Raw genomic sequence first — 228,304 nt, 5'->3', positions numbered from 1 at the left:
CCGGAACTGACCTTGAGGGGGGCAAAAAGATCATCATGGACGGGCTGGGCGGCATTCCGCTGGGGCGTCCGGCAAAGCCGGAAGAGGTCGCAAACCTGATTGCCTTCCTCGCTTCGGACCGGGCTGCATCAATCACTGGTACCGAATATACGATCGATGGAGGGACAGTGCCAACAGCCTAGGCGCCGACAGAGGGGCATCGATCGCTGAACTGCGGATCCGAGATGGCAAGCGGGAATCCGTGTTCGGATCCTATGTCCGTCCGCTCATGTCGCGGCCGAACCTGACGGTGCTGACCGATGCCCTGGTCACGCGTCTCATCTTCGATGGCAAGCGGGTGATTGGTGTCGAGGTTCTTGTCGATGGTCAGCGACGTCAGTTCACGGCGCGTTGCGAGACGGTGCTGTCGCTTGGCGCGATCAACACGCCGAAAGTCTTGATGCAGTCGGGTATAGGCCCGGAAGATGAGTTACAAGCTCATGGCATTCCTGTCGTTCAGCACTTACCTGGTGTTGGTCGCAATCATCAGGATCACCTCGCATTCGGCTGCACCTGGGCATATCGAAAGCCTGAAACCATCGGTGGTAGCGGCTGCGAAGCAAAACTATATTGGAAAAGCGACTCGCGTCTTGCCCAGCCGGACATTCTTCAGTGCCAGTTGGAGTTCGCCGTGCCTTCGCCGATCGAGACGGGTCTCCAAACGCCCGAACATGGCTGGACAATGTTTAGCGGTCTCGCCCAACCGCAAAGCCGTGGTCGACTACGGCTCTCCGGCCCGGATACAAATGACCCCATCCTAATCGAACCCAACTCTTTGAGTGAACCAGAAGACATGGCTGCTGCCCTGGTCGCGGTGGAGCTATGCCGGGAACTGGGAAACAGCGAAGCGTTTACGCCGCTGGTGACGGGAGAGACAGCGCCAGGCGCGCGCGATCGATCGGGAATGATTGACTTCATCCGCAGATCGGCCGTCACCTACTGGCATCAATCCTGCACAGCCAAGATGGGACGCGACAGCATGTCGGTGGTCGATAACGAGCTCAAAGTGTACGGTATTGATGGCCTTCGCATCGCAGACTCCTCGATCATGCCTCGCATCACCACCGGCAACACGATGGCGCCTTGTGTTGTCATCGGAGAGCGGGCGGCCGATCTGATCCGGGAAATGCATGGCCTTACGAGCGGAGGGTTCAATCAGCCCATATGATGAAGAGATTTATGTGCACTCGGCGGCCAGCATACGGGGCGGGCCGCCGAGCTTTTTGTAGCAACGGTTTGTATTGCGACCTCACGGCACCTGAGCCCCACTCACCGCCACATAAACCGAATAAACCGACCGCGTCGCCGCAATAAACAAACGGTTGCGTTGAGGCCCGCCGAAGGTGAGGTTGGCGACGGTCTGCGGTACCCGGATCTTGCCGATCAGTGTACCCGCCGGGTCGAAGCAGTGCACGCCATCGGCCGCACTCGACCAAAGGTTCCCGTTCACGTCCGTGCGGATGCCGTCAGGAATGCCGTTGTCGATCAGGCAGAAGACGCGGCCGTTTGCCAGCCTGATGCCGTCGATCACGTCGAAAGCGCGGATGTGGCGCGGCAGGCTTTCGTCATGGCTGGCGGCCGAATCCGCCACATAGAGGATTGTCTCGTCGGGCGAGAAGGCGAGGCCGTTCGGCTGAATGAAATCCGTGACGACTGCGGAAAGCGCCCCGGTCGTCGGATCGAGCCGGTAGACGTTGCGGGTAGCTTGCTCCGGCTCGGCGCGATAACCTTCATAGTCCGACATGATACCGTAGGTTGGGTCGGTGAACCAGATCGAGCCGTCTGATTTCACCACCACATCGTTCGGCGAATTGAGCCGGGCGCCCTCGAAACGGTCGGCAAGGACGGTGATCGAGCCGTCGATCTCGGTGCGGGTGACACGGCGCGCGCCATGTTCGCAGGAGATCAACCGTCCCAGCCTGTCGCGCGTATGGCCGTTGGTGAAGTTGGAGGGTTGGCGATAGACGGAGACGCCGCTCTCGGGCGTCCAACGCAGCATGCGCTGGTTGGGAATGTCGCTCCACAGCAGCTGGTTCGCATCGTTGAACCAGACGGGACCCTCCGCCCAGCGGCAGCCGGAATAGAGTTCGTCCAGACCGGCACTGGTCACGATCATCTGCCGGAAGCGCGGGTCGTGGATTTCGTAAATGCTGGCCTCGGCCATGGCGGTTTTCCCGTTTATCGCATGCCGGCCCGGCGACCGCCGGCGAGCATGATAACGCTGATGATGATAAGGCCGGTCATGATCAGGCGGATGCCCGCGCCGAACCCATAAGTATTGAGCATGGAGACGACCAGGAACATGAAGAGCGATGCGCCCCAGATGCCCGGTACGTTGGAATCGCCGCCGGCAACCGCCGTGCCGCCGATCACGACGACGGCGATCGACATCAGCAGATATTCCGTGCCCATGTTGAGCGCCGCGCCGCCGGAGAAACAGGCGAGCAGATAGCCTGCGACCGATGCGAGAACCGCACAGAAAAGGTAGGTGACGAGACGCGTGCCATCGACCGGTATGCCGGCCATGCGCGCTGCCGGCATGCTCTGCCCGATCGCCGAGATCCAGCGTCCGTAGATCGTCTTCTCGAGCAGGAACCAGGCCAGCAGCGAGATCAGGAATGCGACGATCGCCACATTCGGCACGCCGAGCGTGTTCGACGTGGTGAACTCCGCCAGCACGCTCGGCGGCTTGATGCGCAATCCGCGGTTCGTCCAGATCGCTGCGGACTGGACGATGAAGCTCATGGAAAGCGTGGCGATGATCGGCGGAATGCGCAGCGCCTTGATGAGCGCATAATTGCCGAGGCCGACGACAAGGCCGATGACGATGGCGACGAGAAGCCCGGGCAGGATCATGCCGTTTTCGACATTCATCAGCTTCAGCGCAACCGTGCCGGCAAGCGTCATGGTGGCGGGAACCGAGAGATCGATGTTGCCGGGGCCGAGCGTGATGACGAACATCTGGCCGATGCCGACGATGACCGAGAAAGCCGCGAAGGTGAGTGCTGCCTGCGACAGGCCAAGCGTGCTGGCGCCGAACGTCACCATGATCGTCAGGAACCAGACGACAAAGGCGGCAAGCCAGGACCAGATCCAGGGTTTGCGGAACAGGCGCAGGAGCGGGGTCATCGGCGTTTCTCCCGCTTCTCCAGGCGGTTCAGCATCAGCCGAAGTGCCAGCACGATGATCAGGATCGCGCCCTGAGCCCCGATCTGCCAGTCCGGCGAAATGCGCAGGAAGGACAGGAACGAGCCGGCAAGAGTCAGTGTCAGCGCGCCGATGACGGCGCCGATCGGGGAAACGCGGCCGCCGATGAACTCGCCGCCGCCGAGGATCACGCCGGCGATCGACAGCAGCGTGTAGCGCAACGCGATATTGGCATCAGCCGAGGTCGTCAGGCCGACGAGGGCGATGCCGGCGAGCACCGCAAAGAGGCCGGCAAGACCATAGGCGGCAGCGCGCGCCCCGACAATCGACCAGCCGGCGCGCTCGACCGAACGCTGGTTACCGCCAATGCCGCGCATCAGCACGCCGAGCGACGACCGCATGACGAGAAGGTGGGCGACCAAGGCGATGACGATGCTGGCGACGATCGCCATCGGCGCCAGCGGCGGCTTGACGGTCATCAGCCAGCGCACCCAGTCCGGCGCCTGTCCGCCCGGTGCCGGCAGCAGCAGGACGGCAAGGCCACCCCAGACGAAGCTCATGCCAAGGGTCACGACAATGGACGGCAGGTTGCGTAGATAGATGACGACGCCGAGGCCCGCATAGGTTGCGATCGCGCCGGCCAGGATCAGCACGCCGATCACCGGGGCATCCCGCAGAAAGGTCGCGGTGACGCAGGCGACGAAGCTGACGAAGGCGCCCATCGAGAGATCGAGATCGTTGACCGCCATCACGATCATCTGGGCGATCGTCGCAAGCGCGATCGGCACAGCCAGGTTGAACAGCAGGTTGAGCCCGACATAGCTCATGGCGCGCGGCTGCAGCCAGAAGACGGCGGCGAGCAGCAGCGTCAGCGATAGGGCGGGAATGGCTAGACGCAGGGCGTCGGACGACAGCCGGAACGTCATGCGGCGACCCCTTCGAAGGAGGCGGCGATGATGTTCTTCTCGTTGACCGCGTCGCCGGCGAGTTCGGCCGTGATGCGGCCTTCGCGGAAGACGTAGACGCGGTCGCAGAGGCGAACCTCGTCCATCTCGGTCGAGTACCAGATGAAGGTGCGGCCGCGCGCCGCTTCCTCGCGGATGATCGCGTAGACCTCCTGCTTGGTGCCGACGTCGACACCGCGCATCGGATCGTCCATCAGGACGACAGGTGCGCGCGTTGCAAGCGCGCGGGCAAAGAGCACCTTCTGCTGGTTGCCGCCCGAAAGCGACAGGATGCGGTTGTCCATATGGGGCGTGCGGATCTCGATCCGCCGCTTCCAGTCGGCGCCCTTCGCCTCTTCTTCGCCCGCGAGGATGAGGCCGCGCCGGGAGAGGTCACCGAGCGAGGCGATGGAGAAGTTGCGCAGGATGCTCCAGAGTTCGAAGACGCCGTTTAGGCGGCGGTCGCCGGCAACGAAGGTGACGAGCGGATCGCGCTGGGGCAGCCAGTTGCTCGACTGGGCGGCATGCAGGGCAAGCAGGAGCTCGGTCTGCCCATGGCCGGCCAGACCCGCCAGTCCGATGATCTCGCCCTTGCGGGCCGCAAAGGGAAGACCCTTCGCCTGATGGGACAGAACGAGCGGAGCGATGGATTGTTCGCGGGCCGAGCGCTTGGTTTCCTCCTTCGCAACAGTGCCCATTGCTTCGACGAGGCCGTGATGGTCGAAGCCCTGCGCCGGGCGCTCGGCGACGACGCGGCCGTCCTTCATGACGACGATGCGGTCGGAGGTTTCGAGGATCTCGTGCAGGATATGAGAGATGAAGATGACGGACCCGCCCGTGGCGATGAAGCGGCGGACATGGTCGAGCATCTGCCGGGCAAGGCTTGCATCGAGCGACGAGGTCGGTTCGTCGAGGATCACCAGACGCGGCGCAATGCCGGCGTCGGAAAAGGCCATTGATATCTCGACCATCTGCCGCTCGGCGATCGAAAGATCCCCCACGGCCCGGCTGCTGTCGATGCCATGGCCGGGAAAGACGGCGTCGAGGCTCGTTTCGATGATTTGTGCGGCGCGCCTTCGCCAGCCGAAGCCTCCGAGATGGCGATGCATGATGCGCGTGTTCTCGACGATCGAAAGGTTGGGGCAGAGCGAAAGCTCCTGGAAGACGCAGCGCACACCGCGGGCACGCGCAGCGTTGATGCCATAACGCTCCAGCCGTTCGCCGTCGCTTGCCACACCTCCTTCGTGCGGTGTGAGACCGCCGTTGATGACGCTGACGATGGTGGACTTGCCGGCGCCATTGTGTCCGACAAGCCCGACGCATTCGCCCGGCATGACGCGAAGGGTCACGCCATCGAGTGCCCTGACTGCGCCGAAACTCACCTTGGCGCCATCGACGGCGATCACCGCCTTCAAAACGTCATCCATGCTGCCCGCCATGCCTGCTTGAAAAAAAATGCCGCGCGACCTTCTGCGGATGCGCGGCAGTCGCCGGGAGAATTACTTTGCGGACTCGATGACCTTGATTGCGTCTGCCTGCGTGTATTCCACGTTGGCGACGCCGCCGGCCTGGGTATTGGCGAGGTTGGTTTCGAGATTGTCCTGGTCGATGCGCAGGAAGGGCACGACGAGGTCCTTCTTGACTTCCTTACCGTCGAGGATCTGCTGGGCCACCCAGAAAGCGAGTGTGGAGACGCCTGGCGCGATGGATACGGACATGGTCTCGTAGCTCTTCGCGTCCTTCTGCTCCTTCCACCACTTCAGTTCGTCCTCGCGGTTGCCCATGATAATGATCGGCATCTTCCGGTCGGTTGCGGCAATCGCCTGTGCGGCGCCATAGCCGTCACCGCCCTGCGTTACGACGCCGGCGATGTCGGGCAGGCTCGGCAGGATGCCGGCAACAGCCTTCTGCGCCACGTCTTGTGCCCAGTCGCCGTGAACGGAGCCAACAATCTTGAACTGCGGGAACTGCTTGACACCGTCGTGGATGCCCGCCGAGATTTCGTCGTCGACGAAGACACCGGCAAGGCCGCGGATCTCGAGCAGGTTGCCGCCGTCCGGAAGTTTCTTCGATAAGTACTCGACCTCACTGCGGCCCATTTCCTTGAAGTTGACGGCGATACGCCAGGCGCAGGGTTCGGTGACGATACCATCGAAGGACACGACGGTGATCCCGGCGTCGCAGGCTTCCTTGACCGCACCGTTCAGCGCCGTCGGCGAGGCGGCGTTCAGCACGATGGCGTCATAACCCTGCAGGATCATGTTCTGGATCTGCGCGGCCTGTTCCGTCGCCTGGTTCTCGGCGGTGGTGAAAGGGTCGGCTGCGGCAACGGTGCCGGCCTTCACGGCTTCGCCCGTCACCTTGCCCCAACTCGTCAGCATGGCCTGGCGCCACGAATTGCCGGCATAGTTGTTGGAAAGGGCGATTTTCTTGGCCGATGTCTCGGCAAAGGCGGAAACGGGCATCGCGGCGCAAGCAATAGCGGCCGATGCCAGAAGCATCTTACGGATTGTCATGTCTTCCTCCCTGATGATCGCGCTGGTCGGCGGATCGCTTCACTCCTGCCGGCCCAATTGGGTCCGAGTGAAAATTGTTCTTGCACTGAGCTTCCTCCTCTCAGTAAGGGCAGGATGCGGGAGATCGACCGGCCTGTACAGGGGCAAGGCGGCAATCCGTTTGCGGGATTTGCGCAACAAGCTGCGGGTTTACGCAAGACGGCGGCGCTTCCGCGGGCGCTTACTGCGAAGGGTCGCGGCGGGTTGAGGAGCCTGCTGCCGCCTCGGGGAGGAACTGACGATGCTGCATCTCGTACCCGCAGCCATGTTCGACCATTATCTCGGCATTTCCCGGCTGCTCGCGGGCCAGCTCGACTTCCGCTCGGCTATCCGTTCCGTCGCGGCCGAGGTCGCCCATATCATCCCGCACGACCACCTCGATGTCTGCGTGCTGCTTGAGGGCGGTAACTACCACACGGCCTACGAGACGGGCATCGAGACCGCCTGGGGCGGGCTTGCCGGTGCGCCTGTTGTCAACAGCCCCATCCGCGCGCTGCTCTGGGGCGAGGTGGATTTTCTGCTGGCGGACGACGCCATGACCGACCCTCGTTTCCACTTCGAGGGCGCGTTCAAGCGGCCGATCGTCGAACAGTCGCTGAGAAGCCGCTTGCATGTGCCGATGAAGGTGCAGGGCACGATCATCGCGGCGCTTTCCTGCTCGTCGCACCGGGCGGGCGTCTATACGATGGAGGATATCGAACGCGCCCGCATCATCGCCGACCTGCTGACGCCCTATTTCTTCGCGCTGCAGGCGGCCGAGCAGGCGCAACGCTCGGCCATTGTCGAGGCAGAGGCCCGCGCCCGCGAGGAGGGCTTGCGGCAAGGTGCACTGAAATTGACCGAAGCCCTGGAGCAGGAACGCCAGCGCATCGGCATGGACCTGCACGACCAGACGCTCGCCGACCTGACGCGGCTCGCCCGCCGGATCGATCGACTGTCGCGCCACGGCGAGGTGGCGCCCGAGACGCTGGAGCCGATCTCCCGTTCCCTGCAGCATTGCATGCAGGATCTGCGGCAGATCATCGAGCAGGCAAAACCCTCCGTGCTCCAGCTCTTCGGCCTCGCCCAAGCGATCGAACATCATCTGGACCGATCGACCCGCGACAGCGGATCGGGGATCGAATGGGGCCTTGTCGACGAGACGCACGGCGCACTGGAGCGACTGGAACCGACCGTCAGCGTCGCGCTGTTTCGGATTGCCCAGGAAGCGATCAACAATGCGGTGCGCCATGCCGCGCCCCTGGCCGTTATGGTGCGGCTTGAGGCCGACGAGGAGCGGCTGTCGATCGAAATCTCCGACGACGGGACCGGGCTCACCAAGGCGCGGGGACGGATCGGCGGCGGCATCGACAATATGAAGACCCGTGCGCGGCTGATTTCGGCGCGGTTCACGACCGGCCCCGGCCACAACAATCGCGGCACTGTGGTGCGCGTCGTGCTACCGCTCGTACCGAACCACCCGGCAATCGGGCCAAACTGAGGAGAAGGGCGCAATGAAGGTTCTGATCGTCGAGGACGACCCGCTGCACCGGTCCTATCTGCACGAGGCGGTCAACGCGGCTCTGCCGGAATGCGATACGGTGATCGAGGCGGAGAATGGAACCGTCGGCGAGAAGCTCGCCCGCGACCACAAGTCGGCGCATATCGTCATGGACCTGCAGATGGCAAACCGCAACGGCATCGAGGCGGCGCGCACCATCTGGAAGGAGCGGCCGGAGACCCGCATCCTGTTCTGGTCGAATTACTCGGACGAGGCCTACGTACGGGGCGTCTCGCGCATCGTGCCGGATGGCGCCGCCTATGGCTATGTGCTGAAATCCGCCTCCGACGAGCGGCTGAAGCTTGCGCTGCGCTCGATCTTCATCGAGAGCCAGTGCGTCATCGACCGCGAGGTGCGGGGCCTGCAGCAAAAGAGCCTCGGCCAGACGAACGGCTTTACCGATTCCGAATACGAGATCCTTGTCGATATCGCGCTCGGCCTCACCGACCGGGCCATCGCCAAACGTCGGGGCCTTTCCCTGCGCAGCGTGCAGAACCGCCTGCAGCAGCTCTACGACAAGCTCGACGTCTACCAGAGCGCCGGCGACGACCACGAGGACGGCCGCTTCAATTTGCGCGCCCGCGCCGTCACCGTCGCTTTCCTGCGCAAACTCCTGAACTACAGCGCTCTGGAGCGGGCTGAGGCAGAACTGCAGGAATGGCTTGAGGGAAAGTAGTTCCGGACTTGCGCGGAATGAACGGGGATCAGAGACCTGGTGCGGCCCAGCCGTTCACGGCGCATGAGCCAGCGCGATCGCATCGGCGGCTTCCTCGCAGCGATCGCTGAGCGTGCTGGTCGCCACGCGAATATGACTGCTTGGCAGGACGGAGAATTTGCTGCCCGGGTTGACGGCGATATTGCGTGCGGCAAGCGTCACCATCGCGAATGGTTCGGAGACGACGGGCACCCAGAGGCACAGGCCCTGGCTTGGTGGTATCGGTATTCCCCGTTCGCTGAGCGCATCGGCAAGAGCGTCGCGCCTCTGCCGATAGATCTCGCGCGCCTCGGCGATAAGCTGCAAGGTTGCCGGATCGCGCAATAGCCAGGCGGCGGCACCTTGCACGATACGGCTGGTCCAGCCGGCGCTGAAGGAACGGTAAGACTGGATCTGGTCGACGATCGGCGCGGAACTCGACAGAACTGCGAGACGCAGATCCGGGCCGAGGCTTTTCGAGAGTGAGAGGATATGGATCGTCCGCTCCGCAAATCGGTCGCCGAGCGACTGCGGAGGTGCCGCCGACACGTCGCCGACGCCGTCATCCTCGATGATAAGCGTATCGCTGTCTTCCAGCACATCGCCGAGCTGATCGAGGCGGGATGAACTGACCGTAACGCCGGTCACCGAATGCAACCGCGGCTGGAACAGGAAAGCCGCCGGACGTTGCTGCAATGCTTCGCGCAGCGAATCCGGCAGCGGGCCTTCGCCGTCGCAGGCGACAGGGATGATTTTTACGCCGAGATCTTCCAGAATATCGAGCAGCCGCATCCCGGTCGGATGTTCGATCGCGACCGACGAACCCGAGGAAACCAGTGCATGCAATATCGTATAGACGGCGTTGTAACCGCCATTGGTCGCCAGAAAGGCTTCCGCCTCATAGGGCCATCGCTCTGAAACGGCGTCCTTCAACTCAGGGACGATCCGGCTGCGCTCATAGCTGTTGAGGTCATCGACGGACGCGCCATAGGCCATCGCTTCGGCGAGCCGCGGAAGAAGTGCTGCATCCGGCCCGGCTAAGGTGAGGTCGAGCACACCTGCCGCATAATTTCCCGAGCTGGCGAGGCGTTCCGGCTTGGCGACAAAGCGGTCACCGCTGACCCAGGTGCCGTTGCGCCCCCGGCCGCTGATGATCTTCTGCCGCCGCAATTCGCTCCAGGCTTCGGAGATCGTCGCCGGGCTGACATGCAATTCGTAAGCGATATCGCGGATCGCCGGCAGGCGCGTCCCAATGGGCAGGACACCGGCACGGATCAGCGCGCTCGTTTCGAGAGCGATCCCCCTGATACTGCGGTCGGCTATTTTTTCGGCAAACCAGGAGGCTTCGACCGTATCGCCCATTTTTCTCTCACTTTAAATGTTCAATAACGTAATAACATTTGTACTATGCATTTTGAACATTTAATTTGCCGCTCGTCGAGCAATTTTGTGAGTTTTTGCATGCCTGTGACGCTTCGCATCGCCCTCCGGGACTGGGATTACATGACACCGCTCGTCCTCGGAGATGTCAGTTCTTCCCGCCTCGATATCAAAGTGGATCGCGTCGGCACGCTGGTCTCCAGCCTCGCCGATGATGCGGCGCATGACGCCGCGGAAATGTCCTTCAGCCGCTATTCGCAGATGCGTCATGATGGCGATGATCGGGTTCTGGGCATGCCGAACTTCATCATGCGCGGCTTCCGCCATCGCTGCATCATCACCACCAAGGATAGTCCGATCTGCAAGCTCTCCGATCTGGCCGGCAAGAACATCGGCGTGACCGGCTGGCGCGATTCCGGAAACACCTGGACCCGTGCTGCGTTGCGCCGGGAAGGCGTCGGCGTCGAGGATGCCATGTGGTATGCCGGGCGCCTGACGGAAGCTCATCCGATCGCCGACCGGCTCGATGGTTTTGGACGGCCCGGCCGTATCGAGGCTGCTCCCGGCGAGCGTCCGATGGTCGATCTGCTGCTGGATGGCGGGCTCGATGCCGTGTTCACGCCTTTCATGCCGAAGGGTTTCTTCGATCAGGAATCGCCGCTCCGCCAGGTGCTGGATGATTTCCGCGCCGCTGAGGTCACCTACTTCCACGAGGTTGGCTATATCCCGGGCATGCATCTGATCGGCTTCAAGGCTGATATCGTCAGGGAGAATCCCTGGATCATGGATGAACTCAGCGAGCTGATCGACGAGTCCCAGCGTCTGTGGCTGGAAAAGCGTGAGAAATACGCCGACACCACGCCCTGGATGATCGACGAACTGCGCCGCTGCGCGGCCGACCTGCCGCCGAACTGGAACATCAGCGGGCTTGCCGAGAACGAGGCAATGATCGCCGATTTTGCCGAAGAACTTTACGAACAGAAAGTCATGCCGCGCCTTTTGACGCCCGCCGAGTTGTTTCCGTGGCACGCCAAGGCGCGATGAACAAGGCCTGGGGAAACTCTTCGCAGGCCTCATCGTTGAATCACGATTTTCGCAAACCAAAAAAAGGGGAATGACATGCACTCGAAACTGATCGCTTCCGCCGCCCTGCTGGGTCTGATGATGACGACTTCGGTCTTCGCTGAGGAAACGGCCATACCAAAACAGACCGTCAACGACGCGCTTCGCGCCCGCCTGCCGGAGAAGATCCGCACGGACGGCAAGATGATCTCCGTCAACAACGGTTCCTTTCCGCCCTATGAAATCGTCACCGGCACGAAATTGACCGGCGCCAGCGCCGACCTGACCGATGCGATCGGCCAGATGCTCGGCGTCGAGATCGAGCACGAAACCGTCAGTGGACTGACCGCATTGCTCGCCGGCATCAATTCCGGCCGATACCAGTTCGCCTTCGGCCCGATCGGTGACTTCAAAACCCGTGAAGAGGCCAATGATTTCGTCGACTGGGTTCAGGAATACGTGGTCTTCTCCGTCCAGAAGGGCAATCCGAAGGCCATCGGTTCGCTCGACAGCGCCTGCGGCAATCGCATTGCTGTCATGGCCGGCGGCTCCGCCGAAAAGGTGATCCAGGCCCAGGTCGAAAAGTGCAAGACGGACGGCAAGCCTGCGGTCGAAGTGCAGTCCTATACCGACCAGCCGAGCTCTATCCTGGCGGTCCGCTCCAAACGCGCCGACGCCTTCTTCTCCTCGCAGGCACCCTTGACCTATTTCGTGTCTCAGGCAAACGGCCAGTTGGAATTGAGCGGCGTCGGCCAGAAGAATGGCTTCGACGACCTCTATCAGGGCGCCGTGGTGCCGAAGGGCTCGCCGCTCGGCCCCGTTCTGCTCGACTCGATCAAGGCGTTGATGGATAACGGCGCCTATGCCGCCATCATGAAAAAGTGGGGTCTTGAGAACAACATGATCAAGCAGCCCGGTCTCAATCTTGGTGGAGCCCTGCCGAAATGAGCAATGACCGCACGACTGCCGCATCGCCGTCTGGCGGTGCGGACTTCCGGGATGTTGCCCATGCCCACAAGCCCTTTCCAACGGGCCGGCTCCTCTTGTGGGTGGCAGTGCTCCTGATTGCCGCAAACTTCCTGTGGATCGTCGCCCACAACGAGAATTTCGGCTGGCCTGTCGTCGCGGCTTATTTCTTCGATCCGACTGTTATCAACGGCCTTTACGTCAGCCTGGGCCTGACGGTGGTCGCGATGGCCATCGGCATCGTGCTCGGCCTCGGACTGGCGATCGCCCGGCTGTCGAATGACCGGCTCGCTCGGTCGCTGGCATCGCTGTTCATCTGGTTCTTTCGCGGCACGCCGCTCCTGGTGCAACTGATCTTCTGGTACAACCTCTCGACCCTCTTTCCCGAACTTTCGATCACCATTCCGTTCGGCCCGACGCTCGCCAGCTGGGAGACCAATTCGGTGATTACGCCGATGACGGCGGCGATCGTCGGCCTGGCCTTGAACGAAGCGGCCTACATGGCGGAGATCATTCGTGGCGGCCTGCTCTCGGTCGATCGTGGCCAGTTCGAGACGGCGGAAGCCTTCGGCATGACCAAGGCGAGGGCGCTGTGGCGGATTATCATTCCTCAGGCGATGCGCTCGATCGTGCCGCCGACGGGCAACCAGCTGATCAGCATGATCAAGGCAACCTCGCTCGTCAGCGTCATCGCCATGGCCGATCTGCTCTATTCCGTCCAGTCGATCTATAATCGCACCTTCGAGATCGTCCCGATGCTGCTGGTCGCGGTCCTCTGGTACTTGCTTATCACCTCCATCCTCAATCTCGGCCAGAGCTATATCGAGGCCTATTACGGCCGCAGCGAACGGCGCAACAACACCGCTGCCGCCAAATCCGAGACCCTTACCGAGGAGGCAAGCCATTGACCGGTGCCGAAATTGCAAAGCCCCTCGTCAGAGCCCGCAACGTCCACAAGTCCTTCGACCAGCTCGAAGTGCTGAAGGGGATCGACCTCGACGTCATGCCGGGTGAAGTCGTCGTCGTGCTCGGCCCGTCCGGGTCGGGAAAATCGACCTTCCTGCGCTGCATCAACCATCTCGAAGCGATCAATAAGGGGTTTATCGAAGTCGATGGCGAGCAGATCGGCTACCGTCTCCGCAAGGACCGGCTGGAAAAGCTGTCGAGCAACGGGATCGCCAGCCAGCGGCGCAAGATTGGCATGGTGTTCCAGCAATTCAATCTCTATCCGCATATGACGGTGCTGCAGAACATCGTCGAGGCCCCGATCGGCGTGCACGGAGAAAGTCGTAAGGCCGCGACCGAGAACGCCATGCGGCTTTTGGAGCGGGTCGGCCTATCGGAAAAGGCGGGTAGCTATCCCCGCCAGCTCTCCGGCGGCCAGCAGCAGCGCGTCGCCATCGCCCGCGCCCTGGCGATCAAGCCGAAGCTGATGCTGTTCGATGAGCCTACTTCGGCGCTCGACCCAGAACTCGTCGGCGAAGTGCTGGCCACCATGCGCGATCTCGCCAAACAGGGCCTGACGATGATCGTCGTGACCCACGAGATCGGTTTCGCCCGTGAGGCGGCCGATCGGGTGGTGTTCATGGACGGCGGCAATGTCGTCGAAATGGGCAAGCCCGAGGATGTCATCGGCAATCCACAACATCCCCGGACCCAGGCTTTTCTCGCCCGTTTTCTCTGACCGGTGTCAGCTCGCTGCTTCGACCCTCGGGCCGGAGCAATCGTCCTTTTCGACCAATACTGGATGTTTTCATGCCCACGCTCGACAATGCCTATGCCCGCCTTTCCGATTTCGAAGCCATGGAGGCGGAGCTGAAGGCGACCCGCCAGCACCTGCATGCCCATCCGGAACTCTCCTTCGAGGAAGCGGAAACAGCGCGTTTTGTCGCGGAAAAGCTGGATGGCTGGGGTTATGACGTGACCCGCAATGTCGGCGGTCACGGCGTTGTCGCCCGCCTCAGCGCCGGCAAGGGCAGCAAGGGCATCGCCATCCGCGCCGATATGGATGCGCTGCCGATCGTCGAGGCAACCGGACTTGCCTATGCCAGCGGCACCCCCGGCAAGATGCACGCCTGCGGCCATGACGGCCACACGACCGTGCTGCTCGGCGCCGCCGAATATCTGGCCCGTACCCGCCGCTTCAGCGGCACGGTGACGTTGATCTTCCAGCCTGCTGAAGAGGCGAGCAAGAATAGCGGCGCTCAGGCAATGATCGCCGACGGCCTGTTCGAACGGTTCCCGTTCGACGCCATCTTCGGCCTCCACAACCATCCCGGCGCTCCGGAAGGCACCATCCTGCTGCGATCCGGCCCAATGATGGCGGCGTCGGACACCGTCGAGATTACCATCAAGGGCAAAGGCGGCCATGCCTCGCGGCCGCACCTGACCATCGATCCCGTGGTCGTGGCGTGCAACCTCGTCGTCTCGCTGCAGACGATCATCTCGCGCAACCTCGACCCGACCCAGACGGCGGTCATCACTGTCGGCACGATCCATGCCGGCGATGCCGTCAATGTCATTCCTGAGTATGCCAAGCTCGCATTGAGCGTGCGCTCCTTCGAGCCTGGCATTCGCGACCTCCTGCAGGAACGCATCACCAAGCTCGCCCGTTCGGTATCGGACGGTCATGGTGCTTCGATCGAGATCAACTACGATCGCGGCAATCCTGTCGTCGTCAATTCGCCCGATGAGACAGATTTTGCCCGGATCGTCGCGGCGGAACTGGTCGGCGAAGACAAGGTCGCGACCTGCCCGCTCATTCCCGGCAGCGAGGATTTCTCGCACTTTCTCGAGCACAAGCCGGGCAGCTTCCTGCGTCTCGGCAACGGCATGAATTCCGCCATCCTGCATAGTCCCAAATATGATTTCGCCGATGCCAGCCTCACGGTTGGCGCAGCCATGTGGGCAAGGCTCGCGGAACGCTACCTCCAGGATGACGCCTGAAGTCCCGGTCGCCAGCTTGACCGCGTCGCATTTGGAGCTTGCGCTTTCTGTAGCGCAAAAGGATTTTGTAGCGAGAACATCAGTTCAACATCTCTCGCCGCAATCCAGGATGCGCAGCATGATTGCCAACTACAACGACGCCGGACTCGACCTGTCTTACGATCTCGAATTTTACGCATTGATGGCGGAAAGCTTCGAACGAAGCGTGGGACGCCGCCTGACGCCGGAAGGCCAGGGTGCCGAATGGCTGTATGACCACTCGCCGGCGGTGGTCCTTGCTCACAATACCGACGCCGATCCGCGCTTTATCTACGCAAACCGCGCCGCCCAGGCCTGTTTTGAATATTCATGGGACGAGTTCATCACGTTGCCATCGCGCCTTTCGGCGGAGGCACCCGATCGCGCGGAACGTGACAGGCTGTTGAATACCGTGGCGGCCAACGGCTTTATCGCCGACTACCGCGGACTTCGCATTGCCAAGTCAGGGCGGCGTTTCTATATCGAGAACGCCATCGTCTGGGATCTCGTCGACCGCATCGGATGCCGTCGCGGTTAAGCTGCGACATTCGATTCCTGGAAAGACGTGCAGGCGGATTGAGCGTCGGCTACGGAGACGCCGACCACGCGCGGATATGTTTCCGCCACTTTGCAAACCATGTCGTTTGCCATTTGGTTGCCAAAAAACCATGATTGCGTCACATAGATCGCACATCGACACTCGGCATCAAGAATTGGATCAACGCTGAATGCGCATAGCCTACGTTTTCCTTGGTGCATTTCTTGCAATTGCACAGTCCGCATATGCTGAAGTCGCATCACCGCCTGTTTTGGCGCCGCTAAAGCGACAAGCGCAGGCCGCTGAGTTGAGCGCACAATTTCTTTCGCGGTATAGCTACAAGCCCGTTCCACTCGACGACGCCTTGTCGGCCAGGATCATGGATCAGTTCATCAAGTCACTTGATCCGGACCGCATGCTCTTCCTGCAAGCGGACATCGACAAGTTCATGTCCGATCGCAGCGAGATCGACGATGCGATAGAACGGAAGGACTTGAAGATCCCGTTTGCGATTTTCAACGCCTATGAACAGCGCGTTGTCGACCGCATGAACTATGCGCGCAGCCTGCTGAAGCAGGACTTCGATTTCAGTACGCAGGAAAATTATTCGGTGCTGCGCGATAAAGCGCCGTGGTCGCAGTCGAAAGCCGAGAGCAATGAGCTTTGGCGCAAGCGCGTCAAGAGCGACTGGTTGCGGTTGAAACTCGGCGGCAAAAACGACGCGGCCATCCGCGAAACGCTCGACAAACGTTATGAGAACATACTCGAGCGCGCTTACAAGTTTAAAAGCGACGACGTTTTCCAGTCGTTCATGGATGCCTATTCAACGTCGATCGATCCGCACACGGACTATTTCGGCGCGGCCGCTTCAGCCGACTTCAATGTCTCGATGAAGCTTTCGCTGTTTGGTATCGGTGCCGTGCTGCAGGAACGCGACGACTACACGACGATCCGTGAGCTCGTGCCTGGCGGGCCGGCGCAGCTTTCCGGCAAGCTCGCGGTCGGAGACCGCATTACGGGCGTTGGTCAAGGCAAGGATGGGGCGATCAAAGAAGTGGTGGGCACGCGCCTTGATGAAGTCGTGCAGATGATACGCGGAAAAAAAGACTCCGTCGTGCGGCTGGATATCCTGCCGGCAGATGCCGGAGCAGATGGCACGCATCGCGTCATCAGCCTGGTGCGCGATAAAATCAGTCTCGACAAGCAGGCTGCCAGGAAGACTGTGCTGTCCGTGAAGGCGGGCGACGCCACGCGTAAAATCGGGATCATCACGCTGCCGGTATTCTATGAGGATTTTGAAGCCAAGCGCAAAGGTGACCAGGATTACAAAAGCGCAAGCCGCGATGTCGCCAAGCTTCTCGACGAACTGAAGGAAGAAAAGGTCGACAGCGTTCTGATTGACCTGCGCAACAATGGCGGCGGTTCATTGGACGAGGCGATTGATTTGACCGGTCTCTTCATCGGCAATGGACCGGTCGTTCAGCAACGCGGCAGCGACGGCAAGATCGAGGTCAAAAGCGCTGAGCTTGCAGCGCCTGTCTGGGCAGGCCCGATGGGTGTCCTGATCAATCGCGGCTCGGCGTCGGCTTCAGAGATTTTTGCCGCGGCCATCCAGGATTATGGTCGAGGCGTGATCGTCGGCGAACCCAGTTTCGGGAAGGGCACCGTTCAGACCGTCGTCGACCTTGACCAGATCGTCCGCAACAGCAAGCCTGAGTTCGGGGAGCTGAAAGTGACGATTGCCCAGTTTTTCCGGGTCAACGGCGGTACGACGCAGCTGCGCGGCGTGACGCCTGATATCAGCTTACCGGGACTTACCGATCCCACGAGCTTCGGCGAGACCAGTTATGACAATGCGCTGCCGTGGGCGCAGGTCAAGCCCGCGAATTACACGCCTTCCGACACTGTCTCGACGTTGCTGCCGACATTGCAAAGCCGCCATGATGCGCGGGCTGGAAGCGATCCGGATTTCCAACGCTTGTTAAAAGACCTTGCCGACCTCAAGGCACAGCGCGAGAAAGGGGTTATCTCCCTCAATGAAGCGGAACGTCGCAAAGAAGCGACGGCTCGAGAGAAACGGTTCAAGGATCGAGCGCAAGTGAGCGATGGCGAGGATCCGGGTGGAGATGATGGTCTGGAGGCAGGCGAGCGCAGCCTGAGCGCTGATATTGCCATCGAGAATGCTCGCAAGAACGCAAAGGACGTCCTGCTCGATGAAGCCGCCGCCATTCTTGCCGACGAGGCGGATTTGCAGCAAGGCGGGCTAAAGGCAGCCACAAAACAAACGGGAAACACGAACGGAAAATAATCGTCGCTGACCGGCGCAACGGTTGCGCAGCTTTGCGATCACCTTGGCATTATGGGCCTGGCTTCAGTTCCCTTCAAGGCGAGGGGACCCATGCAGTGTCCAATTCAGGCGCTGTGTCGGCGATTTCCGGATCGGCGTGATGACAGGCGGTCAGAAGACCTGGGGCCGCCGTTCGCCTGGTCAGGGCAGGCTCCTGTTCTGCACAGATCGACGTCGCTTTCCAGCAACGCGTTCGAAAACGGCATCCGCTGGGCGGATTTGCGGGGCTCGGCAGATCTCCCTGCAGAACGATACGCTTGCGCTGCGCACGACGCCTCGGATCCGGTGTCGGGACCGCCGACATCAGTGCCTGCGTGTAGGGATGGGCCGCCGCGCTGAAGATCGATTGCTTCGGCCCCGTTTCAATGATCTTGCCGAGATACATGACCATCACACGGTCCGAGACATGCCGCACGACGGCGAGATCATGCGCGACAAACAGCATCGCCAGATTGCGCTCGCGCCTCAATCCGGCCAGCAGGTTGATCACTTGCGCCTGCACCGAGACGTCGAGGGCCGAGACAGGCTCGTCGCAGACAAGAAGTGTCGGATTGAGCGCGAGAGCGCGGGCAATGCCAAGGCGCTGCCGCTGGCCGCCTGAGAATTCCGCGGGATAACGCTCCGCATGCTCGGCGCGCAGCCCGACGGATTCGAGCAGCTTGACCGTCTCTTCACGCCAGTTGCTCTTGGGCACGACCCCGGGGTGCAACGCCCAGGGTTCGGAAATCAGCCGGTCGACCCGCATGCGGGGATTGAGCGACTGGTAGGGGTCCTGGAAAACGACCTGCATCTTGCGGCGCAATTCATGCAGCCGCCGGCCACCGGCTGTCGTAATGTCCACACCGTCAAGCAAAGCGCTGCCGCTTGTTGCCGGTCCAAGCTTCAAGAGCGTCCGAACCAGCGAGGTTTTGCCGCAACCGCTTTCGCCGACGAGGCCGAGCGTCTCTCCACTGGCAATCTCGAAGCTGACATCGTCGACGGCACGCACCGGTGCAGAGGAGCTACCGAAGTGCCGGGAGAGGTTTTGGACCTTGAGCAGAGGTTCGATCATACTGGTGATACCGGGAAGTGGCAGGCGGCCTGGCGGCCCGGCCCTACGGTTTCAAGAGAGGGGACGACCTCGGCACAGAGCCCTTCGGCGCGTGGACAGCGCGTTCTGAATGCGCAGCCGGAAGGCAGGGCGACAGGATTGGGCGCGGAGCCGGGGATCGGCACCAATTCGTCTTCATCCGTGTCCATGCGCGGCTGCGAGGCAAGCAATCCGACGCTGTAGGGATGGCGGGCATCTTCGAACAGTTCGAAGACGCTTGCGGTTTCGACGACGCGGCCGGCATACATGACGGCAACGCGATCGGCGAGTTCGGCGACGACGCCGAGATCATGGGTAATGAAGATCATGCCGGCATCGCTGCGTTTGCTGATAGTCTCCAGAAGATCAACCACCTGCGCCTGGATCGTCACGTCGAGCGCCGTCGTCGGCTCGTCTGCGATGATGACATCCGGTTCCAGTGCCACGGCCATGGCGATCATGATGCGTTGGCGCATGCCGCCCGAAAACTCATGCGGATATTGTCTGGCGCGGCTTTCAGGGTCGGGAATGCCGATGGCCGTCAAAAGGTCGATCACGGCTTTTTCGACACCACCTTCCGGAGTACGGCCGTGGATGTGGAACATTTCGGCGATCTGCCAACCCACGGAATAGACCGGGTTGAGCGCTGCGAGCGCATCCTGAAAGATCAGGGCGATCCGATCGCCGCAGAGATCGCGCCGCTCGTTTCGCGAGAGCTGCAACAGCTCGACACCGTCGAAACGGATCGATCCTTGATTGATTTCGCCCGGCGGGTTGGGAACGAGATCCATGATGGCCGATGCGGTCACCGACTTGCCGGAGCCGCTTTCGCCGAGCAGCGCCAGAACCTCTCCACGCTCGAGCGAGAAGGAGACGCCGTTGAGCGCCAGGATGCGGCCGGCTGCCGTATCGAAACTGACCTGCAAGTCCTTGACTTCGAGAAGAGCCATCAGCGCCTCCGGCTGACAAGTCGCCAGTGCTGCGACGGGTCATTGACGATCCGGAACCAGTTGGCGAGGAGATTGAAGGACATGGTCGTGAGCATCACAGCCAGACCGGGAAAAAAGCCCAGCCACCAGGCGGATGACAGATATCCCTGGCCCTGCGCCACCATCAGGCCCCAGCTCACCGCAGGTGGCTGGATGCCGAGGCCGAGATAGCTCAGCCCGGATTCGAACAGCATGACCATGGCGAGATTGACCGAGGCGAGCGTCAGCATTGTCGGAGCGACGCTTGGGAGAATGTGATTGCGCAATATCCAGACAGCCCCGCCGCCGAAGGCGCGCGCCGCATCAACGAAAAGCCTCTCCCGCACCTCCAGAGTTTCAGCTCTTGCGACGCGGATATAGGCCGGCATGCGGGTAACGGCGAGCACGATGATGAGGTTACCGACGCTCGGGCCGAACAGGTAGAGCCCGAAGAGCGCCACCAGCAGCGTCGGGAAACCCAGAATGATGTCGCAGATCCGCATGACAAGGTTGCCGATGATGCCACCGAAGTAACCGGCGATCACGCCGAGCAGCGTTCCGCCGATCAGGCTCGTCAGAACGGTCACCAGCGCTATGCCGATCGTCGTCGATGCCGCCTGGATGAGGCGAACGAGGAGCGGACGCCCGAGAGCGTCGGCGCCCAGCCACAACGTCCAGGACTGGCCGAAGTCGAAGGGCGGCAGGTTGCGCGCCTTTAGCGAAATGCGGTTTTCGCCCAGCAGCGATGATGCATCCGCAAGAATGGCAAGGACGACGATCAGCAGCCAAATTGTCGCTGCGACCGCCATAGGGTCACCCGCGAGCGCACGCATGAACCACAAGATGCGGCGGCTTCGGCGCTCGCGGGCAGGGAGGACGTCGGCGGAGGTGCTGGTCATTCGACCCTCACACGCGGATCGATCGATGCATAGAGCATATCGACCAGGATATTGATGACGAAGATAACGACGGCGACCGCGAAGATCGATGCCTGGACGATCGCGAAATCGCGCTTCAGGATGCCGTCGATCAGCAGCTTGCCGATGCCGGGAAACCCGAAAACAACCTCGACGACGCCACCGCCGCCGGCGAACTGGGCGGCGAGGTCACCGGTCACGGTCACCGCGGGCAGGAGGGCATTGCGCAGCGCATGCACGAAGGTAACCCGGCCGCCGCGCGCGCCCTTGGCCCGCGCAGTCCGGACAAATGTCGCGTTCAGTGCTTCGATCATCGAGCCGCGGACGATCTGCACCAGCGTCCCGAACGGTCTGGCAAAAAGACAGGCAACCGGCAGGATCCAATAGATCGGACCGCCGAAACCCGATGTCGGCAGAATGCGCAAGGTGACGGCAAATAGCAGAACGCCCATCAGCCCGAGCCAGAAATCCGGCACGCTGGCCGCTGCCTGCGACAGCACGTTGATGGCCCGGTCGATCCAACCGCCGGCATTGACAGCGGCAATCGATCCGATGATGACGGCGGCGATGAAGGCCAGGGTCAAGGCAATGGCACCGAGCGCCAGCGTGTTCGGCAGCGCCTCCAGGACAACGTCCATGGCCGGGCGGTTGTGCCAAAGCGACGTGCCGAAATCGAGGCTCAGCATATCCCCGGCCCAATCGAGGAATTGCCACGGGAGGGAACGATCGAGGCCGAGACGGACGCGCATGGCTTCGCGGGCGGCATCCGAGGCATCGACGGGCAGGTAGAGATTGACGGGATCGCCCGTCAACCGCACGAGGAAGAAGGCGGATGTCATCAATGCTGCAAGGGCGAGTGCCGCAAAGGCCGCACGTTTCAGGAAGTAGGTGAAGGACATCCGCTCTCCTCAAGGGACGTTCGGCAACCAGTCTGCGCCGTCAGCGGTAGCTGATCGATTTAAGCTTGATCTCGTTGCCGGCCTGCACATCGGGCGTGTAGGTGACGTTCTCGGCGACGCGGGCAATCGTGACCATGTGGAACAGCGGCACGATATTGACCGCATCGACGGCGATGTAGCTGAAGGCCTCCTCGAACAGTTTCTTGCGTTCGTCGCCGGTTGCCTTCGACGCGTCGGTAATCAATGTGTCGAGTTTAGCATCGGCGATGGTCGACTGGTTGCCGTCGGTGGTAAAACGGTTCGGCAGCGTGAATACGGCGTCGCCTTCGGTGTTGTCGATCTGCGTCTGCAGGATCGACGGCTGACGTTCCTTGTCCCAGGGCTTAAGAAGCTTCTTCAGCCACGGGCTTGTTTCAAGCATTTCGAGCCGGGCATTGAAACCTGCATCCGCGAGCATCGCCTGAATGGCTTCCAGGCTTTCGGACGAATTGGGATAGATGCCGATGCGGCCGTAGATGACGATTTCCTTGTCAACCGGCACGCCATCGGCTTTCGCCGCGGCGAGCAGGGACTTCGCTTTTTCGGGATCATACGTCCAGACGGGGATGTCGGGATTGAAGCCGAAGACGGACGGCGGCACCGCCTGCATCGCCTTTTGGGCATCCTGGTGGAAGATGGTGCCGACAAGTCCGTCCCGGTCGATCGCAAGATTAAGGGCTTCACGCACGCGTTTGTCGTTGAGTGGCGCAATTTCTGCGTCGATCCTCAGCAGCGAGGTTTCGGCGTTCGGGAAGGCATGATCCTGTTCCGTCGTGCCGTCCTGGGGTGCTATTTCATAGGCGATCTGCGCTTCACCGGTGGCGACCATTGCCGCGCGAACAGCGGATTCGGCGCGCCAGATGATGGTTGCGTTCTTGATCGCCGGCTTGTCGCCCCAATAGCCGTCATAGGCCACGAGGTCGACCGATTGCCCGGGCGTCCACGCTGCAAGCTTGTAAGGTCCGGTTCCGGCCGGGGAGCGCGACTTGCCGTCGTTCGGGGTCGCCGGCGAACCGATGTCCACGGCGGACATCTTGTTCGGCAGGATCGGCTCGACGATATCCGTTTTGATGAGGAGGGTGGTGGGGTTCACCGCTTCTGCATTGAACTTGACGCCCTTCAGCGTCGCAAGTCCGACTTCGCAGGCCAGTGCCGGATCCTGCGCCCGCTTGAGAGCGGCAACGACTGCACTGGCATCAAACGCCTTGCCGTCGTGGAAGGTGACGTCGTCGCGGAGCTTGAATTCCCAGGTCAGCTCGTCCACTTGCCGCCAGCTGGCGGCAAGGCTCGGGACGACCGATCCGTCGGCCGGGCTCAGATTGACCAGCGCTTCGGTGATGTTGTTGTGCAGAATGCGAGAATTGCCCGAAAGGTCGGTGTCACAGGGATCGAGCGACTTCGGTTCGTCGATCACCACGACCGTCAGCTTATCCGAGGCAGCGTCGGCGCGAATTGCGCTGCCCGGACCCAGCAGAAATGCCAGTCCGATGCTCAGCGCACCAATTGCCTTCATCTTCTTCATGAAATCCCTCCTCCAGACCAAACGAGCGGCATCCTGTCCATCGCAGTGCCGTCTTGTGAAAACCACCCGGTTGAGCACCGCCGCAGCGGTTATCCAAATGGCTTTACTTCCTCCGCCAAGCGCGTAGTGTCAAATGTGACACTTACGCCGCCAAGCATGCTCGCTCGGTCCGGCGAAGTCAATATTATAATTCTCATATGGAATTCTAAGTTCATGATTGAACCAAAGCATGGCTCACCCATCGTCGAAAAGACCGCCCACCTGCTCGAGGCAGTCGCCGATGCGAGGACGGGAATTTCCCTGGCCTCGCTGGTTGATCAGCTTGGAGTTCCGCGTTCGACCGTCTACCGGATCCTCAATTCATTGGCCGCGCATGGGCTTGTGGCGCGGGTGAATGGTGGAGCGTCCTACGAGCTGGGGCCAAAATTCGTCGAGCTTGCGCGCCGCATCTCGCCTGGCGCCGACAGGGCAACGGTGATCGAGGCGGCAAGGCCGATCCTGACGGCTGCGGCTGACCGCATTTTCGAATCCTTCAGGCTGGCCGCCCCCGAAGGCAACGAGATGATGACGATATTTGCAGCCTCCAGTCCCGGCGATTATTCGCTCTTCATCAAGGTCGGCAGTCGCTCGCCTAAACATGTCGGCGCCGCCGGCAAGCTCGCGCTTGCCTATTCAGACTACGGTGACATCGAGGCCTATTGCAGCGTCGGACTGGAGGGAAAGACGCCATATACGATTACCGATCCGGAGGCGCTAAAGGAAGCACTCGTTGAAATTCGGCGCAATGGATGCGCTGAGGACAACCAGGAATCCAACCTTGGCCTCCGGGCCTTTGCCGCGCCTGTCTTCGATTCCGAGGGTCGACTTGTGGCAACGATCAGCGTCCCGTTTATCGGTGAAGCCACCCCGGACAGGGCGCGCGCAATCAAGCGCGAGGTTGTGGAGGGTGCCGCCATCTTGACAAAGGCGATTAATGGCAAACAGCCTTTATCCAAATAAGAAACATAAAATTCTCTATTGAACTCTCTATTCCTTGTGCTAGAGCTTCCACCGGACAATGGAGGATCTCATGACGGTTTTGGACCCATCAGTTTACGCAAAGCTTTTGCGGACGAATTCTGCAAGTCTCAGCACCCTGTTGCTGAAGCGTGGTTTGAAGAACACCGCGGTTCGCGGCGTGCGGCCGCTGGCGAGCGCCGGCAGGCCGATGATCGGCCCAGCCGTCACCGTACGCTACATCCCCGCGCGCGAAGATATCGACGGTTCGACTTACAGTTCGGATCCATCCAATCAACAGCGCAAGGCCATCGATACGATCCCCGACGGCCATGTTCTCGTCTTGGATTGCCGCTCCTTGGCGGAAGTCGCCGGCATTGGCGCCATGCTCGCCCGTCGTCTCGTCTATCGTGGCGCCGTCGGTCTTGTGCTCGACGGCGGCGTCCGCGATACGGCCGATATCGCGCAGTTGGGCCTCCCGACCTACTGCATGGGACCGGCAGCGCCGGCGAACCTGGTTGCCCACCACGCCTCGGACATGAACCAGCCAATCGCCTGCGGCGGCGTTGCCGTTTACCCCGATGACATCATCTTCGGCGACAGCGAAGCGGTGATCGTTATTCCGCGGGAATATGTCGACGACATTGCCGAAGAAGCCGTCGCGATGGAGGAGCAGGAAGAGTTTCTCAAGCTGGAAATCGAATCAGGCAAATCGACCTTGGGCGTATACCCGCCCAACAAGGAGACCCTGGAGCGTTATCAGGCCTGGCGCCAAGCGCGTCATATGACCGCATGACACCATTGCTTCAAAGCATTGTCTAAGGCTGCGTCTGCTCGCAGACTAACCCCTGCGTTGCTTCTTGTGAAACGCTCGACGTTGCTGCCGACATTGCAAAGCCGCCACGTGAATATTAGGGGACGAGCGCCATCCACTGGGGTTGATGCTTGACGCTCCACTCACGCGACTTCACACTTGCAGCGTCGAAGGTGAGTCGGACAGACTGTACCGTTTTTCGCATCCGTTGCTCATCTCAGGGGGAGTCGTCAGCAGAGCTGATTGGTCAACGCGCCGACCGACACCGGTTGGTCGCAAATAGGATCAAGAGTGATTGAGCTCGAACTCACAGCCGCTCCTGTTTGCTTGTGAGGTCGCGCCGTGGATAAAGTGCCATCAGCAGTCGATCCTCCTCGAGACAGCCCGCCTTGGCACCGGAATTTCCCAATGCCGAGGAACCGCTGGTCCCTGCTTTGGCCAGGGCTTTTGATATTAATTTTGCTTCTTGCAGGCACCGTCGTTTTTTACCGTGAAATCCATCACCTCGAAGATCCGGTCGGCCCCTTCGAAAATCGAACTGTCAATAAGGCTGCCCGATCATCTCGCATCGCCGCCCGCCCTGATCCAGCGGCTCCTTCTCCCCTCCCGTCGACGCCGATACCGCTGCAGCTGATCGAGGTCCCGAAGCTGGAGTTGGCAAGTCAGTTTCTGCGGATGTGGCGCGTCTCGGGGTCGAACTTTTGCGCTGCTCTTCGAGAAGCCGGCGTCGATATGAGCGAATGGAAAGCCGCATCGATGCGCAATCGCAGCTTTGAGTGTTATTTTCAGCGGATCTACGAACGCGACGAGGTGCGTCCACTCAGCTCGACCTTCGTTAAGGTTCGTGGAGATGAAATGGGCGATATTCTTGAGATCCGCGCCAAGATCATCGGGCCGACGACCGACGCCCAGGGACGTCTCTCCCCGGCCACCCTTCGCATTTTCGAGATCATCGTGAAGCAGGCGTGCTGGCGTGATTTCGAGGATACTCTTGCCTCGATCCGAAACCTTCAAAACGTTGAATCCGAACGATTCGGCTCCTATCTCAGCTTCACGCGCGAGGCCGGCGGCGCAAATATCTTCAATTTTGTTCTTGGTCTTAAGGCAACTTCAAATTCGCAGGTGAAGACCAAGTCGTATTTTTCGACTGAGCGCTGGCTCCAAATGCCCGCAGTGCTCCGGCGAGCTTCCTCCTCAGGGAGCGCTCGGGAACGTCCATATCAGCCAGCGCTCGATGACGGCTCAAGCACCCGTCACGGTCCGAGATCAAGCTGGAACTGCGGCTGAAGCCGCCGAACGCATGGACAGCCCCGGAAAAGAACATATCTTCGAAGGACCTTCCTTTCTGGAAGTCTCAAACCAAACAGCACGGGCACACATCCATGACCAAAGGCTCCGATCTTCTAGTGGCAGCGCTTGAAAACGAAGGTGTCGACCGCATTTTCGGCATTCCCGGCGAAGAGAACCTCGACGTCGTCGAATCCATCCGCAAGTCGTCGATTGAGCTCGTGCTCACCCGGCATGAACAGGCGGCGGCATTCATGGCCGCGACCTATGGCCGCCTGACTGGAAAGCCCGGCGTCTGCCTGACGACGCTCGGGCCGGGTGCCCTCAACCTCTCGACGGGTGCCGCATATGCCTTGCTCGGTGCGATGCCGATGGTGATGATCACCGGTCAGAAGGGGATCCTCTCGTCCCGCCAGGCACGTTTCCAGGTGGTCGACGTCGTCGCGTCGATGAAGCCGCTGACCAAGCTCGCAAGGCAGATCGTGTCGCCGCAGATGATCCCGACGACGGTCAGGGAGGCGTTCCGCATAGCCCAGGAGGAAAGGCCGGGTCCGGTCCATCTCGAGCTTCCGGAAGATATCGCGGCCGAGGAATGCCAGGAGGTGGCGCTGATTGCGCCGCATCAGCTCGAATTGCCGACGGCAAGCGACGCGGCTCTCGACCGCGCCGCTGCACTCATTGCCGCAGCCAAACGTCCGCTTCTGATGTTCGGGGCCGCCGCCTCTCGTCCACGCTCGACATCGGATATTGCGCAGTTTGTGATCCGTACGCGCATTCCGTTCTTTACCACCCAGATGGGGAAGGGAACGGTTCCCGGCGGAACCGAGCTTTATATGGGCACCGCCGCGCTGTCGGAGCGGGATTATGTCCATGAGGCCATCGAACAGGCCGACCTGATCATCACGATCGGCCATGATACCATCGAGAAGCCGCCGTTCATCATGGGCAAGAGCGGCCCGAAGGTCGTCCATATCGGATATCAGCCGGCGACCGTCGAGCAGGTCTATTTCCCGCAATCCGAAGTCATCGGCGACATCGGCCCCTCTCTGAAGGCGCTGGCCGATCGCCTCGAGGGCAAGCTACCAAACGCGCAAGCGCTTCTTCATCTGCGCGAGCGCATTCTCGAGCGTATCGCCGCGCGGGCGACGGAGGATCGCTTCACGCCACAGCGGCTGGTTCACGATATAAGAGAGGTGATGCCGCATGACGGCATCCTGGCGCTCGACAACGGCATGTACAAGATTTGGTTCGCGCGAAACTACCGGACGCGGATGGCGAACACGCTGCTGCTCGACAACGCTCTTGCGACGATGGGAGCCGGGCTGCCGTCTGCGATGGTTGCCTCGATGCTCTACCCGGAGCGCCGCGTCATGGCGATCTGCGGTGACGGCGGCTTCATGATGAATTCCCAGGAACTCGAAACCGCCGTCCGGCTGAAACTCAATCTCGTTGTCCTCGTGATCGAGGACAATGCCTATGGCATGATCCGCTGGAAGCAGGCGGTGGACGAGTTCCCGGATTTCGGGATGACTTTCGGCAATCCCGACTTCGTGAAATATGCCGAATCCTACGGCGCCAAGGGAACCAGGGTCGACGATATCGGCCAGTTCAAACAGGTTCTCGAAGAGGCGTTCGCCGGAGGCGGCGTCCATCTGGTGAACGTTCCTGTCGACTATTCGGAGAACGAACGCGTGCTGGTGAAGGAGCTTCGTGAACGGCTCCCCCAGATATTGGAGGCCTGAGATGCCGCTTGCCATGAAGGTCTACCAGGCGTTCGACCGCGAACCGATTGCAGAGCTGCCGGCCGATGACGCGGCCGCACTCGAACGCAAGCTTCAGATCGCCGCCAACGCCTTCGCCGATCGCGACGGCTGGCTGCCCGCGCATCAGCGGATGGCGGTCCTCAGAAAGGCGTCGGCGCTTTTGCAGGAGAACCGCGATCGTTTTGCGATGATGATCGCCCGTGAAGGCGGCAAGCCGCTGACGGATGCGATCATCGAGGTGACGCGCGGGATCGACGGCCTCCTCAATGCGGCGGACGAGCTGCGCAATTTCGGCGGCAAGGAAATCCCCATGGGGCTGACTGCGGCCAGCGCCAACAGATGGGCTTTCACCACCAAGGAGCCGATCGGCGTCGTGGCGGCGATCTCGGCCTTCAACCATCCGCTCAATCTCATCATCCACCAGATCGCGCCGGCGATCGCGGTCGGCTGCCCGGTTATCGTGAAGCCGGCGGCAACGACGCCGATTTCCTGCATCGAGATCGTCAAGCTGTTCTGGGAGGCAGGTCTCGATGAGCGCTGGTGCCAGACCCTCATCACCGAGGACAACGCGCTTGCCGAAGCCTTTGCAACCGATCGCCGCGTCGCGTTTTTGAGCTTCATCGGTTCCGCCAAGGTCGGCTGGTACCTCAAGGGCAAGCTGCCGCCGGGGACCCGATGCGCGCTTGAGCACGGTGGAGCGGCACCCGTCATCGTCGACCGCAGCGCCAATGTCGATGCGATCGTCGGCACCATTGTCAAAGGTGGCTATTATCACGCCGGGCAAGTCTGCGTGTCGGCCCAGCGTCTCTTCGTGCATGAAGATATTCTGGCTTCCTTCACCGAGGCTCTCGCTGCCAGGGTGGCAGCTCTGCATGTCGGCGATCCCACGCTTACGCAAACCGAGGTAGGGCCGCTCATCCTGCCACGCGAGGCAGACCGCGTCGCCGCCTGGATCAAGGAGGCGACGGACGCCGGAACCAGGCAGATCGGCGGCGGTCGGATGTCCGAGACGACACTTCTGCCTTCGGTTTTGCTGGACCCGCCTACTGAAGCGAAAGTATCCATGCTCGAGGTCTTTGGACCGCTGACCTGCGTCTACGGCTACCGCGACCTCGACGAAGCGATCGGCATTGCCAACTCGCTGCCCTATGCCTTCCAGGCGAGCGTCTTTTCCGCCGACATAGCGATTGCTCTCAGGGCGGCAAAACATTTGGATGCATCGGCCGTTCTCGTCAACGACCACACCGCGTTCCGCACCGATTGGATGCCTTTCGCCGGACGCAGACAGTCAGGATACGGCGTCGGCGGCATTCCCTGGACGATGGAAGAAATGGCCGACGACAAGATGGTGGTATTCAACCAGGTGACTTAGGGGCGGCGATCATGGGATCAACCGTTCGATTTCCATCGGCAGGTAAAACCCTTGGATAATAGACGATGCCTTCGCCGCGTGGCGGGTCACCGCGTCTGCCTAATTCTTGTAGGGCTACGGGATGGGTGTCGTGCACCGCCCAAAATTAGACAAACATTGGATAACTGCTTGCTCGGCCAGGATGGACTTGCCTCGCCCATAGCCGGGAGGCATGGTCTGCCTCGGAACAACGGAATCATGAAACTGTGGACGAGAGGTCCTTGGCCATGCTCGAAAGCTCGCGGCGCATCGCAAACATGGCTGATTAATGTTTTCCTTCCTGCACAGTTCGGACCTTCATATTGGCAAGCGATTTGGCAATCTTCCGGAGGATTTGAGAGGGCGCCTGCGCGAGGCGCGGCATGGTGTCATCGCCAGGCTTGCCAGCGCGGCACGAGAGCATGGGACGGATGTCATCCTGCTCGCCGGCGACACCTTCGATACCGAGACGCCGACGCCGGCCGTGCTTCGGCAAGCGCTTGGTGAGATGGCCCGGAATGCTTCGCTGCGCTGGGTGCTGCTTCCGGGCAATCACGATTCGCTGCTGGCGGACCAACTCTGGAGTGCGGCGCGCGGCGTGGTGCCCGACAATGTCATCCTGGCGACGGAGGCGGCGCCCCTTCCGCTTGAACCTGGTGTCATCCTGCTGCCGGCGCCTTGCACGACCAGGAGGCCGGGCCGCGACCTGACCGAATGGATGACGGGTGCTGCCACACCTGATGGCTCTATCCGCATCGGCCTCGCCCATGGCCCAATCCAGGAATTCTCGGAGGATGCCACGGCCACCAACGTGATTGCGCCGAACCGCGCGGCGCTGGCCGGCCTCGATTATATGGCTCTCGGCGATTGGCACGGATCGGTAGCGGTGGACGCCAGAACATATTACAGCGGCGCTCCCGAGCCCGACCGTTTCAAGCATGACCGGCCGGGGCAGGCGATGGTCGTTTCCATTGCCGGGCAGGGAGCGATGCCGACGACGACAGCGGTGACGACCGCCAGCTTTTCCTGGCAGACGTTACAGCTTCCGCTGCTGGCATCGGAAGACGGTGTTGAAGCGCTGAAGGCCGCGCTGCCGGAACCGTTCGCGCGGCGACAAACCCTGTTGCGCGTCGCGCTGTCCGGCCGTGCCCGGTTGAACGGGCGGACGGCAATGATCAGCCTGTTGGAGCAGGTCGCGCCGGAATTTGCGCATCTGGAGATCGATACCGACCTTCTGGGGACCGACTGTGAGAGCGATGATCTCGAGACCATCGACCGAGCCGGCGCGTTGCGCGATGCTGCGGAATTGCTGCTTTCCGAAAGCCTCGACCAATCCCGCTCCGGCGATGACAGGGGCGTGGCGCGCGAGGCATTGATCCGCCTGTTTTCCTATTGCGAGGCGATTGATCGATGAAACTTAACGCTCTTCGCCTTCACAATGTCAAACGCTTCGCCGGCCGCGGCATATCCGTCGAAGGAATCGCCGACGGCGTCAATGTGCTGAGCGCCGCCAACGAACATGGCAAATCGACCTGTTTTGAGGCGCTGCATGCTCTGTTCTTCCAGCCGCACAGCGGTAATCCAAAGAGCGTGCAGATGCTGCGCCCCTATAGCGGCGGCAATCCGATCGTCGAGGCCGACATCACGATCGAAGCCGGCCGCTACCGCCTGACCAAGCAGTTCCATAGCGGACGGCGCGCCAGCGTCACCGATCTCGGCAGCGGCCGGATCGTCGCCCAGGCAGACGAGGCCGAGGCTTTCATCGGCGATCTCATTTCCGGCGGAACTGCCGGCCCGGCAGGCCTGCTCTGGGTGCGCCAGGGCATCACCGGCATCGAAAATCGTAGCAAGAGCGAGGAAGAGAACGACAAGCGGGTGCGAGAAAGCCTGCTGACTTCGGTGCAGGGAGAGGTGGAGGCGCTGACGGGCGGACGGCGCATGTCGGCGGTGCTCGAAGCCTGCGAGGATGAACTCAATCGCCTGGTCACCGCGACGCTCCGGCCAAAGACCGGAGGCCGCTTTGCCGCCGCGCTCGAGGAGCGTGACCGGCTGCAGGCGGAGGAGGCGCGGCTGGCCAAGGAGGTGGAGATGCTGCACGGCGCGCTCGATCGCCGCCGCTCAGTGCAGGCGAGACTCAGCGAACTGGAAAACTCTGATGAGGAGGCCGGCCGGAAGACCGCGATTGCCAATGCCGAGTCGGCGCTCGGAGCTGCTAAACTGCATGACAGGGAACTCAAAGCGCTCGATGCCGAGGCTGCCTTGGCCGCCAGCCGCCGCGACGACGCGCAGCAGGCATTCGACCGCTTCCACGCAGCATTGAACCGCAGCGGCGAACTCGCGCGGCGTTTCGCCTTGGCGGAAAAGGACCTTTCAAATGCAGCCGAGCGACGCACGGCATCGCTTGTTGAAAGCGAGGCTGCAACGGCGGAGGTTCAGGCGGCCGAAGAGGAGGAGCGGGTAAACCGCGAACTTCTCGCGCGGATCGAGGCAGCGCTACGTTCACGCCACGCCGCAGAGCGCTTGGCCGAGGTCCGCCTGCGTCTCGAACAGGCGGAAGCCGCGCGCCAGCAGATCGAGGATGGGGATGCGGCGCATGCATTGCTCGCCATTCCAGCCGATGCCATCGAACGGCTTGAAGCGCTGGACATCAAGATCGTCGGCTTGCGCGCAGCCGCCGAAGTCGGCCTTCCCACGCTCCGGATCGATTACCTGAAGGACGTCTCCGGATTGGTGAGCATGGACCGCCAGCCTTTGATTGGGGGCGAGGATAAGAGCTTTGCCGGGATGGCGAGGCTCGACATAGCAGGCGTCGGCACCCTGACCATCCATTCCAACCGGCAGGCCGATCACAATGGGGCGCTGGAGACCGCGGAAGCCATGCGCCAAACATTGCTTGCCAAGCTCGGTATCGACAGTCTGCGGGCGGCGCGGCAGCGCGAAATTGCCGCGCGGAACAAGCAGGAGGAACTGGTGCGGGCGCGCCAGCGGCTCGCCGATCTCGCCCCGAATGGCATTGACGCACTTCACCTCGACGCCGCACGCTTTGCCGAACTCAGCCAGGGTGCGGTCGAACTCGACGCCAACCCGGAAGAGGTGCGTGCCGGTCTCGCGGATGCGACACGGCGCATCGAACTGGCGCGCAACCGGGCGCGGGAGGCGTCAATGATGCGCACGGAAGCCGGCGAGGCCATATTGCGCGCGCAGACCGAGCACGCCAGGCTTGGCCAGGAACTCGAGGCCATCGAAGCGGTCATCGGCCCCGAGTCCGGCCGAACTGAATTGCAGCAGGACCTCGCCATAAAACTTTCCAGCGCCAGAGAGCAGGTCGATGCTGTCGAACTTCGGGCCGCGCCTTTGCGCAGGACAGGGCGGGACCTCGCAGGCGCAGAGGCCGCCCTTGCCAGGGCGCGCTCGGTCGCCGACGCCGCAGGCCGCGAAATTGCCAGGCTCCGCGAAGAGCTTGCTGATCTCGGCGGTCAGATCCGCACCCGTTCGGACAGTGCGCTGGAAGAAAACTGGTCGGAAACGCGCGATTTTCTGGCAGCGGCGCGCGAACAGGTGAAGCGTTTCGAGACGGAGGTCGGCGTGCTCGATCGCTTGCGCAAGGCGCTGACGGCGACGCGCGCGGCGGCGCGTGACCTCTATCTCAAGCCGGTCATGAGCGAACTAGCCCCGCTGCTCGGCCTGCTGTTCGACGACATCTCGATCACCTTCGACGGCGACACCTTGCTGCCGCAGATCGTGCGCCGCAACGGTCTGGACGAAGATGTCGACCGGCTGAGCGGCGGCATGCGGGAGCAGCTCTCGGTGCTGACCCGCCTCGCATTCGCCCGGCTGCTTGCCCGCGATGGCCGGCCGGCGCCTGTCATCCTCGACGATGCGCTTGTTTATTCCGACGACGACCGAATCGAGCGGATGTTCGATGCGCTGCACCGCCAATCGCGCGACCAGCAGATCCTCGTCTTCTCCTGCCGCCAGCGCGCCTTCGCCAAGCTGGGCGGCAATGTGCTCACCATGCAGCCGTGGCAGCCGGATTAGGGAGAGGTCCTGAGCCGCTGAAACTTCAATCGCAGTTGGATGAAGGTTCGGGTGCAAGCTTTCGAGGTCGTCGCTCGCCTTGGGCGCAAATGACGTTGTAGTTCATGCCCTGCGCTATTTCTTGGCGTGAGCGGCCATACGGGCATCGAGCCGCCGGCCGACGTCCTCGGCAGAAAGGCCGCGCTCGGGGTGGGCTTTCGTCTCGTCATAGGTAGGCACGACCTCGTCTCGCAGCCATTTCTCAACGGCGGCGTCGCGGGCGGCCAAGGTGCGCAGGCCGTCGCGGATGACTTCGCTCTCGGTCGCATATTCGCCGGAGCTGACTTTGGCCTTCACCATCTGCGCCATTTCCAATGGAAGGGTGATGGTGAGGGGTTGGGTTGTACGCATAGTGTGTCCTCGGTTATCTCCTTATAACAAAGTGTATGATTAAATCATACACTTTTACATTTAGGCGACCTGGAGGGGTTAAGCCAATCGTAGAAACGGCTTAGTTGGGCGCGGCTCTACACTCAGGCGAGGACGACGCCTCGCTCAAGCCATAGATAGGCGGCAGCCGTCCAGGAAAAGCCGAGGCCACCGCAGCCCTGGCCGGTGACCGGGTCGAAATATTCGGCGAAACCTTCCGTTTCGATCGCTGCGATGGTGGATTGCCGCAGCTCTTCGGCGACATCCGCGTAGCGATTGCGCTTAAGGCCGTCGATCAGCAGCCAATTGATGATCGCCCAGGCGGGGCCGCGCCAGTAGCGCTTCGGCTCCCAACTGGCGATGCCGGGTTTGGTCGTGGGGAAGGCAACCTTGAGATCCTTGGACCAGGCCTTCATTTCGGAGACCAGGGCGTCCGCAACCTGCTTGTCGAGGTCCAGCGAGAGGAGGGGGATGAAGCCGGCTTGCGTGGCGGCTTCGACATCTTCGCCGGAGATCAGGTCGCGCGAGACGAAGCGGACAAGCTCCGGCCGCCACTGGGCCATTATCGCCTTGCGGCTGCGGTCGTTGAAGGCAGCGATCTCGATCGCGTCATCGGTCCGCCCAAACAGGCGGGCAAGGTGTTCCAGATCTTCGCCCGCCTTGAGCAGGATTGCGGTCGTCTGGATCTCGGCGACCTTGAACGCCGCCTTTTCCCATTGCCGCGCCGGATCCCAGCCGCAGGCGGCATAGGTATCGACGAGATGGATGAAGCGGCGGTAATCCTCGTCGCGCGGGCGCATATCGGCATCGACATGACCGGTATCCTTGCGCACCACAGGCGTATCGGTATTGGTCGGCACTCGGGCGAGCGCGATGTCCCAGGCGGGAGAATTGTCGCTGCCGCTTTCCCAGGGATGCAGGAGTGCTATGAGCCCCGTGCCTTCAGGGTCGCGCGCCGAATACCACCAGCGATGCCATTTCAGCGCCGCCACGTAGAGGCGCAGGGTGCGCGCTTCGCCATCCTTGCCGGCGGCTTCATGCAGCTTGCGCAGCGCAATCGCAAAGACCGGCGGCTGGGTTATGCCGGAGGTCGGGATAGCGTGTCTCGTGCGCCAGACGTTCGGTCCCGGGAAGTAAGTATCGCTTGGCGCATGGAAGACGATATGCGGGATCATTCCATCAGCCCACTGGCCCTCGACCAGCCGCTCCAGCTCGCGATAGGCGCGGTCGGTATCGTAGAGCGCAAAGCCCATGGCAACGAAGGCCGAATCCCAGTTCCACTGGAACGGGTAGAGCCGGTCGGTCGGCACGGTATAGCCGCCGCGATCGTTGGCGGCGAGGATGCGCTTCGCCTGGTCGGTATGCATGTTCATGTCGGATGCTCCGGTATTCTTAGGCCAAGAGGGCCGGAAAGGACTTGCCGCTTTCGGGTGAAAGCCAGGTGATGCGCTTCTGGTCGAGCTTCAGACCGATCGTGTCGCCGCTCTTTACGGTCTCCGAGGCCGGCAGGATGACGCGCACCGGCTGGTCGTGGATCGAGCCGGTCAGAAGCAGGTGCGAGCCCATCGGTTCGGCAACGCGCACCCGCATTTCGAGACCCTGCGGCAGCGGCGCGAGTTCGACGGCTTCGCCGCGCAGGCCAAGGATCACTTCATTGCCGGACCCCCGCGGCGCGACAAGCTGTACGGCGCCTGCCGCCACCTGGCTGTTTGTCACCGGCACCTTGATGAAATTCATCGGCGGGTTGCCGATGAAGCCGCCGACGAAACGTGTCGCCGGGTGGTTGTAGATCTCGACCGGATGGCCGACCTGTTCGACCACGCCGCCATGCATGACGGCAATGCGGTCGGAAAGGCCCATGGCTTCGGTCTGGTCGTGGGTGACGTAGATCGTCGTGGTGCCGGCCGATTGCAGCACCGTCTTGAGTTCGGTGCGCATTTCGAGGCGGAGCAGCGCGTCGAGGTTCGAAAGCGGCTCGTCCATCAGCAGAACCTTCGGTTCGACGGCAAGGGCGCGAGCGACCGCGACGCGCTGGCGCTGGCCGCCGGAAAGCTTGTTCGGGTAGCGGTCGAGATATTGCTCGATATGCAGGAGGCCGGCGGCCTTCTCGACCTGCGCCTTCACCCTGGCGTCGTCGGCCTTCTGCATCCGCAGTCCGAAGGCGACGTTCTCATAGACCGTCATGTGCGGAAAGACGGCGTAGTTCTGGAAGACCATCGCAAGGCCGCGATCCTTGGGAGGCAAGCCGATCACCGACTTGTCGCCGATGCGGATATCTCCCGATGTTGCGGTCTCGAGGCCGGCGATGATGCGCAGCAGCGTGGTCTTGCCGCAGCCGGACGGACCGAGCAGCGAGACGAATTCGCCGTCGTTGATCGTCAGCGAGACCTCTTTCAGCGCCTGGAAGGCTCCGAAGCTCTTGCGGATGCGGTCGATGACAATGTTGGCCATATCTCTGGTCCCGTTATTTGGAGGAAATGCCCCAGATCGCGAAGAGGTAGCGCCTGACCGCGAAGATGAAGACAACCGATGGAAGGATGAGCATCAGGCCCCCGGCAAAGCGGTAATGCATCGGGCTTTCCGAAAGCACGGTCAGCAGGTAGGCGGTCAGCGTGCGGTTGCGCACCGTCAGTACCGAGGCGGCAAAAACCTCGTTCCACGAGATGACGAAGGCAAAGACGGCGGTCGCGACGATGCCCGGCAGGGCCAAGGGTGCCACCACCTTGAAGAAGGCCTGAATGCGGGTGCAGCCGAACACCCAGGCGGCTTCCTCCAACTCCTTGGGTACCCCGAGGAAAATGCCCTGGGTGACGAGTGCGGCAAAAGGCAGCGCCAGAACCGTATGGATAAGGCCGACGCCGAGGATCGTATCGTAGAGGCCGAGCCGGATGAAGGAGACCGTCAGCGGCAAGGCCAGGATCGCCAGCGGAAAGGCGCGGGTCAGCAGCACCAGAAGGCGGTAGCTGTCCTTGCCGCGGAAATCGTAGCGGGCGAGCGCGTAACCTGCCGGCGCGCCGAGCAGGATCGAAAGCGCCACCGTGATGGCGGCTGCCCCCAGCGAATTGAGGAAGGACTGGACGACGCCTTCGGTCTTCAGAAAGAGAAAAAAGGGCTCGAGCGATATGCCGGCGGGAAGACCGGTCTTCGGCCAGACATAGACGCCCTGGCGACCACCGAGCGCCCCGAGCGCCACCAGATAGATCGGCACCAGCACCCAGGCGCATAGGGCGGCGATGCCGCTCCACAAAAGCCAGCGCCGTGAGGAGACGAAGCTGGCGGCTTTAGGGGTGTCTGTGGTCGTGCTGATGGTATCCGTGGTCATGGCAGGCGCTCCGGATCGACCTTCAGGGCTTTGAGATAGATAAGCGTGGCGGCAAGCGAGATGATCATGATCAGCACCGCGTAGGCAGCAGCGACGCTGTAATTCTGGTTCTGGTTTTGCCAGTTGTAGGCCTCGCCGACGAGGACCGGAAAATTGCGCCCGCCGAGCGCATAGACCACCGCGAAGACCTCGAAGGCGAGCACGGTGCGCAGGATCAGCGCCGATTGCAGCGCGGGGCGGATCAGCGGCAGGGTGATGCGCCAGAAACGCGTCCACGGACCCGCGCCGAAGATTTCGGCGGCTTCCTTGAACTCCTTCGGCACCTGGTTGAGGCCGGCAACGATGATGACCATGACGATTGCCGTGCCGCGCCAGATTTCGGCAACTGCAATGGCGATGAAGAGCGCGACCGGCGTCTGGTAGGAGAGCCAGCTTGCCTGCCGGCTGATGATGCCGAGGCCGAAGAGCAGCGAATTCAGATAGCCGGTATTTTGCAGGATCGACAGCCAGACGAGACCGGCGGCGAGATCGGAAATGCCGAGCGGGATCGTCCAGATCCACAGGATCGTCTCGCGCCCGCGGCCGACCTTGGCGACCATGGTGCCCATGGCCAGCGCAAGGGCGATCTGCACCGGCACGACCGCGATCGTCAGCAGGAAGGTATTTTTCACCGAGCGGGTGAAGTTGATGTCGGTGACCATGCGCTCGGCATTTGCAAGCGACGGCGCGCCATTATCCGACACCGCCAGCCAGATCGTCTGCACCAGCGGCACGACAAACAGCAGTGCCAGGAAGGCGACGGATGGCAGGATCAGCAGATAGGGGATCCAGGGTCGGCTATTGGTCATCGGCTCCCGCCTCGACGAGCAGAGGGGTGAAAGAGCGTCCGGGCATTTCGCCCGGACGCTTGCTAAGTGGGTTTATTGAACCGGGCAGGGGCCGTCGCTCTTGGCGTCAGGCGCCCAGCAGGCAGCCTTGGTGTCGGTCATCAGCTTGGCCATCGTCGCGCCCTGGGCCTTCAGCACGTCTGCAATGGGCTCGTTCTGCAGCACGATGCGCTGGAAACTGTCCATGTAGACCTTGTTGAACTCGCCGCCCTTGTCGCCGAGGCCGACCGGGAGCAGCGAGATGACCGCGTCCTTGGAGGCCTGGGTGGCGGTGACGGCACCGGCGAGCAGGGCGACGCCGGCATCGAGATCCGGCGGCAGCTTGACGTTGAGGGTCGGGAAGAAGCCGACCTTGGAGGCGGTCAGGAGCTGCGTGTCCGGCATGGACAGGTGCTCGATGATTTTTTCTGCGCCGGCCTTGTCAGGCGCGCCCTTCGGAATGGCGAGACCGGCGACGACTGGCATGTAGCCGCGGCCCTTCGGACCGGCGGGAGCGGGGAAGACCACATAATCATCCGGTGCGGCGGAAATGGCATTCTTCAGCCGGGCGATGTGGTCCCAGGCAACCATGACTTCGCCGGCCGCGAGCGGCTCCTGCATGAAGTCGTAGCTGGTCGAGTTCGGTGTCACATAGGCCCACAGCACCTTCAGCTTCTCCCAGCCGGCGGCCGCATCGGCACTCTGGAAAGTACGCACGACGCCGCCTGTGAAGGAGGGATAGAAATAGCCCTGGAAATAACGCGCCATCAGGCCTTTCGGGCCGGCGGGAAAGCCGATCTGCGGCTGGCCGGTTGCGTCCTGCATATTCTTGCCCCACTCGATCAGCTGATCGTAGTTCAGCGCGTTCACGTCGGCGCCGGCAGGCAGGTATTGCAGCGCTTCCTTCTTGGCGGCCATCACATAGGTCGCCTGCATCCACGGGATGTACTGCTGGGTCGACTTGCCGAGCTTGCCGAGATCGAGCAGCGACTGCGGCATGCCGCTCGCTGCCAACTTCTTGGCGAGATCGTCAAGCGGCTCGAGCGTGTCCTTGTCGGCGAGCGGCGAGAGCTCGCCATGCAGTGCACCGACGAGGCTGACGGTGTGCTTGCCGGCCTGACGCTCGGCTTCCATGCGCACCGCAAACTGCGGCGGCTCCTCGACCACGTAGTCAACCGAGCCGACGTCCTTCAGGAGTTCCTCGCGAACGACGGTCGCCTCCTCGATCGGACGAAGCTGGGTGGATACGAAAACGGTCTGGGCCAGCACCGGCGAGGCGAAGGCCAGCACCGTGGAAGCCAGAATTCCAAATGACATGATATGTTTCATCTTCTCCTCCTTCATTGTTCTTTGTTTGAGATGCACGGCTGTCTATGCCGCCTTGGCGGGACGGCGATGGCTGTCGCGATCGACGAATTCGATCGCGTGAAGCTCCTGGAGTTCTTCGGCAGGTTCGCCGGCGATGGCGCGCAGCAGCAGCGAGGCGAAGTTCGCGCCGAGGTTTTCGCCGGTCATGCGCATGGTCGACAGCGGCGGGCTTGTGAAGGCGCCCATTGCCAGGTCGTCATGGCCGACAATGCTGATCTGGTTGCCGCCATCGACCTCGCGTAGCGCCCGGAGCGCTCCGATCGCCATTTCGTCGGTGGCGCAAACGAGTGCGGTCGGACGCGAGGGTTGGCGCAGAAGTTCGAGTGCGGCGAGATAACCGCCCTGTTCCAACGGCGCGCCTTCGGCGCAGAGGTCGGTGGCAAGGCCGCATTCCTCCATCGCCGCCCGCCAGCCACGGCAGCGGTCATGTGCGAAGTAATATTCCTGCGGGCCGGCGATGTGGCCGATACGGCGGTGGCCGGCAGCATGGAAGCGCAGCGTCGCGGCTCGAAAGCCGGCAAAACCGTCGCCGTCGATATAGGGATGGGACAGCAGGCTTTCCGTGCGACCGTTGGTGACGAAGGGAATGCCGCGCGACTGCAGAAATTCGACGCGCTCGTCCTTGCGTTTGGTGCGGACGAGAAGCATGGCGTCGACGCGGCGGCCATCGACGAAGCGGCGGCAGATGTCGAGTTCGCTCTCGCCGCGCGGCACCGGCGCAATCACCAGATTGAGGCCGGCAGCGGCAAGGTGTTCGGCACAGCCGGACAACATATCGAGGAAATGCGGAGGACCGATATGGCCAGGATCGCTCGGCAGCGTGACCGCAACCAGTTCGGCGCGCTGCCTGCGGAGGCGCCTCGCCGAAGCATTCGGCCGGTAGCCGACCTTGTCGGCAGCCTCTCGAACCCGTTCGCGCGTGGCGGCCGACACATCGGCATAACCATCGAGCGCCCGCGATACCGTGGTGATCGACAGTCCCAGCGATTGCGCGAGCTGTTTGAGATTGGCCAAGATCTTCCTCCCGAATTGAGAAAAAGATTCTCCAAAACGTTTTGGGAGTCAAGCCAAAACGTTTTGGCTCCATGAGAGGCGCCGGAATCCATGATTATCTTTGGATTAGCGGAAGGGCGCAAGACTCGGAAAGCGGCCAAGGATTCTCAACGCAGATTGGGAGGGACCACTATCTTGTGTATCTGGATACGCTCCGGAAGTTCGCACAGCAGTTCTGCATCTCGCGCCAGATGATGAACCTGCTCCGGATCACCTTTCGTAAACGCCGTCATCGATTGCATGTCGGCCCAGTAGGAGATCGTCGTGAACCATGTTTCATCCTTTCGATCTTCGCGTAGCAATTGGACGCCGAGCGCCGTCTTAAGCAGTGGCGGAATTCCCTCAGCGCGATTGTAAGCCTCGTATTCATCGGCAAATTCCGGCTTGGTGCGGCCACGCCAGATACGGGCTATGGTTGGAACATTCGTCATGTTTTGCTCCCAGTGACATCTGAACGAAGCAAGCCGACGGCGAGGAACAATCCCGCACGAGCGGCAGGCCATCTGGAAAATGTGTCGCTCCAACCCAATGAAAAGTGCTCCCGACACGGCGGGATAACCCAAGGCTTGCTTTGGGCAGGGAGGTGGCTTCTCTCGCTCAATCGGCAAGCTTGAGTGTTGCCGTAAACTGCGTCCCTTCCAGGCGACTATATCTCGCCTCGCCATGCAGTTGATTGACGAAGGCTTTAATCAGCCGCGTCCCCATCCCGGCGCTGTCCGATCGACCATCGAATCCAATCCCGTCGTCAGCGACGGTAAGTTGGGATTCCTCTCCTTCGGTCACGTGCAGCATGACGCGAATGTTTCCGGATGCTCGGCCGTCGAACGCGTATTTCATGCTGTTGGCAATCAACTCGTTGAGCAAGAGGGCAAACGGCGTTGCCTTGTCGGCTGCAATCACGATGTCGTCGATTTCAAAGTCGACGGAAACGGCGCGGCCATGGACGTCGACGAGCGTCCTAACGAATGATGGAATGAACTCTCGAGCAGATATTCCGCTAAACTGGTCGAAGCCGTACATCTGCTCGTGAACGGCAGACATCGCAGAAATGCGCTCATTTAATTTTTGAACAGCCTCCGGTTCAAAACCCTGCAAGCGCAGCAGGGCCATCACCGTCTGCAGGTTGTTCTTCACTCGATGGTGTATCTCGCGCATGAGCGTTTTATTTGACCGCAACGCATCCGCAAGCTGCTTGGTGTGCAATGTGTCTACCTTGATCAGGTTCTGAATCCACAATGCAGCGGCCAAAGCGCCGACGAGGGCGAAAGCGACCAACAAAGCCGCGATTTTTGCATCCTCCCAAAAGGGCTGCATGATCACATGGATATCTGCCGAAGCAATGGCCACGAAAGGGGTGCGTTCGAGGATTCGGTATCCAACCAGGCGATCGTCATCATCGACTGGCGACACGGAGCGATATGTGCCTGATGTCGCCTTCCTCATATAGTCGGTAAACAGCTTGTGGTTTCGCATATCGACTGGTCCGGCAGGTTCCGGGTATCGGGCGATAAGTTGCCCGTCGCGTCTTATGAGGCTGACAATCGAGTTCTCGCCTATCGCCACCGCGTCCCATATTGGCCTTAGGATGCTCGCGTCGAAGGCAATCACGGCGACGCCGGCGAACTCGCCATTTCGTTCCAGCCTGCGGCTGAAGACGAATATCTGCCGCTGGGAAAGGCGGCTGATGATCAGCGGCGATGTATATTCGTCAGCACCGTTTCTCAGCCGAACGAAGTAGTCGCGATCCGTAACGTTGACCGGCCGGATATCGCGATCATTTGAGTAGAGCGTTTCTCCAACGGCTCCGATGACATAGGCAGTCGCCTGAGGAGGAAGGTCGTAGACGGCAGCGTCGAGATCGCGCACGCGATCCGGCCCGGGCAAAGACATACTCGGCCCCAGAGCATCATCAATCCGGTGCAGGGTCTCCCGGGCAAGGGAATTCAACCAGTTCGCGTTCGCTGCAACGATTTTGGAAGCCGCGCTGACACGCTCATCGCCCCGGCGAACAGCTGTCTCGTAACTGGAAATGAGCCAGAGCGACAAAAGGGTGGTCAGTGACAGAAACATCAGCGCGATGATCGCGAGCGATGCTTTTCCTACGGAGCCAACGTATTTATCGCCACCGATCATCTTTTAGGCCAATTTCCATTTGTGCGGCGACAGCCAGATGGTGACATTGCAACGCATTTAGAACCATATCCGATAAGCTGATTTCTGACTCTCGAAAATTATGCCGTGCTCCCGACTCGGCGCCCTCAAGAGCGCGACTGAGGATTGCATTTCATAACCGTCTTTAGAGAACGATCGTGACATCGGTCAATCTCACTCCGAGAAGGAGGTCAGAATGCTGGAGAGCTTTCGCACGCGAAGCTCGGCACGACAGGTCCCGAACCGATCATTCGGCGTTTATTCGATCAAAATCTAATCAACGGCGTAACCTGATTTGAAAGTCGGTTTGGTAGGCAGGGTCTCCTTCCGGGAAGTAACGTCATGATCCTTGAGTTGCAGAATGCCATTCTGGAAATGATTGCCAAAGGGGAACCGCTGGCAGCAACGATTGAGCAACTTTGCCTTAAGGTCGAGGCCGCCGTTCCTGGGATCATCGCTTCGGTGCTGACGTTCGACGGGAGCCGTCTCCACACACTTGCCGGACCTTCCCTGCCGCCTGACTACTCAGCGGCTGTCGACAATCTTCAAGCCGGTCCTCTTGCGGGCTCCTGTGGCGCTGCTGCCTATTTCGGAGAAGCGGTCGTTGTCACCGATATTGAGACCGATCCTCGTTGGCAGGATTTCAAGTCTCTGGTGCTTCCGCTGGGGTTGCGGGCTTGCTGGTCCAGCCCAATCAAGAGCGGCGGCCGGGTGATCGGCACCTTCGCCTTCTACTATCGAGACCGCCGCGGTCCGAAGGTCGTCGAACGGGACCTCGTCGAGGCTTGTGCCCATCTCTGCACGATCGCCATCGATCGCGAAGAGCGGGTGATGGAACGTCAGCGGCTGACATACAGCGACGCTTTGACGGGCCTGTCGAATCGCGCTCGTTTCAACCAGCTTCTCGCCGAAGAGCTGCCTCGATCCCGGCGCGCCTGGGGCATCTTGCTTGTTGACATCGACAACTTGAAACTCGTGAACGACACGTTCGGGCACGCAGCCGGCGACGCATTGATTCAAGTGGTCGCAGACCGGGTCGCCACGACAGCAGGCACCAAAAACACCTTTAGGCTCGGTGGAGATGAGTTTGCTGTCATTGTGTCGGGCGACAAAAACCTTGATCTGAAGGCGAGCGCGACCGACATCCTCACAGCACTGTCTTCTCCTTCAACCTGCGACGGTCATGTCGTCTTTCCCGCCGCGACGATTGGCGGCGCGTTGGCAGAGACGGAAACAAACCCTGACCAGACCCGCCAGAACGCCGATGTGGCGCTCTATCATGCAAAAGAACACAATCGCGGCCGGTACGTGCAACACTATCCCGGCCTGGGCACCGCCCTGACCAGACGCTTCAGGGCGGTTCGGGACGTGGGCGTCGCCCTGAAAGACGATCGGATCGATGCGCATTACCAGCCGATCTTGCGCCTGGATACGCGCGAAATTGTCGGTTTCGAAGCCTTGTGTCGAATGACCACGCCTTCCGGCGAAATCATAGCCGCAGCGCATTTCCATGAGGCGACGAAAGACGCGCATATTGCTGCTGAGCTGACCGAACGGATGTTGCTGAGGGTTGCGAAAGACATCCGCAGCTGGCTCGCCCGAGGCCTTCCTCTCCAGCATGTAGGCATCAACCTGTCCGCGGCAGATTTTCGTGGCGGTAATCTGCAAGACAGGCTGTGCCGAATTTTCGGGGAAGCGGAGGTTCCCCTCAAGCACATCATCCTCGAAGTGACGGAATCGGTTTATCTCGGACAACGGGACTATGTCGTCGCGGACGAGATAAAGGCTCTTCGGTCCAAGGGCTTGCGGGTTGCCCTCGACGACTTTGGCACGGGTTACGCGTCTTTGACCCACCTGCTGACGGTGCCGGTCGACATCATCAAGATCGACAAGTCCTTCATCGACCGCATGGTGCCGGGCGATGCTGGGACCTTCATCGTTGAGGGCTTGATCGGAATAGCTCACAAGCTGGGAATCCGGGTCGTCGCAGAGGGGATTGAAACAGAACCCCAAGCTGCTCAATTGAGCCAGCTCGGCTGCAAGCTCGGGCAGGGCTATCTATTTTCGAAAGCCGTCGATCGAACGGTTGCCGCGGCCTTTTTAGAGCAGCATGGACAACGGCTCAACCAAGACAAGACCCGTGCCGGAGCCCTATAGCCTGAGCGAGGTTTTCGCGCTCGGGCCGGCCCCGGATACCTGAGACAACGCTTGAATACCAAGATCACTTTGAACGGATCAGAGATGCGAAAACGGATACATGTCAGCCAATTGCGGGTCGGAATGTATGTTGAGGACGTCGAAATTGAGGGAGAAGACAGGACACGCCGGTTCAAGCCGTTCCTGATATCGGCCACTGGTCAGGTCGAGAGTTTGATGGCAAGCCGCCTGATGACTGTTGTTATCGACGTCGGAAAGGGTGCGGATGTCGATCCGGGCGGGGCACAGGACATCGACCGGGCTGCGTTTGACGCCCAGCTTCGTGCCGTGTTTTCGGCGAAGGATATCAAGCAGGCGAGGGAATGCGTCGAGGATACGAGACCGCAGATCCGTCATATGCTTGCCCATGCCAGGATCAAAGCCTCTTTCGCCAGTGATGCGGCAAGCGCAGCTGTGGAGCGGATCATGTCGGCAGCCTTCGACAATGCTGGTGCGCTGATCGCAGTCGCCAAGCTGAAGGAAAAAGATGAGCTGACGTTCCTCCACTCGCTGGCGGTTAGCGCATTGATGATCACCCTGGGGCGCAGCCTCGGTCATGGAGAAGAGGATGTGCGGGTATTGGGATTGGGTGGACTGGTTCACGATCTTGGAAAAATGGCGCTTCCGGACGACATTTTGACGAAACCCGGTAAGCTGACGGCCGAGGAAATGGATCTTGTGCGCGGGCACCCTCAGCGGGGATATGAGTTGGTTTCCCATGTCGCCCATGTCCCGAAGCCGGTGCTCGACATCTGTCGCTACCACCACGAAAAGTTCGATGGCTCCGGCTATCCTGGTCGCCTCGCCGGAAAGAAGATCCCTTACGTCGCCCGGCTTGCGGCGATTTGTGACGTTTACGAAGCGCTGACCACCATCAGGCCGTATAAGCGCGCCTTCTCACAAGCAGAGGCGATCAACATGATGATGAATTCGCCGGGCCATTTCGATAGCCAGCTTCTTTCCGCATTCGTGTCAAAAATGGTGATCAGCGGCACGCTGCAATAGAGCCGTCATTTGCCATACGGCGCGTCGCACCGGCCAAACGTCAATTGCAACTCCGCTAGGGCCGGGGTCACAAGAAAGATCTCCATCTCGTCGGTTTGATTCCCATCAAAGCGAACATTGATGGCCATATCTTATTCGGAGAGCGACGTTCGAAACTACGAGAAGTTCTCCAGGACAGCCAGGAACGTATGCCGATCACCGTGTCCTTCGGTGAGCCGCACTCGGCCCTCGATATCGGCCAGGTGATGGTCCATTAGTTGCTGAGCCTTCGCCAGGTCCTTGGCCTTCAGCGCAGCCACGATCATTCGGTGGTGGTCTGCGCCGCAATCGTCCTTACGCTCTTCTTCGTACAGGGACATGACGAGGGACAGGCGAGCGACGATCTTCGACAGCATTTCCGTCAAGACAGGATTTCCGGCGGTTTCGGCGAGTACGATATGAAATTTGCCAGACAGAACCGTCTTGGATTTCTCATCACCATGATGATGGATGTGCTCTTCTTCGTCGGTCAGTTTTTGCAGGGCATCGAGTTGTTCGGCCGTTGCCCGTGCAATAACGAGCTCCAGCAGAAGTCCTTCAAGTTTTCGGCGGGCTTCGAACAGGTTCTTGGCCTGGGCAATGCTGGGTTCGGCAACAAAAGTGCCGCGGTTTCTCTTTCGCTCCAGGAGGTGATCACTTTCGAGAACACCGAGCGCGCCGCGTACGACCGTGCGGCTAACGCCAAAATGCTCCGCTATCGCCTCCTCCAGGATTTTCGTGCCCGGCTTTAAGGCGCCTTCACCGATAGCTGCCGCCAGCGTGGCGCGAATGCGCTCGGAGACGTCGTCGTTGTTGTCGGCGCTATCGACCGCCCCACTGGACGCGGGTGGCGCCTTGACGCTTTGACGGCGCGTCTTCCTTATTGCCTTCACCACTTCAAGCCTCGGTAATGTTTTGCGTCCAGTTACTCGTGCACCGAATATCCGTTCGTCGTAATTATTTCTATAAGAATGTTTCTGCGCAACCACTGCATTTTGATAGAAATCCCAATTGAAGGCGCCGACAAAAATATCCGCCCGCGCTATCTTCAAAGGCTAGGCTGCCTTTTGTTCTTTTGCCGGCGGGGACAAGGTAATACCCTTTTCGGCGCAAATAGCCTCGATGTGGCGGGCCGACTGCTTGATGAAACCAATCGCCTCGTCGAAACCGTAGGATTGCACCTCATAGGTCGGGTAGCCGTAGCGGCTGCTCTCGTAGGCTTCCCAGTCGAGAACCGCTCCGGAGGCGACCCGCTTTTCATAGGCATCCACCATCGCCATGTAGGCCGCAAGCTCATCCGCCGTCAGGTCCGGGTGGCCAGCTCGCCAGACCGGATCGTCGATCTCGATGCACTGGCGTGGATTAGCCTTGCGAGGCTTGTCGGCGACAGACTGGGCAACCTCCAGCGACAGGTTCAGCGCGGCGTTGGCGTCGCTGAGAATGGGAAGGATCGCGGCGAAATCGACAATGCCGCCGCCAACGGGTCTGGTCTGGAAATCGAGACCACCCGGAGCGCGGCCGACATAGGCATCCTTGATATGGGTCTGTCGGATATGAGGAGCCAGGCGCTTGGCGGCGAAGACCGGATGCTCGCCCCGCTGCAGTCCGTTTGCCGTGTCGAAGACGACGCCGACGCAATCGGCGCCGACCTTCTCGATCAATCGCAGGATCTCGAAGGACGTGATCTCGTCATGGGTTTCGATGTTCATGTGCGCGCCATTAGCACGTGCGACGGGCGCCAGCTTGCGGAGGACCTTTTCAATTCCGAGCAACTGCTCTTCCCAGGTCACGTCGGTGCGGAAGCGGTCATTGGCCAGCCGGCCGCGATATTCGCCCTTGAAATTGCCCGGTGCAACCCAAAGCTCATGGCAGCCGATCGCGGCACTTGCCTCGATCATGCGCGTGAAACCGGCAATGATATCGCCGCCGCCGGCGGCCCGGAGTACCGGTTCCTCGGCGCTGCAATAGGGATTGATCTTGCCGATGCCGCTTTCGAGATAGAGGCCAAGGTCGTCGGCCTTCGCCCTGATGTCGCGCAGCAGGCCGCTGTCGAGGTCGGGGCTCATGTCCAGCGCCGTACTGAAGAAGATGCCTGCGAGCCCAAGTTCCTTGACGTGATCAAGGCTTGCCAGCGGCCCCCGCTTCTTCGCCTCAGGCAGCTTTATGCTGTCGATTCCCAATTTCATGTCATGCTCCTCTGCTGTTTCCTGACGGGGCGCGCTGCACTGGCGACCCCTTCGTTGTTGATCTCAATTCACGACGATCGATCCGCGATCACGCCCCTCCGGGAGCGAGGCTTCTCTGCTGTCCGGCCTGTCGGAACGAGACGCTTTTCGAGATAGTGCTGGCCTATGGATGCCACGCTCGTGATGGCGAGGTACCAGATCGAGGCGACGAACAGCAGTTCGATGACCAGGAAGTTCCGGGCGTAGATCGCCTGGGCCTGCGTCAGCAGATCCTGCATGCCGATGACCGAGACGATGGCACTGGCCTTCAGCATGCCGATGGCCTGGTTCCCGGTCGGCGGCACGATGATACGCGTGGCCTGGGGCATGATGACGGTGAGAAAAGTCTGTGTCTTTTTCAGCCCGAGCGCCGTGGCCGCCTCGCGCTGGCCGCGATCGACCGCGACCAGGCCACCGCGGATGATCTCCGACATGTTCGCGGCTTCGTGCAGTCCGAGTGCGAGGAAGCCGGCCAGGGCCGGTGTCACCAGATCGTTGATCGAAATGGTGAAGCTTCCCATCCCGACCTGCGGGATGAAGAGGGCGATATTGAACCAGAAGAAGATCTGGACAATCAGCGGCACGCCGCGAAACCACCAGACGAAGCCGGCGGCGATCACCTTGAGAACCGGGTTCTGGCTCGTCGCCATCAGCGCCAGCAGGCATCCGAGCACGATGCCGAACACCATGGCGCCAGCCGTCAGTTCAAGCGTCAGCAGCACGCCGCGCAGGATCGAAGGATCCACCAGATAGCGGGGGATCTCGGACCACTGGATGCTCTGGCTCTGCCCGACGACGAGCGCAAAGAAGGCCAGCGCTGAAATCGCGATGGCACCGGTTGCGATCTGCCCCCAACGCATCGGTCTTCCGACCGATGGCGCAAGGGAGAGCGATATGGGTGACGCTTGAAACAGGGCCATCAGCGTCAATCCGCAGGCATGTTGGCAGCGTCGTTGACCTTGACGGTCTTCACGGCCAGCGGTCCGAGGCTCCACTTCTTCATGATGGTCTCGTAGGCGCCGGAATCCACCATCTGCTGCAAGGCGGCAACGACGCTGTCGCGCAGCTGCGGATTGTCCTTGGCCGTCAGCATGCCGAGATAACCGACGGCAAGGCGGATATCCGGCAGCGCCTGCAGGCCCTTGCCGTTTCCGGTCTGGTGCTCGGTCGTGTAGACGCTGGTGGCGTAGCCGTTGACCGTTGCGTCAGCTCTCCCCGTGCGGACGGCCTGCAGCACATCCGGCATTTTCGGGATCGACATGATGTTGACCGGGGTCGCGCATATGGCGGATGCCGCCTCGACCATTTTCGCCTGGAAGGTACCGACGGGAACGGCGACCTTCTTGCCGCACAGATCCTCCATGCCCTTGATGGCGAGAGGATTGTCCTTGATCGTCATGATCGTCGTAGCGTCATACATATAGTCGATGACGTCGACCTGCTTTTCCAGCTCCGGATCGTCGTTGATGCCCGAGATCGAGAGGTCGAAGCGCTTCGCCAATATGGAGGGCACGATTGCGGCACCTGCGCCGACATCGGTCATCTCAACATCGAGGCCCAGGATGACGCCGAGTGCGGCAGCAATATCGGCATCGATGCCGATCAGCTTGCCGTCTTCGCCATGAAAGCTGATCGGCGGCGTCAGGTCGGTCGCGACCTTCAGCACGCCCGATGACTTGATGGAGGGCGGCAGCCCGTCGGCCAGTTTCTGCGTCAGGACGACGCCGGGGAGCTTGGCGACATCGGCATCAGGCGTCATCTTCTCAGCGGCACCTCCGGCGGCATAAGCAGAGGCCGCGATCAAAGAGACCATCGCTCCGGCAACCCCGGCCTTCAAGATTTTATGAATGCGCATCATGTGATCCCCTTTCATTTTTGTACCGGTGAATTCTCGGGATCATCCATGCAATCGCCGTGCCACCTGCAGTGGCGCGTCAATAATTATCTGATATCAATAGGATTTTTGTTGATGACGACATTTTCTGATAGAGTTTCGCAATATATTTCGCATGAAGTTTCGAACATATGATGCACAATTTTTACGCTTGCCGGCCCTGCCGCATCACTTTTGACCGCCGCATTCGCTCACAAGACCCAAAAACACCTCTTCAGATGCCAAACCCCGCGCTTTTCGGCGCTTGATCGCCCGTTCAGGGGCCGTGGCTGTTTCTATCTGATGCCCATTTAATATACGACGCTGGCGAAAATTTATACAAAAAGTAAATGCGAATTTTAAATGGAATAATTATTATTACAAACTTTCGAAAGTTTGTAAGTCACAAATATCTATTTACTTTCATAGACTTGGTATCGCCGTCAGCGGCGAAAGACAAAACTGGCACGCCGCTTGCAATTCGCTTCTCATGAACAAGCTCGACGCAAAATTTCTCGCCGGACCGCATCTCCGTCTTGTCCCGGAGACAGCGCAGCAATCCGTGACCTCGACCCAGAACCAGGGAGGCCCTATGCCAGGCATACCGAATATGGCTGAACGCAAACGGCTCAGCGTTCAGGGCCTCACACACAGCTATGGTGGCCAGAATGCCATCAGCGACGTGGCCTTCGATATCGAGGCCGGCGAGATCGTTGCCCTGCTCGGGCCGAGCGGCTGCGGCAAGTCGACCGTGCTGCGCGCCATTGCCGGGCTGATCCAGCCGAAGGCGGGCAAGATTGTGCTCGGAGAGAGAGATTTGGCCGATGTCTCGGCCCGCTCACGCGGCGTCGGCATGGTCTTTCAGAACTATGCTTTGTTTCCGCATTTGACGGTCGCAGAAAACATCGCCTATCCGCTGGCCTGCCAGAAGCTTCCTCGCGCTCAGCGCAAGGCGCGCGTCGAGGAGATGCTGTCTCTCGTCAGGCTCAAGGATTATGGCAACCGCCTGCCGCGCGAACTCTCCGGCGGCCAGCAGCAGCGCGTCGCCGTTGCGCGTGCCATCGCCGGGCGCCCGTCCCTTCTGCTGCTCGACGAACCCTTCGGCGCGCTCGACCGGGCCTTGCGTTTCGATCTGCAGGTGGAGCTGCTGCACCTGCAGAAGACGCTCGGCATCACGACACTGATCGTCACGCACGACCAGGAGGAAGCCCAGAGCCTCGCAAACCGCCTGGTGCTGATGAACAAGGGCAATGTCGAGCAGATCGACACGCCGATGACCGTCTATGACCGCCCGAAGACGCTCTTCGTCAACACCTTCATCGGCCAGGCAAACCTGCTCAACGGAACGGTGCTGCGGCTCGATGCCGAGAGCACGCTGATCGGCCTTGCGAATGACCGGACCCTGCTCCTGCCGCGCCGGCTGAACTTCACCCTCGGCTCGAAGGTCACGATCACCTTCCGGCCGGAAGAGGTTCGCCTGTCGACGCAGCCGAGCGAGAGCACCCTGCCGGTTCGCATGACGGTTTCCGTGCCCCTCGGCCCTTCCCTCGTCCATGACCTTGCCCTCGAAGACGGTACGGGCCTGCGCGCCTCCGAGGTCAGAGGCCCCACCACATTCATTCCCGAACCGGGAACGCAGCTATTTGCCGAGATCGACACCGCACGGTGTCACGCCTTTCCGGCCGAACCGGAAATCATGAGTGAAGAAACAATTCAACAGAGGTGAACGTGATGAAGGACTTTCAGATTACCCGTCGTGGGTTCGGTTTCCTGGCGGCCGGTGTCGCCGCATCGGCCATGCTTCCGCTTTCCGCCCGCGCTGCCGGCGGAGGAGCCGTTGCCGCCACTTTCCCAGGCAGTTGGGAGGATGCCTACCGCACAGTGCTGACGCCGATGGTCAAGGATGCAGGCTACGACCTGACGATTGCGCCGGCGATGGCGCAGGACCAGCTTGCCAAGATCATGGCGAGCCCCGGCAACCCGCCCTATGACACGCTGCTGATGTCGCCTGGCCAGATGGCCGTCGCCATCGAGAAGGATCTCATCCAGAAGATCGATCCGAGCAAGCTCAAGAACTGGGGCATGCTCGATCCGTCCTTCCAGGGCGAATACGGCCCGACCGTGACCATCGAAGTCAACGGCATCGCCTACAATCCCGATCTCGTTCCGAAGCCGAAGGGCTATCGCGATCTCTTCGAAAACCCGGCCTATAGCGGCAAGGTTTCCTGGACCGGCTTTGCCTCGAACACCGCCGTCATGGCCTATACCGAGATCGCCAAGATCTTCGGCTCCGGCCCGAACGACATGGACGCCGTCTTCAAGCTGTTCAAGGATCATCCGGAGCACCTGAAGGGCGTGGTCGACAGCACCAACCACCAGATGACGCTGTTCCAGCAGGGTGAAATCGCCGTCTTCATGTGCTCGACCGGCAACGTCGCCCGTCTGAAGAGCCTCGGCCTCAACGCCGAATTCGTCCATCCCGAAACCGGCTCGCCGGCGGCCCCCGTCAACATCCACCTGACCAAGGGCTCGGCCAATCTCGACGCGGCCTATGCCTATATGGATGCCGCGATCTCCAAGGCCGCCCAGGACCTGCTCAAGGAGCCGCCGACCGAGATGTTCCCGACCAACAAGGACGTGGCGCTGACGCCGGGCATCGAAGCCTATGTCACCCGCGACCAGATCAAGACCATGGTCTATCCGGACTGGGTCGCGATCAACAAGAACCGCGACGACTGGATTCGCCAGTTCGACGCCCTCGTTGCCGGTTGAGGTGATGTGATGAAGGCGAGCGGCTTCCCATACGTCCTACCGATGCTGTTGCTTTCCGTGGCGTTCTTCGCAACGCCGCTCGCCGTCCTCGTCGGTTTCAGCTTCGCCGGTCCCGGCGGAGCGACTCTCGACCATTATGCCCGCTTCTTCGGCGACGCGTTCAATTTCCGTGTCCTCGTCAATACCGCAAGGCTCGGGCTCGAAACCGTCATCGGCACGACCTTGCTCGGCGTGCCGATCGCACTCCTCTACTGGCACGGCGGCCGAAACCTGCGGCAGGTGCTGATCTTCCTGACGCTTATTCCGATGCTGACCAGCAACGTTGTGCGCACCTTCGCCTGGATCGTCATCCTCGGACGCCAGGGGCCGATCAGCGAAGCGCTCGCTGCGCTCGGCCTGACGGGAATGCCGACCAGCCTGCTGTTTACCGAACTCGGCCTGGTCATGGCCATGTGCCAGATCGACCTCCCGCTGATCATCCTGCCGCTGATCGCCATCCTGTCACGCACGCCCGTCCAGCTGACGGAAGCCGCCCAGGTTTCCGGCGCCGGTCCCTGGCGCATCCTTGTGACCGTGCTTCTGCCGCTGATGCTGCCGGGCCTGCTGGCGGGCTGGATCCTCGTCTTTGCCAGCACCAGCAGCTCCTTCGTTACTCAGGCCGTCATCGGCGGCGCGCGCAACGTCTATGTTCCGCAGTTGATCTACCGCGAAGTCGGTACGCTGTTCGACTGGCCGCTGGCCTCGGCCATCGCCGTCGTCCTGCTGCTGTCCACCGGCTGCCTGCTGGTCGCCCTTACCACGATGTCCCGTCACAGGAGGTTGGTCGGTCATGGCTGATCGTCGCGAAAATCCCATTCCCGTCATGCTCTACAAGGCATTCGTCTACGGATTTGGCGGGCTCTGCGTCATCTATCTCGTCGCACCGATCGTGATCGCGCTGACGATGTCGTTTACCTCGGGGCAGACGTTGAAATATCCGCCGCAGGGCTTTTCGCTCAGGTGGTACGCGGCGCTGCTCGATCCCGTTCGCTCGGCAACCGAACATATCGCCGCCTGGAACTCGCTGAAGATTGCCGGCCTTGCCGTCCTCGGATCGCTGATCTTTGCGGTTCCGGCCACCATCGGCATGACGCGCATGAAGCGCAGCACCGCCGGCACCATCGAGCCGCTGCTGCTCGCCCCGCTCGTCCTGCCGAGCCTGGTCTACGGCCTCGCCGCCTTAATCGTCGCCAATTTCATCGGCTTCAAGCCGTCGCTCTGGCTGACCGTAGCAGGCCATGTCGTGGTCTTCGGGCCGCTGATGTACCGCGCCGCCTCAGTCGTCGCCCAGGGTCTCAATCCCTCGCTTGCCGAGGCATCGACGACGATGGGCGCGAGCTGGTTCAGGACACTGCGGCGCGTCACCCTGCCGCTGCTGATGCCCGGCATTCTGGCCGGGGCATTCCTCGTCTTCATCCAGTCGCTCGACAATGTGTCGGTATCGCTTTTCCTCGCCGATGCCCGAACGACCGTCTTGCCGCTGCGCATGTTCGCTTTGATCGAGGAGTCCCTCGATGTGCGCGTCGCGGCAATCTCCGGAATTCTGATCGCCGTGACGCTGGTCGGACTGCTGGTTGCCCGGCGCGTTCTCGCGCCGCCGCGGCCGGCCTGAACGATCCGCCATTGACCTATGCCTGAACTTGGAAGGAACACACTGATGAACATGCGCGCAACAAACGCAGGCGGCTATCGGATGGGATCGCTGCTGGCCGATTTCCAGCCGGATTTCGATTTCTCCGCGCCGCTGCCGCTTGCTGTCGAAGAGTTCGAGGACCGCCTTCGCCGAATTCGCCGTCAGGCGATCGAAGCCGGTCATGACGCGCTGATCGTCCATGCCGGCAGCGTCGGCTGGTTCCACGCTTCGAACGCCTATCTGCGTTACATCTGCGACTGGATGCGCGAAGGCGTGCTGATCATCCCGACCGACGCCGACAAGGCGATGGTGCTTCTCTCCTTCTTCACGCAGTCCGTCCTGCTCCCGCCGGGCGGCGAGCCCGTTCTTGTCGACGAAATCTGGCAGATCGGTCCGATCGGCCGCGAATATGCCGACCGCCCCGGCGATTCCGTCATCAAGACTGCCGAAAAATGCGCCGAGGTTCTCTCCAGTCTCGGTCTCACCAAGGCCCAGATCGGCAGGATCGGCGACCGCACGTCGCTGACCTTCTGGTCTGCACTCGAGGAATTGATGCCGAAGAGCAAGTTCGTCGCCGACAACGCCATCCTCGACCGCATGCAGAAGGTCCGCTCGACGCGCGAGATCGAGATCTTCCGCGCCGCCGCCCAGCTGATCAGCATCGGCACGCAGGCTGCCTATCATGTGGCAAAATCAGGCGTGACCGACCATGAAATCCTCGCCGCCTTCACCTATGCGCAGATGGCACTCGGCGGCGAAACCGGCGACGGCTACCAGATCGGCATCAACGAATTCGGCACCCATTGCGGCAAGCCCTATGGCCACATCGTCCGCTCAGGCGACCTCATCAACCTCTACATCTCCAACGTCACCTATCGCGGCTATACCGCCCAGACCGCCCGCATGATCGCGATTGGTGACATCACCAGCCGTCAGGAGGAGGTGCTTGCCGCCTGCACCGAGGGCGTCAAGCGGGCCGAAAAGCTCATCAAGCCCGGCGCATTGATGCGCGACGTCAACAATGCTGCCTTCGAACCGATGATCGAGCGCGGCATGCTGACCTCACCCGAGGCGCGCACCATGCCCTATAACTGGTCGCCGATGGAAGACGGCGGGGCCCGCCTGATCCCCAATCAGTATGTGAAGGACATAGACTGGGAGGCGCAGGGCCGCAAACTCATGCACGTCTATCCGGCAACGCACGGACCGCACAATCCGAACCTCGGCCATTCGGTCGGCATGGCAGGCGGCCAGAACAGCTTCAACATCTCCTCACATAACTACGACAGGATGGAGGAGGGCATGGTCTTCGTGCTGCACACGCAGTGGCTGGAACCGCTGTCGGCCGGCTGCAATATCGGCGACATGTATGTCGTGACCAAGGACGGCTTTGAGAACCTCAGCCGCCATACCCCGCTTGAAACCCACCGCGTCGCTGCCGAGGCCTGAGATGACCCATCATAAACAACACACGCATTTCGATTTCGCCAAACTGACCGAGCGCGAGCGTTACAAGATCCTCATCGGCACGGTCATTCCCCGCCCGATCGCGCTGGTGACGACGGTGAGCAAGGATGGCAAGCCGAATGCCGGCCCGTTCAGCTTCTTCAACGTTCTGACCCATGATCCCGCGATTGTCGCCATCGGCGTCGAAAACTATTCCGACATGCGCTTCAAGGATACGGCCCGCAACATCCGCGAAACCGGCGAGTTTACGGTCCATATCTGCGATGACGCCCTTGTCGACCAGATGGAGGTCTGCGCCATCAAGTTCGGGCCCGAGGTCGACGAACTCTCGGAAGCCGGACTGGTAACGGTACCGGGACAGATGGTCAGAAGCCCTCGCATCCTCGCAGCTCCCGCAGCGCTGGAATGCCGCCGCCACACGACCCTGCAGGTCGGCCCCGCCCGCGAAATCATCCTCGGCGAAGTGCTCGGCGTCCATGTCAGAAGCGATGCGGTCAATCCGGCGAACCTGCACATCGACCAGCAGCGAATGGATGCCGTCGGCAGGATGGGCGGCCACACCTATGCCAGGACGCGCGACCAGTTCGACATCAAGACTCTGACGAAGGAGGAGTGGGCTTTGCGCCAACAGCTTTCGAATGCGGCCACCCTCCGATCCTAACGCCGGCATATCCAGCATCAACTCGTTCTTGTCGATCCCGCGAACAATTTGGAGGTCGACAGTTTCATCTCGCATCAAGGCGCCGGAGTGTTCCTGGAGTTCACCGCTTCCCGGAAATGACGGGGGGTCGTACCCGTTCGCTCCTTGAAAATCTCGTAAAAGCGACTGCTGGAACCAAACCCGCAGTCAAAGCCGATCTGGAGGACGGGATCCTCCGTGTCCGTCAGCAGCTGCATCGCCCGGGCAATCCGATGTCGGGTCAGGTATTCGTTGACTGATATTCCCAAAACCTTTCGGAAAGCGCTGTTGGCGGTGCTTGGATGCATTTCCGCAAGCTTCGCGAGATCGGCTACGCTAATCGGATCTGCGTATCGGGTATTGATCAGGTCGATCAGCAGCTCGACGTGGCGCACTGCCGGGCCGGCCAACGATGTCGGAGAGACATGGGTTGGCGAATTGTCGATTTCGGCATTGTCGAGAATCAGACGCCGTATTCGCAGTCGAACCTCCTCGACGATCAATTTCCGTCTTGCCGCACTGCCGAATTGCCATTCCTTTTCCCATCGTGGGAGTGTCAACGCATCCATCGTTTCCTGATTTGCCTGCGCCAGAAATCTCCCCTGCATGATCGACTGCCTGGCCTTTCTGTCCACCGGCAGACCCAGGAAATCGATAAGGGGAAGATAGAGGCATACGAGCGGCGCGTTTTCGGCAACAGCGATCGTCTGATGAGGAATTGCGGCCCAGAATAAAACCAGGCGGCCGGCCTCAACCTGTTCCTGCCTTCCATTAAAAAGGTAGGTCATCCGGCCCGCCATCAGCAGGTTTAATTCAACGTGGTCGTGCCAATGCGGTGCCGCCATCGCATCAGCGATGTGACGCTCGATCAAGAACTGCCCTCGGGATCCAATCCATTCGCCGCGGCTTTGGGTATATTTCATCTGTAGACTCGAATCCCGGAATTAATAGGCCGATTTCAGGAAGAAATTCTGATCTAGAAGGAGCAACAAGCAATCACAACCCATGGGGAGATTGCAATGCCGAAGATTTGCCTGGTAGGCGCTGGTAGCACCGTTTTTGCACAGAACATTCTGGGAGACGTCCTGTCCTCGCAGAGAGGCGGCGACTACGTCATCAGCCTCTTCGATATCGATCCCGAGCGACTGAAGACGTCAGAGATCGTCGCTCGCCGGATCTGCGAGTCGCTTAAGCTTTCAAGTGTCAGGATCGACGCCACGCTCGACCGGCGGGAAGCGCTGCGGGGGTCGGATTTCGTCATCCTCATGATGCAGGTCGGTGGCTACAAGCCGGCTACCGTCACGGACTTCGACATTCCGAAAAAATATGGCTTGCGTCAGACGATCGCCGACACCCTCGGCATCGGCGGCATTTTCCGCGGTTTGCGGACGATACCAGTCCTTGAGGCGATCTGCCGAGACATGCAGGAGGTCTGCCCGCAGGCTCTTCTGATGCAGTACGTCAACCCGATGGCCATCAACTGCTGGGCGATCAAGGAGCTGGCCCCGGAAATCCGCACCGTCGGCTTGTGTCATAGCGTGCAGCACACAGCCGGGCATCTCGCGCAATGCCTCGGCGAGGACATTGCCGACGTGAACTATATTTCGGCCGGGATCAATCACGTCGGCTTCTTCCTGAAATATGAGAAAGTTCACAGCGACGGACGGCGGGAAGATCTTTATCCGAGACTGAACGCGCTCGCCGCCGATGGCCGCGTCCCGTCGGACGATCGGGTGCGGTTCGATGTGCTCAAACGGCTCGGCCACTTCGTCACCGAATCCAGCGAACATTTCTCCGAGTATACCTCCTGGTACATCAAGGAGGGACGAGGGGATCTGATCGATCAGCTCAATATTCCGTTGGACGAATACATCCGGCGCTGCGAGGTGCAGATCAATGAATGGCATGCCCTGCGCAAGGAACTGGAAGGCGACAAGCCGATCGAGGTGTGCCGCAGCAATGAGTATGCCGCCGGCATCATTCATGCCGCGGTAACCGGCAACCCGGCGCTGATATACGGCAATGTCCCAAACAACGGCCTGATCGAGAATCTGCCCGATGAATGCATCGTGGAAGTGCCTTGCCATGTCGACAGAAACGGAATTCAGCCGGTCCGGGTCGGTCGGATCCCCTCTCAGCTTGCCGCCGTCATGAACTTGAGCGTTTCCGTTCAGCAGTTGACGGTCGAGGCGGCTCTTACAAAAAACCGCGAGCGCATCTACCAGGCCGCTCTGCTCGATCCGCATACGTCTGCGGAATTGTCGCCAGACCAAATCTGGAACCTTGTCGACGACCTGATCGTCGCACACGGCGATTTGTTGCCGAGATATCAGTGAGATCCCGCGGATAAGCCAGCCACAAGCGCATGGCAGTTCATTCGTTTAAACGCGTCGTGAATTCACGGCGCGTTTTTTTCATTCCAGCGCCCTCCAATAAATCAAAAAACGTCAGGAAATTGATTGACATTGATCATTTGAAATGAAAGCATGATTGAAATTGGGATCGGCCGTGAGGGAGGTTTTCGTTGAGCCAGGCAGTTGGAGTGAAGGTCGATCGACTGGATGCCATTCGCAGCCACCTCTACGCGAACGGCTTTTCGACCATTCAGGCGCTTGCCGATGCGATCGGAGCATCGCTTGCTACGGTTCGTAGAGACCTGCAGATCCTTGAGCAGGAGGGCGCCATTGATCGCGTGCATGGTGGAGCGCGCATTGCCGAAGGATCGTCGGTTGAGGTTGCATTTCAGGAGCGGGAAAAGCGCCATTTATCGGCGAAGCGGGCGATTGCCACCGCCGCCTACGACTTGCTTCATCCGCGTACGGCGATCTTTCTCGACGCGGGAACCACCGTCCTGCAGCTTGCGCGCCTCGTTCGCATCAACCCCATGCCGCTCAGGATATTCACCAACGGCCTGACGGTAGCGCAGGAATTCCTGAATATTCCGAATTTGGAAGTGGTGCTTCTCGGCGGTCAGTTGCGCAGCGAGAATGCGTCGCTTGTCGGACCTCAGGCGGAGGCAATGCTGGAAACTTTATGGTTCGACCAGCTCTTTCTTGGCGCCAGCGCCATTAGTTCCGACGGCTCGATCTACAGCGTGGACAGTGCGGAAGCGAGCCTCAACCGGCGCATGCTGGCTCGGTCGGCCAATCGTTTCGTCCTGGCCGATTCCTCGAAATTCGGAACCACGGCGACCTACAAGGTCGCGCCGCTGGACACCGCGAAAGTCATTACCGATTCCGGGCTTTCGCGGCATTGGCGTGACGAGCTTGTCAACTTCGGCGTCGACGCAACGATCGCCGATCTGAGGGCGAAAGAGTGAGCAACGAGCTGATCCTCGGCATCGACGGTGGCGGAAGCAAGGTGCTGGTTGCCCTCGCGGACAAGCGTGGCCGGATATTGCGGCGTTCCCGTGGCCATGGCGTCAATCCCATGGACAATCCGAATTGGCTCCAGGAGCTGGAGCAGCATCTCCTTCCCTTTCTCGATGAAGGAAATCTGGCGGCCGTCGCCGCGGCGCTGCCGGCCTACGGCGAGGTTGAGCGCTTGTCGGCTCTACAGCGCGATGCGATCGAGCGCCTGTTCCTAAACGTCCACCGCCGCGTCCTCAACGATGTCGACGCGGCGCACCTTGGTGCTTTTGCCGGCGAGCCGGGTATCCTCCTTCTTTCCGGCACGGGTTCAATGGCATGGGCGCGTAATTCCAAAGGCCAGTCGGCGCGCACCGGCGGCTGGGGAGACCTCATCGGTGACGAGGGCAGCAGCCATTGGATCGGGCAGAGGGCGCTCAATCTCGTCAGCCAAAGCCTGGACGGGCGTGCCCCGACAACGGCTCTCGCAAAGGCCTTGTTTGACCATCTTCGCATCGACTTGAGCAATCCGATGAATGGGCTCGGCGATTGGGCCAGCTCCCTGGCGAACCCACGAGCGGATATTGCAGCAATTTCGGCCCTCGTCGATCAGGTCGCACTTGGCGGCGATAAAGGGGCGGTCGGCTTGATCGAGCAGGCCGCCGATGAACTGGCGAAGCATCATGCGGCAATTGCCGGCCATTGTGATCCGAATGCCGACTGGACCTATGCCGGCGGTACTTTTTCGAGCCGGCTTCTTTTGCAGGCGCTTGAACGGCGAATTGGCAGGCCTCCGGCTTTGCCGAAACTTCCCCCGATTGGCGGCGCGCTCCTGGCTGCCGCCCAACTTCTCGACTGGCCGTTAGACGACGGCTGGTTCGGGCAAATCGTGGCCACGGCCGAAGGCGGTGACTGCGCATCCCAGTAATTGAGCTCAAGAATAATGAAGGATGGGAACATGCATAAATTGATCTTGCCTCTACTTGCATCGGCGGCCTTGGCAATCGCCGCACCCGCTCTGGGCCAGGACGCCAAGCCGCTTGCCGGTCAGTCGATCACGGTGCTCATGCCATCGCCGCAGGGACCGAACATCGCCTCTGACTTCGAGGCCGAAACCGGCATTCACGTCGACCTGCAGACCCTGTCGTGGGACGACATCCGCCCGAAGCTGGTGACAGCCTTGGTTGCCGGTACAGCGCCAGCGGATGTGACCGAATTCGATTGGTCCTGGACCGGTCAGTTCAGCGCGGCCGGTTGGTATATGCCGCTCAACGACGTGATCGACGCCGATACGGTGAAAGATATCGGCGTTGCCAAGATCTTCACGGTTGACGGCAAATTATTGGGAATTCCCTACACCAACGACTTCCGGGTGATGCTCGTCAACAAGAAGCATTTCGCGGATGCAGGCATCACCGAGATGCCGAAAACATTGGACGCCCTGGTCGCTGCAGCTAAGAAGATCAAGGAAAAGGGTATTGTCGAGTATCCGGTCGGCCTGCCGGTTTCAGCGACCGAAGGCGCGTCAACGAGCTGGTACCTGCTGACCAAGGCCTTCGGTGGCGAACTCTTCGACAAGGACTTCAATCCGCTCTTCACCTCGCCGGATTCGGCTGGTTACAAGGCGCTTGCTTTCGAATTGATGCTCCTCAAGGAAGGCCTGGTCGATCCGGCGTCTACCGGCCTGAAGGACAGCCAAATCAATGAGAGCATGTTCGCGCAGGGCATCACCAGCATCATGATCTCCGGCGAGCCTGGTCGTCTTGGCCAGATGAACGATCCCAAGCAGTCGAAAGTCGCCGGCCAGGTAGAGGCGATCCTCGTGCCGACGGCAAGCGGCGAAACGCGCAGTTTCGGCCTTCCGGAAGCGCTGGCTATTCCAAACGTCTCTCCCAACAAGGAGGCGGCGATTGCCTTCGTCAAATGGTTTACCAGCAAGGACTTCCAGAAGAAGAATGCCGTGAACGGCTTCCTGCCGACACGCACGTCGGCGCTTTCCGAACTCAACGAGTCCGGAAAGCTGAACAGCGGCGACGCTCTGGTGGCGCAATCGAAGACGGTTGAGCCGCTGTTCCCGCAAGGCACGCCGCCTTGGTACCCGCAATTTTCCAGCGGCGTGAACACAGCGATCAATAGCGCTGCCAAGGGACAGATGAGCGTCGACCAGGCGATGGAGGCCATCGCTTCCGCCGCCAAGCAGGCAATGGCGCAATGACAGCTTTGGCGTCCGAAGAGGCCACGAGCAAACGTGGGGTCGGCTTCAACGCCGACACCACACTCGGCTTGCTGCTGGTGTCGCCCATCGTTCTCACGATGGCAGCTTTGGTCTTCTACCCGATGGGAAGAACCGTCTGGGACAGCCTGCACAGGGTCAACCCCATGCAGGCCGGCACGCCATTCATCGGCCTGGAAAACTACAGCCGAATGCTGTCGGATGGCCAACTCGCGACGACCTGGAGCAACACGCTCATGTACGTTGTTCTGGCCGTCACCGCCGAAACGGTGTTCGGCGTTCTTGCCGCCGCTCTCATCAATCAGATCAAGGTCGGGCGGCAGTGGGTTCTCGCAGCGGTGATCTTGCCCTGGGCGCTGCCCGGCGTTGTGAATTCGGTCATTTGGCTTTGGATTTATCAACCGGGTGCGGGTCTGTTGAACGGTATTCTTTCGGCGCTCGGGCTCCCCTTCGAAAATCATGTCTGGTTCAACGATCGCACCAGCGCCATCGTCGCCGTAACGGTCGTCCATGTCTGGCGCATGATGCCTTTGACGATCGTCATCGTTCTTGCCGCGATGCAGAGCATACCTGCCCATCTCTACGAGGCTGCGCGGATCGATGGGGCCACGCGCGTTCAGATGTTTGGATGGGTAACCCTTCCGCTGGTTCGCAGTGCGATCGCTGTCGCCATGACGAACGCAACCGTGAACGCTTTCAATCTCTTCGACGAGGCCTGGGTTCTGGCGGGTGCCAGCCTCGAGACCCGGCCGGTGCTCGTCCAGATCTACCTCGAAACCTTCCAGAATCTCCGCTTCTCGTATGGCATGGCGCTATCGGTCGTGATCACTCTCGTATCTCTGCTGATTTCGCTGGTCTACGTCCTTCGTGTCTATCGCAACACACGGTTCGACTGATGAGATCCACTATTGCCTATCGAATGATGATTTGGACCGGTGTCGTCGTCCTGTTGATCTGGTCTCTGGGGCCGATCTACTGGACTATCGCGAGTTCGGTTACGCCCAGCGAAGACTTTTCGACCCGACCGATCAACTTCTTTCCGCAGCACTTTACGCTCGATCACTACTCGCGGCTGCTCGGCATCAATATCGCCCGGATCGGGGGTGTGGAGGTGTTCAAACAGTTCCGTGCCGCATTGCTCAATAGCGTGGTGACATCGATCGCCGCTACGCTGCTTTGCGTCGCGATATCCTCACTTGGGGCTTACGCGTTCACCAGGCTGCAGTTTCCCGGCCGCAAAGCGCTTTTTGTCGCCGTCGTCGCGACCCTGGCCATTCCTGCCTACGCCGTCTTGATCCCGCTCTATCAGATCATGATCAAGCTGCATCTCGTCGATACCTATCTGGGCGTCTCGCTGATCTATGTCTCGGCCTTCCTGCCCCTGTCGTTATGGCTGCTGCGGAGCGTGTTCGAAGCTCTTCCGATCTCACTGGAAGAGGCGGCACAACTCGACGGAGCCGGCCGGCTCTACATCTTCTTCAATATCGTCCTGCCGTTGGCCGGACCGGGTCTGACGGCAGCGGCAATCCTTACGTTTCTGGGTGCCTGGGGACAGTATCTCGTACCGCTCATTTTTTCGCCGCAGGCGACGAAGCCGCTAACGGTTCTGATTCCGGAATTCGTAACGAAGAACTTCATCGACTACGGCCTGATCACAGCGAGCGGCTCGATCGCCATCGTCATCCCCGCCCTCGTCGTCATCTTCCTCAACCGTTACCTCGTCAGCGGCCTGTTGGCTGGTTCAGTCAAATAATCGGAGACTTCATGAACACGACCGAAAAAGTCATTTTCGAGCAATTTCCCTACTGGGAGAAGGCGATCGGCTCGAATTCAGCTATCGAGAGCGCGGAGCTGCTCGTCTTCGTCGGCTGCGGCACGTCTTTCAATCTTGCACTTTCGCTGGCAGCCTATGCCAATATGGCCGGACGAAGGGCAATCGCGGTGCCCGGCGCCGAATGGCAAAACCGGCCGTCGGCTTTCTGGCCGGAGTGGCGCAACACGCACGTCGTCGCGCTTTCCCGCAGCGGCGAGACGACAGAAACGGTCGCCGCGGCAAAGGCAAGCCGCGCCGCCGGCGCCTTCGTGACGGCGATAACCGTCGAACCGAAAAGCTCTCTGGCGAAAAATTGCGATCGGATGATCGCAGCCGAAACCCATCCGGACGAAGGGATCGTCATGACGGTATCGGCGAGCCTCATGGTCCTTCTCGGTTTGCAGATGATCGGGCAGAAGGTTCCTGCCTCCGTCGTGAATTCGGCCCGCAAGCTCGCAAGCGCTCTCGATGCCGCACTTCCTGGAATTATCGCCGACCGGTCGCACTTCGTCTTTCTCGGTGGCGGGCCGCTCTTCGGCGTCGCCCTGGAGGGAGCGCTCAAGCTCATGGAAATGAGCCAGATCATGACCCAGGCCTTCCACCCGCTGGAATACCGGCATGGGCCGATCAGCCTCGTTGACGGGAAGACGGTTGCGGTCATGCTGTACAGCTCCGACCAGAGGGAGGCGGAGACGAAACTGGTGGGAGAACTGAGAGAAAAAGGCGCAGTCGTCATCGGTGTGGGTGGTCCAGGCGATCTGGAACTCGCCGTCGATGTCGATCTGTCGCTTGCGGGTCTCGTTGTCCTTCCGGCGCTGCAGGTCCTCGGCGAACGGGCCGCGCAGGCTCGGCAAATCGACACGGTCTCTCCCCGTCACCTGACGAAGGTCGTGACGCTCGCATGACGTCGATCGAAGAGAACCGGCAGATCGCGTTGCGAAAGCTTTTCGGTGCCCGGAACCTGCCTTTTCCCCATGGCGTCACTTCGGTCTGCTCGGCGCATCCGCTGGTCATTGAGGCAGCCCTTCGGCGGGCCGGCCTGGAGCACCGGGCTGTCCTCATCGAAGCCACCTGCAATCAGGTCAATCAGGAGGGCGGCTATACGGCGATGACGCCTGTGGACTTTCGCCGGTTCATCGAGGACATCGCCGCAGCGACTGATTTTCCGGCCGAACGCATCATCCTGGGAGGCGATCACCTCGGTCCCAACCCATGGAGAAAGTTGGCGGCCGAGGAGGCAATGCTGCGCGCTACCGCTATGGTGACGGCCTATGTCGAGGCAGGGTTTGAAAAGATTCACCTGGACACGTCGATGGGCTGTGCCGGTGAACCAACGGCGCTCGATGACGAATTGACCGCGGCGCGAGCCGCTCGATTGGCAAAGGCCGCTGAGGAGGCCGCTCTTCGTTCAGGCCGCCGTCCGCCGGTCTATATCATCGGAACCGAGGTGCCGCCTCCGGGTGGTGCAACGCACGCACTCGAAGACATCGAAATTACGCGGGCCGATGCGGCGATGAAAACGCTGGCAGTTCATCGGGCGTCGTTTGCCGAAGTAGGTTTGGCGTCGGCAATGGAGCGGGTCATTGGGATCGTGGTTCAGCCGGGCGTGGAATTTGGCAACACGGACGTGGCGCTCTACAAGCCTGAACGGGCCAAGAGCCTCATTGGTTCGCTGGACGACATGCCCGGCTTGGTTTTCGAAGCACATTCCACCGACTACCAACCGGCCGAAGCCTTGTCTGCTCTCGTTGACGGCGGCTTTGCAATCCTCAAGGTCGGGCCGGGGCTGACTTTCGCGCTGCGCGAAGCGCTATACGGTCTCGATGCGATCGCTGATGTGCTTGCCGGGAAGACGCCACGAACCGGACTGGTGACGACCATGGAAAAAATCATGGTCGAGCAGCCGGCAAGCTGGACGGGCCATTATGGCGGCAGTCCCGATGAGGAGCGACTGCAACGGCATTTCAGCTATAGTGATCGAATTCGCTATTACTGGCCGGATCCTCGCGCATCCGCCGCGGTCGGCGAATTGTTCAGCCGGCTCCCCGACGAAATTCCCGAAACTCTGATCAGCCAATATCTCGGTCGACTCTATTCCGACGTGGTGTCAAAGCGGGTCGCTCCGAAGGCCCGCGAACTCTGCCTTGCTGCGGTCGACACGGTATTGGCACCTTATTCAGCCGCCACGGCAAGCCGATGAGCAATCGACAGCCGTGTCAGACAAGCGGCTGCGTCCCGAAGCTACCAACATTCAGCCGGAGAAAGTTATGGCGTCAGTAAGTGTGGCGAATGCCCGCAAGAGCTACGGTCACTTCGAGGTTCTTCATGGGGTGGATATCGATATCCAAGACGGCGAATTCGTGATCCTGGTCGGTCCGTCCGGGTGCGGGAAGTCGACATTGTTGCGGATGATCGCCGGCCTCGAAGAGATTTCAGCTGGCCGGATATCGATCGGCAGCAAGGTCGTGAACAATGTCGCACCAAAAGAACGCGATATCGCGATGGTTTTCCAGTCCTATGCGCTCTACCCCCATCTGACAGTCGAGGCGAACATGGGTTTTTCGCTGAAGCTGGCGAAAGCACCCAAGGAACAGACCAGGCAACGTGTTCGAGCAGCCGCTGAAATTCTTGGGCTCGAACATCTGCTCGACAGATATCCGAGAAATCTGTCGGGTGGCCAACGCCAACGTGTGGCGATGGGCCGTGCCATCGTTAGAAATCCGCAAGTCTTCCTGTTTGACGAACCATTGTCGAACCTGGACGCGAAGCTGCGGGTGCAGATGCGCTCGGAAATCAAGCAACTGCATCAGCGACTGAAGACAACGACCATTTACGTCACTCACGATCAGATCGAGGCCATGACAATGGCCGATCGGATTGTTGTGATGCGGGACGGCTTCGTCGAGCAGATAGGCTCGCCACTGGATCTGTACGACCGGCCGGCAAACCTTTTCGTGGCGGGCTTCATCGGTTCGCCGGCGATGAACCTTATTCGAGGCCAGGTCAGCACGTCAGGGCCGCTGGAGTTGATCACGGACGGCGGAGCTAGGCTGCCGCTGCCCGAAGCAGCGCCATTGGAACGCGGCGCGCAGCTTATCTACGGCATTCGCCCTGAGCACCTTACAATCGGACAGGGTCCTGTTGCCGCTGAGGTCGTCCTCGTCGAACCCACCGGTGCCGAGATCCAGGTAACCACGAAGTTTGGTGCGGATCACCTCGTTGCGACGGTAAGAGAGCGCCTTGATCTCCACGCCGGCAACCAGATCGTCATTACCCCGGACCTTAGCAAACTGCATCTGTTCGACGCGAAAACCGAAAAGCGGTTGAGGTCCGTCTAACCTGATGATTTTTGCGGACTGGCGGAACGTGACATGGAGCTCAAGCTGATGACAGGTCGGAGACGAGTTCGCCAACACTGGCGGACGGGTTCGCTGCAGTCAGCGTCCAAGGCTGTCAGCGGCGGCGATGATCTCTGCCGCGGTCGGGAAGATGGAGAGGCTGTTCGGTCCGTCGAGCGCCTCGATTTGTGTCCAGCCGATGGTGCCGTTCGCATCGACCAGGAAGTGCCCGACGAGCTGAGTAGCATGGTTCGCGAAGATCGCATTATCGGCCTCGTCAAGCTGGAAGCCGTCCTTGGCGTTGAGCGCCGTGTTGGCTTCCATCGGGTGCAGCGGTTCCGGTAGCTCACCCGTGGGGTTGATGCGTGCCGCCTGGAATTGCGCCATCGTTGCGCCATAGGGCCATTCGGGCTGCTCGCAGCTCCCTTCGGGCAGGAACTCGCCATGCGGCACGCCGTAGGCCCGATGCGTGCGGCAGTCCGGATCACATAGAAGTGTTATTGGCGTCGGCCGGTGGCGGAAATACAGGCGGGCACGTTCTACCGGCGTGTTGATAACGGCCACGGTCTCCACCCCGGCGGCGCGCAGGGTCGGCTGTACGCCGGCAAGCTGTTCTAGCTGGCGCCGGCAGAACGGGCAGTGCAACCCGCGAAAGAACCCGATCACGAACGGGCGACCGCTCAAGTCGGCGAAAGAGACGGTTCCGTCGAAGTTGGCCGTGGCGAGTGCGAAGGCGGGGGCAGTTTCTCCTGGTTGCAGCGGGCGTTTCTGGTCTCCCATGGAATAATTCCTTTATCGTATCGTCCAGGTGGACAACCGAAATTTAACTATATCACTTGTCGCAAGAAGGCCCAGCGCTCGAATGTGGGTTCGGAATGCCATTTGGCCCTCCGACCGGCGTCGAGAGCTTGCCGGTATCGATTGCCGCTCCTATCTTATTTAGAACAGACTAATGGAGCAACGAGATGGCGGAGCTTGTGGCCGACACTCTAATCGACACGACGATCGAGATCATTCCACCGGAAGACACAAAGGAACAACCGGATAGTCGTGCTTGCCTTTGCTGCAAGCGCCGGCGTCGGTGGATGGACGAGGACGGCTGCGGCATCTGTGAGGAATGCCTGGCCTCGTGATCGACGCAAGAAGGGCACAACACGATGGTCATCCGTAGCGCCGGACTTCTGCTATACCGACGTGTTTCCAGGGACATCGAAGTGCTTCTCGTCCATCCGGGCGGTCCTTTCTGGGCTAAGAAAGACGAGGCTGCGTGGTCGATCCCGAAGGGGTTGATCGAACCTGGAGAAGATGAGCTCGCGGCGGCAATAAGGGAAACTGCCGAAGAGCTGGGGGTAGCAGTCGATGGCAGGTTCACACCGTTGGGCGAATACCGACAACCTGGCGGAAAGATGGTTGTCGCGTGGTCGATCGAAGCCGATCCGGTACTGGACGTGAACGCGATACAGAGTTCCGAGTTTGAAATGGAATGGCCACCACGGTCAGGCCGGGTAAAGAGCTTTCCGGAGGTCGATCGCGCGGGATGGTTTTCCCCGCCCTACGCAGCCATAAAGCTGTTGAAAGGGCAGCGACCGATGCTTGCCGACCTCCTGACCCATCTGGAATGATCGGCCCGAAATTATTGATTGAGCCGTCCGATCTCGCTTCACTCATGCGTGAGGTGCGCGGCAGCCATGAGTTGCTTCTGAAAACAACCATCCTATCTGACAGTCACCGCCACGTCACTGAAATCGAGAAAACGGAGCTGCGATCCGCCTTGAGCACACGCGAGGAGACAATCATGAACGGCATTTCCAAAACCCTGAACGACATGACGCTCGTCGAACGCTCGAGCCTGCTCGACACCGTCGCCGACGCCTTGGAAGCAACGGCCGAGGAGGCGGAAGGGGAGGGCGACGCCCGCTTCGTCGCCAACTCCATCTGCGTCGCCAATACGATTCGCGGTCTATCCGGCGATCTCACGCCGCGCGATCTGCAGGCCGCCGAGTTACTCCTTGAGCAGGGCATCATGCTCGTCCACCAGTTCTCGAACCGGGCGAAAACGAACGGAGTGATCCACTAGCGGGGGCGAGGGCGGCCCCGTCAGCAGTGCGCTCTGTCAGTGTGGACGGCGGCCGATGGATTGAGATAAAGCCGTTAATCCGCGCCGGAGATAATGGATGCTGCCGGCCCCTGGCAAGAATGAGCGGTCTCAGCCGCGGCAAACCGTTGGGAGACCGGAGATTAGCAGACACGCCAGGAAGGCTTTATTTCCAATGGATTGCCGGTTCAACGCGCAGCTGTATCGAATGGCCCATATAGCAGGGTTCACCCTTGTTCGATCAGGAGAAGCGTGATGCAGCCTGGTCGCACGGGCCTTGCCGTCTGCTTGATGGTGGCCGCCGCTTTTTTAAATAGTTTCGACGCAGTCATTGTGCGTTTGCTGGCCGGCGAGGTGCATCCATTGATGATCGGCTTTTTCCGGTCGTTTTTCGGGCTTCTTGTCGTCACGCCCTGGATCGTGTCGCGGGTCGACCTGAAATCCTCTCCCTATCGTGTTCTGCATGTCGTGCGTGCGGGTCTGAAGCTTGCCTCACTGGTTGCTTTGTTCGTCGCCTTTGCCCACGCGCCACTCGCCGATGCCACGGCGATCAATTTCACCATGCCCATGTTTCTCGTTCTCGGTGCGTGGCTGGTGCTCAAGGAACATGTCGGCATCTCCAGCGTGGCCGGCATTGTCGCAGGTTTTATCGGCGTCATGATCATCATTCGCCCTGGAGCGTCCGGTTTCGACCAATGGCTGCTTTTTGCGCTGGCAGGAGCGGTCTTGACGGCGGCCAGCCAATTGATGCTCCGGCGGATGGCATTGAGGGATAGTGCCGACCGGCTGGTTGCATGGAATCTGATAGCGACGGTACCGCTTGGCCTGATCGTTATGCTGCCGGTCTGGTCGATGCCGACCTGGAGCCAACTCGGACTGCTTGCCCTCCAAGGGGCACTCGGCGCACTCAACATGACGCTGATCACGCGCGCCTTCAGTATGGCGACCGCAAGCGTTCTGGCACCGCTCGACTTTCTCCGACTGCCCGTCGTCGCCCTTATGGCCTTCTCATTTTTCGCGGAAGTTCCAGCCGTACAGACGTGGATCGGCGCGGCTGTGATCTTCGGCGCGGCCATTATTGGAACCCGCGGCATGACATGGCGACGCAAGCCGCCGCGATAAGCCCCGATCATTTTTGGGGTTCACAAAAATTCTAGATGCACTAATATTTCAGTTACAGGGACTGGTCGTCGAGCCGTGCCTGTTGCCGGAGGGGTATCACAGGCAGCACAAACGAAGACGAAAAACCGGACATCACGACCCCATGGGGTTCACTCGGGAGGAGTGGCATGAAGAGTTTCATCGGCAAACGCGCGATCGCCAGTGGCGTATCGCTCGTGGTGCTTATCGTCATCGTGTTCTTCCTGTCCCGGCTGACGGGCGATCCGACCGACCTCTATCTGCCGATCGATGCGACCACCGAAATGCGCCAGCAATTCCGTGAGATGAACGGTTTCAACGATCCGTTGATCATCCAGTTCGGCCGTTATGTCTCGGATCTTGCCCAGGGCAATTTCGGTCAGTCACTGCGGCAGGCCCGTCCGGCCATGGATGTCGTGCTGGAGGCCTTCGTCTGGACCTTCTGGCTGGCTGCCATCACCATGGTGCTGGTCACGATCGCCGCGATCGTCATCGGTTCGCTTGCGGCGTTTCGCGTCGGCGGCGTCTTCGACCGTCTTGCCACTTTCTTCTCGCTGATCGGCGCTGCGGCGCCGGATTTCTGGCTGGCCATCGTGGCAATCGTCATTTTCGCCGTTAAACTGCATGTCCTGCCGACATCGGGAACGGGAACTTTCTGGCACTGGGTCCTGCCGGTCAGCGTGCTGTTCATCCGGCCTTTCGGCCTGATCCTGCAGGTGGTCCGAGGCTCGATGATCAGTGTTCTGTCTTCCGCCTATGTGAAGACGGCCCGCGCCAAGGGGGTCCGCTCGAACTCAATCATCTTCATTCACGGACTGCGCAACGCCATGCTGCCGGTGATCACAGTCATCGGCGACCAGGCGGCCGCCATCTTGAACGGTGCCGTCGTCGTCGAGACGGTGTTTGGCTTTCCTGGAATCGGCAAGCTAATGATCGATTCCATCCTGCTTCGCGATTTCGCCGTCGTGCTGGCCGTCATCATGGTCTCGGCACTGGCGATCTTCATCATGAACCTGTTGATCGACATCGCCTATGCGCTGCTCGATCCGCGCATCCGGTATTGAGCGATGACGATGGCCGACACACAAATCCTCGCCGAGAAAAAACCAAGCGGCCCGATCGGGCGCTGGCTGACGATGCTGTGGGCGGACAAGCTCGCTTTCTTCGCGGCTCTGTTCCTCTTGATCGTTCTGCTCTGTGCGCTGTTTGGCCCGCTCCTGCTGGAAGCCATCGCCACCAAGCAGAACCTGCGGGGCCGGAACGCGCCGCCGTTCGATATCACCCGCGGAATGCTTTATGTCCTCGGCGCCGATGCGCTGGGCAGGCCGCTTCTTGCCCGCGTTATCGTGGCGGCGCAAAACACCATCCTGGTTGCCGCGGCAGCCGTGCTTGCATCATCCGTCGTCGGGACGGCGCTCGGTCTGGTCGCAGGTTACAGCCGCTCTTCTGCTGCTCAATGGATCATGCGCCTCGGCGACGTCATCATGTCCTTTCCGTCGCTGCTTCTGGCGGTGATCGTGCTGTACATGCTCGAGCCCTCGGTCACCAATATCGTCCTCGTCCTGGCGATCACCCGCATTCCCATCTATCTGCGCACCACGCGCGCCGAAGTGCTGGAAGTGCGCGAGCGGATGTTCGTGCAGGCGGCGAAGGTGATGGGAGCATCGTATTGGCGGATTGTCTTCCATCACATCCTGCCGGTGATCTTCCCCACGCTGGTGACCATCGCGACGCTCGATTTCGCCTTCGTCATGCTGGCCGAATCCTCCCTGTCATTCCTTGGAATCGGCATTCAGGCGCCGGAGATCACCTGGGGTCTCATGGTTGCGCAAGGACGACCCTATCTCACCAATGCCTGGTGGCTTTCCTTCTGGCCGGGCCTTGCAATCATTCTGACGACGCTGTCGCTGAACCTTCTGTCGAATTGGCTGCGCATCGCGCTCGATCCGACACAACGCTGGCGCCTTGAAATGAGGGGCAGGAAAAATGGCTGAACATCTTTTGGAAGTGCGTGACCTCTCGGTCGAGTTCCACACCGCCAGCGGGACCGTCAAGGCGGTGCAGGATGTCAGTTGGCATCTCGATCGCGGCGAGACGCTGGCGATCCTCGGGGAAAGCGGTTCGGGCAAATCCGTGTCGGCCTCGGCGATCATGAACCTGATCGACATGCCACCCGGCAAGATCACCAGCGGCACAATCCTCCTCAATGGGCGCGACATGCTGAAAATGACGCCCGAGGAGCGGCGCTCGATCAACGGTGCCAAGATCGCCATGATCTTTCAAGACCCGCTCGCCCACCTCAATCCGGTCTATCCGGTCGGCTGGCAAATTACCGAGATGATGACGACGCATGGCCAGTCGGCGGAGCGCGCCGGCGCGAGGGCGCTCGAATTGATCGGGCGCGTCGGCATAACCGATCCGCAGGCGGCAATGCGAAAGTATCCATTCCAGTTCTCCGGCGGCCAGCGGCAACGCCTGATGATCGCCATGGCGATCGCCTGCAAGCCCGATATCCTGATCGCGGATGAACCCACCACCGCGCTTGATGTGACGGTGCAGGCGCAGGTGCTCGAACTTCTGCAGGAGTTGCAGCAGGAAACCGGCATGGGCCTGTTGCTGATCACCCACGATTTGGGCGTCGTTGCCGAGATCGCCGACCGGGTGGTGGTGATGAATTCCGGCTGCGTGGTCGAAACCGGCAATGCGGCCGAAGTCTATCGCAACCCGCAGAACGCCTATACGAAGAAGCTGATAGCTGCCGCGCCGGGGAAGGGTGCGATGGCGCAAGAGCGTGACCGGCAGGGCGAGCCGTTGTTGCGCGCCATCGGCTTGAAAAAGAGTTTCGGCGCATTCCAGGCGCTGAAGGGCGTGGATTTCGTCATCATGCCCGGCGAGACGGTTGCCGTTGTCGGCGAGAGCGGTTCCGGCAAGTCGACCCTTGCCCGGGCAATCGTTCGCCTCGATGATCCGCAGGAGGGCCAGGTTCTCTATCGCGGCAACGATCTGCTTGCGATGACCCCCAGAGAAATATTCGGGCTGCGTCGCGATTTGCAGATGGTCTTTCAGGATCCGACCCAGTCACTGAACCCGCGGATGAGCGTGTTCCGGTTGATTTCAGAGGCCTGGGTCATTCACCCGGATATCCTGCCGAAAGCGAGATGGAAGGAGAGAGTGGCCGAACTGCTGGTCAAGGTTGGCCTGAAACCGGATATGGCCGACCGGTATCCACATCAGTTTTCCGGCGGCCAGCGCCAGCGCATCGCGATTGCCCGGGCGCTGGCGATGGAGCCGAAACTGATCATCTGCGACGAGGCGGTTTCGGCGCTCGACGTGTCGATCCAGGCGCAGGTAATCGCCTTGCTTGAGGGCCTGCGTCGCGAATTCGGCCTGTCCTACCTCTTCATTGCGCACGACCTGCCGGTGGTTCGCGATTTCGCCGATCGTGTCATCGTCATGAAGGCCGGCGAGATTGTCGAGGAGGGGCCGGTCGAACAGATCTTCACCGCGCCCTCCCACCCCTACACGCAGGCACTTCTTGCCGCGAGCCTCGACCCCGATCCGGAGATCCAGGCCACCCGACGCGCCGCCCGCCAACGACAGGAAGGACTCGTTTCCGCATGAAGCCCGATGTCATCGTCGCCTATCCGCTCCGGCCCCATCAGATGGCGATCCTGGAGGAGACCTACACGCTGCACCGGCTGGATCTTGTCAAAGGCGAAGAGCGCGATGCTCTCTTGCGGGAAGCCGGCCCGATCGCTTCCGCCCTGGTCTGCAACGGCCATGTGACGATCGACGAAGCCTTGCTTTCGAAATTGCCGGCATTAAAGCTCGCCGCCTGTTCCTCGGCTGGCTACGACCAGATGGACGTCGAGGCGATGACACGGCGCGGCATCAAGCTCACCAACACATCCGAGGTGCTGTGCGACGACGTTGCTGACATGGCACTGCTTCTGATGCTGGCGGCACGCCGGCGCCTGCCGGAAGGCGATCGCTATGTGCGCTCCGGCGATTGGGGGCAGAAGGGCATGATGCCGCTGACGACATCGACGTGGGGCAAGAAGGCCGGGATCGTCGGCCTCGGCCGCATCGGGATGGCGATTGCCAAGCGATGCGAAGCTGTCGGGCTGACGGTCGGCTATTATGGAAGGACGAAGAAAGCCGGCAACGATTTTGCCTATTTCGACACGCCGGTCAAACTTGCGGACTGGGCCGATATCCTGATCGTCGCGACGCCTGGCGGGGCCTCGACCGAAGGATTGATTTCGGCGGACGTGCTGAATGCGCTCGGACCGACGGGCAGCTTCATCAACATTGCCCGGGGCACCGTGGTCGACGAGCCGGCCTTGATCAAGGCCTTGCAGGAAAAGCGGATCGCCTCGGCCGGCATCGATGTCTACCTCAACGAACCCAATCCCGATCCGCGCTTTGCAGCGCTCGACAACGTTGTGCTCTATCCCCATCATGCCAGCGGTACCGAGGAAACGCGCGACAGGATGGCGCAATTGACGGTCGACAACCTTGCCGCCTTCTTCGCAGGCAGGCCGCTGCTGACGCCGGTCAATTGATCCGGCAAACCCGCGGCGCGGCAGATCAGACGAAGTAGTCCGGGAACTCCTTCCTGAGGTCTTCCACTTTTGCGACGGTTTGGCTGAGATGTTCACGGATTGCATCGACCGCACCCTGTTCGTTGCGCGCGGCAATCGCATCGATGATGGCGTGGTGCCCATCGAGAATGCTGACGATCTTGCCCTTCTCGGGCAGATGCAGGCGACGAATGCGCTCGAGATGGCCGGACCGCTCGCGTATCAACTGGTGGAGGCTGCTGCGCTTTGCGCCTGCGAACAATGTCTGGTGAAAGAGCTCGTCGAGTTCCTGGAAGATCGCGACCTGATCGACGTCGTCGGCGACTGCCGCCTGCATCTTGATGATCGACCGGGCGCGGGTAACGACGCTCGGATCCGGATCCGGATCGGTTGCGAGGCGGCGGCAAACTTCCGTTTCCAGCGCCACGCGAAGGAAATGTGCCTCGTAAATCTGCAGGACGTCGATCCTGGTCACCACAGTGCGGGACTGCGGATAAATGCGAACCAGACCCTCCTGTTTGAGGAGCTGCAATGCGTCGCGGATGGGCGTCTGGCTGACTTCATAAGTCTCGGTGAGCTCAGTGCGCGACAGTGTGGTGTCCGGCGGCAGCTGAATAGTAATGATACGCTTTCGCAGGTCATCATAGACCCGCTGGACGGTACTGCCGGCAACGACTGGAAAGCCGGGCGCGGTCAGGCCGAATGTAGAGGCGAACTGGGAATTCATCTGAGGCGTCCTATTCGAGTCCATTCATAGCTTTGCATGACCTAATGCACAAGAACGCAAACTTGCCATTGATATATATGTCAAACTAAAATATCAGTTGGTGCAAACGCTGAAGTAAGCAAGCGAAAAGGTGGGAGAAAGCCGTGACCGCGAGGAAAACCTACGAGCAATTGCGGTCCGCCCGATGGATGCTGCCGGATGATCAACGCTCGTTCGGCCACCGGTCGCGGACCATGCAGATGGGTTACGCGCCGGAGGATTGGCAGGGAAAGCCGATCATTGCCGTGATCAACACCTGGTCCGATGCGCAGCCGTGCCACATGCATTTCCGTGAACGCGCCGAATGGGTGAAGCGGGGAATTCTTCAGTCGGGTGGGTTCCCCATGGAACTGCCCGCTCTTTCCCTTTCCGAAAACTTCGTCAAGCCGACCACGATGCTCTATCGCAATATGCTGGCGATGGAGACTGAGGAACTGCTGCGGAGCCATCCTGTCGATGGCGCCGTTCTGATGGGTGGCTGCGACAAGACCACACCAGGCCTTGTCATGGGCGCAGTCAGCATGGGCATTCCCTTCATTTATCTGCCGGCCGGCCCGATGCTTCGCGGCAACTATGCCGGCAAGACGCTGGGTTCTGGTACCGACGGCTTCAAATATTGGGACGAGCGCCGCGCCGGCACGATCACCCAGGAGGAGTGGCAGGGCATCGAAGGCGGGATCGCCCGCAGTTACGGCCATTGCATGACCATGGGCACGGCGTCGACGATGACGGCGATCGCCGAGGCTATGGGGTTGACGCTGCCGGGCGCATCCTCGATCCCGGCTGCCGACGCCAACCACCAGCGCATGTCTGCGGCCTGTGGCCGGCGCATCGTCGATATGGTGTGGGAGGATCTGACACCGGACCAGATCATCACTCCGGCGGCCGTCGACAACGCGGTCACGGTCGCCATGGCGACCGGCTGCTCCACCAATGCCATCATACACCTGATCGCCATGGCGCGACGCGCCGGCGTCCCGCTGGAGCTCGATGATCTCGATCGCATCGGTCGTACGACGCCGGTTCTCGCCAACATCCGGCCTTCCGGTTCGACCTATCTGATGGAGGATTTCTTTTATGCCGGCGGCTTGCGCGCCCTGATGAAGCAGCTCGGCGACAAGCTGGATCCCAGCGCGATTACCGTTATGGGAAAACCCTTGGTGGATGGTCTCGACCAGGTGAAGATCTACAATGACGACGTTATCCGGCCATTGTCGAACCCGGTCTATCACGAAGGTTCGCTGGCCGTGCTCAAGGGAAACCTGTGTCCCGACGGCGCGGTCATCAAACCGGCGGCCTGCGACCCAAAATTCCATCGTCATTGTGGCCCGGCGCTGGTCGCCGACAGCTATGCGGAGATGAAGAAGATCATCGACGATCCCGACTATCCGCTGACGCCGGACACGGTTCTCGTTCTCCGCAATGCCGGCCCACAGGGCGGACCAGGCATGCCGGAATGGGGCATGATCCCGATGCCAAAGGCGCTGTTGAAACTCGGCCTGCGCGACATGGTACGCATCTCGGACGCCCGCATGTCCGGAACCAGTTTCGGCGCCTGCGTGCTGCATGTCGCACCGGAATCTTATGTTGGCGGGCCTCTGGCGCTGCTGAGGACGGGGGACATGGTCGAGCTTGATATTCCGGCACGCAGCCTCAATATGCTGGTTTCCGAAGAAGAGATCACAGCGCGGCGGGCCGCCTGGGTGGCGCCGACGCGGCATTATGAACGCGGTTACGGCTTTATGTTCTCCGGGCATATCGAGCAGGCCGACAAAGGCTGCGACTTTGATTTCCTGACAACCGAATTCGGTGGCAAGACGCCGGAACCGGCCATCAACTGAGGCACCACGATGTTTGATCCCAATCAACGCACGATCCCCGCACAGCCGCCCAAGGCTGGCTTCGCTGCCGGTCCGTCCAAACTGGACGCCATCCGATCGGTCACCCTGTCGCTCGCTTACCTGCCTTTGGCGCGGCCGATCAGCGATGCCAAGGTGTTGACCGGCCGGCAGAAGCCGCTGACCCAGGTGGCCTTTCTATTTTGCGAGATCGTCTCCGAGGCTGGCCATAGTGGGCTTGGTTTCAGTTACTCGAAGCGGGCAGGCGGACCTGCGCTTTATGCACATGCCTGCGAGCTTGCCGACAACCTGATCGGCGAAGACCCCAACGATACCGCGCGCATCTGGGACAAGCTCTGCTGGGCCGGGGCCTCGGTCGGCCGCTCCGGCATTGCAACGCAGGCAATCGCCGCCATCGACATCTGCCTCTGGGACCTCAAGGCGAAACGCGCCGGCCTGCCGCTTGCAAAACTGCTTGGCGCGCATCGCGACAGTGTCGCCTGCTACAACACCTCCGGCGGCTTCCTGTCATCGAGCGTCGAGGAAATCCGCGATGCCATCGACCACTCGATCGCTTCCGGTATAGGCGGCATCAAGATCAAGGTCGGACAGCCGGACCCGATGATCGACCTTCGCCGGCTTGATGCGGTGACCAGCCATATCGATGGCCGTGTCCCGTTGATGGTCGATGCAAACCAGCAATGGGACCGCACGACGGCCTTGCGTTTCGGCCGGCTGGTCGAACCGCTCAACCTCGAATGGATCGAAGAGCCGCTCGATGCCTACGACGCCGAGGGCCATGCGGCACTGGCACGCGAACTCGCCACGCCGATCGCCACCGGCGAAATGCTGGCAAGCGCCGACGAACACATGGCGCTGATCCGGGCCGATGCGGTCGACTTCATTCAGCCGGATGCGCCGCGGGTCGGCGGCATCACGCCCTTTCTGCGCATCTGCACGCACGCCGAGGCGAAACGTATGCGCCTGGCCCCGCATTTCGCCATGGAAATCCATCTGCACCTGGCCGCCGCTTATGCGCATGAGCCGTGGGTAGAGCATTTCGATTGGCTGGCGCCACTGTTTAACGAACAACTCGAGATCAAGGACGGCCGGATGATCGTGCCGGCCCGTCCGGGGCTCGGCTGCAGCCTGACGGGCAAAGCCCGCGACTGGACCGTGGAAACGCGCAGTTTCGGCGCCTGAATGAGAACGAGGAGAAGCAAATGAACCCCGCAACCCGTGATAAACTGATGGGTGTCTCTGTCGCAACGCTCTGTTCGGCACTGTTCAAGCGCGGTCTGAGAAACCAGACGATCCAGGATGTTCGGCCGGTGCAGCCAAAGGGCCGCAATATGGTCGGACCAGCCTTTACGCTGCGTTACATGCCGGCGCGCGAAGACCGTAACGCAATGAATGTCTTTCGCAACCCGAAACATCCGCAACGGCTTGCCATCGAGACTTGCCCGGAAGGCTTTGTTCTGGTGATGGACAGCCGCAAGGATCCGCGCGCAGCCTCTGCCGGCGACATCCTGATTACCCGCCTGATGATGCGCGGCGGCGGCGGCGTCGTCACCGATGGCGGCTTCCGGGACGCCATGACCATCGGCGGTCTTGATATCCCCGCCTATCACAATCGTCCCTCCAGCCCGACGAACCTGACGCTGCACGAGGCAATCGACATCAATGTGCCGATAGGCTGTGGCGATGTGGCGGTCTTCCCCGGCGACATCATGGTTGGCGACGACGACAGCGTGATCGTCATCCCTGCTGAGATCGCCGACGAGATCGCTGATGAAGCGGTCGAGATGACCGCTTACGAAGATTTCGTCACCGAGCGCGTCAAGCAAGGTCATACGATCATCGGCCTCTACCCGGCCACCGACGAAAGCAATCTGACGCTCTTTGCCGAATGGCGGAAGGCGAATGGCCGCTAGAGCATGATGCCGAAAAGTGTGAGCGGTTTTCGGACGACATCATGCTCTACCTATTTAATTTAGAACAGGATTCAGATTTTAGGCCGACTTGGCCTAAAATCATCCTGTTCTAAGGCGACCCAAACTTGGACAACACTTCACGCATCAGGACGGAGCGAGGCTCCGCCGAGGAGAAGAACAATGAGCTGGACCCCTTCAGGCAGGCATTTCATCGCCGGCGAGTGGATTGCCGGAACGACGACATTTCGGTCAGAGCCGGCGCATGGGCAGGCACATGACTTTGCTGTCGGCACAACGGAACTGGTCGACCGCGCCTGCCGCGCCGCCGAAGCTGCTTTTGCAGTGTTTTCGGCAACGACACGCGAGGAGCGCGGCATTTTCCTCGAGGCAATCGCCGAGGAGATCGACAAGCGCGGCGAGGCCGTCACCCTCATCGGAACGCAGGAAACCGGGCTTCCGGAGGGCCGGCTCAACGGCGAACGCGCCCGCACCACCGGCCAACTCAAACTGTTTGCCGACCATATCCGCAAGGGCGCGCATCTCGACGCACGCGTCGACGCAGCCCAACCCGATCGGCAGCCGGCGCCGCGGCCCGAGATCCGTCTGGTGCAACGGCCGATCGGCCCGGTCGCCGTCTTCGGCGCTTCGAATTTTCCGCTGGCATTCTCGACGGCCGGCGGCGATACGGCAGCCGCGCTTGCCGCGGGCTGCCCGGTCGTGGTGAAGGGACATTCGGCCCATCCCGGCACAGGTGAGATCATTGCCGAGGCGATTGCAGCCGCTATCGAGCGCACTGGAATGCCGGCCGGCGTCTTCAGCCTGATCCAGGGCGGCCGTCGTGATGTCGGAACGGCGCTGGTGACGCACCCGGCCATCAAAGCCGTTGGCTTTACCGGTTCACTTGCCGGCGGAAGGGCGCTCTTTGACCTTTGCGCCCAGCGCCCTGAGCCGATCCCCTTTTTCGGGGAACTCGGCAGCGTTAATCCGATGTTCCTGCTGCCGGCCGCTACCGCTGCCCGGGCCGAGGCAATCGGTTCAGGCTGGGCCGGTTCACTGACGCTTGGTGCCGGCCAGTTCTGCACCAAACCCGGCATCGCCGTCGTCGTCGATGGGCCGGAAGCGGACAAGTTCACCAGTGCCGCCAAGGCGGCTCTTGAAAAGGTGGCGCCGCAGACGATGCTGACCAAAGGCATCGCCTCGGCCTATCACGAAGGTGTCGAGCGCATGCGGACAAGCAATGCTGTCGCGCCGGTTCTGGCGGCACAGAGTGCTGGCCGCGAAGCAACGCCGAACCTGTTCGAGACCAACGGCTCGGCCTGGCTTGCCGATCACTCGCTCAGCGAAGAAGTATTCGGTCCTCTCGGCCTCGTCGTGCGCGTCGGCTCGCCTGAAAAGTTGCTCACCCTTGCCGAAAGCTTTCAGGGACAGCTGACCGCGACGATCCATATGGACGACGCCGATCTGGGCCTTGCCCGCGACCTGCTGCCAATCCTCGAACGGAAGGCCGGCAGGGTGCTGGTCAACGGCTTTCCAACCGGCGTCGAGGTTGTCGATTCCATGGTGCATGGCGGACCCTACCCGGCCTCGACCAACTTCGGCGCGACCAGCGTCGGAACCATGTCGATCCGCAGGTTTTTGCGCCCCGTCGCCTATCAGAATTTCCCCGCCGACCTGTTGCCGCAAGACCTGCGCAACTGAAACCGAGGAGTACCAAATTGATCGCCCCGACGGAACTTCGCGAGATCATTCGCAACGGCCTGCTGTCTTTTCCCGTCACTCCTTTCGATGCCGAGGACCGGTTTGCCGCCAAGCCGTTTTCAGCGCATCTGGAATGGCTGTCGTCCTATCCCGTTGCCGGCCTGATCGTTGCCGGCGGCACCGGTGAGCTGTTCTCGCTGACGCCGGGCGAGGTGGTCGAGGTGGTAAAGGCCGCCCGCGCCGTATCCGGTGACGCGCCGGTTATTGCCGGATGCGGCTACGGCACGCGGATTGCCTGTGACATGGCGCGCGAGATCGAGGCGGCCGGTGGCGACGGCATTCTTCTGCTGCCGCATTACCTGACCGAGGCGCCGGCAGATGGCATCGCCGCGCGTGTACGGGCCGTCTGCAAGGCCACCAATATGGGCGTTATCGTTTATAATCGTGGCCAGGCGCGGGTTTCGGCCGAGCAGCTTGCTCAGCTTGCCGACGAATGCCCGAATCTGATCGGCTTCAAGGATGGAACCGGTGACATCGATACAGTGCGCCGTGTCACGATCGCGCTCGGCGACCGCCTTTCCTATATCGGCGGCATGCCGACACACGAACTGTTTGCCCAGGCCTATCGCGGAGCCGGCATGCCGACCTATTCCTCCGCGGTCTTCAATTTCGTGCCTGAAACGGCATTGAAATTCCACAAGGCATTCCTTGCCGGTGACGACGCTGCCTGTGAACAGATGCTGCGCGATTTCTACTATCCCTTTGCCCGTATTCGCGATCGCAAAGCCGGTTATGCGGTATCCGCGGTCAAGGCAGGCGTGCGATTGCGCGGCTTTGAGGCGGGACCGGTGCGGGCGCCGCTGACGGATCTCACCGACGAGGAAGTCGAGATGATGCGCCAACTGATTGCTTCGGCCCAGTAAAAATGAAGGGTTCCAGACACGGTTGAGGGCTCCGTGCTTCGGAGCGCCAGGGTTGAAGGCCGTCGCTAACTAGTATATTAGTGCACTTGTGCTTTGTAGAACTATGAGGAGATAGATGCCGGAGCACCGGAAACGGGACGCAGATTCACTGTGAGGAGCGCCAAAGGCGCATGGGAGGAGAACGAAATGAAACTGCATTTGTTAGCTGCCTGCTTTTCAACAACGGTGCTCGCGCTGAGCGGCGGTACGGCACACGCTCAGGATGCCAAGAGCAACGTCACTGTTGTGCTTGCCGAAACCGTCGATGTCGTCGAACCCTGTATGGCAGCGCGCCAGGACGTCGGCCGGGTCATTTCTGAAAACGTCAACGAGATGCTGGTGGAGTTCGACTACGTCAATGGCGGCCTCAAACCTCGCCTGGCGACGGAATGGTCGAAGATCGATGACGACACCTGGGAGTTCAAGCTGCGCCCGAATGTCAAATGGCACGATGGCAAGCCGTTCACCGCCAAGGATGTCCAATTCACCATCGAGCGCAACAAGAATAAGAAGCTCAGTTGTGAGACCGGCGGCAAATATTTCGGCGGCACGGAGTTCAGCTTCGAAACGCCCGATGCCAACACGATCCGCATTACAACAAAACCGGCGCAGCCGATTCTTCCGCTTCTGATGACGGTGATGGCTGTGGAATCGGCCGAGGCGACACCAGCCGACGAATTCACCCGCAAGCCGATTGGCACTGGCCCTTATACGTTCGACAAATGGGAAATCGGCCAGTCAATCGTGCTGAAACGCAATCCGGAATATTGGGGGGAGAAACCCCAGGTGGAACAGGCGACATATCTGTTCCGCTCAGACAGCGCCGTTGCAGCCGCCATGGTCGATGCTGGCGAAGCCGATATCGTTCCGGCCGTATCCGTACAGGATGCCACCAACAAGGAAACCGATTTCGCCTACCCGAATTCGGAAACGACATCGCTGCGCATCGATACGCGCGCAGCACCCCTTAACGACCGGCGCATCCGCGAAGCGATGAACCTCGCCATCGATCGTCAGGCGATGCTCGGAACGCTGTTCCCCGAACAGGCAAAGATCGCGACACAGCTCGTTGTGCCGACCACGATCGGTTACAATGCCGATATCCCCGCTTGGCCCTATGATCCCGAAAAAGCAAAGGAACTGGTCGCAGCAGCGAAAGCGGACGGCGTCCCGGTCGATCGTGAGATCCGTATCATCGGTCGCAATGGACAATATCCAAACGCAACCGAAGCGATGGAAGCGATGATGGCGATGCTTCAGGAAGTCGGCTTGAACGTAAAGCTCGACATGTATGACGTGTCCGTGTGGAACGGCTACTTCGTTGCACCCTTTGTCGCCGATTCCGGTCCGACGCTGACCCAGTCGCAGCACGACAATGCGACCGGCGACCCGGTCTTCACCGCATTCGTGAAATACGCGACCGACGGTTCCCACTCCATGGTTCGCGATCCGGCCGTTGACGCGCTGATCGCCAAGGCGACGTCTGCCACCGGCGACGAGCGCACAAAACTCTGGAAGGAGCTTTTCGCCAAGGTGAACACCGAAATCATCGCCGACATCCCGATGTTTCACATGGTCGGTTTCACCCGCGTCTCGCCGCGTCTCGACTTCAAGCCGACGATCGCGACGAATTCCGAACTGCAGCTGTCGCAGATCCGCTTCAAGTAAGCCGGTATGCCGCAGTTAACCACGGGCCGCCGCAAACAGCGGCCCGTGCTTTCCATGACGTGAGGGAGAAATGCCGATGCCGCTGATTGACCGCATTGCCCTGACTCAATTCGCAAAGCAGATATTGACCCGCGCCGGCATGGAGGCCGACAAGGCCGAAACGACTGCCGCCGTCCTGGTGGAAGGCGACATGATCGGCCACGAAACCCATGGCGTCAGTCTTTTGAGCTGGTATGTCGAGGCGTTGGAAGACGGCTCGCTGGCAAAGTCCGGCAGCTATGAGATCGTCAATGACCGCGGCGCAGCCTTTGTTTGGGACGGCAAATCCCTGCCGGGCGCATGGCTGCTGACGAAGGCGATCGAGCAGGCCTGCGAACGGGTCGGCGATCATGGCGTCGTCACCGCCGCGATCCGCAACTGCCACCATACCTGCGCGCTTTCAGCCTTCATGCGGCAGGTAACCGAACGGGGCCTCATCGTACAGCTGTCGGTGTCGCATCCCGCGGCGAGCCGCGTTGCGCCCTATGGCGGCACGAAGCCGCTTCTGACGCCCAACCCTATGGCGGCCGGCTTCCCGACATCTGCGGATCCGATCCTGATCGACGTCTCGGCCTCGATCACCACCACGACCATGACGCAAAACCTGGCGAAGGCCGGCAAGAAATTTCCTGAGGCCTGGGCTTTCACTGTCGCAGGCGAGCCGACCGATGATCCGCGCGAGGTGACGGAACGGGGCGGGACGATGATGCCTCTCGGCGGCCAGTTGAAGGGGCACAAGGGTTTTGGGCTCGGACTGATCGTCGAGTTGCTGGGGCAGGGGCTTTCCGGCAAGGGACGGGCGAACACGCCATCCGGTGTCTTTTCGCAAAGCGCCTTCCTTCAGGTCATCGATCCGGCCTTTTTTGCCGGGCTCGATGCCTTTACAGCGCAGTCTGACTTTCTCGCCTCTGCCTGCCGCAGCAATCCTCCGGCGCCCTGGAACAATGGCCCCGTTCGCATGCCGGGCGACAGCGCAGCGCAAAAGCGCCGCTCGGCGTTAGAAGAGGGCGTGCCGGTCGGCGATGCAGCTTGGCAAAAGCTTTGCAAACATGCCGAGATCCTAGGCTTGCCTATTCCCGACGTCACCGCGTGAGGAACACAACTCTGCTTCGAAATTTCTTATCGGTCACCGCAACATCCGGTGTCAGGTGCAATCAGATCGGCCAGACCAATAACAGGATCGGCACGCTGACGAGCACCACAATGAGCGACAGCGGCAGACCCAGTCGGGCGTAGTCACCAAAACGATATCCGCCCGGTCCCATCACCAGCGTGTTGCACTGGTGTCCGATGGGCGTGAGGAAGTCGCTGCCGGCTCCAATTGCCACCGCCATCAGAAAGGCATCGGGCCTGAAGCCCAGCTTCTCGGCAAAGGTCGCGGCGATCGGGGCCATGACCAGAACCGTCGCTGCGTTGTTCAAAAACGGGGTTACGGCCATGGCCGCAACCAGGATCAGAGCCAAAGCACCGAAGGGCGGGAGCATTTCGGCGGTTCGCGAGAGGAGGTCCGCGATGATGTCGGTGGTTCCTGTGGTCCTGAGCGAGTCGCTGATCGGAATGAGAGCGGCCAGCATGATCAGAATGGGCGCATCGAGATGCTGATAAACTTCCCGCAAAGGAACGCATCCGGTGACCACCATCAGAAAAGCGGCGGCGAAAAACGCTGTCGCTACGGGAATGCCCCCGAAGGCTGTTGCTCCCATCGTTGCCATCAGGATAATGACGGGGATCATGCCGTTGCGGGCGTTGCCGAGCTTCATATCTCGTTCGACCAGCGGCAAACATCCCCATTCGCGTAGAAGATCCGGTAGTTTCTGCAAGTCGCCCTGCAAGACCACGACGTCGCCATTGCGGATCTTGATCTCACCCAGGCGCTCGGTGAAGCGCCTGTCGCGGCGGCTGACGGCAAGAAGGTTGAGGCCGGTATTGTGAAAGAGAGAAACGTCTTTTGCGCTGACGCCGATCAATCGGGAATGTTCGCCAACGATAGCTTCGACTGAACTGATGTCTTGGCGCGTCTCAGGCTCGTGTTTACGGTCGGACAGTTGAAGCTTGGCTTCACTGACGATCTTGTCGAGGGCGCTCTGCTCCCCCTCGATAATAAGAAGGTCGCCATCCTTAAGCACCGTGTCGGGAAGGGGCGTTCGTCTTTGGCCGTTGCCACCGATAATCGCAGTCACCATCGCATCGCCGCCCGCCGGCTTCTGCAGCCAGCTGACGGACCGCCCGATCGCCCCTGATGGCGTGGTGACCTTGGCCTCGGTCGTGTAGTTTTTGATCGCCACCGCCTCATCCATCGACGTTTCGACCCGTGATCTTTCAGGCAGCAGCTTGTAGAACAGCGCCAGAAAGACAACGCCGGCGACCGAGAGCGCCAGGCCGACAGGCGTATAGTCAAACATCATGAACGGCTGCCCGGTGATCTCCTCGCGCACCCGGGAAACGATGATGTTCGGCGACGTGCCGATCTGCGTCATAAGCCCTCCGAGCAGAGAGGCGAAAGACATCGGCATCAGGAACATCGACGGTGATACGCGTGATTTCCGGGCCATCTGCACAGCGACCGGGATCATGATCGCCAGCGCACCAATGTTTTTGATGAAAGCCGACAGGGCTGCGACAATGGCAACCAGAATGATCAGCTGCATCCGTGGCCCGCGTCGTTCGGGAGAAAATCTGCGCAAGGCGACATCCATGATCCCCGATCTGGATATCGCCGCACTGACGATGAGCGCGCTGCCAACGATGATGACAATGTCATCGGAAAAGCCGGAAAAAGCATTCTTGGCGGGAACGATGCCGACAATGATTGCAGCGAGAAGAGAGCTCACGGCGACTATATCGTATCGATAACGACCCCACAGGAACGCGCCCATCATCAGCGCGATGATGAGAAGAGATAGCCATTGATCAGCGCGCATGTTTGCATCCCGGTGGTAGCAATTAACGTTTCAAGCAAGAGAACGATGCGGCGAGGCCGAGAAATTTTTTCTCGCCTATCCCAGCCGTTTCATCCGCTGACGGCTGGAGGAGCACCCTGATGGAACTTCCAGCCGCCAGGCGGCATTTCGCTGTCGGGGTTGCTTTCGGGAACGACCATGGCCAGTGACAAACTATCGACCTATCGGTCGAAGCGCGACTTTAAAAAAACGGATGAGCCGAGCGGTGAAAAACGCCTCGCGCGCAGCAATCGCCGTCGCTTCGTCATCCAGAAACATGATGCCACCCGGCTGCACTACGACCTGCGGCTCGAGCTGGATGGCGTCTTCAAATCCTGGGCGGTCACCAAAGGCCCGTCTCTCGACCCGCACGACAAGCGGCTGGCAGTTGAGGTCGAGGATCATCCGCTCGACTATGGCGACTTCGAAGGCACCATTCCGAAGGGCCAGTATGGCGGTGGGACGGTCATGCTCTGGGACCGGGGCTATTGGGAACCGGAAGGAAAGAAGAGCCCCGAGCAGGCCCTCGCCAAGGGTGACTTCAAGTTCACCTTGGAAGGCAAACGCCTGCACGGCAGCTTCGTGCTGGTGCGCATGCGCAATGATCGCAACGGCGGCAACCGGACAAATTGGCTGCTCATCAAACACCATGATGAGTTCTCCGTCGAAAACAAAGGCGAAGCGGTCCTCGAGGAGAACGACACCTCTGTCGCCTCCGGCCGAACCATGGAGATGATTGCCGGCGGCAAGGGACGAAAGCCCAGGCCTTTCATGATCGAGGGTGGCGACGTTCAGGCTGATGCCGTTTGGGACAGCAATCACGGACTGGCTGCCGAAGAGCGAAAAGACGACACCGGAGGCGGTCGGAAATCGAAACCGGCCACAAAGGTCGATCTGCCGGATTTCATTGCGCCGCAGCTCTGCCGGACACTGGAACGCCCTCCGGCAGGCACTGGCTGGCTTCACGAGATCAAATTCGACGGTTACCGGATCCAGATGCGAGTGCTGGATGGCGAGGCGACGCTGAAGACCAGGAAAGGGCTCGACTGGACGGCAAAATATCCGGAGATCGCCGAGGCGGCATCGACACTGCCCGATGCGATCATCGACGGCGAGATCTGCGCCCTCGACGATCATGGCGCTCCTGATTTCGCGGCTCTGCAGGCGGCCCTTTCGGAAGGCAAGACCGGCGAGCTCGTCTATTTCGCCTTCGATCTTCTCTATGAAGGTGGCGAGGATGTGCGATCGCTGCCGCTCGTCGAGCGCAAGGCGCGGCTTCAAAGCCTTCTGTCCGACGCCGGCGATGATCCGCGCGTCCGTTTCGTCGAGCATTTCGACACCGGCGGTGATGCAGTTCTCCAGTCTGCCTGCAAGCTTTCACTGGAAGGCATCGTCTCGAAAGAGGCGGATGCACCCTATCAATCCGGCCGCACCGAAAGCTGGGCGAAGTCGAAATGCCGCTCCGGCCACGAGGTGGTGATCGGCGCCTATGCCCAGACCAACGGGAAATTCCGATCCCTGCTGGTCGGCGTCTACCACGGCGACCACTTCGTCTATGTCGGCCGCGTCGGCACGGGATATGGTGCGAAGAAAGTGGAAACGCTGCTTCCGAAGTTGAAAGCGCTCGAGACGGCGAAATCGCCGTTCACCGGCATCGGCGCGCCGAAGAAGGAGGCCGAGGTCATCTGGCTAAAACCCGAGCTAGTGGCGGAAATCGAATTCGCAGGCTGGACCGCAGACGGCATTGTCCGGCAGGCGGCCTTCAAGGGACTGCGGGAAGACAAGCCGGCCAAAGAGGTCAAGGCCGAACGGCCGGCAAAGCCCGCGCAAACTGACGTGCCACAGCCGACGGTGGAGGCGAAAACCAGACCCGTCCGCAAAAAAGGCGCCAAGGCCGAGGTCATGGGGGTGCTGATCTCCAACCCGGACAAGCCGCTGTGGCCGGATGCCAATGACGGCAAAACCGTTACCAAGGAGGACCTGGCCTGCTACTACGAAGCCGTCGGTTCGTGGCTGATCGAGCACATCAAGGGACGTCCGTGTTCGATCATCCGTACACCCGACGGGATCGGCGGCGAGCAGTTTTTTCAGCGTCATGCGATGCCCGGCACCTCGAATCTTGTCGAATTGGTCAAGGTTTTCGGCGACAAAAAACCATACCTGCAGATCGACCGTATCGAAGGCCTTGCTGCCGTCGCGCAGATCGGCGCCGTCGAGCTGCATCCCTGGAATTGCGAACCGCGTCAGCCTGAGGTGCCCGGCCGGCTCGTCTTCGACCTTGATCCAGGTCCGGATGTGCCCTTCTCCGCGGTCGTTTCGGCGGCCCGCGAAATGCGGGACCGTCTCGACGCGCTGGGAATGATCAGCTTTTGCAAGACCACTGGGGGCAAGGGTCTGCACGTCGTCACTCCGCTTGCGATCAACAAACGCAAGCCGCTTTCGTGGGCCGAAGCGAAGGGATTTGCCCACGACGTCTGCCAGCAGATGGCACGCGACAATCCCGAACTCTATCTGATCAAGATGACGAAGAGCCTGAGGGATGGCCGGATCTTCCTGGACTATCTGCGCAACGATCGGATGGCGACGGCGGTTGCACCTTTGTCGCCGCGCGCCCGGCCGGGTGCCACCGTCTCGATGCCGCTGACCTGGACCCAGGTCAAATCTGATCTTGACCCGAAGCGCTTCACCATTCGCACCGTCCCGACGCTGCTGTCGAAGTCCTCTGCCTGGGAGGATTACGGCGATGGCAAGCGTCCGCTGGAACAGGCGATCAAGCGGCTCGGCAAAGTCTCCAAAGTGGCTTGAGCGCTATCGGACTATGGACCGTCCGGCACTGTGATCAGCCGGCTTTCTCGGCGTGAATTTTCTCGGCGCGCTGATATTGCCATTCACAAAACTGCTCCAAATATCGGTGGGTAAATCGCAGCCATCATGCGTTGACAATCCTCTTTCGCTCAGGTCTACTGGTCCACTTACCGGACCAGTAGACCTGAGCGGGGAGGGGAAAAGCAATGGACGTTCGAGCGATGCTCGAAGACGTTGCGGCGCTCGGTGGAGCGCCGAAGAAGTCGATGAAAGACTTCGTTGTCCAGAAGATTGCGACCTTCATTGCCACCGGCATTCTCAAGGTAGGCGATCCGTTGCCAAGCGAACGTGAACTCGCCTCCGCACTCTCGGTCAGCCGCGAGACCGTCCGTGGGGCGATCCTTATCCTTTCCACCCATGGGATTCTCTCGGTTGTGCACGGAACGCGCACGGTAGTGGCATCGGAGGACGTCGGCGAATTGGCCGTCCAGGCTGCGCGCTATCGCGACATCGCGGCCTACAGTCTCGACAATGTTCATGAGGCCCGGCTTCTTATCGAAGCGCAGGTCGTCAGGGCTGCCGCGCTCAAGATGGAGCCTTCAACTTTTGATTATCTCCGCAAGTCGATCACAGCGCAGGAGGCCGCCTGTGACGATCCTGTGCGTTTTTTGATATGTGACCGGGAATTTCACACCGTTATCTACCGTTCCAGCGGCAACGCGGTGCTGGCTGATATGGCCGCCGACCTCTATTCCTATCTTCTGAGCCACCGAAGGCGCGTCGTATCGCAGCCCGGAACGATCACCACGAGCATCGCCGATCACCGGTTGATCCTCGCTGGTTTGGAGACGCGGGACCCGGATGCCGCATGCACGGCCTTCGCAATCCACGAAACCCGTATTTATACGACGACCAAGTTACTCTTCTCGTAGTTCGCAAGGAGGCGAAACACGATGCATATTCTCATTATCGGGGCGGGAGGAATGATCGGCCGGAAGCTCGCAGCCACGGTGGGGCGCAGCGGGTCACTCGGCGGCGATACAATCACGCGCATGACGCTCGTGGATATCGCGCCTCCGCCGATACCCGCCGGTGTCGTTGCGCCGGTGGAAGCGCTGGCTGCCGATATTTCCGAAAGCGGCGCAGCGGAAGCCCTGGCGGCTCGCCGGGCCGACGTGATCTTCCATCTCGCCGCGATCGTTTCCGGCGAAGCCGAGCGCAATTTCGACCTCGGCTACAAGGTCAATCTCGACGGCACGCGATTGCTGTTGGAAGCGATCCGCCGGGAAGGAAGCCGCCAAGCCTATGTTCCCCGGTTCGTATTCTCCTCGTCGATCGCGGTCTATGGCTCGCCGTTTCCCGATCCCATTCCCGATGATTACGTGCTCGCACCTCTGACCAGCTACGGAGTCCAGAAGGCGATTTCCGAGCTTCTGCTTGCTGACTATTCGCGGCGCGGCTTTATCGACGGCGTCGGAATCCGGTTGCCGACCATCGTGATCCGGCCGGGTGCGCCGAATGCCGCCGCATCGGGCTTCTTTTCCGGAATCCTGCGTGAACCGCTTGCAGGCCAGCGGGCTGTTCTTCCGGTCGAGGAAACGGTCAAGCACTGGCTGGCAAGCCCGCGTTCCGCCATCAAGTTCCTGATCCATGCGGCGACGCTCGACACCGCGGCGCTGGGTGTCCGGCGCACGCTCACCATGCCGGGCGTCGCCGCCACCGTTGCCGACCAGATTGCCGCCTTACGCCGTGCTGCCGGTCCCGAGGCGGCGGAGTTGATCGATCGTCGCCGCGACGAGGTCATTGAAGGGATCGTCGCCGGATGGCCGAAGTCCTTTACGCCCGAACGGGCGACGCAACTGGGTTTCGTCGCCGAAACCACGGTGGACGAGCTGATCGAGGTCTACCTCGCCGAAGACGCTCCGGGTGCGTCCAAATGAGGTTGAGCCGCCCCATAGGAGGAGAGTGCCGCCAGGGCACACCCGCATATGCGGGATTGCCCTGGCAGAAGGACTTGAGAACATAAGGCCGCCGGCAAGAGATACGAAAATACGAATACATAGCATGTAGCGCTCGATTTCTGGGAGGAGTGGGTATGGCAGGCGTTCAATTCGCGGATGTGCGGAAATCATTCGGGACATTTCCGGTCATCAAAGGCGTGGATATCGACATTGCCGACGGGGAGTTCGTGATCCTGGTCGGCCCGTCGGGTTGTGGAAAATCCACTCTTCTGCGGATGCTGGCGGGACTTGAGAATATTTCCGGCGGCGAGATCAAGATCGGCGGGCGCGTGGTCAACACGCTGCCGCCCAAGGACCGTGACATCGCCATGGTGTTCCAGAACTATGCGCTCTATCCGCATATGACGGTACAGGAGAACATGGGTTTCTCGCTGATGCTGAACAAGGCACCGAAGGCGGAAGCCGAGAAGCGGGTGAAATATGCCGCCGGCATCCTCGGTCTCGACAAATTGCTCGACCGTTATCCGCGCCAGCTTTCCGGCGGTCAGCGCCAGCGTGTCGCCATGGGGCGGGCGATCGTCCGCGATCCGGAAGTCTTTCTGTTCGACGAACCGCTATCCAACCTCGATGCGAAGCTGCGCGTCGCCATGCGCGCCGAAATCAAGGAACTGCACCAGCGGCTGAAAACGACGACGGTCTATGTCACCCACGACCAGATCGAGGCCATGACCATGGCCGACAAGATCGTCGTCATGCATGACGGCGTCGTCGAGCAGATCGGCACACCGCTCGAGCTCTACGACAAGCCGGCCAATCTCTTCGTTGGCGGGTTTATCGGCTCGCCGGCGATGAACATGATCAAGGGCAGGCTCGAACCCGAAAACCCGACAAGTTTCAGGGCATCCGACGGCACTGCGCTCCCGGTCGCCAATCCGCCAGCCGACGCCATCGGCCGCGACCTCGTCTACGGGCTGCGCCCGGAATACATTTTACTCGATGCCAACGGGTTGCCCGGCGAAATCGTGGTGATCGAGCCGACCGGCTACGAGACGCATCTTATCCTCAGGCTCGGCGGCAGCGACCTCAGCTGCGTCTTCCGCGAACGCGTCAGCGCGCGGCCGGGCGAAACCCTGCGCGTTTCTATCGACGCCGCGCATGTTCATCTCTTCGACACCGAAACCGGGCGGAGATTGACAGACTGAGGCCGGCCGGCGGCGGCGCGGGGCGGAGGAGCCCTCTCGTCACCCGCAGACAGGCACGCATCCCCTGTCAGGGATGCAAGGACCGTCGTTCACCAAGCGGGAAGTGAACGACGGGGAGTTCGCACCCGCTTTTTAATGAGGAGGAATCTCATGAGGATCAGAAGACGTGACTTTCTTGCCGCCTCGGCTGCCGTCGCCGGCGCCGCCGGCCTCGGCATCCGGCCGACCTTCGCGCAGGCTGAACCGACCTACACGCCGGAAAGCGGCGCCAGCCTGCGGCTGCTGCGCTGGACACCCTTCGTCAAGGGCGACGAGGAGGCCTGGATTGCAAACACCAAGAAGTTCACCGAAGCGACCGGCGTTGAGGTGCGCATCGACAAGGAAAGCTGGGAAGATATACGCCCGAAGGCTGCCGTCGCGGCCAATGTCGGCTCCGGCCCGGACCTCATCATGTGCTGGTTCGACGACGCTCACCAGTATCCCGACAAGCTGGTCGACCTGACCGAACTCGCCAACTATCTCGGCAACAAATATGGCGGCTGGTACGACGGTGTGAAGGGCTATGCCGCGCGCGGCGATACCTTCATCGCCATGCCGCTGGCGGCAATCGGCAATGCGGTGGTCTATCGCGACACTCACGTGAAAGCAGCTGGCTTCAGCGAGTTCCCGAAGGACACGGCAGGCTTCCTCGAGCTTTGCAAGGCGATGAAAGCCAAGGGCACGCCGGCCGGCTTCCCGCACGGCAAGGCCGTCGGCGACGGCAACAACTACGCCCACTGGCTGCTTTGGAGCCATGGCGGCAAGATGGTCGACGAAGGCGGCAAGGTGACGATCAACAGCCCGGAAACGCTGGCGTCGATCAACTATGCCAAGGAACTCTATGCGACCTTCATTCCGGGCACGGAAAGCTGGCAGGACGTCAACAACAACCGCGCCTTCCTCGCCGGCCAGGTGTCGCTGATCGCCAACGGCGTCTCGGTCTATTACACGGCCAAGAACGACCCGAAGCTCGCCGAGATCGCCAAGGACATCCGCACGACGAATTTCCCGATCGGCCCGGTTGGCCAGAGCGTCGAGCTTTTCCAGACGAGCTCGCTGCTTCTCTTCAAGCATACGAAATATCCGGAAGCGGCGAAGGCCTACATCAAGTTCATGATGGAAGCCGACCAGATGAATGCCTGGATCCAGGGCTCAAGCGCCTATTGCTGCCAGCCGCTCAAGGCTTTCGCCAAGAACCCGATCTGGACATCCGATCCGATCCACGCGCCTTATGCACGTGCCTCGGAAAAGCTGCGTCCGAACGGCTATGCCGGCCCACTCGGTTATGCCTCGGCAGCGACCATGGCCGATTACGTTCTGGTCGACATGTATGCCGCCGCCGTCACCGGCCAGATGTCGCCCGAGGATGCGATGAAGGAAGCTGAACGGCGGGCCAACCGCTACTACCGCGTCTGAGCCGCGCTTCAAAGCAAGCGGCATGCCGGCTGCGGCATGCCGCAACGTCCTCTGAGAGTTCAAGTGCAATCTGGGAGATAAGCAATGTCGATGGTGAATCCGGAGGATAGACGCGGGCCGATCTCCTCGCTCCTGCAGAACAACAATGTTCTCGGCTTCCTGTTCATGCTGCCAGCGGCAGTGTTCCTCGTCTGCTTTCTGACCTATCCGCTGGGGCTCGGTGTCTGGCTCGGCTTCACCGATACGAGGATCGGCCGCGACGGCGTCTTCATCGGCCTGGAGAACTACCAGTTCCTGATGGACGACAGCGTCTTCTGGCTGTCGGTCTTCAACACCATTCTCTATACCTCCGTTGCCTCGGTGCTGAAATTCGCGCTCGGCCTCTGGCTGGCGATGCTGCTCAATCAGCACCTACCGTTCAAGTCCTTCTTCCGGGCGATCGTGCTGCTTCCCTGGGTCGTGCCGACGGTGCTTTCGGCGCTGGCCTTCTGGTGGATCTACGATTCCCAGTTTTCGATCATCTCCTGGTCGCTGATGCAGCTGGGGTTGATCAACGGACCGATCAATTTTCTCGGCGACCCCATCAATGCGCGCATATCCGTCATCGTCGCCAATGTCTGGCGCGGCATTCCCTTCGTGGCGATCTCGCTGCTTGCGGGGCTGCAGACGATTCCGGCGTCGCTGCAGGAGGCCGCCTCTCTCGACGGCGCCACGAGCTGGCAACGGTTCCGCTATGTGACGCTGCCGATGTTGACGCCGATCATTGCCGTTGTGATGACCTTCTCGGTTCTCTTCACCTTTACGGATTTCCAGCTCATCTACGTGCTGACCAAGGGGGGACCGGTCAACGCGACGCATCTGATGGCGACGCTATCGTTCCAGCGCGGCATTCCGGGCGGTCAGCTCGGAGAAGGTGCGGCCATCGCAGTCGCCATGGTGCCCTTCCTGCTCGGCGCCATCATGTTTAGCTTCTTCGGCTTGCAACGGCGCAAATGGCAACAGGGCGGCCAGGATTAGGGGAGAGTGACGATGTCGATAAATTCAAACGCCGCCGATCAGGTCGTGACCGACAATGCCGAAGGCATGAGCTATCTGAACCGCCTGCCGCGGCGGATCGTGATGCTCTACCTGCCGATGGCCGTCTTCGTCGTCGTGCTGCTCTTCCCGTTCTACTGGATGGCGATCACCGCGGTGAAGCCGAACGACCAGCTGACCGACTACAGCAACTACAGCCCCTTCTGGGTGGTAGGCGCGACGCTCGATCACGTCAAATACCTGTTCTTTGAGACATCCTATCCGGGCTGGCTGTGGAACACGATGCTGGTCGCGGTCTGCTCCACCTTCCTCTCGCTGGTGGCCTCAGTCTTCGGCGCCTATGCGATCGAGCGCGTCCGCTTTACAGGCTCCCGTTCGGTTGGCCTCGTCATCTTCCTCGCCTATCTCGTGCCGCCGTCGATCCTCTTCATCCCGCTTGCCTTCATCGTCTTCAAGCTCGGGATCTATGACTCGCGGCTGGCGCTGATCTTCACCTATCCGACCTTCCTCATTCCCTTCTGCACCTGGCTGCTGATGGGCTATTTCCGCTCGATCCCATTCGAGCTGGAGGAAAGCGCGCTGGTGGACGGCGCCAACAGATGGCAGATTCTCACCAAGATCATCCTGCCGCTCGCCGTACCCGGACTGATTTCGGCTGGCATCTTCGCCTTCACGCTGTCCTGGAACGAATTCATCTATGCGCTAACCTTCATCCAGTCGTCGGAAAACAAAACCATCCCGGTCGGCGTGCTGACCGAACTGGTGCGCGGCGACGTCTTCGAATGGGGGGCACTGATGGCGGGCGCATTGTTCGGCTCGCTCCCGGTGGTCATCCTCTACTCGTTCTTCGTGGACTACTACGTCTCATCGATGACCGGGGCAGTGAAGGAGTGACATGTACCGCGGACACGCCTTGCTTCCTCCAGCATGCGACTGCTTGTTATCGCAGGAGGCGTGTCCGCCAATGGGATCAGTTGCCTGCCCGTTATGTATCGAAACCTCGTCTTGGCGAGATCGAATAGTTGTAAATCGCCGCGTAGCTCGTCGATACGAGCAGCGGAAGTGCGATGGTCTTGAGTATTTCCGGTGTACCGGTCGCCGCATGGATTGCCACGAGAATGCTGGCGGAGCCGAGACAAGCAATGAGAGGCGGCGCCCAAAATCGCGCAGATCCGACGAAGCGCTTCGAAAGCCAGTCGATCACAGATTTCAGGAACAGCGTCAGGCAGGCGGATATCGTCCCCTGCACAAGGCCGGCATAGAGCGGCAATGGCATGGCGTGCGCGAGATTGGCGAAAACCGCCCAGCTGCCCATTGCCAAAAAGGCGAAGAGAACATGGACAACGCCACTGCGGAGAAGCCGGTGCAGCGCATTCGGCATCACAGCGACCACCCGTGGCGGACAAGATGGCGCAACAGGGTCAGAGCCTGTTCTTCATCGCGGCGCGCAATGTATCGTTGATCCGATCCTGCCAACCGGGGCCATCTTCCTGGAAAAGGGCAAGCACATCACTGTCGATCTTGAGCGAAACGAGCTCCTTGATATTCGGCAGCGCTGGCCGCTCAACAGCTTGTTCGGGCTTCTTCTTCGCGGGTTTGAACAACGCTTCGGCAGCATCCATTGGATTGACAGGTCTGCGGGGCGTGTTTGCCATCGTTGTGACTTTCTATTGCCTGTCGGATCGACATATGAGCGGCATACGGGATCTCGGCTGCTTCGTCGACTATTTAGCTTGTTTTATCAGGACGATTTAGCCGACCTGCTCGACCGCCGGTCTGCTAGAGCCTTTCCGGCAGGTTCTGGATGCCAGACCTGCCGAGAATCTGACCATCAATCAGCCTTTTTGCGATACAGCAACTCATGAGCGCAGGAGATGCCTTCGTCCGCTCGGTGTTTACGTGAGCGTCGATATATTCCAATGGACGGCACATTTTTGGGCTTTTTCTGAAGAGCCTCTGATCGACGTTTTGACCTGCTGCAAGCGCTCAAATCTAGAGCATGAAGCCGAAAAGTGTGAGCGGTTAGGTCATATCGAAGACTGCGGCATTATCCTGGACCTCGCGCAGCCCCTTGTACGAAGCATGGCGGAGATTGCCGTCATCCGTCCAGCCGCGAAACTCGATCTCAGCGATCAGCGTCGGCTGGACGAGGACGAGGCGCTTGCCATTCAGCGGAACGACCGGCCGGTTGGTCTTTAACCGGTCCAGCGTCTTTTTCAGGTATTCAGCATCCCTGGCACCGAAACCAGTTCCGACGGAGCCAACGTAAATCCAGTCGAGCCCTCGTCTGCCGGCCAGCAGTAGCCTGCCGATGCCGCCGCGGGCGGATGCGGACTGCTCATAACCGACGATCATGAAGCTCTCGCTCTGGACGCATTTGATCTTCAGCCAGTCGCCCGTACGGCCACTGCCGTAGGGCCGGTCGCGATGCTTGGCGATGATACCTTCCAGATGATGATGGCAGGCGTGCTCGAGGAGTTCTTCGGCCGGCAGCTCTATCTGCTCGGAGAGGCGGATCGTCTGATCGTCGCCGCCCGGTATCAGGTCTTCGAGCAGGTGTCGGCGTACGTCAAGCTCGGTGCCGGTCAGATCGTGTCCATCGAGATAGAGAAGGTCAAAGGCGACGAGGATCGACTCGGTCGATACTCGCTTGCCTCCCCGCCCGCCGAGCGAACGCTGCAGGGCACCAAAATCCGATCGGCCGTTATCATCGAGTACAACGGCCTCGCCGTCGAGAATGGCGGTCGTTACGCCAAGCTCTTTCGCTGCCGCGGCGATGGTGGGGAAGCGATGGGTCCAGTCATGGCCGCCACGGGTGATGACCCGCACGCCCTTCGGCTCAACGTGGATTGCCAATCGATAGCCATCCAGCTTCACCTCATAGAGCCAATCCGGCCCAATGGGCACAGTCGGCTTCAGCAGCGCGAGGCAGGGCTCGACGCGCGATGGCATTGGATCGAAGGGCAGGCTGGGCTGGTCAGGATCGCGTTTGCGGATCGGACGAGAATGCAGCGTTGAGTGAGACTCGTCGAGCAAGGGCAGTGGGCGGCGCGTGCGCTTCATGATTAAGTCTGACGCCTCCCCGAGCGGTTTTCCACTTCGACCGGCTTGCGCCGAGCACTCATGATTCTGATGACATTGCCCGGTGCCGGCCCTTGCTTTTCCCCAGCCTTGGACTTTGTCCTGCTCGGCTTTTTCATCTGCTTCTTCTTCGCTTCGATGGCAACAACGCGACTCAACCGAATCACACGGCGGATTGTTCCGAGTCGAAACGAATCTCAATTCAACGACTTAACGCGGAGATGCCTCCCGTATTCCGCGTCCCGAATTCGCTGCCGGATCTGGATCGGGTCGAGCAGTCCTCGGGTGCGGCCTCAGTGACATCGAACACACCCCTGCCCGGCATCGTCATTCTTCAGCGGGCGCTGTATTTCGCGTCGAGATCATCCATGGCCTTGACGTTACCGGCAGAGCGGCCGTTCTCGTCGAAGGTCTGGGCAAGAAACGCGTCAGCGATCGACTTTGCAAGCTCCGTTCCGATGACGCGGGCTCCCATGGTGATGATCTGCGCATTGTTGGAAAGCGCGGCACGCTCGGCAGAATAGGTGTCGTGCGTCAGGGCGGCGCGGATGCCCGGAACCTTGTTGGCCGAGATGCAGACGCCGATGCCGGTGCCGCAAACGAGGATCGCCTTGTCGTAGGTGCCGTCGATGACGCCCGAGGCAACGCGGTCCGAGAGGTTGGCGTAGAAAGGATCGGCACCGGCGCTCGTGCGCGAGACTTCGTAGACGTCGAAGCGCTCTTTCAGATGGTCAGCCAGAATCTTGGCGAGGCCTTCGCCGGCGCTGTCTCCTGCAATGGCAAGTTTCATTGTCTTTCTCCTCAGAGTTTGGCGGCGCATTTGGCCAGGATGTCGAGGTAACCTTCGACATTCCAGGCCGAACGGCCGATGAAGAGCCCGTCGATATGCGGGCTCGAAATCAGTTCTTCGCAGTTCTGCGGGTTGACCGACCCACCATAAAGGCAGGGGATCTTCCGGCCCAGCACCGTTTCGGCAACGGCGATGATTTCAGACTGGCGGGCATCGGCATAATCCGCAGTCGCCGGAATGCCTTTCTCGCCGATCGCCCAGACCGGCTCGTAGGCGAGCAGGATTTCGGCGCTTTTCTGGGCGCCCGAAAGTTTCGAAAGCGCGCCGCGCACCTGGATCGCGAGGATTTCGGCAGCCTTTCCGCTTTCGCGGTCGGAAAGCGTCTCGCCAATGCAGATCAGCGGAACGAGACCGTGGCGAACGGCCGCTTCAGTCTTCAGACCCACAGTCTCGTCGGTCTCACCAAAATGTTCGCGCCGTTCCGAATGACCGAGCTCGACGAGATCGAGATTGCAGTCCTTCAGCATTACCGGCGAGACTTCGCCGGTCCAGGCACCCTGGTCGGCCCAATGCATGTTCTGGGCGCCGACCTTCACCGAGGTTTTGGCAAGCATCGCCTTGACCTCGCGCACGGCGGTGAAAGACGGAATGACGAAGCGCTGGATACGCGGGTCGCGTGCGGCGTCGGCAGCTTCGAGACCGCGGGCGAAGTGTTCGGCTTCAGCAAGCGTCTTGTTCATCTTCCAGCTGGTGCCAATCCAGAAGCGCGGCTTTTCGGTCATGTCGGATCCTGCGTTGATGCGATGGTGAGCGTAATGCCCGCCTGCTCGAATTCTTCCAGGACAGCAGCATCTGGTGCGCTGTCGGTGATAATCGCGTCGAAGTCGGCCAGGTCCGCCATGACATGCAGGGCGGTGTGGCCGATGCGCTGATGGTTGACCAGAAGGCAGGTCCTGGTCGACGACGCGATCATCGCCCGTTTGGCGCGCACGACGTTATCGTCCATGTGATAGGCGCGCCCGCCGCTGACGGCGGGCGTTGAAATGAAGGCGATGTCGGCCCTCAGCCGCGACAGTGCCTCCTCGGTGACGACGCCGAGATAGGCGTTGAATTTCGCCGAATAGATACCGCCAAGCGCGATCAGCGCGATGCCGGCTTCGCCTTTCAACCGCTCCATGATCGCCGCGTTGTTGGTGATCAAGGTCAGCGGCCGCTTCTGCAGCAGCATTTCGCCGAGCACGGCCGCCATCGAGCCGTCATTTACCATCACCGTCATCCCCGGTTCGACCAGTTCCAGCGCGGTCTGAGCCATAGCCAGCTTGGCTTCGTTGCCCTGGCGTTCGCGAATGCGGAAGTCGCTTTCGAACTGCGTTCCGGCGTCAATGGTCGCGCCGCCGCGAACCTTGCGCAGGACGCCGGCCTGCTCGAGATCGTCGAGATCGCGATGGATCGTCATCTTTGACACGGTGAAGCGATCGGCAAGGTCGTCGAGATCGACGATCTTGTTTTCGACGAGCAGGTTGACGATCAACTGCTGCCGCTCTTCCCGCCTCATCCCGGTCTCCACCCTCGTTTGATGTTAAGATAACGGAGTATGCGTGATAATCAACATTTATTATGTTATTTTGCGATCAAATATTGTTGCTTTCGATCGTTACTTCAGCAGCGCCTGTGCGGTTCGTTCGTCGGTGATCAGCCCGAAAAGACGGCGGCTATTCAGAATTGCCCGAATGGCCGGCACCTTCGACTGCCCGCCCGCAAGCGCCACAAGCCGCTCTTTCTTCGTCTTGGGGAAAGACGCAGAGAGCGTGCGCGCCGTCAGCGCAGTGTCGAGGATGTGGCCGTCGGCGTCGAAAAAATGTCCGAGGATTTCGCCGACGCCGCCTGCGGCAGCGATGTCGTCGATTTCACCGGGTTCGACCATCCCGGACAAAACAAGCTGCGCCTCGGCATCGACAGTTCCCAGGCCGACGAGCTTCAGATCGGCATTGTTGGCAAGATCGAAGACCTCCTTGACGGCCCGCTGCGCCTTCAGCACTTCGCGGTCCTCGCCGGTATTGGCGAAAAAGGGAACCGGCATGACATAGGCATGGGCGCCGGTCTTTTCGGCGATGCGATGCATCACGTCATAGGGATTGGCGCCGTAGTTTCGTGTGAGCCCGCCAAGCAACGAGACGAAGCGCAGGTTCTTCGCGCTTACCCTCGGCATATATTGGACGGCGGCGGAAAGCGTGCGGCCATGACCAAGGCCGATGACGGTATTGTCGCCGCGCTCGATCTCGCGCTTGAGATAGCCGGCGCCGGCATGGCCGAGTGCGCGCAGCGGCAAGCCTTCCTCGCCGAGATCGGGTGCGACCTCGCAATATTGAAGCCCAAACCGTTCCGAAAGCCGCATCTCCAGTTCGACGCATTCGACGATATCCCCGTCGATGGTAACTTTGACGACGCCATCGGCAACCGCTCTGGCGATCAGGCGATGGGCCTTTACCGACGGAACGCCGAGGCGGCGAGCAACGTCGGACTGCGTCAGGCCACCGGCATAGTGAAGCCAGGCAGCACGCACGGCAAGCGTATCATCGGCGTCCGTCATCACGGCTCCCTTTCGAAGGTCATGCGGCGATTCCGCCGTATCACAGTGCTGCCTTTTAAAGATCTCCGCCTCAGATGTTCAAGTCAGAGACGCCGGTGTCGATATGCGGCGCCCAGAAGGCGACGCTTTCGGCAATCTGCGGAATGACCTGGCGATCGTTCGGTTCGCGTTCCTTGAAGGAGAGTTCCAGGCAGATTTCATTGTCCTTCGCCCCACCTTCGGCCAGCGCCTGGAGCAGAGGTGCCGGCTGAATGTGGCCTTTGGCGTTGAATTCGGCGGTAAAGGGCCGGTGCCCGCCCTTGTCCATCAGGCTCTGTTTGATGTGGATGATCGGCGATACCGGCGGGACGGCGCGTGCCCAGGCATAGGGGTCGTAGTCGTCGGGATCGGCGGAAGTGATGTCGCCATGATCGATATCCGCCATCATCCACATCGGGATAGCCATCCCGGCGCCTGTTAGACGCTCCTGCAGCGACAGGCAAGCGCCGATCGTCTCGCCGAACTCGCGGCCGATGCTCATCGGCTCCCAGAACAAGTAGGAGAGGCCTGCGGCGCGCGCATGATCGGCGACATCGGCCCAACAATCGATGGCGATCTTGATCAGTTCCTCGCGTCTGGCCGGATCGTCGAAGTCCTTATAGGTGAAGATCGCAAATTGCGTGCCGACCGAATGGCCGCCGAGATCGGCGGTGATGTCGGCAAAGGTCTTGAACCAGTCGACGTAGTAGCGGCGCACATCGGCATCCGGATGTCCGAAATGGTTGAGGCGCCCATAGGGGCCCGTCATGCCCGAGGTGACCCGCACGCCGGTGCGATTCAGTGCAGCGCTCATCGTGCGCGTCAGGCGGCTGATCACGGGCGCCTGCCAGCTCGGATTGATGAACTCGTGGGTCAGTTGAAGGTCGCGGATCCGCAGGTCACGCGCAACCGTATCGATCAGATCGTCTGGGTCGGCGAAGCGGTTCACCAGCGGATTGGTATTGAGCGAAAGGGTCAGCGGCATGGCGGCATCCTTCAGGCGGCGGCAAGGCGGGTTGAAGCAAACCACTCGCCAAAGGCCGCGCGCTCCGCTTCGTTCAGATGGAGGTAGTGTTTGGTGCGGCGATAGAGGATGTCGTCCGCCGTTTCGGCCCATTCCGTGGCGACGAGATAGCGGGCCTCGGCCTCATAGAGCTGTCCGCCGAAATGCCGTCCGAGCCCTTCTATGCCCGTCGCACCGGCAACCACATTCCTGGCGCGGGCGCCATAGAGACGGCCGTAGTGATGCACGAGCTTGCGCGGCATCCAGGGATAAATATCGCGCAGGCTGTTGGCGAAGCTCTCGTAATCGGCATTCGGAATCTCGCCGCCCGGCAGCGGCGCTTTCTCAGTCCAGTCGCCTCCCATATTCGGGAAAATATGCTTGAGACGCTGCATGCCGCGTTCGGCAAGCTCGCGGAATGTGGTGATCTTGCCGCCGAAGACGTTGAGCAGCGGAGCGCCGCCTGTCTCGTCGAGATCGAAGACATAGTCGCGGGTAACGGCGGACGGGTTGCCCTTGCCATCGTCAAACAGCGGGCGCACGCCGGAGAAGCTGTGCAGCACGTCGTGGCGACGCAGCTTTTCCTTGAAGTAGCGATTGACCGCCTTGAGCAGATACTCGATCTCCGTCTCGTCGGCGGCGACATCCTCGGCCCGGCCTTCGTAGGCGATGTCGGTCGTCCCGATCAGCGCCTTGTCGCCCTCGTAGGGATTGATGAAAATGACGCGTTTGTCGTGGTTCTGCACCAGATAGGCATTGGCGCCTGCCCAGAACTTCGGCACGATGATGTGGCTGCCCTTGACGAGGCGGACATTGCGGCCGGAGTTCGAACCGGCGACGCGATTGATGATGTCCATCACCCAGGGGCCGGCGCAGTTCACCAGACATTTGGCACGGAAGGTTCGCATCTCGCCCGTGGCGTTGCTTTTCGTGACCACGGTCCAACCGCCATTCTCGCGACGGGCCGACACGGCCGGCGAGCGGGTGAGAACCAGAGCGCCGTTTTCCGCTGCGCTGACCGCGTTCAAGGTCACGAGGCGGGCGTCGTCGACCCAGCAATCGGAATATTCAAAGCCGCGTGTGTATTGATCGAGGATCGGCGTGCCTTCCGGGTCGCGGAGCAGGTTGAGCGTGCGGGTCCCGGGCAGCTTCTTGCGGCCGCCGAGATGATCATAGAGGAAGAGGCCGAGCCGCACGAGCCATGCTGGGCGATCCTCCGGGCTGTGCGGCAGGACGAAGCGCATCGGCCAAATGATATGCGGCGCGGCGTTGAGCAGCACTTCACGCTCGATCAGCGCCTCACGCACCAGGCGGAATTCGTAATATTCGAGGTAACGCAGGCCGCCATGCACCAGCTTGCCCGAGCGCGACGAGGTTCCCTGGGCTAGATCGTCCTTTTCGCACAGCACGACCTTCAGGCCGCGGCCGGCAGCATCGCGTGCTATCCCCGCGCCGTTGATGCCTCCGCCGATGATGAAGAGATCCAGGAGTTCGGGTTCGGTCATGTCATGCTCCTTCGATGCCTGCTGCATCAGAATTGCGCGCCCACCGGCGACGTCGTTGCGGCTGCGGCAAGCTTGTCCCAGGCGGGCGCCATTGCCTGGCGCACATCGGTATAGGCAGAAAAGAGCCGGTCGAAGCGGTGGGCCTCGCTGGCATCCGGTGTCTCCGGATCGCCAAGCAGCGGCGTCACCCAGTCGGCAATGCAATCGTCCATGCTGGAATAGACGCCGACAGCCACCGCGGCCATCATCGCCACGCCGGCCGCCCCCGTCTCCTCGCGGCGCGACTGGCGGATCGGTGCGTTAACGGCGGCCGAGAGTGAACGGCGAAGGGCGACGGAGCGTGTTGCCCCGCCTGTGACCCGCAGTTCTTCGGGCATCGCACCCATCGCCGCGTAGCAGTCGCGAGTGGCAAGACCCAACCCTTCGACCACGCTGCGCAGCAGGTCAGGGAAGCCGTGACGCATCGAAAGCCCAGTGAAGCCCGCGCGCGCATTGGCGTTGACGAAAGGCCCACGTTCGCCCGCCTCGGAAATGTAGGGGTGGTAAAGTACCGACCCCGGTCGGCTTTCTGCAAACCAGCCGTCAATGCGTGCAATGAGGTCTGCATGCAAAGCAGGCTTGCCTGCCTCGGCCATCAGATAGGCGGCGACATTAAGGATCCAGTCGATGTTGATCGTGGCGCCCATATTGGTCTGGACCTGAGTGACGATGCCGGGGATAGGCAGGGCGATCACATAGCCGGTGCCCTCGCGATTGAGCTGAACGTCGGCAACGGACTTGGCGCGCAAATGCACGCCGGTGGAGCCGATCGTCGAGCAGGCAGCGTTGCGAGCGCCGCTGCGCACACCTGCACCAAGCGCCGTCATCACCATGTCGACATAGCCGAGGCAGACCGGCGTTCCGGCAAGAAGCCCGCAGGCCTTCGCCGCCTCCGATGTCAGCGGGTGACTGATCTCGCTGCCGTCGATGATTTCGGGCAGGAGCCCGCGCCTGTGGTCAAGGCCGAGCGCGTCGATGACGACGGCATCATACTGGCGCGTCCTGAAATTGCCAAAGGTGAAACTTGCCTCCGATGGATCGGTTGCCCGCACGCCTGTTAGGTTGAGATAGAGCCAGTCCTTGCAGTGCAGTGCCGTCTCCGCCCGATCGAGAAGATCCGGCGTGAAGCGGTCCATATGGGCGAGTTGCGCACCCTGCTGGCAAGTGTTGAGGCCGGTGCCGGTCGCCTCGAAGCGGGCACGATTCTGCGTTCCGCCGGCGAGTGCCGTAACCGTCGTTGCGGCGCGCGCGTCGAGCCATAGCCAGGCATCGGCAACCGGCCTATTGGCGCGGCCGACGAGCCAGGTGCCGTCGCCCTGTCCGGTGACGGCGATGGCTGCGGTGCGTGACGCAAGATCGGGGACTTTTTCGCCGAGACCAAGCAACGCGCTGGCGCAATCGAGCCAGGTCTGATCCAGCGACTGCGTTGCCGACCCATCGTCTCCGGTGGCGTATCGGTTGCGAACGGAGGCCGTGGCGATCTGGCGGCCGGACAGATCGAAGGCGACGGCCTTGATGACCGAGGTGCCGGCATCTATGCCAATGATGATCTTCTGGGTCGATGTCATCGCAGGCCTATCTCGCCACCACCGCAAGCGCCGCGGCGGGCAATACGCGCATCAAATTCATCTGAAGTCCTCCCGATCCCTAAACTCTCTGGGATGATGCATCCGGCTGCCAACGTCGGCTCGTCCATGGGCAACGGCAAGCGCGCCGCTTTTGACAAATCCCAGACGGCGCGCAGCTGAAACCTCCCTGAGCTCGCTCGAAAAGATAACATAAAGATACCACAATGCCAGTAAGATTTTTCTAGCGATGTAATTTTTTTCATCTAAAATAGAAGAGCAAGGAGTTTGCTTGCGCGCCGTCGCGCCAGCGGGGGGCGGCATCAAAAGCGGCAGTGCACGCAATGTTTCATCTGTCGTATATTGCATTAAAAACATATGGATGGCGCCACTTTGCGGCTGAGTGACAAATGTCAAAATGTCTGCATTTTCCGTCGCTTTTTGCTGCGCTGCAGCGTGATGACCAAGATGTGAGGTCGTGCATTCCAGTCGAGTTGCCGCGAAAGTGCCGTTGACAGCTGATAAAATATATAACATCATTTACGGCATAACTAACATACTTCTATCACGGAATGCGCTTCCTGATGGAGAATTTGCAGGCCCAGGCGGTTGGAGGAGACAGCCGCCGGTCTTGTTGAGGAGGCTTCCAATGCGAATATTCGTCCAGAGTTGCGCTCTTGCGGGTGGCCCGCCGGTTTCTGATCCGGTGCGGCGCAATGCTCCAGGCCGCCTGCGATCATCATCTCGCTAGCCCTCTCCATCTTGCCATTCCAAGCCAAAGGCCGTCCGGACATGAGTACCTCACCCGATCATGCAGCATCAAAGCCGAGCAGCGGCAATCGCGGGCTCCTTGTCAGCGCGGCGTTGGCGGTCATCGTCGTTGCAGCGATCGCCTTCGACACGACGGTGGTCAAGATCGGCTCCGAAAACGATGTGCGCCAGCAGGCATTCTCTCCGGAAACCTTCGGCGCCGAGCAATTCCCGAAGATCAAAGCAAATGTCGAGGAGCGGGCGATTGCAGCCGCCGATCTCGCGGCCGCCATTGCCGCCGACAAGAAGGCGGCGGCCGAGAAATACGGCACTGCGACGAGCACCGGACCGGTCATTCCCGTCACGCTGACCGGCGTTTTCGGCGCCCGCAAGTCGAACACCAACGAAATGAAGATCGATGGGTTGCCTCCCGAGACGGTGGTCCGTGTCCAGACCGGCCCTGCGGTCAACGGCACGGACCTCCGCGATGCAACCGGCACCATCGAATTCGGCCAGTTTACCAACCAGATCCAGTATCAGGATGCCGGCTCGGCCATCAATAACGAGATGAAGAAGGCGGTTTTTGCGGGCCTGGATGCTGACGCCCTGGACGGAAAGCAGGCGACCGTGGTCGGCGTCTTCAAGCTCATCAACCCGAAGAACTGGCTGGTCACGCCGGTGAAGGTTGAGCTCAAATGAGCCAGCCGCAACGCAACAACGGGCCGAAAGGCGAGGTCGTCCTCGCCGCCCGCAATATCGCAAAATCCTACGGCAGCGTTCACGCCCTCAAGGGAGTGAACTTCGACATCCATCGCGGCCAGGTCACAACGCTGTTCGGAGAGAACGGCGCCGGCAAGTCGACCTTGATGAAGATCCTTTCGGGTGTGGCGCAGCCAAGCTCCGGCGAGATCATTCTCGACGGCTCACCGATCAGCTTTAGCTCATCGACCCATGCGCGCGAGTGCGGGATCTCGATCATTCACCAGGAGCTCAGCCTGGCCCCCAATCTGAGTGTCCGCGACAATATTTTCATGGGCCGGGAGATCATCAAGGGCGGTGTCGTCGACTTCGCTGAAGAGGAGCGTCAGACCCGGGCGCTGATGGAAGAGCTCGAGGAAGACATCGATCCGCTGACGCGCGTCGAGGATCTTCGCCTCGGCCAGCAGCAGATCGTCGAGATTGCACGGGCACTCTCCGTCAATTCGCGCATCCTGATCATGGACGAGCCGACCTCGGCGCTGAGCGCGACGGAGGTGGAAGTGCTCTTCAAGGTCATCCACGACCTGACGAGCCGCGGCGTGTCGATCGTCTACATATCGCATCATCTGGAAGAGGCGCTGCAGATCACCAATCACGCCGTCGTTCTGCGCGACGGAAACATGACGGCCTATGCCGAGCGCAAGGATATCGATCTCGAATGGATCGTCCGCAACATGGTCGGCGAGAATTTCGACCTTGGCAGCCCACCGGAGGATCACCCGTTCGGAAACGTCTCGCTTTCCATCGAAAACCTCAGTGTCCCCGGTCCCTCCGGCGCTGCTTATAATGCAGTCGATCGTCTGTCTCTCAAGGTGCGTGCCGGCGAAATCGTCTGCATCTACGGGCTGATGGGGGCGGGGCGCACGGAACTGCTCGAGTGCATTGCCGGACGTCTGCGCGCAAGTGGCGGACAGGTTCTGCTCGAAGGACAGGACGTCAGTGCGCTCAGCATCGCCAGGCGCATTGCCAGCGGTCTCGTGCTCGTGCCCGAAGATCGCCAGCGCGACGGCCTCGTCCAGACGATGACGGTCGGCTCCAATCTGTCGCTTGCGAGTATCCGCGCCTTCACCAAAGGGCTTTTCACCTCCGGCCATCGGGAGCGCGATCTCGTCAATGACGCGATCCGGCGGGTGCATGTGAAAACCGATGGCGGTGCGGCTTCGATCGGCTCGCTCTCCGGCGGCAACCAGCAGAAGGTCGTCATCGGCAAGATGCTGGCAACCCAGCCGAAGGTCATCCTGCTTGATGAGCCAAGCCGCGGCATCGACATCGGCGCCAAGGCGGAAGTTTTCAAATTGCTCGCGGAGCGCGCCAAGCAGGGATTGGCGGTCATCTATTCGACGTCCGAAGTCAATGAATGCCTGAGTATCGCACACCGCATCATCGTCATGCACCGCGGCAGGATATCGGCCGAGTTCGGCTCGGATGTCACCAAGGAAAAGATCATGGCCGCCTCCGGCGAAGCCGTGATCGCGCACTAGCCTGGATTATGGAGCACTGATTATGTCAGTCACGAACGTCACCGAAAAGAAATCAGTTTCCAGCGGGCCGAAGCGCAACACCAATATCGTGCGTCTCATCCTGGAGGGCCGGGCCTTCTTCGCGCTGATCGTCATCATCGCGGTCTTCTCGTTCCTGTCGCCCTATTACTTCACGCTGAACAACTTCCTGATCATGGCGTCGCACGTCGCGATCTTCGGCATTCTGGCGATCGGCATGCTGCTCGTTATCCTCAATGGCGGCATCGATCTGTCGGTCGGCTCGACACTGGGGCTTGCGGGTTGCATTGCCGGTTTCCTGATGCACGGCGTCACGCTCACCTATTTCGGCGTCATCCTCTACCCGCCGGTCTGGGCCGTCGTCGTCATCACATGTGCGCTCGGCGCGCTGGTCGGTGCGGTCAACGGCGTGCTGATCGCCTATCTCAAGGTGCCGGCCTTCGTCGCCTCGCTCGGCGTGCTCTACGTCGCCCGCGGTATCGCGCTCTTGATGACAAACGGCCTGACCTACAACAATCTCGGTGGCCGTCCGGAACTCGGCAATACCGGCTTCGACTGGCTCGGCTTCAACCGCCTCGCAGGCATTCCGATCGGCGTCATCGTGCTTGCGGTTCTCGCCATCATTTGCGGCATCGTGCTGAGCCGCACCGCCTTCGGCCGCTGGCTCTACGCCTCAGGTGGGAACGAGCGTGCTGCCGATCTCTCCGGCGTTCCGGTGAAGCGCGTGAAGATCATCGTCTATGTGCTTTCGGGCGTCTGTGCCGCAATCGCCGGCCTGGTCCTCTCCTCGCAGCTGACCTCCGCCGGCCCGACGGCAGGCACAACCTACGAGCTGACGGCGATCGCAGCCGTGGTCATCGGCGGCGCGGCGCTGACCGGCGGCCGCGGTACGGTTCGCGGCACGATGCTCGGCGCCTTCGTCATCGGTTTCCTTTCGGACGGCCTCGTGATCATCGGTGTCTCGGCCTACTGGCAGACAGTATTTACCGGCGCTGTGATCGTTCTCGCCGTCCTCATGAACAGCATCCAATACGGCCGCCGGGTCAAATCGTCCTGACGGCTGAGACCGAAACTTATCCACGACGGCAGCCTGGAGTCCAGAAAGCCGATTGGGGAAAGCAACGCCGGGTCACCGGCAATAACTGAGCTCACGAATGGGAGAGAGACTATGTTTAAGAAAGGCATGCGCATACTTCTGGCCGCCGCGGCCGTAGCACCGCTTCTGGCAAGCTCGGCTTGGGCAGCGGGCATGATGACGATCATCGTCAACGATCCGTCGAATCCCTATTGGCTGACGGAAGGCAATGTCGCCAAGGCAACCGCCGAGAAGCTCGGCTATACGGCCTCGGTCAACGCCCACAAGGGTGACACCAATACCGAAAGCAACCTGATCGATACGGCGATCACCAACAAGTCGGTGGCGATTATCCTCGACCCGGCAAACGCCGACGGTTCCGTCGGTGCGGTCAAGAAGGCCGTTGCTGCCGGCATCCCGGTCATCCTCGTCAACGCCGAAATCAACCAGGAAGGCCTGGCCAAGGCGCAGCTTGTTTCCAACAACGCACAGGGCGCCGCCCTCGGCGCACAGCAATGGGTCGAAGCAATCGGCGACAAGGGCAACTATGCCGAACTGTTCGGCGCTCCGTCCGACAACAACGCGGCAACGCGGTCGAATGGCTACGAAACTGTCCTTTCGCAGTATCCGGATCTGAAGAAGGTCGCCAAGGAAGTTGCCAACTGGGACCGCACCCAGGGCCACAACAAGATGCAGTCCATGCTGCAGGCCAACCCGGATATCGTCGGCGTCATCTCGGGCAATGACGAAATGGCGCTTGGTGCGATTGCCGCACTCAAGGAAGCCGGCAAGCTCGCCAATGTGAAGGTCGGCGGCTTCGACGGTTCACCGGATGCCGTTGCTGCCATCAAGGCGGGCGAACTCCAATACACCGTCCTCCAACCGGTTGCCGTCTTTTCCGAAGAAGCGGTCAAGCAGGCCGACAATCTGATCAAGACGGGTAACACGGGTGCCAAGAGCGAGAAGCAGCTCTTCGATTGCCTGTTGATCACCAAGGACAACATCGACAAATACACTGGCCCGTTCGTCCTGTCGCAGTAAAACGGTAAAGGGCGCTCGCAAGAGCGCCCTCATTTTCATGCTCGAAGCTATGGCCGGCGGTCCAACCGCCAGTTGTGTTTCGCCTTTTTGCCTTGGCGCGGCAATCGCTGTACGAAGCTGGGATCCATTATTCAGCGACAGGGGTGACCCGTGACACAGAAGACCAGCCGGGACGACGATCTGTTGGACCAGCTCACCAGCGACAGCCGGCAGACGCGCCAGATTGCGCGCCGCCGCATGATTGCAGAAGCCGTGATGGGTGAAGGCTCGATGCGGATTGAAGACCTGACCGACCGCTTTGGGATCAGCCTGATGACGGCTCACCGCGATGTCGATGAACTCGTCAGCCGCGGCCTCTTCAGGAAGACACGCGGCATCGTCACTGCGGCGGCGACCAATCTCATCGAATCCAGCGACGTCTACCGCTCCAACCGCCAGTCGGCGGAAAAGAAGCTGATCGCCGAGGCGGCAATGCAATTCGTCGAACCGGGACAGGCGATCTTTTTCGATGACTCGACCACGGTACTTCAGATGGCGGCGCATTTGCCTTCGAAGGTACCGGTCACCGCAATTACCAATTCCCTGACCCTGATGAATGCGCTGACGGGCCTGCACGACGTGACGCTGCTCGCCCTCGGCGGCCAATATTACAATTGGTGCAATGCCTTCATGGGTCGCATGACCATCAACGAGATCAAGGCTCTCAGGGCAGATGTCGCATTCATCTCGATGTCGGCGATCAGCGATGGCACGGTGCTGCACCAGTCTCCCGAGACAGTCGATACCAAGCGCGCCATGTTCGACTGCTCCGTAAAGCGCATCCTGCTTGCCGATCATACCAAGTTCGAACGGCGTGCGCTCCACAGTTTCGCAGCACTGGATGAGTTCGACGTCGTTATCGTCGACGACAAGACCCAGCCGGTGCACATCGACCGCATGCGGTCCAGAGATATCAACGTGGTCATCGCCAAGGGCGCCGGAGGGCGCTCCTGACGGCGCCGGCCCGTTGCTCCTCGTGAGGTAAATTTAAATGCCGACACTGCTCGGGATCGATAGTGGTTTGACAGTCACCAAGGCGGTCATCTTCGATATCGACGGCACGCCGCTTGCAGCCGCCCGGCGCCGCGTCACGCAGTTCATTCCGAAGGCCCGCCATATCGAGCGTGACATGGATGAATTGTGGAACGCGACGGCCGATGCCATCCGCGAAGCGATTTCGCTCAGCGGGCGACCGGCAAGCGACATAGAGGGCATTGCCGCTACCGCACATGGAGACGGCATCTACCTGCTCGATCACGCCCAAAAGCCGCTCGGCCGGGCCATTCTTTCGCTGGACAGCCGGGCAGGGGCGATCGTCGACCGGTGGACGCAGAGCGATGTCGCCGACCTGGCGATCGAGCTGACCGGGCAGATCCCGCATGTCTCCGCTCCATCGGCCTTGCTTGCCTGGATCCGCGACATGGAGCCTGAGCGCTACAAGCGCATTGGCCATTTCTGCAGCTGCAAGGACTGGCTGCGGTTCTGCCTGACCGGGATCATCGGTACGGACCGCACCGAAGCCAGCACCTCCTTCACCAATGTCAAAACGCAGAACTACAGTGAGGACGCCCTGCGGCTGTTTGGATTGCAGGATCTCGTCCACGCCCTGCCACCAGCCTCGCGCTCCGACCAGATAGTCGGACGCGTGACCCGTGAAGCCGCGCAGCTGACGGGCCTTGCCGAAGGGACGCCTGTCGTTGCCGGTCTGCACGATGTCACCGCCTCGGCGCTCGGGGCAGGGGGCTATGCCAAGGGCGTTGTCGCGGTCATTGCCGGGACCTATTCGATCAACGAGACGCTTTCGTCGGAACCGCGTGTCGATCGGCGCTGGTTCTGCCGCAACGGGATTGCGCCCGGGATCTGGAACAGCATGTCGATCTCCCCGGCATCGACAGCCAATTACGACTGGTTTCTGGATACGCTCTGCGCTGCCGAGCGAACGAATGGCGAGGTCCAAGGCAACTCGATCCACGCCCTGCTGGCGCCCGAGATCGACGCCGCCTTCGAGCGCCCCTCGACGGCGCTCTTCCATCCCTATCTGTTCGGCTCGCCTTATGGCGCAGCCGCCAGCGCCGGTTTCTTCGGGCTCGGTGGATGGCACGACCGCGGCGACATGCTGCGCGCCGTGCTTGAAGGCATCGCTTTCAATCATCGCATCCATGTCGATGCGCTTCGCGACGGCTTTGCCTTCGATCAGGTGCGGCTCGCCGGGGGCGTCTCGCGCAATCCTGCCGTCGTGCAGATGTTTGCCGATGTGCTTGGCATGCCAGTGACGGTAACCGAGACGGATGAGGCGGCCGCCTGGGGTGCTGCGCTTTGTGCCGGCTCGGGCGTGGGTATCTTTGCCGATCCGCAGAGCGATCCGCGCGACACCGCCTCCATCGCGAAGACTTGCCGGCCGGATGCAGTGCGCAGCGCGGATTATGAAAAGCGTTATCAGGTGTTCCGCGACATTGCCGACGCGATGGTCCCCCTTTGGCCTAGGATTGCCGCGCTTGCGCCGGAGCAATCGGCAAACTGAAAAGATAGATGCCTGCTGCGGCGGGCGATTTAGGACGATGAGCATGACCTCCGATTTGCAGCAGCGCTTCTCGAATCTCGGCGAGAACGATATCGACGTTTTGATCATCGGGGCGGGCATCAACGGTGCCGGCCTGTTCCGCGACCTCTCACTACAGGGTGTCAATTGCCTGATCGTCGACAAGGCCGACTTTGGCTCCGGCACGAGCGCCGCACCATCGCGGCTTATTCACGGCGGCCTGAAATATCTGGAAACGGGTGAGTTCGGACTGGTTGCGCAGTCGACGCTTGAGCGCAACCTCCTGCTCAAGAACGCGCCGCATTGCGTCGAGCCGCTGCCGACCTTCATTCCGGTCTTTTCCTGGACCCGCGGCATCTGGGCAGCGATCCGGACGCTCTTTGGGTCGAAGACGGCGCCACGCAGCCGTGGTGCGGTTCTCATCAAGATCGGGCTTCGGCTCTACGACTTCTTCGGTTCGCGCGATCAGGTCATGCCGCGCCACCGGCTGATCCTGAAGAAACAGGCGCGCAGAGAAATGCCGCATATTACCCCCGCCATCGTCGCCGGCGGCATCTATTACGACGCCAAGATCAGCAGGCCGGAGCGGCTCGTCTATGAGCTCGTGCGTGATGGTCTCGACGCGAACGCGAGAAGCCTCACGGCAAATTTCGCGACACTGGCTGCCGTTTCAGAAGGGCGTTTGACCTTCCGTCAGCCCGATGGCCGCGAGTTCAGCGTCGCTCCCAAGCTGGTCGTCAATGCGGCAGGTCCCTGGATCGATCAGGTCAACACTTTGCTCGGCGCTCCATCGCGGCTGATCGGCGGCACCAAGGGTTCCCATATCCTGCTTAACCATCCCGAATTGGTGCGAAGCCTCAACGGCCATATGATCTATTTCGAGGCCGACGACGGCCGCATTTGCCTGGTCTACGACTATCTCGGGCTGGCCCTGGTCGGGTCGACCGACATTCCGGCCGGTGATCCGGACAATGTCTCCTGCGAGGAGCCGGAAACGGAGTATTTCCTCGAAAGCATCCGCTCGCTGCTGCCGACGCTTCGCTTCGATCGCGATCAGATCGTTTACAGCTATAGCGGCATCCGCCCGCTGCCGGCATCGGATGCGACAGCACCGGGGCTGATCAGCCGCGATCACTCCGCGCCGGTAAAGGAGCCAGAAAGCGGCAGACCGTTTCCGATCGTTTCACTGGTCGGCGGCAAGTGGACGACGTTCCGCGGATTTGCGGAAGAGGTCGCCGACACCGTTCTCTCCCGGCTACAGCGCAGCCGCAGCCATTCGACACGCTATCTGGCGATCGGCGGCGGTAAGGCCTTTCCGGCGGATGCTGAGCAGCGTCACGCCTGGATCAGCGATGCCGCGGCGCGCGGCGCTGTTGTTGCCGAGCGAGCCGACGAACTGCTCGGCCGCTACGGCACGACGGCAACGGCCCTGCTTTCTTCCCCTTCAAGCTATTCCGACGAACAGCGCCTGACGGGTGCGCCGCATTACAGCCTCCGCGAGATCGACTGGATCGCCCGGAATGAACTCGTTATCCACCTGTCGGACATCGTGATGCGCCGCACGACGCTTGCGATCCAGGGTCGGTTGACGCTGGAAGGCTTGCGGGAAATCGCCGGCGTTGCCGAGGCAGCGCTGGGCTGGGACGGCGAACGCACGGCAAGCGAAATCCAAGAGCTTGTCAGCCAGCTGAGCCGTTTCCACGGCCAAACGCTGACGGGCAAGCCTGCGGCCGCCGAGCCGGAAAAGGCACCCCGCCCGGCCTCAGGCTAACCCAGTTTCAAGAGAAAGCCGGATCGAGGGAACCGGATTTATAACGCTTCGCCATTTCCGAAACGGGAAGCGGCGTGATGCGGCCCGCCATGCCGGCAGTGCCGAACTGTTCGAACCGCTCCTTGCAGAGCTTGGTCAGCGCCGTCATTGCCGGCTTCAGATATTTGCGCGGGTCGAACTCGCTTGGGTCTTCCTGCAGCACGCGGCGGATCTGACCGGTCATCGCCATTCTGCCATCGGTGTCGATATTGACCTTGCGCACGCCATTCTTGATGCCGCGCTGGATTTCCTCGACCGGCACTCCCCATGTCGGCTTCATCTGGCCGCCATACTTGTTGATGATCTCCTGCAGCTCGATCGGGACCGAGGACGAGCCATGCATGACAAGATGCGTGTTCGGGAGCTTACGGTGAATTTCTTCGATGACGTTCATCGCCAGCACCGAACCGTCCGGCTTGCGGGTGAACTTGTAGGCGCCATGCGATGTGCCCATCGCGATGGCAAGCGCATCAACCTTGGTTTCACGCACGAACTTCACGGCTTCGTCTGGATCGGTCAGCAGCTGGTCGTGCGAAAGCTTGCCCTCGGCGCCGTGGCCGTCCTCGGCCTCGCCCATGCCGGTCTCGAGAGAACCGAGAACGCCGAGTTCGCCTTCCACCGAGATGCCGCCGAAATGCGCCATATCGGTCACCATCTTGGTGACGCCGACATTATAGGCCCAGTCGGCGGGCGTCTTGGCGTCGGCCTTCAGCGAACCATCCATCATCACCGAGGTGAAGCCCGCCTGGATCGCCGTCATGCAGTTGGAGGGATCATTGCCGTGATCGAGATGCACGCAGACCGGAATATGCGGATAGATTTCAACGACGGCATCCATCATATGCTTCAGCATGATGTCATGGGCGTAGGCGCGGGCTCCGCGCGACGCCTGCATGATAACCGGCGCATGACACGCGTCGGCGGCTTCCATGATGGCGAGCGCCTGCTCCATGTTGTTGATGTTGAAAGCGGGAACGCCGTAGCCTTCCTCCGCAGCATGGTCGAGCAGTTGCCTCAGCGTAATGCGTGCCATCCAAGATTCCCCCATATCGATGGTCGATCGAAATGCCGCCATCTCTTCGAAACTAGAGCCCGGGCGTCAGCCGTTCAAGCCTCTTATTTTAATAGGCAAAATGGCATAGGAGAAAGAATGTAACAAGCAATAATAACAATATCACAAACAGTATGATATTTCCTGACAGTCATTTCGCCTGCCCGAGGCCAAGTGATATTCAGGGGATGTGCTGAAGAGGCGGGCCGCCGACACGGTCCTGTGGCAGCGATGGCGAGATCTCTTCAGTCAACACCCCATGTGGACGCTACGGTTGCGGCTTGTGACCAATCGCAGACGGCCAGCATCAGCCTCGATCTAAAGCTGATGCAACCGAATGGGCGACATCCGGCAACTGGGGTCAGATAAGACCGTATTGTTCCGCCTTGTTGCGCAGGAATGGCAGGCCCTTGTCCATGACCTCTTCCATATCGCGTGCGACGGGGCGCCAGACGGCCAGGCCATAGGCGACCTCGGGCGGCATATTGATGAAGCTCTCCATCGCAAGTCCGCCCTTGAAGCCGATCGCAGCGAGCGCGGCGTAGATCGCATCCCAAGGAATATTGCCGTAGCCCGGCGTGCCTCGGTCGCTTTCGGAAAGATGGATATACTTGAGGTGGTCGCGGGCGATCAGGATGCCGTTTGCCGCACCCTTCTCCTCGATATTCATATGGTAGGTGTCGAGGTGAACGAAGACGTTGTCCGCGCCGACACGCTCCACCATATCGACGGCCTGCTGCGCCGAGTTGATCAGGTGGTTCTCATAGCGGTTCACGGCCTCGACGCCGAGCTGGACGCCGTACTTCCTCGCGTGTTTTGCGGCTGCGTCGAGCACCTTGGCGATGTTGTCGTATTCGCCTTGCGTCGGTGGCAGGCCGGTGCGCTCGCCGATGCCGCCGAAGATGACTCCGGAGAGCGCCTCGGCGTTCATTTCCGCAGTCTTTTCGATCGCAACCTTCAGGTGCTCGATCGCCGCATCCGGGCGGACGGAGGCCCAGGCGTGCTCCGGCAGGCCGAGCGAGCAGACGGCGCGCAGCTCGTTCTTTTCAAGCAGGTCGCGGGTATGTTTGGCATCGACGGCCGGCGCGTTGAGCAGCGCGATCTCGATGAAGTCCATCTTGTAGTGCACGGCTCCAGCGATTGCCTTTTCGGCGCCTGCGCGATCCCAGTTCATGGTCCACATGCTGGTGTGAACGCCGAAACCTTCCATGGTCGTATCTCCTATTTGACGATTTTGATGAACTTGGTCGAGAGCCAGCGCAGCACCATCACGACGATGAGCAGGATGCCCCAGACGGCAGTGGTGAGGTGCTGGTTGGCGCCGAGCAGGTTGAGCCCCGAGGAGAGGAGCTGCAGCACGATGAGCGCCACGAAGACGGGCAGGACGCGGCCGAAGCCGCCGAAGGGATTGATGCCGCCGAGGAAGCAGGCGAGCACGGTGATCAGCAGATAGGACTCGCCGTGGCCGACGCGCACCGAATTGAACCGCGCAAGCATAATAATGCCGGCAACCGCAGCCATAACCCCGGAAAGCATATAGACCAGCACCAGGACCTTGCGGGTGTTGATGCCAGAATAGCGGGCAGACTCGATATTGGAGCCGATCATATAGGTGGAAAAGCCGAGCTTGGAGCGCGAGAGCAGGATGTGGCTGGCGATCACGCAGGCGATCAGGATCAACAACGGGACCGGGATGCCGAGGACGCTGCCGTGGCCGATCGGAGCGACGAAGGTGGGAAAGCCCGAGATATCGCCGCCGCGCGTCAGAAACTCGCCGAGGCCGCGCAGGAAGATCATCATCGACAGCGAAACGAGGATCGGATGGGCGCGGGTAAAAGCGATGACGAGGCCCATGACCAGGCCGCTTGCCGCGCCGACGGCAAGCGCCAGAGCCGAACCGAGCAAAAAGGCGCCCGGGCCGGCATCGATGCCGCCATTGGCCTGCAGCGTCCAGGCGAGCGTCAGGCCGGCGATGTTGGCGGTGAAGGTGATTGCAAGGTTGAGGCCGCCGGTGAGGATCGGCATCAGCATGGCAAGCGTCAGAACGCCAAGCTCGGGAAGCTGAAAGGCGACCGATCCGAAGGTCGCGCCTGTCAGGAAATGCGGCGAGGCGAAACCGAAGACGATAAGCACCGCCGCCAGCGCGGCGAGGGGACCCGCCATGTCGGCCCCGAAGATGGCGTTGAAGCGGGCGGCGAGCGCGTCCATCAGCTCTCTCCCCTGTCTGCGGGCCTGTCACCGGTCGATTTGCGGGTCGCAAACACCGGCACCAGATTGCCGATGCGGGCACTCGACAAGGTGATCGCAACGAGGATGATCGCGCCGACGATCATCTTGAAGGCGAAGGGCGAGACGCCCATTAGGTTAAGGCCGTTCTGGGTGATCGAGACGAGAAGCACGCCCAGCACGCAACCGAGCACGGAGCCTTTGCCGCCGCCCAGCCGCGCGCCACCGAGCACCACCGCAGCCAGGACATCGAGCTCGCGGCCATACAGTGCGTTCGGCACCACCTCCTGCGCATAATGCGCCTGCATGAGACCGGCGATGCCTGCCATCAATCCAAGCCAGCCGAAGGCGATGAACTGCATGGCGCCGATATTGATGCCGAAGCGGCGCGCGCCTTCCGGATTGTCGCCGAAGGCATAGAGCTGCCGTCCGGTCGTCGTGCGGGTAATGAAGAACCAGGTGGCGAGCGTGCAGACGGCCATGACGACAACCGGCAAGGTGATCTCAGCCCAGCTCCCATCGGCCATTTCGCGCTCGTAGATAATGACGCGGCTCGTCAGCCAGTCGGGCAGATTGTAGATCGACACGCCCTTGGTGAAGAACATCAGCAGGCCGAAATAGACGTTGAAGGTGGCAATCGTCGCGACGATCGAGATGATGCGGAAGCGATGAATCAGGAAGGCGTTGATCATGCCGAGCACGATGCCGATGCCGGCCGCCATCAGGAAGCCGGATAGCCATCCACCGCCGCCGATCCTCTCGAGCGCAAGTGCGGTGACATATTGTACGATCGAGGCGGCGACGGCGAAGGAGATGTCAATCCCACCTGATATCAGCACCACGAGCAGGCCGACGGCAAAGATGATGTTGACCGCGCTGATATTAAGCAGGTCGAACCCATTCCCGAGCGTGAAGAAGCGGTCGGTCGTAAAAGCGAGGACAACACTCATCGCGATGATGACGGCAAACAGCACGAATTCGGTCGTATAGGCCAGAAACAGCTTACGCATAGACCGCCGCCTCCAGGTCCTTCAGTGTGGTCGTGCGGGGATCGTGCCAGCCGGCGATCCGGCCCTTTTCCATATGGACGATCCGATCGGCGTTGAAATAGACCTCCGGCACCTCGTCCGAGATGAGGATGATCGCAAGCCCCGCCTCGGCCAGACGCGCAACGATTTCGAAGATGCCGGCGCGCGCGCCGACATCGACGCCGACGGTGGGCGCATCGAGGATCAACACTTTTGGATCGGTGGCGAGCCATTTGGCGATCGCGACGCGCTGCTGGTTGCCGCCCGAAAGCGTCGAGATCGCATCGTCCTGCTTGCCGATCCTGATGCCGAGATCGGCGATCCAGCGCGCGACGAGCGCGCGCTTCTTTTCCGGCGAAATGAGCCGGCCGCCTAGGATACGGTTGAGCGAGGCCATGACCAGATTGTCGGCGATGGATTGCGGCTGGTTGAGACCAAGCGAAAGGCGGTCTTCCGAGAGATAAGCGACACCTGATGTGATCGCCCCGCGGTTGGAGGCAAAGCGCACCGGCTTTCCCTCCAGCACGATCGTTCCGGCGGCGGGACGGCGCATGCCGAAGAGCGTCAGCGCAAGTTCGGTGCGCCCTGCGCCGAGCAGGCCGGTGATCCCGAGCGTTTCGCCACGGCGCAGATCGAAGGAAATGTCCTCGAACTCGCCAGCCCGGGAAAGCTTGCTGACGGAGAGCAGGACCGGGTTCTGCGATCGGTCGCGGGCGCGAACGTTCTGGTCGAAGGTGCGCCCGGCCATTAGCTCGGTGACCTTAGACTGGGTCATGCCCTCCACCGGATAGACCCCGACCAGCGCGCCATCGCGCAGCACCGTAATGCGCGAGGAGATTTCCAGCACTTCCGCAAGACGATGGCTGACGAAGACCACGGCAACGCCCGAAGCCGACAGCGTGCGCACGATCGCCAGCAGATGATCGGTCTCGGACTGAGTGAGCGAGGCGGTCGGCTCGTCCATGAAGACGATGCGGGCCTCTCCGACCAGCGCGCGGGCGATTGCGACGATCTGGCGCTGGGCGATGGCGAAGTCCTTGAGGGGTCTGTCGACGTCGAGGGTGATGCCGAGCCGGGCGAGCGCGTCCTCGGCTATTCTGCGGATCGCGGCATAATTGACGAAGCGCGGGCGCGAACCGGAAAGGGTCTGGAAGGCGATATTCTCAGCCACGCTCATCTCCGGAAAGAGCGCGAGGTCCTGCCAGATGATCTGGATGCCGCGGGACTGAGCCATGCCTGGCGTCATGTGGGATATCGTCTCGCCATCGAAGACGATCTCGGCGCCGTCAGCAGGCCGATAGACGCCGGAGATCACCTTGATCAGCGTGCTCTTGCCGGAGCCATTTTCACCGGCGAGGCAATGCACTTCGCCGGGCAAGACTTCGAAGGAGACGTTTTTCAGCGCTTTCACACCGCCGAATGTCATGTTGATGCCGCGAAGCGAAAGAAGCGGCTGGGCCTTCACACCATCATCCGTTGCCGTGCTCATGCCGGTTGCCTGTCCAGTCGAATGCCATGAAAGATCAATGGTCCGGCCATGGCCGAATACCGCTCTCTTTTCCCGAACGCCGGGCCGGTCGACATGGACCGGCCCGACACCCGGGGAGGGGGCCTCTTCAGAGGCCCATAGCGGCCAGGTCGTCGACCGTATCCTTGTTGATCGGCAGCAGCTGATCGACGATGATGTCGTTACCAACAGGCTTGATCACGCCGAGACCCGGAATGTCATCACCTTCCTTGACGCTCTCGCCCTTGATCAGGCGATCGGCGAGCGTGACGAAGACTTCGCCGGCCTGTTTCGGATTCCACATGAAGCCGCCCGATATCGCACCTGATTTGATCAGCTTCAGGCCCTGGCCGGGCGAGAACGGGCCGAGCACGAAGATCTTGCCCGTCTTGCGGCGTTCCTCGATAGCGCGCCCGGCGCCGATCGGACCCTGGCTACCGAAGGCGAGGAAGCCGGTCAGATCCGGATGCGCAGCGATGAGATCGAGCGCCGTCGAGCGGCTCTTGTCGACGTCTTCCGCCACGCCGTAGCGCTCGCCGACGAGTTTCATGTCTGGGTAGTTTGCCTTGATATAGGCGATTGCGGCGTCCGCCCAGGCATTGTGGAGCGGCACGGTCAGCGAACCGACGAAGACGGCATATTCGCCTTTGCCGCCCATTTTCTCAGCGAGCAGCTTGCCATGCGCTTCACCAAAACCGGTGGCCGATGCGAGTTCGAAATTCCAGTCGGCGCCCTTCTGCGAGGGCGATTCATGCGTAATGACCTTGATGCCGGCGGCTTGCGCCTTGGTGAGTACGGGCTCGAGCACCTTGGCATCGTTCGGGACCACGCCGATAACCTTGACGCCCTGGGCGATCAGGTCTTCGATGGCGCGCACCTGCAGCGCCGGGTCGGCGCTGGTCGGGCCAATCATGAAGGCATCGACGCCCAGTTTCTTACCCTGTTCCTTGATGCCGGCTTCCATCGCGTTGAACCAGGGAATGCCGCCGATCTTGACGACAATGCCGACTTTCGGCGCGTCCTCTGCAAACGCGACCACCGCCCCGGCAAGCGACAGCGATGCGGCAAATGCCGCTACGATAAGGCTCCTCATCCTCACTCCTCCTCAAAGGTCGCTCATACGAACGACGACCACCGGCCGGTTCGCGGCAGGTTTTTCCTGGTTGCTTCTTGGCGAGGGAATACCCTTGCCTCCCATCCCGCCTCCTCCGGCGAACCATCTTTTGCACAATCGATCTTTCTTTTTTGCACAATCGATGGTGCAATGACTATCGATCAAGGTAGAGCTTTCGTCAAGAGGGGTTTGTTTCTAAGGGAAGCGACAAAGGAAAGGCGAGATATGACCGACATCGGCAAGAAGAAGGCGACGATCTACGATCTCTCGATGCTATCGGGTGCGTCGCCTTCGACCGTGAGCGCCGTGCTGAACGGGAGCTGGCGGAAGAGGCGTATCAAGGAGGCGACGGCGCAGCTCATTCAGAACCTGGCGAACGAGCACGGCTATACGGCAAACCTGCAGGCCCGTGGCCTGCGTTCGTCCCGCTCCGGTCTCGTCGGTCTTCTGCTGCCGGTGCACGACAACCGCTATTTCTCCTCCATGGCGCAGTCTTTCGAGGCGCAGGTCAGAAGCCGTGGCCAGTGCCCCCTCGTCGTCAGTGCCTGTCGCGATCCGGAGGAGGAACGCAAGGTCGTCGAGACGCTGATCTCCTATTCGATCGATGAGCTTTTCATCGCCGGCGCAACCGATCCGGATGGCGTGCACAAGGTTTGCGAAAAGGCTGGGCTGAAGCACGTCAACATCGATCTGCCGGGCACGCTGGCGCCGTCGATCATCAGCGACAATCATGAAGGTGCGCGCATGCTGACACAGGCGATCATCGAGCGCTCGCAAGAGGATGGCCCGCTTTCACCCGACGATCTGTACCTGTTCGGCGGCCGCAACGACCATGCCAGCCATGAGCGAATTCGCGGTTTCCGGGACGTAAAGCGCGCATTGCTGGGCGCGGATCCCGACGTCTGCATCCAGCCGACCGGCTATTCACCCGCCATGACGGCCCGCGCCTTCGAAGCCTTCTACGAAGGCCACGGAAAGCTGCCGCGCGCATTCTTCGTCAATTCCTCGATCAATCTCGAAGGGCTGATGCGCTTCCTCGCGCTGCACCCGCACGAGACCTTCGCCGATATCGTCGTCGGCTGCTATGACTACGATCCCTTCGGCTCCTTCCTGCCTTTCCCCGTCTTCATGATCCGGCAGGACAGCGAGGCAATGATCACCAAGGGGTTTGCGATCCTCGATGCGGGCCGCGGCCCGCCAATCACGCATCTGGTGCGGCCGACGCTCGTCCCACCCCGCACGGCGCTGACCGGCCCGCTCGATGCGCTGAAAGATATTGAGTAATGCGTCCTGCCGCGTTTCGCTACGATCAACGATGGGGGAGGATGCTGGGCGTGCAGCTTGCACCACATAGGCGCGCCTGATGACCCTAGTGCCGCGCGCCGATACACCCCTTCAAGAGCACTAAAACGGGCGGGGCCTCGGCTGAGTGGTACCGATTTACAACGAGTGCTTCGAGTCTTTCTCGCAACACCTGACCGGGAACTGAAATCTTGGACGGATTTGGCTGGATTAGAGCGATTCAGTTACGGTATCCGTAGAACTGCGAGCGATTTGCGCGAGCGGGACAGCTAGAGACAGCATGTCCGCATCTCCTAAAGCAGGACCTTGATGAACGCGGATATGATAGCCGCCTGGGCGGTGGAAAATGGATTCCATGCGATGGATTCCGGGAATTATTGTCGCCATGACAATGCAGGCGTGATCACGATCGAGATAAAGAGGATGTCATTCCTCCTCATCGATGAGAGGCAAGGATTGCGACCGCGTCTCATATCGCGGCTGTTCAAAGACATATCCCTCACTAGCGGGAGCAGCCGCTTGCAGGGTCTTCTTCTTGACCGCAATCCCAATCATTGAGCGCTCACGCCATTCCCCAGCCCAGCCAATTCAGGTGGCGGATTGTGCCTGACGCCGATGAGCACCGTCGCAGACATTCAACACTGTCAATATTTCTTCTTGCGAACGATTTTGTTGCCGCGGGGTCCGCTCACGACCGGTGTTCGGTCGCTGTTTTCGGCAAGCAGGCTCCGCCAGCGTTCGAGACGATCGACGCCCAGGGCACCGCTTGCGACAGCTGCCTGGACCGCGCACCCAGGTTCATGGGCATGGGTGCAATCGCGAAAGCGGCAAAGCGGCGCCAGTTCAGTTATTTCAGCAAAGAGGGTGTCTATACCGCCGGCAACATCACTCACGTAAAGCGTTCTTATTCCCGGCGTATCGATGACCCAGCCGCCCCCTGAAATTGCATGCAGGGATCGCGCCGTGGTGGTGTGTCGGCCCTGCGCGTCATATTCGCGGATGGTGCCTGTCTTTTGCTTTGTGTCAGATTCAGGCCCGGTCATGGTGTTCACCAGCGTTGATTTTCCGACACCAGAAGATCCCACCAGCGCAACCGTCTGGCCAACGCCGCACCAGGGCCTTAACAGGGAAACGGCGTCCGCGGAGCGCCCATTCAAGGCAATGACAGGCAGATCGCGTTGCAAGGTCTCGGCTTGGGCCTGGAACAGGCCGGCATCCTCCGCGGCGTCAGCCTTTGTCAGCACAATCACCGGATTGCTCCCGGCCTGGTTGGCCATGGCCAGGTAACGTTCCAGCCGAGCAAGATTAAAATCGGCATTGCACGAGGTGACGATCAACAGGGTGTCGATGTTGGCGGCAACAAGTTGCTGGCCACGCCCGCCTTCCAAGCGTCGTTGAAAGACGCTTTTTCGATCGAGACGTCTGACAAGCATGTCAGTCAATGCATCGGCAAGAACCCAGTCGCCCACGGCGTAGTCACCAGTACTGGTATTGGATGGAAATTCGAGTCCGACCGGTCCGGTGACATCGATTGCCTCGATTCGTGCCCGGTGAACTGAAGCGATGCGTCGGGGGATCAAGTCCGCTTCGCTGGGCTGGACTTGGTCCGCGAAGAATTCAGACCATCCAAGCAGTTCTAGCGGTGAAGAAAGTTGGGAGCTGGTCAAATCTTGTTCCACTTTCGGTAAGGCGGCCATAAAGAGTTTTCAATGATCTTCTGCGGCCTTTCGCCTAGCTGCGTGGATGATCCCGTTTTGGCAACGAGGTTGCGTAAGCAGCAGCTTCGCCGGGGTAGGGGAAATCGTCCCCGAGCTGACGGTCGCCATCGTAGACTTTGAAGGCAGGCCCCTCAACTTCAACGATCTTATAGCCGTTCACGTATTCGATCTTCGGTGTTTTCCAGCCCATCAAAAGCTCCTGTCCGGTCCGAGGGTTGTCTCTGAAGATGGTGCCAATACCTCATACTCAGCGGTCTATGACGTATCAGGTGCTTCACGATTAGCCAACGCCAGTTCGATACCGTCCAGACCACCGTTCGTCTGCAAATTCGACAAAGAGCCACCGCCAGGCTGTATTACCGGTGATCAATGGGCACGATGGCGAGGGCGATCGCCCAATCGACGTGGTCGAGCCCGCCGGCTCAGATACCCTTGCCGTCAACAAACTCGGCGGCAAGCAAGTGGCCTCGCGCCTGCGCCCGCATTTCCCTCGACCAGACGCGCGACTCGCAAGGCGATCTACTTCGACCAGCAGAGCCAGCCGTATTGCTTAGGGAGAGCACCGAGCACGCCGCAACGACGTCCTCGGGTTTTCGCCGAACCAATCGCGCGGCCAAAACCGGTAGCCCAGGCCGTTACCCGTTGACGCTCCGAGCAGTCGCAGCGCTACCGCAGCCGGCAGCCCGGCGCGTAGCAAGCGCCTTGGCCGAAAAGAGCGCGTAAATGATAAGGGGAAGGCAAACGAGATAGGATGTCCGGATGCCAGCATGTTCGGCAATGAAACCGAGCAGCGGCGGCGCCAGGAAAAAGACGACAAAGCTCATTTGGCCGAGGGCGGCGACGTTGAGATACGCCGCGCGATCGGTGCGTTGGGCCGCCGCCGAGACAGCGAGAGGATAGACCGCGCTGCAGCCGGCGCCCATCAAGGCAAAGCCCGCCAGCGCGACATAGGGATGCGGCGCCCCCGACACGGCGCAGATGCCGATGGCCGAAAGAACAAGCAACATCGTGGCGACGGCCCGCGCGCCAAACCGATCGACCAGCGGATCGACGAACAGGCGCGCCAGCGCCATGCAGAAGGTAAAGAGCGTCAATCCCAGTCCGCCAATGAAGGGCTCGACCGAAAACACATCGCGCATATAGATCGCCGACCAGTCGATCCCGGCGCCTTCGACGAGAAAGGCCGCGATGCCGATCACGCACAGCGGCATGAGGCCCCAGGTGGGAAGCGCTACCAGCGGTGCCTTGCCTTCATGCAACGCGATCCGCGCCGGCGCATTCCGCATGCCGGAAATCGCCCAGATGCCGATGACAACAACCGCGACAAAGGTCACGGCGAGATGGAGTTCCATCGAAATCCCGGCTTGGCGAACGACCGAGGAGACAAGCGCCGTGACGAAGAAGCCGAGGCTCCAGAAACCATGCGCCCTGTTCATCACACCGCGTCCTAGCTGCGCTTCGATACGGTCGATCTCAACATTGAGATTGATCTCCAGCGCTCCGGCGAGCAGCCCCTCGACGAAAAGCACACAGAACACGACCGGCGCCGCACCAATCCACGGCACCAGAGATAGCAGCGCAGACGTGCCGAGAACAGTAATGAATGCCGTCGTACGCGCGCCGAGCCGGGCGATCAAGGGCGAAGACAAAGTCAACGAAATCAAGGCGCCGATCGCAGCCCCTATCAGGGTCAACCCAAGCTCGGACTTATTGACGCCAAGTGCAACCTGCAAATCCGGCATCCTTGACAGCAGCGCCCCCAGCGACACAGCGAAGAGAAAGAAGCAGACATAGATCCGCTGCTGCGGCGCGATTTTCATGATGCAACTCCGGGGATTGACGCGTCGACGCAAAACACGCGCGTATGGATCTGGGATGTCTATCTCACAGAGCCCAAGATCGAAACTGGTTTCTGAGGGAATGCGTGGGAGAATGTGATATTGGGGACCGGCGCGATTTGCCGAGCCGCGGCAACGCGTGCCGCTTGATCAAGGTTGCAAGCTTGCCGCCGCGATTCCGAATGCGAGCTTCGTACCGCTTGAGAGCAAAAACCATGTGCTCGTGCCGGACGAGGCCTGCGTGCAACGTGTTTTCAAGCCGAACTTGCTGCCTTCCTCGGGCAGGATCGGTCGAGGCAACCGCCCGCGGTTCGTGGGGCTATCTCATATCAAGCCTCCCAACATCTCCTTTGGTCCAAACCAGGTGCGTCGCTTTTCGCCGATAGAGAATGAGGAGCCAGTTTGACAAACTTTGCCAATTTCAGTTAGCTTGTGCGCAGTTTGGAGGCTCGAATGGCTACTATGAACGTATCTTTACCAGACCCAATGAAAGATTGGGTCGAGGCGCAAGCGAGGACCGGGCGATATTCCAATGCCAGTGATTATGTGCGCGACCTGATTCGCAGGGACCAAGCACGCAGTGATAAGATTGCTGCCATGCAGCGCTTTGTCGACGACGGTCTCAAAAGTGGTGTTGGCGGTCGCTCGAAGGACGAACTCTTTGCAGAGGCAGTCGCGCGCGCGGAACCGACCCGCGGCAGCAGATAATGCGTTTTAGCCTTTCTGTCGAAGCGGAAGAGGACATCATTGCAATCGCCGAGCAAAGTGTCCGCATTTTCGGATCTGCACAAGCTAGGAGGTATCATGACGAGCTGTTCGTGGTGCTTGACCTGATTGCCGCGAATCCGCAAATAGCGCGTGAACGAGCAGAGATTTCGCCGCACGTTAGGATCCATCCGTTCAAAGCGCATCTCGTTGTCTACCGGATCGAAGAGAACGGAGCCATTTTCGTGATCCGAATACGCCATGGACATGAAGACTGGGCCGGCGATCCTGGTTAGGCCTCGCCGATTGAGCGCATAAGCACAGTTGCATCGCGTTCATGTAGCCAGGAATGTAACGCCTCTCAAATGAGCTGGCATCCATAAATCATTGTTATCCCACGTGACTAGGACAACGGGTCCGCGCTCGCTTTCCTTCAATGCGAGGGCCTATCCGCTTTCAAACCGATAGTGGCGAGTAGGGCGGCCGCGGGGGTGACGCACAGGAACCCACCAATGAATGCGCCAATGGCCTTCATCGGGCTAATCTTCAGATCCAGCGTAAACCACGAACCTGGGCTTGAGCGTACCGCCTGTGTCGACGGCCATCTACCCATCGCTCCCGTTTTTCATACCCGGCCCGGGCAACAACACAGACAGACGGCGGCGCAACTCATTTCTGAAAATTGCGCGTGCCTGCGCGATTTAGTGGAAGCCGATATGCGCAACAAAGCGCATGACCGTAGAGACGGAGACGCCGCAGTCGTCCGCGATTGAGGTCGTGCTACTAAAGGCCATGAGTTCCGGTTTGGCCAGGACCCTCTTCGCCACATTCTCGACGCGAAGAGGGAAGGTGACGTGGCGGGAAGCGATGGCCGACTTCAGCTCTTCGAAACTTGCCGGCGGGCTGCTCAGACTGCGGATATGCTGCGGCATTTCTTGGCACACTCCGTCTTTTGCGATCCGGCCTAGAGACCGGAAAGCTGGATCGTCCTGCGCTCGGTAACCGACGTGATGCAGGCGAGCGCGATGGCAAGCGCATTGCGGGCATCTTCACCGGTCGGGCCAGTGACGGTGCCCGTCCTTATGGCCTCGACGAAGGAGGCGAGCTGGGCGGTGTAACCGTGGACAAAGTGATCCGTGTCACGCCGCCAGGTATCGTTCGAAACTCCGTTCTTGTCGTAGAGCGTCATCGAGGAACGGCGTACATCGCCCATCGTCACCATGCCCCCGGAGCCAAAGACCTCGCCGCGGATGTCGTAGCCGTACATGGCGCAGAAATTCGCCTCCGCCACAGCGATCGAACCGTTGTCGAAGCGGATGGTGACGACGGCGGTGTCGTGAAAACCCTTTCTGGCAAAGTCCGGTACCACGAGCGCATCGGCAATCGCCGTCACCTCGATCGGTGTTGCTTTCGGGTTCAGCCACAGCAGCGTGTCGAAGTCGTGGATCAGCGTCTCATAGAAGATCGTCCATAGCGGCGTCTTTTCCGGGTTGCCGTCGTAGGGACCCGGGTCTCGCGTCAACGAGCGAAGAAGTTGGACGGAACCAACTTTGCCAGCATCGATCGCTGCGCGGCCCTCGTAAAAAGCCTGGTCCCAACGTCGATTGAATCCAACCTGGAGTGGCACCTTCGCAGCCTTTGTGACAGCGATAGCCTCGTCTGCTTCCCCGAGCGTCAGCGCCATCGGTTTTTCGCAGAAGACCGCTTTTCCGGCCCGCGCGGCTTCCACGACGACGCTCGTGTGGAAACGCGCCGGCGTGGCGATGATGACGCCATCGATCTCCGGATTGGCGAGAAGCTCCGACACGCTGGTATAGGCTTTGGGTGCATCGAGCGCTGCCGCCAGTTTTTCGGCAGCGCCCGGCGCCGGATCGGCGACGGCGAGCAAATTGGCATCAACCAGGCGCCGGGCGACGCTTTCGGCGTGGAACGAACCGATGCGGCCGGCACCGATGAGAGCGAGATTGACGGGACGGTGGGCGGGCATGGAAAGCTCCTGAAAATGCTGCTGTCGGATCAAAGGGAAAACGCGTCGCGGAAGCGGGAGAGGGCAAGTTCGTCATCGCCGGAAGGCCAGGCTTCCATGCCGATCGTCCCCCGGTAGCCCATCTCGTCCAGCGCGCGTGCGATGGCTGGATAGTTAATTTCGCCGGTGCCCGGCTCCTTGCGGCCGGGAACGTCGGCGACCTGGATTTCACCGATATGTGGAAGAGCGGTGCGGCAAAGCTCGATCAAGTTCCCCTCACCAATCTGTGCGTGGTAAAGATCGAGATTGAGCTTCAGCGACGGCCGGTTGACGGCCGCCACCAATGCAAGTGTATCGGCCGCCTTGGCAAACGGCGTCTTTGGATGGTCAACCACCTCGTTCAGGTTTTCGAGGACGAAGGTAACGCCTTCCTCCTCGCCGAGATCAGCGATGCGGCTTAGCGTATCGGCCGCCTTCAGCCACATGGCGCCGGTGACGACCTCGGACTTGACGACGGGCAGGCCCTGTCCATCGAGCCCCGTCCCATGCAAGTTGAGGCGCGGGCAATTGAGTTCCTTGGCGATCGGGATCGACTGGCGCGCAGTGCGCAGCAGCTCATCGGCTCCGGCGTCATCTGCCAGCGTGCCGGTCACGTATCCTGTCATCGACGAGAAAGTGGCACCAGACTTTGCGATCGCCTCGATATCGTGTTTCGTCCAATCCCAGATTTCCGCCTGGAAGCCGAGTTCGGTGATGCGCTTCAACCGATCGAGGAGGGGCAGGGAGCGAAACACCATTTCGGCGCAGACCGCTAGCGTGAAAGGTGATGTTTTTGTAGTCGTTTTCATGATTGTTCCTCATGCAATATGTCAGATCGTGCCGCCGAGTTCGGCGGAGAGCACCTGCAGTTCCTTGCCGCCAGCCATGAGGTTCTGCAGTTCCTCAAGCGAAATCTCGCTCTTGTCGAAAGTGCCGAGCGTCTTTCCGCGATTGAGAACCGTGAAACGATTGCCGACAGCAAAGGCATGGCGAACATTGTGGGTGATGAAGATCACAGCGAGGCCCTTCTGCTGAACCTGATGGATGTACTTCAGCACCATCGAGGTTTGGGCAACGCCCAATGCGGACGTCGGCTCATCGAGGATGAGCACCTTTGCTCCGAAATAAACGGCCCGCGCGATCGCCACACATTGCCGCTCGCCGCCGGAAAGGGTGCCGACCGCCTGGTTCGGGTCGCGGATATCGATGCCGATCTTGTGCATCTCCTCGCGAGTCACCTCGCTGCAATACTTGAAATCGACATGGCGAAACGGCGGAATGCCTTTCACGGGTTCGCGTCCCATGAAGAAGTTTCGAGTGATCGACATCAAAGGGATCATCGCCAGATCCTGATAGACGGTCGCGATGCCGGCATCGAGTGCATCGCGCGGACTGGTGAATGCGACCGGCTTGCCCTCGACCAGGAAATCGCCGCCCGAGGGACGGACCACACCCGACAGCGTCTTGATGAGTGTGGATTTCCCAGCTCCATTGTCTCCAAGCAGGCAGAGCACTTCGCCCTGTGATACCTTCATCGAAACGCCCGAGAGCGCGATGACGGAGCCGTAGTGCTTGACGATATTTTTGACTTCAATGACCGGCGGAGCGGTTTCTGATTGGTTATCAGTCATGATCAGCGCTCCCCTGTCACTTTGCGGCGAATGAAATTGTTGAAGAGAACGGCCAGCAGCAGCATGGAGCCGAGGAAGACTTGGAACCAGTCCGAGTCGAACTTCGTGTAGGTCAGGCCGATCGAGACGAGACCGAAGATGATGGCGCCGAAGAAGGCGCCGATCGCCGATCCATAACCGCCGGTCAGCAGACATCCGCCAATCACGGCAGCGATGATCGCCTCGAACTCCTTCTGGAAACCGCGGCGCGCGTCCGTCGAGCCGGCATCCAGCACGGTGATAATTGCCACAAGCGCCGCGGCGCAGGCTGTGAGCGCGAAGAGCCCCGTCTTCACGCGATCGACCGGGACCCCGGAGTTTCTTGCCGCATTGGGATCGCCGCCGGCGGCAAAAACCCAGTTTCCGATCCGGGTGCGCAGAAGAACCCAGGTGGCGAGCCCGGCAATGGCGATGAACCAGACCACGGACACCGGCACGCCCGTGACTTTCGGAACGCCGTTGTCGAACTTCTCGATCAGGCCATGGGCTGCAAGCCAGCTGAAAAGATCCTGGAAGGCGACGCCTGAGAACAGGCGCTTCAAGGGACCGTCGCCGACGACCTCACCTATCCCGCGAAGCTGAGTTGAGCCGCCTGTCGCCCATTTCAGGCCAACAAGGGTTAGACCCCGCAAAATAAAGAGGAAGGCAAGCGTGACGATGAACGACGGCAGCCGTGTCCTGATCACAATCTGTCCGTTCACCGCGCCCATGGCGGCTGCAAGCAGCATCGTGATGATAATGGAAATCCAGAGCGGTTGACCGAAATTGGTCAGGGCCGCGCCGAAGATCAATCCGGCGAAGGCCACCATCGAGCCGATCGAAAGATCGAACTCGCCACCAATCATCAGCAGAGCTGCCGCAATGGCGAGAATTCCCAGCTGTGAGGCTGGGGCCAGGATCGTCATCACACCTGAAAGCGAAAACATCGAATGGTCTGCGGTAAGAAAGAAGAACGTCACCACCAGGACGAGGCCAGCAACCGCGCCGAGCTCGGGCCGACGCATCATATGTGTGAGAAAGCCCACCTGTTTGATGCGCTCGTCGGAGTTTGACGCATCTCCTATTTTTTGCTCGATCGGAGCCATGATACCTACCTCCCAATGGATGCAATTCGCCGAAGCGCCGAGGGCATTCCTCACGGCGCACGTCGTCTGTCGAACACCCTCTTCGAAAGCGGGGAGGGTGTTCGACAATCACGCCTTTCGGCAGTTGTGGATTAGCGGATGCCCTTTGCCGATAGTTCGACGACCTGGGCGGCCTTTTCCTTGGTGATCAGGTTCGGACCGGAAGGCACGTTGCCGCCGGGGATCAGGCCGTACTTGGCATAGTTTGCGAGGAAGACCACGGGCAGATAGCCCTGGAGGAACTGCTGCTGATCGATGGCGAAAGCGGCATCGCCAGCAGCGACAGCCTTCAGGAAGTCTGCAGAAAGGTCGAAAGTGGCGACTTTGATCTTGCCAGTCATGCCTGCATCGGCGACGGCAGCCAGAGACGGTTCGCCGGCAGTGCTTGCGCCGAGTGCCATGATCGTGTCGATTGCGGCGTTCGAGCTCAGTGCAGCCTTCACCTTGGCCCGAACGTCCGCCGGATCGTTGGAGACGGGCAGGACCGTAACGCTGCCTGCAAAGCCGTCGGAGAAGCCCTGGCAACGCTGATCGAGGGAGACGTTGCCGACCTCCTGGTTGACGCAGATGGCAACCTTGCCGCCCATCTCCTTGAGCTTTTCACCTGCTGCCTTGCCGGCGCTGTATTCGTCCTGGCCGACATGGAGAAGCGCTCCCAGTGACTTCGAAACGTCGGAGCCGGAATTGATGGAAATGACCGGAATGCCGGCGGCGACGGCCTTCTGGATCGACGGGCCTAATGCGGACGAATCCGGGATCGAGACGATCAAGCCGGCTGGTTTCTGGTTGACGGCGGCGTCGATCAGCTGGCTCATGGCCACCATGTCGAAGGTTTCCGGCGCACGATAGTCGATGCTGACACCGGCATCCTTGGCGCCGGCGCTTACCCCGTTCTTAACAACCGACCAGAAGGGGTCGTTGGCCTGGCCGTGCGTTACGGCGATGATGTTGATATCCTGTGCGATGGCAACGCCAGATGCAGCGCCAAGTGCGCTAACCACGGCAACGCCCAGCACAATTTTACGAAGAAACGATTTCATAAAAACTCCTCCCAAAGGGTGTCCCGCGCCTCCTAGCGCGAGAACCACCAAAAACGCCTCAGACGGCGCGTCCTCCAATTTGCTACCGGGTGCACATTTTATGCTACCGGTAGCAAACGTGCATAGCTATAAGATTCTTGCTAAAAGAAATCAACCATTCATTTCGCGTTCCGGCAGAAATGGAATAAACGTTTCGAAACGGAGAGGTTCGACTATGAAGCGAGCGACGGCGCAGAACGTGGCGATGGAGGCCGGCGTTTCAAAGTGGACGGTCATCCGCGCATTTACGCCGGGTGCCTCGATCACGGAAGCAAGCAAAGCCAAAGTGCTGGAGGCGGCAGAGCGGCTCAATTATCGGCCTAACCTGTTGGCCAGGAGCCTTGCCACCAATTCTACACATCAGGTCGCGGTTCTCGTTGATGACTTCGCAAACCCGCACAAGCTTCCGTTTCTTGAAAAGCTAACCGCCAGCCTGCAGGCGGAGGGGCTCGTGACCATGTTGATCAATATCAATCAGCACTACAGCCACGTGCATGCCATATTGAATGCCGACCAGCGGCAGGTTGATGCGATCGTGCTATTTGGCACAGCGTTTCGCGACGAGATGTTGACGGATCATAAGCTGGGACGCGGCGGGCCTCCGATGTTTGTTCTTGCTCGAGATAGCCAGATCGAAGGTGTTCCCGCCATCTCCTGCGATGCCGTCGTGGCGATTGCCGAGATCGGCGAGCACCTATTAAAACGGGGATATCGGAGACCGGGATTTATGGCCGGGGCGCTTACATTGTCTACAGCGCTTGGCAGGCGGAGAAACTTCAAGGCGTTCTGGCGAACCGCTCTCGGCGTCGAACTCGTAGAAATGTCTGCCGAGCGCTACAGCGCAGAAGCAGGCGCGCAAGCCGCCCGGGACTATTTGTCTAACGTTGCGCCGGAAGACCGGATCGATGTCCTCATGTGCGAAAACGATGCTCTCGCGTTCGGAGCGATCGATGTTGCCCGAAGCGAGTTCGGCTTACGCGTGCCGGATGATCTCGCCATTGTGGGCTTCGACAACGCTGCCCCTGCGGCATCCCCCGCATACAGCCTTACAACCTACGAGCAACCCACCGACCAGATGGTCAAAGCGGCAATAGACATGATTCTGGAAAGAGCGCCGAGGGAGACAGTTAATTTCCAAGGCAAGCTTGTGGTGAGAGATTCAGCCTGATTGATCAAGCAATAGAATAGGCCAAAACGTATTTGGGCAAAATCCTCCAGGCGGAAAACCACATCGTTCAAACAAATATCTCGAGCAAGTGAGCGCTTTAACGCGTAAGCTTGCTAAACTAGAGACACTGGGCATCTGATGAGTGGTGTCGTTGGTTAATTTCCTTACGCCGGGGCATTGTTCTCCCGATTGGAGGCGATGACATCGGCGTGCTTTGGGTTGGGGCCGAGTGCCGCGAATTGTTCGGGCAATTTATCCCGCGTTGCAGCGGCCTTTCCCTTCACGGCCTGAGCAAGGGCCTTGCGCGTCTCCTCGACGTTCCAGTCGCAGCAATAGACGGGCGTCGACGGCTGCTGGCGCCAGGAGTCGTCGAGAGACCCTGAATCGATGGGATCAAAACCGACCTCGTCCACGATGCCCATGACGATTCTTTTCTGAGCCTCGTCGTCGCCCGCAACGGCCGCTGCAATGCGATCGGGTGCACCAACCGGACGCCCGCCATCGGCAAGGGTCGCAGCCAGAATGTTGTTGAAGGCTTTGATAACGCGGCGGCCAATCTGGTTCGAAACCCAGACGCTTTCCGGCAATCCGTCGTCAATCTCGGCAATGTGCGGATCGCGCATGCCAGGATAGTAGTTGCCCGTATCGACGACCGGGACGTTGGCGGCAAGATTTGCGAATAGATCCTGCGGAAGCTCTGCAACGGCCGGGAATGGGATCGACAAGATGATCATATCAGCGCCATCCACCACGCCCTGTGCATCAACCGGGGTCGCGCCGATGTCAGCAGCGAATGCGTTGAGCTTTTCGGAGGGTTTTGAATTGGTGATCCGGACATCATGCCCTGCGGCGGCAAGCTTGCGTGCGAGGGTACCGCCGATATTGCCGGTGCCAAAGATGCCGATTTTCATAAGCTATTCCTTCCGCATTTCTGTACTAATGAAAATAGGAGTAGATAGCTAAGCAGGCAAGAACCCACCTTTTGGTGTGTTACTGCCGATTGAGGTATGTATGCGGACTGAGCACGACTGGAACTGCCAGAATCCCGAGCAGCGGAAGGTATGGGCTGCGGCGACCAGTGAGGCGCTGCGGGTTCTCGAGGGCAAGTGGAAGACTGTCATCATCTGCCAGCTCTTTGCAGCGCATGGTCCCCTCCGCTTTTCTGAGTTGGAACGGCGTGTCGACGGCGTGAACCAGAAAATGCTCATCCAACAACTGAAAGAGCTGGAGAAGGACGGAATAATCGTACGAACCGTTTATCCGGAGGTGCCCCCACGGGTAGAGTACAACTTAAGCAAACTTGGTGTTGCACTGGGTCCGGCGATGGAAGCGTTGATCGACTGGGCACTACTGCGACGCGCTGGCATGAATGGTGACTGAAGCGGCGAAGGATTGAAGTCCGCGGATCCATTTATCGAGTGGCTCGGCCAGTAGGTCCTCGTCAATCGTTCTCACGGTTCCGGCGAGTACGGGAAGAAGCACGCACCTTTGCCCCTGGCTTGCAAAATAGAATGCCAAATCAAATTCAATTGCCCCCTATGAGGGGCCACGGGTCGCAAGTAAAGACTGTTCATACTGGCGTTCGCTTCGATGCACTTTCGACCGTCATCCAGAATTTCTCTGCCAACTCCGTCATCCGGGTCCTCGATCGGATCAGTACGATCTTGACCGGCACCATCCACCGTTCGTCGCCGGCGACTGCCAGGTTCCCTTCTGGTTCCAGCTCAGAGCTGGCAAGGCTGCGCGGTATCCAGGCCACGCCTTTTCCCTCAAGTGCCAGCGCTTTCAAGACCATTGCCAAATGCGATGTGAAGACGCGCACCAGATGCAATTCGCTCTCGACCGGCGAAAGGTTGGCCGCCAGTATTCGGCCCATTCCCGATTTCTCGTCAAACGATATATGAGGGACGGGAATCTCCGGTGTACCGGGCAACTTATGGATTGGCGCGCCCTCCTTGCCTCTTCGAGCAACGGGGACAAGAACGTCGCTGGCAAGTTCCATGTACTTGAAGTCGGCTTCATGCAAACGAATTTCGCTGTCTGGATGGAAGTGGCACAGGAGAAACTGCGCCCTGCCTTCCGCCATCATCTTTTCGCACTCATTCATGTTGTCGGAAAGAAGCCGGATTGGCACTGTCGCTACCGACGAGCCCAGACTTTGCACCCAACCCGGAAAAAAGGTGAAGGATAAAGCGTGCGTCGCCGCAAACGTCAGGGTCGCAGTGGCGGATCGTTCCTGGTTCAAGTCGTGGGTAGCCCTTTCGATCCTTTGAAGAATGTCATTTGCGGCATCAAGCATAATTTCGCCAGCAGGCGTAATCCTGATGCGGTGCGTTGATCGGTCGACCAGAACGGATCCGCTCCAATCTTCAAAGGCCTTTATCCGGCGACCAAAGGCGGGCTGCGTAATATTGCGCAACTCCGCCGCCCTCGAAAAATTGAGGGTGTCGGCGAGAGCTCGCAAATCCAAAAGCCAGGCAGTATCCATCTCATCCTCTCACTTACGGCATCAATTGAAGCCGAAACGGCATTGGACGGTCAATCGCTTGTTCGCGAATGTTGCGTTGAGGAACGCCGTTGTTGGAGACGCGACGGCAATGGGAGGAAGAAATGAAGTCACCATCGATCTCGGTCACCTCGCAGGCTTCGTTACCCTTGCTGCCACGCTGCCCAGCTTTCATGCCATTCCCATCGCAGGTCTCATCCTCCTGCTCGGCGTCGATCGCTTCATGAACCTCATCGGCAACGGGGTTGCAACAATAGCCATCGCCAAGTGGGAAGGGGCTTTTGACCGGGCCACCGTCGACGCCGAACACGCGGGGACGTTCCCCGCCGGATCACTGTTGTCGCTGACGAAGCCCAGCACTAGCCAGACATCCAAATGTTCAGAAACCGGAGATCAAAATGCGTATCGTAAACGTCTGCGAAGTTACCAAGCCCATCGCGTCGCCCATCCGCAACGCCTATATCGACTTTTCGAAGATGACGGCCAGTCTCGTTGCCGTCGTGACCGATGTCGTCAGGGACGGCCGCCGCGTCGTTGGCTATGGCTTCAACTCGAACGGCCGTTATGGCCAGGGCGGCCTGATCCGCGAACGGTTCAAGGACCGCATCCTGCAGGCAGACCCGGACAGCCTGATCAACGACGCCGGCACCAACCTCGATCCGCACAAGATCTGGTCGACCATGATGATGAATGAAAAGCCCGGCGGTCACGGCGAGCGCTCCGTGGCTGTCGGTACCATCGACATGGCCATCTGGGATGCGGTTGCGAAGATCGAAAGTAAACCTCTCTTCCGCATGCTGGCCGACAAGAAGGGCCGCGAGGCGGACCCCAGGGTCTTCGTTTACGCCGCCGGCGGCTACTACTATCCCGGCAAGGACAACAGTGCGCTTCGCAAGGAGATGCGCGGCTATCTCGACCGCGGGTACAATGTCGTGAAGATGAAGATCGGTGGCGCCTCGATCGACGAGGACCGAGGCCGCATCGAATCCGTGCTGGAAGAGATCGGTTCCGAGGCGAAACTCGCGGTCGATGCGAACGGCCGCTTCGATTTGGAGACTGGCATCGCCTACGCGAAGATGCTGCGTGACTACCCGCTTTTCTGGTACGAGGAAATCGGCGATCCGCTCGACTACGCCTTGCAGGCGGCCATCTCCGAATTCTACGACGCTCCGATGGCAACCGGCGAGAACCTCTTCTCCCACCAGGATGCCCGCAACCTGCTTCGTTACGGCGGCATGCGCGCCGACCGCGACTTCCTGCAGTTCGACTGCGCCCTGTCCTACGGTCTCGTCGAATACCTCCGGACCCTCGACGTCCTGCGCCAGTTCGGTTGGTCGCCGTCCCGCTGCATCCCGCATGGCGGTCACCAGATGTCGCTCAACATCGCGGCCGGCCTCGGCCTCGGTGGCAATGAGAGCTATCCAGATCTCTTCCAGCCATACGGGGGCTTCCCGGACGGCGTAAAGGTCATCGACGGGCATATCACGATGCCTGAGCTGCCGGGCATCGGCTTCGAAGGCAAGTCCGACCTTATCAAGGTCATGCGCGAACTCGCCGAATAGTCGCGTGTTCCGGGGGACCAGGACGGTCGCGTGATCGCGATGAAGAGCATAGTCTAACGAACTTCGGTTCGCTGATCACGCGTACGCCAGTGCAATCACTTTGTTCCATAAGCTATCTTATGCGATACAGTTGTGTAAGGGCTATTTAGTAATGCGACAGTTGGGCCAGTTAGAGATGCGACAGTCTCGCCTCTCGACGCACTGGTCAAAGCCAACGTTGGGAGCAAGGATGACGATCTTCAGCCTGGTCAAGACCATGAGCGGTCGGAGTCGTCATGTCCTTTATGATCACCATGTCGCAGAAAGAGTTGCATCGCCTTGAAGTCATCCAGAAGATCCGTGACCTACGCCTGAGCGTTGTCCAGGCTGCCGAACTGCTCGGGCTCAGTCGAAGTCAGGTCCATCGGTTGCTGCAGGCCTATGACCGGGATGGTCCAGCCGGCCTCGTTTCCAAGAAACGATCGCAGCCGAGCAACCGGCGCCACAGCGAGGAGTTTCGCAATGCAGCGCTGGATCTGATCCGCGAGCACTATCTGGATTTCGGCCCGACGCTGGCTCGCGAGAAGCTGATCGAGCTGCACCGGATCTCTGTTGCTAAGGAGACGCTGCGGCAATGGATGACCGAGGCCGGCATCTGGATCTCGCGCCGGGAACGCAAGAAACGGGTTTTCCAGCCACGCGGCCGGCGCGACTGCTTTGGCGAACTGGTGCAGATCGATGGTTCGCATCACTGGTGGTTCGAGAACCGCGGCCCCAAATGCGCCCTGCTCGTCTATATCGACGATGCGACCGGCAAGCTGCTGCACCTGCGGTTCGCCGGATCAGAGAACACGTTCGACTATCTGCATGCGACTAAGGCGTATTTGCAGCAATGGGGCAAACCTCTCGCGTTCTACAGCGACAAACATGGGGTTTTCCGTAGCACGCATGCGTCAGAGAAAGACCGGACGAGCGGCCTGACGCAGTTTGGTCGTGCGCTTTATGAGCTGAACATCGACATTATCTGTGCCAACACTCCGCAAGCCAAGGGCCGTGTGGAACGCGCCAACCAGACATTGCAGGATCGGCTGGTGAAGGAGATGCGGCTTCGCGGCATCGATACGATCGAAGCTGCCAATGCCTATGCGCCTGAGTTCATTGCGGATTTCAATTCGCGGTTCGGCAAGCAACCGCGCAATCCGAAGGACATGCACCGACCGCTGGCCGACCATGAGAATCTCGATGGCGCCATGTGCCGGAAGGAAGTCCGCACACTGTCGCAGTCGCTGACGCTCCGTTACGACAAGGTCTTGTTCATTCTCGATCCGACCGAGATTTCCAGGCCATTGGCGGGTAAGAAGGTCGTTGTCTGCGACTACCCGGACGGCCGCCTCGAGATCATGCACGAGAGCTTCACCCTGCCCTACAGAACCTTCGATACATTGCGGTCGGTCCACCGGGCAGAGGTTGTCGAGAACAAGCGTCTCGACGACATGCTTTCCATCGTCGCCGAGCTGCAGGCTGGGCGGGAACAGCAGCGCAGCAAGAGCGGCCCTCGCCGCACCGGCCAGACGGATCATATGTTCGGTATTCCCGATGGCAGCCAGGGCAATGGTTATCAGAAGCGTGGCCGCAAGCCTGGCCGGCGGACGGACTTCATGAATGATCCGGAGGTGATTGCCAAAAGGCAGAAGGCGTTGATGAGGCAGCCAGCGGAATGAAGTTCGTCAGTGCACGCCAATGTCGCTTTGCGTATCCGATTCCAACTGCAGGCAGGCTGCCCAAAGTGGCGTCTTGTGGAAGGATCCGTCCTGGAGAAGAGTGAGCCCCTCTCGTGCCTCATAGAGCAAGCCGAGCCAGCATAAGCGTCGAAAGACGCCGTACTGGAGATCGGATTTCAACTCCCAGGCTTCCAGGGTTATTTCGGTGTCCGACAGAGGCGCCAGGTCTGGATAGAGGATTTTCACAACCTCCATTGGTGTGCAACCTTCTCTGGCCTTGATATTGAGAAGATTGAGGAACATGCGCCACCAGCGTAACCGCGCTCGGACCTCCTCTTCCCGCTCGGTGGCGTGGACATACGAATAGAGATAATCCGTGGCGACCAGATCAAAGAAGGCTTGCGGTTTTGCCAAAAACTCCCGGCCGCGTTTGGTTGGCAGCAGCACGTCCTTTTTTCGGCGAAGAAGTTTCAGATGACGGGCCATGTCGCGCACGACCCAAAGCGGCGGCATGTCGCTTTCATTGAGCACCTTGTTCATGCTGTAGAGGTCTTCGGCTGTGAAGCTTGGCCAGAGGAAGTGCACAGCGGCCCAATGCACGAACTTGCGGTTCATGGCGCCGGTCGCAGTCAATCCTATGCCACCCTCACCGTCAGCATAGGCAACCGAAAGAAGCATGCCGCGAAGAAGTGGTGACAGCGCGGCGACATCGACGTGCCCCTGCAGGTTGATTTCCGGAAGCATCGTGCGGCTTTGATCCCCATCCTGCGCCATGCAAGTGCCAGCGAGTATCGAGCGACAAAAGAACAATTGCCAGTGAGAAAGCTAAAGCCGAAGGAAGTGTCATCACCCGCCCCCGCTCCGCCCTTTCAACCCGGCCCAGCCGGCCGGATCGGGGGCTGACCGACGGTGCTAGTGTCGCGTTTCTAACTGGCTGGCGAAGTCGCAGCGCTATTCAGCTTTGACAAGTTGTGTAGCCGCAAAGTTAAAGTGTCCTGTTTCTGCAAAGTTGGAATGTCACTCTCCCCTTGTTTGATGACCTGGGAGATTGCGGATGGGACTGATAGCGATGAGCGAGCGTGATCTGCAGCGGATCGAGATTCTATCGAATGTGATCGCCGGCCGGATGACGATGGTGTCGGCGGCACATGTGCTTGATCTGAGTACGCGCCAGGTGCGTCGTCTGCTGGAGCGGATCAACACGGGTGGTGCGGCGTCGATCCGGCACAAAGCGATCGGCCGACCGTCGAACAACCGGATCAGCGACGGGGTTCGGGATTACGCCGTGACGCTGGTTGGCGAACGCTATGCAGACTTCGGACCAACCTTGGCGGCCGAGAAGCTTGCCGAGCGCGATGGGTTGCGGGTGTCGCGTGAGACGTTGCGCAGCTGGATGGTGGATGCGGGCCTGTGGCTCTCGCGCAAGCAGCGGCGGACGTTTCATCAGCCGCGCTTGCGGCGTGAAGCCTATGGCGAGTTGGTGCAGATTGACGGGTCCGAGCATCGCTGGTTCGAGGACCGCGGTGATCCATGCTCGCTGCTGGTGTTCGTCGACGATGCGACGGGCAAGCTGATGCAGTTGCGGTTCGTGCGCTCGGAAAGCGCCTTCAGCTATTTCGAGGCGCTGGCGCTTTACCTGCGCGATCACGGCGCGCCTGTGGCTTTCTACTCCGACAAGCATTCGGTGTTCCGGGTGGCGAAGAAGGAGGCCAAGGGTGGCCAGGGCATGACCCAGTTCGGGCGGGCGCTTTGTGAGCTAAACAAGAGCGGCCCTCGCCGCGCCGGCCAGACGGATCATATGTTCGGCATTCCCGATGGCAGCCAGGGCAATGGTTATCACAAGCGCGGCCGCAAGCCTGGTCGGCGGACGGACTTCATGAATGATCCGGAGGTGATTCCCAAAAGGCAGAAGGCGTTGATGAGGCAGCCAGCGGAATGAAGTTCGTCAGTGCACGCCGATGTCGCTTTGCGTATCCGATTCCAACTGCAGGCAGGCTGCCCAAAGTGGCGTCTTGTGGAAGGATCCGTCCTGGAGAAGAGTGAGCCCCTCTCGTGCCTCATAGAGCAAGCCGAGCCAGCATAAGCGTCGAAAGACGCCGTGCTGGAGATCGGATTTCAACTTCCAGGCTTCCAGGGTTATTTCGGTGTCCGACAGAGGCGCCAGGTCTGGATAGAGGATCTCCACAACCTCCATTGACGTGCAACCTTCTCTGGCCGCGATATTGAGAAGATTGAGGAATAGGCGCCACCAGCGTAACCGCGCCCGCACCTCCTCTTCACGATCGGTTTCGTGGACATACGAGTAGAGATAATCCGTGGCGATCAGATCGAAGAAGGCTTGCGGTTTTGCCAAAAACTCCCGGCCTCGTCTAGTTGGCAGCAGCACATCCTTTTTCCGGCGAAGAAGCTTCAGGTGGCGGGTCATGTCGCGCACGACCCAAAGCGGCGGCATGTCGCTTTCATTGAGCACCTTGTTCATGCTGTAGAGGTCTTCGGCTGTGAAGCTTGGCCAGAGGAAGTGCACAGCGGCCCAATGCACGAACTTGCGGTTCATGGCGCCGGTCGCAGTCAATCCTATGCCACCCTCACCGTCAGCATAGGCAACCGAAAGGATCATCCCGCGAAGAAGTGGTGACAGCGCGGCGACGTCGATGTCACCCTGCAGCTTGATTTCTGGAAGCATCGTGCGGCTTTGATCCCTACCCTTCAACAGACAGCTGCCAATAGTACAACCGGCGACGGAACAATTGCCACTGAGAAAGCTAAAGCCGATGGGGAGCACCTCACCCGCCCCCTCCCTTCCCTTGCAACCCGGTCCAGTCGGTCCGGTCGGGGGCTTGCCTCAGCGCAAGTGGACATGCCGAGTGACGCATTTGCAAATGGCTGAAGAAGCGCCCAAAGTGACACTTCTACTTTGCACACAAACGGACATTCCAACCCTGCCGCCACACGGTCTGTAGGGGGTACATTCTATTTCCAAGTGCGACATCGCCGCTGAAACTGGGGCTGCGTCGCTCGACGATTAAAAGAAGATAGCCGCGCATGGCGCGATATACCTTCTCTTATCCGACGATGACATGCGGTACGAAACGCGACAAGTTGGCGGTTATGCGCGAGCGATCCTCGCGGACGGCAAGACCGCAGGCGCGATCACCGACGATCCAGCTGCCGAGCACGGCGAAGCCACCATCGCTTTCGAAAAGCGGAGCATAGGCCTGGACGATAAAGCCTTCGTCGCCATAATCGCCGGGGGCGGAAATCAATTCCCGGCCATCTCGGAATATCGTGACGTTCTCGCCTTCTCGCGACAGCAGTGGTTTGCGCACATAATCGCTCAAACTGGACGCCGCCGGGTCGTCTGCGAAATAGCTAGCGAGCAGGTTGGGATGATTGGGGTGGCGCTGCCAGAGCAGAGGCAGAAGCCCTTTGTTGGAAAGCACGGCCTTCCAGGCGGGCTCGACGAAAACATCGCCCGAGCGCACGAGGTCGCGGGCGAACGGCTCGCGCAGCATGAATTCCCACGGATACAGCTTGAAGCAGCGGTCGATCACCCGATCCTTGAGATCGGTGTAACGGCCCTGTGCATCGATGCCGATTTCGCGGATGTCCAGAAGCTCGACGCGATGGCCGGCCTGCACTGCACAGTCCATCAGATAGACCGTCGTGCCGCGATCCTCCTCATTGTCGGTCATCGCCGCGAAGTGGAAGATCGGCTCCTTGGAAAATTGCTCGAACGCCTCGACGAGGCTTTCCTGCAAGGAATTGTACTGGTCCGCATCCTTGGGCAGGATACCCAAAGCCACCTGGTCGGTCAGCCAGTTGAACTGGAAATAGGCTGTCTCAAACACCGAAGTGGGAGTATCAGCGTTATATTCGAGCAACTTAACCGGGCCAGTGCCGTCATAAGCAAGATCGAACCGGCCGTAGAGGTGCAGGTCGCGACGCTGCCAGGAGCGCTGCACCACATCGCGCAGGTCCTCCGGAATAGCCAGCTTGTCGAGCGACTCTTCGCTTCTGACGATATCATCGACCAGATCCATGCACATGTCGTGCAGTTCCTGGCTCGGTTCTTCAATCCGTGTCTCGATCTCATCGAGCGTGAATGTATAGGCGGCATCGTCGAGCCAGTAAGGCTCGCCGTACATGACGTGAAACCCGAAGCCGACGGCGCGCGCCTTGTCAAGCCAATCAGGACGCGCCGGAAGGGTGATGCGCTTCATGTCAGCCGCCGAAACTGAACGACGAACGGCCCCCGAAGCCTTGACGGGCGACGGTGCGGGTGTTGACGTTGACCGGCTTGACACTCTGACGTGAGGGCGCAGTCACGGTGTCGTTGCGACCGCCCGAGCGAACAGTCGTTGTCACCGTTTGCCCCGAGCGATTGCGATAAATCGGCGTCGAGCCGTAGGAGCCACTCTCCTCCTGGCGCCGGCGATAATCGTAATAGCCGCCGATGTTGTTCAATGCGGAAGACAGCATGTAGCCCGTCAGGAACGGTACGAAAAAGCTGCCGCCTCCGCCGGTATTGTTGGGGACGGCACTGGCCGACTGTTCCGTGCACTGGCCTGAGCCGTATTCGGCCTCGCAGGCGGCCATGCCGTTGAAGCGCGGCGCGGCGGCGAGATGGGCCCGCATGGCATCCTGATAGCCGGCCTGGCAGACCTGCCGGTCCATGCCGGAAGTCACGCATTGGTCGACGGAGGTGAACATTGTCTCCGAGGGAGTCTGATCGCCGCAACCGGACAGGGCCAGGGTCGAGGCAGCGATGGTGCCGAGGGCCAGGAAAGGTCGTTTGTGCCCGCTCTTACGTCTGCGCATCGTTCCCTCCCCTCAATAGGTCATGCAGGCGGCGTTGAGAATACCGATGACCAGCGCGATGCCGCCGCCCCATATGCCCGCGGCGATATCGCCGGCAGTGATCTTTTCATGCAGATCCGTCATGGTGAAATTCGCAATATAGTAAGCCAGGATCTGCGCCAGAATGCCGACCACCGCCCATATGATGTAATCGACTATGCTGACCGAATTGGCTGCGGCCGAAGCCAGCGGCAGGCTGAAACCAACAAGCGCGCCCAAGAATGCCGTGACGGCGGCAAGATTGCCTGCGCGAATGAGTTGGACTTCCTTCTGCGGCGTCAGGAATGTGTAGATCACCGCGAAAACGCCGTAAGCGGCAAGACCAACGGCGAAATAGCCGAGGAAGGCAGGCAGACCCGCCACGTAATCGAGCATTGAAAAAGTCCTCCGTTGAAATTGATAGGATCCCCTCAGACGCGGCGAACATCGGCCGGAGCGAGTCCATAGCCGATCAGAAATTCCACCGAGCTGCCTGCCTGGCTCTGTCCGAGATCGAGGTCGCGCTCGACATTGATCAAAAGCATCTCGCGCGTCGAGCCAAGCGGGCGATAATATAGCATGCAGGTCTGGTGAATGGAGCGCTGCGCCTCACCGTCGTCGACCTTCTCGACAAACTCCGCCAATGGGGTGCGTTCCGGGCCCTCGCCCCAGAAGCGGCTATAGAGGATGCCATCGGCATCGTAGCTTGGCTGACCGATCAGGCCGTCCGGCCCGGTCCAGCGGTTCCATTCGCCCTGCCCGGCAGGCACGACGCTGTCCCAGGGCTGATAAAAGCTGATGTCGTCGACATCACCCGGCTGGCCCGACGTCGACATCACCTGAATCATCCGATGGTCTTCATCGTAATAGCGCGACAGAACCGTCGCGGCATCGAGCGAAACCTCACCGTAGGCGGCAATGATGAACGGGCCGCTCCGTGGCAGCGGCATGGCCGGCTGGCCGGCCAAAGCATCGGCTTCGAGGGAGAGGAAATCGATCTCCAACGCCCCGCCGATGGCGGCGCTCAACGGGCCAAGTTCTTTGGGTAAGGGCCTTTCGTTCTTGTCTCTGCCGAACCAGCCGATCATGATACCTCTCCCATTCGAGCCCAAGCGATGGCAGCGGGATCTAGCCGCATTCCGCTGATGTAGTAAAGGGTCTCGCCGCCCCGCATCAGCGTCTCGTCCTGGCAATTGAGGTCGGTCATGCCCTGGCTCAGCATGCCCACCAGCGTCACATTATGCTGACGCTTGAGCCTTAAAAACACGTCCCCGTAGAGTAGCGGCGTTTGCAAAGGCGGCACCGGCAGGGAAAACGCCGTGTCGGTGGAAGCGGCCGACAGCAGCCGTGCGGCGATTTCCGAAGAGCCCGGATCACGGGCGGAACGCGACAGCAGCTCCTCGGCGAGCGAGCCCACCGCCTCGACGCGCGGCCGGCGTTGTTTGACCATCTGTGCCGTGCGGTCGTCGGCGAAATAGGCCACGATATGGGCATTGGGCGCGTGGTCTTCGGCAATCAGCACGGCGGCCAGCGTCTCGTCGTCATTTGCACCGCGCGCGATGATCGCGCGCGCCTGGGCCACTCCGGCCCGCACCAGAGCCTCGGCATCGGCAAGCCGCTCGGTTCTGATATAGTCGGCGTAATTGCTGGCGGGATTTTCCGGCAGGTCCTTGGCAACCAGAACACTCATCGGCTCGTTGGCCTGCCGTTCGGCATGCAGCAGCCGCAGCGTCTGGTATGTCTGCCCCTCTTGCCAGCCCAGGACGATGATATGGCCGGCGCGTTCGCTGTAATCACCCAGTCCGCGCATGCGATTCCTCCAGATCGTACCGATATTTGTCAACAACTTGCCAAGAACAGCGGTGAAGATGGCAATGCCGCCGGGAAGAACGAACAGGACGGCAATTAATCGGCCGGCCCCCGATTTTGGAGAAAGATCGCCATAGCCGACAGTCGTTGCCGTCACCATATAGTAATAAAGAAAGTCGACCGGATTGCCGACGAGATCGGCTTCGCCGGCCAGCATGAAGAGCAGGTAAGAAGCGACCGGGTGGATCACGAGGATAACAAAAAGGGCTGACCAGGCCAATTCGCTGAGCGAGAGATATACACGCCGCATCAATGAAGCGATAAATGGCAAGCGATTCGCCCCCGTTCCCAACGCGTACCCTAGCGAAATTTATTTAGCGCACCAGATCTTTAAGTTGCAAACCGATTACCCAAATATTTTGACGTTCCAACCGATGGAGGACTTTTTGGAGACCTGGAACCTCACCACTTTAACGCGCCTGTTCGCCGCCGATCCCGACGCACTGGGCGATGTGGATGTAGCCGTACCCGAACAGGGCGACGTCATATGCGTGACTCTTAAGGAAAAGGGCGATCTCGACGTCTTCGTCGCGGTGAGCGGGGAGCGCGACATCCTCGTCAGCGCTGTTCTGGTGCCGTGCAAGGACGTGTCCAATCGAGAAGCCTTCGAACGGATGGTGCTGAAGACCCATAAGTTCGTGCCGCTCTCCAGCTTCGGCATCACCACAATCGACGGTGAGGAATGGTATGAATTGTTCGGCTCGCTGTCAGCACGCTCGCCGGCCGAGACGGTGGTCGAGGAAGTCGCGATTCTGGCTGCCAATGCCGTCGATGCGGCACACATGATTGAAGAGTGGAAAAGCGGGGAGATTGCAGCGTGAGCACTTGGGGCAAGATTTTCACCGCCATTCGCGGCGGCATTAACGAGGCAGCGGAAGCGGCCGCCGACAGCCAGTCCATGCGCGTCCTTGATCAAGAAATCCGCGACGCTGAACAGTCGCTGCGCAGTGCGCGATCCGATCTTGCCGGCATCATGGCGTCCAACAAGAGCGTCATGCGCCGACTTGACGAAAACCGCGCCAAGGAGACCAAGGATACCGACAGCGCTCGCGCTGCGATCTCCGCGGGCCGCACGGATCTCGCTCAAGGTCTGGCTCAGCGCATTGCTAGTATCCGTGCCGAAGTGCAGCGCGACCAGGAAGAGCTCGACCGGCTGCTGCCTCGCCAGCAGCAGATGCTGCGCACGATCCAGGAGACCGAAGCGCGCATTGCTCAGATGAAGCGCGAGGTGGGGAATGTCAAAGCCAATGAATCGCTGCTGCGCGCTCAATCGGCGATCGCCCATAGCCAGTCGGGCATCAATACCCGCCTCGGTAGCGCCGTCGAGAGTCTCGAACGCATCAAGAAACGCCAGGAAATCACTGCCGGCCGCATCGAAGCCGGTGCTGAACTGGCCGCGCTGGAAAACGGCAGCGACCTCGATCGTCAACTGCGCGAGGCCGGCATTGGCAGTTCGAGCCACTCGGCCGATGACATTCTTGCACAGCTGATGGCACCGAAACATTCGGTAGAGCCCATCTTGCTGCCAGCGCCGACCAGCAAAAAAGACTGATAATCCCGGGAGCGGCAGCCCTGCCTGCCATTCCCGCGCGCGCTTACGGAATTGGAGCGCCGCGACCCAGCCTCTGTGGGGATCGCGGCATTTCAATCCGCTGCAAGCTGCCCTTGGCAGGCGGTGCCATCGACGCCTGCCCGCTTGTTTGGCGCCGGCAGCGAGAAAGGCACGGTTCCGCGGCCGATACGCCGGATACGCCCGTCAGATCTTGAAATTTGTCGCGACACATGACATATAAAAAGCGACAGATGACGCAGGAGAAAGATCATGGCCGTCGCGGCAAAAGCACCCTCTTCAGCGGCAGGCGGTGGTGAACTGCAAAAAATCGAAGCATTGCTCGGCGGTTCGCGCATTCTGTCGCGTAGCCTGACCAATGCCCTCGACGCCCATGAGCTGCTCCTGCACGGCCTGCCTGCAACAGCACTGGATCATCTTGTCGGCACTCTCGTCGTCCTCGGCAAGAACGAGTCCCTCGAAAAGGCGGTGGGCATGAGCTTGCGCACCTGGCAGCGGCGGAAGGACACGCCTTCCAAGCCGCTCAGCCAGGAACAGAGCGGCCGCGCGTGGAAATTCGCCGAGATCCTCGCAAAGGCAACGGATATCTTCGGATCGCAAGCAGAAGCCGAACAATGGCTGGAGCGTCCGGCAGTCGGACTTGAGCAGCGCCGCCCGATCGATCTTCTCGGGACGCCCGCTGGTGTCGAGCTTGTCGAGGATCATCTCGATCGCCTGGAATACGGCGTCTATGCATGACCCTTTTGCCGATCGCGCTCGGCGGGACCGAGCTGGTCGCGTGGCGGCTCGATCAGGCTGTCCATGCGCCGACTTGGGATAGCGGAGAAGGCGCCTATCGGGTTGGCGGCCGCTGGAACAGCAAGGGGGTTCGCGCGGTCTACTGCTCGCTCGATCCCGCGACGGCGATCCTTGAAGTCGCGGTCCACAACGGGTTCCGGGCGCTCGACACCGTGGCGCACAGGATGACGGCAGCTGTCATTGCCGATGCTGGCGATATCCATGTTGTCGATCCGGGAAACGTGCCCAATCCCAACTGGTTGCGCCCGGGCATTCCCAGCGCCGGACAGCAGATCTTCGGAGACGATTTGCTTCGACAACATCGTTTCGTTGCGATCCCGAGCGCGGTCTCGCGGCATAGCTGGAACCTGATTTTTCTGGCAGGCGGTGCGACGGGCGCCTATGCACTGAAGTTCCAGGAGTCATTTGCCCTCGATACGCGGCTGCATCCGCCCACGTCATGAACGTCTTGGAGCCACGGGGCTATTTGGAAGGGACCGAATTCAATGTCAAATATTGACATCGCGACCCGGATGCAGAACAATTTCAGGAATTTGATAAGGAGGGTGCTTCATGACCAGCAGCCTGCATGTAAGCTTGCCCGATGAAATGCGTGCCTTCGTCGATATGCGCGCCAACGGGAAGAGCCAGTACACAACGCCGAGCGAATATGTACGCGCCCTTATTCGCGAAGATATGGCACGCGAAGAAGATCGCCGCTATGCCATCCGCTCGCTGCTGCGGGCGGAAGAGGAATTCCGGCGCGGAGAGATGCTGCCCCTTTCCGCTCTGGATGCTATCGACGCGGAGCTGGATGAAGAACTGCGCTAGTGGCTCCTCGCGTTCTCATCCTGCCGACCGCCCTTGATAACTACCGTCTGGCAGTCCGCGAAACGGCGCGAAAATGGTCCACCGAACAGGCCAAAGCATATAGCCGCTTGCTGCGGGCGGGATTTGAAGGCATCCCCGAAGCCTACGCCCGCGTAAGGATAAAGAAAGACGAGCGCGCCGGGAATTCGCTCTTCCGGCTCCACAAGATAGAGCACCATTACGCCGTATACATCGTCGTTGACGACTCAACCTTGGTCATTGCCGCGGTCTTGCATGAGCGGATGGATATTCCCGCACAGCTGAGGACAATCGAACGATTGACCGACAGAGAGTATGATGCGTTGATGGGACATCCTCGGCCGAAGTCCTTAGGACGGTCGGCCGCGATCACCGGCGGCGCGGCAGCAGATCGAGCAGCAAGCCGCGTTAGATAGGCGAGAGGCGCCCCGCTTACCGAGACCAAGCGGATAGTCGACGCGCAAACGCAGCACGCCATAAAAATGCTCGATCCGCCAAGTCGGCTATTCTCACTGCCTCCTAAAGCGTGTCGCGATCTTTCAGATTCGCTTGTCGCGCTTTAGCTCTTTGTTTTTACGCATGTCGTTGTCGCAAAACCGCTGCGCACTTTTGCGCGACATGCTTTAGTTGACCCCGAGAAATTGCTTCAACTCCGCTGTCTGCGGATTGGCAAAGACTTCCTCCGGCGGGCCTGCTTCATGGACTCGGCCCTGGTGCATGAAGACGACGCGGTTGCAGACGTCGCGGGCGAACTTCATCTCGTGCGTCACCATCAGGAGGGTCATTCCCTCGGCGGCGAGTTCGCGCACGACGGCCAGAACTTCGGCGACCAGTTCCGGATCGAGCGCGGAGGTGATTTCGTCGCAGAGAAGTGCTGTCGGCTGCATGGCGAGCGCGCGGGCGATGGCGACACGCTGCTGCTGGCCGCCCGAGAGCTCGTCCGGATAGGCGTCGAACCTGTGACCCAGCCCTACCCGCTCCAGCATCTTGCGGGCGGTCGCCTCGGCTTCGGCTTTCGGCGTCTTCTTGACCACGGTCTGCGACAGCATGACGTTGCCGCCGACGGTCAGGTGCGGGAAGAGGTTGAACTGCTGAAAGATCATGCCGACCTTGAGGCGCAGTGCCTTCAGATGCACTTCATCATCGAGGAGCTGCGCGCCGGCCACGGAGATGGAGCCGTCAGTGATGGTCTCCAGGCCGTTGATGCAGCGAAGCAGGGTCGATTTGCCCGAACCGCTCTTGCCGATAATGGCGATGACTTCGCCAGCCTCCACATCGAGATTGATGCCTTTCAGCACCTCGGTGGTGCCAAAGCTCTTGCGGACTTCAGTGATTTCGATGAGCGACATTGAGCTTCCTTTCCAGGATCTGGCTGCTTTTTGACAAAGGCCAGCAAAGGGCGAAGTAGATGAGAGCGACGAGCCCGTAGACGGTGAAGGGCTGGAAAGTGGCATTGGTGACGACCGTGCCGGCTTTCGACAATTCGACGAAACCGATGATCGAGGTCAGCGCCGTTCCCTTGACGATTTGAACGGAGAAACCGACCGTCGGCGGTATGGCGACCCTCAGCGCCTGCGGGAGGATGACATAACGCATCTGCTGCAACCGGCCCATGCCGAGGCTGGCGGAGGCTTCCCACTGACCCTTCACGACCGCTTCGACGCAGCCTCGCCAGATTTCGGCGAGGAAGGCAGCGCTCCACAAGATCAGCGCGAAACCCGCAGCAAGCCAGGCCGGCACGTCTATCCCGAAGAGGCCGAGACCGAAAAAGGCGATGAAGAGCTGCATCAGCAACGGCGTGCCCTGGAAGAGCTCGATATAATATTTCGCGACTGTCCTGAATGCCTTGCGCTTGCTGATACGCAGGAACAGCAGCCCCAGCCCGACCACGCCGCCGCCGATGAACGAGACCAGCGAAAGCAGGATCGTCCAGCGGGTGGCGAGCAGCAGGTTGCGCAGGATGTCCCAGAGTGTGAACTCGATCATCGTGCTGCTCTCCTCGGGAAAATGAACCCGCCGACCACCGCCAGCAGCTGCCGAAGCAGGATCGCCAGCACAAGATAGATGGCTGTCGAGACGATGTAGGCCTCGAAGGCGCGGAAGGTTCGCGATTGTATGAAGTTCGCGGCAAAGGTCAGATCCTCGGCGGCGATCTGCGAGACGACTGATGAGCCGAGCATGACGATGACCACTTGCGACGACAGTGCCGGCCAGATGCGCTGCAGGGATGGCACGAGAACGACATGCCGGAAGGTTTCGAAGCGCGTCATGGCAAGGCTCTCGCCTGCCTCGAACTGGCCCTTCGGGGTTGCCTGGATGCCCGCGCGGATAATTTCGCAGCTATAGGCGCCGAGGTTGACGACCATCGCGAGGTTGGCGGCCGTCAGTTCGGAAAGCTTGAAGCCGAGCGACGGAAGGCCGAAGAAGATGAAAAAGAGCTGGATCAGGAACGGCGTGTTGCGGATCAGTTCGACATAGGTCGCAACGACAGGCTTCAGCCAGGCCGGGCCGAGTGCACGCACCCAGGCACAGAAGATGCCGAGCGATATGCCGAGCACTCCGCCGATGGCGATAAGCTCCAGCGTGATCAGTATGCCCTTGATGATCTCAGGATAATATTCAAGCAGCCAGCCGAATTCGAAATGGTAACTCAAGGAATTGTCCCCTCTTGTGGCGACGGAGCGTCATGTCGTCCCGCGCGCGGGCGCGGGATGACATCCGTGAGACCGGTCCTTAGAGATCCGACGGGAGATCGGCGCCGAGCCACTTCTGCGATATGGCGTTCAGCGCGCCATCGGTTTTTGCGGCGGCGATAATGCCGTTCACCTTCTCCAGAAGGGCCGTCTGTTCCTTGTTGAGACCGATGTAGCAGGGCGAGTTCTTGATGAGGAACTTCATCTCAGGGCGCTTGGGAGGATTTTTGGCGAGGATCGCAGCGGCCACGACGTTGCCGGTGGCGATGGTGTCGACCTGGCCGGACAGGAAGGCCGAGATAGTGCCGTTGTTGTCCTCGTAACGCTTGATCGTAGCGTCGGCCGGCGCGATCTTCGTCAGCTCGAGATCTTCGACAGCGCCGCGCGTGACGCCGATGCTCTTGCCGGCGAGATCTTCCACCTTGGCGATCGAAACATCGGCCGGTGCGAACACGCCGTTGAAGAAGGGTGCGTAGGCCGTGGTGAAATCGATCACCTTTTCGCGCTCCGCATTCTTGCCGAGGCTTGATATGACCAGATCGACTTTGTTCGTCTGCAGATAGGGAACGCGGTTGGCGCTGGTGACCGGCACGAGCTCGGTCTTGACGCCGAGCTTTTCGGCAATGAGATTGGCCACATCGATATCGTAGCCCATCGGCGCCATATCGGTGCCGACACTACCGAAGGGCGGAAAATCCTGCGGGACGGCGACACGCAGCGTACCGCGCGCCGTGATGTCGGCAAGAGCATCGGCGTAAGACGCGGAGCCGAAGCCGAAGGTTGCAGCCAGGGTCGCGATTGCGAAGAAGACTCGTCTTGTCAGCATGTTTTAATTGCTCCTTTGAAGTTGTGGTTTTTTGGGTCTGACAGTTGGGAGACCGAGGGCACGGCCTTGGGAGGAAGTGACAGGGAATTCCGCAGTTCCGAGAGCGGATCGGGCCGTGTGGTGAGGTCGAGGCCCATTTCCACTTCGTCCAGATGTTCGATAGAGAGCTCGGCAGCTCTGACGAAATAGCCCGCTTGCATGGCCTCGAAGATGCGGCAGTGTCCGTCATGGGACTGTGCTGCATGAAATTCAGACTGATAGAGCATCGAAATGAGGATCGTCCTCGCGGTGAGATCACGGAGGATATCGACGATGATGGCGTTCCCGCTCAATTCTGCGATGCGGATGTGGAAATCGCCCATCAAATAGGTCAGGCGCTGGCGGTCGCCCGCAGCCATTGCGCTTTTTTCCTCGTTCAAATGCGCGTCGAGAGCTTCGCGTCCCTCGTTCGTCAATACGCGCATGCTGCGCAACAATCCCGCCTCGATGACGCGCCGTGCCTCATAGACCGCGATCGCCTCTTCAGCGGACGGCTCGACAACAAACCAGCCTCGTCTCGGACTGACATGCACGATACCGCGTGTTTCCAAGCGCATCATGGCTTCACGGACGCGGGTTCGAGACACGCTGAAGAGCGTTGCCAGCTGGTTTTCACTGAGACGCGTCCCAGGCCGAATCCTGGCTGAAAGAATCCCGGAGACGATCGTCTCCTCGATGGTCTTCTGCGTGGTCTCAGATGTCTGGCTATCTTGCATACAAGACAGGAAAGCAAAGCTCGTGCCAAAATTCGGCGTTCAGGACTTCCAAGATGTCTCGGATCCCTCCCCTGGAATTTGCACGCTGGGAATGCAGACTGGGCGTAATTTGAGCGCATGCCCGCAATTCCTTGCAAGCCCCAATCAGCGCCGGCCGCGCGAAACCGACGAAGCCCCTTCCCTATCGGAAGAGTTGCTTGCGGCAAGACCGGCTCGACCTATATAGTCATGTTAGTCACTATAGTCAGGATATAGCGAATGCAGCCATCACGACCAGAGGATAAAAGTTGGACCGTCGCCAGTGCGAAGGCCAAACTGTCTGAGGTTATCCAACCGCGCAAGCAACGCCGCAAACGATCATGCGCAATGGTAAACCAAGCGTCGTCGTCGTTTCAGCCGAGGAATGGCAGCGGAAGACCGCGCGCAAGGGCACCCTCGCAGAGTTTCTGATGCAATCGCCGCTGCGGGGCGCCGATCTCGATCTCGAGCGTGAACGCGACGAACCGCGTGATCTCCAGCTGTGAGAGTTCTGCTCGACACCAATGTGCTTTCCGAGGTGACAAGGCCGCGTCCCGATGCACATGTCTTACAATGGCTGGACAGTCTCGACGAGGATCGCTCATTCATCAGCACCGTATCGATCGCGGAGATCCGGCGTGGTGTCGCATTGATGGAAAGCGGGCGAAAGCGCGACGCGCTGGCTGAATGGCTTGCCCAGGATCTGCCGCAGCGCTTCGAGCAGCGCGTCATCCCTGTGCACCAGCCGGTTGCGATAGCCTGGGGCGACCTGATGGGGCTCGCAAAGCGAAGCGGACGCGGCTTATCGTCAACGGACGGCTTAATTGGCGCCACCGCGATTGCTCACGATCTCACCCTCGCCACGCGCAATATAAAGGATTTCGAGGGCCTTGGGATCGAGCTTGTCCACCTTGGACCGAGCGCCCGTGACGATCCACAGAGCGGACCGCCACGGGATCTTTTCGTCTAGTTGAAACTCGAGGTTTTGAGGAATTCCGCCAGCCGTTCGGTCTTCGGATGCACGAACATGTCCTTCGGATCGCCCTCCTCGCAGATGACGCCCTGGTTCATGAAGATGACGCGTGACGAAACGTCGTAGGCAAAGCGCATCTCGTGGGTGACGAGCAGCATGGTCATGCCGTCGGCGGCAAGCCCCTTGATGACCTGGAGCACTTCGCCAACCAGTTCCGGGTCGAGCGCCGAGGTCACTTCGTCGAACAGCATCAGCCTCGGCGACATGGCGATGGCACGGGCGATCGCGACGCGCTGTTGCTGGCCGCCTGAAAGCTGGCCGGGATAATGGCTCGAGCGGGCGGAAAGGCCGACACGATCGAGCCATTTTTCCGCGATGGCGCGGGCATCCGGCTTCGTCATCTTCTTCACCTTGACGAGGCCGAGCATGACATTTTCAGCGGCACTCATATGCGGGAAGAGATTGAACTGCTGAAACGCCATGCCGGTCAGCGCGCGCTGGCGTGCAATCTCCTTCTCGCTCTTGCGGCGCCGCGTTGCGCCTTCGGCGCGGTAGCCGATCTCCTCGCCGTCGAGGCTGATCGTGCCACCCTGGAATTCCTCAAGCATGTTGATGCAGCGCAGCAAGGTGGTCTTTCCGGAGCCGGACGAGCCGATGATGGAAATGACTTCGCCCTCCTCAACGGCGCAATCGACGCCCTTGAGGACTTCGTGGATGCCGTAAGTCTTACGCAGACCCTGGATGTCGAGAATGGTCTTGGCCATCGGGGGAACTCCTCAGGACGGCAGGGCGGTCTTGCGCTCGACGTATTTGCCGAAGTGCTCGATGCCGTAGTTGATGATGAAATAGAGACCACCGGCCAGGAAGTAGAACTGGAGGCTCATGAAATTGCGGGAGATGATCTCCTGCGTGCGTAGGAGAAGCTCCGCAACGCCGATGACGGAGAGCAGCGTCGAGGCTTTCACCATCTCGGCCGCCGTATTCACCCAGGCCGGCAGGCATTGGCGCATGGCCTGCGGCCACAGCACAGAGGTGAAAGTCTGGGTAAAGGTCAGGCCGATCGCCTTGGCGGCTTCGGTCTGGCCCTTCGGGATTGCCTGAAGCGCTCCGCGCACGATTTCGCCGACATGGGAGGAGCAGAAGATGGCAAGGGCGAGCACCCCGGCCGAGAACGGCCCGAGATCGAGGCCGACGGCGGCGGAGACGTAGTAGCTCGCCAGCACCAGTACGAGCACCGGCGTGCCACGGATGATATCCGTATAGGCACGCACGGCCAGCCGCAAAACAACGCCGCCATAGACGAGCGCCAAACCGACGAAAACGCCAAGTATGGAACCCGCAAGGATGGCCAGCAGGGAGATCGACACGGTCACGCCGATGCCGTTCATGATGACGTATCGGGCGATCCAGAGTTGTTCGAGAAAAGTGTGGGACATCAGGTCTATCTCGGCAGGGCCAGACTGCGCTCGACGAAGCGCATCACGGCGGCGATGAGGAAACAGGCCGCGACATAGAGCGCTGACGTCACCATCCAGGTCTCTATGACGCGGAAGCTCTCGACATTGATCTTGCGGGCAGCAAACGTCAGTTCGGGCACGGCGATGGCGGCGGCGAGCGAGGTGTCCTTGAAGAGCGAGATGATCGTCGAGGACAGTGATGGCAGCACGTTGCGCAGCATCAGCGGAGCGATGATGGAACTGCGGATCTGCATCCCCGTCAGGCCGATGGCAAGCCCCGCTTCCGTCAACCCTCTTGGAATAGACAGCAGCCCGGCGCGGAACACTTCTGCCAGATAGGCGCCGGAATAAAGCGACAGAACCAGGACGAAGCTTTTTATCTTGTCGAGGCGCAAACCCATTTGCGGCAGCGCGAAAAAGACGAAAAGCACCAGGACGAGAATCGGCAGGTTGCGAATGACAGTGACATAAACTCGCGCCGGCACCACCGCAAAGCGGCTTTTGGAGGTCAGCGCGAAGGCCACCACAAGGCCGATCGCGGCCCCGATCAGGATCGAGATCACCGCAAGGCCGAGACTGAGCGCGAGCCCGCTCAAAAGATAATCGAAGTTGCGCCAGACGGCAGCGAAATTCAACGTGTAACCCATACGGGCCGCCCTTTCAGACCAGAGCAGGATGCCGAAAAATATGAGCGGTTTTCGGACGGCGTCATGCTTTCACTCTTTAAATGCGGAGCGGGAAACATGTCCCGCTCCGCATGGCTGTTACTTGAATTCGACCGGGAAGCCGATCTGCGGCGGCGTCAGATCTTTGCCAAACCAGGTCTTGAAGGACTTGGCGTAAAAGTCGAATTCAACGCCGGTCATGGCTTCGTGCAGGGCGGTGTTGACGAAGTTCAGCCAATCCTGATCGCCGCGCTTGACGGCGCAGGCGTAGGTCTGCGGATTCCAGCCATAGCCGGCATCTTTGTAGCGGCCCGGATTCTGCGTCATGTACCAGGCGAGCGACGACTGGTCGGTGGCAACTGCATCGGCGCGTCCCGATTCCAGCGCCTGATAGATCAGGTCGACGGAATCGTACTGATCGACGGTCGCCTCCGGCAACGCCGCATGCACCATCGCCTCGGCATAGACGTTCTGGAGAACCGAGATGGTGACGGAGGAACCGGCCGCCTTGAGGGCTGCGTAGTCGGCATATTTTCCGTCCGCCTTGAGCATCAGTCCGACACCCTCGCGATAATAGGGAATGGTGAAGGCAACCTGCTGGGCGCGCTCGCCGGTAACGGTCATGAACTGGCAGGTAATGTCGACTTTGTCGGTGGTGATGTTCGGGATGCGGGCGTCGGAGGACTGGTTCACATATTCGATCTTCTCAGGATCGCCGAAGAGCGCCTTGGCGATGATATGGCCCATGTCGACGTCAAAGCCCTGAAGCTTGTCGTCGGCGCTTTTGAAGTGCCAGGGCGCATTGGTGCTGCCGGTGCCGAGGACGAGATGGCCGCGGGCCAGCACTTCATCGAGCTTGCTGCCGTCGGCCAGCGCAGGGGTGGACAACAGAGCGGCGACGGCCAGCGACATCACGCCGGTGCGAAAGGAAATAGTCATGGCGTTCCCCTTATCATGGTTTCTATTGTTCCAGTATAATGGACGCATGTCTGTTTTACTGGAACAACGTTATCAAGTGCCATCAAGGGTGAATTGTCAATGGGCCATGCTGAAAAAACGCGCAGTGGCGCGCGTGGCGATTTTTTCGGCAGTGCAGCATTGTTCTGTTGTTTAGAGGCTCAACATCATGCCCTTCCCGCTCAGCGACCTCAGGCCATGCCGAGGGCGCAAGATGTGCTCTTTACGGCGAGCGTCTCAGGATCCGGCGCCTTACCGGTTTGCGATTGCAGCGCGGATCAGTGAACCCGCCGCCTCGCCGGCGGCTTCCATGTAGGTCGGGTCGCGATGCAACAGAACGACGGCGAACGAGCCATCGAGCAGCAGGACGATCTGCCGGGCGAGCTGCGGCGCTTCCGTCTTGATCCCGGCCGCCTCGAATGTGACCCGCAACCACGCCTCGACCCTCCTCTTGTGTTCAATCCCGACTTTCATGGCTGGATGGCCGGGCATATTGACGAGTTCCGCAGAGGTGCGCAGGAAGCCGCAGCCCTTCCATTTCGGATGGCGGGCCGCGCGGGCGAGATTGCGAAAAATGCCTTGGACCTTATCCGCCGGTTCGCCCGCCGTTTCCGCGTACCAGCGCTTGAATAGAGAGAGGTTGGGCTGATCGCGCGCCTCCAGATATGCCCCGATGAGATCGTCCTTGCTGGCGAAATGGTAGTAAAGGGTGCGTTTGGTGACGCCGGCCTCTTCAGCCACCGCATCGACGCTGACGCTTCTGACGCCCTCGTTGTAAAACAGCTTGGCGGCGGCCGAGATGATGCGTTCGCGCGTTGGAACTGCAGGTGAGATCATGCCGCTATGTATACCGTCTAGTGAGTATACACAAGCATCGGGCGGCGGCATACTTCTCCTGACGCAGCATACCGGAAAGGAAAACCGAATGGCCGACACTGTTTTGATCGACAGCCGCGACGGAATCGCCACGCTCACTCTCAATCGCCCGGAAAAACTCAATGCGCTAAATTACGCCTTGATAGACCGCTTGCTCGCGATCCTCGACGCCATCGAAACCGACAGATCAATCCGGGTGGTCATCCTCACCGGCTCCGGCGAGCGGGCATTCTCGGCGGGCGGCGATATCTACGAATTCTCAGAAAGCGTGGCGCAGGGCGCCGATGTCGCCATGCGCGATTTCGTCGCGCGCGGGCAGCGATTGACAGCGCGGTTGGAAGCCTACCACAAACCCGTCATCGCCGCCGTCAACGGCCTTGCCTTTGGCGGAGGCTGCGAGATCACCGAGGCAGTGCCCCTCGCCATCGCCAGCGAACGCGCCCTGTTCGCCAAGCCCGAGATCAATCTCGCAATGCCGCCGACCTTTGGCGGAACGCAGCGTTTGCCAAGGCTGGCCGGGCGTAAGCGCGCGCTCGAATTGCTGTTGACGGGCGATGCATTCTCCCCGCAGCGCGCCCTCGAACTCGGCCTTGTCAACCAGCTTGTCCCGCATGACGCTCTCATGCCGGCAGCCCACGACCTCGCGCGGCGCATTCTGCGTCATTCACCGCTGGCGGCGGCGAGCATTTTGACGGCGGTGACGCGCGGCATCAACCAGAGCATTGCCGAGGGGCTGCTAATCGAAGGCGAACAATTCGCCCGCATGGCGCCAACCGCCGATCTGCGCGAAGGGCTCGACGCGTGGATCGAGCGCCGCAAGCCGAACTATCCCGGCTCGTGGTCGCTCGATTGATTGTCGCCAATACTGCTGAGAATGGCTCAGCCAGCGTAATCAGAACTCTTCCCAGTCGGACTTCAGCGCGACGGAGGCCGAACCGCGCTGGATGGACGCGAGGGGCGAAGTACGAACGACTTTCAAAGGCGTCGGTGGGGCAGGGTGACGATCCGCCGGCGCAAACGAAGTCCTGGATCTCGGCGCATCGTTGAAACGGAACTGTTCAAGAAGCTCGAAGAGCGCGGCAGCCTCTCGTGCGAGACCATGGCTTGCAGCCGTCTGATCTTCGACCATTGCGGCATTCTGCTGCGTTCCCTGGTCGACGGTGTTGATGGACTGGCTGATCCCACCGAGCGCAGTCGATTGCTCGCGCGCCGCCTCCACGATCGCCGTGACGTTGGTATTGATTTCGTGAACCTGAGTGGCAATTTCCTGGAGCGCGGATCCGGCATTCGTGACAAGGGCGACGCCGTTTGCGACATGGGAACCGGACGCTGTGATCAGGCTCTTTATCTCCTTGGCAGCTTTCGCCGACCGCTGCGCCAGCTCACGAACCTCCTGGGCAACGACCGCAAACCCCTTGCCAGCCTCCCCAGCTCGTGCCGCCTCGACGCCGGCATTGAGCGCCAAAAGGTTCGTCTGGAAGGCAATCTCATCGATGACACCGATGATATTGGAAATTTCCCGTGACGAGTTTTCAATCTGGTCCATCGCTCCGATGGCGTCACGCACCACCTGGCCGGAATGCTCGGCGTGATTTCTGGCGCGCCCCACGAGTTGACCGGCTTCCTCGGCGCGGCGGCTCGAATCCTTGACCGTCGTCGTGATTTCCTCAAGGGCGGCGGCCGTCTCCTCGACGGATGCCGCTTGCTGCTCGGTACGCTTTGCCAGGTCGTCGGCCGCTGTGCGGATTTCGTTGGAACGGGCTGAGATCGCCTTGGCATTTTCGGCAACCGTTGCCATTGCACCCTTCAACTTTTCCGAGGCGCTGTTGAAGTCGGCACGCAGCCTTTCCAGCGAAGGAATGAAAGGCTTCTGGATCACCTGCGACAGGTCACCGTCCGCAAGATTCGTCAGGCAACGGGCAAGTTGTTCGACATTTTCGACGCGCGCCGTGACATCGGTTGCGAACTTCACGACTTTGAACACTTTGCCGTTCAGGTCGAAAATCGGATTGTAGGAAGCCTGGATGTAGACCTTCCGTCCGCCCTTGCCCACGCGCATGAATTCGTCCGCGACCAGCTGACCGCTCGCAAGTCTCCGCCAGAATTCCTTATAAGCCTCCGACCTCGAGTAGTCGGCTTCACAGAACATCGAATGATGTTTGCCCTGGATTTCGGCAAGCGAATAACCTAGCGCGGACAGGAAGTTGTCGTTCGCGGTCAGGATTTCGCCGACCGGCGTGAATTCGATGATCGCCTGAGCCCGGGACAATGCGTCGATCTTGCCCGAATCCTCGGCAGACTTCAGCTTCTGCGCAGTGATGTCAGTTGCAATCTTGATAACCTTGACCGGCTTCCCGCGTCGGAACACGGGATTGTAGGATGCCTCGATCCAGACCTCGCGCCCGCCTTTTCCGACCCGCTTATATTGTTGTTGATCGAATTTCCCCGCTGACAGCTTTGTCCAGAAAGCCGTGTATTCCGCCGAGGATGCGTAGGCAGGTTCGACAAACATGCTGTGATGTTTTCCGACGATCTCCCTCAACTCGTAGCCGAGCGCCCGGCAGAAGTTTTCATTCGCGGTGAGGATCTTGCCCGATAAGTCAAACTCGATCATGGCCTGCGAATTTGATAAAGCGGCAAGAGCCGCCACAGCATTTGCTCCACGATCAAGAATACTCACGCGCAATCCCCCTAGATTTCATTGCTGTTGGGCCAGCCATGTCGGAAATATTCGCTTATGCTTATTAACGGGGATTTAATTATGAATATAACGCGCAGGATATTTTCTTTTCAACCAGCGCTGCGTTGATCAGGCACATCCTGGCAAAGGCAGCCGGCCCCCTGCCCTGCCGTGGATGGCAATGCACCTCTGTCAGGCTCCCCGAGGAAGGGGGCTTGCCGCTCAACCGCTTTTCAATTGCGCCATAGCAAGCAGCGTATCGGCGCTTATCGTCGCCGAGCCGGTCAGGATCGAAAGGGCTGACGACGTGGTGCCCGTGCCGTTGGCCATGTCATACATGGCGGTGAAGCGTTTGATCAGATCGTCGACTTTGTCAGGATCCGACAGATCCTTCATGTCGATGAAATTGTCGACCATCTCGGCTTGCTTGTCGACGTCCATGTTCGAGACGTAACTGGACAGGTTGAAGGTCGTCGTAAAGAACTCGAAGAGCGCGCTGTCGCCTAGAATGTTATAGGCGCTCGATATCTCCGGCGCCTTGCGCTGGAAGTAAAGGGCAAGGCGCACGCCGGTGTTGCTATCGCCTTGGTCGTCTTCGAGCGTCAGCCTGACATAGGCGTCGATCGTCTCCAGCACATCGCCGCGCTGCTGCACAGTCCCGGTCGGATCGGCGGAAATATTGCCGTCCTGATCGAAATTGAACGCGCCGACGAGTTCGGCGAAACGATTGTCGTCCAGCTTGTTGACATAACTGTCTTCGTCGTCGAGGTCGGAAGAAAACATCTTCTCCAACTCGTCCGACGTGACATCATCAGGGTCGAGCCCCTTCGCCTCAAGCGCAAAGCTAACCAGGCGATCGTCGGCCAGAAATTCGCTGGCCGTCGTGATCGTCGCCATCTGCTCGCGAAAATAGGTGATCTCGTCATTCGCTGCATCGGTCGCCTCGGTCAGTTCGGCGCCTTCGAGGTAGCGGATTTTGTTCTGCTTGTAATAGGCGGCATAGTCGTCGACGACGGATTCCGACATGGCCTGCAAGGGAACGGTGACATCACCATTGTCGTCGAAGTTGAAGGCTTTGCGAAAGGCTACGAACCGGTCGTCGTCGAGGCTGTTGACATAACTTTTCGAGTCCGCGGGATCGCTTTCGAGAATTTTCCGAACTTCGCTTCTCGAAACGCTGTCCGGGTCTATGTCATAGGCGCGCAACGCCATTTCCCACAGTTCCGGAAGATCGTCGTTGTCGTCGTCATCATCGTCATCGTTCGATACCAGGAAATCATCGATCGAGGTGACGCTGGCGATGCGTGTCGTATAGTTGTCGGTGGCATCTTCCGTGCTGGCGTTGGCGACCAGCACCTGATAATTTTCGTCGAAGGCTGCCGTGGTCGTGGCGGTCTGGTCTGAAGTCTGGGCGGTGTCGCCATCGGCAAGATCGCCGTCCTCATCGAAATTGAAGGCGTCGTGCAGGTCGGACAAGCCGATCGCGTCGGCGACGTCGGCGCTTTTCAGCGCCGCGGAAATGAAGTTGTCGGTCTCGCTATCGGTAAGCCCGTAGGCAGTTCTCAGATAGGAAACCAGTTTGTCGTCGCTCATCAACTCATCGACGGAGGTGATGTTGCCGATTTGCGCCGCGAAGTAGGTGTCATAGGCCTCCCCGGTTTCCGAGGAAGCGATCGTCGCCGAGGCCACCGCATAAGCGCTCGTGACCAGCGAGATCTGATCTTCCGACATCACGTCGCCGTCGGTCGAGCCGTCCTCGTTGAAGTTGAAGGCCTTCGCCAGGTTGACATAGACCGCGTCGTCGAGCTGGTTGACGAAACTATCGGCGTCTTCGAGATCGCTCGTCAAAACACTCTTCAGGAAGCTGGTCGAAGTATATTCGGTGCTGAGCCCGAAAGCCGTCAGCACATAGTTCTTCAGCTTCGAACTCGACAGGAGATCGTCGACCGAGGTGATCGACGAGATATTCTCTTCGAAATAGTCCGTCGCGTCCGCGATGTCGTCCGCCTCGGTGTCGAAGGACTCCTCATAAGCATCGAGCAGATTGTCCCGCTGCACGTCCGATTGCGCCGTCTTCGTCTCGCCGGCGAATTTGAAGGCGGCGGCAAACTCGGCATAGCGGGTGTCGCTCAAGCTGTTGGCGAAGCTCGATGAATCGCTGAGGTCACTCTCCAGCACCTTCGTCATGAAGGCCTTGGCATATGTCATGTCTTCAAGGCCGTAGGCCTTCATGGCATAAGAATAGAGCTTGTAATCGCTCATGAACTCGTCGACGGTCGTGACCTTGTCGATGTTTTCCTTGTAGTAGGCGCTGTCGCGGGAAACCGTTGCCTGCGAAGCCACACTCGAGAGACTGGCGTTTAGATTTCTGGCGACCGAGAGGTAGCTCACATAGGTGGAAACCAACGTCTGTCCCTTTGCATGAGCGCGCGCGCGAAAGCCTGCCGGCAGTCACGGTTGAAACTTTTCATGTTTGCTGAGATGTTTGCCGCCGCTCATGGCGCATACGGACTGCATTCATGCGGCCGAATCAATTTAATAGAACCACATGGTACTATAATTATTCGAAAATGCAATAGGAGGTCGAAAGCCGAGGGATCGCGACTTTATCGCGTTAAGCGGCCCCGACGCCCGCCGCAAAGATTGCAATGCAACGCCTGAGATGGGCAAGCAGCACCGCCCGATCAGGCCAGGCCTGAGCGCGCCCTTCCGGCGGACCCATGCCGCCGAAAATCATATCCATCAGCATCCGGGCTCCGCTGGCCGGATCATCAAGCGACAACTTGCCTTCCGCCCTACGGTGGCTCAGCCAGTCGGTGAGGTCCTGCCGGCTGGCAAGCATGCCTTCGCGCTGCAGAATATCGACGAGCTCGGGAAACTGCCCCGCTTCGCGAAAGACGAGTTGCAGGAAACCGGCACGTTCCGCGTCCTTGTCCTCATCCATATCGATCATGAAGATGCGTTCGAGGCTCTCGGCGATCGAGATATCTTCAGCAGGCCGCGGCAGGTCGAGCATCAGGCGCCGATGCGCGCCGACCACAGCGGCAAACAGCTCTTCCTTGCTCTGAAACAGCTTGTAAAGCGTCTGTTTTGAAACACCCGCCTCGCTGGCGACGACTGCGGTCGTACTTCCGGCATAGCCGCATTTTACAAAAACGCGGCGGGCAATTTCGACGATATGCGCCCGCTTGTCCCCGTCGCTGGAGACTTTCGGCCGGCCTCGCTTGCGCGGCTCATCTACGGGCTCGTCGGCAACATCCATGATGATCTAGACCGCCTCAACGAAGCGCAAGCCGACGCTCGCAGAAAGGAGACTACGATTTCTGAGGGACGATTTTTTCGGTTGTGGCATTAGTAATTTCGATTTAGAGAACTCATCAGTTCTGTAATGCGTTGCATCCCCACCCTCTATCGATGGAGCGCTTATGACGACCATTTCTGCCGCAACGTCGATCTCTTCCTATTCGTACAGCAAGAGTTCGACGTCAGCATCCCAGGACACCCTATCCTGTAATACGGTTTCGGCAAAAAAATCAACCGCAAGCCAGCAGCGCAGCGAAGACGCGGCCAACAGCGCTGAGAAACTCATGTCGCAGCTGATGTCGTTGACGATGAACGGCCTCGCCGGTCAGTCCGCTTCCAGCGAGCAGCAGGACGGCGGCGCAGACATGGACGTTGCGCAGCTGGACAGCGATGGCGACGGGTACGTGAGCAAGGCCGAGTTCGTCACAGCCCGGCCGTCGGATGTGTCGGAGGATGAAGCCGGCACGCTGTTCGACAGCTTCGACAGCGAAGGTTCCGGCTCGCTGTCGGTCGATGCGCTGACCGAGGCCATGTCCGCTCAGCAGTCGGAACGTGCCGAGGGGCCGCCACCCCCGCCACCTTCCGACGATGACGATCTTACATCCATGCTCTCCGATCTCGATACCGACGGCGACGGGCAGGTGAGCAAAGCCGAGTTCGTTGCAGGTCGGCCGTCCGATGTGAGCGAGGAGCAGGCCGGCACGCTGTTCGACAGCTTCGACAGCGAAAGTTCCGGCTCGCTATCGGTTGATACGCTGACCGAGGCCATGTCCGCTCAGCGGTCGGAACGTCCCGAAGGACCGCCGCCGTCCGCTGACGATGACGATGACCAGTTTGCATCCCTGCTCTCCGATCTCGATACGGACGGAGACGGGCTTGTGACATTGGACGAGTTTATGGCGGGTAAGCCGGACGACGTCACCGAAAGACAGGCGAGCCAGCTCTTTAGTCTGCTCGACGCGTCAGGCACCGGTTCGTTGTCTGCACAGTCCACGAGCTGACGGTCGTTAAGCCGTCGCCATTGCGGGCGCTGGAGGATCCGCACTGAGACGGTTTTAAAGCGAACCGGCAGTCGAGCCGGCAGAGCCTTCAGTCGGGTCGCTTGCGAAATATGGAAACGTTCGAATGGTGCGCCGTCACAGGCGCACGGATAACCAGCGCGCGGATGAGCCGAAGCGCCGATCGCCATCACGGGGTCAGTCCAGACAATCAGATCATCGACCGGTGTCGGCCTTGCCCGGCGCCAGCGATGTCGTGCGCCCGCATTCCCGGCGCCCTGGAAGCCCCTCGTCACATGGCATGTTCCCAAACCATAAAGGAATCGAGCCATGAGCATTTTTGGAAGCATGAAAACCGCCGTCTCCGGCATGAGCGCCCAGGCAAACCGGCTGAGCACGGTCTCCGACAATATCGCCAATGCGAACACCACCGGCTACAAAGCCGTTTCCACTTCCTTTTCGTCACTGGTTCTGCCGTCTTCCTCGGGCAATTATAATTCAGGCGGCGTTCAGACATCCGTGCGCCAGGCGATTTCTCAGCAAGGCGACATTTCCTATACGACCTCGGCCTACGACCTGGCGATCTCGGGAGACGGGTTCTTCATCGTGGAAAGCGCCGACGGCACGCCGGTGCTTACACGGGCCGGCGACTTCTCGGTCGACAGCGACGGCAATCTCGTCAACGGCGCCGGTTTCACGCTGATGGGATATTCCTATGACTCCGGCGTGCCGGCGGTGGTCGTCAACGGATTCGACGGCCTGGTGCCGGTCAATGTATCCCAATCGGGCTTGAGCGCCGTCGCTTCGAGCAGCGCTTACTTCAGCGGCAACCTGAACTCCGAAGCGACCGTCGTCACGGATACGACGACGCTGCCGAGCGCCAACACGGCAAGCGTCACCGACGACACGCAGAAGATGTCGCTGGTTGCCTATGACAGCCTCGGCGGCACCGTCCAGTACGACTATTACCTCACCAAGACCGGCGTCACGACGGACGCGAGCGGCGCGGTCACCGGCAGCACCTGGGAGGTTGCCGTTTACCGCAATGCCGATGCATCCACCGGCAGCACGACGTCCTTTCCCTACTCTTCCGATGCCGTGAGCGTTGCCACGCTCTCCTTCGACGCCGATGGCCAGCTGACCTCGGCAACCGACACCGACATCGTCGATCCGGTGACGGCCAAGACGATCACCATGGATTATTCCGACTTCACCCAGCTTTCCTCCGACTTCTCGGCAACGGGCTCAGCAGACGGCCAGGCCGCAAGTGCCGTGAGTTCGGTGTCTATCGGTACGGACGGCGTGGTGTCGGTCTCCTATGCGAACGGCGCGACAAAGGCTCTCTATCAGATCCCTCTCGCGACGGTTGCCAGCCCCGACAATCTGACGCTGCTCAGCGGCAACGTCTACAGTGCCAACGGATTGTCCGGCGTCACGGTCACCGGCTTCCCGCAGACGAACGGGCTCGGCTCCATCCAGTCCGGCGCTCTCGAAAGCTCGAACGTCGATCTCGCCGGCGAACTGACGGAGATGATCGAGGCGCAGCGCAGCTATACCGCCAATTCCAAGGTGTTTCAGACCGGCTCCGATATCATGGATGTCCTCGTCAATCTGAAACGATAGGGAGGGCGCCGGCATGTCGCTCACCTCCGCCTTGAACAGCGTGCAAAGTATTTTCAACAATACGGGCCAGCAAAGCAGCGTCATCTCGACGAATATCGCCAATGTCGGAAATTCCGACTATGTGAGACGGGAGGCGTCGGTTACGACGTCTCTTTCCGGCGCCCAGGTCGTCAGCATCAGCCGGGCGCAGGAAACTGCGCTGCTTGCCCAGTATCTGCAAACGAATGCCAAGGACAGCGCCCAGCAGACGCTGGTGACCGGTATCGAAAGCCTGAAGTCGCTGGTGGGCGGCAATGACTACGAGACCTCGCCGAGTACCTATCTCACGGCATTCCAGCAGGCGCTCCAGACATTCGGCACGTCGCCGAGCAGCACGACCGCCGCGCAATCGGCCGTGACCGCCGCGCAGGATCTCGCCAATTCACTAAATACTGCAAGCGACGGCGTCCAGTCGATCAGAGCCGAGGCGGATGCGGAGATCGCCACACAGGTCTCCACCTTGAATACGCTGCTGTCGCAGTTCGAGGCGGCCAACAATGCAGTCAAGCTGGCGACAGCGACCGGCACCGATACATCCTCGGCACTCGACGAGCGTGAAAAGCTGCTGAAGCAGATCTCCTCGATCGTCGGCGTCACCTCAACCGTGCGCGACAATAACGATATGGCGCTCTATACCTCTGATGGCACCGTGCTGTTCGAGACCATTCCCCGCACCGTCACGTTCGCTCCGACGGCAACCTACGTTGCCGGAACGGAAGGCAATTCCATCTATATCGACGGTGTTGCGCTCGACGCCGGCGAGGGATCGACGACGAGTGCCTCGGGCAGCCTGCAGGCGCTGCTGCAGCTTCGCGACGAGATCGCCCCGACATTCCAGGCCCAATTCGACGAGATCGCCAAATCGCTCGTCCAGATCTTCTCGGAAACCGACGGCAGCACGAGCGCGCCGGCACTTTTCGTGTGGACGACGGCGTCGGGCGCAACCGGGGCAACACCTGCTGCTTCCGACGATACGACAGGGATCGCCTCCACCATCTCGGTCAATCTAGCCGTCGTCACGAGCGAGGGCGGTGATGCGACAAAGCTGCGCGATGGCTCCATCAGCGGCATCACCGATCTCAACACCGCGGGAGACAGCGGCTTCTCGGACAATCTCGACGCCCTGTATCAGGCGCTGACGGAACAGCGCTCGTTCTCTTCCGACGCCGGTCTCTCCACGTCACAAAGCCTGACGGACTACGCCAGCGCCTCCATCGGCTGGCTCGAACAATATCGAAGCGATGCCACGTCGGCCTCCGAAACAACGGCTGCGGCCTTGTCACGCTCCGACGAGGCCTATTCCAACGAAACCGGCGTCAACCTCGACGAGGAACTGACGCTGCTTCTCGACATCGAACAATCCTACAAAGCGGCGACGAAGATCCTGAACGTCATCGACGAGATGTTCCAGTCGCTCCTCGACATAGCGAGCTAGTCATGAAAGCATCTTTTGTCTCATCATCGGCGATGCAGAATGTTTTGCGGCTCACCATCAGCCAGTCCCAAAACAAGCTGCAGCAGGCCTCGACGGAAGCAACGACGGGAACTTACGCCGATATCGGCGTATCCCTCGGCAACGGCGCTGCAAAGTCGATCAATCTCACCAGCGCTATCGCCCAGGCTGCCTCGTTCAAGACGAGCAATGCCGTCGTCGAGTTGCGGATGGACGCATCGCAAACCGCCCTTTCGAGCCTCAAGGATGCCGGCGACAGCCTGGTCTCAAACCTGACGGCGCTCCAGGCGAGCCAGGATACGACAAGCATCGCCGTTGCCCTGCAGACTGCGGGCGCCACGATTTCGCAGTTGGTCTCGACGGCAAACACGTCGGTCAATGGCGAATTCCTGTTCGGCGGGACGAACCTCGACAGCCAGCCTCTGAGCGATCAATCCTCGGCGGTCTCGGATACGATCGTTTCGGCGCTGAACGATTATGCAACCGGTCTCGGAAAAGACGTCAACGAGTTGACAGGCGAGGAAATTGGCAGCTTCATCACGGACACGGTCGAGCCGATGTTCTCCGAGAGCGCCTGGACGGACACTTCCGACGGCTGGTCGACCGCTTCCAGCACGGACATGACGAGCCGGATCAGCGGATCGGAAACCATCACCTCGTCGACCAACGCCAATTCCGAAGGCATGCGTTATCTCGCGCTGGCATCCGTCGTCGTCTCCGCCCTCTTCGGCCAGGATCTCAGCTCCGACGCACAGAGCACCGTCGCATCCAAGGCGATCGCCTATGCGGCGCAGGCGACCTCCGGGATCGTGACGCAGCAAAGCGAACTCGGCCTCGCGCAAGAGCGGCTCGAAAAGGCAAATGACGCCCTCGACGCTCAATCCACTCTGCTTCAGGGAAACCTCGTCGATCTCCAGGGTGTGGATACCTATGAGGCTTCGACGCTCGTCAACCAGCTGCAGACGCAATTGGAAACGGCCTACACGCTCGTCTCGAAACTCCAGAGCCTGAGCCTGGTCAACTATCTCTGACGGATTGAAAAATGCGGGAATTCAAGCGGATGCAAATACCGGCCTTAGCGAGGGAGCCCAACACGACGTGTTCCGAAATCGTGGCGGAAGCGGCCTTCGCGCTTGCTTCCGGCATTATCGATACGATCCCCTTCGTCGGCAGCAAACTCGACGAGCAACAGACGCGGGCATGGCCACGATCGGGTGTCTTCACAGATGACGGCGTCGAGATGACGGGTACGCCCCCTGAAATATTTGAGCTTTGCGAGCTGCTGGCAGCCCACATCGAGAAAGGCACGTCCTTCGACGTTTTTGAGGTTTTCCACAAGATTGCGCGCATCGACCGGCTGATCGACTGGCGCCATGGCGCAGTGCTGTCACCCGAACCGCATCCGGTAACGCATTGACAGAAGGCGAAAAATATCTTCCGAATAGCGGCGCGATCACGGCCGCGCCACCAGGAAGCATGGCATAAACCGGTCTTGCATATGGCTCGTCCGTTGCGGCAGTCTGGACTTTCCCATAGGGGAGACTGAAGACGATTGTCGAAGGTCTGCCGGCAATGGTCTTTCAGAGACCGAGTGTGTTGTTGATGTCAAAGCCGCGCGCAAAGCTTCCGTTCTCCGAAGAGACCTTGCAGGCCATGCTGATCCGCGTGCTTCGCCCGCTGGTCAAGCTCGCACTCGCCTCCGGCTTCAACTTCATCTCTTTTTCGACCGTTCTTCGCCGCCTCTATATCGAGGTCGCGGAGAAGGAATTTGCGCTGCCGAACAAGAACCAGACAGATAGCCGCATCTCGCTTCTGACCGGCATTCACCGTAAGGACGTCAATCGGCTGCGCGGACAGGTGCTTGCGGCATCCTTCCTGACCGTCGGCGTTTCGCAGACAAGCCGCATTCTCGCCAAATGGCTCGCCGATCCGTTTTATTGCGATGCGGAGGATCGGCCGAGCGCCCTGCCCCGGACCTCCAGCGACGGCGGTCCGTCATTCGAGAGCCTGGTGAGCGACATCACCAAGGACGTCCATCCCCGCTCCATTCTGGACGACTGGCTGGATAAAGGCATCGTCGTTCTCGATCAGAACGGCTGGATCCAGCTCGACCTCTCCTCAATAGTTCCCAATGCAGGTGACGAAGCCCGCCGGCATTATTTTACGCGCAACCTCCGTGACCATGTGCAGGCGTCGGTCATGAACCTGATGAACGAGCCTCCACCCTACTTCGAACGTGCGGTTCACTACGACGGGATGTCCCCCGAGCTGGCGGCCCGGCTCGACGAGATCGCGCGCGCAGAAGGAATGGCGCTGCTCCTGAAACTCAACAAGATCGCCCATCAGGCCATCAAGGACGACCCCGGCGGCAGCAGCCGCTGGATCACCGGGCTCTATGTCATGACCGAGGAGGGCGAAGCCGATCTTCAGCCAGACGCCGCATCGAAGACGGAGACGGGCGAATGACCCCGTCGGCGATCTCGCGAAGGCAATTTCTGCTGGCCGGAATAGCGCTTCAGGTCCTGGGGCCGAAGATTGCCGCCGCGCAGCCGACGGGCACCAGCGATCACGGCATCGGCGGATCCGGACTTTCCATCCAGGGCGGTGGGGAAAACGAAGATCACGGCATCGGCGGAACGGGCATCGTCGGAACTATCCAGGGCTTTGGAAGTATCATCGTCAACAACATCCACATACCGTTCAGGGCGACGACACCGATCGAAATCGACGGCCGCCGCGTTCGCGCCAGCGCGATGAAGGTCGGTCATGTCGCCCGGGTACTGCTGACGGGCAAGCTTGCCGCCCGCATCACCATCGTCAGCGAAGTCCAGGGCCGCATCGACCGGATAAACAAGAGCGGCATGACCGTACTGGGGCAAACGATCGACACGACGGGTGTCGCGACGAAGGGCCTGCGCAAGGGCAAGCGGGTCGCCGTGTTCGGCATCCGCAAACCTGACGGTACGATCATTGCCCGGCGCATCGAGCCTCGCTCCGTTTCCGAAGGCGCCCATGTTCGCGGCATCCCCGTCAAGAGCAGCAATCGCGTCCTGATCGGCGGCCTTTCGCTTGGAAGCACGCATGGATATCTCGCCGGCAAGCAAACGCTCGTGCGTCTCAAAGCCGTCGCCGATCGATTAATCATCACGCGCATTCAGGCTGAACCCCTGGTGCCGGGCTTGAAACAAGGCATCGTCAACGTCGAGACCTTCCAGCCGACGGATAAGGACAGGCCGGGCGCGGGACCCAGAGGCTCCGTGCCTTTCGGCTCGACGCCGCCATCTCCTGATGGTCATGGCTTCGTCGATGTCGGCGTGCGGGACTCAAGCAGAATGACCGGCTTTCCCGACGGGCGCATTCCCAACGACTTCGGTTCGCGACCGCCAGGTGGCCCTTCGGATCGACCGCCGCCCGATCGTTCGCCCTTCGGCAGAGGCGGGCCGGACCGAGATTTTTCCGCTCCGGATAGGGGGCCGCCAACACAGGACGGCCCGCCGCCTGGGCCACCGCCCCCGGGCCCAGGTCCGGGGCCGGGTCCGCACTGAAAACGCTGTCGCTCCGTGTTGACAAATGGGAAATTATCCCATTTATTGTTCATGCGAATTCTGCTTCGGGTGATTCCAGGTAGGGTTTGCCGATTGGCTAACGTGTCCGCCCCACACCCGCTAGCCAATCGTTTGATTTTCAATCATGCCGAGACCGTCAAACCCATGCTCCTGAGTCATCGCAGGAATGGCCCATCCCGTAGGCTGGATGGCGCCATCCGAACCAAACCGTCATCGCCCAAGAGGAATCAGGAATTGTTTTTGCTGGAACGCGAACCGGACATGTCGATGGAGATGGACGAACCGACCATTGTTGCAACCTGGGAAAACCGCGCTCAAATCATCGAAATTATGAGCAGCGCACGCACCATGAGCCAGGAATTTCAAGATCTTTGGAACGTCAGCGGCGAAACGGGCCGGCTCAGCCAGGAAAACACGGACAGATTGGTCGAGCTCCTGCGCGAGATCGGCAGCCTGAACGAAAAGCTCATGCGTCTGGCCTGAAAGGCCTCTCAGCTACGAACGCCAAGCATGTTTCGGGAATTCAAAATTGCCATGGTGAGATCAACTCAAGACCTGTGGTCGCAAAGTCCTGCAGGTTTCACGTCGCAAGCCGACCGCCTCTAACCCGCGCAATCGCGGCTATCGTGCCATCTGGAGCCGACATTCCACGCCCTCGACGAGCAGCAAGAGGTTCAGCCAAGTTGGTGTCCCTTCACCTGTGTGTGCAGCATTAACCTGTCAGCCATCAAGGATGACAAATGATGGCTTGATACCACAAGTATTCATGGCTCTTATTCCGCCTAGATCTCCAAAATAATTAACCATATTTCAGTGTTCTCACGACATAATACTGCACCAGGGATCAGGCGTCTCGAACCGGAGAAGCCATATTATTCGGGAGACAGTCCTTGGCATTCACTATTGCCCGCAGTTTGGTTGCGTTTGGTGTCGCCGTTTCAGCAGGCCTTTTCATGTCGATTGGATTGCAGCAGTCGGCGCTCGAAAGGCTGAAAGTCAACGGGCCGGTGTACGAACAGGTCGTCTACGGCAAGGATTTGATCGCCGATATTCTGCCGCCGCCACTGTTTGTGGTGGAATCCTACATGCTGTCCTTCGAGGCGAGCAAATTTCCAGAGCTCACAGAAACCAATCTTGCCAAGATCGCAAATCTCAAAGCCGCTTACGACGACCGCCGTGCCTATTGGAAAACCACCCGGCTGCCGCAGGCTTTGAAGGACGAGCTTGAAAACGATGTCATCGCCAAGGGCGATGCATTCTGGGGAGTGATGAACCGTGAGATCATCCCGGCCCTGAATGCCAAGGACGAAGACAAGGCGCATGGTGCGATCGAGCAGCTGCGCGTCGCCTTTCATTCGCACCAGGACGCGGTCGAGAAACTCGTTGCCAATTCCGACGCCTTCCTGAAGGGCGAGGAGCGCAATGCCGCCTCGGAGATCGTCACCTGGACGATCTATGCGGGTGCTGCAGGCTTCGGATCGTTCGGGCTTTTGCTGGTGGGGCTTTATCTCCTGCGTCGACGGGCGATCGTGCCGCTCGATGGCATGAAGGCCTATATGGGCAACCTTGCCGAAGGCGACTTTTCAACCGATGTTCCCTATGCCAACCGGTCCGACGAGATCGGAGCCATGTCCAAGGCCGTGGCGGTATTCCGCCGCAACGCGCTCGAACGGCAGGAGGCGCAGAAGCGCGAGACCGCACTTCGCGACGCGGAATTTGAGCGCGAACGCAGCCAACTGGCCGAAAGAGCCGCCGAGGAGCAGATCCGCGAAACGGTGATCGATCGGTTGACATACGGCCTGGAACAGCTATCGACCGGCAATCTCGATTGCCGGATCACGACGCCGTTCGCCGCCGCCTACGAGACTTTACGCGCCAAGTTCAACGACAGTATGGACGCGCTTTGCGCTTCGATGGCGGAGATCGCCCAGACCTCCAAGCAAGTGGGCAGTTCCTCGGCCGGCATCACCGATGCGGCCGACAGTCTTGCGTCGCGCACGGAACAGCAAGCCGCAATGCTCGAGGAGGCCACGGCCGCGCTCGATGAGATGAATACCAAGGCGAAAGACGCCTCCGCTCATGCCGGCAAGGCAACCGGTATGATGGCCGAGACCCGCACCAGTGCCGAACATTCGGCAGCCGTCGTTCGCGAAGCAATCGCCGCCATGGAAAGGATCGAAGGCTCGTCCTCCCAGATCGGCGATATCGTCAATGTCATCGATGAAATCGCCTTCCAGACCAATCTTCTGGCACTCAATGCCGGGGTTGAAGCCGCCCGTGCGGGCGAGGCGGGCAAGGGTTTCGCCGTGGTGGCGCAGGAAGTGCGCGAACTCGCTTTGCGCTCGGCCAACGCCGCCAAGGAGATCAGAGCACTGATTTCCACCTCTTCGTCTCAGGTCTCCAGCGGGGTGCAGCTTGTCAACCGCACCGGCAAAGCGCTGCTGGAAATCGAAGGACAGGTCGAGCAGGTTGCCGGGCTGATCGCCCGCATCGTTTCGGTGTCCGCCGAGCAGGCGGTGGCGATCGGTGAGATTAACGCCTCCGTCAACGCCCTCGATCAGGTAACGCAACGCAACGCAGCCATGGCCGTCGAAACCGCCTCGGCCTGCCGGGCGCTTGGCAGCCAAACGCAGACGTTGGAAGGGGTGGTAAACCGCTTTCAGATCGACGCGGCCGCCGGCGGGTCAAGACCGCAGAAAGCGGCTTGACGTGTGATCGTCGATCTACCTTAGTCGTCGACGATCGCCACGACGGCAACACAGTCACCAGCCTTGACCAGCCCCGGGAAATGCCGGGCACAGAGAATACCGTTCATGCCGGCGCGGATCTCGCGCGGCGCCACCCCGGTCCGCCCGGTCGGATAGATGCGCGCGATCACCGCATCGTCAGTGACGGCTTCACCGAGATCGATGACAGGTTCGATCAGACCTCCCTCTTCCGCGAAGGAGAAGCAGCGGCCGTCCGGCATGTTGAGCCAAGTCGTCGGACCGGGATCGACGGCGCCGGCGACAATCCCTGCGTGGCGTAGCACGTTCATGGTGCCGCGCTTGGCAATCGCCGCACTTTTGGCCGTGGCGGTGCCGCCGCCGCCGAGTTCCGTGGTGATGAAGATCTTGCCCATCTCCTCGGCCGCGGTGTCGTACATGCCGACCGCATCGATCTCCAGCATCTTCATCGAATAGGGTGCCGCAAACGCTCTCACGAATTCGAAAGCTTTTTCCTGCTGCTGCTTGTTCGGCAGGATGTGGGCTGCGCAGAACGGCAGAAAATCGAGCGTCTTGCCGCCGGAATGGAAGTCGAGGACGAGATCCGCCATCGGCAGAAGCACACGGCTGAAATAGTCGGCGATCTTCTCGGTCACCGTGCCGTCCGGCCGGCCCGGGAAGCTGCGGTTCATGTTGCCCCTGTCGATCGGCGAAATTCTGGTTCCCGCTTGGAATGCCGGATAATTCATGGCCGGCACGATGATAACTGTGCCCCTCACCTCTTCGGCCTTCAGCGTGCGGGCAAGATCGAAGAGCGCGATCGGTCCTTCATACTCGTCGCCGTGGTTGCCGCCGGTCAGAAGGGCCGTAGGCCCCGTGCCGTTCCGGACGACCGTTATCGGCACCATCACCGATCCCCAGGCGGAATTGTCGCGGCTGTAAGGCAGACGCAGGAAGCCGTGCTGGATGCCCTCGGCGGCGAAATTGACCGTCGCGCTGATCGGCGACGGCCGCAAGCCAATCTCTGTCATGACAGCCTCAATCCTTGACCATCAGCCTGCGCGGCACTTTGGCGAAGCACTCGACGCCGCTGTCGGTGATGAGGATGCTCTCGGTCGTTTCGAAACCCATGTCGTCGAGCCAGAGACCGGTCATGAAATGGAAGGTCATGCCGGGCTTCAGCTCCGTCCGATCGCCCGGTCGCAGGCTCATAGTGCGCTCGCCCCAGTCCGGCGGATAGGAAAGGCCGATCGGATAACCGGTGCGGTTATCCTTGACGATCCCGTATTTCTTCAGCACCGCGAAGAAGGCGTTGGCGATATCCTCGCAGGTATTGCCGGGTCTGGCGACTGCAAGACCGGCTTCCATACCCTCCAGCGTCGCCTTTTCGGCATCAAGAAAGGCCTGCGTCGGCTTGCCGAGGAAGACGGTGCGCGACAGCGGCAGGTGATAGCGGTTGTAGCAGCCGGCGATCTCGAAGAAGGTGCCCTCGCCCTTCTTCAGCGGCCGGTCGTCCCAGGTCAGGTGCGGTGCCGATGCCTCGACGCCGGACGGCAGCAGCGGCACGATCGCCGGATAATCACCGCCGATGCCGTCGACGCCGCGGGTGCCGGCATCATAGATTTCCGCGACCAGATCGCACTTGCGCATGCCGACTTCGATCTTGTCGAAGATGCGGGCGTGCATCGCCTCGACGATTCGGGCGGCATTGCGCATATAGCCGATCTCGGTGTCGCTCTTGACGGCTCGCTGCCAGTTGACGAGGGCGGTCGCGTCGACAAAGCGCGCGTTCGGCAAATGTTTTTGCAGCGCCGCAAAGGCCGCCGCCGAAAACCAGTAATTGTCCATCTCGACACCGATCGTCAGCTTGCCGAAGCCGCGCTCGGTCAGGATGCCCGAGAGGTAGTCCATCGGGTGGCGCTCGGTCGACTGCACGTAGTGATCGGGATAACCGACGATGTTGTCGTGCTTCAGATAGGCGGTGAATTTGGCGCCGTTGGCATCCTGGCCGCGGCCGAACCAGATCGGCTCGCCCTGCGGCGGCACGATCACCGCCTGGTGCACGTAGAAGGACCAGCCGTCATAGCCGGTCAGCCAGGCCATGTTCGACGGATCGCTGACGATCAGCAGGTCGACACCCTTCGCCTCCATGGCACGCCGTGTCTTTTCCAGCCGCGCGGCATATTCGCCGAGCGAGAATTTGAGTTTGGGCTTTGTCATGTTTCTTCCCTTCTCTTCCGGCGCCGCGCCGGTCAGCTTTCGAATGTGGTCCCGGCATTGGCCGCGCCGGCGCGGGTAAAGGCGAGCGTGGCGATGGCGGTGTCCTGGATGCCGGTTCCGGTCAGGTCCGCAATGGTGATCTGGTCTTTGCGCGTCCGTCCCCGCGTCCGGCCGGCAACGATCTGGCCGAGCTCGGCAAAGATCGCGTCATCTGCGACCAGGCCGCCATCGATTGCGTGATGCAACTCGCCGAGACGGCGCGTCTGCTTCAGGCTGTCGGCGACGTAGAGGTCAGCAACCGCAATGGCGGCCGGATCGATCTCGTTCTTGTGTTCGGCATCCGAGCCCATGGCCGTCAGATGCTGTCCGGGTTCCAGCCAGCCGGCGTCGATGATCGGGGTTTCGGAAGGCGTGGTGGTAACGATGAGATCGGCGCCGGTCACTGCGCCTCTGGCGTCCGGTGTGGCGGTGACGGAAAAGCCGAGCTTTGCGGCCAGTTCCGCTGCCACGCTTTGCGCCTTGGCAGAATCGCGCGCCCATATCCTCGCTTCGCGGATCGGCCGGACCAGCGTCAGTGCCTCGAGCTGCAGCCGCGCCTGCATGCCGGCGCCGAAGATCGCGGCCACGGACGCATTTTCCCGCGACAGATGTTTTGCCGCGACGGCGCCGGCCGCTGCGGTGCGCACGTCGGTGAGATAGCCGTTGTCCAAGAGCAGCGCCTGCACCAGTCCGGTTCGGCTCGACAGCAGCACCATCATGCCGTTGGTGCTCGGCAGGCCGATCTTGGGGTTGTCGAAGAAGCCGGGGCTGATCTTGATTGCGAAGCCCTCGATGCCGGGCACATAGGCGGTCTTTACGTCGACTTCGCCCCGATATTCCGGAATGTCGAGCCGCAGGATCGGCGGCATGGCGACAGCCTTGGTCGCAAGCGCTGCGAAAGCGGCCTCGACGCAATCAACCGCATCGCGATCAAGCGCGATGACTTTCCGCAGTTCCGCTTCCGTCAGAATGATCATCCGGCTCATGGTCCCTCCTCCCCACAGAGTGCCGCCTTGCCATTGATCACCCGCCGGTGCTGTTCCATGTCGACATTCTGCCCGGACAGGATCGCGACGATGGGACCGTTCCCCACAATTTTCCCGGCAAGAAGCGCTGCAATGCCGACCGCGCCCGCGCCTTCGACGATCTGCCGTTCGCAGGCATAGGCATGGCGCATGCCGGCGGCGATTTCCGCTTCCGTCAGCAGGATGACCTCGTCGAGAAGGTCTCGGCACATGGCAAAGGTCACGCGATTGTCGAGGCCGATGCCGCCGCCGAGCGAGTCGGCAAGGCTCGACAATTCCTCGACCTGCACCGGCCGTCTAGCATCGAGACTTGCCTTCATCGCGGCACCCTTCTCCATCGTCAGGCCGATCACTTTGGTCTTCGAGCTGATGCCTTTGACCGCGGCGGCAACGCCGGCCGCCAGGCCGCCGCCCGAGAGCGGCACCAGCACGATTGCCGCCTCCGGCAAGGTGTCGATGATTTCAAGCCCCAGTGTCCCCTGCCCGGCCACGACATCAGGATCATCGAAGGGCGGGACCATCACCAGCCCCTCCTCGCGCACCAGCCGGTCGACCTCCTGCTGCGCTTCGTCTTGCGACCTTCCGATGATACGGACATCGGCACCGAGGCGGCGGATTTCCCAAACCTTGTTCTCCGGCACCAGCCGCGACATGCAGATGGTCGCGACGGCACCTTCCGCCTTTGCCGCATAGACAAGTGCACGGCCGTGATTTCCGGTCGAGGCCGCGACGAAGCCGCGCGAGCGCTCCGCCGGCGACAAAGAAAGCACCGCGTTGGTCGCTCCGCGCAGCTTGAAACTGCCGGTCGTCTGATGATGTTCGAGCTTGAGATGGACAGGCGCGCCGGCCAATTCGCCAAGTGAAGCGGACTGCACCATCGATGTACAGAGCACGCGGCCGGCAATCCGGCGGGCCGCGGCGCGGATATCCTCCAGCGAAACGGGCAAGGTGCTCACCATGATCTCAGCCTTCCCGATAGGGCTTGGTCATCAATTGACCGAGTTCGGGCCGCGCCCGATCATCGCCGCAAAGCCGCAGGCAAGCCCAGGCGGTCGCGAGATTGCTAGTGACCACCGGCTTGCCGACTTCAGCCTCGATCCGGGCCGCGACCTCTGCTGCCCGCACGGCCGTACAGGAAATAAACAGCGCGTCCGACTGCGGCGCCAGCGCCTGGCGTGCGAAGGCAAGGATCTCGTCCGGCGCGATCCGCGCCATCTCGCGATCATCGGTCAGGCCGAGACAGGTGAAGCGGTCGATAGCAAAGCCAAGCTCCGCGAAATAATCCGCCATCGGCCGGCTGGTCTCGATCGTATAGGGCGTCAGCACCGAAATCCGCCTGGCGCCCAGCGCCTTCAGGCCGGTTACGGCGGCAGCCGTCGGCGTCACGACGGGAACGCCGGGTTTGCCCGCATGGATCGCCGCCTCGATGTTCCGGTCGCCGATCACCACCGAGGCGGAGGTGCAGGAATAGACGATGGCATCGAGCGCCTCGCCCGGCAGGATCAGTGCCGCGCCTTCCGTCAGCGACGGCTGCATATTCAAGAGGTTTTCCGGCGTGACCGGATTGGCATAGTGGATGCGGCTGACATAGACGCCGAGGCGATCGCTGGCGACCATACGCTGGAAGTCGACTTCCGTTGTATGGTCCGTCGCGAGGATGACCAGGCCGATGCGCTTTTCCAGCGGCCGGTCCTCCAGCCGCGGCAGCCGGCCGGCCGGGATGATCTCGATCTCTGCGGTCATGGTCAGTCATCCATCCTGGCGTAGCGTTCTTCGAGCCAGCGTAATCCCACGACCGAGATCAGGCTGATGACGAGGAAGAAGACACCGACCAGCGTCATCGGCTCGATGTAGCGGTAGTTGCTGTTGGCGATGCTCTTTGCCTGGTTCATGAGTTCGAGCACGGTGATCGCCGAAAGCAGCGGCGTTTCCTTGAACATGGCGATGAAATAATTGGCGAGCGCCGGGATCATCGGCGGGATCGCCTGCGGCAGGATCACGTGGATCCAGGCCTGGCGCGTCGTCAAATTGGTGGCCTTGGCCGCCTCCCATTGGCCGCGCGGCACGTTCTCGATGCCGGCGCGATAGACCTCGGCGGTATAGGTCGCATAGTGAATGCCCATGCCGATGACGCCGGCGACCAGCGGCGCCAGCCGAATGCCGATATCCGGCAGTACGTAGAAGATGAAGTAGAGCTGCACCAGCAATGGCGTGCCGCGGATGAATTCCGAGACGAAAGCGACCGTCCTGGAAATGCCGGCGACCGGTGAGCGTCGCGCAATGGCGAGCCCCAGGCCGACGATCATGGCGACGGCAGCGCCGAGGATGGTCGCGAGAAGAGTGATCTTGAACCCTTCGAGAAGGGTCGGCATGATCTGCCAGACGAAGTCCCAATCCCATTCCATCTGATCAGGTCCTTATGCCGTCGAGGCTGCGCGCCATCCGTCGCTCCAGCCAGCGCATCGTCGCGGAGATCGCCGAGGCCATGAGAAAATAGAGGATGAGGATCGTCGCGAAGGGCACCAGCGTGTTGCCGGTTTGGGCCCGCACCACCTGCGCCTGGAAGGTCATATCGGTCAGCGAGATCAGCGACACGACGGCCGTGCCCTTCAAGAGTTCGATCGCATTGTTGCAGAAGGTCGGCAGCATCAGCGGCAGCGCCTGCGGCAGGATGACGTGGCGCATGCGCTGGTATCGCGAAAGGTTGAGCGCGATGCAGGCTTCCGACTGTTCGCGCCCGACGGCCTTGACGGCGCCGCGCACCACTTCCGCCGCATAGGCGCCAACATTCAGCCCGAGCGCCAACACGCCCGCCTGCAGCGGCGTCAGGGTCAAGCCCGCGAAAGGCAGTACGAAATAGACCCAGAAGAGCTGGACGAAGATCGAGGTGCCGCGGAAGAACTCGATATAGGCCGTCGCCAACGCGCGTACGGCGAAGAAGCGCGACAACCGGCCGAGGCCCGCCAGGAAGGCCATCACCAGCGCCAGCGCAGATCCCATGATCGTCAGTTCGAGCGTCACCAGGGCGCCCTCAAGGATCAGTGTCAGATAGCCGGACCATACCGACATCGGCAACTCACTTCTTCGATCATGTCGCGCAAAACTGTGCAGCGCTTTTGCGAGAACGACATGCGTAAAAACAAGGACCTAAAGCGCGAGGTGCCAATCTGAAAGATCGCGACGCGCTTTGGAAGATCGTTCGGGGACACTCCGGCCATGTCCATGACATGGCCGGCTGCTAACCCCTTGTTACTTCGCCACGGCGCAGAGCTTTTCGCGGCTCGTCGACATCGCCGCCTTGGCCGAGAAACCGTAGGGCTCGATGATCTTGGCGAATTCGCCGGATTCCTTCAGCTTCTTCAGCTCGACATCGAAGGCGTCGCGGAGCGCAACGTCCTGCTTGCGGAAGGCCGCGCCATCGCAATAGACCGGCGCATTGACGACGGGTGCGACGGTCTCAAGGTTCGGATCGTTCGCCTTGGCCATCAGATCGTGGATCGACAGAACCGGCAGCGAGTAGACGTCGATGCGGCCGTCCTGCAGCATCTTGATGCCGCTCTGGCCATCCGGAACGACGATGACGCGATCGCGCGGCACGCCGGCCTCAAGCGCCAGCTTCTCCTCGGTACCGCCGCCCGGCGCGCCGATCTTGGCGTCCGGATTGTCGGCGATGTCCTTGTAGCTCGTCAGCTTCAGCGGGTTGCCCTTCTTGAGCGCGAAAGCTTCGGCGTCGCAAAGGATCGGTTCGGAATAGGCGACTGCGTTGCAGCGCTCGGGCTTCATGAAGAGGCCTGCGGTGATCGCGTCGTGGCGGCCGGCCTGCAGGCCGGGGATCATTGCGCCATATTCCGAGATCGAGGCGACCACTTCCTTGACGCCCAGCTTTTCGAATATTGCGCGCGCCACATCGGGGGCCGCGCCGGAAACCTTGCCGTCGGCGCCGACGGCGGTGAACGGCGGCTCGTTGGCGATGGCGATACGCGCAAAGCCTTGCTCCTTCAACTGCTCGAGCTTGTCATCGGCGGCGGAGGCAGGCGAAGCCGCCGTGATCAGAAGCACTGACAGGCTGGCGGCGCTCAAAAGATATCGTGTTTTCATCGTTCCCAACTCCTCTGATTTTCCTTGAGTTTGTTCTTGCGGGCAATGTCTGAGGTCAGACGCGGTGCCCCGCCGCAATGATCTTGCGCAGGAAGGTCTGCGTTCTCTCCTGTTTCGGATTGCGAAAGATGTCGCCCGGCTTGCCTTCCTCGACGATTTTGCCGCGATCGAAGAACAGCACACGGTCGGCGAAATCATGGGCGAAGCCCATTTCATGCGTGACGAGAAGCATGGTCATGTCGGTCTCGGACGCCAGCCGCCGCATGACGTTCAGCACCTCCTCGACCAGTTCCGGGTCAAGCGCCGAGGTCACCTCGTCGAACAGCATGATCTTCGGCGATAGCGCCAGCGCCCTAGCAATGGCGACGCGCTGCTTTTGCCCGCCGGAAAGCTGCGCCGGGACACTTTTAGCCTTGTCGGCCAAGCCGACCATGTCGAGAAGCTCCATCGCCCGTTTTTCCGCCACGGGCCGCTTGATGCCCTTGGTCAGCATCGGCGCCAGCGTCACGTTGTCGAGCACGCATTTGTGCGGGAACAGATTGAAATGCTGAAAGACCATGCCGATCTTTTCGCGCATCCGATGCAGGTGCCGTTCGTCGGCCGGCACCAGCCCACTGCTACCAGGCATATGGTAGAGCTGTTCGCCGTCGACTTCGATATGGCCGCCGCTGATCGTCTCCAACGTCATCAGAATACGCAGGATCGTCGTCTTGCCGGAGCCGGATGGCCCGATCAGCGCCAGCTTCTCGCCCGGCATGACATTCATCGACAGGCCGTCGAGCACGGTCAGCGGGCCGTATTTCTTGACGATGTTGTCAATGCGGATGATGGGCGGAAGCATTCATGTCTCTCCCTGTTGAGACAAGCAATGTCCTAACGATGACGGCCCATCAAAATCATGTCAATTCGTAAAATAATATCATGACAATTATTCTGCATATGCTCAAACGCAAGGCATTTGCATCAGATCGCGAGCAGCAGCTCTTGCGGATTTCCCTGCGCCAATGAGGCGACGATGCCGAGCCCGGTCCGCAGCTCGCTTTCGGTCGTCGAACCGAGCGAGATGCGCACGGCCGGCGTCCAGCCCTGATCGGTGGTGTGGAACGATTTGCCGGGCGCGATCGCCACGCCGCGCAGCCTTGCCTGCGATACGAACCCGTCTTCGGTATGGTTGCCGGAGAGCGGCAGCCAGACGTGCAGGCTTTGCGGATGCGCCCGGTATGGCTGGCCGGCCAGCATCTCCGCCGCGATCGCATGCCGGCTCAAAAGGGCGCGGCGCTGCCAGTTGACCAGTTCCATCGCCGTGCCGTCGCTGACCCAGCGGGTGGCGATCTCGGCCATGGCAGGCGTCGCCATCCAGTTGGAGACGAGATGCCGGTTGGCGACGGCGGCGACATAGCGGTCAGGCGCGGTGAGATAGCCGATCCGCAGGCCCGGAACGGTAATTTTCGTGAAGCTCGTAACGTAGAGTGTCCGCTCCGGCGCAAACGCGGCCATCGGCGGCGCACGATTCTCGACCATCGGGCCGAGAATATCGTTTTCGATGATCGCGATATCATGTTTGGCGGCGACAGTGGCGAGCGCCTGTCTGCGTTCCGCGCTCATCAGCGCCGCCATCGGATTGATCACCGAGGGCTGCAGGAAAATCGCCCGGATCGGTCCCTTCCGGCAGGCTTCGTCCAGCGCATCGGGGATCATGCCCTCCTCGTCGATCGCCAACCCTTCCAGGTGCAGACCGAGATAGGTCGAGAGCGGAACGAGCGTATGATGGCTGATGGCTTCGGTCGCAACCGTCGAGCCGGGCGGGGCAACGCTCATCAACGCCACGGTCATGCCCGATGTCGCACCGTTCGTCACGCTGATGTTCAGCGGCGATATCTCCAGCCCGCAGCGCGCCAGCCATTCCGTGGCGACGGCGCGGTGGCGCGGAAACACCATGTTCGGCCTGAACGACAGCGCCGAGCTGGAAGGCAGGTTTTCCGAAAGCCAGCCGAAGGCCTGCCGCAGCCTTTCCAAATGGATCTGCTCGCAGACCGGTTTCAGGATCGACAGATCGATCACCTCGCCCAGCCGTTCCGGCAGATAGGGCGGCTCCGGTTCACGCGGCCTGGTCTGGACGAAGCTGCCGCGTCCGATCTCGCCTGATATCAGCCCCCGACGGATCAGCTCGTCATAGGCGCGGCTGACCGTCTGCACGGAAAGATGCAGGTCGTCCGCCAGCTTGCGATGCGGCGGCAATTGTGTGCCGTCGGTGAGCTTGCCGTCGGTGATCGCGTTTGCGATCTGTTCGGCAAGCGAAAGATAGGCCGGCCGGCGAAGTTGCGAGGGATCGGGGCGCCACTTTGTCATGATTTCAACACTGCTGAAAATCAGTTCAATTGACAATGCCAAAATGCGCTCCCATTGTCTTTTCCCTGCGTTTGAAATGATTTCTTTCTAAAGAAAGCACCATGAAGCTCGACGCCATCGACCTGCGCATTCTCGACGCCGTCCAGCGCGACGGCCGCATCACCAAACTGGCGCTGGCCGAAAAGGCCGGGCTGTCGCCGACGCCGTGCTGGATGCGGCTGCGAAAGCTCGAAAAGGCCGGGATCATCACCGGCTATCACGCACGCATCGCGCCGCGGCGCATTGCGCCGGTCGCCAGCGTGATGATGGAAGTGACGCTCGCCAACCATCGCCAGGCGGATTTCGAGCGCTTCGAGCGGGCCATCAGCGCAATCCCGGAGATCGTCGCCTGCTGGTCTGTCGGCGGCGGCGTCGATTACATCCTGAAAATCATCGCGCCCGATATCGATGCCTATCAGCGGCTGGTCGACGGGCTTCTCGAACGCGAACTCGGCATCGACCGCTACTTCACCTACATCGTCACCAAGACGGTCAAGGAGGACACAGTCCTTCCGGTCTCGTCCTTCACTGCCACCGGCGAGGAACAGGCCGCGTCGTAGACAATCTCTCTGTCAAGCCGCCGTCCTTTAGACCATCTCTCTCTTTTTGCATCAGCCAACAGACAATCTCTCGCCCGCTCCCGTGGAAGACTGACGTCAACCGCCACGAGGAGACTGGACATGACCGCCGTTTTTGCCCGCCCCGCCTATCATGACGCGCTGTCGCGGCTCGCCGACCGTCATCTCCTGCGCGATCTGGCCTATGTCGGCGGCCGGTGGATCGCCGGCAAATCAGGGAAAAGTTTCGAGGTCACCGATCCCGCCTCTTCGGCGACGCTGGCCTGGGTTGCTAGCCTTGACGCCGATGAGACGGCAGTGGCGATCGATGCTGCGTCGGAGGCTTTTGCCGGCTGGCGCGCAATGCTGCCGCAGAGCCGCGCGGCGATCCTGCGCAAATGGTTTGAGCTGATGCTTGCGGCCAAGGAGGATCTGGCGCTGATCATGACGCTCGAACAGGGCAAGCCGCTTGCGGAATCGCGCGGCGAGATCGATTACGCCGCCTTCTTCGTCGAATGGTATGCCGAGGAAGGCAAACGGCTGAACGCCGAAAGCGTCACCAGCCATCTGCCCGGCGCGGAAATGATCGTCCGGCGTGAGGCGCTCGGCATCGTCGGCATCGTCACGCCCTGGAATTTCCCCTCTGCCATGCTCACCCGGAAGGCTGCCGCGGCGCTGGCCGCCGGTTGCACGGTCGTCGCCCACCCCTCCTCAGAAACGCCGCTTTCGGCACTGGCGCTTGCCGAGCTCGGCGAGCGGGCAGGCATTCCCACCGGCGTCTTCAACGTGGTCACCGGCAACGCCGCAACGATCGTCGGACGGATGTGTGCCGATGTCCGCGTGCGCGCCATGAGCTTCACCGGCTCCACCGGAATCGGACGGCTGATCGCCGCCCAATGCGCCCCGACCCTGAAGCGGCTGGTGATGGAACTCGGCGGCCACGCCCCGCTGATCATCTTCGATGACGCCGATATCGAAAAGGCGGTCGAGATCGCCGTCAACGCCAAATTTGCCACATCAGGCCAGGATTGCCTCGCCGCCAATCGCATTTTCGTCCAGCGGCGGATCGCCGATGGCTTCGCCAAGGCCTTCGCAGACCGCATTGCCGAACTGAAAGTTGGTCCGGGTCTTGAGGATGGCGCCGAGATCGGGCCGCTCATGCATGAACGCGCCGTCGCCAAGGTCGAAGAACAGGTCGCCGACGCGCTGGCGCGCGGCGCGCGGCTCGTTACCGGCGGCAAGCGCCATAAGGCCGGCCGGCTTTTTTATGAGCCGACGCTGCTGAGCGACGTGCCGGCGGATGCGCTGATCATGCACGAGGAGACCTTCGGCCCTGTAGCGGCCATCACCGCCTTCGATACGGAAGACGAGGTCATCACCCGCGCCAACGATACCGAATACGGCCTTGTCGCCTATATCGTCACGGAAAACGGCGCCCGGCAGATGCGCCTCGGCCGCGCGCTCGAATACGGCATGGTCGCCGTCAACCGCGTGAAAATCACCGGCGCTCCCATTCCCTTCGGCGGCTGGAAGCAGTCCGGCCTCGGCCGCGAGGGTTCACGCCATGGGCTCGAGGCCTTCACCGAGCTCAAATATCTCTGCATCGACACGGCCGCCTGACCCCATTTCAAGTGAGCCCCCATTTTCAAGAAAGAGGCTAGACATGCTCGACAGAAGCAACGAACTTACCGCCTGGGACCGCGATCACTTCTTCCATCCCTCGACCCATATGGGCGGGCATGCCCGCGGCGAGACGCCGACCCGTGTCGTTGCCGGCGGCGAAGGCGTCTACATCACCGACACGACAGGCCGCAAAAGCCTCGACGCCTTTGCCGGCCTCTATTGCGTCAATGTCGGCTACGGCCGCCAGAAGATTGCCGATGCGATCGCCGAGCAGGCAAAGAACCTCGCCTATTACCACGCCTATGTCGGCCACGGCACGGAAGCCTCGATTACGCTGTCGAAGATGATCATCGACCGCGCCCCCGCCGGCATGAGCCGCGTCTATTTCGGTCTCTCCGGCTCGGATGCCAACGAGACCAACATCAAGCTCATCTGGTACTACAACAACATCCTCGGCCGTCCGGAAAAGAAGAAGATCATCTCGCGCTGGCGCGGCTATCACGGCTCCGGCGTCATGACCGGCAGCCTCACCGGCCTGGCCCTCTTCCATAATGCCTTCGATCTGCCGCGGGCGCCGGTGCTGCACACCGAAGCACCCTATTATTTCCGCCGCCCCGACCGGTCGATGAGCGAGGAGCAGTTCTCGCAATATTGCGCCGACAAGCTCGAGGAGATGATCATCGCCGAAGGCCCGGAAACGATCGCCGCCTTCATCGGCGAACCCATCCTCGGCACCGGCGGCATCGTGCCGCCGCCGAAAACCTACTGGCAGAAGATCCAGGCCGTGCTCGACAAATATGACATCCTGCTTGTCGCCGATGAAGTCGTCACCGGCTTCGGCCGTCTCGGCACGATGTTCGGTTCGGATCATTACGGCATGAAGCCGGACCTGATCACCATCGCCAAGGGCCTGACCTCGGCCTACGCTCCCCTTTCCGGTACGATCGTTTCGAACAAGATGTGGCAAGTCCTGGTGCAGGGTTCCGATCAGATGGGCGCGATCGGTCACGGCTGGACCTATTCCGCCCATCCGATCTGTGCTGCCGCAGGCATTGCCAATCTCGAACTGATCGACGAACTCGGCATCGTCGAGAATGCCGGGGCGACCGGCGCCTATTTCCGCTCGGAACTCGCAAAGGCCGTCGGCGGCCACCGCAACGTCGGCGAAGTCCGCGGCGACGGGCTGATGGCAGCCGTCGAATTCGTCGAGGACAAGGACGACCGCACGTTCTTCGATGCCGGCCGCAAGATCGGCCCGCAGGTCGCCTCCGCCCTCCTCGAACGCGGCGTCATCGGCCGCGCCATGCCGCAGGGCGACATCCTCGGCTTCGCCCCGCCGCTCTGCCTGACACGCGAGGAGGCCGACATCGTGGTCAAGGCCGCGGCGGACACGATCGAAACCGTCTTCAAGAACATCTGAGGGAGAAGATCGGCATGACGATCCCGGAAAAGATGGCGGCCGTATTGCTCACCGGCCATGGCGGTCTGGACAAGCTCGTCTATGACAGGGACGTGCCCGTCCCGAGACCCGCGGACGGCGAGGTTCTGATCCGCGTCACGGCCTGCGGCATGAACAATACCGACGTCTGGGTCCGCCAAGGCGCCTACGGCACCGAGGACGATCCGTCGGCCGTCTCCACATGGCGCAGGCAAGGCAATACGCTGACATTCCCGCGCATTCAGGGCACCGATACGGTCGGCCATATCGTCGGCGTCGGCGCCGGCGTTAATCCGGCGCGCGTCGGCGAACGCGTCATGGTCGACTTCTCGATCTATAACCGCGACGACGACAGCCTCGCCGACATCGATTACATGGGCCATGGCCGCGACGGCGGTTATGCCGAATACATGGCACTGCCGGCCGAGAACGCCCATGTCGTCGCAACCGATCTGACCGACGTCGAACTCGCCACCTTTTGCTGCGCCTATCTGACCGGCGAGCGCATGCTGGAACGGGCAAGGCTTGTCGCCGGTGAACGCGTCCTGGTGACCGGCGCCTCGGGCGGCGTCGGCTCGGCGATCATCCAGCTCGCACGGGCCCGCGGCGCCATCCCGATCGCGGTCGCCGGCCCCGGCAAGGAGGCGGCGATGCTCGATATCGGCGCCGAGGCGGTGGTGACCCGCGGCAAGGGCGATCTGGTCGAAGCCGTCCATTCCGCCAGCCGTGGCCAGCCGATCGATGTCGTCGCCGATCTCGTCGGCGGACCGCTGTTCAACGATCTCCTGAAGATCCTGCGCCCCGAAGGCCGCTACACGACAGCCGGCGCCATCGCCGGCCCGGTCGTTCAGCTCGATTTGCGGTCCATGTATCTGAAGCAGCTGGAGCTGCACGGCTCGAGCCAGGGAAGCCGCGCCGACTTTCGTCGGATCGTCGGTTATATCGAAAGCCGGAAAATCCGGCCTCTCGTCGGCGGCGTCTATCCACTATCGGAATTCCACCGCGCGCAGACCGATTTCATGGCGAAGAACTTTGTGGGCAAATTGGTCGTGGTCCCCGACGCGAGATGATCCTTGCTTTAGCGGGCGAACCTTATCGGGTTTGCAGCGTTTCACGGCCATGGGAACTGATGATGGCACCGGGCTTTCGCTGCGTCGGACTATTTCGCAGCAATGCGACGACATTCTTGCCGCGCCCTCACTGGAGGAGGCGGAACGTTCGTTCGCGCCAATAGGTCGCTGATGCCAGCCTCCGCCAGCACCAAACATCTGACCTCCATCGAACTTGGAAGAATTCGGCGCGCCGTCGCCATAGCGCGCCTGATGGATACCGCGGTCAGATTGCCTGTCATCGGCGTGCGGATCGGTGCAGACTCGATTCTCGGCCTTATCCCGGCCGTCGGAGACATTGCCGGATCCCTGATCGGTCTTTTCATCATCGATGAGGCAAGACGCCTCGGCATTCCCACCCAAAAGCTCGCACGCATGGCCGTCAATCTCGGGATCGACGCCGCCGGCGGGACGGTTCCGTTGCTCGGCGATATCTTCGACGTCTATTTCAAGTCTCATCGCCGAAACGTCGGCATCATTCTCGACCACTTTGGGATCAGCGAAGACGAGTTGAACCGGCGCATCTGAGCAAGCCGACGTCCCTTTGAGGAATTTATACGAGGCTGTCGGCGCCGGCTCCAACGAGGCCGCGCAACCGGTACCCTGGCCTTAAGACGACGAGCAACCTGCCGAGGTGGCACTGAACTGGAGCACCTTTGCTTAAAGTTCGATCAGAGCGCCGGCCGTCTTCACTGCGTGGTCAAGAACGAATTGCAGCTTGGCTGCGTGGCCAAAACCAGGCTCATCCAGCTGCCCCTTTTGCACGGCGTTTGCAAAGCGCTGGAAATTAGTGATAACCGGTTCGACGTCGATCTTACGCCAGATTGCCTTGTCGGCATCGGGACCTTCACAGGCCCTGAGCGTCGAACCTTCAGGCGTATGCACCACCTCCAGCGCGCCCTTGTCTCCATGCAGGCGCAGGCGCAATTCGTTCAGATGGCCGGTTGCCCAGCGCGTTGCGTGAATGACGCCAGCGGCACCGTTTTCGAGTTCAGCCATCATCAGGAAACTGTCGTTGGCGTCGAGATCATACTCGCCGATCCGATTTCCGGGGCTCTTGTCGAACACCTTAAGATGCGATGCGGCCGCCTTGACGTCACTTCCGGCGGCAAAAACCGCGAAGTCGAGAATATGGATACCGACATCGCCCAGCACGCCATTGGAGCCGTGCTTTGTCGACAGCCGCCAAAGCCATTGCGATTCCTTGGTCCAGTCGCCCCACGCCTTTGAGACCAGCCAGCTCTGGAGATAGGATGCTTCGAAGTGGCGGATCGCGCCGAGGCGTCCGTCCAACACCATCTTACGCGCTGCTTGCAGCGGCGCTACATTACGATAGGTAAGGTTTACCATCGTGACCTTGCCGGACGCAGCGGCAGCGTCGGCCATCTCCTTGGCTTCGCGGTAGTTAACCGCCAGGGGCTTCTCGCAGAGGACATGCTTGCCGGCGCCGAGTATCTTCATTGTCGTGGAATAATGCGCGCGATCCGGCGTGACATTGGTCACGGCGTCAAACTCTCCCCAGGCAAGAGCGTCATCAAGCGACGTGAAGGTAAGTGGGATACCATGCCTTAGCGCGAAGGCCCGTAGCCGGACCTCGTCCGTATCAACAGCAGCAACAATTTTTACGTCGGCGATTTCGGAAAAATTCATGGCATGGGTGTTTGCCCATCCTCCGGTTCCGAGAATGATCAAGCGCATTTTTGTCCTCATGGTCGTTTATCGAAATCATTAGCGCCAGAACCGTCGTCTTTCACAAGCGCCAGATGGTCTTGCCAAATGGAGAGCGACGACTGTCAGCACAGCGTTTTGCCGGGCGGACCGCATGCGTGGCGTCCCGCCCAAGGACGGTGTTTCAGTTCCTCAGCGGTAACCGGCTTCGCCGGCCTGGTGCAGTCTCGGGCCGCGTTCGACGATCGGCTCCAGTGCTTTTTCTACAGGCACATTTGGAGCATCGGTGATACCAGTCAACGACCCCTCGGGATTATAGGCCCACGTGACGCCGTTGATCAGCACCTTAAGTATCGCCTCGCCGCCCTGACGGAGAGCAACCTCTCGATACGGAAAGGGGACGTCGACGATTGTCTTGGCTGCGCCCATTTCGACCCTGCCCGTCGCACAAACCGTTCCCGTGTCTCGAGGGGCCTTGCGTCATTGCGTTTACAGCACGCAGGATCGGCCTGCTTTTCTAAATCTGATCGATCGCCGGGACCTTTCCGGTCAGAAACGCCAGAGCAGCTGCGCCGACGAGGCCCGAGTTCTGGTCCAACGCCGCCAGCATTACCCTGACATCCTTGAATGCCGGCATTGCCCATTGCGTGATGTAGCCTTGAATGCCGGGTTGCAGTCGGTCGAACTCGTGGGAAAGACCGCCTCCCATCACGATGATATCGGGACTGAAGATATGGATCAGGCTGGTGAAGCCGCGACCGAGAATTTCCGCTTCCTCGTCAATCAGTTGATTTGCGAGACGATCGCCATTTCTTGCTGCTGCAAAAACGCTGCGGCTATCGATGGCGCCGCCATCGCTGCCTATTGTCGTCGCGCTGGATTCCACAGCCCTGATTTGGGCGCGGCGCGCAAATGCCGTTCCGGATCCGTAGGCCTCGAAACAACCCCTGTTGCCGCAGGGGCAAAGCTCTCCGTTCGGCACGACCGACATGTGCCCAACATGGGCTGCCATGCCCTTGCGGCCGCGCACGACGCGACCATCCGACACAACGCCACCGCCAATGCCAGTGCTCACGGTGACATACACCAAATTGTCGAGCCCCGTTCCGGCCCCGAACTGCCACTCACCGATGGCAGCGGCAATCGCATCATTCTCGAGGTCGACCGGAAACGGAAACCGCTTCTGCAACTCCGCCTTCAGCGGAAAGTCGACAAAGCCGGAGAGGGTCGGGATATTCGAGGCGACACCGGCGACCGTATCGAGCGGGCCCGGAGCGGATACGCCGACGCCCACCACCGAAGCGGGGTTCGATGCTGCAAGCAGTCCGTCGGTCAGGCCGCAGATTTGGGCGAGCACGCGGTCGGGGCCCGCCAACGCATCCGTCGGTTCGGCTGCGCGCGCCAGAATCCTGCCCTGCTCGTCGACGAGGGCAGCGCGCACCTGCGTCCCACCGAGGTCGATTCCAATGGCAACCTGCTGCATGTGAAGACCATGAGTTAGAGTGCGCGCACCCATGCCATCCGCTCGTCTAGCGATGGCGCATTGAAAGCCAGGGAACCGAGGACCACCGTTTCCGCACCCGACTGGCGCAGAAGCGGCACGGTGTGCTCGCGAATACCGCCGTCGGCCGCCAGCACGATCCGATGCGCCGCACCGCAACCGGCGATGATCTGCTGTGCCTGCTGAAGCCGCGCACCAGCCTTTTCGTCGAGGCCCTGGCCCTTCACGCCAATCGCCGTGCCGAGCAGCGTCACAAAGCGCAGCCGGGAAGCATATCTCTCGACCCGTTCGACGGGGGTGTCGACCTTGAGCACCATGCCGGCAGCGACACCGCGGCGATCGAGAAGATCGAGAGCCTCGACAGCGACGCTTTCGTTTTCGACATGAAGACTGATCAGGTCGCTGCCCGCATCGGCGAACTGCTCGATCTGCGACAGGAGGATGCTGTCGGCGACCATCAGGTGAACATGGATCGGGCGCGCGGACACTTTGCGCACGCCGGCAACAAGATCGGGGAAAAACAACATGGCCGGCGCGAAATGGCCATCGGCGACATCGATGTGGAGGATGTCGACGTGAGGATCGACACGCGCCAGATCATCCGCCAGATGCACGAGATCGGCCGACCAGACCGAGAATTCGGCAATCAGGCGATCCTTCGGAAGATCGGCGATCCAGGTCTTGGAGGGGGTCGTCATTGTTTCAGAGCTCCTTCAGAAAATGGCCCATGGCAAGCCGGAAGTCGGCGACGTATTGCGGACGGCTCTCAGTCTTCGGCGTGATCTGCACGAAGCGCGCGCCGGCAATCCGCTCGACAAGAGCACGCGCATGGCTGAGAGGATGAATGCTGTCCCGATCATGGCCGATAACCAGCGTCGGTACGGTGAGATTGCCGACCTCCTCGTCGGTCACATCAGGACCATCATTGGAAATCCTGGTGAGCAGTTCGGCGGTCACATCCAAAGGCGTGCGGGAGAAAAAACCGGCAAGCGAGGCCAGATTGTCCGGCGCCTCGGCGGCGAGCCGCACGCCCACCGGCCCGGCAAGGAATGCGGTCTTTGCTTCGCCCAGTGGCAGAGTTTTCAGAAGCCGCCCGACTTCGGCGTTGGGTGCCATATTCTCCGGCGCGGATGCCGTCAGCCAGGCCGGCCTTGCTATGATCAGAGCCTTGACAAGATCGGGCCGCTTGACCGCGAGACGCAGGGCGATCGCCGCGCCCATCGAGATGCCGCCGATCACGATCGGCGGCATAAGGTTCTTTTCGATATAGGCGGCGATATCATCGCAGAAGGTCGCGATCGACAGCTGCTCCGGATTGCCGGTTTGGGAATGGCCGTGGCCGCGTGCTTCGATCGTTACCCGGCGAAAACCCGCTTCGAGCGGAAAGGCTTCGTCGGTCTGCGCCGCGTCGCCGCATAAGCCATGCTGGAAGATTATGGACGCGCCCTCGCCCGCCATATCGACATTGAGAATGGTCCCGTCGCTGGTTTCGAACGGTTCAGCCCGTCTCATCTTCCTGCCCCCACAGCTTCGCCGCCGAGACTGCTCTTCAGGAAACTCGCCGCACCGGCCGCCTCCGAAGCCGAAAGGCCATGTGTGACGAGACTGCCCTCGAAGCCGATCGCCTTGAGACGGCCGAGATAATGCGCGTAGTCGAGCACACCCTTGCCGGCGGTCGCGAAACTACCGTCCGGATTGCGATCTTTCGCATGTGCCATGACGATCCGATCGGCCAGAAGGTCGATGGCGGAAGAGACAATGTTCCGCTGCTCATCGAGCGTCGCGACCTCGAAGAGATTGGCTGGATCGAGCACGATCTTGATGCGGGGGCTCTTCAGTGCCGTAATCAGCCGATGGGCTTTCTCAGCCGAGTTGACGACATTGGCAAGCTCGGGCTCGACGCCGAGATCGACATCGTAACGCTCGGCGATCTCGATGGCCGCGCCCATCGCCTCGAGGAGATCCCGCCAGGCCTCCGGCGTGTCGTTGTCGGCATGCGCCTTCCACTGGTCGATGGGGTCGCGTGTGCCGGTGCAGAGCGTGATCAAGGTGGTCGACATGCCGGCGCAGCGCTCGGCCAGGGTCGCCAGTTTGCGAAGGCCGGCCTCGCGCACGGCGAGATCCGGATGAATCATGTTGAAGGTGCCGGAAACGGCAACGATCTCGACGCCGCTGCTACGCGCCGCTTCGCCGACTGCGCGGGCCTGGGCTTCCGTGATGATCTCCGGCATCGGCGCAAGGCCCGAGCAGGCCATATTGTATTGTGCGCAGGTGAACCCGGCGCCAGCGACCGAGTTGAGAACGGTTACGGGTTCCGTTCCCTCGAAGGTCTTTGCGAAGATGCCGAGCTTCATCACACGCCACCCGTGACGTCGGACAGCGCAACCGCCTTGCCGCTTTCGGCGGAACGCGCGACGGCAACCATGGCCCGGACGGATGCCAGGCCATCATCGATATCGGCCCCTTCCATCACCGCGCCATCCAGAATGGTGCGGGCGAAGCCTTCGACCTGGCGGCGGTAGAAATGGCCGTCGGCACCGAGAACACGGTGTGTGGCGCCGTCCGCTTCCCGGAAAATGTCGACCTCACTGCTCTTGTAGTACCACGGGTTATAGGTCTTGCCCAAAATGCTGCCGTTCTTGCCATAGATCTGGAAGCCTTCGTGCCAGTCCATGCGCACCTGGACGGTGAGATCGAGATGGCCGAGTGTGCCGGAGGCAAATTCCACGTCCACGAACCAGCACCAGATACCGGCTCGCTCGGACAGACGAGCGTTGACGGAAACGATGTCGCCGGCGAAATAACGTGCCGTGTCGATCAGATGGCAACCATGGGCAAGCATATAGTAGCGCCGCAGGTCGGCCTTCGGATTGGCGGAGGGTTTCTTCGCATTGGCGCTGGTGACGATCAGGGGCTGAACCGCATCGGTCATCGGATAGCGGTGCGTGCTGTCGCAATACCATGCTTTCAGAGCGACCATCTCGCCCATTTCATCGCGGATGAAGGACTTGGCAGCCTGCAGCCCCGCGTCGAAACGCTTCATATGCCCGACCTGAAACACCTTTCCCGACGTGTCGACCACAGCCTTCAGTTCAAGGCATTCCTCGATGGTGACACCGACGGGTTTTTCGCACAGCACATGCTTGCCTGCCTGAAGGGCGCGAATGGAAGCAGGCACGTGAAAGGCGTCGGCGGTCGCGATGACCACGGCATCGAGGTCGGGATCGGCCAGCATCTTGTCGTAGTCGTCATAGGTTTTTTCCGCCCCATGGGTGATGGCCATACGTTCGCGGAGATCTTCGGCAACATCGCAAATTGCATAAAGGTCGGCATTGGCTGCCTTGGTGCAGCTCTCGAAATGCGCGGCCTGGGCAATCTGGCCCGCTCCCAATACGCCGATGCGGAGACGTCGTTCCTGTTTTGCTGGCATCGATAAGCCCTTTAAGTCGGATACTGAAGATGAACGCTGGTTTCGGCGTCGGATGGAATGCTTTCAAGACATCGAACGTCGACAACGGCTTATGGCCGGACTGCCAGCAGCGCCTGCGGCTCTCCCTCGTCACGTCACAGCGCCATATGCGTTTGAGGGTGGAAAAAGTGCAGTTTCGCCGGGTCGATGGCCAGGTCGATCGATTGGCCTGTCTCGACCGCGCTGACCGCTTCGAACCGCGCGACGGCATTGGCGGCCCCGCTCAGGTCCTCGACGGCATCGGGGTCGCCCGAGTCGATGCGGACCGCGTCGATCTTCAAATGCACGATCAGCTCGGAGCCAAGCTCCTCGATCGATTTCACGACAACCGGGATCGTCGGATGGGAGGCGCCAGATGGCAACCGGCTGTCGTAGAGGTCCTCGGGCCTGACCCCAAAGATCACATCCTTTCCCTCGAAAGCGGATAGACCGGGAGCGCGCTCGAAGGCGCCGCCGGACAAGGGGATGGAGAAGCCCGGCAGATGGATCCGTCCGCCCGCCAGACGCCCTTCGAAAAGGTTCATCGACGGCGAACCGATAAAGCCGGCGACAAACGCATTGACCGGGCGGTGATACAGAGCCTTGGGCGTATCCACCTGCTGCAGCACGCCGCCCTTCAGCACCGCGACCCGATCGCCCATGGTCAGCGCTTCAGTCTGGTCGTGCGTCACATAGATCGTCGTCACGCCCAGCTGTCTCTGCAGGCTGGCGATCTCTGCCCGCATCTGAACACGCAGCTTCGCATCGAGGTTCGAGAGCGGTTCGTCCATGAGGAATGCCGCGGGCTCGCGGACCATGGCGCGGCCCATCGCAACACGCTGGCGCTGGCCGCCCGAAAGCTGCGCGGGCTTGTTGCCCAGCAAGGGCTCCAGCTGCAGGATCTTGGCGATTTCGTGGACACGTTTGGTGCGTTCGGCCTTGTTCTTTCCGGCCAGCTTCATCGAAAAGGCAATGTTATCGAACACGGTCATGTGCGGATAAAGCGCATAGCTCTGAAAGACCATGGCAATGTCCCGGTCCTTGGGCGCGAGATCCACGACGTCCTGGCCGCCGATGCTCAATGTTCCGCTGCTGATTTCCTCGAGCCCGGCAATCATGCGCAGAGCGGTCGATTTTCCGCATCCGGACGGCCCGACCAGAATCAGAAACTCGCCATCATGGATCGTCAGGCTCAGATCCTTGATCGCATGGTAGCTGTTTCCATAGGTCTTGCAGATTTTGTCGAGTACAACCACAGCCACGTCTCGTCCTCCCGTACCAGTCCGGATCATATCTTCAGACGGCGCTCCCCGCCGTGTCCGATCCTTTTGACAAGAAAGCTCAGGCCTGAGCTTCAAAGTCAACCAAAGAATCGATGATATTTCGCGGCAGATTACCAGCCGCTCTTAATATCTATTTGAAACGTATCATTATTTTACCAGAAATTAAAAATAAACTGCGGAATTATATTTTTTATCGCGCGTAACTTTTATGATCGAACTTGCCGCTGTTGAGAGATCGCTCAAAGTGATTCAATGACACGCCAGCCGTGAGGCTCTGCTGGGTCAGTCGATCGGTGCCGGCACCCATCGCCGCCCGCGCTCATTTTTGGCATCCCGGCATCGGCATCGGCACAGGCGCATTCTCCGCCGCCATCCATGCCAGGCACATAAGGTGATCCGGCAGGCCTCTGCGCCCTCCCCGTGCGGTCACGGAAATGGCGGCCGCCGCCGCGGCATAGGCAGTGCAATCAAGCGGGCTCTTACCCTCTGCGAGAGCAAGGGCGTAGGCACCGTGAAAACAATCCCCGGCGCCGGTCGTGTCGACCGCCTGAACTTGATAGGCCGGCACATGCCAGCGGGTGGCATCGCCTCTCTGACGGAGGTAGGTCCCTCGTTCGCCATCAGTCAGGACAACCGCGGACCGATCCCCCGACCAGAGCTTGTCCAGGATCATCGTTGGATCACCCTCGCCGGTGTACTCCCGCCCGAAGGCAAGCGGCAGCACCAGATGATCGGCAAGAGCCAGGATCCGGTCGGTCGCGGCGCCGACCGTCCATTCGATATCGGCAATCACGGCAAGGCCCATGGCGCGTGCGCGCGCCACGACGTTTTCCGAGTGCGTGGCATAACCATCGATCAACAGTACCGGGGCTTGCATCAGAACATCATCGGGCAGCGCATCCGACGTGCCGTGCAGCACATCGTCGTCATAAGCGATGAACCGGTCGCCGTCGGGACCGACGGTGATCACGGAGCGGATCGGCGCGGCATCCGCGTGGCGGGGAGCCAGCGATATATCGACACCGTCCCGCTCGAGCTCGCTTCCCGCCACGTCGGCCGTTGTGTCATTGCCGAGCCAGCCGATGAAGCCGGCCCGCCCGCCGAGCCGGGCGACGGCAACAAGGGCCGTCGCCACGTTGCCGCCATGGTCCGTGGCGCGCTTCTTCACCTTCCCCTTGCCGGCCGTCAGCCCCCGATCGACATAGATGATGTCATCGATTGCCAGGGCGCCGAAGCCCAGAACCTGGAAAGGGCGCGACACGTCTCAAGCACCGGCCGCCGCCAGCGCATCCTCCGGCGTCATCCCCTTATGAATGACGAACTTGAAGGCGCGCGCGGCCATGGTCGTGTCGCCGTGACCCCAGAGGTTGCGACCGACGACCGCGCCTTTGGCCCCAGCGCGCAGTGCTTCCGACGTCTGGACGAGCGCGCCGAGCAGCGTATCGGTCTTCGGGCCGCCGGCGATCACGACCGGAATCGGGCAAGTCGCAACGGTCTCGCGGAAGGACTCGAAATCGCCGGTGTAGCCGACCTTGATCACGTCGACGCCGGCCTCGAAGCCGATGCGCACGGCGTAAGCGATTTCATCCGGGGTGAACACGATCTTGCCGCCGTCGGAGAAATCGCGGGGATAGACGTGGGCAACGACCGGCATCTCGAAGCGGGCGGCGGCGTTGACCGTATCGGTGAGCCAGCGGATATACTCTCCTTCGGTGGCGCCGCGCACGGGAATGGCGACAGCCAGAGCGTCCGCACCATAACGCACCGCGTCCTCCGGGGTCGCAATGAGCTGGCGAATACGGTCGTCGGCGGTGAAGCAACCGCCCTGAATGACGAGCGCTGCCTTTCCGGCGTATTCCGACCAGAGGTGGCGCGCCGCGCCAGGCTGGATGCTGATGTAGTCGGGGCCTCCCGCCATGACGCGTCTGAGCGCACCCGGCAGGTCGGCAAGCCCGCCCTCACGCACATTGCCATAACCGACAAAATGATCGACGGCGCCTCCGAACAAGTGACCCGATGGGTTCGAGAACAGGCGTGCGAGGCGGATTTTGGTTCCGAGACCCATGGCGAGACTTCCTTTGTGATTGCCGACTTTGTGATTGCAGGCTTGCGATTGCCGGCGCCGATGCTGGAAAAACCCTAACTCGAAAACAAACAAACATTCAATATTTCGATTTCTTTCGTTTTTACATGAATGATGAATTTTTGACGTGCATTTTCGTGGCTGAACGGCTATTTCAACAGCAGAAGCCGTAGGATGAAACAGCGAGCTTTCGTTTTTCAAAAGTCGCAGTGTCGCATAACAGCAGTCGGGATCACATATGCTTGCAGAACAGAGGCGGCAGCAGATCATGCTGGAACTTCAACGGGTCGGCCAGGCACGCACCCGCCAGCTCGCGGAATTCTTCGAGGTCTCGGAAGTGACGATCCGCTCCGATCTCGAAATCATGGACGCCAAGAAGCAGCTGATCAAAACGCATGGCGGGGCAATCGCCCTGCCGTCCGACTCTCCGGCAGCAGCCTTCGAGGAACGCATGCAACGCAATTTCGATGCGAAGCGCCGCATCGCCCAGATGGCTGCGAGACAGATCATCGATAACCAGTCGATCGTCTTCGACAGCGGCTCGACGCTGCTGCAGGTCGCCATGCAGATGCCACCAGTCAACAACGTCGTGGTTGCGACAACGGCAATGAACATCGCCCAGCATCTGATGTACCGGCCAGGGCTCGACGTGCACATGATCGGCGGCCGCGTGTTTCCCAGCACCGTGAGCACGATCGTACAGGACTCCGACAAGGCGGTCGGCGGCCTCGTCGCCCACCAGGCTTTTGTCGGCGCCCACGCGATCGATCAGGCCTTCGATGTCGTCGATGTCTCCGAGGACGTGGCACGGACCAAGCGCAACCTGGTTCGCATGGCGCGGCGTGTCGTCCTCGTGGCGGATTCGAGCAAATTTGACGTCGGCGCCTCCTCCAAAGCCTTCTCGCTGTCGCGCGTCGACTTGATCATCACGGACAGCAACATGCCGCACAGCATTCGCCACAGGCTCGACAAGCTGGGCGTGGAGGTTCGCTACGCGTGACCTGCAGTCCACCTCTCCAATTTACAAGAGAGACAGGAGAGGCTTTGGCATCGACGGATAGCTTTGGCCGACGCCACGGAATACGAGATGGGCTAAAACCCCAGACGTCGAAGCGTCTCGCGGTTCGCTCGAACGGCGGCGGCAGGATCGGTTCCGGCATTGTCCGATTCTTCTTCCACCACGATCCAGCCGATAAAGTTCGGCGCATCCCGAACGGTCGAAACCACGGCAGGCACGTCGCAGACGCCTTCGCCCAGCATCGCCCAGGTCCCGCCGGCGTCGACATCCTTCAGATGCACGTAACGGATCCGGTCCCGGTGGGCCGCCAGCGTATCGCCGATCTGCTGGCCGCCACGCAGGATATGACCGGTATCCGGCACCCAACCCACTTGTGGATCCAAGAGAGCAAACAGTTGATCATAGTCGTTCCGCGTGAACAGCAGCGTGTTGTGGTGCGAGGAAGGATGGACAGCTACAGCGACGCCAGCCGACTGTCCGATCTCGGTCGCACGATTGTAGCACTCCGCCGCAATGGCGAATTTCTCATCGCGCGGACCATCCGAGACGACCGTCGCCGATCCCATCGATATCATCGCGCCGGGAAAATTCGCCGCGAAATCGACCCATCGCCGCGCCGTGTCGAGATCGGAGGCAATCTTTTCCGCCACCGTGAAGCCGCTGGCGGAGCCGAAGGCAAAGGAAACCAGCGCCAAACCGGCATCCGCCAGGGTGCGGGCAAAGTCGGCAGGCTTGAGCGCGTAGTGACCGATCATCGTGTCGGTGATTTCGATACCGGCATATCCGCCGTCGGCAATGGCGCGCACCAGATCGTCCGGGCCGCCGCTCCAACCTGTCCCCAGCATCTCCCAGGTGAATGTTTGGCAGCCGATCTGCAGCTCAGCATTTTTCATCTCGCGGTCCTGACCTATTCGTTGATGACAGCCGATACCGAAGCCGGCTGCTTCCCCGCCGGGCAATCCTCAGGGGCTCCGCCGACCTTGCAAAACTCCTTCCGCCTGGGAGGCGGCCGAAGGCCGGAAAGGCGGGCTCTTCAGCGGGAATTTCGACGCCAGCGTCTTGCCATTACGTACGGTCAAATGTTAGCGTACGTCAATATATTTTATACCTTGCGATTAAAATGTAACGTACCCCTCAACCCTTCGCACCCGCAACGGCAAAATCAGGTTCTTCGATGGCACAGACCAATGGTATGAAACTCAGGATCGGCGTTGTCGGATGCGGCAACATTTCGCTCGCCTATATGCGCAACGCGCCGCTGTTTCGCGGCGTCGAAATCATCGCCTGTGCAGACCTCAACGCAGACGCCGCCAAGCGTCGCGCGGCCGAGTTCGATCTGCGCGCGGCCGACGTCGACAGCCTCATCGACGACCGGAACATCGACCTCATCCTCAACCTGACGATCCCGGCCGCGCATTTTGACGTTTCGATGCGGGCGCTGTCGGCGGGCAAGCATGTCTTCACGGAGAAGCCGCTCGGTGTCACGGCCGCCGAAGGACGCCGCTTGGTGGATGCCGCCGCCGTAAAGGGCCTCATGCTCGGCTCGGCGCCAGATACGTTTCTGGGGGCGGCCGGACGCCATGCCCGGCGGCAGATGGAAGCCGGCGCCATCGGCAAGCCGGTGACCGGGACGGCCTTCATGATGGGGCGCGGCATGGAGCACTGGCATCCGGATCCCGGCTTTTATTACCAGGCCGGCGCCGGCCCGGTCATGGATATGGGGCCTTATTATCTGACGATGATGGTCAATCTGATGGGGCCTATCCGCCGTGTGCAGGCCGTCGCCACAAGCGGGCAGGACGAGCGGCTCATCACGGCGGAGGGACCGAAGCAGGGCACCACGTTCAAGGTCGGCACGCCGACCAGCGTGCTGTCGTTGCTGGAATTCGATTGCGGTGCCACGGTCACCTTCGGCGCCTCCTGGGACGTCTTTCGCCACTCCAATCACCCCATCGAACTCCACGGGACCGAAGGCTCGCTGCGCCTGCCCGACCCCGACAATTTCGGCGGCTCCGTTGCGCTCTCCAGCCGCGGCGCGCCCTGGCAGGAAACGGATACGTCAGGCAAACTCTTTGGCGCCGTCAACTGGCCGATCGCAGCGCCTGATCGTGCCAACTACCGCATGCTTGGTCTTGCCGATCTCGCACGCGCAATCATTGAGGGCCGTGCGCCGCGTGCTTCGGGCGATCTCGCTCTCCATGTGCTCGAAGTCATGGAAGCGATCCTGCGTGCCGGTGAAACCGGTGTCGCGCAGACCATTCCGGGTATTGTCGCGCAGCCAAAAGAATTGCGGGAAGACGAAGCGAGGAGTTTGCTGGCATGACACAACTGGATGAATCCGCCAAACGTGCGCTTGCATGGCCCGGCGATCCCCAAACGCCGGTCGAAAGCTGCACGCCGGCGCTGGCGCGGCAGCAATATCTGGATAGTTTCGCAGACATTCAACGGCCGCTCGAAGACGTAGCCGAGATCCTGGAAAGGCATGCGGGCGCAATCCGGTTGAAGATATGGCGCGGCCGCGCTGCGCCGCGCCAGGGCGCACCGGCCTTGCTCTATCTCCATGGCGGCGGCTTTGTCATCGGCGCGCCGGAAACCCATGAGGATATCTGCCGGACGCTTGCCAATATGGCAGGCGCCGTCGTGGTTTCGCCCGACTATCGCCTGGCCCCGGAACACCCCTTTCCCGCTGCCATTGACGACTGCGCCGCCACACTCGTCTGGATGACGGAGCAGGCGGATGCGCTCGGCATCGATCCCTTGCGAATTCTCGTCGCCGGCGATAGCGCCGGTGGCAATCTGGCCGCCGTCGTCGCCCTGTTGGCGCGGGACGGACAGGTGCCGGCTGTCATCGGACAGGTGCTGATCTATCCGGTGACCGATCAGTTGCAGACAAGCGACAGCTACTTGCGTTACCAAGAGGATTTCGGCCTGACGGCCGCGGCGATGAAATGGTTCCGAGACCACTATCTGCCGGAACCTACGAGCCGGTCGGACTGGCGAGCCTCGCCGCTGAGCGCAGAATCGCTGGCGGGCGTGGCGCCGGCCCTGGTGATCCTTGCCGGATACGACGTGCTGTTCGACGAAGGGGCCGCTTATGCCGAGCGGCTCAGCGCCGAGGCGAAGGCCACGACCCGGACCTGGCCCGGACAGATCCATGGCTTCGTATCGAAGCGACGGGCTATTCCGGAAGCACAAGAGGCCCTCGAAGCCATCGCAATGGCATGGCGCGCCATGGACCCTGCGCTTACCCGTTGAGGCGGGAACTGCCTAGTCTCAAGCCGATTCGCGCATAACCAGCGTTGCCTCGAGGATCACCTTGTTCGTCGTAGGGGTGGTTCCATCATCCTCGCTTTCGATATACGCCAGCAAAAGCTCCACGGATTTCGCGGCGATCTCGGGCGCGTTCTGAGCCATCGTCGTCAGCGACGGGCAGGTGTATCGGCTCAGCGGGTGGTCGTCGTGCCCGGCAATGCGTACGTCGCACGCGTCGCTACGACCGATTTTCAGTCCCGAAGCGAAAGCGGCAGCCATCGCGCCGAAAGCGAAGCGGTCATTGGCGCATAGCAGCGTTTTGCCGGGAAGACCGCCTCTGGCAAGAATTCTCTGCATCTGCTCGTATCCGAGACGCTCGAATTCCCAGGAAGGTGGTGCGTCGCAATCGATGACCAGCGGAGTATGCCCTTCCCTCGCCATGGTCGCGCGGTAGCTCTCCTGCCGCTCGCCAGCATTTTCGGTCAAATGCGGAATCTCCAGGAATATCGGTGGCTCACCGGACCGGCAGAGATATTGCACAATGGCGGCCATGCTTTGCGCGTTATCGTTTCCGACATAGGGAAGGTCAGCGCCGGCAGGGTTGTCGAAGCAGACGACGGGGATTGCGCCGCTTAGTCTTTCCAGCGCGGAACGGCGTGAACCGGCTCCGAGCGGCGCCACGATCGCGCCTGCAACCTTCAGCGACAGCAAGGTCCGCACGGCCTCCGCCTCCAGCTCCGGCCGCGTGTGCGAAGAGATCTGGACGGGCCAGAATCCCTTTTCGCGCAACTCCAGCTCGATCAGCGACACGACCTGCACATAAAAGGGATCCGACATGGTCGGGACCAGAATCCCGATATTCCTGGTCCGCTTGCGATTGAGATGCCGGGCGAAAAGGTTCGGCTCGAAATGCGACTTCTTGAGAGCCGCCTCGATACGCTTGCGGGTCACCTCCTTGATCTGTGAGGGATCGTCGAAATATTTCGACAAGGTCGGACGCGATACGCCGGCGGCGGTCGCGAAGTCGTCCATCGATTTATAATTTTTCTTGGCCATTCAATTCCTTACTGGCGGGACGACGACAACTGATCGGGAATGATTTGACGCAACGGCCGATCCTCTGACGCGCCAAATCACGCATTCGGCAATTTGTACAGGTGATCTTCGTATCCTCAATCGTCGAAACCCACCACGTAAGCCGGCGTGATCCGTCACTTTTGGTGCGGGCCCTGCCCTCCCTTTCGAAAATCGAAATATTCCCTTCACTGCGACTTGCGCCGTTTGCGCCGCGTGGTTGCAAAAGGTGCTTGTTTCAGCGCCCCAAATTCGAAAATTTGCAGTGAAGACGCCGGGTTCCACGCTTTTCATTTTGTTGGATAAACTTTCATTTGTTTACGAAAGTAAAGAAAAAATGCGTCACAAGCAACACAAATGCTGTAGAAAAATACCGATGATGTCAATCAGTTTTATTATTTTTTATCAATGATTTAACGCGACACGCGCCGTGAATGCCGGCCTCCCATCTTTTCCCGATCGCAGTTCTTCATTGACAGATAGGGTCTTCAGGGAACCTACTTTGCCTACGATCTTGAGGAGGATCGATTAACTGACAATCTTTGGGAGGCACAGATGAATATCAGCAAATTCGGCGTGACGATGCGGGCTGCGGTAGCGGTATGGGCGCTCTGCGCCACATCCGCGTTTGCCGACACCACCATCGAGTTCATTCAATGGTGGGAACCCGAAATGCCGTCCGGCGCCTTGCGCGGCATTATGAACGATTTCGAAGCCAAAAATCCCGGCATCAAGGTGACGCTTGTCAGCGGTCCCTATGCCACGACGCGTGACCAGATCGTCGTCGGCGCCGCCTCGGGAACGCTCAGCGACGTGGTCGGCCTCGATGGTGCCTGGGTAAACGGGCTCGCCAAGCAGGGCGCGATCGCCTCCATGGACGAACTGATGGAGAAGGCGAAATACGACAAGAGCCAGATCACCGATATCGTCAAGGTCGATGGCAAGAGCGTGATGTTCCCGCTGGCATCCTTCGTCTACCCGGTCTTCGTGAACCTGGATATCTCCAAGGCCGCCGGCGTCGACAAGTTGCCGACGACGCGCACGGAATTCGCTGAAGCCGCGAAGAAGATGACCGACGCCTCGAAGAACCAGTACGGCTGGGTTCTGCCGCTATCGCTGCAGTCTCCGAGCGGAATCCAGAACGACGTGATGTCCTGGGTCTGGGCATCCGGCGCCTCGATGCTGAAGGACGGCAAGCCTGACCTCGAAAATGACGCCGTCGTCGGCACGCTCGATTATCTTGCCTCGCTCAACAAGCAAGGCGTGATTTCTCCCGGCATCTTCGCCAAGAAGGAACAGGACAAGGTCGAAGAATTCGTCAACGGCCGCGTCGGCATGATGGTGGATTCCCTCGCCCATGTGAACCTCATCCGCGAGCGCAATCCGAAGCTCAACTTCGGCATCTCCGCCTTGCCGGCCACTGACGGCTACACCGGCAAGCGCGGCATGCCCTATGCCTCCTGGGGCATCGGCATCAGCGAAGGCAGCCAGCACAAGGACGAAGCCTGGAAGCTGGTCGAATACCTGATGAGCCCTGACGTCAACGGCCGTCTCGTCTCGATTGCCAACGCCTTCCCCGGCAACGTCCATGCCAAGCCGGACTTCGTGGCCTCGGACCCGATCTTCGCGGAAGCTTTCAAAATCTTCCAGAGCGGCTATCCTGCCAACGAATTCGTCGGTCTTCCGGTTGCCGAAGAGCTGATGCGCGACATGAACGTCGAAGTCCAGAAGATGTTCGACGGCGGGCAGTCAGCCAAGGACGCAGCTGCCAATACCCAAAAGGCGTGGCTCGCGAAGTTCTAAGCACGTCGCTTTCACGATCACCGGCAGCGCAGCCTTGCGCTGCCGGTGCAAGTCGTCAAATCTCGGCAGAATGGAAAGTCACAGCTCATGAATCACTCGGCTACGGCTCTGGTCGCCGCGCATGCCAAAGCGCGAAGAAAAGGATGGCTTCGTTACAGCACCTTGAGGAAGCTGGTCCCGTATTTCTACGTGTCGCCGGCGACCCTGCTGCTTGTGCTGCTGATGCTGTTCCCGATGGTGATGGTCTTCAAATATTCTCTGATGGACGGCGCCATCATGAAAAAGACCGCTGCCTTCGCAGGGCTCCAGAACTATGTGACCATCTTTGAAAATCCGGTCTTCTGGCAGTCGGTCGCGCAGACGCTTTATTTCACGATCATGAGCGTCGTCTTCCACTTCATCATCGGCCTGGCATTCGCGCTGCTGTTGAACACCAACCGCGTCGATCCGCTTATTCGCAGCATCCTGCGCGTGCTCTTCATCCTGCCCTGGCTGTTCACCGCCGTCATCATCGCCATCATCTGGCGCCTGCTGCTCGACCCGAACGGCGTCGTCAACAGCGTGCTGATGGCGCTCCATATCATCAACTTCAAGGTCGAGTGGTTTTCGTCGACGCGCACGGCCATTCACGCTTTGACCTTCGCAAACATCTGGGCGGGTTATCCGCTTTACATGGTCAGCCTGCTCGCCGGCCTCCAGGGCATTTCCAAGGAGCTTTACGAGGCGGCCGGCATCGACGGCGCCAACGGACTCCAAAAGTTCTGGTACATCACCATTCCGCAGCTGATGCCGATCATCGTCAGCATCGCGCTTCTCGATTTCATCTGGACGATGCAGGTTTTTCCGCTGGTATGGATGACGACGGGCGGCGGCCCGATCTATTCGACGGAAGTGCTCTCCACTTTCACCTACAAGCTCGCCTTCTCGCAGTATGAATTCTCGCTGGCTTCGGCGAGCGCGATGATCATTCTCATCATCTCGATGAGCGTCACCTATTTCTACATCAAACACCAGCAGCGCAGGTGACCGTCATGGCAAAGCGTTCCTTCAAAAGCTCGGTATTGCCGACCATCCTGACCTATCTCGGTCTGGCGATCGGCCTGGTTTTTTCGGCTTTTCCGATCGTGTGGATGTTTTTCAGCTCGCTGAAATCGAATACGGAAATCTTCGCCCTTCCGCCGCGACTGTTGCCGGATGATTTCACGGTGGCCGCCTATCTGACGATTTTCAACGATCCGGTGAAAGTGCGGTTCTTCATCAACAGCTACTTTGTCGCCGGCGTCGTCACCATTCTGACCCTCCTCGTCGCGATCGTGACCGCCTACGGCTTCAGCCGCTATCAGTTCCGGTTCAAGAACACCTTGAACATCTTCATCATCAGCACCCAGACCGTTCCGCCGATTACCCTTCTCATTCCCTATTTCGGAATGGTGGTCGCCTTCAGGATCTTCGATACCTATCTGGCGCTGATCCTGACCTACATGGTCTTCACACTGCCTTACGCCGTCCTGCTGATGACAGGCTATCTCAACACCCTGCCGAAAGAGCTGGACGAGGCCGTCCTGGTCGACGGCGGTTCGAGCTGGACGGCGCTCTGGCGCGTCATCGTTCCGGTCTCCATCCCCGGGATCGTCGCCACCGCGGTCTACACCTTTCTGCTCGCCTGGAACGAATTCCTCTTCGCGCTGACGCTGACAAAATCGATGGACCTCAGGACGGTTCCGATCGGCATCCAGCTTCTGATGGGCCAGCACGCCTTCGAATGGAACGAGATGATGGCGATGAGCGTGCTCGGTTCCCTTCCCCTCCTGGTCCTTTATCTGGTTGCTCAACGCTACTTCCTGGCAGGCATGACCGCCGGCTCGGTCAAAAGCTGACGAGACGTCTCAGAACCTGCGCCAGCCGCGTCCAAGATCGTTTGGGCAATATCGGCAAAGCCAAGCCCGGCGGGCTGCGAGGAGACCCATTTCGGCGCGTATTGCAATTGTGAAAGAACCGGGATGATGTTGTTGACCCCGAAAGAGTTGCGGATAAAGCCAAACATCGGTGCATCGTTTCGAGAGTCACCGACGAAGGCGGTCACGGCGGCTGTTTGATCGGGATCGATACCGAACATCTCGGTTAAAACGCGCTCGCTCATCGAGCGCTTATTGTAATCGCCGATCCACGTGTTGATGTGGATGGAGCTGATCGCGACCGTTCCGCCCATGGCTCTAATGCTGGATGCCAGATCTTCGACCTCATACGGTTCCTGACCGTGAATGTCGATTGCGACATCCGCCAGCCGGAAGACCTGGTCGTGGGCAATTCTGAACGTCCGGCTATTTTGCGAGATCAGCTCTTTGATCGTCTGCAGGTGCTGGCGCTGGCGCTCACCCTGTAGGGCGCCATCCTCCCAATAGTCGAACACCACTTCGCCGTCCTGACGGGTGACGCAATATGCGCCGCTTTCGCCGATGACGGCGGCCACAGGCCAGGCGCGGACGATATGTTCGCACCATCCGGCTGAGCCGCCCGTGACCGGCACGACGGCAATTCCCGCCCGGCTGAGATCCCAGAGAGCTTCGTAGGTTTGCGGCAGAAGCTTGCCTTCGGTGGTCAGGGTATCGTCGATGTCGGTGAACAGGTAGCGCACATCCTGTAACTCACGAGCCGATGGTGCAAGGTCTACATAGCTCATGTCATATCCTCGCTGCATGTGACCACGTCCAAGCCGCTCTCGGCGAGGGCATTGGTGGCGGCAGCTTCGCCAGGCAGCCGATCGGTGTAGAAGCGGGTGAGTTTGCTGAATGGCGCAACACGCACGGAAGCGTTGCGCGTCCACTTGCTGACGTCTGCGGCCAGAATCTGCGTTTGTGAATTCTCAAGGAGGGCATTGGTGATTTGGGCTTCGCTATAGCTGAAATCCATCAGACCGTTGAGCGGGCTCAAAGCGCCCGCGCCGACGACTGCGTAAGTCGCATAGAATTTTTCGACGAACCTGATCACATCCGTGCCCACCACGTCGCGGTCATCGTGGCGCAAAAGTCCGCCCGTCAAATGGACCTCGACGCTCGGCGCGTCGCAAAGGCTCAAGGCGACGTGGATGTTATTGGTGATCACCGTCAGACCCTGGTGATCACGCAGCGCCTCGGCGACGAACCGAACCGTGCTGCCGATCCCGAGGAACACTGTCGCGTCTGCCCCTATGTCGGCGGCGACACGCTTGGCGATCAGCCGCTTGGCCCGTCGGTTGAGCTGGGCGCGAGCATTGAGTGAGATGTTGCTGCCCGCGACCGGCAAGTCGACGCCGCCGTGGAAGCGGCGTGCGTGCCCGAGATCGCATAATGCATTGATATCACGACGGATCGTCTGCGTCGTCAGATCATACCGACGTGCCAGTTCCTCGATGTACTGAACACCTTCCGTTTCGATCAGCGCAAGGATCTCACGTTGTCGGCTCGATATGATCCGCTGCCCCATCGCCGCTCCTTACGTGAGGTAGACACTGGGGTCGTCTGTTATCACACCGGTCAAACCCACGTCCCAGAATGATGCGAGCCGCTTGGGATCGTTGCAGGTCCACGCCCGCACCGAGATGCCGCGACGCACGGCCTCCTCGAGAAACCCGATACTCAGAGCCTTGTAGTCGAGATGGATGGTCTTTGCGGGAATCGACCGAAGGGTATCCTGCCAATCCGCAGGCAGCTTGCTCCACAGCATGGCGAGTTCGTAGCTTGGATCGATCTCATACATTCCCTTCAGCGCAGCGGCATCAAAGCTTGAGATCATGATCCTGGTGTGCGCCGCCCGCGCCTTCAGATGTTGATCGACGACTTTGACCAGCTGGTCGAGTGACTTGTGATGGGCATGCTGCTTGATCTCGACATTGGCGTTGAGCCCGAGTTCGCCCAGCGCGGAAACAACGCGGGCCAGCGTCGGCAGTGGTTCGCCTTTGAATTTCGGGCTGAACCATGAGCCAGCGTCGATGGCGCCGAGATCCGACGCGGTGAGGTCGGCAAGATTTCCCTTCGACGAGGAACAGCGATCGATCGACACGTCGTGGATGACGACCGGGGTCCCGTCGGCAAGAAGTGCTACGTCGAGTTCGACCCATTCCGCGCCTTGTTCAGCGGCCGCCCGGAAAGCGGCAATGGTATTCTCGGGCGCAATGGCAGAGGCGCCTCGATGCGCCTGAACCTCACTGCGTCTCGGGCCGGATCGCGGCTCTACGGTCGTCATCGTCTCATCTCTTTCATCGTCTTCTGGGCTGGGATGGAGAAATAATAAACCGGAGTCAATCTGTGCGTTTTCCGGTATCGCTGTTGAAAGGATGCATCGCGCCGACGCGTGCGAAGACGTCGATATTGGCATTCTCGGCAAAATCCGGACGACCCGGTACGGTCAGGACGACCGTCTGCTGGCCCCCTCCCAATCGCACATGCAGATGGCTTTCTCCGCCGATTGGCTCGAGCAGCTCGACCGTTGCATTGAGACGAACGGAAGGCTCAACCGGCTTGGCAACAAGCAACGCGTCCGGGCGAAGGCCGACCATATCGGTCCCGGCGGGCAATGCCAGGGCACTTGCGCTGTCGGCTGCCCTGAGGACGTCGATCGGCACGAGATTCATAGGCGGTGAGCCGATGAAGCTGGCGACGAACAGGCTCGCCGGGCGATCGTAGACCGCCACGGGCGTGCCGACCTGTTCGACAAGTCCTCCGTTCATGACAACCAGCCGGTCGGCCAGCGTCATCGCTTCAAGCTGGTCATGGGTGACATAGATGCTGGTGGTCTTCAGGCGCCGTTGCAGCCGGCGTATTTCAACGCGCATCTGCACCCGCAATTTGGCATCGAGATTGGACAGAGGCTCATCGAACAGGAAGGCGGCCGGCTCGCGAACGATCGCCCGCCCCATCGCAACGCGCTGGCGCTGCCCGCCGGAGAGTTCGCGAGGTTTACGATCCAACATCGGCCCAATTTCGAGGATCTCGGCCGCCTCCGCCACACGGCGGTTGATTTCCGCCCGTTCGGTGCCACGATTTTTCAAACCATATTCTAGATTTCCGCGTACGGTCATATGCGGATAAAGCGCATAATTCTGAAAGACCATGGCGATATCGCGGTCGGCAGGCTCTGCCTTGTTGACATTGCGGCCGGCAATCTCGACATGGCCTTCGCTGATGGATTCCAGCCCGGCAATCATGCGAAGCAGGGTTGATTTGCCACAGCCGGAGGGGCCGACGAGGACGATGAGTTCGCCGTCTGCGACAGACAGGTTGATACCCTTGACCGCCGGAACGGCGCCATAATTCTTCTTGACGTCGATGATATTGATCGTTGCCATTTCATTTCTCCGTTTCGACCAGGCCTTTGACAAAAAGGCGTTGCATGGCGACGATGACGAGGACGGGTGGCAGGGCGGCCAGAATGACGGCTGCCATCACAAGGTTCCAGCGCGGCTCGGCATCGGCAACCGCTGCCATGCGCTGGATTCCCATCACGACGGTATAAAAGCTCTGGTCGGTCGTTATGATGAGCGGCCACAGATACTGGTTCCAGCCGAGCACGAACAAGATGATGAAGAGCGCCGCGATGTTGGTGATCGACAGCGGCAGCAGGATATCCCGGAAGAACTTCATCGGCCCTGCGCCATCGACACGGGCAGCCTCCATGAGTTCGTCGGGAACAGTCAGAAAGAACTGACGAAACAGGAAGGTTGCCGTTGCCGATGCGATCAGCGGAATGATGAGGCCGCCGTAATTATTCAGCATTCCGAGATCGGCGACGACTTTGTAGGTCGGCACGATGCGCACCTCGACCGGCAGCATCAGCGTGATGAAGATCATCCAAAATGCCAAGGTCCGGAACGGAAACCGGAAATAGACGATAGCAAAGGCCGAAAGGATCGAAATAGCGATCTTCCCGACGGCGACGCCAACCGCCATGATCAGCGAGTTGATCATCATGGGCCCGATCGGCGGCGCCCCCGAGCTTGTCATTCCAGATGATAGCATCGTCGAATAGTTCTCGATGATGTGGCTTCCCGGCGTCAGCGGCACGACACCTGACAAGAAGTCGTTTGGACCGTGGCTCGATGCGATGAAAGCCACGTAGACGGGAAATACGACGATCGTGACGCCGATGATGAGGACAAGATGCGCCAGGAAATTTAGGAAGGGGCGATTTTCAACCATCCTCGGGATTCCTCAATATTGCACGCGGCGTTCGATGAAGCGGAATTGGACGGCGGTCAGAGCGATGACGATCACCATGAGAATGACCGACTGCGCCGCCGACGAGCCCAAATTCAGTCCGATGAAGCCGTCGAAATAGACCTTGTAGACAAGGATCTCGGTTGCACGCGCCGGTCCGCCCTGGGTGGTCGCATGAATGATCCCGAAGGTATCGAACATCGCGTAGACGATATTGATGACGATCAGATAGAAGGTTGTCGGTGAGATCAGCGGGAACACGATCGTCCAGAAACGCTTCACAGGACCGGCTCCGTCGATCGCCCCGGCTTCCTGAAGCGAACGCGGGACCGACTGCAGCGCAGCCAAGAAGAATAAGAAATTATAGGAAATCTGCTTCCAAGTCGCCGCGATGACGATCAGGATCATGGCGTCGTCAGGATTGATCAGATGGTTCCAGTTGATCCCCATCGCCCGCAACATATAGGCGACGATGCCGATCGAGGGATTGAACATGAACCACCAAAGAATGCCGGCGATCGCGGGAGCGACGGCATAGGGCCAGATCAGCAAGGTCGAATAAATGCGAGAGGTGCGCAACACGCGCATCGCCGCTGCAGCCAGGAGCAGCGCGATCGCCGTCGATAGGACCGTCACGAGAATGGCGAAGATGAGCGTGTGGCCGAAGGCGTTGATGTAGATCGGATCGGCAAAGAGCCGGCGGTAGTTTTCGAACCAGACGAAACTCGTTTTGAAGCCGAAGGCATCCTGGCGCAGGAAAGATTGCCAGAATGCCGTCGCCGCGGGCCAGAGGAAGAATACCACGGTCACGAAAATTTGGGGTGCGATGAGCAGGTAAGGCAAAAGCTTGTTGGGAAATACGGTCCGTTTGGTTTGCATGGGCCCTCACACTGACGGATGGGAAACGGGGGCCGGTCTCTCACCAGCCCCCGTCGCGGAGCCCATTAGTTGGCGGACTGGAAATCGCGAAGCTGTTCGTTGCCTCGTGCGACCACGGAATCAACCGCTTCCTTCGCCGTCTTCTTCCCGCCCAGCAATGCTGCAAACTCATCGTCGATGATGCCACGCACCTGGACGTAGTTGCCGAACCGGATACCCTTGGAATTATCGGTGGGTGTCACCCGCGTCAGCTGCTTGATGCCGATATCTGCTCCAGGATTCTTCTCGTAATAGCCCTGATCCTGGCCCAGCTTATAGGCAGCCTCGGTTATCGGCAGGTAGCCGGAGAACTGATGCCAATCGGCTTGCACTTCCGGCTTCTGCAGGTAGGTGAAGAACTTCGCGACACCCTTGTATTCCTCTTCTGGGCGACCTTTCAGCGTCCAGAGCGTGGCGCCGCCAATAATCGAGTTGAGCGGCTGCGTAATGACGTCGTCATAGTAGGGAAGCGGCGCAAACCCGACCTTGAAAGCCTTTGCGTTATTGATAACGCCTGCCCGGCCGGCCGACGAGTTCATGTACATCGCGCATTCCTGCGAATAGAACATTGGAGGAGCATTATCGCCGCCGCCAGGCCCGCCGAATTTGAAGAGCCCCTCGTCCTGCCACTTCTTCAAGTTGCCCCAATGGCGGATCGTGAGATCGTTGTTGAAGGTGAACTCCGCATCCAAGCCGCCAAAGCCGTTGGCCTTGGTGGAGTAGGGCTTGTCGTGCAAAGCATTAAGGTTTTCAGTCTGGATCCAGGAGATCCAGGCGCTGGTAAAGCCACACTTCGCAGCGCCGGACTTCATGATCGTCCGCGAAAAGGCTTCAACGTCCGCCCATGTTTTCGGCGGTGTTTCCGGATCAAGCCCCGCCCTTTTGAAGACATCCTTGTTGTAATACATGATCGGCGTCGAGGAATTGAACGGCAACGACAGAACGTTGCCGCTGGTGTCTGAGTAATAGCCGACGACCGGAGCAATGAATTTGCTCTGGTCCCAGGCCTCCCCTTGGTCCTTCATCAACTGGTAGACGGGATAGATCGCGCCCTGTGCTGCCATCATCGTGCCGGTGCCGACTTCATAGACCTGCACGATTGCCGGCTGCTGGTTGGCGCGGAACGCAGCAATGGCGCCCGTCAGCGTCTCGTCATAGGTGCCTTTGAATACCGGGACGATCTCATAGTCAGATTGAGATGCGTTGAACCCCTTGGCGATCTGTTCAAGCTTCGCGCCATTCTCGCCGCCCATTGCGTGCCACCACTGGATCTTCGTGGCCGCCATTGCCGGAACGGATAAGGATAGGCTGGTCAATCCTGCGGACAGGAAAAAAGCGATCTTGTTCATCCTCACTCCCACTTGTTGTCGGTCCATAGCCTCCCGCTACGAACGTGAGCTCGATGGTAACAGGCTAGTTTCATTTTGCAAAGATAGAATGTTCATATGAACATTTGATGACACCAACTCGCTCAGCGATCGTAAAGACCGTTGCCGGAAGGAGTGGCCGATCGATGATAAGCGCTGCGGCAGCCTTTGATGGCTCGCATGATCCGGTGGAAGTCCCATGACATCGGTCGCTAACGGCTTTTCACGACCAACGGCGTGCTCTATGACAGCTTTGTGACAGTCGATGGAGCGCAGATGCTGAACTGGTTTCGAAAACTCATGCCGCGGGAAGATCGCTTCTTCGATCTTTTCGCTCAACACGCAAAGACTGTCGTCGGTGCGGCCGAAGCGCTCGACGAACTTTTGAGCGGCACAGACATTGAAGGGCATTGTGCACGGATTGTCGCCTTGGAGAATGAAGCCGACGAGATCACCCGCGAAGTACTGCTTGCCGTGCGTCGCAGTTTTGTCACGCCGTTCGACCGTGGCGACATCAAGGATCTGATCCAGTCGATGGATGATGCGATCGACATGATGCAGAAAACGGTGAAGACCATTCGGCTATTCGAGCAGAAAAGCTTCGATCCTCTGATGCAGGAAATGGGAAAGACCATTGTCCAGGCAGCACATTTGATAGCCGAAGCCCTTCCTCTTCTCGATCGGATCAGCACGAATGCTCCTCGTCTGGCGGCGCTGGCAGAAGAAGTAACGCGCGTCGAAGGCCGGTCCGACGAGTTGCATGAGCAGGGCTTGAAGGATCTTTTCCGTCGCCACGGCGCGTCAAATGCAATGGCTTACCTCATCGGCAGCGAGATCTATGGCGAGCTTGAGAAGGTCGTCGACCGTTTCGAGGATGTCGCCAATGAGATCAGTGGCATCGTCATCGAGAACGTTTGATGGAAGCCACCCTTGCCCTTCCGCTTCTTGCCGCTCTCGTGGCTGTCGCACTCTTCTTTGATTTCCTGAACGGCCTGCACGATGCAGCCAATTCCATCGCCACAATCGTGTCGACGCGCGTACTGCGTCCGCAATATGCTGTGCTTTGGGCGGCCTTTTTCAACTTCATAGCCTTCCTGTTCTTCGGCTTGCACGTCGCGGAAACGCTCGGAACCGGCATCATCGATCCGGCCATCGTGACTCCGCAAGTCATTTTCGCGGCGTTGATGGGCGCCATTGTCTGGAATATTGTCACCTGGGTCTTTGGTATCCCGTCGAGTTCATCCCATGCACTGGTCGGCGGTCTGGTGGGTGCTGGCCTGATGAAGACGGGATTCAGTTCGATCGTCTGGACCGGTTTGTTGAAGACGGCCGGCGCCATCGTGATGTCGCCGGCGATCGGATTTTTCCTTGCGCTTCTGCTCATTCTGATCGTGTCGTGGATTTTCGTGCGACAGACACCTTTCGCCGTCGATCGGACATTCCGGGTCTTCCAGTTTGTGTCTGCCTCACTCTACTCCCTCGGTCATGGGGGCAACGACGCTCAGAAGACGATGGGCATCATCGCCGTGTTGCTATATTCGCAAGGCTACCTGACGGGTGGTTTCCATGTGCCGCTCTGGGTCGTTCTCTCATGCCAAAGCGCAATGGCACTCGGTACCCTTTTCGGCGGCTGGCGGATCGTCCATACGATGGGATCGAAGATCACCCGTCTCAACCCAATGCAGGGATTTTGTGCCGAAACAGGCGGTGCATTGACACTGTTTGGCGCAACCTGGCTGGGCATCCCGGTCTCGACCACCCATACGATCACCGGCGCCATCATCGGCGTGGGCGCCGCTCGGCGACTATCGGCCGTACGCTGGGGCTTGGCGGGCAACATCGTTGTTGCCTGGGTTGTCACACTCCCCGCCGCTGCGATCATTTCGGCGCTGTGCTACTGGCTATCGGACCTCTTCGCCTAGAACGGATGTCGTCCGAACACCGCTCACATTTTTCGGCATCATGCCCTATCTCTTTGTTTTCACGCAATACCGGACGCAAAACCGCTTCGCACTATTGCTGGAATTTCTCTAGCGACCACCCATCCTTGTCACCGACGCGTCCCAACCCTGCAGCCTGTTGCAGACCTCGGCTCTGCTTGGTGCGCCGGTACGACCGCCAAACACCTGGCATTTGAGCGCCGCCGCCATGGATGAAAAGCGCATCGTCTCTTCAATCGGCAGGCCTTCCGCGACAACCAGCGCAAAAGCGCCATGGAAGATATCGCCTGCCGCGAGCGTATCGACCGCCCTCACCTTCGGAGCGGCAAGATGAAGGACTTCGCCGCTTCGGTCATCGAACCAGAAGCAGCCACTTTCGCCCGCCGTGACGCTGATGAAGGCATGCTCGAACTTTCGTTTGAGAAGACCGACGATCTTCACCAGCTCGGCTGCTCCAGAAAGCCGTTCGGCCGCCGGTTGTGAGAACACGATGTGACTGGCCGCCGGCGCAAGCATCTCGATCACGCCATCGCCTGCAACATCGCCATCGAGAATGGCCGGCTTGCCCGCCTCTGCGGCTGCCAATAGCGTCCGCAATGCAAGCTTCGGCCACCGGACGTCAACCAGCACCGCATCGAAAGCAGAAATATCCTTTTTGGTGACCGGCTTGACCGTTTCGTGCAGGCCCGCATCGTAGAAAGGCACGATCAAACGCTCGCCTTGGTCATCCACAAGGATGGTCGAGACGGCCGAACGGGCGTCTTCGACGCGCAGCATGCCGCTCGTGTCTATGCTGCTATTGCTGAGATCGGCAATGATCCGTTCGCCGGTGGCATCATTGCCGACGGCGCCCCAGAGGCTGGCTTTGCCACCCAGCCGGGCGACTGCAAAGGCGGCGCTCGATGCCATGCCTTCGGCGATCTGGAGCATATCGTAAGGCAGAATTTTGCCCTGGCCGTTCGGTAGCGAACGTACGCGAAACAAGGTGTCCATAACCGCGGCGCCGACACACAAAACGCGGCGCGCCCGACCGGGAGGTGGGTCGAAGGCAGAAGAAGAAGAAGTCGTCAAAACCGTTGTCTCACCCGCTCACTTGACGGCTCCGGCCGTCAGACCCGCCACGATCTGCCGTTGCGCAAACACCGTCAAAATCAGCACGGGCAAGGTCACGATCAACGCCGCCGCCGCCAGCGGACCCCAACTGACCTGCTCGAACGAGAGCATGTTGTAGACCGCGACGGGGAGCGTGCGCGTCTCGCGACTGGCGAGCACGATGCCGAAGACGAAATTGTTCCACGAGAAGATGACCGACAGGATGAAGGCGACGACAATGCCTGGCCTGGCGATCGGCAAGGCGACCAGCCGGAAAACCTGCCAGGGTGTTGCACCGTCGATGCTTGCAGCCTCTTCCAGTTCCATCGGCGTCGTCTCGAAGTAACCGATCATGATCCACACGACGATCGGCACTGTGACGACGAGATGGATGATGATCTGCGGCAAGAGCGTGCCGAGCAGGTTCAGCCATTGGAACAGTAGGAAGAGCGGGATCAGGAACGAAAGGCCCGGCGTCATGCGCGCAATCATGATGACCATCGCAGACTTCTCGGCCTTCAGCCGCGCGATGCCATATCCGGCCGGCACGCCGATCAGTAGCGCCAGAAGTGTGGCGGCACCCGTCACCAGCACCGAATTCCAGAGATAGAGGAAGAAGTTGTTCTCTTCGAAGACCTTCAGATAGTTCGACCAGGCAAAGCGCTCCGGGATGAAGATCGGTGGATAAGCGCCGCTGTCGATTTCATATTTCAGCGACAGGGAAATCATCCAGAGGAAGAACAGGACGACCGGCGATATCATCACCAGGGCAACAAACAGCAGTCCGATGCGATCGAGCGTCTTGCGCTTCATCAGCGTGCCTCCCCGTCGGACCAGTTCGCGCGCTGCCGCAGCATCATCAGGACGAAGGCGAGCAGGACGATGAGGATGAAGAAGACAACCGCCATCGCAGATCCATAGCCAATATCGTAGTAAGCGAAAGCAGTGTTGTAGAGATAGATGTTGATCGTTTCCGACGCCGTGCCCGGGCCGCCTTGGGTCATGGCGTAGATGATGTCGAAACTTTTCACCGCATCGATGCTGCGGATCATCACGGCAATCATCAGAAATGGCGCGATCATCGGCAGCGTCAGGTAGCGAAATTTCTGCCAGACATTGGCTCCGTCGATTTCGGCACTTTCATAGGGCTCGCGCGGAACCGCCGCCAGACCACCGAGCACGATCAGCATGATAAGCGGCGTCCATTGCCACGTCTCGACCAGCACCAGCGATGGGATGACACTGTTCTGGTTATAGATCCATTCCTGCGGACCGATGCCCATGAGGGAGAGAAGATAGTTGAGGACGCCGAGCTGCGGGTGGAACATCATCGTCCAGACGAGGGCGATGGCGACCGGCGTCGCCATCATCGGCATCACGAATATGCCGCGCAGAAGGCCGCGCAGCGGAAATTGCGTATCAAAGATCAGCGCGGCGAGCGTCCCCAGGAAAAGGGGCGCCACCACGGAGAGCGTCGTATAGAGCACCGTATGCCACAGCGAGTCCCAGAAGCGCATGTCCACGACCAGGCGGGCATAGTTGTCCAGTCCCGCAAAGACCTGGGATTGGCCAAGCGTCCAGCTGTTGACGCTCATCCAAAGGGTAAACACCCATGGAAAAACGATGACGGCCGCAATGACGATGAGCGCCGGGATGACGAAAGGCCAGTAGTTGGGAGCAAACCGATCCGGTTTGCTCCTTCCTTTCGAGGTCTTGGCCACTGCGGCCGTTTCGATGCTTGTCGAGGCCATTATCCCTCGCTTTTCGCCAGGACGGGTTCGAACTGTGCCGTCGCTGCCTTCAGCTCGGTTTCGGGATCCGCGCCGCCGATCATGTTGGTGAGACCGACACCGTAAACGTCGCGGAACTCGGTGACCGGAATGATGACCGGCAGCGCGAGCTGCGAAATCTTGCCGGAACCGACGACGGCATCCAGCCAGGCGCCCGGCATCTTGACGCCTTCGCGGACCTTCGCATCCTCGAGGACGGACTGGCGGAAAGGAACGCCGGCGCCGGCCTGCAGCAGACGTGCGCCCATTTCATGCGAAATCGCCCATTGGCAGAAGAGGTACCCGGCTTCCTTCTTCTGGCTTGCCGCGACGACGCCAAGCCCGTCGCCGAAGGTGCCTGCGGCCTGTGCCTTCGGACCTTTCGGCATGATGCCGTAACCGACTTGGCCGACGACGCGCGACTTTTCCGGATTCTCGATCGGCGGCGCAAAACCGACGCCATCCAGCCACATGCCGATCTTGCCCTGCAGGAAGGCAGATTGTGCCTCAGCCCAGTTGAAGCCGGAGACGCCGGGAGGAGCGGTCTTGGTCATTAGCCTTTGGTAAAGCTTGGCCGCATCGATCGCTTCTTGCGATGTTGTGCGCAGCTTGCCATCCGGGCCGAGCGGGCTCGAACCATAGCCAAGCAGCAGCGACGTCCAGACCGGCGTATTGGCGTTCTTCAGGCCGCGGGCGACGAAGCCGTAGGTATTCGTGGAAGGATCGGTGAGCGCCTCCGCGGCACTGGCGAGTTCTTCGAATGTCGTCGGGTAGGCCAGCCCCTTCTTCTCGAACAGCGCCTTGTTCCAATAGATGATCCAGTAGTCGACCGAGAATGGAAGCGAACGCAGAACGCCGCCCGGATCTTTGGCAAAAGTCAGGCCGGCTTCGGCGAAGTCGCTTTCAACCAGAGACGGGTCAGTCAGAGAGGGGTCCTTGAGAAAACCACTGATATCGGCAAGCCAGCCGCCCTTTTCGAACTGCCGCTTCTGGACATGATAGCTCATGTGCACGACATCGAAGCTCGGCTTGCCGGAGCTCAACTCGATAGTCGTCTTCTGACGCTGCTGTTGTTCGGGCGTCGCTTCGGCATTGACCTTGATGCCGGTGAGCTCCTCGAATTCGGACAGGTACTTCAGAAGTATTTCGCTGCGCGGGCTCTTGACCAGGTTGACTTCGAGCGTCGTGCCGGCAAAGCGCTTCCAATCGACCGCAGCCGATGCCAGCCGCACGCCGAGCATGCTGGTGGCGCCAAAAGCGGCCGTACCCGCCAGAAAGCCGCGCCTCGTCGGGTTCAAAAACGATGACATGTGATTCCTCCTCCTTTTGCCGGCGATCTCCTCACCCCCGGCTGCTTATTTCCGATTATATCCTGAGCGCACGATCTCTTGCATGATTGATGTGTGCGACAAGGCTGTTGACGGCGTCCGCCGCCGATCGTCGTTCGATCGCCTCGAGCACCTTGAGGTGCTCACCCATGACAGGTCCGACGTGACCATCGATACGAAAACGGTCCTGACTGATCAGGCGCATCTTGATTGAGTTCACCCGGTAGGCGTTCGAGATGATGGTATTTCCCAAAGCATCGATAAAGGCGTCATGCATACCCCAATCGACAGCTTGTGCGTGTACTTCCAATTCGTGCGATCCATCGCCATTTCGAATGGCGTCCGCAATATCCCGATGCTGCTTCAAAAGCCCGGCGATCGTCTCGTCAGATGCAGAACGGGTGAAAAGCGCGACCGCTTCCTTCTCCAGGAACACGCGCAGCTGGAATGCCTCGCGAATAAGGTTCAGGTCGATATGCGCAATCTGCAACCCCCGCTGGGGCACCGTCTTGATCAGCCCTTCGGCTTCCAGCCGGGGGATAAGTTCGCGGATAGCGCCAAGCGTCAGCCCCGTCAGCTCGACGAGGCGACGCTGCGAAACGAACTGGCCGGGGCGCACATCACGCGCAAGAAGGTGGCGTGTGAAGCTCTCATACGCCTTTTCCCGCAGTGTCGGCTGCTCGTCCGTTCCGTCCATCGCCTCTCCCAGAAACATCTCCGACCTATGCCGCTTTCGAGCGGAAAAGAGTGTCGAACGCAAGAGTGAGTTGCGCCTGCTCCTCGCCGGATATTGAAACGAGTGGTGGTCGAACCGCAAGCCAGATTTCATCCGACGTCAGGTGAGCGACCATCGCTTTCACGGCGGCAGTCACCGGAAATTTCAGCAATTCGGCCACGAAACCCTCGACGCGAGGATCGTCCTTGCCTTCTTCCGCCATCAGCTTGACTTCGCGAGGTACGAAATTCGCCATGCCGGAGATCGCACCCTGGCCGCCAAGCCGCACACCCTTCGCCAGGTGACGTTCGTCGCCCACCAGGATAACGAGATCGCCATGCGCCTTCAGCAGCTTTTCCGTAAAAGGCCAGTCGCCGGAGGAATCCTTGACGCCCGTAACGACATTGGGAAAGGCGGTCCGCAGTCGGCCGATGAGCGATACGCTCAGCGGAACCATGGTGACCGAGGGAATGTTGTAGACGATAATATCGCGCGCCTTGTCGCCCAGGATGGCGAAGACAGCCGAAAACCACTGGAAGACGCCGTCCTCACTCACGTTCTTGAAATAAGACGGCGGAGCAAGAAGGATATTGCGGGCTCCCTTGGAAAGCGCATGGCCGGCCTGCATCGCCGCATCCTCGGCCGCGTCGACCAGCACACCGACGATGATCTGCTTTGCGGCTAATCCGCTATCAAGCATGGAAGCGAGAACATGCTCACGTTCCTGCGTGCCGATGGAAGAACCTTCACCCGTCGTCCCGAACAGGGTCACACTCGAGCAGCCGGCCGCGAGGCTGCGCCGTGCCTGCTCGATCATCGCCTCAATCGCGATATCGCCATTGCTGTCGAACGGCGTGGCAAGAGCAACCGAGAGCCCGAATTTTTGTGTCAAATATGCTTCCTCCCAATGAACAGGTCAAATGTAGCAAACTAACATGTTAGCTGTAAAGAGGTGATTACGCACTGCTACACGTTTGTCGGGGCTGTTGCTTTCTCACGATCAACTGGCATGCCTCGCCGTCGGCCCATTCGTCCGCACGAGCGCCATCAGCATCGGGCCGATCGCAAATTCGCCCTTTTCGGTCCTTCGGGTCAGATCTCTGAGATAACCGCCGGGCGAGTTGATGTGCCCTCCCCTCTCCAGGATGCAGGCGATCACCGTGGCGGCGTTTTCCGGCCCCATGCCCGAGCAGGCTTCCTCATAGGCCGAGGGACTGACGCCGAGCATCGAGCGCACGACGACGGCGGCCGACATCAGGTCTCGCCAATTACCGATGCTTCCGCCAGGCCCATAGTCGAGAATACTGGGGCAGGCCTGGAGGACGAGGCCGAGCGGGAAGGATTTCAGGCCTTGTCCGGCGCCCGGGTCGGCTGCGCCCCCCGCCCTGTTGCTCATCCGGCCGGAAGGCTTTTGCTGCTTCAATCTTCGTTCGTCCGACGGCCCGGCGTTCGGGTCGTTATCGGCCGCTGCCTTTTCGCCCTGCTTCGTTTCGAAGCTTGGTTCAAGTTCATAAGTGGAGTCGGGATTTGAATTCTGTTTGTGATGCTCAATTTGAGACTCATTGGCGTCTATTTTTTGTGTTTTTATCCGTCTTTCCAGCATGTTGACGATCTCTGCACGCAGCATCGCCATCTCGTCGAGCAGCGGTGCCAGGTCTTCGGCGGTCGCCACCCGTGGAATTCGGGCAAGAAGCGTTCGAAACATCGCCGAAATGCCTTCCCAATCACCGGAAACCCCTTCTTCGAGCGCCGCCGTGATCAGCTTGGAAATGTCCCGCCGGCACAACGTCAGGCGTTCCCTGGTCACCCGTAACAGCTCCCGGTCGGCAACCGCCTGAGCGGCCAGGCTTTCGATTTCGACAGCACGCGCCAAAAGCGGTGCGACGCTGAAGCCGAAGGCATCGCCGATCGCCCCTGCCCTGTCGCGGCGCGCATAGCGCTTTCCATTCGGGCTGTCCTTGCGCAGGATCAGGCCGGCCTCGACCAGGACGGCAAGGTGCCGCCTGAGGGTCGCTGGCGTCATGCCGCGGGCGCGCAACGAAAGCTGCGCATTCGACGGGAAGACGATCAGTCCCTTTTCCTCGGAGATTTCGTCGTCAGGGTAGAAGGTCAGAAGCGCGTCGAGCACCGTCAGTGCCCGATCGGTGACGCCAAGCGCCGGCCGTGCTTCACAAATCGCCCTGAATAGCTTCCATTTGCTGCGTTTCATTCCCGGCTCGATGGTCTCGGCCAGGTGCTGGCTTGCCAGCATGCCAAGCGACATCGGCCGCCGCCCAAAGGGCGTCGTCACATATCCACTCTCCATTTGCCTTCACCTTCGTTCAGGCAAAAGAAAACCATCCACCAATTTGGTGCCTAAGACGCTTGACTGTGATTCGGGGAAATGCGATTCTCGATGTGCTTAAGATCTGAGAAGGGCTTCCACGGCGTCGTCGTTGGGGGCCTTTTTCTTTTGCGCGTTACGCTCCTCTGTCCTTGTTGAACTCCTGGAACAGGCCCTTCAGCCTTTCCTGGACGAATTGATCAAAACCGGGCGCCGTCTTGCCGTCGAAGACGAAGGTCGCACCGGATGCTGTCTTCTTGATCATGACAGGCACACCGCTGACCTCAGATTTGGCCACCGTCGGCTTCGGAGCAGTCGTCTTCTTCGTTGCCAGAACGAGCGCCCGGTGAAACCGCTCGTCGCTCGAAATTTTGCGCGCGTCGTCCGCGGACAACTCCGCGATGATCTTTTCGACGTCGGCTTTCTCAAGCCGCTCCCCCAGTTCCAGCCATCGGCGGCGGCCGATATCAGGTGCTGCACCTATGGCATTGACGAGCGTCAGGGGGACCTGTCGTATGACGATCAGCATTCTCGACAGCGCCGCCTTGTCCACGCCGAGGGCCGCCATGATGACATCGCGGCCAAAGCTGCGTTCCTCGAGCCGCGATGCGAAAAGTGCGCGCTCGATGTAGGAGAGATTGGTTCGAGCGCTGTTTTCCTGTCCCTGGCTGACGACCAGCTGACCGTCGGTGAGATCGCGGACGACCGCACGCACCCTGATGCCAATTTCTCGGGTGGCAGCCAGGCGACGATGGCCGTAGGCGACCTGATAGCGTCCCCTGCTTTCGGGATGCGGGCGGACAAGAATCGGAACCTGCTGCCCATGCTCGCGGATCTGCTCGACAAGCTGCGCGAGTTCGGCCGCATCGATCGCCAATCGATCGCTGACGAAGGAAGCGTCGATCAGGCCGGGATCGAGTTCGATGATCGTCTGGCCACTGGCAAGCTGCCGTTCCAGCTCACTCGCCCGCTCCATTTTCTCGGTAATGTTGCCGAGCGTCTTGGTAATGCCGCCGACCGGCGCTGCACTGCGCTCCTGCGGCACGAATCCAGCGATCGGACGATTGTCGCGCAGTGCGACCGCGTCCGCCCTTGCCGGGTTCGGAGCGGAAATTTCGATGAGGTTCTTGCGCGCCATCTATCTATTTCCTCCCCCAGGTGGAGCGAATATGCGCCTCGATCTCGCCATTCACGAGGTTGAGGGATTCCAGTGCCCGATCGTAGGTTCCGCGTGTGAACTGCGACCGCTCGACCTCGTAAAGTGTCTGCTTGGTGACGCCGGCATCGGCGACTGCCGTCGATTTCACCATGGCATTGTGGAGCATTCGGTTGCCGAAGATTGCCCGCATGAAGCCGGTCATCTGGCTTTGCGGTCCGTCGTTCGGTTCGAACCGCGTCACGAGATAGCGCATCCAGTCATAGCTCGTACGCCCGCCGGCCTTTTCAACGACCGACATCAATTCACTCGTCATCGTCAGAAACTGCGACATCGACATGACATCCAGCATCTGCGGGTGGACCGTGATCAAGACCGAGGTTGCCGCGCAGAGCGCCGACATCGTCAGGAAGCCCAGCTGCGGCGGGCAGTCGATGACCACAACGTCGTAAAGGCTTTCGATTTCCGTCAGGACCTCCCCGATGCGGGCAAAGAACATCGTCTCCGCCGTACCCGACGCCATCGCCTTCGGGGTCTCGTGCTCGAATTCCATCAGCTCGAGATTGCCCGGAATGAGATGCAGATTGGGCGTGTAGGTGGCGCGCACGATGTCGGCGATGGGGCGCGGGTCCTCATATCGGATCGCACCGTAGATCGTTTCGCCCTCTCCGACGTCGAACTCCGGCTGATGACCGAACAAGGCGGACAAGGACGCCTGCGGATCGAGGTCGACGGCGAGCACGCGGTAGCCTCGCAGCGCCATGAACTGCGCCAGATGGGCCGCAGTGGTGGTCTTGCCCGAGCCGCCCTTGAAATTCATGACGGAGATGATCTGGAGCTTTTCGCCCGGCCTGCGGGCCGGCACATATTTCGGCGTTCCGTTTCGCTCGTCGAGGACCCGGCGAATTCGATCCATATCCGTTGCGCTATAGAGCCGCCGTCCGTTTGCGAGCGGATCGGGCCCATGGCCGTCGGCGGCTACCTGGCGGAGATACCCTTCGCCGATTCCGATAAAGGCTGCCGCTTCCGCCGGCGAAAATGTTCTGATGGTCTTTTGCGAGAGCGGGGGGAAGATTTTTGCCTGATGCTGCTGAAGTTGATAGGATAACTCCTTCGCATCCGTTGCCAGAAGCGACGGGAGGTGCTCTTGATCGTCCTGAAGAGCAAGACTCGGCTGCAT

The 228,304-nt window shown here is 60.4% G+C and carries 213 protein-coding genes and 8 pseudogenes (1 of these 221 cut by a window edge); 105 read left to right on the top strand and 116 right to left on the bottom strand.

The window, feature by feature from the left end:
• Both AC2444_RS24615 and AC2444_RS24610 read left to right on the top strand, forming a co-directional pair.
• On the top strand, positions 1 to 182 hold the 3' end of the coding sequence (locus AC2444_RS24615) for an SDR family oxidoreductase (protein WP_128449346.1). 598 nt of this gene lie to the left of the window's left edge; the window shows 182 of its 780 coding nt (coding positions 599-780); the start codon falls outside the window, past its left edge; it ends in the stop codon at positions 180 to 182.
• Positions 183 to 190: 8 nt separating this feature from the next.
• Positions 191 to 1,207: pseudogene (locus tag AC2444_RS24610) on the top strand (GMC family oxidoreductase); the annotation flags it as partial.
• Between the two features lie 81 nt (positions 1,208 to 1,288).
• On the opposite strand, the gene AC2444_RS24605 reads toward AC2444_RS24610, so the two are convergent.
• The 5 genes from AC2444_RS24605 to AC2444_RS24585 all read right to left on the bottom strand — a co-directional run bounded on the left by AC2444_RS24605 (position 1,289) and on the right by AC2444_RS24585 (position 6,646).
• Positions 1,289 to 2,203, bottom strand: a complete 915-nt coding sequence (locus AC2444_RS24605; protein WP_017996138.1) for an SMP-30/gluconolactonase/LRE family protein — start codon at positions 2,201 to 2,203, stop codon at positions 1,289 to 1,291.
• Positions 2,204 to 2,217: 14 nt separating this feature from the next.
• Complete coding sequence (locus AC2444_RS24600) at positions 2,218 to 3,168, bottom strand: ABC transporter permease (RefSeq protein ID WP_017996139.1); 951 nt, start codon at positions 3,166 to 3,168, stop codon at positions 2,218 to 2,220.
• The gene (locus tag AC2444_RS24595) at positions 3,165 to 4,112 is read right to left on the bottom strand and encodes an ABC transporter permease (protein WP_003550647.1); all 948 of its coding nucleotides are present in this window, start codon (positions 4,110 to 4,112) and stop codon (positions 3,165 to 3,167) included. The genes AC2444_RS24600 and AC2444_RS24595 overlap by 4 nt, the downstream gene beginning before the upstream one ends.
• Complete coding sequence (locus tag AC2444_RS24590) at positions 4,109 to 5,557, bottom strand: sugar ABC transporter ATP-binding protein (RefSeq protein ID WP_032996975.1); 1,449 nt, start codon at positions 5,555 to 5,557, stop codon at positions 4,109 to 4,111. Before AC2444_RS24590 ends, AC2444_RS24595 begins: the two co-directional genes overlap by 4 nt.
• Positions 5,558 to 5,629: 72 nt before the next feature.
• Complete coding sequence (locus AC2444_RS24585) at positions 5,630 to 6,646, bottom strand: ABC transporter substrate-binding protein (protein WP_003562388.1); 1,017 nt, start codon at positions 6,644 to 6,646, stop codon at positions 5,630 to 5,632.
• 280 nt (positions 6,647 to 6,926) lie between these two features.
• On the opposite strand from AC2444_RS24585, the gene AC2444_RS24580 reads away from it, so the two are divergent.
• Together AC2444_RS24580 and AC2444_RS24575 are read left to right on the top strand one after the other, a co-directional pair.
• Positions 6,927 to 8,165 carry a GAF domain-containing sensor histidine kinase gene (locus AC2444_RS24580; RefSeq protein ID WP_003562389.1) on the top strand — a complete coding sequence of 413 codons (1,239 nt, stop codon included), beginning with the start codon at positions 6,927 to 6,929 and terminating at the stop codon, positions 8,163 to 8,165.
• A 13-nt stretch (positions 8,166 to 8,178) separates the two neighbouring features.
• On the top strand, positions 8,179 to 8,901 hold the full coding sequence (locus AC2444_RS24575; protein WP_003562390.1) for a response regulator transcription factor: 723 nt from the start codon (positions 8,179 to 8,181) through the stop codon (positions 8,899 to 8,901).
• A gap of 54 nt (positions 8,902 to 8,955) precedes the next feature.
• Here AC2444_RS24575 and AC2444_RS24570 read toward each other — a convergent pair whose 3' ends face one another.
• Complete coding sequence (locus AC2444_RS24570; protein WP_128406666.1) at positions 8,956 to 10,281, bottom strand: aminotransferase-like domain-containing protein; 1,326 nt, start codon at positions 10,279 to 10,281, stop codon at positions 8,956 to 8,958.
• Positions 10,282 to 10,380: 99 nt separating this feature from the next.
• Between AC2444_RS24570 and AC2444_RS24565 the strand changes: the two genes are divergently transcribed.
• The 7 genes from AC2444_RS24565 to AC2444_RS24535 all read left to right on the top strand — a co-directional run bounded on the left by AC2444_RS24565 (position 10,381) and on the right by AC2444_RS24535 (position 18,137).
• Positions 10,381 to 11,343: a substrate-binding domain-containing protein gene (locus AC2444_RS24565; RefSeq protein WP_017996141.1), complete on the top strand. Its 963-nt coding sequence runs from the start codon at positions 10,381 to 10,383 to the stop codon at positions 11,341 to 11,343.
• A gap of 75 nt (positions 11,344 to 11,418) precedes the next feature.
• Complete coding sequence (locus tag AC2444_RS24560) at positions 11,419 to 12,309, top strand: ABC transporter substrate-binding protein (protein ID WP_128406667.1); 891 nt, start codon at positions 11,419 to 11,421, stop codon at positions 12,307 to 12,309.
• Positions 12,306 to 13,235 carry an amino acid ABC transporter permease gene (locus tag AC2444_RS24555; protein ID WP_017996143.1) on the top strand — a complete coding sequence of 310 codons (930 nt, stop codon included), beginning with the start codon at positions 12,306 to 12,308 and terminating at the stop codon, positions 13,233 to 13,235. Before AC2444_RS24560 ends, AC2444_RS24555 begins: the two co-directional genes overlap by 4 nt.
• On the top strand, positions 13,232 to 14,011 hold the full coding sequence (locus tag AC2444_RS24550) for an amino acid ABC transporter ATP-binding protein (RefSeq protein WP_017996144.1): 780 nt from the start codon (positions 13,232 to 13,234) through the stop codon (positions 14,009 to 14,011). Before AC2444_RS24555 ends, AC2444_RS24550 begins: the two co-directional genes overlap by 4 nt.
• A gap of 71 nt (positions 14,012 to 14,082) precedes the next feature.
• Positions 14,083 to 15,273: a M20 aminoacylase family protein gene (locus tag AC2444_RS24545; protein ID WP_128449347.1), complete on the top strand. Its 1,191-nt coding sequence runs from the start codon at positions 14,083 to 14,085 to the stop codon at positions 15,271 to 15,273.
• A 118-nt stretch (positions 15,274 to 15,391) separates the two neighbouring features.
• Positions 15,392 to 15,829, top strand: a complete 438-nt coding sequence (locus tag AC2444_RS24540; RefSeq protein WP_128449382.1) for an MEKHLA domain-containing protein — start codon at positions 15,392 to 15,394, stop codon at positions 15,827 to 15,829.
• Between the two features lie 190 nt (positions 15,830 to 16,019).
• Positions 16,020 to 18,137 (top strand): carboxy terminal-processing peptidase, encoded by a 2,118-nt coding sequence (locus AC2444_RS24535; RefSeq protein ID WP_017996147.1) that lies wholly within the window; start codon positions 16,020 to 16,022, stop codon positions 18,135 to 18,137.
• A gap of 73 nt (positions 18,138 to 18,210) precedes the next feature.
• Here the strand turns inward: AC2444_RS24535 and AC2444_RS24530 are convergent, their stop codons facing one another.
• Genes AC2444_RS24530 through AC2444_RS24510 form a run of 5 tightly spaced genes read right to left on the bottom strand, consistent with a single transcriptional unit; the run spans position 18,211 to position 23,590 of the window.
• Positions 18,211 to 19,227, bottom strand: a complete 1,017-nt coding sequence (locus tag AC2444_RS24530) for an ABC transporter ATP-binding protein (protein ID WP_128449348.1) — start codon at positions 19,225 to 19,227, stop codon at positions 18,211 to 18,213.
• Complete coding sequence (locus AC2444_RS24525) at positions 19,224 to 20,195, bottom strand: ABC transporter ATP-binding protein (RefSeq protein ID WP_128406671.1); 972 nt, start codon at positions 20,193 to 20,195, stop codon at positions 19,224 to 19,226. Before AC2444_RS24525 ends, AC2444_RS24530 begins: the two co-directional genes overlap by 4 nt.
• Positions 20,195 to 21,112 carry an ABC transporter permease gene (locus AC2444_RS24520; RefSeq protein WP_012755695.1) on the bottom strand — a complete coding sequence of 306 codons (918 nt, stop codon included), beginning with the start codon at positions 21,110 to 21,112 and terminating at the stop codon, positions 20,195 to 20,197. The genes AC2444_RS24525 and AC2444_RS24520 overlap by 1 nt, the downstream gene beginning before the upstream one ends.
• Positions 21,109 to 22,029 (bottom strand): ABC transporter permease, encoded by a 921-nt coding sequence (locus AC2444_RS24515; RefSeq protein ID WP_003562404.1) that lies wholly within the window; start codon positions 22,027 to 22,029, stop codon positions 21,109 to 21,111. Before AC2444_RS24515 ends, AC2444_RS24520 begins: the two co-directional genes overlap by 4 nt.
• A 40-nt stretch (positions 22,030 to 22,069) precedes the next feature.
• Positions 22,070 to 23,590, bottom strand: coding sequence for an ABC transporter substrate-binding protein (locus AC2444_RS24510; RefSeq protein WP_128449349.1), 1,521 nt, complete (start codon positions 23,588 to 23,590; stop codon positions 22,070 to 22,072).
• Positions 23,591 to 23,803: 213 nt separating this feature from the next.
• Here AC2444_RS24510 and AC2444_RS24505 point away from each other — a divergent pair, with 213 nt between their 5' ends.
• The 7 genes from AC2444_RS24505 (at position 23,804) to AC2444_RS24475 (ending at position 33,878) form a co-directional block, all read left to right on the top strand.
• Positions 23,804 to 24,589 (top strand): IclR family transcriptional regulator, encoded by a 786-nt coding sequence (locus AC2444_RS24505; protein ID WP_128406673.1) that lies wholly within the window; start codon positions 23,804 to 23,806, stop codon positions 24,587 to 24,589.
• A gap of 70 nt (positions 24,590 to 24,659) precedes the next feature.
• Complete coding sequence (locus AC2444_RS24500; RefSeq protein ID WP_003562407.1) at positions 24,660 to 25,382, top strand: ribonuclease activity regulator RraA; 723 nt, start codon at positions 24,660 to 24,662, stop codon at positions 25,380 to 25,382.
• A 426-nt stretch (positions 25,383 to 25,808) separates the two neighbouring features.
• Positions 25,809 to 26,687 (top strand): DUF6030 family protein, encoded by an 879-nt coding sequence (locus tag AC2444_RS24495; RefSeq protein WP_017996151.1) that lies wholly within the window; start codon positions 25,809 to 25,811, stop codon positions 26,685 to 26,687.
• Between the two features lie 95 nt (positions 26,688 to 26,782).
• The gene (locus AC2444_RS24490; RefSeq protein ID WP_003562409.1) at positions 26,783 to 28,429 is read left to right on the top strand and encodes an acetolactate synthase large subunit; all 1,647 of its coding nucleotides are present in this window, start codon (positions 26,783 to 26,785) and stop codon (positions 28,427 to 28,429) included.
• A gap of 1 nt (position 28,430) precedes the next feature.
• Entirely contained in the window at positions 28,431 to 29,822 is a 1,392-nt protein-coding gene (locus AC2444_RS24485; RefSeq protein WP_017996152.1) for an aldehyde dehydrogenase family protein, read from the top strand.
• Positions 29,823 to 30,129: 307 nt separating this feature from the next.
• Positions 30,130 to 31,254 (top strand): metallophosphoesterase family protein, encoded by a 1,125-nt coding sequence (locus AC2444_RS24480; RefSeq protein ID WP_017996153.1) that lies wholly within the window; start codon positions 30,130 to 30,132, stop codon positions 31,252 to 31,254.
• A complete protein-coding gene (locus AC2444_RS24475) occupies positions 31,251 to 33,878 on the top strand; it encodes an AAA family ATPase (protein WP_128449350.1) in 2,628 nt (875 codons plus the stop codon). Before AC2444_RS24480 ends, AC2444_RS24475 begins: the two co-directional genes overlap by 4 nt.
• Before the next feature lie 114 nt (positions 33,879 to 33,992).
• On the opposite strand, the gene AC2444_RS24470 is transcribed toward AC2444_RS24475, so the two are convergent.
• The 9 genes from AC2444_RS24470 to AC2444_RS24430 form a co-directional block, all read right to left on the bottom strand.
• The gene (locus AC2444_RS24470) at positions 33,993 to 34,268 is read right to left on the bottom strand and encodes a ribbon-helix-helix domain-containing protein (protein WP_017996155.1); all 276 of its coding nucleotides are present in this window, start codon (positions 34,266 to 34,268) and stop codon (positions 33,993 to 33,995) included.
• 122 nt (positions 34,269 to 34,390) lie between these two features.
• Positions 34,391 to 35,659 (bottom strand): MGH1-like glycoside hydrolase domain-containing protein, encoded by a 1,269-nt coding sequence (locus AC2444_RS24465; protein WP_128449351.1) that lies wholly within the window; start codon positions 35,657 to 35,659, stop codon positions 34,391 to 34,393.
• A gap of 19 nt (positions 35,660 to 35,678) precedes the next feature.
• Positions 35,679 to 36,737: an ABC transporter ATP-binding protein gene (locus AC2444_RS24460; RefSeq protein ID WP_003562416.1), complete on the bottom strand. Its 1,059-nt coding sequence runs from the start codon at positions 36,735 to 36,737 to the stop codon at positions 35,679 to 35,681.
• A 13-nt stretch (positions 36,738 to 36,750) separates the two neighbouring features.
• Positions 36,751 to 37,608: a carbohydrate ABC transporter permease gene (locus tag AC2444_RS24455; protein ID WP_012755685.1), complete on the bottom strand. Its 858-nt coding sequence runs from the start codon at positions 37,606 to 37,608 to the stop codon at positions 36,751 to 36,753.
• Positions 37,605 to 38,456, bottom strand: a complete 852-nt coding sequence (locus AC2444_RS24450; RefSeq protein WP_012755684.1) for a carbohydrate ABC transporter permease — start codon at positions 38,454 to 38,456, stop codon at positions 37,605 to 37,607. The genes AC2444_RS24455 and AC2444_RS24450 overlap by 4 nt, the downstream gene beginning before the upstream one ends.
• Positions 38,457 to 38,528: 72 nt before the next feature.
• Positions 38,529 to 39,803 (bottom strand): ABC transporter substrate-binding protein, encoded by a 1,275-nt coding sequence (locus AC2444_RS24445; protein WP_032996977.1) that lies wholly within the window; start codon positions 39,801 to 39,803, stop codon positions 38,529 to 38,531.
• A 42-nt stretch (positions 39,804 to 39,845) separates the two neighbouring features.
• Positions 39,846 to 40,856 (bottom strand): LacI family DNA-binding transcriptional regulator, encoded by a 1,011-nt coding sequence (locus AC2444_RS24440; protein ID WP_012755682.1) that lies wholly within the window; start codon positions 40,854 to 40,856, stop codon positions 39,846 to 39,848.
• A gap of 146 nt (positions 40,857 to 41,002) precedes the next feature.
• On the bottom strand, positions 41,003 to 41,326 hold the full coding sequence (locus tag AC2444_RS24435; protein WP_003562421.1) for an antibiotic biosynthesis monooxygenase family protein: 324 nt from the start codon (positions 41,324 to 41,326) through the stop codon (positions 41,003 to 41,005).
• A gap of 166 nt (positions 41,327 to 41,492) precedes the next feature.
• A complete protein-coding gene (locus AC2444_RS24430; protein WP_003562423.1) occupies positions 41,493 to 43,028 on the bottom strand; it encodes a sensor histidine kinase in 1,536 nt (511 codons plus the stop codon).
• 360 nt (positions 43,029 to 43,388) lie between these two features.
• Here AC2444_RS24430 and AC2444_RS24425 point away from each other — a divergent pair, with 360 nt between their 5' ends.
• Entirely contained in the window at positions 43,389 to 45,203 is a 1,815-nt protein-coding gene (locus tag AC2444_RS24425; protein ID WP_128406682.1) for a putative bifunctional diguanylate cyclase/phosphodiesterase, read from the top strand.
• A gap of 84 nt (positions 45,204 to 45,287) precedes the next feature.
• The gene (locus AC2444_RS24420) at positions 45,288 to 46,247 is read left to right on the top strand and encodes an HD-GYP domain-containing protein (protein ID WP_012755679.1); all 960 of its coding nucleotides are present in this window, start codon (positions 45,288 to 45,290) and stop codon (positions 46,245 to 46,247) included.
• A 155-nt stretch (positions 46,248 to 46,402) separates the two neighbouring features.
• Here AC2444_RS24420 and AC2444_RS24415 read toward each other — a convergent pair whose 3' ends face one another.
• From AC2444_RS24415 to AC2444_RS24400, 4 genes are all read right to left on the bottom strand, one after another.
• A complete protein-coding gene (locus tag AC2444_RS24415; RefSeq protein WP_026157581.1) occupies positions 46,403 to 47,149 on the bottom strand; it encodes a GntR family transcriptional regulator in 747 nt (248 codons plus the stop codon).
• A gap of 171 nt (positions 47,150 to 47,320) precedes the next feature.
• Complete coding sequence (locus AC2444_RS24410; RefSeq protein WP_128438816.1) at positions 47,321 to 48,451, bottom strand: sugar phosphate isomerase/epimerase family protein; 1,131 nt, start codon at positions 48,449 to 48,451, stop codon at positions 47,321 to 47,323.
• 68 nt (positions 48,452 to 48,519) lie between these two features.
• Positions 48,520 to 49,410, bottom strand: a complete 891-nt coding sequence (locus AC2444_RS24405; RefSeq protein WP_113545729.1) for an amino acid ABC transporter permease — start codon at positions 49,408 to 49,410, stop codon at positions 48,520 to 48,522.
• Between the two features lie 5 nt (positions 49,411 to 49,415).
• Positions 49,416 to 50,348: an ABC transporter substrate-binding protein gene (locus tag AC2444_RS24400; protein ID WP_012755675.1), complete on the bottom strand. Its 933-nt coding sequence runs from the start codon at positions 50,346 to 50,348 to the stop codon at positions 49,416 to 49,418.
• 505 nt (positions 50,349 to 50,853) lie between these two features.
• Between AC2444_RS24400 and AC2444_RS24395 the strand changes: the two genes are divergently transcribed.
• From AC2444_RS24395 to AC2444_RS24370, 6 genes are read left to right on the top strand one after another with little or no spacing between them, the layout of a single operon-like run.
• On the top strand, positions 50,854 to 52,089 hold the full coding sequence (locus tag AC2444_RS24395; RefSeq protein ID WP_113545591.1) for an ABC transporter ATP-binding protein: 1,236 nt from the start codon (positions 50,854 to 50,856) through the stop codon (positions 52,087 to 52,089).
• A gap of 5 nt (positions 52,090 to 52,094) precedes the next feature.
• Entirely contained in the window at positions 52,095 to 53,135 is a 1,041-nt protein-coding gene (locus AC2444_RS24390) for an ABC transporter substrate-binding protein (protein ID WP_113545730.1), read from the top strand.
• A 9-nt stretch (positions 53,136 to 53,144) separates the two neighbouring features.
• On the top strand, positions 53,145 to 53,972 hold the full coding sequence (locus tag AC2444_RS24385; RefSeq protein WP_113545592.1) for an ABC transporter permease: 828 nt from the start codon (positions 53,145 to 53,147) through the stop codon (positions 53,970 to 53,972).
• Positions 53,965 to 54,786 (top strand): ABC transporter permease, encoded by an 822-nt coding sequence (locus tag AC2444_RS24380; RefSeq protein WP_128438819.1) that lies wholly within the window; start codon positions 53,965 to 53,967, stop codon positions 54,784 to 54,786. The genes AC2444_RS24385 and AC2444_RS24380 overlap by 8 nt, the downstream gene beginning before the upstream one ends.
• A 45-nt stretch (positions 54,787 to 54,831) precedes the next feature.
• Positions 54,832 to 56,256, top strand: coding sequence for a M24 family metallopeptidase (locus AC2444_RS24375; protein ID WP_113545594.1), 1,425 nt, complete (start codon positions 54,832 to 54,834; stop codon positions 56,254 to 56,256).
• A 1-nt stretch (position 56,257) separates the two neighbouring features.
• A complete protein-coding gene (locus tag AC2444_RS24370; protein ID WP_128449352.1) occupies positions 56,258 to 56,935 on the top strand; it encodes a flavin reductase family protein in 678 nt (225 codons plus the stop codon).
• A 74-nt stretch (positions 56,936 to 57,009) separates the two neighbouring features.
• On the opposite strand, the gene AC2444_RS24365 is transcribed toward AC2444_RS24370, so the two are convergent.
• A complete protein-coding gene (locus AC2444_RS24365; RefSeq protein ID WP_128449353.1) occupies positions 57,010 to 57,876 on the bottom strand; it encodes a helix-turn-helix domain-containing protein in 867 nt (288 codons plus the stop codon).
• Between the two features lie 96 nt (positions 57,877 to 57,972).
• Between AC2444_RS24365 and melA the strand changes: the two genes are divergently transcribed.
• From melA to AC2444_RS24320, 9 genes are all read left to right on the top strand, one after another.
• Positions 57,973 to 59,289 (top strand): alpha-glucosidase/alpha-galactosidase, encoded by a 1,317-nt coding sequence (melA, locus tag AC2444_RS24360; RefSeq protein ID WP_128449354.1) that lies wholly within the window; start codon positions 57,973 to 57,975, stop codon positions 59,287 to 59,289.
• 188 nt (positions 59,290 to 59,477) lie between these two features.
• Positions 59,478 to 60,272 carry a DeoR/GlpR family DNA-binding transcription regulator gene (locus tag AC2444_RS24355; protein WP_017996170.1) on the top strand — a complete coding sequence of 265 codons (795 nt, stop codon included), beginning with the start codon at positions 59,478 to 59,480 and terminating at the stop codon, positions 60,270 to 60,272.
• Positions 60,269 to 61,228, top strand: coding sequence for an N-acetylglucosamine kinase (locus tag AC2444_RS24350; RefSeq protein WP_017996171.1), 960 nt, complete (start codon positions 60,269 to 60,271; stop codon positions 61,226 to 61,228). The genes AC2444_RS24355 and AC2444_RS24350 overlap by 4 nt, the downstream gene beginning before the upstream one ends.
• A gap of 30 nt (positions 61,229 to 61,258) precedes the next feature.
• A complete protein-coding gene (locus AC2444_RS24345) occupies positions 61,259 to 62,515 on the top strand; it encodes an ABC transporter substrate-binding protein (protein WP_032996979.1) in 1,257 nt (418 codons plus the stop codon).
• Positions 62,512 to 63,429, top strand: a complete 918-nt coding sequence (locus tag AC2444_RS24340; RefSeq protein ID WP_012755663.1) for a carbohydrate ABC transporter permease — start codon at positions 62,512 to 62,514, stop codon at positions 63,427 to 63,429. Before AC2444_RS24345 ends, AC2444_RS24340 begins: the two co-directional genes overlap by 4 nt.
• A gap of 23 nt (positions 63,430 to 63,452) precedes the next feature.
• Complete coding sequence (locus tag AC2444_RS24335; protein WP_206615923.1) at positions 63,453 to 64,286, top strand: carbohydrate ABC transporter permease; 834 nt, start codon at positions 63,453 to 63,455, stop codon at positions 64,284 to 64,286.
• Between the two features lie 11 nt (positions 64,287 to 64,297).
• The gene (locus tag AC2444_RS24330) at positions 64,298 to 65,251 is read left to right on the top strand and encodes an SIS domain-containing protein (RefSeq protein WP_128449355.1); all 954 of its coding nucleotides are present in this window, start codon (positions 64,298 to 64,300) and stop codon (positions 65,249 to 65,251) included.
• Positions 65,248 to 66,546: a D-tagatose-bisphosphate aldolase, class II, non-catalytic subunit gene (locus tag AC2444_RS24325; RefSeq protein ID WP_128406691.1), complete on the top strand. Its 1,299-nt coding sequence runs from the start codon at positions 65,248 to 65,250 to the stop codon at positions 66,544 to 66,546. Before AC2444_RS24330 ends, AC2444_RS24325 begins: the two co-directional genes overlap by 4 nt.
• A 67-nt stretch (positions 66,547 to 66,613) precedes the next feature.
• Complete coding sequence (locus AC2444_RS24320) at positions 66,614 to 67,684, top strand: ABC transporter ATP-binding protein (protein WP_128438863.1); 1,071 nt, start codon at positions 66,614 to 66,616, stop codon at positions 67,682 to 67,684.
• Between the two features lie 99 nt (positions 67,685 to 67,783).
• On the opposite strand, the gene AC2444_RS24315 is transcribed toward AC2444_RS24320, so the two are convergent.
• Positions 67,784 to 68,464, bottom strand: coding sequence for a redoxin domain-containing protein (locus AC2444_RS24315; protein WP_128449356.1), 681 nt, complete (start codon positions 68,462 to 68,464; stop codon positions 67,784 to 67,786).
• Between the two features lie 185 nt (positions 68,465 to 68,649).
• Between AC2444_RS24315 and AC2444_RS24310 the strand changes: the two genes are divergently transcribed.
• The 8 genes from AC2444_RS24310 to AC2444_RS24275 all read left to right on the top strand — a co-directional run bounded on the left by AC2444_RS24310 (position 68,650) and on the right by AC2444_RS24275 (position 75,484).
• A complete protein-coding gene (locus AC2444_RS24310; protein ID WP_164902768.1) occupies positions 68,650 to 68,817 on the top strand; it encodes a hypothetical protein in 168 nt (55 codons plus the stop codon).
• A gap of 24 nt (positions 68,818 to 68,841) precedes the next feature.
• Positions 68,842 to 69,306, top strand: coding sequence for an NUDIX hydrolase (locus AC2444_RS24305; protein WP_128438824.1), 465 nt, complete (start codon positions 68,842 to 68,844; stop codon positions 69,304 to 69,306).
• 173 nt (positions 69,307 to 69,479) lie between these two features.
• Complete coding sequence (locus AC2444_RS24300) at positions 69,480 to 69,761, top strand: hypothetical protein (protein WP_020487077.1); 282 nt, start codon at positions 69,480 to 69,482, stop codon at positions 69,759 to 69,761.
• A gap of 273 nt (positions 69,762 to 70,034) precedes the next feature.
• A complete protein-coding gene (locus AC2444_RS24295) occupies positions 70,035 to 70,901 on the top strand; it encodes a DMT family transporter (protein ID WP_128438825.1) in 867 nt (288 codons plus the stop codon).
• 167 nt (positions 70,902 to 71,068) lie between these two features.
• Positions 71,069 to 71,983: an ABC transporter permease gene (locus tag AC2444_RS24290; protein ID WP_012755654.1), complete on the top strand. Its 915-nt coding sequence runs from the start codon at positions 71,069 to 71,071 to the stop codon at positions 71,981 to 71,983.
• A gap of 3 nt (positions 71,984 to 71,986) precedes the next feature.
• A complete protein-coding gene (locus AC2444_RS24285) occupies positions 71,987 to 72,913 on the top strand; it encodes an ABC transporter permease (RefSeq protein ID WP_017996180.1) in 927 nt (308 codons plus the stop codon).
• On the top strand, positions 72,906 to 74,540 hold the full coding sequence (locus AC2444_RS24280) for an ABC transporter ATP-binding protein (protein WP_128406695.1): 1,635 nt from the start codon (positions 72,906 to 72,908) through the stop codon (positions 74,538 to 74,540). The genes AC2444_RS24285 and AC2444_RS24280 overlap by 8 nt, the downstream gene beginning before the upstream one ends.
• A complete protein-coding gene (locus AC2444_RS24275; protein ID WP_128449357.1) occupies positions 74,537 to 75,484 on the top strand; it encodes a 2-hydroxyacid dehydrogenase in 948 nt (315 codons plus the stop codon). The genes AC2444_RS24280 and AC2444_RS24275 overlap by 4 nt, the downstream gene beginning before the upstream one ends.
• A 25-nt stretch (positions 75,485 to 75,509) precedes the next feature.
• Here the strand turns inward: AC2444_RS24275 and AC2444_RS24270 are convergent, their stop codons facing one another.
• Complete coding sequence (locus AC2444_RS24270) at positions 75,510 to 76,229, bottom strand: GntR family transcriptional regulator (protein ID WP_003562449.1); 720 nt, start codon at positions 76,227 to 76,229, stop codon at positions 75,510 to 75,512.
• Between the two features lie 143 nt (positions 76,230 to 76,372).
• Here AC2444_RS24270 and araD point away from each other — a divergent pair, with 143 nt between their 5' ends.
• From araD to AC2444_RS24235, 7 genes are all read left to right on the top strand, one after another.
• Positions 76,373 to 78,109, top strand: coding sequence for an L-arabinonate dehydratase (gene araD / locus AC2444_RS24265; protein ID WP_017996183.1), 1,737 nt, complete (start codon positions 76,373 to 76,375; stop codon positions 78,107 to 78,109).
• Between the two features lie 9 nt (positions 78,110 to 78,118).
• Positions 78,119 to 79,309: an L-talarate/galactarate dehydratase gene (locus AC2444_RS24260; protein ID WP_128438827.1), complete on the top strand. Its 1,191-nt coding sequence runs from the start codon at positions 78,119 to 78,121 to the stop codon at positions 79,307 to 79,309.
• 20 nt (positions 79,310 to 79,329) lie between these two features.
• Positions 79,330 to 80,040 carry a ribonuclease activity regulator RraA gene (locus tag AC2444_RS24255; RefSeq protein WP_128438828.1) on the top strand — a complete coding sequence of 237 codons (711 nt, stop codon included), beginning with the start codon at positions 79,330 to 79,332 and terminating at the stop codon, positions 80,038 to 80,040.
• A gap of 180 nt (positions 80,041 to 80,220) precedes the next feature.
• Positions 80,221 to 81,738: an aldehyde dehydrogenase (NADP(+)) gene (locus tag AC2444_RS24250; protein ID WP_012755647.1), complete on the top strand. Its 1,518-nt coding sequence runs from the start codon at positions 80,221 to 80,223 to the stop codon at positions 81,736 to 81,738.
• A gap of 17 nt (positions 81,739 to 81,755) precedes the next feature.
• Entirely contained in the window at positions 81,756 to 82,661 is a 906-nt protein-coding gene (locus AC2444_RS24245) for a 5-dehydro-4-deoxyglucarate dehydratase (RefSeq protein ID WP_012755646.1), read from the top strand.
• A 186-nt stretch (positions 82,662 to 82,847) separates the two neighbouring features.
• Positions 82,848 to 84,368, top strand: coding sequence for an ABC transporter substrate-binding protein (locus AC2444_RS24240; RefSeq protein ID WP_012755645.1), 1,521 nt, complete (start codon positions 82,848 to 82,850; stop codon positions 84,366 to 84,368).
• 70 nt (positions 84,369 to 84,438) lie between these two features.
• A complete protein-coding gene (locus AC2444_RS24235; protein WP_012755644.1) occupies positions 84,439 to 85,500 on the top strand; it encodes an Ldh family oxidoreductase in 1,062 nt (353 codons plus the stop codon).
• A gap of 61 nt (positions 85,501 to 85,561) precedes the next feature.
• Here the strand turns inward: AC2444_RS24235 and AC2444_RS24230 are convergent, their stop codons facing one another.
• Complete coding sequence (locus tag AC2444_RS24230; RefSeq protein WP_128449358.1) at positions 85,562 to 87,328, bottom strand: SLC13 family permease; 1,767 nt, start codon at positions 87,326 to 87,328, stop codon at positions 85,562 to 85,564.
• 177 nt (positions 87,329 to 87,505) lie between these two features.
• Here AC2444_RS24230 and ligD (AC2444_RS24225) point away from each other — a divergent pair, with 177 nt between their 5' ends.
• From ligD (AC2444_RS24225) to AC2444_RS24195, 7 genes are all read left to right on the top strand, one after another.
• Positions 87,506 to 90,151, top strand: coding sequence for a DNA ligase D (ligD, locus tag AC2444_RS24225; protein WP_128449359.1), 2,646 nt, complete (start codon positions 87,506 to 87,508; stop codon positions 90,149 to 90,151).
• A gap of 206 nt (positions 90,152 to 90,357) precedes the next feature.
• Entirely contained in the window at positions 90,358 to 91,083 is a 726-nt protein-coding gene (locus AC2444_RS24220) for a FadR/GntR family transcriptional regulator (protein ID WP_003562459.1), read from the top strand.
• A 21-nt stretch (positions 91,084 to 91,104) separates the two neighbouring features.
• Positions 91,105 to 92,091, top strand: a complete 987-nt coding sequence (gene denD, locus AC2444_RS24215) for a D-erythronate dehydrogenase (protein WP_128449360.1) — start codon at positions 91,105 to 91,107, stop codon at positions 92,089 to 92,091.
• 155 nt (positions 92,092 to 92,246) lie between these two features.
• Positions 92,247 to 93,314, top strand: coding sequence for an ABC transporter ATP-binding protein (locus tag AC2444_RS24210; RefSeq protein WP_012755640.1), 1,068 nt, complete (start codon positions 92,247 to 92,249; stop codon positions 93,312 to 93,314).
• A gap of 150 nt (positions 93,315 to 93,464) precedes the next feature.
• Positions 93,465 to 94,769 carry an ABC transporter substrate-binding protein gene (locus AC2444_RS24205; protein WP_128438831.1) on the top strand — a complete coding sequence of 435 codons (1,305 nt, stop codon included), beginning with the start codon at positions 93,465 to 93,467 and terminating at the stop codon, positions 94,767 to 94,769.
• Positions 94,770 to 94,853: 84 nt separating this feature from the next.
• Positions 94,854 to 95,786 (top strand): carbohydrate ABC transporter permease, encoded by a 933-nt coding sequence (locus tag AC2444_RS24200; protein ID WP_012755639.1) that lies wholly within the window; start codon positions 94,854 to 94,856, stop codon positions 95,784 to 95,786.
• Between the two features lie 12 nt (positions 95,787 to 95,798).
• Positions 95,799 to 96,698, top strand: a complete 900-nt coding sequence (locus tag AC2444_RS24195; protein WP_012755638.1) for a carbohydrate ABC transporter permease — start codon at positions 95,799 to 95,801, stop codon at positions 96,696 to 96,698.
• A 91-nt stretch (positions 96,699 to 96,789) separates the two neighbouring features.
• Here AC2444_RS24195 and AC2444_RS24190 read toward each other — a convergent pair whose 3' ends face one another.
• The 11 genes from AC2444_RS24190 to AC2444_RS24140 all read right to left on the bottom strand — a co-directional run bounded on the left by AC2444_RS24190 (position 96,790) and on the right by AC2444_RS24140 (position 106,935).
• Entirely contained in the window at positions 96,790 to 97,185 is a 396-nt protein-coding gene (locus AC2444_RS24190) for a hypothetical protein (protein ID WP_012755637.1), read from the bottom strand.
• Between the two features lie 40 nt (positions 97,186 to 97,225).
• Complete coding sequence (locus tag AC2444_RS24185) at positions 97,226 to 97,459, bottom strand: BrnA antitoxin family protein (protein ID WP_113545621.1); 234 nt, start codon at positions 97,457 to 97,459, stop codon at positions 97,226 to 97,228.
• Positions 97,460 to 97,826: 367 nt separating this feature from the next.
• Positions 97,827 to 98,867, bottom strand: coding sequence for a non-homologous end-joining DNA ligase (gene ligD / locus AC2444_RS24180; protein WP_128406723.1), 1,041 nt, complete (start codon positions 98,865 to 98,867; stop codon positions 97,827 to 97,829).
• Positions 98,868 to 99,219: 352 nt separating this feature from the next.
• Positions 99,220 to 99,675, bottom strand: a complete 456-nt coding sequence (derI, locus tag AC2444_RS24175) for a D-erythrulose-4-phosphate isomerase (protein WP_017996196.1) — start codon at positions 99,673 to 99,675, stop codon at positions 99,220 to 99,222.
• Positions 99,676 to 99,686: 11 nt separating this feature from the next.
• Positions 99,687 to 100,457, bottom strand: coding sequence for a triose-phosphate isomerase (locus tag AC2444_RS24170; protein ID WP_128449361.1), 771 nt, complete (start codon positions 100,455 to 100,457; stop codon positions 99,687 to 99,689).
• Entirely contained in the window at positions 100,454 to 101,230 is a 777-nt protein-coding gene (locus AC2444_RS24165) for a DeoR/GlpR family DNA-binding transcription regulator (RefSeq protein ID WP_128449362.1), read from the bottom strand. The genes AC2444_RS24170 and AC2444_RS24165 overlap by 4 nt, the downstream gene beginning before the upstream one ends.
• 99 nt (positions 101,231 to 101,329) lie before the next feature.
• Positions 101,330 to 102,265, bottom strand: coding sequence for a sugar-binding transcriptional regulator (locus AC2444_RS24160; protein ID WP_027686361.1), 936 nt, complete (start codon positions 102,263 to 102,265; stop codon positions 101,330 to 101,332).
• Between the two features lie 70 nt (positions 102,266 to 102,335).
• Entirely contained in the window at positions 102,336 to 103,268 is a 933-nt protein-coding gene (locus AC2444_RS24155; protein ID WP_128449363.1) for a sugar phosphate isomerase/epimerase family protein, read from the bottom strand.
• Between the two features lie 11 nt (positions 103,269 to 103,279).
• Positions 103,280 to 104,791, bottom strand: coding sequence for a glycerol-3-phosphate dehydrogenase (locus AC2444_RS24150; protein WP_128449364.1), 1,512 nt, complete (start codon positions 104,789 to 104,791; stop codon positions 103,280 to 103,282).
• Between the two features lie 26 nt (positions 104,792 to 104,817).
• Positions 104,818 to 106,398 (bottom strand): FGGY-family carbohydrate kinase, encoded by a 1,581-nt coding sequence (locus AC2444_RS24145; protein ID WP_245461242.1) that lies wholly within the window; start codon positions 106,396 to 106,398, stop codon positions 104,818 to 104,820.
• A 57-nt stretch (positions 106,399 to 106,455) separates the two neighbouring features.
• Positions 106,456 to 106,935 (bottom strand): hypothetical protein, encoded by a 480-nt coding sequence (locus AC2444_RS24140; protein ID WP_206615921.1) that lies wholly within the window; start codon positions 106,933 to 106,935, stop codon positions 106,456 to 106,458.
• A 252-nt stretch (positions 106,936 to 107,187) separates the two neighbouring features.
• Here AC2444_RS24140 and AC2444_RS24135 point away from each other — a divergent pair, with 252 nt between their 5' ends.
• The 7 genes from AC2444_RS24135 to AC2444_RS24105 all read left to right on the top strand — a co-directional run bounded on the left by AC2444_RS24135 (position 107,188) and on the right by AC2444_RS24105 (position 115,868).
• Positions 107,188 to 107,844, top strand: coding sequence for a DUF2291 domain-containing protein (locus AC2444_RS24135; protein ID WP_012755628.1), 657 nt, complete (start codon positions 107,188 to 107,190; stop codon positions 107,842 to 107,844).
• The gene (locus AC2444_RS24130) at positions 107,841 to 109,385 is read left to right on the top strand and encodes a sugar ABC transporter ATP-binding protein (protein WP_012755627.1); all 1,545 of its coding nucleotides are present in this window, start codon (positions 107,841 to 107,843) and stop codon (positions 109,383 to 109,385) included. The genes AC2444_RS24135 and AC2444_RS24130 overlap by 4 nt, the downstream gene beginning before the upstream one ends.
• A gap of 22 nt (positions 109,386 to 109,407) precedes the next feature.
• Entirely contained in the window at positions 109,408 to 110,460 is a 1,053-nt protein-coding gene (locus AC2444_RS24125) for an ABC transporter permease (RefSeq protein WP_003562489.1), read from the top strand.
• Between the two features lie 111 nt (positions 110,461 to 110,571).
• Entirely contained in the window at positions 110,572 to 111,519 is a 948-nt protein-coding gene (locus AC2444_RS24120; protein ID WP_012755626.1) for a D-ribose ABC transporter substrate-binding protein, read from the top strand.
• A gap of 150 nt (positions 111,520 to 111,669) precedes the next feature.
• Complete coding sequence (locus AC2444_RS24115; protein ID WP_003562490.1) at positions 111,670 to 112,512, top strand: DeoR/GlpR family DNA-binding transcription regulator; 843 nt, start codon at positions 111,670 to 111,672, stop codon at positions 112,510 to 112,512.
• A 37-nt stretch (positions 112,513 to 112,549) separates the two neighbouring features.
• Complete coding sequence (locus AC2444_RS24110; RefSeq protein WP_128449366.1) at positions 112,550 to 114,079, top strand: FGGY-family carbohydrate kinase; 1,530 nt, start codon at positions 112,550 to 112,552, stop codon at positions 114,077 to 114,079.
• A 37-nt stretch (positions 114,080 to 114,116) separates the two neighbouring features.
• Positions 114,117 to 115,868, top strand: coding sequence for a glycerol-3-phosphate dehydrogenase/oxidase (locus AC2444_RS24105; RefSeq protein WP_128438840.1), 1,752 nt, complete (start codon positions 114,117 to 114,119; stop codon positions 115,866 to 115,868).
• 7 nt (positions 115,869 to 115,875) lie between these two features.
• Here AC2444_RS24105 and fba read toward each other — a convergent pair whose 3' ends face one another.
• The 6 genes from fba to AC2444_RS24075 all read right to left on the bottom strand — a co-directional run bounded on the left by fba (position 115,876) and on the right by AC2444_RS24075 (position 122,812).
• Positions 115,876 to 116,940, bottom strand: coding sequence for a class II fructose-bisphosphate aldolase (gene fba / locus AC2444_RS24100; RefSeq protein WP_011648981.1), 1,065 nt, complete (start codon positions 116,938 to 116,940; stop codon positions 115,876 to 115,878).
• Between the two features lie 379 nt (positions 116,941 to 117,319).
• A complete protein-coding gene (locus tag AC2444_RS24095; protein ID WP_012755623.1) occupies positions 117,320 to 118,168 on the bottom strand; it encodes a sugar phosphate isomerase/epimerase family protein in 849 nt (282 codons plus the stop codon).
• 11 nt (positions 118,169 to 118,179) lie between these two features.
• Complete coding sequence (locus tag AC2444_RS24090; RefSeq protein WP_128449367.1) at positions 118,180 to 119,166, bottom strand: ABC transporter permease; 987 nt, start codon at positions 119,164 to 119,166, stop codon at positions 118,180 to 118,182.
• On the bottom strand, positions 119,166 to 120,194 hold the full coding sequence (locus AC2444_RS24085; RefSeq protein ID WP_128449368.1) for an ABC transporter permease: 1,029 nt from the start codon (positions 120,192 to 120,194) through the stop codon (positions 119,166 to 119,168). Before AC2444_RS24085 ends, AC2444_RS24090 begins: the two co-directional genes overlap by 1 nt.
• The gene (locus tag AC2444_RS24080) at positions 120,187 to 121,701 is read right to left on the bottom strand and encodes a sugar ABC transporter ATP-binding protein (protein WP_128449369.1); all 1,515 of its coding nucleotides are present in this window, start codon (positions 121,699 to 121,701) and stop codon (positions 120,187 to 120,189) included. The genes AC2444_RS24085 and AC2444_RS24080 overlap by 8 nt, the downstream gene beginning before the upstream one ends.
• 127 nt (positions 121,702 to 121,828) lie before the next feature.
• Positions 121,829 to 122,812 (bottom strand): autoinducer 2 ABC transporter substrate-binding protein, encoded by a 984-nt coding sequence (locus tag AC2444_RS24075; RefSeq protein ID WP_128449370.1) that lies wholly within the window; start codon positions 122,810 to 122,812, stop codon positions 121,829 to 121,831.
• A 246-nt stretch (positions 122,813 to 123,058) separates the two neighbouring features.
• Here AC2444_RS24075 and AC2444_RS24070 point away from each other — a divergent pair, with 246 nt between their 5' ends.
• Complete coding sequence (locus AC2444_RS24070; RefSeq protein ID WP_017996211.1) at positions 123,059 to 124,117, top strand: LacI family DNA-binding transcriptional regulator; 1,059 nt, start codon at positions 123,059 to 123,061, stop codon at positions 124,115 to 124,117.
• Between the two features lie 327 nt (positions 124,118 to 124,444).
• On the top strand, positions 124,445 to 124,693 hold the full coding sequence (locus AC2444_RS24065) for a hypothetical protein (RefSeq protein ID WP_113545646.1): 249 nt from the start codon (positions 124,445 to 124,447) through the stop codon (positions 124,691 to 124,693).
• 86 nt (positions 124,694 to 124,779) lie between these two features.
• On the opposite strand, the gene rsgA is transcribed toward AC2444_RS24065, so the two are convergent.
• From rsgA to AC2444_RS24050, 3 genes are all read right to left on the bottom strand, one after another.
• Positions 124,780 to 125,832, bottom strand: coding sequence for a ribosome small subunit-dependent GTPase A (gene rsgA / locus AC2444_RS24060; RefSeq protein ID WP_128449371.1), 1,053 nt, complete (start codon positions 125,830 to 125,832; stop codon positions 124,780 to 124,782).
• Positions 125,833 to 125,866: 34 nt separating this feature from the next.
• On the bottom strand, positions 125,867 to 126,043 hold the full coding sequence (locus AC2444_RS24055; protein ID WP_003549623.1) for a hypothetical protein: 177 nt from the start codon (positions 126,041 to 126,043) through the stop codon (positions 125,867 to 125,869).
• 445 nt (positions 126,044 to 126,488) lie between these two features.
• Complete coding sequence (locus AC2444_RS24050) at positions 126,489 to 127,673, bottom strand: MFS transporter (RefSeq protein WP_128449372.1); 1,185 nt, start codon at positions 127,671 to 127,673, stop codon at positions 126,489 to 126,491.
• Positions 127,674 to 128,144: 471 nt separating this feature from the next.
• Here AC2444_RS24050 and AC2444_RS24045 point away from each other — a divergent pair, with 471 nt between their 5' ends.
• Together AC2444_RS24045 and AC2444_RS24040 are read left to right on the top strand one after the other, a co-directional pair.
• Entirely contained in the window at positions 128,145 to 128,399 is a 255-nt protein-coding gene (locus tag AC2444_RS24045; RefSeq protein ID WP_128449373.1) for a type II toxin-antitoxin system ParD family antitoxin, read from the top strand.
• The gene (locus AC2444_RS24040; protein ID WP_128449374.1) at positions 128,399 to 128,692 is read left to right on the top strand and encodes a type II toxin-antitoxin system RelE/ParE family toxin; all 294 of its coding nucleotides are present in this window, start codon (positions 128,399 to 128,401) and stop codon (positions 128,690 to 128,692) included. The genes AC2444_RS24045 and AC2444_RS24040 overlap by 1 nt, the downstream gene beginning before the upstream one ends.
• Positions 128,693 to 129,097: 405 nt before the next feature.
• Here the strand turns inward: AC2444_RS24040 and AC2444_RS24035 are convergent, their stop codons facing one another.
• The 6 genes from AC2444_RS24035 to AC2444_RS24010 all read right to left on the bottom strand — a co-directional run bounded on the left by AC2444_RS24035 (position 129,098) and on the right by AC2444_RS24010 (position 134,235).
• Entirely contained in the window at positions 129,098 to 129,328 is a 231-nt protein-coding gene (locus tag AC2444_RS24035) for a MurR/RpiR family transcriptional regulator (RefSeq protein WP_245461243.1), read from the bottom strand.
• Positions 129,329 to 129,360: 32 nt separating this feature from the next.
• Positions 129,361 to 130,383, bottom strand: a complete 1,023-nt coding sequence (locus AC2444_RS24030; protein ID WP_017996219.1) for a Gfo/Idh/MocA family oxidoreductase — start codon at positions 130,381 to 130,383, stop codon at positions 129,361 to 129,363.
• Between the two features lie 29 nt (positions 130,384 to 130,412).
• On the bottom strand, positions 130,413 to 131,210 hold the full coding sequence (locus AC2444_RS24025; protein WP_128449375.1) for a TIM barrel protein: 798 nt from the start codon (positions 131,208 to 131,210) through the stop codon (positions 130,413 to 130,415).
• A gap of 21 nt (positions 131,211 to 131,231) precedes the next feature.
• Entirely contained in the window at positions 131,232 to 132,032 is an 801-nt protein-coding gene (locus tag AC2444_RS24020; protein ID WP_012755603.1) for an ATP-binding cassette domain-containing protein, read from the bottom strand.
• 2 nt (positions 132,033 to 132,034) lie between these two features.
• Positions 132,035 to 133,156: an ABC transporter permease gene (locus tag AC2444_RS24015; RefSeq protein ID WP_113545650.1), complete on the bottom strand. Its 1,122-nt coding sequence runs from the start codon at positions 133,154 to 133,156 to the stop codon at positions 132,035 to 132,037.
• Positions 133,157 to 133,287: 131 nt separating this feature from the next.
• On the bottom strand, positions 133,288 to 134,235 hold the full coding sequence (locus AC2444_RS24010) for a sugar ABC transporter substrate-binding protein (RefSeq protein ID WP_128438849.1): 948 nt from the start codon (positions 134,233 to 134,235) through the stop codon (positions 133,288 to 133,290).
• 214 nt (positions 134,236 to 134,449) lie between these two features.
• Between AC2444_RS24010 and AC2444_RS24005 the strand changes: the two genes are divergently transcribed.
• On the top strand, positions 134,450 to 135,442 hold the full coding sequence (locus AC2444_RS24005) for a LacI family DNA-binding transcriptional regulator (protein WP_017996222.1): 993 nt from the start codon (positions 134,450 to 134,452) through the stop codon (positions 135,440 to 135,442).
• A gap of 164 nt (positions 135,443 to 135,606) precedes the next feature.
• On the opposite strand, the gene AC2444_RS24000 is transcribed toward AC2444_RS24005, so the two are convergent.
• The gene (locus tag AC2444_RS24000; protein WP_017996223.1) at positions 135,607 to 136,353 is read right to left on the bottom strand and encodes an NADPH-dependent F420 reductase; all 747 of its coding nucleotides are present in this window, start codon (positions 136,351 to 136,353) and stop codon (positions 135,607 to 135,609) included.
• Between the two features lie 100 nt (positions 136,354 to 136,453).
• Between AC2444_RS24000 and AC2444_RS23995 the strand changes: the two genes are divergently transcribed.
• A complete protein-coding gene (locus AC2444_RS23995; protein WP_017996224.1) occupies positions 136,454 to 136,822 on the top strand; it encodes a winged helix-turn-helix transcriptional regulator in 369 nt (122 codons plus the stop codon).
• Between the two features lie 190 nt (positions 136,823 to 137,012).
• On the opposite strand, the gene AC2444_RS23990 is transcribed toward AC2444_RS23995, so the two are convergent.
• Together AC2444_RS23990 and AC2444_RS23985 are read right to left on the bottom strand one after the other, a co-directional pair.
• Positions 137,013 to 137,930: a LysR substrate-binding domain-containing protein gene (locus AC2444_RS23990; RefSeq protein WP_012755598.1), complete on the bottom strand. Its 918-nt coding sequence runs from the start codon at positions 137,928 to 137,930 to the stop codon at positions 137,013 to 137,015.
• A 13-nt stretch (positions 137,931 to 137,943) separates the two neighbouring features.
• Complete coding sequence (locus tag AC2444_RS23985) at positions 137,944 to 138,258, bottom strand: hypothetical protein (protein ID WP_012755597.1); 315 nt, start codon at positions 138,256 to 138,258, stop codon at positions 137,944 to 137,946.
• 88 nt (positions 138,259 to 138,346) lie between these two features.
• Between AC2444_RS23985 and AC2444_RS23980 the strand changes: the two genes are divergently transcribed.
• Both AC2444_RS23980 and AC2444_RS23975 read left to right on the top strand, forming a co-directional pair.
• Positions 138,347 to 139,510 (top strand): mandelate racemase/muconate lactonizing enzyme family protein, encoded by a 1,164-nt coding sequence (locus tag AC2444_RS23980; RefSeq protein WP_113545653.1) that lies wholly within the window; start codon positions 138,347 to 138,349, stop codon positions 139,508 to 139,510.
• 275 nt (positions 139,511 to 139,785) lie between these two features.
• On the top strand, positions 139,786 to 141,210 hold the full coding sequence (locus AC2444_RS23975) for an ISNCY family transposase (protein WP_012755595.1): 1,425 nt from the start codon (positions 139,786 to 139,788) through the stop codon (positions 141,208 to 141,210).
• 6 nt (positions 141,211 to 141,216) lie between these two features.
• Here the strand turns inward: AC2444_RS23975 and AC2444_RS23970 are convergent, their stop codons facing one another.
• Complete coding sequence (locus AC2444_RS23970; protein WP_128449376.1) at positions 141,217 to 141,954, bottom strand: hypothetical protein; 738 nt, start codon at positions 141,952 to 141,954, stop codon at positions 141,217 to 141,219.
• 310 nt (positions 141,955 to 142,264) lie between these two features.
• On the opposite strand from AC2444_RS23970, the pseudogene AC2444_RS23965 reads away from it, so the two are divergent.
• Positions 142,265 to 142,972, top strand: a pseudogene (locus tag AC2444_RS23965) (ISNCY family transposase); the annotation flags it as partial.
• A 183-nt stretch (positions 142,973 to 143,155) separates the two neighbouring features.
• On the opposite strand, the gene AC2444_RS23960 reads toward AC2444_RS23965, so the two are convergent.
• The 6 genes from AC2444_RS23960 to AC2444_RS23935 form a co-directional block, all read right to left on the bottom strand.
• The gene (locus tag AC2444_RS23960) at positions 143,156 to 143,893 is read right to left on the bottom strand and encodes a hypothetical protein (protein WP_026157583.1); all 738 of its coding nucleotides are present in this window, start codon (positions 143,891 to 143,893) and stop codon (positions 143,156 to 143,158) included.
• A gap of 379 nt (positions 143,894 to 144,272) precedes the next feature.
• The gene (locus AC2444_RS23955) at positions 144,273 to 145,430 is read right to left on the bottom strand and encodes a glutathionylspermidine synthase family protein (protein WP_128450342.1); all 1,158 of its coding nucleotides are present in this window, start codon (positions 145,428 to 145,430) and stop codon (positions 144,273 to 144,275) included.
• Between the two features lies 1 nt (position 145,431).
• The gene (locus tag AC2444_RS23950) at positions 145,432 to 146,028 is read right to left on the bottom strand and encodes a DUF1190 domain-containing protein (RefSeq protein ID WP_012755589.1); all 597 of its coding nucleotides are present in this window, start codon (positions 146,026 to 146,028) and stop codon (positions 145,432 to 145,434) included.
• A 12-nt stretch (positions 146,029 to 146,040) separates the two neighbouring features.
• Complete coding sequence (locus tag AC2444_RS23945) at positions 146,041 to 146,442, bottom strand: DUF350 domain-containing protein (protein WP_003550237.1); 402 nt, start codon at positions 146,440 to 146,442, stop codon at positions 146,041 to 146,043.
• A gap of 35 nt (positions 146,443 to 146,477) precedes the next feature.
• Entirely contained in the window at positions 146,478 to 147,134 is a 657-nt protein-coding gene (locus AC2444_RS23940) for a YjfK family protein (RefSeq protein WP_012755588.1), read from the bottom strand.
• Positions 147,131 to 148,186 (bottom strand): ion channel, encoded by a 1,056-nt coding sequence (locus tag AC2444_RS23935; protein ID WP_128450341.1) that lies wholly within the window; start codon positions 148,184 to 148,186, stop codon positions 147,131 to 147,133. Before AC2444_RS23935 ends, AC2444_RS23940 begins: the two co-directional genes overlap by 4 nt.
• A gap of 103 nt (positions 148,187 to 148,289) precedes the next feature.
• Between AC2444_RS23935 and AC2444_RS23930 the strand changes: the two genes are divergently transcribed.
• From AC2444_RS23930 to AC2444_RS23905, 6 genes and pseudogenes are all read left to right on the top strand, one after another.
• Positions 148,290 to 148,736 carry a YjfI family protein gene (locus tag AC2444_RS23930; protein ID WP_029871137.1) on the top strand — a complete coding sequence of 149 codons (447 nt, stop codon included), beginning with the start codon at positions 148,290 to 148,292 and terminating at the stop codon, positions 148,734 to 148,736.
• Entirely contained in the window at positions 148,733 to 149,467 is a 735-nt protein-coding gene (locus AC2444_RS23925; RefSeq protein WP_017956566.1) for a PspA/IM30 family protein, read from the top strand. Before AC2444_RS23930 ends, AC2444_RS23925 begins: the two co-directional genes overlap by 4 nt.
• A 270-nt stretch (positions 149,468 to 149,737) precedes the next feature.
• Positions 149,738 to 150,223, top strand: a complete 486-nt coding sequence (gene parS / locus AC2444_RS23920) for a type II RES/Xre toxin-antitoxin system antitoxin (protein WP_012755584.1) — start codon at positions 149,738 to 149,740, stop codon at positions 150,221 to 150,223.
• Positions 150,220 to 150,726, top strand: coding sequence for an RES family NAD+ phosphorylase (locus tag AC2444_RS23915; RefSeq protein WP_017996235.1), 507 nt, complete (start codon positions 150,220 to 150,222; stop codon positions 150,724 to 150,726). Before parS ends, AC2444_RS23915 begins: the two co-directional genes overlap by 4 nt.
• Before the next feature lie 109 nt (positions 150,727 to 150,835).
• The gene (locus AC2444_RS23910) at positions 150,836 to 151,093 is read left to right on the top strand and encodes a ribbon-helix-helix domain-containing protein (RefSeq protein ID WP_003550229.1); all 258 of its coding nucleotides are present in this window, start codon (positions 150,836 to 150,838) and stop codon (positions 151,091 to 151,093) included.
• A pseudogene (locus tag AC2444_RS23905) lies at positions 151,093 to 151,461 on the top strand (type II toxin-antitoxin system RelE/ParE family toxin); the annotation flags it as partial. The gene AC2444_RS23910 and the pseudogene AC2444_RS23905, both read left to right, overlap by 1 nt.
• A gap of 273 nt (positions 151,462 to 151,734) precedes the next feature.
• Here AC2444_RS23905 and AC2444_RS23900 read toward each other — a convergent pair.
• The 5 genes and pseudogenes from AC2444_RS23900 to AC2444_RS23880 form a co-directional block, all read right to left on the bottom strand.
• Complete coding sequence (locus AC2444_RS23900; RefSeq protein WP_012755581.1) at positions 151,735 to 152,460, bottom strand: amino acid ABC transporter ATP-binding protein; 726 nt, start codon at positions 152,458 to 152,460, stop codon at positions 151,735 to 151,737.
• A complete protein-coding gene (locus tag AC2444_RS23895; RefSeq protein WP_011648875.1) occupies positions 152,438 to 153,097 on the bottom strand; it encodes an amino acid ABC transporter permease in 660 nt (219 codons plus the stop codon). Before AC2444_RS23895 ends, AC2444_RS23900 begins: the two co-directional genes overlap by 23 nt.
• Positions 153,094 to 153,765 carry an amino acid ABC transporter permease gene (locus AC2444_RS23890; protein WP_011648874.1) on the bottom strand — a complete coding sequence of 224 codons (672 nt, stop codon included), beginning with the start codon at positions 153,763 to 153,765 and terminating at the stop codon, positions 153,094 to 153,096. Before AC2444_RS23890 ends, AC2444_RS23895 begins: the two co-directional genes overlap by 4 nt.
• Positions 153,766 to 153,844: 79 nt before the next feature.
• A complete protein-coding gene (locus tag AC2444_RS23885) occupies positions 153,845 to 154,630 on the bottom strand; it encodes a transporter substrate-binding domain-containing protein (protein ID WP_012755579.1) in 786 nt (261 codons plus the stop codon).
• A 3-nt stretch (positions 154,631 to 154,633) separates the two neighbouring features.
• Positions 154,634 to 155,385, bottom strand: a pseudogene (locus AC2444_RS23880) (GntR family transcriptional regulator).
• A gap of 258 nt (positions 155,386 to 155,643) precedes the next feature.
• On the opposite strand from AC2444_RS23880, the pseudogene AC2444_RS23875 reads away from it, so the two are divergent.
• Together AC2444_RS23875 and AC2444_RS23870 are read left to right on the top strand one after the other, a co-directional pair.
• Positions 155,644 to 155,909, top strand: a pseudogene (locus AC2444_RS23875) (type II toxin-antitoxin system prevent-host-death family antitoxin).
• Positions 155,906 to 156,333: pseudogene (locus AC2444_RS23870) on the top strand (PIN domain-containing protein). The pseudogenes AC2444_RS23875 and AC2444_RS23870 overlap by 4 nt, the downstream one beginning before the upstream one ends.
• Before the next feature lie 36 nt (positions 156,334 to 156,369).
• Here AC2444_RS23870 and AC2444_RS23865 read toward each other — a convergent pair.
• The 4 genes from AC2444_RS23865 to AC2444_RS23850 form a co-directional block, all read right to left on the bottom strand.
• Positions 156,370 to 157,140, bottom strand: a complete 771-nt coding sequence (locus tag AC2444_RS23865; RefSeq protein WP_012755576.1) for an amino acid ABC transporter ATP-binding protein — start codon at positions 157,138 to 157,140, stop codon at positions 156,370 to 156,372.
• 12 nt (positions 157,141 to 157,152) lie between these two features.
• Complete coding sequence (locus tag AC2444_RS23860; RefSeq protein ID WP_011648868.1) at positions 157,153 to 157,812, bottom strand: amino acid ABC transporter permease; 660 nt, start codon at positions 157,810 to 157,812, stop codon at positions 157,153 to 157,155.
• Between the two features lie 5 nt (positions 157,813 to 157,817).
• Positions 157,818 to 158,480, bottom strand: a complete 663-nt coding sequence (locus AC2444_RS23855; RefSeq protein WP_017996239.1) for an amino acid ABC transporter permease — start codon at positions 158,478 to 158,480, stop codon at positions 157,818 to 157,820.
• Between the two features lie 117 nt (positions 158,481 to 158,597).
• Complete coding sequence (locus AC2444_RS23850; protein ID WP_012755573.1) at positions 158,598 to 159,437, bottom strand: transporter substrate-binding protein; 840 nt, start codon at positions 159,435 to 159,437, stop codon at positions 158,598 to 158,600.
• Here AC2444_RS23850 and AC2444_RS23845 point away from each other — a divergent pair.
• Positions 159,436 to 159,612 (top strand): hypothetical protein, encoded by a 177-nt coding sequence (locus tag AC2444_RS23845; RefSeq protein ID WP_157628365.1) that lies wholly within the window; start codon positions 159,436 to 159,438, stop codon positions 159,610 to 159,612. The genes AC2444_RS23850 and AC2444_RS23845 overlap by 2 nt on opposite strands.
• 95 nt (positions 159,613 to 159,707) lie before the next feature.
• Here the strand turns inward: AC2444_RS23845 and AC2444_RS23840 are convergent, their stop codons facing one another.
• Positions 159,708 to 160,343, bottom strand: coding sequence for a TetR/AcrR family transcriptional regulator (locus tag AC2444_RS23840; RefSeq protein WP_128450338.1), 636 nt, complete (start codon positions 160,341 to 160,343; stop codon positions 159,708 to 159,710).
• A gap of 37 nt (positions 160,344 to 160,380) precedes the next feature.
• On the opposite strand from AC2444_RS23840, the gene AC2444_RS23835 reads away from it, so the two are divergent.
• Positions 160,381 to 161,184, top strand: coding sequence for a crotonase/enoyl-CoA hydratase family protein (locus AC2444_RS23835; RefSeq protein WP_012755571.1), 804 nt, complete (start codon positions 160,381 to 160,383; stop codon positions 161,182 to 161,184).
• Positions 161,185 to 161,223: 39 nt separating this feature from the next.
• On the opposite strand, the gene AC2444_RS23830 is transcribed toward AC2444_RS23835, so the two are convergent.
• The 3 genes from AC2444_RS23830 to AC2444_RS23820 all read right to left on the bottom strand — a co-directional run bounded on the left by AC2444_RS23830 (position 161,224) and on the right by AC2444_RS23820 (position 166,273).
• The gene (locus AC2444_RS23830; RefSeq protein ID WP_128450337.1) at positions 161,224 to 163,011 is read right to left on the bottom strand and encodes a methyl-accepting chemotaxis protein; all 1,788 of its coding nucleotides are present in this window, start codon (positions 163,009 to 163,011) and stop codon (positions 161,224 to 161,226) included.
• 222 nt (positions 163,012 to 163,233) lie between these two features.
• Positions 163,234 to 165,417, bottom strand: coding sequence for a DUF1217 domain-containing protein (locus AC2444_RS23825; RefSeq protein ID WP_012755569.1), 2,184 nt, complete (start codon positions 165,415 to 165,417; stop codon positions 163,234 to 163,236).
• A 208-nt stretch (positions 165,418 to 165,625) separates the two neighbouring features.
• Positions 165,626 to 166,273, bottom strand: coding sequence for a TetR/AcrR family transcriptional regulator (locus tag AC2444_RS23820; RefSeq protein WP_128450336.1), 648 nt, complete (start codon positions 166,271 to 166,273; stop codon positions 165,626 to 165,628).
• A gap of 163 nt (positions 166,274 to 166,436) precedes the next feature.
• Between AC2444_RS23820 and AC2444_RS23815 the strand changes: the two genes are divergently transcribed.
• From AC2444_RS23815 to AC2444_RS23780, 8 genes are all read left to right on the top strand, one after another.
• Positions 166,437 to 167,315: an EF-hand domain-containing protein gene (locus AC2444_RS23815; protein WP_128450335.1), complete on the top strand. Its 879-nt coding sequence runs from the start codon at positions 166,437 to 166,439 to the stop codon at positions 167,313 to 167,315.
• A gap of 327 nt (positions 167,316 to 167,642) precedes the next feature.
• On the top strand, positions 167,643 to 168,935 hold the full coding sequence (locus AC2444_RS23810) for a flagellar hook protein FlgE (protein WP_128450334.1): 1,293 nt from the start codon (positions 167,643 to 167,645) through the stop codon (positions 168,933 to 168,935).
• Between the two features lie 13 nt (positions 168,936 to 168,948).
• Positions 168,949 to 170,409 carry a flagellar hook-associated protein FlgK gene (flgK, locus tag AC2444_RS23805; RefSeq protein ID WP_128450333.1) on the top strand — a complete coding sequence of 487 codons (1,461 nt, stop codon included), beginning with the start codon at positions 168,949 to 168,951 and terminating at the stop codon, positions 170,407 to 170,409.
• A gap of 2 nt (positions 170,410 to 170,411) precedes the next feature.
• The gene (locus AC2444_RS23800; RefSeq protein ID WP_027688191.1) at positions 170,412 to 171,458 is read left to right on the top strand and encodes a flagellar hook-associated family protein; all 1,047 of its coding nucleotides are present in this window, start codon (positions 170,412 to 170,414) and stop codon (positions 171,456 to 171,458) included.
• A gap of 11 nt (positions 171,459 to 171,469) precedes the next feature.
• Positions 171,470 to 171,844, top strand: a complete 375-nt coding sequence (locus AC2444_RS23795) for a hypothetical protein (RefSeq protein WP_012755563.1) — start codon at positions 171,470 to 171,472, stop codon at positions 171,842 to 171,844.
• A 155-nt stretch (positions 171,845 to 171,999) separates the two neighbouring features.
• Complete coding sequence (locus AC2444_RS23790; protein WP_128450332.1) at positions 172,000 to 172,893, top strand: DUF6502 family protein; 894 nt, start codon at positions 172,000 to 172,002, stop codon at positions 172,891 to 172,893.
• A complete protein-coding gene (locus AC2444_RS23785; protein WP_128450331.1) occupies positions 172,890 to 173,972 on the top strand; it encodes a DUF5666 domain-containing protein in 1,083 nt (360 codons plus the stop codon). The genes AC2444_RS23790 and AC2444_RS23785 overlap by 4 nt, the downstream gene beginning before the upstream one ends.
• 255 nt (positions 173,973 to 174,227) lie before the next feature.
• Positions 174,228 to 174,476, top strand: coding sequence for a hypothetical protein (locus AC2444_RS23780; RefSeq protein WP_128450330.1), 249 nt, complete (start codon positions 174,228 to 174,230; stop codon positions 174,474 to 174,476).
• Positions 174,477 to 174,573: 97 nt separating this feature from the next.
• Here AC2444_RS23780 and AC2444_RS23775 read toward each other — a convergent pair.
• Positions 174,574 to 174,660: pseudogene (locus AC2444_RS23775) on the bottom strand (type II toxin-antitoxin system VapC family toxin); the annotation flags it as partial.
• A gap of 223 nt (positions 174,661 to 174,883) precedes the next feature.
• Here AC2444_RS23775 and AC2444_RS23770 point away from each other — a divergent pair.
• Positions 174,884 to 176,701, top strand: coding sequence for a methyl-accepting chemotaxis protein (locus AC2444_RS23770; protein ID WP_128450329.1), 1,818 nt, complete (start codon positions 174,884 to 174,886; stop codon positions 176,699 to 176,701).
• A 20-nt stretch (positions 176,702 to 176,721) separates the two neighbouring features.
• On the opposite strand, the gene doeB is transcribed toward AC2444_RS23770, so the two are convergent.
• The 10 genes from doeB to ehuR all read right to left on the bottom strand — a co-directional run bounded on the left by doeB (position 176,722) and on the right by ehuR (position 186,429).
• Complete coding sequence (gene doeB / locus AC2444_RS23765; protein WP_487762915.1) at positions 176,722 to 177,729, bottom strand: N(2)-acetyl-L-2,4-diaminobutanoate deacetylase DoeB; 1,008 nt, start codon at positions 177,727 to 177,729, stop codon at positions 176,722 to 176,724.
• A gap of 7 nt (positions 177,730 to 177,736) precedes the next feature.
• Positions 177,737 to 178,918, bottom strand: a complete 1,182-nt coding sequence (gene doeA / locus AC2444_RS23760) for an ectoine hydrolase DoeA (RefSeq protein ID WP_012755557.1) — start codon at positions 178,916 to 178,918, stop codon at positions 177,737 to 177,739.
• A gap of 32 nt (positions 178,919 to 178,950) precedes the next feature.
• Positions 178,951 to 179,943, bottom strand: a complete 993-nt coding sequence (gene eutC, locus AC2444_RS23755) for an ectoine utilization protein EutC (protein ID WP_128450327.1) — start codon at positions 179,941 to 179,943, stop codon at positions 178,951 to 178,953.
• Complete coding sequence (gene eutB / locus AC2444_RS23750) at positions 179,940 to 180,941, bottom strand: hydroxyectoine utilization dehydratase EutB (protein WP_128450326.1); 1,002 nt, start codon at positions 180,939 to 180,941, stop codon at positions 179,940 to 179,942. The genes eutC and eutB overlap by 4 nt, the downstream gene beginning before the upstream one ends.
• Positions 180,942 to 180,945: 4 nt before the next feature.
• Positions 180,946 to 181,725: an ectoine utilization protein EutA gene (eutA, locus tag AC2444_RS23745; protein ID WP_128450325.1), complete on the bottom strand. Its 780-nt coding sequence runs from the start codon at positions 181,723 to 181,725 to the stop codon at positions 180,946 to 180,948.
• A gap of 2 nt (positions 181,726 to 181,727) precedes the next feature.
• Positions 181,728 to 182,387: an ectoine/hydroxyectoine ABC transporter permease subunit EhuD gene (gene ehuD, locus AC2444_RS23740; protein WP_012755553.1), complete on the bottom strand. Its 660-nt coding sequence runs from the start codon at positions 182,385 to 182,387 to the stop codon at positions 181,728 to 181,730.
• A 4-nt stretch (positions 182,388 to 182,391) separates the two neighbouring features.
• The gene (ehuC, locus tag AC2444_RS23735; RefSeq protein WP_003550191.1) at positions 182,392 to 183,051 is read right to left on the bottom strand and encodes an ectoine/hydroxyectoine ABC transporter permease subunit EhuC; all 660 of its coding nucleotides are present in this window, start codon (positions 183,049 to 183,051) and stop codon (positions 182,392 to 182,394) included.
• A gap of 180 nt (positions 183,052 to 183,231) precedes the next feature.
• The gene (gene ehuB / locus AC2444_RS23730; RefSeq protein ID WP_017996257.1) at positions 183,232 to 184,080 is read right to left on the bottom strand and encodes an ectoine/hydroxyectoine ABC transporter substrate-binding protein EhuB; all 849 of its coding nucleotides are present in this window, start codon (positions 184,078 to 184,080) and stop codon (positions 183,232 to 183,234) included.
• Between the two features lie 55 nt (positions 184,081 to 184,135).
• Positions 184,136 to 184,921 carry an ectoine/hydroxyectoine ABC transporter ATP-binding protein EhuA gene (gene ehuA / locus AC2444_RS23725; RefSeq protein WP_017996258.1) on the bottom strand — a complete coding sequence of 262 codons (786 nt, stop codon included), beginning with the start codon at positions 184,919 to 184,921 and terminating at the stop codon, positions 184,136 to 184,138.
• A gap of 122 nt (positions 184,922 to 185,043) precedes the next feature.
• On the bottom strand, positions 185,044 to 186,429 hold the full coding sequence (ehuR, locus tag AC2444_RS23720; protein ID WP_012755550.1) for a MocR-like ectoine utilization transcription factor EhuR: 1,386 nt from the start codon (positions 186,427 to 186,429) through the stop codon (positions 185,044 to 185,046).
• Positions 186,430 to 186,530: 101 nt separating this feature from the next.
• Between ehuR and AC2444_RS23715 the strand changes: the two genes are divergently transcribed.
• From AC2444_RS23715 to AC2444_RS23695, 5 genes are all read left to right on the top strand, one after another.
• Entirely contained in the window at positions 186,531 to 187,028 is a 498-nt protein-coding gene (locus AC2444_RS23715) for an Lrp/AsnC family transcriptional regulator (RefSeq protein ID WP_164902817.1), read from the top strand.
• Positions 187,029 to 187,148: 120 nt separating this feature from the next.
• Complete coding sequence (locus tag AC2444_RS23710) at positions 187,149 to 188,645, top strand: NAD-dependent succinate-semialdehyde dehydrogenase (RefSeq protein ID WP_017996261.1); 1,497 nt, start codon at positions 187,149 to 187,151, stop codon at positions 188,643 to 188,645.
• A gap of 43 nt (positions 188,646 to 188,688) precedes the next feature.
• Positions 188,689 to 190,068: an aspartate aminotransferase family protein gene (locus tag AC2444_RS23705; protein WP_017996262.1), complete on the top strand. Its 1,380-nt coding sequence runs from the start codon at positions 188,689 to 188,691 to the stop codon at positions 190,066 to 190,068.
• A gap of 14 nt (positions 190,069 to 190,082) precedes the next feature.
• On the top strand, positions 190,083 to 191,156 hold the full coding sequence (locus AC2444_RS23700; protein ID WP_128440198.1) for an alcohol dehydrogenase family protein: 1,074 nt from the start codon (positions 190,083 to 190,085) through the stop codon (positions 191,154 to 191,156).
• Positions 191,157 to 191,327: 171 nt separating this feature from the next.
• Positions 191,328 to 191,723 (top strand): DUF4112 domain-containing protein, encoded by a 396-nt coding sequence (locus AC2444_RS23695; protein WP_012755545.1) that lies wholly within the window; start codon positions 191,328 to 191,330, stop codon positions 191,721 to 191,723.
• Positions 191,724 to 191,855: 132 nt separating this feature from the next.
• On the opposite strand, the gene AC2444_RS23690 is transcribed toward AC2444_RS23695, so the two are convergent.
• The 10 genes and pseudogenes from AC2444_RS23690 to AC2444_RS23645 form a co-directional block, all read right to left on the bottom strand.
• A complete protein-coding gene (locus AC2444_RS23690) occupies positions 191,856 to 192,893 on the bottom strand; it encodes a Gfo/Idh/MocA family protein (RefSeq protein ID WP_012755544.1) in 1,038 nt (345 codons plus the stop codon).
• Positions 192,894 to 193,055: 162 nt separating this feature from the next.
• Positions 193,056 to 193,217: pseudogene (locus AC2444_RS23685) on the bottom strand (ThuA domain-containing protein); the annotation flags it as partial.
• 163 nt (positions 193,218 to 193,380) lie between these two features.
• On the bottom strand, positions 193,381 to 194,346 hold the full coding sequence (locus tag AC2444_RS23680) for an ROK family protein (RefSeq protein WP_128440202.1): 966 nt from the start codon (positions 194,344 to 194,346) through the stop codon (positions 193,381 to 193,383).
• A 14-nt stretch (positions 194,347 to 194,360) separates the two neighbouring features.
• Positions 194,361 to 195,062 (bottom strand): ribulose-phosphate 3-epimerase, encoded by a 702-nt coding sequence (locus tag AC2444_RS23675; RefSeq protein ID WP_128440199.1) that lies wholly within the window; start codon positions 195,060 to 195,062, stop codon positions 194,361 to 194,363.
• Positions 195,063 to 195,066: 4 nt separating this feature from the next.
• On the bottom strand, positions 195,067 to 195,876 hold the full coding sequence (locus AC2444_RS23670; RefSeq protein ID WP_128407819.1) for an alpha/beta fold hydrolase: 810 nt from the start codon (positions 195,874 to 195,876) through the stop codon (positions 195,067 to 195,069).
• Entirely contained in the window at positions 195,873 to 196,718 is an 846-nt protein-coding gene (locus tag AC2444_RS23665; RefSeq protein ID WP_128450324.1) for a sugar phosphate isomerase/epimerase family protein, read from the bottom strand. Before AC2444_RS23665 ends, AC2444_RS23670 begins: the two co-directional genes overlap by 4 nt.
• Positions 196,718 to 197,794 carry a Gfo/Idh/MocA family protein gene (locus tag AC2444_RS23660; protein ID WP_012755540.1) on the bottom strand — a complete coding sequence of 359 codons (1,077 nt, stop codon included), beginning with the start codon at positions 197,792 to 197,794 and terminating at the stop codon, positions 196,718 to 196,720. The genes AC2444_RS23665 and AC2444_RS23660 overlap by 1 nt, the downstream gene beginning before the upstream one ends.
• 134 nt (positions 197,795 to 197,928) lie before the next feature.
• Entirely contained in the window at positions 197,929 to 199,074 is a 1,146-nt protein-coding gene (locus tag AC2444_RS23655; RefSeq protein WP_128440200.1) for an ABC transporter ATP-binding protein, read from the bottom strand.
• Positions 199,075 to 199,414: 340 nt separating this feature from the next.
• Positions 199,415 to 200,356, bottom strand: coding sequence for a PfkB family carbohydrate kinase (locus AC2444_RS23650; protein ID WP_003562559.1), 942 nt, complete (start codon positions 200,354 to 200,356; stop codon positions 199,415 to 199,417).
• Between the two features lie 3 nt (positions 200,357 to 200,359).
• The gene (locus AC2444_RS23645; protein ID WP_003562561.1) at positions 200,360 to 201,160 is read right to left on the bottom strand and encodes a beta/alpha barrel domain-containing protein; all 801 of its coding nucleotides are present in this window, start codon (positions 201,158 to 201,160) and stop codon (positions 200,360 to 200,362) included.
• A 256-nt stretch (positions 201,161 to 201,416) separates the two neighbouring features.
• Here AC2444_RS23645 and AC2444_RS23640 point away from each other — a divergent pair, with 256 nt between their 5' ends.
• Positions 201,417 to 202,178: a DeoR/GlpR family DNA-binding transcription regulator gene (locus AC2444_RS23640; protein ID WP_012755536.1), complete on the top strand. Its 762-nt coding sequence runs from the start codon at positions 201,417 to 201,419 to the stop codon at positions 202,176 to 202,178.
• Between the two features lie 92 nt (positions 202,179 to 202,270).
• Here AC2444_RS23640 and AC2444_RS23635 read toward each other — a convergent pair whose 3' ends face one another.
• A complete protein-coding gene (locus AC2444_RS23635; protein WP_003562564.1) occupies positions 202,271 to 203,089 on the bottom strand; it encodes a sugar phosphate isomerase/epimerase family protein in 819 nt (272 codons plus the stop codon).
• 281 nt (positions 203,090 to 203,370) lie between these two features.
• Here AC2444_RS23635 and AC2444_RS23630 point away from each other — a divergent pair, with 281 nt between their 5' ends.
• Positions 203,371 to 204,519 carry a Gfo/Idh/MocA family protein gene (locus AC2444_RS23630; RefSeq protein WP_128450322.1) on the top strand — a complete coding sequence of 383 codons (1,149 nt, stop codon included), beginning with the start codon at positions 203,371 to 203,373 and terminating at the stop codon, positions 204,517 to 204,519.
• Positions 204,516 to 205,451: an alpha/beta hydrolase gene (locus AC2444_RS23625; RefSeq protein ID WP_003562566.1), complete on the top strand. Its 936-nt coding sequence runs from the start codon at positions 204,516 to 204,518 to the stop codon at positions 205,449 to 205,451. Before AC2444_RS23630 ends, AC2444_RS23625 begins: the two co-directional genes overlap by 4 nt.
• A gap of 18 nt (positions 205,452 to 205,469) precedes the next feature.
• On the opposite strand, the gene AC2444_RS23620 is transcribed toward AC2444_RS23625, so the two are convergent.
• The gene (locus AC2444_RS23620; protein WP_128450321.1) at positions 205,470 to 206,504 is read right to left on the bottom strand and encodes a LacI family DNA-binding transcriptional regulator; all 1,035 of its coding nucleotides are present in this window, start codon (positions 206,502 to 206,504) and stop codon (positions 205,470 to 205,472) included.
• Positions 206,505 to 207,077: 573 nt separating this feature from the next.
• Between AC2444_RS23620 and AC2444_RS23615 the strand changes: the two genes are divergently transcribed.
• The 3 genes from AC2444_RS23615 (at position 207,078) to AC2444_RS23605 (ending at position 210,202) form a co-directional block, all read left to right on the top strand.
• Entirely contained in the window at positions 207,078 to 208,325 is a 1,248-nt protein-coding gene (locus AC2444_RS23615; RefSeq protein WP_128450320.1) for an ABC transporter substrate-binding protein, read from the top strand.
• An 87-nt stretch (positions 208,326 to 208,412) separates the two neighbouring features.
• Positions 208,413 to 209,351, top strand: a complete 939-nt coding sequence (locus AC2444_RS23610) for a carbohydrate ABC transporter permease (protein ID WP_003562572.1) — start codon at positions 208,413 to 208,415, stop codon at positions 209,349 to 209,351.
• A 5-nt stretch (positions 209,352 to 209,356) separates the two neighbouring features.
• Entirely contained in the window at positions 209,357 to 210,202 is an 846-nt protein-coding gene (locus tag AC2444_RS23605) for a carbohydrate ABC transporter permease (RefSeq protein ID WP_003562573.1), read from the top strand.
• Here AC2444_RS23605 and AC2444_RS23600 read toward each other — a convergent pair.
• The 7 genes from AC2444_RS23600 to ugpB all read right to left on the bottom strand — a co-directional run bounded on the left by AC2444_RS23600 (position 210,160) and on the right by ugpB (position 216,783).
• A complete protein-coding gene (locus tag AC2444_RS23600; protein WP_003562574.1) occupies positions 210,160 to 211,005 on the bottom strand; it encodes an HAD-IIB family hydrolase in 846 nt (281 codons plus the stop codon). The two genes, AC2444_RS23605 and AC2444_RS23600, sit on opposite strands and share 43 nt — an antisense overlap.
• Positions 211,002 to 211,787, bottom strand: a complete 786-nt coding sequence (locus tag AC2444_RS23595) for a DeoR/GlpR family DNA-binding transcription regulator (protein ID WP_003562577.1) — start codon at positions 211,785 to 211,787, stop codon at positions 211,002 to 211,004. The genes AC2444_RS23600 and AC2444_RS23595 overlap by 4 nt, the downstream gene beginning before the upstream one ends.
• Before the next feature lie 9 nt (positions 211,788 to 211,796).
• On the bottom strand, positions 211,797 to 212,546 hold the full coding sequence (locus AC2444_RS23590; RefSeq protein ID WP_003562579.1) for a glycerophosphoryl diester phosphodiesterase: 750 nt from the start codon (positions 212,544 to 212,546) through the stop codon (positions 211,797 to 211,799).
• Positions 212,547 to 212,601: 55 nt separating this feature from the next.
• On the bottom strand, positions 212,602 to 213,648 hold the full coding sequence (locus AC2444_RS23585) for a sn-glycerol-3-phosphate import ATP-binding protein UgpC (RefSeq protein ID WP_017996273.1): 1,047 nt from the start codon (positions 213,646 to 213,648) through the stop codon (positions 212,602 to 212,604).
• Between the two features lies 1 nt (position 213,649).
• Positions 213,650 to 214,498, bottom strand: coding sequence for a sn-glycerol-3-phosphate ABC transporter permease UgpE (ugpE, locus tag AC2444_RS23580; RefSeq protein ID WP_003562583.1), 849 nt, complete (start codon positions 214,496 to 214,498; stop codon positions 213,650 to 213,652).
• Between the two features lie 12 nt (positions 214,499 to 214,510).
• Positions 214,511 to 215,395, bottom strand: a complete 885-nt coding sequence (gene ugpA, locus AC2444_RS23575; RefSeq protein ID WP_003562585.1) for a sn-glycerol-3-phosphate ABC transporter permease UgpA — start codon at positions 215,393 to 215,395, stop codon at positions 214,511 to 214,513.
• A 65-nt stretch (positions 215,396 to 215,460) separates the two neighbouring features.
• On the bottom strand, positions 215,461 to 216,783 hold the full coding sequence (gene ugpB / locus AC2444_RS23570) for a sn-glycerol-3-phosphate ABC transporter substrate-binding protein UgpB (RefSeq protein ID WP_128450319.1): 1,323 nt from the start codon (positions 216,781 to 216,783) through the stop codon (positions 215,461 to 215,463).
• A gap of 294 nt (positions 216,784 to 217,077) precedes the next feature.
• Here ugpB and AC2444_RS23565 point away from each other — a divergent pair, with 294 nt between their 5' ends.
• Both AC2444_RS23565 and AC2444_RS23560 read left to right on the top strand, forming a co-directional pair.
• On the top strand, positions 217,078 to 217,719 hold the full coding sequence (locus AC2444_RS23565; RefSeq protein WP_003562588.1) for a DUF47 family protein: 642 nt from the start codon (positions 217,078 to 217,080) through the stop codon (positions 217,717 to 217,719).
• Positions 217,719 to 218,723: an inorganic phosphate transporter gene (locus AC2444_RS23560; protein ID WP_003562590.1), complete on the top strand. Its 1,005-nt coding sequence runs from the start codon at positions 217,719 to 217,721 to the stop codon at positions 218,721 to 218,723. Before AC2444_RS23565 ends, AC2444_RS23560 begins: the two co-directional genes overlap by 1 nt.
• A gap of 108 nt (positions 218,724 to 218,831) precedes the next feature.
• On the opposite strand, the gene AC2444_RS23555 is transcribed toward AC2444_RS23560, so the two are convergent.
• The 9 genes from AC2444_RS23555 to repA form a co-directional block, all read right to left on the bottom strand.
• Entirely contained in the window at positions 218,832 to 219,812 is a 981-nt protein-coding gene (locus AC2444_RS23555; RefSeq protein WP_003562591.1) for a sugar kinase, read from the bottom strand.
• An 18-nt stretch (positions 219,813 to 219,830) separates the two neighbouring features.
• Positions 219,831 to 220,646 carry a carbohydrate ABC transporter permease gene (locus tag AC2444_RS23550; protein ID WP_003562593.1) on the bottom strand — a complete coding sequence of 272 codons (816 nt, stop codon included), beginning with the start codon at positions 220,644 to 220,646 and terminating at the stop codon, positions 219,831 to 219,833.
• Entirely contained in the window at positions 220,646 to 221,584 is a 939-nt protein-coding gene (locus tag AC2444_RS23545) for a carbohydrate ABC transporter permease (RefSeq protein WP_003562595.1), read from the bottom strand. The genes AC2444_RS23550 and AC2444_RS23545 overlap by 1 nt, the downstream gene beginning before the upstream one ends.
• The gene (locus AC2444_RS23540; protein ID WP_003562597.1) at positions 221,584 to 222,912 is read right to left on the bottom strand and encodes an ABC transporter substrate-binding protein; all 1,329 of its coding nucleotides are present in this window, start codon (positions 222,910 to 222,912) and stop codon (positions 221,584 to 221,586) included. Before AC2444_RS23540 ends, AC2444_RS23545 begins: the two co-directional genes overlap by 1 nt.
• Before the next feature lie 55 nt (positions 222,913 to 222,967).
• Positions 222,968 to 223,645, bottom strand: coding sequence for a GntR family transcriptional regulator (locus AC2444_RS23535; protein WP_003562599.1), 678 nt, complete (start codon positions 223,643 to 223,645; stop codon positions 222,968 to 222,970).
• A gap of 7 nt (positions 223,646 to 223,652) precedes the next feature.
• A complete protein-coding gene (locus AC2444_RS23530; RefSeq protein WP_003562601.1) occupies positions 223,653 to 224,537 on the bottom strand; it encodes a dihydrodipicolinate synthase family protein in 885 nt (294 codons plus the stop codon).
• A gap of 108 nt (positions 224,538 to 224,645) precedes the next feature.
• Positions 224,646 to 225,950 (bottom strand): plasmid replication protein RepC, encoded by a 1,305-nt coding sequence (repC, locus tag AC2444_RS23525; protein ID WP_487762914.1) that lies wholly within the window; start codon positions 225,948 to 225,950, stop codon positions 224,646 to 224,648.
• 154 nt (positions 225,951 to 226,104) lie between these two features.
• On the bottom strand, positions 226,105 to 227,106 hold the full coding sequence (gene repB, locus AC2444_RS23520) for a plasmid partitioning protein RepB (protein ID WP_003562605.1): 1,002 nt from the start codon (positions 227,104 to 227,106) through the stop codon (positions 226,105 to 226,107).
• Between the two features lie 4 nt (positions 227,107 to 227,110).
• Positions 227,111 to 228,304 carry a plasmid partitioning protein RepA gene (gene repA, locus AC2444_RS23515; protein WP_003562607.1) on the bottom strand — a complete coding sequence of 398 codons (1,194 nt, stop codon included), beginning with the start codon at positions 228,302 to 228,304 and terminating at the stop codon, positions 227,111 to 227,113.

Source organism: Rhizobium sp. WSM1328 (assembly GCF_057653715.1).
The sequence above is the reverse complement of the archived record's forward strand: the minus strand, read 5'-3'. Positions and strand labels throughout refer to the sequence as shown.

Bases quoted from the DNA above. Each gene is read 5' to 3' on its own strand.
- AC2444_RS24605 (WP_017996138.1), bottom strand. From the start codon at position 2,203: ATGGCCGAGGCCAGCATTTACGAAATCCACGACCCGCGCTTCCGGCAG.
- AC2444_RS24600 (WP_017996139.1), bottom strand. From the start codon at position 3,168: ATGACCCCGCTCCTGCGCCTGTTCCGCAAACCCTGGATCTGGTCCTGG.
- AC2444_RS24595 (WP_003550647.1), bottom strand. From the start codon at position 4,112: ATGACGTTCCGGCTGTCGTCCGACGCCCTGCGTCTAGCCATTCCCGCC.
- AC2444_RS24590 (WP_032996975.1), bottom strand. From the start codon at position 5,557: ATGGATGACGTTTTGAAGGCGGTGATCGCCGTCGATGGCGCCAAGGTG.
- AC2444_RS24585 (WP_003562388.1), bottom strand. From the start codon at position 6,646: ATGACAATCCGTAAGATGCTTCTGGCATCGGCCGCTATTGCTTGCGCC.
- AC2444_RS24580 (WP_003562389.1), top strand. From the start codon at position 6,927: ATGCTGCATCTCGTACCCGCAGCCATGTTCGACCATTATCTCGGCATT.
- AC2444_RS24575 (WP_003562390.1), top strand. From the start codon at position 8,179: ATGAAGGTTCTGATCGTCGAGGACGACCCGCTGCACCGGTCCTATCTG.
- AC2444_RS24570 (WP_128406666.1), bottom strand. From the start codon at position 10,281: ATGGGCGATACGGTCGAAGCCTCCTGGTTTGCCGAAAAAATAGCCGAC.
- AC2444_RS24565 (WP_017996141.1), top strand. From the start codon at position 10,381: ATGCCTGTGACGCTTCGCATCGCCCTCCGGGACTGGGATTACATGACA.
- AC2444_RS24560 (WP_128406667.1), top strand. From the start codon at position 11,419: ATGCACTCGAAACTGATCGCTTCCGCCGCCCTGCTGGGTCTGATGATG.
- AC2444_RS24555 (WP_017996143.1), top strand. From the start codon at position 12,306: ATGAGCAATGACCGCACGACTGCCGCATCGCCGTCTGGCGGTGCGGAC.
- AC2444_RS24545 (WP_128449347.1), top strand. From the start codon at position 14,083: ATGCCCACGCTCGACAATGCCTATGCCCGCCTTTCCGATTTCGAAGCC.
- AC2444_RS24540 (WP_128449382.1), top strand. From the start codon at position 15,392: ATGATTGCCAACTACAACGACGCCGGACTCGACCTGTCTTACGATCTC.
- AC2444_RS24535 (WP_017996147.1), top strand. From the start codon at position 16,020: ATGCGCATAGCCTACGTTTTCCTTGGTGCATTTCTTGCAATTGCACAG.
- AC2444_RS24530 (WP_128449348.1), bottom strand. From the start codon at position 19,227: ATGATCGAACCTCTGCTCAAGGTCCAAAACCTCTCCCGGCACTTCGGT.
- AC2444_RS24525 (WP_128406671.1), bottom strand. From the start codon at position 20,195: ATGGCTCTTCTCGAAGTCAAGGACTTGCAGGTCAGTTTCGATACGGCA.
- AC2444_RS24520 (WP_012755695.1), bottom strand. From the start codon at position 21,112: ATGACCAGCACCTCCGCCGACGTCCTCCCTGCCCGCGAGCGCCGAAGC.
- AC2444_RS24515 (WP_003562404.1), bottom strand. From the start codon at position 22,029: ATGTCCTTCACCTACTTCCTGAAACGTGCGGCCTTTGCGGCACTCGCC.
- AC2444_RS24510 (WP_128449349.1), bottom strand. From the start codon at position 23,590: ATGAAGAAGATGAAGGCAATTGGTGCGCTGAGCATCGGACTGGCATTT.
- AC2444_RS24505 (WP_128406673.1), top strand. From the start codon at position 23,804: ATGATTGAACCAAAGCATGGCTCACCCATCGTCGAAAAGACCGCCCAC.
- AC2444_RS24500 (WP_003562407.1), top strand. From the start codon at position 24,660: ATGACGGTTTTGGACCCATCAGTTTACGCAAAGCTTTTGCGGACGAAT.
- AC2444_RS24495 (WP_017996151.1), top strand. From the start codon at position 25,809: ATGCCGAGGAACCGCTGGTCCCTGCTTTGGCCAGGGCTTTTGATATTA.
- AC2444_RS24490 (WP_003562409.1), top strand. From the start codon at position 26,783: ATGACCAAAGGCTCCGATCTTCTAGTGGCAGCGCTTGAAAACGAAGGT.
- AC2444_RS24485 (WP_017996152.1), top strand. From the start codon at position 28,431: ATGCCGCTTGCCATGAAGGTCTACCAGGCGTTCGACCGCGAACCGATT.
- AC2444_RS24480 (WP_017996153.1), top strand. From the start codon at position 30,130: ATGTTTTCCTTCCTGCACAGTTCGGACCTTCATATTGGCAAGCGATTT.
- AC2444_RS24475 (WP_128449350.1), top strand. From the start codon at position 31,251: ATGAAACTTAACGCTCTTCGCCTTCACAATGTCAAACGCTTCGCCGGC.
- AC2444_RS24470 (WP_017996155.1), bottom strand. From the start codon at position 34,268: ATGCGTACAACCCAACCCCTCACCATCACCCTTCCATTGGAAATGGCG.
- AC2444_RS24465 (WP_128449351.1), bottom strand. From the start codon at position 35,659: ATGAACATGCATACCGACCAGGCGAAGCGCATCCTCGCCGCCAACGAT.
- AC2444_RS24460 (WP_003562416.1), bottom strand. From the start codon at position 36,737: ATGGCCAACATTGTCATCGACCGCATCCGCAAGAGCTTCGGAGCCTTC.
- AC2444_RS24455 (WP_012755685.1), bottom strand. From the start codon at position 37,608: ATGACCACGGATACCATCAGCACGACCACAGACACCCCTAAAGCCGCC.
- AC2444_RS24450 (WP_012755684.1), bottom strand. From the start codon at position 38,456: ATGACCAATAGCCGACCCTGGATCCCCTATCTGCTGATCCTGCCATCC.
- AC2444_RS24445 (WP_032996977.1), bottom strand. From the start codon at position 39,803: ATGAAACATATCATGTCATTTGGAATTCTGGCTTCCACGGTGCTGGCC.
- AC2444_RS24435 (WP_003562421.1), bottom strand. From the start codon at position 41,326: ATGACGAATGTTCCAACCATAGCCCGTATCTGGCGTGGCCGCACCAAG.
- AC2444_RS24430 (WP_003562423.1), bottom strand. From the start codon at position 43,028: ATGATCGGTGGCGATAAATACGTTGGCTCCGTAGGAAAAGCATCGCTC.
- AC2444_RS24425 (WP_128406682.1), top strand. From the start codon at position 43,389: ATGATCCTTGAGTTGCAGAATGCCATTCTGGAAATGATTGCCAAAGGG.
- AC2444_RS24420 (WP_012755679.1), top strand. From the start codon at position 45,288: ATGCGAAAACGGATACATGTCAGCCAATTGCGGGTCGGAATGTATGTT.
- AC2444_RS24410 (WP_128438816.1), bottom strand. From the start codon at position 48,451: ATGAAATTGGGAATCGACAGCATAAAGCTGCCTGAGGCGAAGAAGCGG.
- AC2444_RS24405 (WP_113545729.1), bottom strand. From the start codon at position 49,410: ATGGCCCTGTTTCAAGCGTCACCCATATCGCTCTCCCTTGCGCCATCG.
- AC2444_RS24400 (WP_012755675.1), bottom strand. From the start codon at position 50,348: ATGATGCGCATTCATAAAATCTTGAAGGCCGGGGTTGCCGGAGCGATG.
- AC2444_RS24395 (WP_113545591.1), top strand. From the start codon at position 50,854: ATGAACAAGCTCGACGCAAAATTTCTCGCCGGACCGCATCTCCGTCTT.
- AC2444_RS24390 (WP_113545730.1), top strand. From the start codon at position 52,095: ATGAAGGACTTTCAGATTACCCGTCGTGGGTTCGGTTTCCTGGCGGCC.
- AC2444_RS24385 (WP_113545592.1), top strand. From the start codon at position 53,145: ATGAAGGCGAGCGGCTTCCCATACGTCCTACCGATGCTGTTGCTTTCC.
- AC2444_RS24380 (WP_128438819.1), top strand. From the start codon at position 53,965: ATGGCTGATCGTCGCGAAAATCCCATTCCCGTCATGCTCTACAAGGCA.
- AC2444_RS24375 (WP_113545594.1), top strand. From the start codon at position 54,832: ATGAACATGCGCGCAACAAACGCAGGCGGCTATCGGATGGGATCGCTG.
- AC2444_RS24370 (WP_128449352.1), top strand. From the start codon at position 56,258: ATGACCCATCATAAACAACACACGCATTTCGATTTCGCCAAACTGACC.
- AC2444_RS24365 (WP_128449353.1), bottom strand. From the start codon at position 57,876: ATGAAATATACCCAAAGCCGCGGCGAATGGATTGGATCCCGAGGGCAG.
- melA (WP_128449354.1), top strand. From the start codon at position 57,973: ATGCCGAAGATTTGCCTGGTAGGCGCTGGTAGCACCGTTTTTGCACAG.
- AC2444_RS24345 (WP_032996979.1), top strand. From the start codon at position 61,259: ATGCATAAATTGATCTTGCCTCTACTTGCATCGGCGGCCTTGGCAATC.
- AC2444_RS24340 (WP_012755663.1), top strand. From the start codon at position 62,512: ATGACAGCTTTGGCGTCCGAAGAGGCCACGAGCAAACGTGGGGTCGGC.
- AC2444_RS24335 (WP_206615923.1), top strand. From the start codon at position 63,453: ATGATGATTTGGACCGGTGTCGTCGTCCTGTTGATCTGGTCTCTGGGG.
- AC2444_RS24330 (WP_128449355.1), top strand. From the start codon at position 64,298: ATGAACACGACCGAAAAAGTCATTTTCGAGCAATTTCCCTACTGGGAG.
- AC2444_RS24325 (WP_128406691.1), top strand. From the start codon at position 65,248: ATGACGTCGATCGAAGAGAACCGGCAGATCGCGTTGCGAAAGCTTTTC.
- AC2444_RS24320 (WP_128438863.1), top strand. From the start codon at position 66,614: ATGGCGTCAGTAAGTGTGGCGAATGCCCGCAAGAGCTACGGTCACTTC.
- AC2444_RS24315 (WP_128449356.1), bottom strand. From the start codon at position 68,464: ATGGGAGACCAGAAACGCCCGCTGCAACCAGGAGAAACTGCCCCCGCC.
- AC2444_RS24310 (WP_164902768.1), top strand. From the start codon at position 68,650: ATGGCGGAGCTTGTGGCCGACACTCTAATCGACACGACGATCGAGATC.
- AC2444_RS24305 (WP_128438824.1), top strand. From the start codon at position 68,842: ATGGTCATCCGTAGCGCCGGACTTCTGCTATACCGACGTGTTTCCAGG.
- AC2444_RS24300 (WP_020487077.1), top strand. From the start codon at position 69,480: ATGAACGGCATTTCCAAAACCCTGAACGACATGACGCTCGTCGAACGC.
- AC2444_RS24295 (WP_128438825.1), top strand. From the start codon at position 70,035: ATGCAGCCTGGTCGCACGGGCCTTGCCGTCTGCTTGATGGTGGCCGCC.
- AC2444_RS24290 (WP_012755654.1), top strand. From the start codon at position 71,069: ATGAAGAGTTTCATCGGCAAACGCGCGATCGCCAGTGGCGTATCGCTC.
- AC2444_RS24285 (WP_017996180.1), top strand. From the start codon at position 71,987: ATGACGATGGCCGACACACAAATCCTCGCCGAGAAAAAACCAAGCGGC.
- AC2444_RS24280 (WP_128406695.1), top strand. From the start codon at position 72,906: ATGGCTGAACATCTTTTGGAAGTGCGTGACCTCTCGGTCGAGTTCCAC.
- AC2444_RS24275 (WP_128449357.1), top strand. From the start codon at position 74,537: ATGAAGCCCGATGTCATCGTCGCCTATCCGCTCCGGCCCCATCAGATG.
- AC2444_RS24270 (WP_003562449.1), bottom strand. From the start codon at position 76,229: ATGAATTCCCAGTTCGCCTCTACATTCGGCCTGACCGCGCCCGGCTTT.
- AC2444_RS24260 (WP_128438827.1), top strand. From the start codon at position 78,119: ATGTTTGATCCCAATCAACGCACGATCCCCGCACAGCCGCCCAAGGCT.
- AC2444_RS24255 (WP_128438828.1), top strand. From the start codon at position 79,330: ATGAACCCCGCAACCCGTGATAAACTGATGGGTGTCTCTGTCGCAACG.
- AC2444_RS24250 (WP_012755647.1), top strand. From the start codon at position 80,221: ATGAGCTGGACCCCTTCAGGCAGGCATTTCATCGCCGGCGAGTGGATT.
- AC2444_RS24240 (WP_012755645.1), top strand. From the start codon at position 82,848: ATGAAACTGCATTTGTTAGCTGCCTGCTTTTCAACAACGGTGCTCGCG.
- AC2444_RS24235 (WP_012755644.1), top strand. From the start codon at position 84,439: ATGCCGATGCCGCTGATTGACCGCATTGCCCTGACTCAATTCGCAAAG.
- AC2444_RS24230 (WP_128449358.1), bottom strand. From the start codon at position 87,328: ATGCGCGCTGATCAATGGCTATCTCTTCTCATCATCGCGCTGATGATG.
- ligD (WP_128449359.1), top strand. From the start codon at position 87,506: ATGGCCAGTGACAAACTATCGACCTATCGGTCGAAGCGCGACTTTAAA.
- AC2444_RS24220 (WP_003562459.1), top strand. From the start codon at position 90,358: ATGGACGTTCGAGCGATGCTCGAAGACGTTGCGGCGCTCGGTGGAGCG.
- denD (WP_128449360.1), top strand. From the start codon at position 91,105: ATGCATATTCTCATTATCGGGGCGGGAGGAATGATCGGCCGGAAGCTC.
- AC2444_RS24210 (WP_012755640.1), top strand. From the start codon at position 92,247: ATGGCAGGCGTTCAATTCGCGGATGTGCGGAAATCATTCGGGACATTT.
- AC2444_RS24205 (WP_128438831.1), top strand. From the start codon at position 93,465: ATGAGGATCAGAAGACGTGACTTTCTTGCCGCCTCGGCTGCCGTCGCC.
- AC2444_RS24200 (WP_012755639.1), top strand. From the start codon at position 94,854: ATGTCGATGGTGAATCCGGAGGATAGACGCGGGCCGATCTCCTCGCTC.
- AC2444_RS24195 (WP_012755638.1), top strand. From the start codon at position 95,799: ATGTCGATAAATTCAAACGCCGCCGATCAGGTCGTGACCGACAATGCC.
- AC2444_RS24190 (WP_012755637.1), bottom strand. From the start codon at position 97,185: ATGCCGAATGCGCTGCACCGGCTTCTCCGCAGTGGCGTTGTCCATGTT.
- AC2444_RS24185 (WP_113545621.1), bottom strand. From the start codon at position 97,459: ATGGCAAACACGCCCCGCAGACCTGTCAATCCAATGGATGCTGCCGAA.
- ligD (WP_128406723.1), bottom strand. From the start codon at position 98,867: ATGAAGCGCACGCGCCGCCCACTGCCCTTGCTCGACGAGTCTCACTCA.
- derI (WP_017996196.1), bottom strand. From the start codon at position 99,675: ATGAAACTTGCCATTGCAGGAGACAGCGCCGGCGAAGGCCTCGCCAAG.
- AC2444_RS24170 (WP_128449361.1), bottom strand. From the start codon at position 100,457: ATGACCGAAAAGCCGCGCTTCTGGATTGGCACCAGCTGGAAGATGAAC.
- AC2444_RS24165 (WP_128449362.1), bottom strand. From the start codon at position 101,230: ATGAGGCGGGAAGAGCGGCAGCAGTTGATCGTCAACCTGCTCGTCGAA.
- AC2444_RS24160 (WP_027686361.1), bottom strand. From the start codon at position 102,265: ATGACGGACGCCGATGATACGCTTGCCGTGCGTGCTGCCTGGCTTCAC.
- AC2444_RS24155 (WP_128449363.1), bottom strand. From the start codon at position 103,268: ATGCCGCTGACCCTTTCGCTCAATACCAATCCGCTGGTGAACCGCTTC.
- AC2444_RS24150 (WP_128449364.1), bottom strand. From the start codon at position 104,791: ATGACCGAACCCGAACTCCTGGATCTCTTCATCATCGGCGGAGGCATC.
- AC2444_RS24145 (WP_245461242.1), bottom strand. From the start codon at position 106,398: ATGACATCGACCCAGAAGATCATCATTGGCATAGATGCCGGCACCTCG.
- AC2444_RS24140 (WP_206615921.1), bottom strand. From the start codon at position 106,935: ATGATGTTATATATTTTATCAGCTGTCAACGGCACTTTCGCGGCAACT.
- AC2444_RS24135 (WP_012755628.1), top strand. From the start codon at position 107,188: ATGAGTACCTCACCCGATCATGCAGCATCAAAGCCGAGCAGCGGCAAT.
- AC2444_RS24130 (WP_012755627.1), top strand. From the start codon at position 107,841: ATGAGCCAGCCGCAACGCAACAACGGGCCGAAAGGCGAGGTCGTCCTC.
- AC2444_RS24125 (WP_003562489.1), top strand. From the start codon at position 109,408: ATGTCAGTCACGAACGTCACCGAAAAGAAATCAGTTTCCAGCGGGCCG.
- AC2444_RS24120 (WP_012755626.1), top strand. From the start codon at position 110,572: ATGTTTAAGAAAGGCATGCGCATACTTCTGGCCGCCGCGGCCGTAGCA.
- AC2444_RS24110 (WP_128449366.1), top strand. From the start codon at position 112,550: ATGCCGACACTGCTCGGGATCGATAGTGGTTTGACAGTCACCAAGGCG.
- AC2444_RS24105 (WP_128438840.1), top strand. From the start codon at position 114,117: ATGAGCATGACCTCCGATTTGCAGCAGCGCTTCTCGAATCTCGGCGAG.
- fba (WP_011648981.1), bottom strand. From the start codon at position 116,940: ATGGCACGCATTACGCTGAGGCAACTGCTCGACCATGCTGCGGAGGAA.
- AC2444_RS24095 (WP_012755623.1), bottom strand. From the start codon at position 118,168: ATGGAAGGTTTCGGCGTTCACACCAGCATGTGGACCATGAACTGGGAT.
- AC2444_RS24090 (WP_128449367.1), bottom strand. From the start codon at position 119,166: ATGGACGCGCTCGCCGCCCGCTTCAACGCCATCTTCGGGGCCGACATG.
- AC2444_RS24085 (WP_128449368.1), bottom strand. From the start codon at position 120,194: ATGCGTAAGCTGTTTCTGGCCTATACGACCGAATTCGTGCTGTTTGCC.
- AC2444_RS24080 (WP_128449369.1), bottom strand. From the start codon at position 121,701: ATGAGCACGGCAACGGATGATGGTGTGAAGGCCCAGCCGCTTCTTTCG.
- AC2444_RS24075 (WP_128449370.1), bottom strand. From the start codon at position 122,812: ATGAGGAGCCTTATCGTAGCGGCATTTGCCGCATCGCTGTCGCTTGCC.
- AC2444_RS24070 (WP_017996211.1), top strand. From the start codon at position 123,059: ATGACCGACATCGGCAAGAAGAAGGCGACGATCTACGATCTCTCGATG.
- AC2444_RS24065 (WP_113545646.1), top strand. From the start codon at position 124,445: ATGAACGCGGATATGATAGCCGCCTGGGCGGTGGAAAATGGATTCCAT.
- rsgA (WP_128449371.1), bottom strand. From the start codon at position 125,832: ATGGCCGCCTTACCGAAAGTGGAACAAGATTTGACCAGCTCCCAACTT.
- AC2444_RS24055 (WP_003549623.1), bottom strand. From the start codon at position 126,043: ATGGGCTGGAAAACACCGAAGATCGAATACGTGAACGGCTATAAGATC.
- AC2444_RS24050 (WP_128449372.1), bottom strand. From the start codon at position 127,673: ATGAAAATCGCGCCGCAGCAGCGGATCTATGTCTGCTTCTTTCTCTTC.
- AC2444_RS24045 (WP_128449373.1), top strand. From the start codon at position 128,145: ATGGCTACTATGAACGTATCTTTACCAGACCCAATGAAAGATTGGGTC.
- AC2444_RS24040 (WP_128449374.1), top strand. From the start codon at position 128,399: ATGCGTTTTAGCCTTTCTGTCGAAGCGGAAGAGGACATCATTGCAATC.
- AC2444_RS24035 (WP_245461243.1), bottom strand. From the start codon at position 129,328: ATGCCGCAGCATATCCGCAGTCTGAGCAGCCCGCCGGCAAGTTTCGAA.
- AC2444_RS24030 (WP_017996219.1), bottom strand. From the start codon at position 130,383: ATGCCCGCCCACCGTCCCGTCAATCTCGCTCTCATCGGTGCCGGCCGC.
- AC2444_RS24025 (WP_128449375.1), bottom strand. From the start codon at position 131,210: ATGAAAACGACTACAAAAACATCACCTTTCACGCTAGCGGTCTGCGCC.
- AC2444_RS24020 (WP_012755603.1), bottom strand. From the start codon at position 132,032: ATGACTGATAACCAATCAGAAACCGCTCCGCCGGTCATTGAAGTCAAA.
- AC2444_RS24015 (WP_113545650.1), bottom strand. From the start codon at position 133,156: ATGGCTCCGATCGAGCAAAAAATAGGAGATGCGTCAAACTCCGACGAG.
- AC2444_RS24010 (WP_128438849.1), bottom strand. From the start codon at position 134,235: ATGAAATCGTTTCTTCGTAAAATTGTGCTGGGCGTTGCCGTGGTTAGC.
- AC2444_RS24005 (WP_017996222.1), top strand. From the start codon at position 134,450: ATGAAGCGAGCGACGGCGCAGAACGTGGCGATGGAGGCCGGCGTTTCA.
- AC2444_RS24000 (WP_017996223.1), bottom strand. From the start codon at position 136,353: ATGAAAATCGGCATCTTTGGCACCGGCAATATCGGCGGTACCCTCGCA.
- AC2444_RS23995 (WP_017996224.1), top strand. From the start codon at position 136,454: ATGCGGACTGAGCACGACTGGAACTGCCAGAATCCCGAGCAGCGGAAG.
- AC2444_RS23990 (WP_012755598.1), bottom strand. From the start codon at position 137,930: ATGGATACTGCCTGGCTTTTGGATTTGCGAGCTCTCGCCGACACCCTC.
- AC2444_RS23980 (WP_113545653.1), top strand. From the start codon at position 138,347: ATGCGTATCGTAAACGTCTGCGAAGTTACCAAGCCCATCGCGTCGCCC.
- AC2444_RS23975 (WP_012755595.1), top strand. From the start codon at position 139,786: ATGTCCTTTATGATCACCATGTCGCAGAAAGAGTTGCATCGCCTTGAA.
- AC2444_RS23970 (WP_128449376.1), bottom strand. From the start codon at position 141,954: ATGCTTCCGGAAATCAACCTGCAGGGGCACGTCGATGTCGCCGCGCTG.
- AC2444_RS23960 (WP_026157583.1), bottom strand. From the start codon at position 143,893: ATGCTTCCAGAAATCAAGCTGCAGGGTGACATCGACGTCGCCGCGCTG.
- AC2444_RS23955 (WP_128450342.1), bottom strand. From the start codon at position 145,430: ATGAAGCGCATCACCCTTCCGGCGCGTCCTGATTGGCTTGACAAGGCG.
- AC2444_RS23950 (WP_012755589.1), bottom strand. From the start codon at position 146,028: ATGCGCAGACGTAAGAGCGGGCACAAACGACCTTTCCTGGCCCTCGGC.
- AC2444_RS23945 (WP_003550237.1), bottom strand. From the start codon at position 146,442: ATGCTCGATTACGTGGCGGGTCTGCCTGCCTTCCTCGGCTATTTCGCC.
- AC2444_RS23940 (WP_012755588.1), bottom strand. From the start codon at position 147,134: ATGATCGGCTGGTTCGGCAGAGACAAGAACGAAAGGCCCTTACCCAAA.
- AC2444_RS23930 (WP_029871137.1), top strand. From the start codon at position 148,290: ATGGAGGACTTTTTGGAGACCTGGAACCTCACCACTTTAACGCGCCTG.
- parS (WP_012755584.1), top strand. From the start codon at position 149,738: ATGGCCGTCGCGGCAAAAGCACCCTCTTCAGCGGCAGGCGGTGGTGAA.
- AC2444_RS23915 (WP_017996235.1), top strand. From the start codon at position 150,220: ATGACCCTTTTGCCGATCGCGCTCGGCGGGACCGAGCTGGTCGCGTGG.
- AC2444_RS23910 (WP_003550229.1), top strand. From the start codon at position 150,836: ATGACCAGCAGCCTGCATGTAAGCTTGCCCGATGAAATGCGTGCCTTC.
- AC2444_RS23900 (WP_012755581.1), bottom strand. From the start codon at position 152,460: ATGTCGCTCATCGAAATCACTGAAGTCCGCAAGAGCTTTGGCACCACC.
- AC2444_RS23895 (WP_011648875.1), bottom strand. From the start codon at position 153,097: ATGATCGAGTTCACACTCTGGGACATCCTGCGCAACCTGCTGCTCGCC.
- AC2444_RS23885 (WP_012755579.1), bottom strand. From the start codon at position 154,630: ATGCTGACAAGACGAGTCTTCTTCGCAATCGCGACCCTGGCTGCAACC.
- AC2444_RS23865 (WP_012755576.1), bottom strand. From the start codon at position 157,140: ATGGCCAAGACCATTCTCGACATCCAGGGTCTGCGTAAGACTTACGGC.
- AC2444_RS23860 (WP_011648868.1), bottom strand. From the start codon at position 157,812: ATGTCCCACACTTTTCTCGAACAACTCTGGATCGCCCGATACGTCATC.
- AC2444_RS23855 (WP_017996239.1), bottom strand. From the start codon at position 158,480: ATGGGTTACACGTTGAATTTCGCTGCCGTCTGGCGCAACTTCGATTAT.
- AC2444_RS23845 (WP_157628365.1), top strand. From the start codon at position 159,436: ATGGCGTTCCCCTTATCATGGTTTCTATTGTTCCAGTATAATGGACGC.
- AC2444_RS23850 (WP_012755573.1), bottom strand. From the start codon at position 159,437: ATGACTATTTCCTTTCGCACCGGCGTGATGTCGCTGGCCGTCGCCGCT.
- AC2444_RS23840 (WP_128450338.1), bottom strand. From the start codon at position 160,343: ATGCCGCCGCCCGATGCTTGTGTATACTCACTAGACGGTATACATAGC.
- AC2444_RS23835 (WP_012755571.1), top strand. From the start codon at position 160,381: ATGGCCGACACTGTTTTGATCGACAGCCGCGACGGAATCGCCACGCTC.
- AC2444_RS23820 (WP_128450336.1), bottom strand. From the start codon at position 166,273: ATGGATGTTGCCGACGAGCCCGTAGATGAGCCGCGCAAGCGAGGCCGG.
- AC2444_RS23815 (WP_128450335.1), top strand. From the start codon at position 166,437: ATGACGACCATTTCTGCCGCAACGTCGATCTCTTCCTATTCGTACAGC.
- AC2444_RS23810 (WP_128450334.1), top strand. From the start codon at position 167,643: ATGAGCATTTTTGGAAGCATGAAAACCGCCGTCTCCGGCATGAGCGCC.
- flgK (WP_128450333.1), top strand. From the start codon at position 168,949: ATGTCGCTCACCTCCGCCTTGAACAGCGTGCAAAGTATTTTCAACAAT.
- AC2444_RS23800 (WP_027688191.1), top strand. From the start codon at position 170,412: ATGAAAGCATCTTTTGTCTCATCATCGGCGATGCAGAATGTTTTGCGG.
- AC2444_RS23795 (WP_012755563.1), top strand. From the start codon at position 171,470: ATGCGGGAATTCAAGCGGATGCAAATACCGGCCTTAGCGAGGGAGCCC.
- AC2444_RS23790 (WP_128450332.1), top strand. From the start codon at position 172,000: ATGGTCTTTCAGAGACCGAGTGTGTTGTTGATGTCAAAGCCGCGCGCA.
- AC2444_RS23785 (WP_128450331.1), top strand. From the start codon at position 172,890: ATGACCCCGTCGGCGATCTCGCGAAGGCAATTTCTGCTGGCCGGAATA.
- doeB (WP_487762915.1), bottom strand. From the start codon at position 177,729: ATGACAGAGATTGGCTTGCGGCCGTCGCCGATCAGCGCGACGGTCAAT.
- doeA (WP_012755557.1), bottom strand. From the start codon at position 178,918: ATGACAAAGCCCAAACTCAAATTCTCGCTCGGCGAATATGCCGCGCGG.
- eutC (WP_128450327.1), bottom strand. From the start codon at position 179,943: ATGAGCCGGATGATCATTCTGACGGAAGCGGAACTGCGGAAAGTCATC.
- eutB (WP_128450326.1), bottom strand. From the start codon at position 180,941: ATGGTGAGCACCTTGCCCGTTTCGCTGGAGGATATCCGCGCCGCGGCC.
- eutA (WP_128450325.1), bottom strand. From the start codon at position 181,725: ATGACCGCAGAGATCGAGATCATCCCGGCCGGCCGGCTGCCGCGGCTG.
- ehuD (WP_012755553.1), bottom strand. From the start codon at position 182,387: ATGGAATGGGATTGGGACTTCGTCTGGCAGATCATGCCGACCCTTCTC.
- ehuC (WP_003550191.1), bottom strand. From the start codon at position 183,051: ATGTCGGTATGGTCCGGCTATCTGACACTGATCCTTGAGGGCGCCCTG.
- ehuB (WP_017996257.1), bottom strand. From the start codon at position 184,080: ATGAAAACACGATATCTTTTGAGCGCCGCCAGCCTGTCAGTGCTTCTG.
- ehuA (WP_017996258.1), bottom strand. From the start codon at position 184,921: ATGCTTCCGCCCATCATCCGCATTGACAACATCGTCAAGAAATACGGC.
- ehuR (WP_012755550.1), bottom strand. From the start codon at position 186,429: ATGACAAAGTGGCGCCCCGATCCCTCGCAACTTCGCCGGCCGGCCTAT.
- AC2444_RS23715 (WP_164902817.1), top strand. From the start codon at position 186,531: ATGAAGCTCGACGCCATCGACCTGCGCATTCTCGACGCCGTCCAGCGC.
- AC2444_RS23710 (WP_017996261.1), top strand. From the start codon at position 187,149: ATGACCGCCGTTTTTGCCCGCCCCGCCTATCATGACGCGCTGTCGCGG.
- AC2444_RS23705 (WP_017996262.1), top strand. From the start codon at position 188,689: ATGCTCGACAGAAGCAACGAACTTACCGCCTGGGACCGCGATCACTTC.
- AC2444_RS23700 (WP_128440198.1), top strand. From the start codon at position 190,083: ATGACGATCCCGGAAAAGATGGCGGCCGTATTGCTCACCGGCCATGGC.
- AC2444_RS23695 (WP_012755545.1), top strand. From the start codon at position 191,328: ATGCCAGCCTCCGCCAGCACCAAACATCTGACCTCCATCGAACTTGGA.
- AC2444_RS23690 (WP_012755544.1), bottom strand. From the start codon at position 192,893: ATGCGCTTGATCATTCTCGGAACCGGAGGATGGGCAAACACCCATGCC.
- AC2444_RS23680 (WP_128440202.1), bottom strand. From the start codon at position 194,346: ATGCAGCAGGTTGCCATTGGAATCGACCTCGGTGGGACGCAGGTGCGC.
- AC2444_RS23675 (WP_128440199.1), bottom strand. From the start codon at position 195,062: ATGACGACCCCCTCCAAGACCTGGATCGCCGATCTTCCGAAGGATCGC.
- AC2444_RS23670 (WP_128407819.1), bottom strand. From the start codon at position 195,876: ATGAGACGGGCTGAACCGTTCGAAACCAGCGACGGGACCATTCTCAAT.
- AC2444_RS23665 (WP_128450324.1), bottom strand. From the start codon at position 196,718: ATGAAGCTCGGCATCTTCGCAAAGACCTTCGAGGGAACGGAACCCGTA.
- AC2444_RS23660 (WP_012755540.1), bottom strand. From the start codon at position 197,794: ATGCCAGCAAAACAGGAACGACGTCTCCGCATCGGCGTATTGGGAGCG.
- AC2444_RS23645 (WP_003562561.1), bottom strand. From the start codon at position 201,160: ATGGGTCTCGGAACCAAAATCCGCCTCGCACGCCTGTTCTCGAACCCA.
- AC2444_RS23640 (WP_012755536.1), top strand. From the start codon at position 201,417: ATGCTTGCAGAACAGAGGCGGCAGCAGATCATGCTGGAACTTCAACGG.
- AC2444_RS23635 (WP_003562564.1), bottom strand. From the start codon at position 203,089: ATGAAAAATGCTGAGCTGCAGATCGGCTGCCAAACATTCACCTGGGAG.
- AC2444_RS23630 (WP_128450322.1), top strand. From the start codon at position 203,371: ATGGCACAGACCAATGGTATGAAACTCAGGATCGGCGTTGTCGGATGC.
- AC2444_RS23625 (WP_003562566.1), top strand. From the start codon at position 204,516: ATGACACAACTGGATGAATCCGCCAAACGTGCGCTTGCATGGCCCGGC.
- AC2444_RS23620 (WP_128450321.1), bottom strand. From the start codon at position 206,504: ATGGCCAAGAAAAATTATAAATCGATGGACGACTTCGCGACCGCCGCC.
- AC2444_RS23615 (WP_128450320.1), top strand. From the start codon at position 207,078: ATGAATATCAGCAAATTCGGCGTGACGATGCGGGCTGCGGTAGCGGTA.
- AC2444_RS23610 (WP_003562572.1), top strand. From the start codon at position 208,413: ATGAATCACTCGGCTACGGCTCTGGTCGCCGCGCATGCCAAAGCGCGA.
- AC2444_RS23605 (WP_003562573.1), top strand. From the start codon at position 209,357: ATGGCAAAGCGTTCCTTCAAAAGCTCGGTATTGCCGACCATCCTGACC.
- AC2444_RS23600 (WP_003562574.1), bottom strand. From the start codon at position 211,005: ATGAGCTATGTAGACCTTGCACCATCGGCTCGTGAGTTACAGGATGTG.
- AC2444_RS23595 (WP_003562577.1), bottom strand. From the start codon at position 211,787: ATGGGGCAGCGGATCATATCGAGCCGACAACGTGAGATCCTTGCGCTG.
- AC2444_RS23590 (WP_003562579.1), bottom strand. From the start codon at position 212,546: ATGACGACCGTAGAGCCGCGATCCGGCCCGAGACGCAGTGAGGTTCAG.
- AC2444_RS23585 (WP_017996273.1), bottom strand. From the start codon at position 213,648: ATGGCAACGATCAATATCATCGACGTCAAGAAGAATTATGGCGCCGTT.
- ugpE (WP_003562583.1), bottom strand. From the start codon at position 214,498: ATGGTTGAAAATCGCCCCTTCCTAAATTTCCTGGCGCATCTTGTCCTC.
- ugpA (WP_003562585.1), bottom strand. From the start codon at position 215,395: ATGCAAACCAAACGGACCGTATTTCCCAACAAGCTTTTGCCTTACCTG.
- ugpB (WP_128450319.1), bottom strand. From the start codon at position 216,783: ATGAACAAGATCGCTTTTTTCCTGTCCGCAGGATTGACCAGCCTATCC.
- AC2444_RS23565 (WP_003562588.1), top strand. From the start codon at position 217,078: ATGCTGAACTGGTTTCGAAAACTCATGCCGCGGGAAGATCGCTTCTTC.
- AC2444_RS23560 (WP_003562590.1), top strand. From the start codon at position 217,719: ATGGAAGCCACCCTTGCCCTTCCGCTTCTTGCCGCTCTCGTGGCTGTC.
- AC2444_RS23550 (WP_003562593.1), bottom strand. From the start codon at position 220,646: ATGAAGCGCAAGACGCTCGATCGCATCGGACTGCTGTTTGTTGCCCTG.
- AC2444_RS23545 (WP_003562595.1), bottom strand. From the start codon at position 221,584: ATGGCCTCGACAAGCATCGAAACGGCCGCAGTGGCCAAGACCTCGAAA.
- AC2444_RS23540 (WP_003562597.1), bottom strand. From the start codon at position 222,912: ATGTCATCGTTTTTGAACCCGACGAGGCGCGGCTTTCTGGCGGGTACG.
- AC2444_RS23535 (WP_003562599.1), bottom strand. From the start codon at position 223,645: ATGTTTCTGGGAGAGGCGATGGACGGAACGGACGAGCAGCCGACACTG.
- repC (WP_487762914.1), bottom strand. From the start codon at position 225,950: ATGGAGAGTGGATATGTGACGACGCCCTTTGGGCGGCGGCCGATGTCG.
- repB (WP_003562605.1), bottom strand. From the start codon at position 227,106: ATGGCGCGCAAGAACCTCATCGAAATTTCCGCTCCGAACCCGGCAAGG.
- repA (WP_003562607.1), bottom strand. From the start codon at position 228,304: ATGCAGCCGAGTCTTGCTCTTCAGGACGATCAAGAGCACCTCCCGTCG.